205 protein-coding genes, 4 tRNA genes and 1 riboswitch (2 of these 210 running past the window's edge) are annotated in these 227919 nt (G+C 63.4%); of the genes, 127 read left to right on the top strand and 82 right to left on the bottom strand.

The annotated features are described in order from the left end of the window. The 3 genes from ACYQ3G_RS10005 to ACYQ3G_RS10015 form a co-directional block, all read left to right on the top strand. Positions 1 to 1237 carry the 3' portion of a DEAD/DEAH box helicase gene (locus tag ACYQ3G_RS10005; protein WP_459825472.1) on the top strand. It extends 134 nt beyond the left edge of the window, so only the last 1237 of its 1371 coding nucleotides appear in the window; its start codon lies beyond the left edge, outside the window; the stop codon is at positions 1235 to 1237. 253 nt (positions 1238 to 1490) lie between these two features. Next, positions 1491 to 2081, top strand: a complete 591-nt coding sequence (locus tag ACYQ3G_RS10010; RefSeq protein WP_459825474.1) for an ORF6N domain-containing protein — start codon at positions 1491 to 1493, stop codon at positions 2079 to 2081. After that, complete coding sequence (locus ACYQ3G_RS10015) at positions 2078 to 2620, top strand: ORF6N domain-containing protein (RefSeq protein ID WP_459825476.1); 543 nt, start codon at positions 2078 to 2080, stop codon at positions 2618 to 2620. Before ACYQ3G_RS10010 ends, ACYQ3G_RS10015 begins: the two co-directional genes overlap by 4 nt. Here ACYQ3G_RS10015 and ACYQ3G_RS10020 read toward each other — a convergent pair. From ACYQ3G_RS10020 to bioB, 13 genes are all read right to left on the bottom strand, one after another. Continuing rightward, positions 2601 to 3551 (bottom strand): phosphotransferase enzyme family protein, encoded by a 951-nt coding sequence (locus tag ACYQ3G_RS10020; protein WP_459825478.1) that lies wholly within the window; start codon positions 3549 to 3551, stop codon positions 2601 to 2603. The genes ACYQ3G_RS10015 and ACYQ3G_RS10020 overlap by 20 nt on opposite strands. A 19-nt stretch (positions 3552 to 3570) precedes the next feature. Beyond that, a complete protein-coding gene (locus ACYQ3G_RS10025; RefSeq protein ID WP_459825480.1) occupies positions 3571 to 3744 on the bottom strand; it encodes a hypothetical protein in 174 nt (57 codons plus the stop codon). A gap of 2 nt (positions 3745 to 3746) precedes the next feature. After that, entirely contained in the window at positions 3747 to 4115 is a 369-nt protein-coding gene (locus ACYQ3G_RS10030) for a type II toxin-antitoxin system RelE/ParE family toxin (protein WP_459825482.1), read from the bottom strand. Beyond that, positions 4112 to 4342 carry an addiction module protein gene (locus ACYQ3G_RS10035; protein WP_459825484.1) on the bottom strand — a complete coding sequence of 77 codons (231 nt, stop codon included), beginning with the start codon at positions 4340 to 4342 and terminating at the stop codon, positions 4112 to 4114. The genes ACYQ3G_RS10030 and ACYQ3G_RS10035 overlap by 4 nt, the downstream gene beginning before the upstream one ends. Before the next feature lie 180 nt (positions 4343 to 4522). Beyond that, complete coding sequence (gene uraA / locus ACYQ3G_RS10040; RefSeq protein WP_459825486.1) at positions 4523 to 5809, bottom strand: uracil permease; 1287 nt, start codon at positions 5807 to 5809, stop codon at positions 4523 to 4525. A 145-nt stretch (positions 5810 to 5954) separates the two neighbouring features. Continuing rightward, entirely contained in the window at positions 5955 to 6647 is a 693-nt protein-coding gene (gene bioD / locus ACYQ3G_RS10045) for a dethiobiotin synthase (RefSeq protein WP_459825488.1), read from the bottom strand. Next, positions 6644 to 7786, bottom strand: a complete 1143-nt coding sequence (locus ACYQ3G_RS10050; RefSeq protein ID WP_459825490.1) for an aminotransferase class I/II-fold pyridoxal phosphate-dependent enzyme — start codon at positions 7784 to 7786, stop codon at positions 6644 to 6646. Before ACYQ3G_RS10050 ends, bioD begins: the two co-directional genes overlap by 4 nt. Further along, a complete protein-coding gene (locus ACYQ3G_RS10055; RefSeq protein ID WP_459825492.1) occupies positions 7771 to 8214 on the bottom strand; it encodes a hypothetical protein in 444 nt (147 codons plus the stop codon). The genes ACYQ3G_RS10050 and ACYQ3G_RS10055 overlap by 16 nt, the downstream gene beginning before the upstream one ends. After that, on the bottom strand, positions 8211 to 9389 hold the full coding sequence (locus ACYQ3G_RS10060) for a beta-ketoacyl-[acyl-carrier-protein] synthase family protein (protein ID WP_459825494.1): 1179 nt from the start codon (positions 9387 to 9389) through the stop codon (positions 8211 to 8213). Before ACYQ3G_RS10060 ends, ACYQ3G_RS10055 begins: the two co-directional genes overlap by 4 nt. Then, a complete protein-coding gene (locus tag ACYQ3G_RS10065) occupies positions 9389 to 9778 on the bottom strand; it encodes an acyl carrier protein (protein WP_459825496.1) in 390 nt (129 codons plus the stop codon). The genes ACYQ3G_RS10060 and ACYQ3G_RS10065 overlap by 1 nt, the downstream gene beginning before the upstream one ends. Then, positions 9775 to 10497: an SDR family NAD(P)-dependent oxidoreductase gene (locus tag ACYQ3G_RS10070; protein ID WP_459825498.1), complete on the bottom strand. Its 723-nt coding sequence runs from the start codon at positions 10495 to 10497 to the stop codon at positions 9775 to 9777. The genes ACYQ3G_RS10065 and ACYQ3G_RS10070 overlap by 4 nt, the downstream gene beginning before the upstream one ends. Continuing rightward, a complete protein-coding gene (locus ACYQ3G_RS10075; RefSeq protein WP_459825500.1) occupies positions 10494 to 10796 on the bottom strand; it encodes an ApeI family dehydratase in 303 nt (100 codons plus the stop codon). The genes ACYQ3G_RS10070 and ACYQ3G_RS10075 overlap by 4 nt, the downstream gene beginning before the upstream one ends. After that, on the bottom strand, positions 10787 to 11755 hold the full coding sequence (bioB, locus tag ACYQ3G_RS10080; RefSeq protein WP_459825502.1) for a biotin synthase BioB: 969 nt from the start codon (positions 11753 to 11755) through the stop codon (positions 10787 to 10789). Before bioB ends, ACYQ3G_RS10075 begins: the two co-directional genes overlap by 10 nt. 124 nt (positions 11756 to 11879) lie before the next feature. On the opposite strand from bioB, the gene mgtE reads away from it, so the two are divergent. Continuing rightward, entirely contained in the window at positions 11880 to 13214 is a 1335-nt protein-coding gene (gene mgtE, locus ACYQ3G_RS10085; protein ID WP_459825504.1) for a magnesium transporter, read from the top strand. A 613-nt stretch (positions 13215 to 13827) separates the two neighbouring features. Here mgtE and ACYQ3G_RS10090 read toward each other — a convergent pair. Continuing rightward, positions 13828 to 14259 (bottom strand): CBS domain-containing protein, encoded by a 432-nt coding sequence (locus tag ACYQ3G_RS10090; RefSeq protein ID WP_028577223.1) that lies wholly within the window; start codon positions 14257 to 14259, stop codon positions 13828 to 13830. 213 nt (positions 14260 to 14472) lie between these two features. On the opposite strand from ACYQ3G_RS10090, the gene ACYQ3G_RS10095 reads away from it, so the two are divergent. The 16 genes from ACYQ3G_RS10095 to ACYQ3G_RS10170 all read left to right on the top strand — a co-directional run bounded on the left by ACYQ3G_RS10095 (position 14473) and on the right by ACYQ3G_RS10170 (position 27099). Then, a complete protein-coding gene (locus ACYQ3G_RS10095; protein ID WP_459828314.1) occupies positions 14473 to 15090 on the top strand; it encodes a protein-L-isoaspartate(D-aspartate) O-methyltransferase in 618 nt (205 codons plus the stop codon). Positions 15091 to 15188: 98 nt separating this feature from the next. Further along, a complete protein-coding gene (locus tag ACYQ3G_RS10100; RefSeq protein WP_028577221.1) occupies positions 15189 to 16094 on the top strand; it encodes an Mrp/NBP35 family ATP-binding protein in 906 nt (301 codons plus the stop codon). A 21-nt stretch (positions 16095 to 16115) separates the two neighbouring features. Continuing rightward, positions 16116 to 16715 (top strand): lytic transglycosylase domain-containing protein, encoded by a 600-nt coding sequence (locus tag ACYQ3G_RS10105; protein WP_459825507.1) that lies wholly within the window; start codon positions 16116 to 16118, stop codon positions 16713 to 16715. A 6-nt stretch (positions 16716 to 16721) separates the two neighbouring features. After that, positions 16722 to 17261 (top strand): CDP-diacylglycerol--glycerol-3-phosphate 3-phosphatidyltransferase, encoded by a 540-nt coding sequence (pgsA, locus tag ACYQ3G_RS10110; protein WP_459825509.1) that lies wholly within the window; start codon positions 16722 to 16724, stop codon positions 17259 to 17261. A gap of 135 nt (positions 17262 to 17396) precedes the next feature. Then, a complete protein-coding gene (locus tag ACYQ3G_RS10115) occupies positions 17397 to 18479 on the top strand; it encodes a type IV pilus twitching motility protein PilT (RefSeq protein ID WP_028577218.1) in 1083 nt (360 codons plus the stop codon). 1 nt (position 18480) lies between these two features. Continuing rightward, positions 18481 to 19656 carry a type IV pilus twitching motility protein PilT gene (locus ACYQ3G_RS10120; RefSeq protein ID WP_459825511.1) on the top strand — a complete coding sequence of 392 codons (1176 nt, stop codon included), beginning with the start codon at positions 18481 to 18483 and terminating at the stop codon, positions 19654 to 19656. 12 nt (positions 19657 to 19668) lie between these two features. Next, on the top strand, positions 19669 to 20253 hold the full coding sequence (locus ACYQ3G_RS10125) for a zinc-ribbon domain-containing protein (RefSeq protein WP_459825513.1): 585 nt from the start codon (positions 19669 to 19671) through the stop codon (positions 20251 to 20253). Positions 20254 to 20256: 3 nt separating this feature from the next. After that, positions 20257 to 20538, top strand: coding sequence for an FtsB family cell division protein (locus tag ACYQ3G_RS10130; protein WP_051307045.1), 282 nt, complete (start codon positions 20257 to 20259; stop codon positions 20536 to 20538). A 2-nt stretch (positions 20539 to 20540) separates the two neighbouring features. Then, on the top strand, positions 20541 to 21293 hold the full coding sequence (locus tag ACYQ3G_RS10135; protein WP_459825516.1) for a tetratricopeptide repeat protein: 753 nt from the start codon (positions 20541 to 20543) through the stop codon (positions 21291 to 21293). Positions 21294 to 21406: 113 nt separating this feature from the next. Beyond that, entirely contained in the window at positions 21407 to 22093 is a 687-nt protein-coding gene (locus ACYQ3G_RS10140; protein ID WP_459825518.1) for a hypothetical protein, read from the top strand. 9 nt (positions 22094 to 22102) lie between these two features. Continuing rightward, positions 22103 to 23125, top strand: a complete 1023-nt coding sequence (gene fbp, locus ACYQ3G_RS10145; protein WP_459825520.1) for a class 1 fructose-bisphosphatase — start codon at positions 22103 to 22105, stop codon at positions 23123 to 23125. Positions 23126 to 23418: 293 nt separating this feature from the next. After that, positions 23419 to 24480, top strand: coding sequence for a tRNA (adenosine(37)-N6)-threonylcarbamoyltransferase complex transferase subunit TsaD (gene tsaD / locus ACYQ3G_RS10150; RefSeq protein WP_459825522.1), 1062 nt, complete (start codon positions 23419 to 23421; stop codon positions 24478 to 24480). A 3-nt stretch (positions 24481 to 24483) separates the two neighbouring features. Further along, entirely contained in the window at positions 24484 to 24804 is a 321-nt protein-coding gene (gene trxA, locus ACYQ3G_RS10155) for a thioredoxin (protein WP_028577211.1), read from the top strand. A 127-nt stretch (positions 24805 to 24931) separates the two neighbouring features. Continuing rightward, on the top strand, positions 24932 to 25645 hold the full coding sequence (gene bamD / locus ACYQ3G_RS10160) for an outer membrane protein assembly factor BamD (protein WP_459825525.1): 714 nt from the start codon (positions 24932 to 24934) through the stop codon (positions 25643 to 25645). Positions 25646 to 26029: 384 nt separating this feature from the next. After that, positions 26030 to 26362: a PilZ domain-containing protein gene (locus ACYQ3G_RS10165; RefSeq protein ID WP_459825527.1), complete on the top strand. Its 333-nt coding sequence runs from the start codon at positions 26030 to 26032 to the stop codon at positions 26360 to 26362. A gap of 422 nt (positions 26363 to 26784) precedes the next feature. After that, positions 26785 to 27099 carry a hypothetical protein gene (locus tag ACYQ3G_RS10170; RefSeq protein ID WP_459825529.1) on the top strand — a complete coding sequence of 105 codons (315 nt, stop codon included), beginning with the start codon at positions 26785 to 26787 and terminating at the stop codon, positions 27097 to 27099. A gap of 40 nt (positions 27100 to 27139) precedes the next feature. Here ACYQ3G_RS10170 and ACYQ3G_RS10175 read toward each other — a convergent pair whose 3' ends face one another. Further along, positions 27140 to 27826 carry a CAAX prenyl protease-related protein gene (locus ACYQ3G_RS10175; protein WP_459825531.1) on the bottom strand — a complete coding sequence of 229 codons (687 nt, stop codon included), beginning with the start codon at positions 27824 to 27826 and terminating at the stop codon, positions 27140 to 27142. Positions 27827 to 28056: 230 nt separating this feature from the next. On the opposite strand from ACYQ3G_RS10175, the gene ACYQ3G_RS10180 reads away from it, so the two are divergent. Beyond that, positions 28057 to 28941, top strand: a complete 885-nt coding sequence (locus ACYQ3G_RS10180; RefSeq protein WP_459825533.1) for a PEP-CTERM sorting domain-containing protein — start codon at positions 28057 to 28059, stop codon at positions 28939 to 28941. A 145-nt stretch (positions 28942 to 29086) separates the two neighbouring features. Here ACYQ3G_RS10180 and ACYQ3G_RS10185 read toward each other — a convergent pair whose 3' ends face one another. The 6 genes from ACYQ3G_RS10185 to ACYQ3G_RS10210 form a co-directional block, all read right to left on the bottom strand. Continuing rightward, positions 29087 to 31126, bottom strand: a complete 2040-nt coding sequence (locus ACYQ3G_RS10185) for a ThiF family adenylyltransferase (protein ID WP_459825535.1) — start codon at positions 31124 to 31126, stop codon at positions 29087 to 29089. 108 nt (positions 31127 to 31234) lie between these two features. Beyond that, positions 31235 to 32089: a PEP-CTERM sorting domain-containing protein gene (locus ACYQ3G_RS10190; protein ID WP_459825537.1), complete on the bottom strand. Its 855-nt coding sequence runs from the start codon at positions 32087 to 32089 to the stop codon at positions 31235 to 31237. A gap of 370 nt (positions 32090 to 32459) precedes the next feature. Then, positions 32460 to 34751, bottom strand: coding sequence for an efflux RND transporter permease subunit (locus tag ACYQ3G_RS10195; RefSeq protein ID WP_459825539.1), 2292 nt, complete (start codon positions 34749 to 34751; stop codon positions 32460 to 32462). A 3-nt stretch (positions 34752 to 34754) separates the two neighbouring features. Beyond that, positions 34755 to 35633, bottom strand: coding sequence for an N-acyl amino acid synthase FeeM domain-containing protein (locus ACYQ3G_RS10200; protein ID WP_028577203.1), 879 nt, complete (start codon positions 35631 to 35633; stop codon positions 34755 to 34757). 284 nt (positions 35634 to 35917) lie between these two features. Continuing rightward, positions 35918 to 37720: a DUF1302 family protein gene (locus tag ACYQ3G_RS10205; protein WP_459825542.1), complete on the bottom strand. Its 1803-nt coding sequence runs from the start codon at positions 37718 to 37720 to the stop codon at positions 35918 to 35920. A gap of 234 nt (positions 37721 to 37954) precedes the next feature. Beyond that, positions 37955 to 38749 carry an outer membrane lipoprotein-sorting protein gene (locus ACYQ3G_RS10210; RefSeq protein WP_459825544.1) on the bottom strand — a complete coding sequence of 265 codons (795 nt, stop codon included), beginning with the start codon at positions 38747 to 38749 and terminating at the stop codon, positions 37955 to 37957. Between the two features lie 845 nt (positions 38750 to 39594). Between ACYQ3G_RS10210 and prsT the strand changes: the two genes are divergently transcribed. The 25 genes from prsT (at position 39595) to ACYQ3G_RS10335 (ending at position 70068) form a co-directional block, all read left to right on the top strand. Then, a complete protein-coding gene (prsT, locus tag ACYQ3G_RS10215) occupies positions 39595 to 42252 on the top strand; it encodes an XrtA/PEP-CTERM system TPR-repeat protein PrsT (RefSeq protein WP_459825546.1) in 2658 nt (885 codons plus the stop codon). A gap of 171 nt (positions 42253 to 42423) precedes the next feature. Continuing rightward, positions 42424 to 43791: a TIGR03013 family XrtA/PEP-CTERM system glycosyltransferase gene (locus ACYQ3G_RS10220; RefSeq protein ID WP_459825548.1), complete on the top strand. Its 1368-nt coding sequence runs from the start codon at positions 42424 to 42426 to the stop codon at positions 43789 to 43791. A gap of 47 nt (positions 43792 to 43838) precedes the next feature. Continuing rightward, positions 43839 to 44633, top strand: a complete 795-nt coding sequence (locus ACYQ3G_RS10225) for a polysaccharide biosynthesis/export family protein (protein ID WP_459825550.1) — start codon at positions 43839 to 43841, stop codon at positions 44631 to 44633. A 21-nt stretch (positions 44634 to 44654) separates the two neighbouring features. Then, the gene (locus tag ACYQ3G_RS10230) at positions 44655 to 46121 is read left to right on the top strand and encodes an XrtA system polysaccharide chain length determinant (protein ID WP_459825552.1); all 1467 of its coding nucleotides are present in this window, start codon (positions 44655 to 44657) and stop codon (positions 46119 to 46121) included. Positions 46122 to 46179: 58 nt separating this feature from the next. After that, positions 46180 to 46986 (top strand): XrtA-associated tyrosine autokinase, encoded by an 807-nt coding sequence (locus tag ACYQ3G_RS10235; RefSeq protein WP_459825554.1) that lies wholly within the window; start codon positions 46180 to 46182, stop codon positions 46984 to 46986. Between the two features lies 1 nt (position 46987). After that, complete coding sequence (locus ACYQ3G_RS10240; protein WP_459825556.1) at positions 46988 to 48172, top strand: XrtA/PEP-CTERM system-associated ATPase; 1185 nt, start codon at positions 46988 to 46990, stop codon at positions 48170 to 48172. A 43-nt stretch (positions 48173 to 48215) separates the two neighbouring features. Next, positions 48216 to 49475 carry a TIGR03016 family PEP-CTERM system-associated outer membrane protein gene (locus ACYQ3G_RS10245; protein WP_459825558.1) on the top strand — a complete coding sequence of 420 codons (1260 nt, stop codon included), beginning with the start codon at positions 48216 to 48218 and terminating at the stop codon, positions 49473 to 49475. Positions 49476 to 49662: 187 nt separating this feature from the next. Beyond that, a complete protein-coding gene (locus tag ACYQ3G_RS10250) occupies positions 49663 to 50526 on the top strand; it encodes an XrtA system polysaccharide deacetylase (protein ID WP_459825560.1) in 864 nt (287 codons plus the stop codon). A gap of 51 nt (positions 50527 to 50577) precedes the next feature. After that, positions 50578 to 51192, top strand: a complete 615-nt coding sequence (udk, locus tag ACYQ3G_RS10255) for a uridine kinase (protein ID WP_459825562.1) — start codon at positions 50578 to 50580, stop codon at positions 51190 to 51192. 29 nt (positions 51193 to 51221) lie between these two features. Continuing rightward, positions 51222 to 52016, top strand: a complete 795-nt coding sequence (locus tag ACYQ3G_RS10260) for a class I SAM-dependent methyltransferase (protein ID WP_459825564.1) — start codon at positions 51222 to 51224, stop codon at positions 52014 to 52016. Then, on the top strand, positions 52017 to 53201 hold the full coding sequence (locus tag ACYQ3G_RS10265) for a hypothetical protein (protein ID WP_459825566.1): 1185 nt from the start codon (positions 52017 to 52019) through the stop codon (positions 53199 to 53201). A 12-nt stretch (positions 53202 to 53213) separates the two neighbouring features. Next, positions 53214 to 54449, top strand: a complete 1236-nt coding sequence (locus ACYQ3G_RS10270; RefSeq protein ID WP_459825568.1) for an O-antigen ligase family protein — start codon at positions 53214 to 53216, stop codon at positions 54447 to 54449. Beyond that, positions 54446 to 55561, top strand: coding sequence for a glycosyltransferase family 2 protein (locus tag ACYQ3G_RS10275; RefSeq protein ID WP_459825570.1), 1116 nt, complete (start codon positions 54446 to 54448; stop codon positions 55559 to 55561). Before ACYQ3G_RS10270 ends, ACYQ3G_RS10275 begins: the two co-directional genes overlap by 4 nt. A gap of 5 nt (positions 55562 to 55566) precedes the next feature. Next, a complete protein-coding gene (locus tag ACYQ3G_RS10280; protein WP_459825572.1) occupies positions 55567 to 56601 on the top strand; it encodes a FemAB family XrtA/PEP-CTERM system-associated protein in 1035 nt (344 codons plus the stop codon). Next, positions 56598 to 57560 carry a glycosyltransferase family 2 protein gene (locus tag ACYQ3G_RS10285; protein ID WP_459825574.1) on the top strand — a complete coding sequence of 321 codons (963 nt, stop codon included), beginning with the start codon at positions 56598 to 56600 and terminating at the stop codon, positions 57558 to 57560. The genes ACYQ3G_RS10280 and ACYQ3G_RS10285 overlap by 4 nt, the downstream gene beginning before the upstream one ends. A 46-nt stretch (positions 57561 to 57606) precedes the next feature. Then, positions 57607 to 58758, top strand: a complete 1152-nt coding sequence (wecB, locus tag ACYQ3G_RS10290; RefSeq protein ID WP_459825576.1) for a non-hydrolyzing UDP-N-acetylglucosamine 2-epimerase — start codon at positions 57607 to 57609, stop codon at positions 58756 to 58758. Further along, entirely contained in the window at positions 58755 to 59882 is a 1128-nt protein-coding gene (locus ACYQ3G_RS10295; RefSeq protein ID WP_459825578.1) for a glycosyltransferase, read from the top strand. The genes wecB and ACYQ3G_RS10295 overlap by 4 nt, the downstream gene beginning before the upstream one ends. Continuing rightward, entirely contained in the window at positions 59869 to 60978 is a 1110-nt protein-coding gene (locus tag ACYQ3G_RS10300; protein WP_459825580.1) for a polysaccharide pyruvyl transferase family protein, read from the top strand. Before ACYQ3G_RS10295 ends, ACYQ3G_RS10300 begins: the two co-directional genes overlap by 14 nt. Positions 60979 to 60987: 9 nt before the next feature. Then, entirely contained in the window at positions 60988 to 62463 is a 1476-nt protein-coding gene (locus tag ACYQ3G_RS10305) for a lipopolysaccharide biosynthesis protein (RefSeq protein ID WP_459825582.1), read from the top strand. A gap of 4 nt (positions 62464 to 62467) precedes the next feature. Next, positions 62468 to 63637 carry an alkaline phosphatase family protein gene (locus tag ACYQ3G_RS10310; RefSeq protein ID WP_459825584.1) on the top strand — a complete coding sequence of 390 codons (1170 nt, stop codon included), beginning with the start codon at positions 62468 to 62470 and terminating at the stop codon, positions 63635 to 63637. Position 63638: 1 nt separating this feature from the next. Beyond that, a complete protein-coding gene (locus ACYQ3G_RS10315; RefSeq protein ID WP_459825586.1) occupies positions 63639 to 64829 on the top strand; it encodes a glycosyltransferase family 4 protein in 1191 nt (396 codons plus the stop codon). Then, a complete protein-coding gene (locus ACYQ3G_RS10320) occupies positions 64817 to 66865 on the top strand; it encodes a hypothetical protein (protein WP_459825588.1) in 2049 nt (682 codons plus the stop codon). Before ACYQ3G_RS10315 ends, ACYQ3G_RS10320 begins: the two co-directional genes overlap by 13 nt. Before the next feature lies 1 nt (position 66866). Then, positions 66867 to 67496, top strand: a complete 630-nt coding sequence (locus ACYQ3G_RS10325) for a GNAT family N-acetyltransferase (RefSeq protein ID WP_459825590.1) — start codon at positions 66867 to 66869, stop codon at positions 67494 to 67496. 32 nt (positions 67497 to 67528) lie between these two features. After that, positions 67529 to 68890, top strand: coding sequence for a hypothetical protein (locus ACYQ3G_RS10330; RefSeq protein WP_459825592.1), 1362 nt, complete (start codon positions 67529 to 67531; stop codon positions 68888 to 68890). Further along, positions 68887 to 70068 (top strand): carboxylate--amine ligase, encoded by a 1182-nt coding sequence (locus ACYQ3G_RS10335; protein WP_459825594.1) that lies wholly within the window; start codon positions 68887 to 68889, stop codon positions 70066 to 70068. The genes ACYQ3G_RS10330 and ACYQ3G_RS10335 overlap by 4 nt, the downstream gene beginning before the upstream one ends. Positions 70069 to 70083: 15 nt before the next feature. On the opposite strand, the gene ACYQ3G_RS10340 is transcribed toward ACYQ3G_RS10335, so the two are convergent. Continuing rightward, positions 70084 to 70998, bottom strand: coding sequence for a hypothetical protein (locus ACYQ3G_RS10340; RefSeq protein ID WP_459825596.1), 915 nt, complete (start codon positions 70996 to 70998; stop codon positions 70084 to 70086). Positions 70999 to 71201: 203 nt separating this feature from the next. Between ACYQ3G_RS10340 and xrtA the strand changes: the two genes are divergently transcribed. From xrtA to ACYQ3G_RS10365, 5 genes are all read left to right on the top strand, one after another. Further along, entirely contained in the window at positions 71202 to 72035 is an 834-nt protein-coding gene (gene xrtA / locus ACYQ3G_RS10345; protein WP_459825598.1) for an exosortase A, read from the top strand. Beyond that, entirely contained in the window at positions 72032 to 72664 is a 633-nt protein-coding gene (locus ACYQ3G_RS10350) for an exosortase C-terminal domain/associated protein EpsI (RefSeq protein WP_459825600.1), read from the top strand. The genes xrtA and ACYQ3G_RS10350 overlap by 4 nt, the downstream gene beginning before the upstream one ends. A 4-nt stretch (positions 72665 to 72668) precedes the next feature. Then, positions 72669 to 74720, top strand: a complete 2052-nt coding sequence (gene prsK / locus ACYQ3G_RS10355) for an XrtA/PEP-CTERM system histidine kinase PrsK (protein WP_459825602.1) — start codon at positions 72669 to 72671, stop codon at positions 74718 to 74720. A gap of 127 nt (positions 74721 to 74847) precedes the next feature. Further along, positions 74848 to 76224 carry a PEP-CTERM-box response regulator transcription factor gene (prsR, locus tag ACYQ3G_RS10360; protein WP_459825604.1) on the top strand — a complete coding sequence of 459 codons (1377 nt, stop codon included), beginning with the start codon at positions 74848 to 74850 and terminating at the stop codon, positions 76222 to 76224. 257 nt (positions 76225 to 76481) lie between these two features. Continuing rightward, complete coding sequence (locus tag ACYQ3G_RS10365) at positions 76482 to 77261, top strand: PEP-CTERM sorting domain-containing protein (RefSeq protein ID WP_459825606.1); 780 nt, start codon at positions 76482 to 76484, stop codon at positions 77259 to 77261. Between the two features lie 200 nt (positions 77262 to 77461). Here the strand turns inward: ACYQ3G_RS10365 and ACYQ3G_RS10370 are convergent. From ACYQ3G_RS10370 to ACYQ3G_RS10380, 3 genes are all read right to left on the bottom strand, one after another. After that, positions 77462 to 77538, bottom strand: a tRNA-Asp gene (locus ACYQ3G_RS10370). A 12-nt stretch (positions 77539 to 77550) separates the two neighbouring features. Further along, positions 77551 to 77626: transfer RNA gene (locus ACYQ3G_RS10375), tRNA-Val, on the bottom strand. A 162-nt stretch (positions 77627 to 77788) separates the two neighbouring features. After that, a complete protein-coding gene (locus ACYQ3G_RS10380) occupies positions 77789 to 78094 on the bottom strand; it encodes an IscA/HesB family protein (RefSeq protein ID WP_084435434.1) in 306 nt (101 codons plus the stop codon). 206 nt (positions 78095 to 78300) lie between these two features. Between ACYQ3G_RS10380 and ACYQ3G_RS10385 the strand changes: the two genes are divergently transcribed. Next, positions 78301 to 79308 (top strand): GGDEF domain-containing response regulator, encoded by a 1008-nt coding sequence (locus tag ACYQ3G_RS10385; RefSeq protein WP_459825609.1) that lies wholly within the window; start codon positions 78301 to 78303, stop codon positions 79306 to 79308. Positions 79309 to 79426: 118 nt separating this feature from the next. Here the strand turns inward: ACYQ3G_RS10385 and ACYQ3G_RS10390 are convergent, their stop codons facing one another. From ACYQ3G_RS10390 to acs, 5 genes are all read right to left on the bottom strand, one after another. After that, positions 79427 to 80338: a PP-loop family protein gene (locus tag ACYQ3G_RS10390; RefSeq protein ID WP_459825611.1), complete on the bottom strand. Its 912-nt coding sequence runs from the start codon at positions 80336 to 80338 to the stop codon at positions 79427 to 79429. A 2-nt stretch (positions 80339 to 80340) separates the two neighbouring features. Next, positions 80341 to 80538, bottom strand: coding sequence for a ubiquitin family protein (locus ACYQ3G_RS10395; RefSeq protein ID WP_028577171.1), 198 nt, complete (start codon positions 80536 to 80538; stop codon positions 80341 to 80343). A 152-nt stretch (positions 80539 to 80690) separates the two neighbouring features. Further along, on the bottom strand, positions 80691 to 83825 hold the full coding sequence (locus ACYQ3G_RS10400) for an MFS transporter (RefSeq protein ID WP_459825614.1): 3135 nt from the start codon (positions 83823 to 83825) through the stop codon (positions 80691 to 80693). Continuing rightward, entirely contained in the window at positions 83822 to 84397 is a 576-nt protein-coding gene (locus ACYQ3G_RS10405) for a TetR/AcrR family transcriptional regulator (protein WP_084435432.1), read from the bottom strand. The genes ACYQ3G_RS10400 and ACYQ3G_RS10405 overlap by 4 nt, the downstream gene beginning before the upstream one ends. 116 nt (positions 84398 to 84513) lie before the next feature. Continuing rightward, positions 84514 to 86487 (bottom strand): acetate--CoA ligase, encoded by a 1974-nt coding sequence (gene acs / locus ACYQ3G_RS10410; protein WP_459825616.1) that lies wholly within the window; start codon positions 86485 to 86487, stop codon positions 84514 to 84516. Positions 86488 to 86656: 169 nt separating this feature from the next. On the opposite strand from acs, the gene ACYQ3G_RS10415 reads away from it, so the two are divergent. From ACYQ3G_RS10415 to ACYQ3G_RS10430, 4 genes are all read left to right on the top strand, one after another. After that, on the top strand, positions 86657 to 89347 hold the full coding sequence (locus tag ACYQ3G_RS10415; RefSeq protein ID WP_459825618.1) for a bifunctional acetate--CoA ligase family protein/GNAT family N-acetyltransferase: 2691 nt from the start codon (positions 86657 to 86659) through the stop codon (positions 89345 to 89347). A gap of 646 nt (positions 89348 to 89993) precedes the next feature. After that, positions 89994 to 91280, top strand: coding sequence for a citrate synthase (locus ACYQ3G_RS10420; protein ID WP_459825620.1), 1287 nt, complete (start codon positions 89994 to 89996; stop codon positions 91278 to 91280). Between the two features lie 318 nt (positions 91281 to 91598). Next, positions 91599 to 94031 (top strand): type VI secretion system Vgr family protein, encoded by a 2433-nt coding sequence (locus ACYQ3G_RS10425; protein WP_459825622.1) that lies wholly within the window; start codon positions 91599 to 91601, stop codon positions 94029 to 94031. A 154-nt stretch (positions 94032 to 94185) separates the two neighbouring features. Continuing rightward, positions 94186 to 94506 (top strand): YrhB domain-containing protein, encoded by a 321-nt coding sequence (locus ACYQ3G_RS10430; protein WP_459825624.1) that lies wholly within the window; start codon positions 94186 to 94188, stop codon positions 94504 to 94506. A 328-nt stretch (positions 94507 to 94834) separates the two neighbouring features. Here ACYQ3G_RS10430 and ACYQ3G_RS10435 read toward each other — a convergent pair whose 3' ends face one another. Continuing rightward, positions 94835 to 95176 (bottom strand): zinc ribbon domain-containing protein YjdM, encoded by a 342-nt coding sequence (locus ACYQ3G_RS10435; protein WP_459825626.1) that lies wholly within the window; start codon positions 95174 to 95176, stop codon positions 94835 to 94837. Between the two features lie 229 nt (positions 95177 to 95405). Between ACYQ3G_RS10435 and ACYQ3G_RS10440 the strand changes: the two genes are divergently transcribed. From ACYQ3G_RS10440 to ACYQ3G_RS10460, 5 genes are all read left to right on the top strand, one after another. Then, the gene (locus tag ACYQ3G_RS10440; RefSeq protein WP_459825628.1) at positions 95406 to 96656 is read left to right on the top strand and encodes a NupC/NupG family nucleoside CNT transporter; all 1251 of its coding nucleotides are present in this window, start codon (positions 95406 to 95408) and stop codon (positions 96654 to 96656) included. Positions 96657 to 96669: 13 nt separating this feature from the next. After that, positions 96670 to 98214 carry a bifunctional UDP-sugar hydrolase/5'-nucleotidase gene (locus tag ACYQ3G_RS10445; RefSeq protein WP_459825630.1) on the top strand — a complete coding sequence of 515 codons (1545 nt, stop codon included), beginning with the start codon at positions 96670 to 96672 and terminating at the stop codon, positions 98212 to 98214. A 450-nt stretch (positions 98215 to 98664) separates the two neighbouring features. Continuing rightward, entirely contained in the window at positions 98665 to 100992 is a 2328-nt protein-coding gene (locus ACYQ3G_RS10450) for a diguanylate cyclase domain-containing protein (protein ID WP_459825632.1), read from the top strand. 84 nt (positions 100993 to 101076) lie between these two features. Beyond that, positions 101077 to 101598 carry a hypothetical protein gene (locus ACYQ3G_RS10455; RefSeq protein ID WP_459825634.1) on the top strand — a complete coding sequence of 174 codons (522 nt, stop codon included), beginning with the start codon at positions 101077 to 101079 and terminating at the stop codon, positions 101596 to 101598. Positions 101599 to 101667: 69 nt separating this feature from the next. After that, a complete protein-coding gene (locus ACYQ3G_RS10460; protein WP_459825636.1) occupies positions 101668 to 102666 on the top strand; it encodes a sensor domain-containing diguanylate cyclase in 999 nt (332 codons plus the stop codon). A gap of 155 nt (positions 102667 to 102821) precedes the next feature. On the opposite strand, the gene ACYQ3G_RS10465 is transcribed toward ACYQ3G_RS10460, so the two are convergent. The 5 genes from ACYQ3G_RS10465 to ACYQ3G_RS10485 form a co-directional block, all read right to left on the bottom strand. Beyond that, on the bottom strand, positions 102822 to 103082 hold the full coding sequence (locus ACYQ3G_RS10465) for a hypothetical protein (protein ID WP_459825638.1): 261 nt from the start codon (positions 103080 to 103082) through the stop codon (positions 102822 to 102824). A 202-nt stretch (positions 103083 to 103284) separates the two neighbouring features. Beyond that, complete coding sequence (locus ACYQ3G_RS10470) at positions 103285 to 104694, bottom strand: efflux transporter outer membrane subunit (RefSeq protein ID WP_459825640.1); 1410 nt, start codon at positions 104692 to 104694, stop codon at positions 103285 to 103287. A 1-nt stretch (position 104695) separates the two neighbouring features. After that, a complete protein-coding gene (locus ACYQ3G_RS10475; RefSeq protein ID WP_459825642.1) occupies positions 104696 to 107869 on the bottom strand; it encodes an efflux RND transporter permease subunit in 3174 nt (1057 codons plus the stop codon). Between the two features lie 12 nt (positions 107870 to 107881). Continuing rightward, positions 107882 to 109081 carry an efflux RND transporter periplasmic adaptor subunit gene (locus ACYQ3G_RS10480; protein ID WP_459825644.1) on the bottom strand — a complete coding sequence of 400 codons (1200 nt, stop codon included), beginning with the start codon at positions 109079 to 109081 and terminating at the stop codon, positions 107882 to 107884. A 556-nt stretch (positions 109082 to 109637) separates the two neighbouring features. Next, positions 109638 to 110483 carry a TylF/MycF/NovP-related O-methyltransferase gene (locus tag ACYQ3G_RS10485; protein WP_459825646.1) on the bottom strand — a complete coding sequence of 282 codons (846 nt, stop codon included), beginning with the start codon at positions 110481 to 110483 and terminating at the stop codon, positions 109638 to 109640. A 233-nt stretch (positions 110484 to 110716) separates the two neighbouring features. Between ACYQ3G_RS10485 and ACYQ3G_RS10490 the strand changes: the two genes are divergently transcribed. Continuing rightward, a complete protein-coding gene (locus ACYQ3G_RS10490) occupies positions 110717 to 111403 on the top strand; it encodes a dihydrodipicolinate reductase C-terminal domain-containing protein (protein WP_459825648.1) in 687 nt (228 codons plus the stop codon). Between the two features lie 94 nt (positions 111404 to 111497). Here ACYQ3G_RS10490 and ACYQ3G_RS10495 read toward each other — a convergent pair whose 3' ends face one another. Beyond that, positions 111498 to 113651, bottom strand: coding sequence for a xanthine dehydrogenase family protein molybdopterin-binding subunit (locus tag ACYQ3G_RS10495; protein ID WP_459825650.1), 2154 nt, complete (start codon positions 113649 to 113651; stop codon positions 111498 to 111500). Continuing rightward, the gene (locus tag ACYQ3G_RS10500) at positions 113648 to 114109 is read right to left on the bottom strand and encodes a (2Fe-2S)-binding protein (protein WP_459825652.1); all 462 of its coding nucleotides are present in this window, start codon (positions 114107 to 114109) and stop codon (positions 113648 to 113650) included. The genes ACYQ3G_RS10495 and ACYQ3G_RS10500 overlap by 4 nt, the downstream gene beginning before the upstream one ends. A gap of 179 nt (positions 114110 to 114288) precedes the next feature. On the opposite strand from ACYQ3G_RS10500, the gene ACYQ3G_RS10505 reads away from it, so the two are divergent. From ACYQ3G_RS10505 to ACYQ3G_RS10575, 15 genes are all read left to right on the top strand, one after another. Beyond that, positions 114289 to 114843 carry a HEAT repeat domain-containing protein gene (locus tag ACYQ3G_RS10505; protein WP_459825654.1) on the top strand — a complete coding sequence of 185 codons (555 nt, stop codon included), beginning with the start codon at positions 114289 to 114291 and terminating at the stop codon, positions 114841 to 114843. Between the two features lie 130 nt (positions 114844 to 114973). After that, the gene (gene tsaA / locus ACYQ3G_RS10510; protein WP_459825656.1) at positions 114974 to 115468 is read left to right on the top strand and encodes a tRNA (N6-threonylcarbamoyladenosine(37)-N6)-methyltransferase TrmO; all 495 of its coding nucleotides are present in this window, start codon (positions 114974 to 114976) and stop codon (positions 115466 to 115468) included. A gap of 137 nt (positions 115469 to 115605) precedes the next feature. Continuing rightward, positions 115606 to 115935 (top strand): hypothetical protein, encoded by a 330-nt coding sequence (locus tag ACYQ3G_RS10515; protein WP_459825658.1) that lies wholly within the window; start codon positions 115606 to 115608, stop codon positions 115933 to 115935. Between the two features lie 497 nt (positions 115936 to 116432). Next, positions 116433 to 116987: an LOG family protein gene (locus tag ACYQ3G_RS10520; RefSeq protein ID WP_459825660.1), complete on the top strand. Its 555-nt coding sequence runs from the start codon at positions 116433 to 116435 to the stop codon at positions 116985 to 116987. 176 nt (positions 116988 to 117163) lie between these two features. After that, positions 117164 to 117997 (top strand): transporter substrate-binding domain-containing protein, encoded by an 834-nt coding sequence (locus ACYQ3G_RS10525; RefSeq protein WP_459825662.1) that lies wholly within the window; start codon positions 117164 to 117166, stop codon positions 117995 to 117997. Between the two features lie 2 nt (positions 117998 to 117999). Further along, a complete protein-coding gene (locus ACYQ3G_RS10530) occupies positions 118000 to 121026 on the top strand; it encodes a PAS domain-containing hybrid sensor histidine kinase/response regulator (RefSeq protein ID WP_459825664.1) in 3027 nt (1008 codons plus the stop codon). Positions 121027 to 121242: 216 nt separating this feature from the next. Then, positions 121243 to 122415: an ABC transporter substrate-binding protein gene (locus ACYQ3G_RS10535; RefSeq protein ID WP_459825666.1), complete on the top strand. Its 1173-nt coding sequence runs from the start codon at positions 121243 to 121245 to the stop codon at positions 122413 to 122415. Positions 122416 to 122463: 48 nt separating this feature from the next. Beyond that, positions 122464 to 123414 (top strand): branched-chain amino acid ABC transporter permease, encoded by a 951-nt coding sequence (locus ACYQ3G_RS10540; RefSeq protein WP_459825668.1) that lies wholly within the window; start codon positions 122464 to 122466, stop codon positions 123412 to 123414. A 2-nt stretch (positions 123415 to 123416) separates the two neighbouring features. Next, positions 123417 to 124295 carry a branched-chain amino acid ABC transporter permease gene (locus tag ACYQ3G_RS10545; RefSeq protein ID WP_459825670.1) on the top strand — a complete coding sequence of 293 codons (879 nt, stop codon included), beginning with the start codon at positions 123417 to 123419 and terminating at the stop codon, positions 124293 to 124295. After that, on the top strand, positions 124292 to 125077 hold the full coding sequence (locus ACYQ3G_RS10550; protein ID WP_459825672.1) for an ABC transporter ATP-binding protein: 786 nt from the start codon (positions 124292 to 124294) through the stop codon (positions 125075 to 125077). Before ACYQ3G_RS10545 ends, ACYQ3G_RS10550 begins: the two co-directional genes overlap by 4 nt. Next, the gene (locus tag ACYQ3G_RS10555; RefSeq protein WP_459825674.1) at positions 125058 to 125768 is read left to right on the top strand and encodes an ABC transporter ATP-binding protein; all 711 of its coding nucleotides are present in this window, start codon (positions 125058 to 125060) and stop codon (positions 125766 to 125768) included. The genes ACYQ3G_RS10550 and ACYQ3G_RS10555 overlap by 20 nt, the downstream gene beginning before the upstream one ends. A gap of 334 nt (positions 125769 to 126102) precedes the next feature. Then, positions 126103 to 126837, top strand: a complete 735-nt coding sequence (locus ACYQ3G_RS10560; protein WP_459825676.1) for a (Fe-S)-binding protein — start codon at positions 126103 to 126105, stop codon at positions 126835 to 126837. 1 nt (position 126838) lies between these two features. Further along, the gene (locus ACYQ3G_RS10565) at positions 126839 to 128284 is read left to right on the top strand and encodes a LutB/LldF family L-lactate oxidation iron-sulfur protein (protein ID WP_459825678.1); all 1446 of its coding nucleotides are present in this window, start codon (positions 126839 to 126841) and stop codon (positions 128282 to 128284) included. Beyond that, a complete protein-coding gene (locus ACYQ3G_RS10570) occupies positions 128281 to 129000 on the top strand; it encodes a LutC/YkgG family protein (protein WP_459825680.1) in 720 nt (239 codons plus the stop codon). The genes ACYQ3G_RS10565 and ACYQ3G_RS10570 overlap by 4 nt, the downstream gene beginning before the upstream one ends. Before the next feature lie 110 nt (positions 129001 to 129110). After that, positions 129111 to 129974, top strand: a complete 864-nt coding sequence (locus tag ACYQ3G_RS10575) for an alpha/beta fold hydrolase (RefSeq protein WP_459825682.1) — start codon at positions 129111 to 129113, stop codon at positions 129972 to 129974. 38 nt (positions 129975 to 130012) lie between these two features. Here ACYQ3G_RS10575 and ACYQ3G_RS10580 read toward each other — a convergent pair whose 3' ends face one another. Then, entirely contained in the window at positions 130013 to 130567 is a 555-nt protein-coding gene (locus ACYQ3G_RS10580) for a hypothetical protein (protein WP_459825684.1), read from the bottom strand. Positions 130568 to 130638: 71 nt separating this feature from the next. Further along, positions 130639 to 131301 (bottom strand): class I SAM-dependent methyltransferase, encoded by a 663-nt coding sequence (locus ACYQ3G_RS10585; protein ID WP_459825686.1) that lies wholly within the window; start codon positions 131299 to 131301, stop codon positions 130639 to 130641. 166 nt (positions 131302 to 131467) lie between these two features. Between ACYQ3G_RS10585 and ACYQ3G_RS10590 the strand changes: the two genes are divergently transcribed. Both ACYQ3G_RS10590 and ACYQ3G_RS10595 read left to right on the top strand, forming a co-directional pair. Continuing rightward, positions 131468 to 131543: transfer RNA gene (locus ACYQ3G_RS10590), tRNA-Val, on the top strand. Between the two features lie 12 nt (positions 131544 to 131555). Beyond that, positions 131556 to 131632, top strand: a tRNA-Asp gene (locus ACYQ3G_RS10595). Positions 131633 to 131795: 163 nt separating this feature from the next. Here the strand turns inward: ACYQ3G_RS10595 and ACYQ3G_RS10600 are convergent. Together ACYQ3G_RS10600 and ACYQ3G_RS10605 are read right to left on the bottom strand one after the other, a co-directional pair. Continuing rightward, positions 131796 to 132410 carry a four helix bundle suffix domain-containing protein gene (locus tag ACYQ3G_RS10600; protein ID WP_459825688.1) on the bottom strand — a complete coding sequence of 205 codons (615 nt, stop codon included), beginning with the start codon at positions 132408 to 132410 and terminating at the stop codon, positions 131796 to 131798. A 224-nt stretch (positions 132411 to 132634) separates the two neighbouring features. After that, complete coding sequence (locus ACYQ3G_RS10605) at positions 132635 to 133285, bottom strand: DUF2959 domain-containing protein (RefSeq protein WP_459825690.1); 651 nt, start codon at positions 133283 to 133285, stop codon at positions 132635 to 132637. 716 nt (positions 133286 to 134001) lie between these two features. On the opposite strand from ACYQ3G_RS10605, the gene katG reads away from it, so the two are divergent. Next, complete coding sequence (gene katG / locus ACYQ3G_RS10610) at positions 134002 to 136194, top strand: catalase/peroxidase HPI (RefSeq protein ID WP_459825692.1); 2193 nt, start codon at positions 134002 to 134004, stop codon at positions 136192 to 136194. Between the two features lie 106 nt (positions 136195 to 136300). Here katG and ACYQ3G_RS10615 read toward each other — a convergent pair whose 3' ends face one another. The 5 genes from ACYQ3G_RS10615 to ACYQ3G_RS10635 all read right to left on the bottom strand — a co-directional run bounded on the left by ACYQ3G_RS10615 (position 136301) and on the right by ACYQ3G_RS10635 (position 141478). After that, positions 136301 to 136774 (bottom strand): DUF192 domain-containing protein, encoded by a 474-nt coding sequence (locus ACYQ3G_RS10615; RefSeq protein ID WP_459825694.1) that lies wholly within the window; start codon positions 136772 to 136774, stop codon positions 136301 to 136303. A 201-nt stretch (positions 136775 to 136975) separates the two neighbouring features. Next, a complete protein-coding gene (gene mepK, locus ACYQ3G_RS10620; protein WP_459825696.1) occupies positions 136976 to 137536 on the bottom strand; it encodes a peptidoglycan L,D-endopeptidase MepK in 561 nt (186 codons plus the stop codon). A gap of 41 nt (positions 137537 to 137577) precedes the next feature. Then, positions 137578 to 139104, bottom strand: a complete 1527-nt coding sequence (locus ACYQ3G_RS10625) for a L,D-transpeptidase family protein (RefSeq protein ID WP_459825698.1) — start codon at positions 139102 to 139104, stop codon at positions 137578 to 137580. Between the two features lie 329 nt (positions 139105 to 139433). Further along, positions 139434 to 140207, bottom strand: a complete 774-nt coding sequence (locus ACYQ3G_RS10630; RefSeq protein ID WP_459825700.1) for an acyl-CoA dehydratase activase — start codon at positions 140205 to 140207, stop codon at positions 139434 to 139436. Continuing rightward, positions 140204 to 141478, bottom strand: a complete 1275-nt coding sequence (locus ACYQ3G_RS10635; RefSeq protein WP_459825702.1) for a double-cubane-cluster-containing anaerobic reductase — start codon at positions 141476 to 141478, stop codon at positions 140204 to 140206. Before ACYQ3G_RS10635 ends, ACYQ3G_RS10630 begins: the two co-directional genes overlap by 4 nt. A gap of 226 nt (positions 141479 to 141704) precedes the next feature. Further along, a riboswitch (Fluoride riboswitch) is annotated at positions 141705 to 141766 on the top strand. 97 nt (positions 141767 to 141863) lie between these two features. Between ACYQ3G_RS10635 and ACYQ3G_RS10640 the strand changes: the two genes are divergently transcribed. Genes ACYQ3G_RS10640 through ACYQ3G_RS10655 form a run of 4 tightly spaced genes read left to right on the top strand, consistent with a single transcriptional unit; the run spans position 141864 to position 144890 of the window. Then, positions 141864 to 143072: an MFS transporter gene (locus tag ACYQ3G_RS10640; protein WP_459825704.1), complete on the top strand. Its 1209-nt coding sequence runs from the start codon at positions 141864 to 141866 to the stop codon at positions 143070 to 143072. Positions 143073 to 143093: 21 nt separating this feature from the next. Then, on the top strand, positions 143094 to 143270 hold the full coding sequence (locus ACYQ3G_RS10645) for a hypothetical protein (RefSeq protein WP_459825706.1): 177 nt from the start codon (positions 143094 to 143096) through the stop codon (positions 143268 to 143270). Beyond that, positions 143267 to 143641, top strand: a complete 375-nt coding sequence (gene crcB / locus ACYQ3G_RS10650; protein ID WP_459825708.1) for a fluoride efflux transporter CrcB — start codon at positions 143267 to 143269, stop codon at positions 143639 to 143641. The genes ACYQ3G_RS10645 and crcB overlap by 4 nt, the downstream gene beginning before the upstream one ends. 13 nt (positions 143642 to 143654) lie before the next feature. After that, positions 143655 to 144890, top strand: coding sequence for a DUF190 domain-containing protein (locus tag ACYQ3G_RS10655; RefSeq protein WP_459825710.1), 1236 nt, complete (start codon positions 143655 to 143657; stop codon positions 144888 to 144890). A 260-nt stretch (positions 144891 to 145150) separates the two neighbouring features. Here the strand turns inward: ACYQ3G_RS10655 and ACYQ3G_RS10660 are convergent, their stop codons facing one another. From ACYQ3G_RS10660 to ACYQ3G_RS10675, 4 genes are read right to left on the bottom strand one after another with little or no spacing between them, the layout of a single operon-like run. Beyond that, positions 145151 to 145462 (bottom strand): lipid-A-disaccharide synthase N-terminal domain-containing protein, encoded by a 312-nt coding sequence (locus ACYQ3G_RS10660; protein WP_211226260.1) that lies wholly within the window; start codon positions 145460 to 145462, stop codon positions 145151 to 145153. A gap of 58 nt (positions 145463 to 145520) precedes the next feature. Continuing rightward, a complete protein-coding gene (locus tag ACYQ3G_RS10665) occupies positions 145521 to 146522 on the bottom strand; it encodes a metallophosphoesterase family protein (protein WP_459825713.1) in 1002 nt (333 codons plus the stop codon). A 35-nt stretch (positions 146523 to 146557) separates the two neighbouring features. Continuing rightward, positions 146558 to 148174, bottom strand: a complete 1617-nt coding sequence (locus ACYQ3G_RS10670) for an ArnT family glycosyltransferase (protein ID WP_459825715.1) — start codon at positions 148172 to 148174, stop codon at positions 146558 to 146560. Continuing rightward, positions 148174 to 150174 carry an LTA synthase family protein gene (locus tag ACYQ3G_RS10675; RefSeq protein ID WP_459825717.1) on the bottom strand — a complete coding sequence of 667 codons (2001 nt, stop codon included), beginning with the start codon at positions 150172 to 150174 and terminating at the stop codon, positions 148174 to 148176. Before ACYQ3G_RS10675 ends, ACYQ3G_RS10670 begins: the two co-directional genes overlap by 1 nt. 103 nt (positions 150175 to 150277) lie before the next feature. On the opposite strand from ACYQ3G_RS10675, the gene ACYQ3G_RS10680 reads away from it, so the two are divergent. The 3 genes from ACYQ3G_RS10680 to ACYQ3G_RS10690 all read left to right on the top strand — a co-directional run bounded on the left by ACYQ3G_RS10680 (position 150278) and on the right by ACYQ3G_RS10690 (position 153555). Then, positions 150278 to 150961: a response regulator transcription factor gene (locus ACYQ3G_RS10680; RefSeq protein WP_459825719.1), complete on the top strand. Its 684-nt coding sequence runs from the start codon at positions 150278 to 150280 to the stop codon at positions 150959 to 150961. Then, positions 150951 to 152240 (top strand): sensor histidine kinase, encoded by a 1290-nt coding sequence (locus ACYQ3G_RS10685; protein WP_459825721.1) that lies wholly within the window; start codon positions 150951 to 150953, stop codon positions 152238 to 152240. The genes ACYQ3G_RS10680 and ACYQ3G_RS10685 overlap by 11 nt, the downstream gene beginning before the upstream one ends. 79 nt (positions 152241 to 152319) lie before the next feature. Continuing rightward, positions 152320 to 153555 (top strand): glycosyltransferase family 4 protein, encoded by a 1236-nt coding sequence (locus ACYQ3G_RS10690; RefSeq protein WP_459825723.1) that lies wholly within the window; start codon positions 152320 to 152322, stop codon positions 153553 to 153555. On the opposite strand, the gene ACYQ3G_RS10695 is transcribed toward ACYQ3G_RS10690, so the two are convergent. Further along, on the bottom strand, positions 153552 to 154343 hold the full coding sequence (locus tag ACYQ3G_RS10695) for a PP2C family serine/threonine-protein phosphatase (protein ID WP_459825725.1): 792 nt from the start codon (positions 154341 to 154343) through the stop codon (positions 153552 to 153554). The genes ACYQ3G_RS10690 and ACYQ3G_RS10695 overlap by 4 nt on opposite strands. A 475-nt stretch (positions 154344 to 154818) precedes the next feature. Between ACYQ3G_RS10695 and ACYQ3G_RS10700 the strand changes: the two genes are divergently transcribed. Then, positions 154819 to 155469, top strand: a complete 651-nt coding sequence (locus ACYQ3G_RS10700) for a peroxiredoxin (RefSeq protein WP_459825727.1) — start codon at positions 154819 to 154821, stop codon at positions 155467 to 155469. Positions 155470 to 155553: 84 nt separating this feature from the next. Here the strand turns inward: ACYQ3G_RS10700 and ACYQ3G_RS10705 are convergent, their stop codons facing one another. The 4 genes from ACYQ3G_RS10705 to ACYQ3G_RS10720 form a co-directional block, all read right to left on the bottom strand. Then, the gene (locus ACYQ3G_RS10705; RefSeq protein ID WP_459825729.1) at positions 155554 to 156315 is read right to left on the bottom strand and encodes a phosphate ABC transporter ATP-binding protein; all 762 of its coding nucleotides are present in this window, start codon (positions 156313 to 156315) and stop codon (positions 155554 to 155556) included. Next, positions 156303 to 158111: a phosphate ABC transporter permease gene (locus ACYQ3G_RS10710; RefSeq protein ID WP_459825731.1), complete on the bottom strand. Its 1809-nt coding sequence runs from the start codon at positions 158109 to 158111 to the stop codon at positions 156303 to 156305. Before ACYQ3G_RS10710 ends, ACYQ3G_RS10705 begins: the two co-directional genes overlap by 13 nt. 4 nt (positions 158112 to 158115) lie before the next feature. Next, positions 158116 to 158943: a phosphate ABC transporter substrate-binding protein gene (locus tag ACYQ3G_RS10715; RefSeq protein WP_459825733.1), complete on the bottom strand. Its 828-nt coding sequence runs from the start codon at positions 158941 to 158943 to the stop codon at positions 158116 to 158118. A 105-nt stretch (positions 158944 to 159048) separates the two neighbouring features. Continuing rightward, entirely contained in the window at positions 159049 to 159876 is an 828-nt protein-coding gene (locus tag ACYQ3G_RS10720; protein ID WP_459825735.1) for a 4Fe-4S binding protein, read from the bottom strand. Positions 159877 to 160317: 441 nt separating this feature from the next. On the opposite strand from ACYQ3G_RS10720, the gene ACYQ3G_RS10725 reads away from it, so the two are divergent. From ACYQ3G_RS10725 to ACYQ3G_RS10745, 5 genes are all read left to right on the top strand, one after another. Then, entirely contained in the window at positions 160318 to 161277 is a 960-nt protein-coding gene (locus ACYQ3G_RS10725) for a carbohydrate kinase family protein (protein WP_459825737.1), read from the top strand. Continuing rightward, positions 161274 to 163430, top strand: coding sequence for an HAD family hydrolase (locus tag ACYQ3G_RS10730; RefSeq protein ID WP_459825739.1), 2157 nt, complete (start codon positions 161274 to 161276; stop codon positions 163428 to 163430). Before ACYQ3G_RS10725 ends, ACYQ3G_RS10730 begins: the two co-directional genes overlap by 4 nt. Continuing rightward, positions 163427 to 164263: an HAD-IIB family hydrolase gene (locus tag ACYQ3G_RS10735; RefSeq protein ID WP_459825741.1), complete on the top strand. Its 837-nt coding sequence runs from the start codon at positions 163427 to 163429 to the stop codon at positions 164261 to 164263. Before ACYQ3G_RS10730 ends, ACYQ3G_RS10735 begins: the two co-directional genes overlap by 4 nt. Beyond that, a complete protein-coding gene (locus tag ACYQ3G_RS10740; protein ID WP_459825743.1) occupies positions 164263 to 166215 on the top strand; it encodes an alpha-amylase family glycosyl hydrolase in 1953 nt (650 codons plus the stop codon). The genes ACYQ3G_RS10735 and ACYQ3G_RS10740 overlap by 1 nt, the downstream gene beginning before the upstream one ends. A gap of 358 nt (positions 166216 to 166573) precedes the next feature. Beyond that, on the top strand, positions 166574 to 168520 hold the full coding sequence (locus tag ACYQ3G_RS10745) for a methyl-accepting chemotaxis protein (RefSeq protein WP_459825745.1): 1947 nt from the start codon (positions 166574 to 166576) through the stop codon (positions 168518 to 168520). Here the strand turns inward: ACYQ3G_RS10745 and ACYQ3G_RS10750 are convergent. Together ACYQ3G_RS10750 and ACYQ3G_RS10755 are read right to left on the bottom strand one after the other, a co-directional pair. Next, positions 168517 to 169653: a PQQ-dependent sugar dehydrogenase gene (locus ACYQ3G_RS10750; protein WP_459825747.1), complete on the bottom strand. Its 1137-nt coding sequence runs from the start codon at positions 169651 to 169653 to the stop codon at positions 168517 to 168519. The two genes, ACYQ3G_RS10745 and ACYQ3G_RS10750, sit on opposite strands and share 4 nt — an antisense overlap. A 131-nt stretch (positions 169654 to 169784) precedes the next feature. Further along, positions 169785 to 170384, bottom strand: a complete 600-nt coding sequence (locus ACYQ3G_RS10755) for a peroxiredoxin (protein WP_459825749.1) — start codon at positions 170382 to 170384, stop codon at positions 169785 to 169787. Positions 170385 to 170629: 245 nt separating this feature from the next. On the opposite strand from ACYQ3G_RS10755, the gene ACYQ3G_RS10760 reads away from it, so the two are divergent. Continuing rightward, positions 170630 to 171277: an HAD family hydrolase gene (locus ACYQ3G_RS10760; protein WP_459825751.1), complete on the top strand. Its 648-nt coding sequence runs from the start codon at positions 170630 to 170632 to the stop codon at positions 171275 to 171277. A gap of 94 nt (positions 171278 to 171371) precedes the next feature. Here the strand turns inward: ACYQ3G_RS10760 and ACYQ3G_RS10765 are convergent, their stop codons facing one another. The 6 genes from ACYQ3G_RS10765 to glpA all read right to left on the bottom strand — a co-directional run bounded on the left by ACYQ3G_RS10765 (position 171372) and on the right by glpA (position 180152). Beyond that, positions 171372 to 173120 carry a GNAT family N-acetyltransferase gene (locus ACYQ3G_RS10765; RefSeq protein WP_459825753.1) on the bottom strand — a complete coding sequence of 583 codons (1749 nt, stop codon included), beginning with the start codon at positions 173118 to 173120 and terminating at the stop codon, positions 171372 to 171374. 185 nt (positions 173121 to 173305) lie between these two features. Further along, positions 173306 to 174817 (bottom strand): glycerol kinase GlpK, encoded by a 1512-nt coding sequence (gene glpK / locus ACYQ3G_RS10770; RefSeq protein ID WP_459825755.1) that lies wholly within the window; start codon positions 174815 to 174817, stop codon positions 173306 to 173308. Positions 174818 to 174865: 48 nt separating this feature from the next. Next, positions 174866 to 175687 (bottom strand): CoB--CoM heterodisulfide reductase iron-sulfur subunit B family protein, encoded by an 822-nt coding sequence (locus ACYQ3G_RS10775; protein ID WP_459825757.1) that lies wholly within the window; start codon positions 175685 to 175687, stop codon positions 174866 to 174868. Further along, positions 175687 to 177270 carry a 4Fe-4S dicluster domain-containing protein gene (locus tag ACYQ3G_RS10780; protein ID WP_459825759.1) on the bottom strand — a complete coding sequence of 528 codons (1584 nt, stop codon included), beginning with the start codon at positions 177268 to 177270 and terminating at the stop codon, positions 175687 to 175689. Before ACYQ3G_RS10780 ends, ACYQ3G_RS10775 begins: the two co-directional genes overlap by 1 nt. 15 nt (positions 177271 to 177285) lie before the next feature. After that, positions 177286 to 178542 (bottom strand): glycerol-3-phosphate dehydrogenase subunit GlpB, encoded by a 1257-nt coding sequence (gene glpB, locus ACYQ3G_RS10785; protein ID WP_459825761.1) that lies wholly within the window; start codon positions 178540 to 178542, stop codon positions 177286 to 177288. Then, on the bottom strand, positions 178539 to 180152 hold the full coding sequence (gene glpA / locus ACYQ3G_RS10790; protein WP_459825763.1) for an anaerobic glycerol-3-phosphate dehydrogenase subunit A: 1614 nt from the start codon (positions 180150 to 180152) through the stop codon (positions 178539 to 178541). The genes glpB and glpA overlap by 4 nt, the downstream gene beginning before the upstream one ends. A gap of 259 nt (positions 180153 to 180411) precedes the next feature. Here glpA and ACYQ3G_RS10795 point away from each other — a divergent pair, with 259 nt between their 5' ends. The 8 genes from ACYQ3G_RS10795 (at position 180412) to ACYQ3G_RS10830 (ending at position 188331) form a co-directional block, all read left to right on the top strand. After that, on the top strand, positions 180412 to 181239 hold the full coding sequence (locus ACYQ3G_RS10795; RefSeq protein WP_459825765.1) for a DeoR family transcriptional regulator: 828 nt from the start codon (positions 180412 to 180414) through the stop codon (positions 181237 to 181239). A gap of 136 nt (positions 181240 to 181375) precedes the next feature. Continuing rightward, positions 181376 to 182464 carry an ABC transporter ATP-binding protein gene (locus ACYQ3G_RS10800; RefSeq protein WP_459825767.1) on the top strand — a complete coding sequence of 363 codons (1089 nt, stop codon included), beginning with the start codon at positions 181376 to 181378 and terminating at the stop codon, positions 182462 to 182464. Positions 182465 to 182476: 12 nt separating this feature from the next. Further along, a complete protein-coding gene (locus tag ACYQ3G_RS10805; protein WP_459825769.1) occupies positions 182477 to 183556 on the top strand; it encodes an ABC transporter ATP-binding protein in 1080 nt (359 codons plus the stop codon). A gap of 9 nt (positions 183557 to 183565) precedes the next feature. After that, on the top strand, positions 183566 to 184435 hold the full coding sequence (locus tag ACYQ3G_RS10810) for a carbohydrate ABC transporter permease (protein ID WP_028577741.1): 870 nt from the start codon (positions 183566 to 183568) through the stop codon (positions 184433 to 184435). After that, on the top strand, positions 184432 to 185229 hold the full coding sequence (locus tag ACYQ3G_RS10815; RefSeq protein ID WP_459825771.1) for a carbohydrate ABC transporter permease: 798 nt from the start codon (positions 184432 to 184434) through the stop codon (positions 185227 to 185229). The genes ACYQ3G_RS10810 and ACYQ3G_RS10815 overlap by 4 nt, the downstream gene beginning before the upstream one ends. A gap of 9 nt (positions 185230 to 185238) precedes the next feature. Beyond that, positions 185239 to 185517: a DUF2160 domain-containing protein gene (locus ACYQ3G_RS10820; protein WP_156902588.1), complete on the top strand. Its 279-nt coding sequence runs from the start codon at positions 185239 to 185241 to the stop codon at positions 185515 to 185517. 84 nt (positions 185518 to 185601) lie between these two features. Beyond that, complete coding sequence (locus ACYQ3G_RS10825) at positions 185602 to 187341, top strand: ABC transporter substrate-binding protein (protein WP_459825773.1); 1740 nt, start codon at positions 185602 to 185604, stop codon at positions 187339 to 187341. A gap of 138 nt (positions 187342 to 187479) precedes the next feature. Beyond that, complete coding sequence (locus ACYQ3G_RS10830; RefSeq protein WP_459825775.1) at positions 187480 to 188331, top strand: competence/damage-inducible protein A; 852 nt, start codon at positions 187480 to 187482, stop codon at positions 188329 to 188331. Between the two features lie 227 nt (positions 188332 to 188558). On the opposite strand, the gene ACYQ3G_RS10835 is transcribed toward ACYQ3G_RS10830, so the two are convergent. Then, positions 188559 to 189023, bottom strand: coding sequence for a 23S rRNA (pseudouridine(1915)-N(3))-methyltransferase RlmH (locus tag ACYQ3G_RS10835; protein WP_459825777.1), 465 nt, complete (start codon positions 189021 to 189023; stop codon positions 188559 to 188561). A gap of 175 nt (positions 189024 to 189198) precedes the next feature. Between ACYQ3G_RS10835 and ACYQ3G_RS10840 the strand changes: the two genes are divergently transcribed. The 5 genes from ACYQ3G_RS10840 (at position 189199) to ACYQ3G_RS10860 (ending at position 194113) form a co-directional block, all read left to right on the top strand. Further along, the gene (locus ACYQ3G_RS10840; RefSeq protein WP_028577736.1) at positions 189199 to 189624 is read left to right on the top strand and encodes a PilZ domain-containing protein; all 426 of its coding nucleotides are present in this window, start codon (positions 189199 to 189201) and stop codon (positions 189622 to 189624) included. Positions 189625 to 189637: 13 nt separating this feature from the next. Further along, on the top strand, positions 189638 to 190030 hold the full coding sequence (locus tag ACYQ3G_RS10845) for a hypothetical protein (protein ID WP_459825780.1): 393 nt from the start codon (positions 189638 to 189640) through the stop codon (positions 190028 to 190030). A 15-nt stretch (positions 190031 to 190045) separates the two neighbouring features. Next, complete coding sequence (locus tag ACYQ3G_RS10850; RefSeq protein WP_459825782.1) at positions 190046 to 190948, top strand: AAA family ATPase; 903 nt, start codon at positions 190046 to 190048, stop codon at positions 190946 to 190948. A 124-nt stretch (positions 190949 to 191072) separates the two neighbouring features. After that, positions 191073 to 192938, top strand: a complete 1866-nt coding sequence (locus ACYQ3G_RS10855) for a DNA topoisomerase 3 (protein WP_459825784.1) — start codon at positions 191073 to 191075, stop codon at positions 192936 to 192938. Next, entirely contained in the window at positions 192935 to 194113 is a 1179-nt protein-coding gene (locus tag ACYQ3G_RS10860) for a response regulator (protein WP_459825786.1), read from the top strand. Before ACYQ3G_RS10855 ends, ACYQ3G_RS10860 begins: the two co-directional genes overlap by 4 nt. Positions 194114 to 194388: 275 nt before the next feature. Here ACYQ3G_RS10860 and ACYQ3G_RS10865 read toward each other — a convergent pair whose 3' ends face one another. From ACYQ3G_RS10865 to folK, 4 genes are all read right to left on the bottom strand, one after another. Continuing rightward, positions 194389 to 194883, bottom strand: coding sequence for a hypothetical protein (locus tag ACYQ3G_RS10865; protein ID WP_028577732.1), 495 nt, complete (start codon positions 194881 to 194883; stop codon positions 194389 to 194391). Between the two features lie 390 nt (positions 194884 to 195273). After that, on the bottom strand, positions 195274 to 195921 hold the full coding sequence (fsa, locus tag ACYQ3G_RS10870) for a fructose-6-phosphate aldolase (RefSeq protein WP_459825788.1): 648 nt from the start codon (positions 195919 to 195921) through the stop codon (positions 195274 to 195276). Between the two features lie 8 nt (positions 195922 to 195929). Continuing rightward, positions 195930 to 196184, bottom strand: coding sequence for a transcriptional regulator (locus ACYQ3G_RS10875; RefSeq protein ID WP_459825790.1), 255 nt, complete (start codon positions 196182 to 196184; stop codon positions 195930 to 195932). Beyond that, complete coding sequence (gene folK, locus ACYQ3G_RS10880) at positions 196184 to 196711, bottom strand: 2-amino-4-hydroxy-6-hydroxymethyldihydropteridine diphosphokinase (RefSeq protein WP_459825792.1); 528 nt, start codon at positions 196709 to 196711, stop codon at positions 196184 to 196186. Before folK ends, ACYQ3G_RS10875 begins: the two co-directional genes overlap by 1 nt. 62 nt (positions 196712 to 196773) lie before the next feature. Between folK and xerD the strand changes: the two genes are divergently transcribed. From xerD to lysA, 12 genes are all read left to right on the top strand, one after another. Beyond that, positions 196774 to 197652 carry a site-specific tyrosine recombinase XerD gene (xerD, locus tag ACYQ3G_RS10885; protein WP_459825794.1) on the top strand — a complete coding sequence of 293 codons (879 nt, stop codon included), beginning with the start codon at positions 196774 to 196776 and terminating at the stop codon, positions 197650 to 197652. A 1-nt stretch (position 197653) separates the two neighbouring features. Next, a complete protein-coding gene (locus ACYQ3G_RS10890; protein WP_459825796.1) occupies positions 197654 to 200323 on the top strand; it encodes a CBS domain-containing protein in 2670 nt (889 codons plus the stop codon). Positions 200324 to 200412: 89 nt separating this feature from the next. Then, entirely contained in the window at positions 200413 to 201153 is a 741-nt protein-coding gene (locus tag ACYQ3G_RS10895) for a basic amino acid ABC transporter substrate-binding protein (RefSeq protein ID WP_459825798.1), read from the top strand. Positions 201154 to 201222: 69 nt separating this feature from the next. After that, positions 201223 to 202029, top strand: coding sequence for an amino acid ABC transporter permease (locus ACYQ3G_RS10900; RefSeq protein ID WP_459825800.1), 807 nt, complete (start codon positions 201223 to 201225; stop codon positions 202027 to 202029). Further along, positions 202016 to 202756 (top strand): amino acid ABC transporter ATP-binding protein, encoded by a 741-nt coding sequence (locus tag ACYQ3G_RS10905; RefSeq protein WP_459825802.1) that lies wholly within the window; start codon positions 202016 to 202018, stop codon positions 202754 to 202756. The genes ACYQ3G_RS10900 and ACYQ3G_RS10905 overlap by 14 nt, the downstream gene beginning before the upstream one ends. A gap of 2 nt (positions 202757 to 202758) precedes the next feature. Continuing rightward, a complete protein-coding gene (locus tag ACYQ3G_RS10910; RefSeq protein ID WP_459825804.1) occupies positions 202759 to 203247 on the top strand; it encodes an HIT family protein in 489 nt (162 codons plus the stop codon). 11 nt (positions 203248 to 203258) lie between these two features. Further along, positions 203259 to 203609 carry a LapA family protein gene (locus ACYQ3G_RS10915; protein ID WP_028577722.1) on the top strand — a complete coding sequence of 117 codons (351 nt, stop codon included), beginning with the start codon at positions 203259 to 203261 and terminating at the stop codon, positions 203607 to 203609. Between the two features lie 83 nt (positions 203610 to 203692). Further along, positions 203693 to 204700 (top strand): SDR family oxidoreductase, encoded by a 1008-nt coding sequence (locus tag ACYQ3G_RS10920; RefSeq protein ID WP_459825807.1) that lies wholly within the window; start codon positions 203693 to 203695, stop codon positions 204698 to 204700. Between the two features lie 9 nt (positions 204701 to 204709). Beyond that, positions 204710 to 205801, top strand: a complete 1092-nt coding sequence (locus ACYQ3G_RS10925; RefSeq protein ID WP_459825809.1) for a tetratricopeptide repeat protein — start codon at positions 204710 to 204712, stop codon at positions 205799 to 205801. Further along, the gene (gene mutS / locus ACYQ3G_RS10930) at positions 205798 to 208422 is read left to right on the top strand and encodes a DNA mismatch repair protein MutS (RefSeq protein ID WP_459825811.1); all 2625 of its coding nucleotides are present in this window, start codon (positions 205798 to 205800) and stop codon (positions 208420 to 208422) included. Before ACYQ3G_RS10925 ends, mutS begins: the two co-directional genes overlap by 4 nt. Next, a complete protein-coding gene (locus ACYQ3G_RS10935; protein WP_459825812.1) occupies positions 208419 to 208835 on the top strand; it encodes a hypothetical protein in 417 nt (138 codons plus the stop codon). The genes mutS and ACYQ3G_RS10935 overlap by 4 nt, the downstream gene beginning before the upstream one ends. A gap of 17 nt (positions 208836 to 208852) precedes the next feature. Continuing rightward, positions 208853 to 210124, top strand: a complete 1272-nt coding sequence (gene lysA / locus ACYQ3G_RS10940; protein WP_459825813.1) for a diaminopimelate decarboxylase — start codon at positions 208853 to 208855, stop codon at positions 210122 to 210124. Between the two features lie 168 nt (positions 210125 to 210292). On the opposite strand, the gene ACYQ3G_RS10945 is transcribed toward lysA, so the two are convergent. Then, positions 210293 to 211513: an SO_0444 family Cu/Zn efflux transporter gene (locus tag ACYQ3G_RS10945; protein ID WP_459825814.1), complete on the bottom strand. Its 1221-nt coding sequence runs from the start codon at positions 211511 to 211513 to the stop codon at positions 210293 to 210295. Continuing rightward, positions 211510 to 211869 (bottom strand): ArsR/SmtB family transcription factor, encoded by a 360-nt coding sequence (locus tag ACYQ3G_RS10950; RefSeq protein WP_459825815.1) that lies wholly within the window; start codon positions 211867 to 211869, stop codon positions 211510 to 211512. The genes ACYQ3G_RS10945 and ACYQ3G_RS10950 overlap by 4 nt, the downstream gene beginning before the upstream one ends. Before the next feature lie 410 nt (positions 211870 to 212279). Between ACYQ3G_RS10950 and ACYQ3G_RS10955 the strand changes: the two genes are divergently transcribed. From ACYQ3G_RS10955 to ACYQ3G_RS10970, 4 genes are all read left to right on the top strand, one after another. Next, positions 212280 to 212567 (top strand): type II toxin-antitoxin system Phd/YefM family antitoxin, encoded by a 288-nt coding sequence (locus tag ACYQ3G_RS10955; protein WP_459825816.1) that lies wholly within the window; start codon positions 212280 to 212282, stop codon positions 212565 to 212567. Next, entirely contained in the window at positions 212564 to 212983 is a 420-nt protein-coding gene (locus ACYQ3G_RS10960; protein WP_459825817.1) for a putative toxin-antitoxin system toxin component, PIN family, read from the top strand. The genes ACYQ3G_RS10955 and ACYQ3G_RS10960 overlap by 4 nt, the downstream gene beginning before the upstream one ends. Positions 212984 to 213050: 67 nt before the next feature. Beyond that, entirely contained in the window at positions 213051 to 213884 is an 834-nt protein-coding gene (locus ACYQ3G_RS10965; protein ID WP_459825818.1) for a helix-turn-helix domain-containing protein, read from the top strand. 14 nt (positions 213885 to 213898) lie between these two features. Next, entirely contained in the window at positions 213899 to 214810 is a 912-nt protein-coding gene (locus tag ACYQ3G_RS10970) for a DMT family transporter (RefSeq protein WP_459825819.1), read from the top strand. Between the two features lie 192 nt (positions 214811 to 215002). On the opposite strand, the gene ACYQ3G_RS10975 is transcribed toward ACYQ3G_RS10970, so the two are convergent. The 4 genes from ACYQ3G_RS10975 to ACYQ3G_RS10990 are packed head-to-tail and all read right to left on the bottom strand — an operon-like array spanning position 215003 to position 219693. Next, a complete protein-coding gene (locus tag ACYQ3G_RS10975) occupies positions 215003 to 215701 on the bottom strand; it encodes a hypothetical protein (protein WP_459825820.1) in 699 nt (232 codons plus the stop codon). 20 nt (positions 215702 to 215721) lie between these two features. Beyond that, positions 215722 to 216657: a hypothetical protein gene (locus tag ACYQ3G_RS10980; RefSeq protein ID WP_459825821.1), complete on the bottom strand. Its 936-nt coding sequence runs from the start codon at positions 216655 to 216657 to the stop codon at positions 215722 to 215724. A 16-nt stretch (positions 216658 to 216673) separates the two neighbouring features. Continuing rightward, positions 216674 to 217627, bottom strand: coding sequence for a DUF4123 domain-containing protein (locus ACYQ3G_RS10985; RefSeq protein WP_459825822.1), 954 nt, complete (start codon positions 217625 to 217627; stop codon positions 216674 to 216676). Then, positions 217624 to 219693 (bottom strand): type VI secretion system Vgr family protein, encoded by a 2070-nt coding sequence (locus ACYQ3G_RS10990; RefSeq protein ID WP_459825823.1) that lies wholly within the window; start codon positions 219691 to 219693, stop codon positions 217624 to 217626. Before ACYQ3G_RS10990 ends, ACYQ3G_RS10985 begins: the two co-directional genes overlap by 4 nt. A 273-nt stretch (positions 219694 to 219966) precedes the next feature. On the opposite strand from ACYQ3G_RS10990, the gene ACYQ3G_RS10995 reads away from it, so the two are divergent. Next, a complete protein-coding gene (locus ACYQ3G_RS10995; protein WP_459825824.1) occupies positions 219967 to 220413 on the top strand; it encodes a pyridoxamine 5'-phosphate oxidase family protein in 447 nt (148 codons plus the stop codon). Positions 220414 to 220642: 229 nt separating this feature from the next. Here the strand turns inward: ACYQ3G_RS10995 and ACYQ3G_RS11000 are convergent, their stop codons facing one another. Together ACYQ3G_RS11000 and ACYQ3G_RS11005 are read right to left on the bottom strand one after the other, a co-directional pair. After that, complete coding sequence (locus ACYQ3G_RS11000; protein WP_459825825.1) at positions 220643 to 221050, bottom strand: hypothetical protein; 408 nt, start codon at positions 221048 to 221050, stop codon at positions 220643 to 220645. 119 nt (positions 221051 to 221169) lie between these two features. Continuing rightward, a complete protein-coding gene (locus ACYQ3G_RS11005; protein ID WP_459825826.1) occupies positions 221170 to 221985 on the bottom strand; it encodes a ZIP family metal transporter in 816 nt (271 codons plus the stop codon). Positions 221986 to 222502: 517 nt separating this feature from the next. On the opposite strand from ACYQ3G_RS11005, the gene ACYQ3G_RS11010 reads away from it, so the two are divergent. Then, positions 222503 to 222817 (top strand): cupin domain-containing protein, encoded by a 315-nt coding sequence (locus ACYQ3G_RS11010; RefSeq protein WP_459825827.1) that lies wholly within the window; start codon positions 222503 to 222505, stop codon positions 222815 to 222817. A gap of 212 nt (positions 222818 to 223029) precedes the next feature. Here the strand turns inward: ACYQ3G_RS11010 and ACYQ3G_RS11015 are convergent, their stop codons facing one another. Further along, positions 223030 to 223623 (bottom strand): EF-hand domain-containing protein, encoded by a 594-nt coding sequence (locus tag ACYQ3G_RS11015; RefSeq protein ID WP_459825828.1) that lies wholly within the window; start codon positions 223621 to 223623, stop codon positions 223030 to 223032. Positions 223624 to 223833: 210 nt separating this feature from the next. On the opposite strand from ACYQ3G_RS11015, the gene ACYQ3G_RS11020 reads away from it, so the two are divergent. Next, entirely contained in the window at positions 223834 to 224586 is a 753-nt protein-coding gene (locus ACYQ3G_RS11020; protein WP_459825829.1) for a substrate-binding periplasmic protein, read from the top strand. Between the two features lie 74 nt (positions 224587 to 224660). Here the strand turns inward: ACYQ3G_RS11020 and ACYQ3G_RS11025 are convergent, their stop codons facing one another. Then, on the bottom strand, positions 224661 to 225584 hold the full coding sequence (locus tag ACYQ3G_RS11025) for a LysR family transcriptional regulator (RefSeq protein WP_459825830.1): 924 nt from the start codon (positions 225582 to 225584) through the stop codon (positions 224661 to 224663). A 95-nt stretch (positions 225585 to 225679) separates the two neighbouring features. On the opposite strand from ACYQ3G_RS11025, the gene ACYQ3G_RS11030 reads away from it, so the two are divergent. Then, positions 225680 to 226060: a carboxymuconolactone decarboxylase family protein gene (locus ACYQ3G_RS11030; RefSeq protein WP_459825831.1), complete on the top strand. Its 381-nt coding sequence runs from the start codon at positions 225680 to 225682 to the stop codon at positions 226058 to 226060. A gap of 36 nt (positions 226061 to 226096) precedes the next feature. On the opposite strand, the gene ACYQ3G_RS11035 is transcribed toward ACYQ3G_RS11030, so the two are convergent. The 3 genes from ACYQ3G_RS11035 to ACYQ3G_RS11045 all read right to left on the bottom strand — a co-directional run. Beyond that, positions 226097 to 226858 carry a transposase gene (locus ACYQ3G_RS11035; RefSeq protein ID WP_459825832.1) on the bottom strand — a complete coding sequence of 254 codons (762 nt, stop codon included), beginning with the start codon at positions 226856 to 226858 and terminating at the stop codon, positions 226097 to 226099. A 562-nt stretch (positions 226859 to 227420) separates the two neighbouring features. Continuing rightward, positions 227421 to 227795: a hypothetical protein gene (locus ACYQ3G_RS11040; RefSeq protein WP_459825833.1), complete on the bottom strand. Its 375-nt coding sequence runs from the start codon at positions 227793 to 227795 to the stop codon at positions 227421 to 227423. Continuing rightward, a protein-coding gene (locus ACYQ3G_RS11045) for a colicin Z C-terminal domain-related protein (RefSeq protein WP_459825834.1) crosses the window boundary here: on the bottom strand, positions 227792 to 227919 show its 3' end. It continues 205 nt past the right edge of the window; the window shows 128 of its 333 coding nt (coding positions 206–333); its start codon lies beyond the right edge, outside the window; the stop codon is at positions 227792 to 227794. The genes ACYQ3G_RS11040 and ACYQ3G_RS11045 overlap by 4 nt, the downstream gene beginning before the upstream one ends.

Genomic DNA, 227919 nt, shown 5'->3' on the forward strand with positions numbered 1-227919 from the left:
CGTCTCGCGGCACCTCAAGTTCTACTCGGCCCGCAAGTGCGGCGGGCTCATCGTGCCGCGCGGCTACGGCGAGCGTCTGGCGCGCATCTGCGCCGACCTGGGCGAGACTGTCGAGTACGAGGACGAGCGCCGCAGCCTGCCCGAGGTGGACTTTGCTTTCTCCGGGGAGCTGCGCCCCTACCAGCACACGGCCTGCGAGGCCATGCTACGCCGGCGCTTCGGCACCCTCTGCGCGCCCACCGGGGCGGGCAAGACCGTCTGCGGCCTGTCCCTCATCGCCAGCCGCCGCCAGCCGGCCCTGGTCATCGTGCACACCCGCGACCTGGCCATGCAGTGGGTGGAGCGCATCGAGCAGTTCCTGGGCATCCCGGCCCGCGAGGTCGGCATGATCGGCAGCGGCAGGAGCCGCGTGGGCGAGCGCGTCACCGTGGCCACGGTCCAGTCGGTCTACGCCAGGGCCAAGGAGCTAAAAAAACGCGTCGGCCATTTGGTGGTCGACGAGTGCCACCGCGCCCCCAGCCGAACGTTCACGACGGCCGTGACGGCCTTCGACAGCGCCTACAGCCTGGGCCTCTCGGCCACGCCGTATCGCCGCGACGGCCTGACGCAGCTCATCTTCTGGCACCTGGGCGCCATGCACGCCCGCATCGACGGCGAAGACCTGATGGACAGCGGCGCCATCCTGCGCCCCCAGATTTGCATCAGGCCCACGGAATTCTTCACCCGCCGGGACCCTTCGGAGGAATACGCCCTCATCATCGCCGACCTGACCGAGGACAGGGAGCGCAACGCCCTCATCGTCGACGAGGTGGAGCGGGAAATCAGCGCCGGAGGCGGGGTGGCCCTGGTGCTGTCCGACCGCAAGGGGCACTGCCGCGCGCTACAGGCCATGCTGTTGGAGCGCCACGGCATCGACGGGGCCGTGCTGACGGGCGATACGCCCCTGCCCGAGCGCAAGAGTCTGGTCGGTCGCATCCAGGACGGTCGCGAAAAGGTCGTCTTCGCTACGGGCCAGCTCATCGGCGAAGGCTTCGACGCCAGCAACCTGACCTCCCTCTTCCTGGCCACGCCCGTAAAATTCAGCGGCCGCCTCATCCAGTACCTGGGGCGGGTGTTGCGGCCTTCCATTGGAAAAGCTCAACCAAAGGTTTATGATTTTGTGGATTCGCGGGTGGGGGTTCTGGACGCCGCGGCCCGTGCGCGAGCCGCGGTCTACGAGGAGATTTTCTCGGCCTAGACGGTCCCGCACCGCCGCGATGACTTGGGATTGGGGGCGTTGTCCGTCGCGGGCCTTCGTTGCGGATATGGCGGCGATGGGCACTCATCCCCGTTTGGCGGGCACGAAAAATGCCGAGTCCTGCCACCTTGAACCGACCCCCAGAATTCTCCAAGGATGAGTGTCCGTTGTTTGTCGTCGCGCAGCGCTGCGTTGATGATGGAATCCAACCCGACACGACAGGGCTTCAGCCATTCATCCCCAAGGAGGATCCATGGAACCCGCACCAGACACCCTTGCCTCGACAATCCAGGCCCTTCCGGACAAGATTCAGGAAATCCGCGGACAACGTGTCCTGCTCGATGCCGATCTGGCCGAACTCTTCGGGGTGCCGACCAAACGCTTCAACGAGCAGGTCAGGCGCAACCTGGAACGGTTCCCGGCGGATTTCATGTTCATATTGACGGAGCAGGAAAAAGCCGAGGTGGTCGCAAATTGCGGCCACCTCGCAAAATTGAGGTTTTCACCGTTCCTGCCCCGCGCCTTCACCGAACACGGTGCCATCATGGCGGCCACGGTGCTCAACTCCCCGCGGGCCGTCGAGATGAGCGTGTACATCGTGCGGGCTTTCGTCAGGTTCCGCGAGATGCTGTCCTCACATCGCGAGTTGTCTGCGAAACTCGGGGAACTCGAAGCGCGTCTGGACGACCATGACCAGGCCATCAGCGGCCTGATCCGGGCCATGAAGGCGCTCATGGAGCCCGAAGCGCCACGCAGGCGTCCCATAGGGTACATCACTGACGCCGGAGATCACACACGAACAGATGACGGCTCGCGTCAATCCATGGTTAGTGAGAAACCATGAACGCAAACTGTGACGCCCTTGCTTCGACAATTCAGGCCCTTCCGGACAAGATTCTGGAAATTCGCGGACAACGGGTCCTGCTCGATGCCGATCTGGCCGAACTCTTCGGGGTGCCGACCAAGCGGTTCAACGAGCAGGTCAGGCGTAACGTGGAAAAGTTTCCGCCGGATTTTATGTTTGTCCTTACAAAACAAGAAATTATGAACTTGAGGTCGCATTTTGCGACCACAAGTGGCGGGCATGGCGGCCGGCGGTACAGTCCGCGCGCTTTCACCGAACACGGTGCCATCATGGCGGCCACGGTGCTCAACTCCCCGCGGGCCGTCGAGATGAGCGTGTACATCGTGCGGGCTTTCGTCAGGTTCCGCGAGATGCTGTCCTCACATCGCGAGTTGTCTGCGAAACTCGGGGAACTCGAAGCGCGTCTGGACGACCATGACCAGGCCATCGGCGGCCTGATCCGGGCCATGAAGGCGCTTATGGAGCCCGAAGCGCCACGCAGGCGTCCCATCGGGTATATCAGAGGTTCCGAAGACTGAAGCCTGCTCCGGCGCCTTGGATTCTGTCGGCCAGAATCTCCATGTAAAACATCTCGAATTCCGCCATTTCCATATCGCCCCGTCGCAGCCACTCGGCCAGCCAGGCCGTTCGCAGGGCCAGGGTCCAAGTAGGCAGGTGGGCTTCCAGTTCCGCATCGAGCAGTCCTTCATTCCGGGCGGTATCCAGAAATGCGCGGGCGAACGCCCCGTCCAGGGCCTCTTCGTCCTCGCTGCCCACGCAGCCCAGGACCAGGGCCATGTCGTGCAGGGCGCACTTGGGTCCGCAGAACTCCCAGTCGATGGCCGCCAGGATGCGGTCTTCGCCCCAGATGACATTCAGGGGGTGCGGGTCGCCATGGCAGAAGACTTTCGGCAGGTCACCGCACGCATTCAGGCTGCGGTCCAGCAGGGAGAAGATCGCGGCCAGCCGGCCGTGGATCTGCGGATGCAGGCGGCGGGCGTCGGTCTCGATGCGGCGAGCGTAGGCGCGCAGGTCGAATGACGGTTCGTTCAGGTCCATGTCGCGGGCGGCCCGGCGCATGTCCGCCAGGTAGCGGGCCAGGGTCTCGCCGCGCCAAGCGTCGCGCCAGTACGTGCCGCGATCCAGGGGCACGCCGTCGAGAAACGGCGAGAGCTGCCAGTGGCGTCCGTGCGCGTGTTGGATGGATGCGCCGTCCTTTCCATGCAAGGGGGCGGCCACCGGCAGCCCGCGGCTGGACAGGTGCGTAAGGCGCGCGGCGATGACGGCCTTGCGGGACACGGAGCCGGCGTCGAGTTCTTCCAAAAGCCAGTCCGCCCCTCCCGCCCGGACCACGACGCGGTCCAGGCAGCGCTCGGGGCTGCCCTGGATGGGGATTTCGGGCCTGGCGCATTCCAGGCGCAGACCCCAGGCAGAGAGGATGGTGTTCAGGAAACCAGGGGTGAGGTTCATTCCGATCGAGGAGTCGAACTCACCAGTTGCGGTTCACGTAGCGGATGACGAGGAAGGCCAGGACCGCGATGACCACGACCATGCCGGCCAGCAGCCCGAAGATGTCCGTGCTCTTGCCCAGGAAGCGCAGTGCCCCCATGGTCAGCACGCCGACGATGCCGCCGATCCAGAGCAGTGCGTTATGCTTCTTCAAGGTTAACCTTCTTTGCGGGATGAACGCCATTGCCCGGAACTGGCCCCCGGTGACGGCGCTTCGTAGGGTGCTTTGTTTTCGTTGAGACGATCGATCCAATAACCTGGCCTGCGTCGCAAATTCGCCACCGCCACGATTTCGAGATGATCGTGCCGAACATGGTAGATGATGGAAAATGGGAAGCGTTTGGTACGACAGCGACGGGTGCGGGTCGTAAAGGGACTCCAGGCCGAGGGATTCAATTTCAGGCGGGCTACGGCCGCAATGACTTCATCCATGAACGCCGCCCCCAGGCCGGGTTCGCATTCTTCATAGTACTCGATCGCGTGCACCAGTTCGGCGCGTGCGAGAGGGTGGAAGCTGACGTTCATCTGCCGAGGCGTTGCCGAATGTCGTCAAAGACCTCCGCACCGGGAATGGATTGCACCTGGCCACAATTCAGGTCGTCGATTCGGCGTTCCGCCTCGATTGCCCATGCGTGTTCAACTTCCCTGTCGATGGGGGCGTTGAGGCTTTCAAGCAGTGTTTCCACGATCCGTATCCGGTCCTCGCAAGGCAGGGACAGGATTTCTTCCGTCAGTTTCGCAGTTGTCGTCATCGGTGTGACCTCCGGTGACCCGTGGAGCGGGACACGAAATCCGAGTTGTCTTGGTCTCGGCTATCGCGGGCGTCGTGACAAATCAAGCTCGACCGCGTCTGTCGTATCGGCTGGTCTGAAACGAAAAGGGCAGGTGCGTCCAATCCTGAACGCACCTGCCCTTAAGGGTGGTCGGGTGCCCTAGTGGTCTGCCGGCTGGTTGGTCAGGCCCATGGTTTCGAGGAAGTGGAAGATGATGGACATGATCATGCCGACCACGGTGCCCAGGGCCATGCCCTTGAGCTGGACCGTGCCGATGTTCACGGCCGTGCCGCTCAGGCCCACGATGAGGACGATGGCGGTCAGGATCAGGTTGGCCGGCTTGGAGTAGTCGACCTTGGACTCCACCAGCATGCGGATGCCCGAGGCGGCGATGACGCCGAAGAGCAGGATGCAGATGCCGCCCATGACCGGAGTCGGGATGGACTGGATGAAGGCCGAAAGCTTGCCGACGAAGGCCAGGCAGATGGAGATGACGGCCGCGCCGCCGATGACCCACACGGAGTAGACGCGGGTGATGGCCATGACGCCGATGTTTTCGCCGTAGGTCGTGACGGGCACGGAGCCCATGAAGCCCGACAGGGTGGTGGAGATGCCGTCGCCCAGCAGCGAGCGGTGCAGGCCGGGGTCCTTGGTCAGCTCGCGGCCGACGATATTGCCCGTGACCACGAGGTGTCCGATGTGCTCGGAGATGACCACCAGGGAAGCCGGGATGATGATCAGGATCTTGTCCCAGTCGAAGGCGGGGGTGTAGATGGTCGGCATGGCGAAGACCGGGGCGGCCGAGATGATGCCGAAGTTGACCATGCCCATGGCGATGGACACGCCGTAGCCGACGATGATTCCGATCAGGACCGGGATGACGGCCATGAAGCCTTTGAAGACGATGGAGCCGAAGGCCACGACGAGCAGGGTGACCATGGAGACGATGATGGCGTTCATGTCATAGGCCCCGGCCTTATCGGGCATGATGCCGGCCATGCCCGTGGCCACGCCTGCCAGTTCCAGGCCGATGAGGGCCACGATGGGGCCCATGGTGGCCGGCGGCAGCACGATCTTGATCCAGTCGGAGCCGAACTTGCCGATGATCAGCGCCACGGTGCAGAAGATGAGGCCTGAGACGATGAATCCGCCGAGGGCGTAAGGGTAGTTGCCGCCCCACATGGCCGTGTCGGCGCCCAGGACCACGAAGACCGGGGATAGGAAGGCGAAGCTCGAACCCAGGAAGGCCGGCGCCTTGCCCTTGCACAGGAAGAGATAAATGAGCGTGCCGATGCCATTCATGAGCAGCACGATGGCCGGGTCGATCTTGAACAGGGTGGGGACCAGCACCGAGGCCCCGAACATGGCGAAGAGGTGCTGCAAACTGAGTGGAATCCCTTGAAGAAGTGGAACTTTTTCCTCGACCTGAATGATTCTTCTGCTCATGAAATGTCCCTCGATGGATGATGTGTTGCAAGGCCAAATGGGCCCGTCCCGCGCACACGCCGCACGGGGCCTGCCGCGCAGACCCCAAATCTGCAGTCTCGTACATGCAGAGCCGTGGGTGGTCAAGGACGTCGTAGGTGGCGAGTCAGTCTTTGAAGGGAGCCAGCAGGCGCAGCACGCAATCAAGATGGCGAGGTTCGGGCTGGCGCAGGTTGTGGATGCGACCGATGACGCCGTGGATGCGTTTGCCCGAAAAGACTTCAATGGCTTTGCAGTTTTCGGTGCGGTCGGTTTCGGGCACGGCATCGACGGGGTCCAGGAGTACCCCGCCCAGGCAGTCCGCTCCGCGCGCGGCGATGGCTTCGAAGGTTAGCCTGGTGTGATTGATGGTCCCCAGACCGGCCCGGCCGGCTACGAGGATCGACGACCGTGTCGCCAGGGCCAGGTCGAGCATGGTCGTGTCCGCCGTGATCGGCACCAGGACGCCGCCGGCGCCCTCGACAACCACCGTGTCGTGTCGTGCGGCATGGCCAGCGATGAAATCGACCAGATTTTCGAAGTCCACGGGGCTCCCGGCGAAGAGGGGCGCCTTGGGCAGGGGGCGGAGGCTGTGGATGCACTCCGCGGGCTTCATGCCGGCGGGCAGCCCTCCGGGGAGGTGGCGATGCAGGAAGGCCGGGTCGGAATCCGCGTCCGGGTCGACGCAACCCGTCTGCACGGGCTTGAGGTACACGGCGTCTCGGCCGGCCAGGGCGCGCATGACCAGGAGGCTCAGCACGGTCTTGCCGACGTCCGTGTCCGTGCCGGTGATAAAGATGACTTTTCCGGGCCGCGTCATGCCTCGTCCCCCAGGCTGGCGACCAGGGCGTCGCGCAGCTTCCGAACGTATTCACGTGTGTGCAGGGCGGTCAGGTTGACGCGCAGGATGGCCTGGCCCAGAGGCACGGTCGGGTAGCGCGCGGCAAAGGCGAGCACCCCGCGGTTGCGCAGGGCCGCGGCCAGACGGGCGCATCGGGCTTCGTCGCCGACCTCCAGGGCCAGAATGTGGGCCTCACCGCGCACCGGGAGGACGTCGCCCAGGGTTGTCCGGGCCTCGTCCCCCAACCGCCGCAGTCCTTCCCGGACCTCATCCGCCGCGGCGACCCGCTCCAGCATGGCCAACACCATGTCCCCGTGCCAGGGCGGCAGGGCAGTGGTGTAGATGAATCCCTGACCGAAATGGACGAGATGGTCGCGCACCGCCTCTGGGCAGAGGATGAAGGCCCCGAACAGCCCGAAGGCTTTGCCCAGGGTGCCCACGGCCACGTCGGCCACGCCCGGCGCCAGCCCCCGGCCGCCGTCGCCCAGCGCGCCGAAGGCGTGGGCTTCGTCCACGACGCACAGGAAGCCGAATTCCTCCTTGAGACGCCTGAGCGCTCCAAAGTCGGGGCTGTCCCCGTCCATGCTGAACAGGGACTCGGTCAGCACGGCCTGCACCGGGTGCGCCCGCAGAATCTTCTCCAGATGGTCCATCCGGTTGTGCCGGAAGGTGTGGAACGCGGCCCGGCTGTGGCGCGCGCCGGCCACCGTGCTGGCGTGGGCGCGCTTGTCCAGGGCCAGGGTGTCCTTGTCGTTGAAGATGGTGGCCAGCAGGGTCAGGTTGGCCAGGAAGCCGCTGCCCAGGATCAGGCAGGATTCGTATCCGAAATGTGCGGCCAGGGCTTTTTCGGCCGCCAGGGTCGAGGCTGCCGTGCCCGTGACCAGGCGCGAGGAGCCCGAACCGCAGCCCTGCAGGCGGCAGAGATCGGCCAGATGCGCGCGCATGTCCCGGTCCTGGGCCAGGCCCAGAAAGTCGTTGGAGGAGAAGTCCAGGAGATCTTGTCTTTCCACCATTGCGTAGACGCCGCGGTGTTCGGACACGGCCAGGAGTTCCCGGCCCAGGCCGGCTGCCCTGCGGGCTTCCACGTCGGCGCGCAGTCTGCTCAGGAGCGGGTGCATAGGGCCTCGAAGCGCTGGCGGAAAAAGGTGTCGGGGGACGCCAGGGGTGTATGCCCCATGACCATTCGGCAGACCCGCGTGTCGTCCGTGACGACGTTGTAGGCGGCCCCGGCCGAGGTCTCGGCGACGAGGGTCGCGTGGATGGTCAGCGGGCTGCGGCCCAGCCCCGGGTCATGGACAAGGTCCGAGACGGACGCGAGGAATGAGCGGATCGCGAAGTCATGGCGGCGGCGCAGATGCAGCCCGCAGGCCTGGGCAAGGGCTTCCAGGGCCAGATAGGGCGGCAGTCCGGCTGCGGTCCGGGCCACGATTTCCCTCGCGTCGCATGACACGACGGCATCCAGGGCCACGGAAGGGTCGAAGGCGGAAAAGTCCGCACCGGGCGCGTCCTCGACCCTCACCGCTGCGTGGCGTGCATCCGGGCTCATGCCGCGTCCTTCCCGGCCTTGAATTCTTTGAGGCCCAGACAGGCGTTCTGCCCGCCGAAGCCGAAGCTCTGCAGGAGCAGGTTTTTGGGCCGCAGGGCCATGGGCCTGCGCAGCAGGGGGAGATCCGGCCAGGCCGGGTTTTCGAGGTTGGCGATGGACGGGAAACGGCCGGCCTCGGCGCAGACCAGGCCCACGGCCAGCTCCGCCGCGCCGCAGGCCGAGGCCAGATGCCCCATGCGGGACTTGAAGGCGCACACGGCCCGGGCGTTGGGGACGGTCCCGGACAGGACTGCGGCCTCGGCCTCGTCGTTGAGGACCGTGCCCGTTCCGTGGGCCAGGACGCAGAGGTCTCTGGTGCCGAGCTTCTCCATGCACTGCCGCACGGCCCTGGCGGCCGACGTTCCCGCGGGGTCCGGACCCGTCAGGCTGCCCCCGTCCAGGGACGAGGACGCGCCGACGACCTCGGCCAGGACCTTCGCCCCCCGCGCCGTGGCGTGCTCCAGGCTTTCCAGGACGAACATGGCCGCGCCTTCGCCGATGGCGAAGCCCGAACGGTCGCGGTCGAAGGGGCGGCAGGCCTCCTCGGGCCGCACGAAATCCGTGGCCAGCACGCCGGCCTGGCGGTAGGCCCGCACGCCCTCGGGCGACAGGCGCGAGTCGCCGCCGCCGGCCAGGGCCACGTCGGCCAGGCCCGCGGCCACGGTCCGAAACGCCTGGCCCAGGGCCTGGGTGGAGCCTGCGCAGGCCGTCATGACCGTCAGGTTCTCTCCGTGCAGGCCGAGTGTTTCGGCCAGGGTCGCGGCCAGGGTGTTGGGCAGACAGTCCAGCAGCCACAGGGCCTTGTCCTCCCGCGGGACAGCCTGGAGGTTCGGCCCCAGGCCCAGAAAGAGCCCGGCGCGGTCCAGGTGCTGCGGGCCCAAGGCCGCTTCCGCCACGGCGCGGACGGCCGCGGTCAGGCACAGTTGCTGGCCGCGAGTCAGGTAGCGGGCGTTCTTGCAGCGGCCCACGTGGGACCGCAGGTCGAAACCGGCCACGGGGCAGACGGACACGTGCCTGTCCCCGGCCCAGCGCTCGAAGGGGCCGTGCGGTTCTTCCAGGGCGGCCAGGACCTCTCCGGGCGTCGAACCCAGGGGCAGGATGAAGCCGCTGGCCGTGATGACCACCCGGCGGGCCATCAGTCCTCCGCTTCCCCGGCGCGGTCGGCGGCGTAGGCGGCCAGGTCGCGGACCTTGATCACGGGCCCGGCCTCGTGGTCGGCCAGGATTTCGGCGATGCGGGCGCGGTCCAGGTGCGGGTACTCGGCGGCCATGGCTTCCTCGGGGGCCTTGCCCGCCTTGGCGGCGCGGGCCAGGACCTGGCGCATGTTTTTCAGGAACAGGGTGTCGTCGTCGACCTCCATGTCCAGGCGGTGCTGCATGGCCACGCCGATTTCGAGCAGGTCGATGGATTCGGCCCGCAGGTCGCGCACGACGTAGGTTTCGGGCGTGATCTGGGCCGGGTCCAGGTCGAGGATGTCGGCCAGGATGCCAGTGATGGAAGCCGTGATGTTTTCGATGTTGCTCATAGGTATTTTTGCGCCGTCAGTCCGGCGTCCATGGTGATGGTGGTGCAGGTCAGGGCCAGGGCCTGGTCCGAAAGGAGAAAAAGGAGCGTCGAGGCGGCCTGCTCCAGGGCCACGACCTTGCCGCCGAGGTTCTGCCGCCTTTCGCCTTCGTCCATAAAGCGCTTGCCCCGGCCGGCATCGACGAGTCCCAGGCGCAGGCTGACGGAGGTCACGCCGCGCGTCCCCAGTTCCAGCCCCAGGCTCTGGTACAGCCCCTCGGCCGCGCGCTTGGCCGCGCCGTAGAAGGCCTGGCCCGGCGCGGGCAGGGCCGCGGCCGTGGACGAGACGAAGACGAGCCGTCCGAAGCGGCGGGGCAGCATGGACCGGGTCACGGCCCGCAGCAGGCGCAGACGGCCGGAAATATGCGCTTCGAGGTAGCCCTCGGCCTCGTCGCCCGCGGCTGCGGCCAGACCTTCGAGGTCGCCCTGGGCCAGGTCCACGAGGTAGTCGACGCCGACGTCCAGGATGGGGGCGAGGCCCGCGAAATCGCGGTCGCCCAGGTCCAGGAGGGGGCTTGCCAGCTCCGGGAAGCGCCGGGCCACGGCCTCGCGACCCGCTTCCGAGACATGGGTCGGGATCACGGTCACCCCTTCCTCCCGCAGCAGGGCGGTCAGGGCCAGGCCCATGTCGCTCCCGCCGCCGAGGATGAGGGCCGTGCGGCCGCGAAAGGAGAGCTTCACGGCGCGATCCTCCCCCGGGCGAAGACGGTTTCGCCCCGGTTCAGGGTGCAGGCGAACTCCCCGCCGCGGTCCTCGATGCGCAGTTCGTACGCGCCGGGTGCGGCGAAGCGGGCAAAGGAGAAGCGCCGGACCGTCAGGGGTCCGGCATGGCCGAGGCGCGCGCGCACGGCCTCCAGGCACAGGCCCATGATCAACGTGCCAGGCACCACGGGGTTGCCGGGGAAGTGCCCGTTGAAGCAGGCGTCGTCCGGGTCGAAGGACACGGGCAGGGTCAGCCTCCCGGCCGCCTTCAGATCCATGAGCCCTGCTCCAGCATGCGCGTGTCGGCGTCCAGGTCCCGGCCGCGTGTGGTCAGGTAGTTGCCGATCATCATGCCGTTGGCCCCGGCCAGGGGCAGCCAGGACTGGTAGTCGCCCAGGACCCGCTCGCGCCCGCCGGCCACTGTAATGTCCGCACTGGGCAGCATCAGCCGGAAGAGCGCCACGGACTTGAGGGCGTCGTGGGGCGTCAGCAGTTCCATGTCCTGCAGGGGCGTGCCCGGGATGGGGTTCAGGAAATTGAGCGGTACCGTGTCGACCTTAAGTTCCGCCAGGGTCGCGGCCAGTTCGATGCGCTGGTCCCAGGACTCGCCCAGGCCAAGGATACCGCCCGAACAGACCTGCAGGCCGTGTTCTTTGGCCAGCAGCACGGTTTCGATGTCCTGATCGTACTCGTGGGTCGTGCAGATGGCCGGGAAGTGCGAGCGAGCCGTCTCCAGGTTGTGGTGGTAGCGGGACAGGCCCGCGTCGACCAGGCGGCGCACGTACTCCGGCGTCAGCAGGCCCAGGGACGCGCTCAGGGAAAGGTCCGTGCGTTGCCGCAGTTCCCTCAGGCAGGCGCAGACGCGCTCGATTTCGTCCTCGGCCAGGCGCAGGCCGCTGGTCACGATGGAGTAGCAGGACGCCCCGGCCGCATGCATGCTCAGGCCGCGCTCCACCAAGTCCTCCAGCGGGAGCAGGGGGTGCGTCGGGCTGCCGGTGCGGTAGTGGCCGCTCTGGGCGCAGAAGGCGCAGTCCTGGGAGCATGTCCCGGACTTGGAGTTGATGATGGAACAGGTGAAGGACACGCGCCCCCTGGCCTTCATGACCGCGTTGGCGGCGAAGAGCAAGCCGGTGGTGTGTTCCCGGCCGAGGGCGGCCAGGGCGCGGCCGTCATCCTGCGTCAGGGCTCCGCCCTGGAGGATGTGGTCGAGAAGGGTGCTGACGAGTGGGTTGAGCATGGTTTTTCCGTGAGAGGCGGCAGTATTCGGGGCATTGTGCCTTGTCAAATGCCGTGTGACGTTTCGGCGCGAAGGCAACGGGCGCTTTGACCTCACCGGCTGATTAAGCTACCGAGCACGTGTCATGAATGCAAAGAAAAATTCCGATCCGATCCCGCCGGACTATTCGTCCGTACAGTGGGTTGCCGCCTCCCTGGACAGCCAGCATCCGGCCGACACGGCCGACGAGCTGGAAAACCTGTCCCTGGCCGAGCAGCTCGAGTACATCCGGGAGATGGACGTGGAGGACGCCTCCGAGTCCATAACGGAGATGGAACGCCACGAGCGAAACCTGCTCATGAGCCGCCTCTCGCCGTCCTTCGCCGCGGCCATCCTGGAGGCCATGTCCCCGGACGACGCCGCGGACATCCTCGAAGACCTCGACGACGACGTCCGGGTCCGCATCTTCAAGAAGCTCGAGCGCGAGGACGCCGAGGAAATCTCCGACCTGCTGCAGTTCGACCCGGACTCGGCCGGCGGCGTCATGAACACGGAGATCCTGGCCCTGGACCAGTCCATGAACGCCCAGCAGGCCATCAACCTCATCCGCGAGCGCGTCGAGGAGACGGAGATCCCCTATTACGCCTACATCGTGGACGAGTACCGCCACCTCAAGGGCGTGGTCTCCCTGCGCGACCTGCTGCTGAGCCCCGGCCGCACCCTACTCAAGGACCTCCTCGGCGACCAGAACCTCATCTACGTTCCCTTCGACACGGACAAGGAGGAGGTGGCCCGCCTCATCAGCCGCTACAATTTCCTGGCCCTGCCCGTCGTCGACCACGAACAGCGCCTGCTGGGCATGGTCACCGTCGACGACGTCATCGACATCATCCAGGACGAGGCCAGCGAGGACATGCAGTCCATGGTCGGCGCCGGTCGGGACGAAACCGTGGACTCGCCCTGGACCTACTCCCTGCGCATGCGCCTGCCCTGGCTGGTCATGAACGTCCTCAACTCGGCCATTTCGGCCTTCGTCGTGCACCTCTTCGAAGGGACCATCGCCCAGATGGCCATCCTGGCCGCGCTCATGCCCATCGTGGCCAACCAGGCCGGCAATACGGGCCAGCAGGCCCTCGCCGTCATGATCCGGCAACTGGCCATGGAACGGTTCAACCGCAGGAAGAGCTGGGTGGCCGTGCTGCGCGAGGCCAAGATCGGCACGGCCAACGGCCTCATCGTCGGCATGCTCGTTTTCGCCGGCCTGTACGTCTGGACCCGTAACCTCGGGCTGGCTTCGGTCATGGCCGTGGCCCTGGGCCTGGACATGCTTATCGGCGCCGTGGCCGGCGCCTCCATCCCCCTCGTGCTCAAGGAGATCGGCCGCGACCCGGCCCAGGCCTCGAGCATCTTCCTGACCACCCTGACCGACAGCCTCGGCTTCTTCACCTTCCTGGGCCTGGCGGCCCTGTTCCTGTTCTGAATTTGCGACAGCGTTGAGGACGCGGGGCGCCGTCCCGCACCCCGCAAGGGGCGCGCCCCTTGACCCGCGTGTTGACGGGTTGAGGTTTTCCGCGTGTTCGCGTTAGGTGCTGTTCCGGCCGGGCCCGTCGACTGTCCGGCCGATGATTGCAACAGGGAAAAGATGGAGAAGGTGAAGTGTAGCCGTCTACATGATCTTTCGTAAGGCGGCGAAGCACCGCCGTCCGGATCGGGATCGAAGGCGCGGTGAAAGCGTCGAGAATTGTGGCAAGGCGCGAGGCGCTTTTCGAGGGTGAAGTGTAGCCGTCTACATGATCCTTCGTAAGGCGGCGAAGCACCGCCGTCCGTATCGGGATCGAAGGCGCGGTGAAAGCGTCGAGAATTGATTGTGGCAAGGCGCGAGGCGCTTTTCGAGGGTGAAGTGTATCCGTCTACATGATCCTTCGTAAGGCGGCGAAGCACCGCCGTCCGGATCGGGATCGAAGGCGCGGTGAAAGCGTCGAGAATTGATTGTGGCAAGGCGCGAGGCGCTTTTCGAGGGTGAAGTGTAGCCGTCTACATGAGCCCTCGAAAAGCGGTGAAGCAACGCAGTCCACAATCAATTCTCGGCGCTTTCACTCTTCGGGCTCGACGGCGTCCATGAGATCGATGGTGAGACGCAGGAAGTCCGCCTCGGTGATGATGCCGCACAGCGTGGCGTCGCAGACCACGGGCAGGCAGCCGTATTTCTCCTCCAGCAGGAGCCTGGCCGCCTCCTTGAGGGACAGGTCGGGGCTGACCGTGACCACGTCGGTCTGCATGATCTCCGTAATGGGGATGCCGGCCTCGATCTCGTCCTGGGTCTCGCGGTCGATGCCCGCCAGTTCGGAGATGGTCGCGGCCAGGATGTCGCGGTGGGTCAGCAGGCCCGCGAAGTGACCGTCGGCGTCGACGATGGGGATGTGCCGGATGCGGGCCAGGCTCATGAGGTCCTTGGCCGCGCTCAGGCTGTCGTGCTGGTTGAGGGTGAAGACGTCCTTGGTCATGATATTTTTCACCTGGAACATGGCGTACTCCTTTTTTCTCATTCTTCGCCGATTCGTACGGCTGGCGCAAGAAAAAGGTTTGCAGCGGGGTTCCATGGGCCTTGCGGGGACGTGCGAGTTGACTTGGTGGGTGAAATCTGGTTTGCATCGAGCGTTTAGGCAATGATTTCCAATGAATCGAAGCGCCCGGGGGGATGAGGGAACTTGAAGGGTCTAGTTCGCAATCGCGAGAGGATGGTGCGGGAGCAGATCGAGGCTCGCGGGATCACGGACGAACGCGTGCTTTCGGTCATGCGTCAGGTCCCCAGGCACCTCTTCGTCGACGAGGCCCTGCAGGTCCAGGCCTACGGTGATCATCCCGTCCCCATCGGTTTGGGCCAGACCCTGTCGCAGCCCTACATCGTGGCCCTCATGACCACGCTCCTGGTGGTCCGTCCGCAGATGCGCATCCTCGAGATCGGCACCGGCTCTGGATACCAGGCGGCCATCCTGGCGGCCATGGGCGCCGAGGTCTTCACCGTGGAGCGCATCAAGCAGCTTTACATGACGTCCCGCACCAGGCTCCTGGACATGCGGTACTTCAACGTCCGGGTCAAACTGGACGACGGCACCATGGGCTGGCCGGAGCTCGGCCCCTTCGACCGCATCATCGTCACGGCGGGAGGGCCCGAAGTCCCTCAGCCCCTCCTGGACCAGTTGACGGATCCGGGCATCATGGTCATCCCCGTGGGGCGGGCCAAGCGGGAACAGCGCCTGCTGCGCATCTTCAAGAAAGAGGGGCGCATTCATCAGGAGGACCACGGCTCTGTGGCCTTCGTGGATCTCGTCGGCTCACACGGTTGGAAAGTCTGAAGCGGCCCCGCCCCGGAAGCCGCTTTTTTATCGAGAACGAAAAGCCCTTTCCGGACCCGCGCGGCGGGACGGCGGGCGAAGATACACCCGGAGGGAACATGTCTTCCAAGTCTTCCTGCTCGAGCTGTTCGAGCAAGCAGAATCTGGGCACCATCCAGGACAGCCCCGAGTCCAAGATGGAGCGCCAGGACAAGGTCATCGCCAGCACCCTGTCCAAGATCAAATACAAGCTCTTCGTCATGAGCGGCAAGGGCGGCGTGGGCAAGAGCTCCGTGTCGACCAACCTGGCCGCCGGCCTGGCCCTGCGCGGCTACAAGGTGGGGCTCCTGGACGTCGACATCCATGGCCCAAGCGTCCCGCACCTGCTGGGCCTCAAGGGCCTGCTGGACATCGACCCCGAGAAGGGCATCCAGCCCAAGCGCTACAGCGAGAACCTGTCCGTGGTGTCCATGGAGTCGCTGCTCAAGGATCCGGACCAGGCCGTGTTATGGAAGGGTCCCATGAAGACCTCGGCCATCCGCCAGTTCGTGTCCGACGTGGATTGGGGCGAGCTCGACTTCCTGGTCATCGACTCGCCTCCGGGCACCGGCGACGAGCCCATGGCGGTGCTGAAGACCGTGCCCGACGCCCTGAGCATCGTCATCACCACGCCCCAAGAAATTTCTTTGGCAGACGTGCGAAAATCGATTAATTTCCTGCAGTACGTGAAGGCGAACATTCTCGGCGTGGTCGAGAACATGAGCGGGCTCATCTGTCCGCACTGTTCCCAGCAGATCGACCTGTTCAAGAAGGGCGGGGGAGAGGAGCTGGCCAAGAAGTACTCGCTGGAGTTCCTGGGCGCCATTCCCCTCGATCCGGCCACGGTGGTCGCCGGCGACCTGGGCAAGCCCGTGGTCATGCTCGATGTGGACTGCCCGGCCAAGCTGGCGCTGCTGGCCCTGGCCGACCGCGTCGTCGAGGCCGCGCGCAACAGCCTGGAGGCGGTTTCGAGCAGCCACGTCTGAAGGTGAGGTGACGGTGGGCGTATGAAACGTGTCGTGGCGGTTTCCCTTTTCCTCGTGGGGGTGCTCCTCTGGCCCGGCGCTGACGCGCGGGCCAAGGGCATCTACTACATGGTCAAGGAAGACGGGTCCCTGTGCATTACGGACATCCCGACGTCAAAACGTTACAAGCCCTACAAGTTTCAGAAGTCCATCAACTACATCCGCAGGGCCCTGGTCGGCTTCAAGCGCGACAAGCGCACCGTGCAGGAGGTGGACGCCATCGTTTCGGGCCTGTGCCGCAAGCACGGGGTGGACAAGAAACTTGTCATGGCCGTCATCGACGTGGAGTCCGGGTTCGACGCCGGAGCCGTGTCCACGGCCGGGGCCCAGGGCATGATGCAGATCATGCCCGAAACGGGCCGTGACCTCGACCTCGACAACCCCTTCGACCCGAAGGAGAACATCGACGCCGGCATCCGGTACCTGAAGTATTTGCTCGATACGTTCCCCGACAGGAGGCTGGCCGTGGCCGCCTACAATGCGGGACCCAACGCGGTGAAGAAATACGGGGGGATTCCTCCGTATGCCGAAACACAAAACTATGTTCAAAAAGTCTGGGCGCGGCTCCAGCATTACGAATAAACAGCGATGATGAACCTACCCAATGCCCTTACCCTGTTTCGCGTCCTGGCGGTGCCATTCATCGTCGCCCTGCTGTATTTTCCCGGCCCCACGACCTGCGCTCTGGCCATGCTGCTTTTCCTCGTGGCCATCCTGACGGACCTGGCCGACGGCTTCCTGGCCCGCAAATACAATCAGGTCACCAATTTCGGGAAATTCCTCGACCCCCTGGCCGACAAGATCCTCATCGCCTCGGTCCTGGTCATGCTCGTCGAGCTGAACTGGGTTCCGGCCTGGATGGCCATCATCATCATCGTGCGCGAGATCCTCGTCACGGGCCTGCGGGCCATCGCCGCGGACAAGGGGCATGTCATCGCCGCGGACAAGTACGGCAAGCTCAAGACCATCATGCAGAGCGTCGCCCTGGTTCCCCTGATCTATCACTATCCGATGTTCGGCATTAACGTCGCGTGGCTCGGCTCGGGGCTGCTTTTTGTGGCTCTTCTGCTGACCGTCTATTCCGGCTGGAACTATCTGTACGGCTTTTACCGGATTTGGGGCGACTGAAGTTTTGCGTTCCGTTTTGTGGATTTTTCCTGTACAAGCCTATTCGATCGGACAGTTTTGAAGGCTGCGGATACGTCACATTCACTTTTCCGGAATGCCGCATTTCGTGATCAACTCCTGGTGATGGGGGTATAAATGGCTCAAATCGATGCTTTTTTCAAGATGATGCATGAACTGGGGGCCTCGGATCTCCATCTTTCCTCCGGCTCGCAGCCCATCATCCGCCTGCATGGAGAAATGCAGCGCATCAAATACAAGTTTCTGGAGCATGAAGAACTCAAGAAGATGCTCTACGAAATCACCCCCGAGAACAAGATCAAGACCTTCGAAGAGTCCGGCGACGTGGACTTCTCCTACGAGGTGCCGCACCTGGCCCGTTACCGCGCCAACTTCTTCATGCAGAAGCGTGGCATCGGCGCGGTCTTCCGCGAGATCCCGCAGAAGATCCTGTCCCTGGACGAACTGGGCCTGCCCTCGGTTCTCAAGAACCTGGCCCTGCTGCCCAAGGGCCTGGTCCTGGTCACAGGCCCCACGGGCTCGGGCAAGTCCACGACTCTGGCGGCCCTGGTGGATTACGTGAACAAGATCCGCAAGGACCATATCCTGACCATCGAGGACCCCATCGAGTTCGTGCACGAGCCCCAGAACTGCCTCATCAACCAGCGCGAGGTCGGGCGCGACACCATGAGCTTCAGCGCGGCCCTGCGCGGCGCCCTGCGCGAGGACCCGGACATCATCCTGGTCGGCGAAATGCGCGATCTCGAAACCATCCAGCTGGCCCTTGAAGCGGCCGAGACTGGCCACCTCGTCTTCGCCACCCTGCACACCATATCGGCCTCCAAGACCATCGACCGCATCATCGAAGTCTTCCCCGGCGACCTGCAGGGGCAGATCCGTTCGGGTCTGGCCGACTCCCTACGGGCCATCATCGCCCAGAACCTGTTCAAGCGCATCGACCAGCCCGGCCGCGTGGCCGGCATCGAGATCCTCATCGCCACGCCGGCCGTGCGCAACCTCATCCGCGAGAACAAGATCTTCCAGATCAATTCCGTCATCGAGACCGGCCGCAAGTTCGGCATGCAGAGCATCGACGACGCCATCATGAAGCTCCTGACGGCCGGCATGATCGACCCCGAACAGGCCTACAACAAGGCCGCCACCAAGTCCAAGTTCCGCGAGTTCCTGGTCACGCCGCCCCAGGACTTCACCGAGGTGTAACATGCAACGAGCGCATCTTGACCACATCCTGCATCAGGTCCTGGACTTCTCGCCCGACACCTCCGACATCATCTTCACGGTCAACAAGCCGGTGCAGGCCGAGGTCCACGGCGAGCTCGTGGACGCGAAAATCACGCCCAATCCGGGGCCGCTGCTGCCGTTCCAGGTCGAGGCCGTGGCCATGTGCCTCATGGGCCGCAACCTGCGCCTCTACGAGGATCAGCTCTCCCGTGGCTCCTGCGACCTGTCCTATGAACTGCCCGGCCGCTGCCGCTTCCGTGTCAACGTGCTGGGGCAGAAAGGGTCCCTGGCCATCGTCATGCGCAAGCTGACCTCCGTGGTCCCGACCATCAAGGAGCTGGCCCTGCCCGACGTCTTCTACCAGATGTCCAAGGAGAAATTCGGCCTGATTCTGGTCACGGGCGCCACGGGCACCGGCAAGACCACGTCCCTGGCCGCCCTCATCGACAACATCAACCTGATGTACCGCAAGCACATCGTCACCCTCGAAGACCCCATCGAGTACGTGCACGAGCACAAGCTGGGCACCGTCAACCAGCGCGAGCTTGGGCTTGATTTCGACACCTTCGCCTCGGGCCTGCGAGCGGCCCTGCGCCAGGCGCCCAAGGTCATCCTGGTCGGTGAAATCCGCGACCGCGAGACCATCACCATCGCCCTGGAGGCCGCCGAGACGGGTCACCTGGTGCTCGGCACCCTGCATACCTCGGACACGGGCCAGACCATCAACCGCATCATCGGCATGTTCGAGCTGGCCGAGGAGCGCCTCATCCGCTCACGCCTCATGGAGAGTCTCAAGTACGTCGTGTCCCAACGCCTCCTGCCGCGCATCGGCGGTGGCCGTGTGCCGGCCTTCGAGATTCTCAAGTCCAACCTGCGGGTCAAGGAGTGCATCTTGAACGGCGAGAGCGAGGATAAGACTTTCTACGGCATCGTCGAGTCTGGCGACGCCTACGGCATGGTCACCTTCGACAAGTACCTGGCCAAACTTTTTTACGAGAATGTCATCACCGAGGACTCGGCCATGACCTACGCCTCGGACAAGTCGCGGCTGGCGCAAATGGTCGACAAGATCAAGACGGCGCGAGGCGAGAAGGTCACGGACATCGAGGGCCTGGAACTCGACCACGAATACGAACGCAAGACGTCCCTTTTCTAGGGGGTGGGAACCATGGAGATCAGCTGCACATCCTGCAATTCGACGTTCGTCATTCCCGACGACCGCATCCCCGAGACACGGAAGTTCAAGCTCAACTGCCCCAAGTGTCGCGAGCCCATCCTCGTGGACCAGGACGCCCTGGACGAGAAGGTCGTCGCTCCGGAGCACTTTCCCCACGACGCCGTGGTGGCCTTCATGTTCGTCAAGAACCACGACCTGGCTGGGCGTATCGCCCAGTTTCTCAAGGGACGCGGCATCTTCGTCTCCGAGGCCAGGTATGTCCATGAAGCCGTGGACAAGGTCCGCATCAACTACTACAATATGCTGATTCTCGAAGAGTCCGAGGAGAGCAGGTCCATCCTGGCCATCGTCAGGAAATGGAACGGCATCAGGCGGCGGGAGGTCAACATCGTCCTCGTCGAGGCCAAATGCCAGAGCATGCATCCCAACGAGGCCTTCCTGCGCGGCGTGAATACGGTCATCGGCGCGGTCGACGGCGAGCGGATTGAAAACTTCCTCGATCTGGCCTTGGGCGAATACGACAATTACATCGAACCATGGACCGAAGCGGGCAGGAAGCTTCGCCAGAAAGGGTAGTGCATGATCCGGGACAAGAGCAAAATATTCCTTTTCGCCCTGTGCTTGGTCAACATCTTCATGGTGTTCAAGATTTTCGACGCCGAGAGCGGCATCCAGGCCTACAAGGACCTGCGCCTCAAGATCGAGGGCGTGCAGGCATCCCTTGACGACATCGACGCCAAGAACCGCCAGCTGAGCTCCGAGATCCGGGTGCTCAAGCGTGACGAGAAGTATGTGCAGCGCCTCATCAAGCGGGAGCTGTGCTATGTCGCCGACAACGAAATCATGTACATCGTGAAATGAATATGAACGATACCCTCGCCCTTTTCGACGAGCTCCTCGAGCACGACTCCGGGTCCAAGATTTTTTTTCCCCTGGCCCGCCTGTACCGCAAGCAGGGGCATACGCGCAGGGCCATCGAGATCGTGCAGAGGGGCGTCGAGAACCACCCCGATTACCTCGAAGCCCAGCTGTATCTCATCGATCTCCTGAGCGAGGAAGGGGAGGATGGCGCCGCCGCAGGCAGGGCCCAGACCATCCTCGCCAAGCTGCTGGCCTACGAGAAGTTCTGGCTGCGGCTGCGCGAGCATTACCTCAAGTCGGGGCAGGCGGACTTGGCCATGGCCGCGTTCGTCCTTGAGCGCAACTCCCACGGCGAAAGCGTGGATCTGGCCAAGCTGCTGACCTGCGGCATAGGGCACTACTCCGAGGACCTGGCCGCCAGCGACGTTCCGGTGGAGCCCGAGCGGGACCTCGACGCCGAGGAAGTCGCCCAGTTCTGCATCAATTCAGGCATCAAGACCAAGACCATGGCCAAGCTCCTCTCGGCCCAGGGCGAGTACGAGCAGGCCATCAAGATCTACGACGACCTGCTGGAGGCCGCGGTCACGGACGCGGAGCGCGAAGAGCTGCGGGGCCTGCGCGACAAGGCCTACGCGGAGCTCGGCAGCGCCCCGGACCCCGAGGCGGAGAAGCACAACAAGCTCTACTTTGTACTCAACTCCCTGGCGGACAGGCTGGAGCAGAAGTTCGGCCCCGACTCCGCCGGAAACGCATGAGCAGGTTGCCCCTTGATTCTTTTCCGGCCGGGCTATAGGTCCTCTCTGGGCCCTGTCATGGCCTGCGATCATCGGCCGTGTCCGTTCAATCCCAATCGATTTCGAGAGGATACATGAAAAAACAGCTTTTTCTTTGCGGTCTTCTGTTCCTTGTGGCCTGCACCCCGGTGAAGACAACGAGGGAATATTACGAAGACTACGTCAATCCCAAAGCAAGCATCGATTACGAGAACACGGTCACGACGGATCTGCCGGCCGAGTTTCTGGACGATTACTACGCCATCGACAGCAAGATAGTGCGTCTGGTCGACCAGATCGAGCTCATGGATTTTCAGCTCGACGCCGCCTGGATCGGGCAGCAGAAGGCTGCGCAGCCCTGGATCAGGCATATGGCCGTCCTGGACGGCGAACAGCTCTTCCTGGCCGGCGACGACACCCTCGGGTTCGATCCGCAGCTGCGCGAAAGCCTCGTTGAGCTTGGCAAGGAGCCGAAGCGGCACCTCATCCAAAGCGCCGACCGGGTCATCCTCGTGCACGTGGGCTCCATCGGCAACGACAGCCTGCGCACGACCCTGGTCGAGATCGACATGGATCTTCTGACCGCCGAAATCCGCGACCGCAAGACCTCGCTCTTCACCGGCGACAAGGTCTTCGGCCAGGCCGCGGGCGTGTCCGCCGAAGCCCTGCTGCCCATCACCAAATCCACCAGCTACTCGGGCAGCCGCGACGCTGGGGATGTCGACGTCTACTGGGTTCGGAGCATGGCCTCCGACAATCTCATCTACATCTATCCCAACTGAGGCATAGCTATGCGCCAGGTAACGGTTGTCGAGCACCTGCTGCTCAGCCAGAAGGAGAGGCCCATGGCCTCGGGCCGGTTCACCCGGCTCCTCACGGAACTCATCCTGTCGGCCAAGATCATCGGCCGCGAGGTATCAAAGGCCGGCCTGCTCGACGTTCTCGGGGCCACGGGTGAAGTCAACGTCCAGGGCGAGATCGTGCAGAAGCTCGACGACTTCTCCAACCAGGTCATCATCCGCCGCATGGAGCGGGCCGGGGTGCTCTGCGCCATGGTCTCCGAGGAGAACGCCGATTTCATCGAGATCCCCCGGCAGTTCCCCGTGGGCGACTACATCCTCATCTTCGACCCCCTCGACGGCTCGGCGAACATCGACGCCAACGTCAGCATCGGCACCATCTTCAGCATCTACCGCCGCACGTCCTACACCCAGCAGGCCGTAACCCTGGACGAGATTCTGCAGAAGGGCGCCATGCAGGTGGCTGCGGGCTACATCATCTACGGTTCCTCGACCATGATGGTCTACACGGCCGGCAACGGCGTGCACGGCTTCACCCTGGACCCGAGCGTGGGCGAGTTCCTGCTGTCCCACCCGAACATCCAGATCCCGGAGCAGGGGCGCATCTACTCTGTCAACGAGGGCTACTGGTCCTACTGGGACGAACCCACGCGGCGCATCGTCAACCATTTCAAGTCCGACGAGAACGCATTGGGCCGCCCCTACAGCCTACGCTACATCGGCTCCCTGGTCTCGGATTTCCACCGCAACCTGATCTACGGCGGCATCTTCATGTACCCGGCCGACCACCGCGACCCGCGCAAGCCCAAAGGCAAGCTCAGGCTCATGTGCGAGGCCAACCCCATGGCCATGATCGTCGAACAGGCCGGTGGCCTGGCCGTTGACGGCACGCGGCGCATCCTCGACCTCGAGCCCGAGGAACTGCACCAGCGTGTGCCGCTTTTCGTGGGGTCGAAGAAGGATGTCGAGGTCGTGCTCCAATACTACCGCGAAGCGGGGGGCGAGCGGCCATAATCCATTCTGGACTGCGTTGCTGCGGCGATTTTGAAGGACTCATGTAGACGGCTACACTTCGCCCTTCAAAATCGCCTTGCGCCTTGCCAGAATGAATTCTGGCCGCTCGCCCGTGTGCGACCGCGTTGCGCGTCGCGGACTCCGTGCGGGATGATGACACGTCATCGCGAACGAAGCGCGGCCTGGTCGGGCAACGCGCGAGATCCATCTTCAAATTTTTTCTTCATGTAACGTATTGAGGCATTTCCGGTTTGTCCGTCATTTCCACCCCATGTGCATCCGGCCCCGTCTGTTTGGGCATCGAGACGTCCTGCGACGAGACCTCCGTGGCCTTGTGGGCCGGCGGTAGGATCGAGGCGGAGCTGGTGCATACCCAGATTCCCATGCACTCCGTGTTCGGGGGCGTGGTGCCGGAGCTGGCCTCGCGGGAGCACCTGCGGCTGCTGGACCCTCTGGTCGAGTCGCTCTTGGCCCAGGCCGGGAGACCGGGGGGGGAGGGCGTCGAACTGGTGGCCGTGACCCGCGGCCCCGGCCTGCTGGGCGCGCTGCTGGTCGGCATCGCCTACGCCAAGTCCTTCGCCTTGGCCCGCGGCGTGCCGGTCGTCGGCGTCAACCACCTGCACGCCCATCTCCTGGCCTGCGAGTTTACGGGGGCCATCGATTATCCGGCCCTGGGGCTGCTGGTCTCTGGCGGGCACACGCACATCTACTCCATGCCGCGGCCGGGCGCCTTCGAGCTCATGGGGCGCACCCTGGACGACGCCGCAGGAGAGGCCTTCGACAAGATCGCCAAGCTGCTCAACCTTCCCTATCCGGGCGGCAAGTACATCGACGAACTGGCCCGGCTTGGCACGCCCGTGCGGGGGCTTTTCACCCGTCCGTATCTGAACAACGACAACTGCGACTTCAGCTTCAGCGGCCTGAAGACGGCCGTGGCGCTGCACGTCGAGCAGCACGCGCTGCCGGCCCTGGATTACGCCACTTTCGACCCGGCCGTCGTCGAACCGCGGGTCAAGGACCTCTGCGCCACGGTCAGCGAGACCGTCGCCCAGACCCTGCTGGAAAAGACGCGCCGGGGCCTGGGACGCGCGGACGGTGTGCGCACCTTGTGCCTGGCCGGCGGAGTGGCCGCCAATTCCCGCCTGCGGGAGGTCTTCACCGCCTTTGCCGAGGCCAACGGGCTCAAATTTCTGGCCCCTGCGCAAAAGTATTGTGGTGATAATGCTGCTATGATAGCGTACGCAGGTGTTCAGCTGGCCCGGGCGGGGCTGGCGAGCGCGCTGGATTTCGAGGCCATCCCCCGAGGGCGGGCTGTGCCTGACGATTATATCGTAAACCCTTTGTTCAAGGAGTGAATAATGGCTGCTCAAGTGAACGATGCCGGATTCGACGCTGAAGTTTTGAAATCTGATCTCCCGGTGCTGGTGGATTTTTGGGCGCCGTGGTGCGGTCCGTGCAGGGCCATCGCTCCTGTCATCGACGAACTGACCCAGGAGTTCGAGGGCAAGGTCGCCATCATGAAGATGAATGTCGACGAGAATCCCGCCACGCCGAGCAAGTTCGGCATCCGTGCCATTCCCACGCTGATCCTTTTCAAGAACGGCGAGGTGGTCGAGCAGGTCACCGGGGCCGTGTCCAAGGCCAGCCTGAAACAGATGCTCAATGACAAGGCCCTCTAGTTCCGGAGTGTCCTGAATGTCGTAAACCGAGGGTGGCTGCGCGGATACGCTGCCGCCCTCGTTCTTTGCCGAGTCCCGTCGCGTGTTCGCGGCCGGCGCATCCTTCACCATTAGCCAGGTTTTCGCCATGCGCACCAAACTGCTTCTTTTTTCCCTGGTCCTTCTTCTGAACGGCTGCGGGGCCATCGACTACTATTTCCTGACTCCTCCCGAGGACACGGCCCAAGAGCTTTTCGAGAACGCCCGCGTGTCCATGCAGGACAAGGACTACGCGCAGGCCATCGACTCCCTGGTCAAGCTGAACGACCGCTACCCGTTTAGCCCCTACGCCATGGACGCCCGGCTTATGCTCGGCGACGCCTACTCCCTGGACCGGCAATATCTTGAGGCCGTGGACGTCTACGAGGAGTTTTTGTCCATGCACCCGCGGCATGAGCAGATCGACTACGTCCTTTTTCAGATCGGCGTGAACAAGTTCAACTCCCACAAGTCCATCGACCTGCCCCAGACCCAGCTGTCCGAGGCCATCGAGTCCTTCAAGCGGGTGGTGGACGGGTATCCCAAGAGCGCCTACCGCGAACCGTCCCAGGAATACATCGAGAAGTGCCGCCGGCTCATCGCCGAGCACGAACTCTACGTGGCGGACTTCTACTTCAAGACCGAGCAGTACGGAGCCGCCTGGGCCCGCTACAAGTACGTCCTCGACAACTTCCCCGATCTGACGGACATCGCCCAGACCGCCGAAACCCGCGCCAAGGCGGCCTGGTTCTACGCCCAGGAGCAGGAGAACGACACCAAACGGCATCCGAGCAAGATCAAGCCGTATTTCGACTGGCTCTAGGCGAAGACGCCAGCAACTTCCGACGCTGCGGCGATTTTGAAAGGCGAATGCACCCCGGCGCATAAGTTTTTCCGAATCGCCGCAGCGTGTTCATTTCATCCAAGCGGCATTGCATTCCTGCCATGGCCGCGCCCGCCTGCACCCTCGTGTCGTAACCTCGCTTCTTTTCTCTAAATTTCAGATTGATACGTCCGAGTCTTCACCTCTCGTCCCGCGTTTTTATCATAGGCGCCGCGTGGCGGATTTTGGCTGCTGAATTGCAAAGATCATCCAAAGATCGGCGTCATTGGCGGCATGGTTACTGATCGCCATTGCACATTTCGTGCTTCAGTACCGCGACGAATTTTTATGGAATTCCGATATGATTCGGACGGGAGGTAGCGTATGCACGAGAAGAGGAGATACCCACGCAGTGCAGCTTTGTTACCATGTGCTGTAGAAAAGATATTTCATAATGACAAGAAAGTTCAATCGAAGGTCATCAACCAAAGTCAACAAGGTTTGAGGATTGAGTCAGACTATAAATTTCTTCCTGGTGATGCTTTAAAAATTGTTGTTTATGATGATAGCTTCGATATCGATGCGGCAAAGCAAGACTATTGTATCGGTATGGTTCGTTGGTGCGCTCTTCAGGATGGCTGTTGCGGTGGTATGTATGGCATTGGTGTCGAGCTGGCGGTTCGCAGCAAGAACGCATACTGGTCTATCAGTGGCTGATGCGCAATTGAGAAGCGGCGGATCGACTATGCCGCGAAACGGGGTGCCGGCCGCAATCCAGGCGTCAGGTCCCGGTGTGAGGCTGCCCCGATGCGATCCGTCAGTTCAGAATAACCGGAAACTGTAAGATTTTTCGACACGCATTCTGGGACATCTTACAGTATTGTTTTGAGTCTGAAGCGGGTTTGCCATGGGGGAAAGCGTGACCAGTCAGAGCGATCCCTTCGCGAGCTGTCACGAGGCGGACATCGCGATGCAAGCCGAATCGCAATGCCTTGCCGGGCGTCTGCGCTTCAGGCTAAGGGTGTTTTGCCGTGTTCCTTCGTGTTCCCGGACTGTCTCCATATGTCCGGGAAGATCGTGACAGGAGGGATTCCCGACGGAACTTCCACCGCATCCACCTCTGATCGCCGGGGAAGATCGTGCTCGAATTCGCGTTGGTCATCGTCGCCCTTGCCGCCAGCCAGGCCATGCAGCTCGTGGATGATCTCCTGAGCCAAGCCGGCGTTGTGTCCGTGGCCCACGGAATGCTGCTCGGATATGGGCAGATTTTCGTGAGCAGGGCTATTCTTGCGTGGGGCGGCAGCTCGCTGGGCTGGACAGCCGTTGTGCTCGTGGGAGTGGGAGCCATGGGGGTCTCCCTCTACAGGATGCACAACACCGGCACACGTTGGGTGTTTGCCTTCAATTTCGGCTTGTTCTGCGGCATAATCTATGGAGGGGTTTCGCTCGTCTGATGGCGTTGCGCAACGAGTCCTTCGTTTGCCCCGGCTTTTCCTACCAGAGCCTCCATTCCTCCCGTTCCAGTACATAGACCGCGAGTGCCAGGTTGGTCACTGCATGGGCCAGCACGCACTGTGCGATGCTTTTTGTCCTGTAGAGTAGCCAGGAATAGGCCATGCCCGCCATGATGCCGGCGACGATGAAATGGTGGGCCAGGCCGAAGAGCCCGGCGCAGGCCAGGAAGGAGGTCCAGGTGAACGTGCCGACCGGAATTTTCGAGAAATCCGGGGTGATGATGTAGCGAAGCAGGAAGGAGCGCCAGAACAGCTCCTCCATGATCGGCACCACGACGACGGCCCCCGCGATCCTGGCCGCGATCATGGACAGCCTCGTGCCGTCGTCGGGGAAGGTTGTCGGGTCGAATCCAGTCGGCTGCCCCAGCGCCTGCGGAGCCCAGTCCATGTTGATCCAGAGTGCGAAGACCGCGAGCCCCAGGCCGATACTGCCCAAAGTTTGCGCGGGTCTGCCCAGTTCGGTCCAGTCCAGTTCCGTGTACGCCCGGCGCAACAGAAGTAGCGCGAGCAGCGCGGACATGGGGCGCAAGGGGTAGAGAAGAAAGAAGTCGGCGGCGTTGATGTCGATCCAGCCCCGTCCGTTCAGAAAATGCAGTCCCTCGTCGAGACCGATGAAGGCCATGAACAACGCGAAGGGCAGAATGCGGGGCCAGGCTTTTTCGTTCATAGCCTTGGCCGCATGTAAGAAACGTGCCAGAGCGTTTCGGAATTCAGGTCGGGAGAGGAGTCGGAGCGGATTAACTTGTGAACCATTGCTATCAGATGTCGGGAATTCTTACATTTCATGTGTCATATCGTGTGTTTTTTAGTTATAAAATCATGCGCTTGCGTTCGGCACTGTTATTGCTTCTCCTCTGTCAAACTCGTAACGAACGAATATCAACGGAGGGACAATCCATGCGAACCATGCTGAAGAGGATTTTAGGGGCGGCATGTCTGATCCTGCTGGCGGCGCCGTCGTGGGCGGCCATCTATCTGCCCGAGCCCGTATTGCCCTTCGCCATGCAGTACGACCAGTTCTATTCGTATTCGACAGCCGTGCTGCAGGAACTCTACGGGAATAGCAACTCCGACTATTATGTCAGCAAGCAGTACGCGGACCTGTACAAGTACAATGCCGGTTCCGGAACGCTGGATCTGGTCTTGTGGTCCGGTCCGTATCGCGACAACCCAGACGTCGACGGTACCGACTTCAAGGACTCGGTCTCGGAACTCGATCTGCGGTCCACTACGGGCCAGGCCGTAACCCAGACTGCGACTTGGTCCTCGTCGGTCAGCAACCTGCTTGCGTATCTGCTCCAGAACTACCAGACCTCCATCCCGGTGGTCATCTATGACCTGAACCAGGACATGAAGGCCGGCGAGGGAACCGAGTACGTGAGTGGCATCGTCACTATCCGCGAGGCTAACGGCGATGTGGTCAGGTCCTGGTCTTTCGACAATTCGAACAACGGTGTCTACAACCAGATGGATCTGGTCACCGTCCCGGAAACCATCACCTTCCCGATTTCAGCGACCAAGAATGCGACCGTGAACAGCAACATCGGCGGCGGATTCGCAGACTTCCTGCTCTATGCGCCCGATCTGGACCTGGCGCTCTACAACGCCACCGGGCGCACCATCTCCTTCACGCCGTACTTTACGAACCTCAATAACGGACCGGAAGAAATCTATCTTTCCGGTGCGTTCCAGCGCAACATCGTACCTGAGCCTTCGACCCTGATCCTGCTGGGGCTTGGCATGTCGGCCCTGGCTTTCATGGGACGCAGGTTGCGCAGGTAGACGCTCAAGCGCGCCGTTTACAGGGAGGGTCCGAAACAACCACCGTTTCGGACCCTTCATTTTTGGGGTTTGGGGGCTGTTAACTTTTCCGACACCCTGCAGAATTCGGAAGCCTCCGGCCCGGGAGAACGTCGCGGGCTTTATTTCATGGCATGAGAAAGGTGTCGACGCCCTTGCGCAGGGTGCGGTGGCGTATCCCTGGGCCATAGCCGGTGCGGAACAGCATGACCGGGCCCTGACGGTTGAAATTCACGCCTGTGAAGAGCGCCTGCAACTCGTCCCACACCGCCTCGAGCATTGACCTGTGGGCGCCGGCAAAGGCGTCCGCCCCTTCCCACAGCCAGCGTAGCCAGAACAGCGTAACGGCCGTCATGGGCTGCATCTGCAGGCCGTGATGGTCCAGCGCCAGCCAGATCCGCTGCAGCGCCTGCCCGCCAAGCAGAAAGTCGCGCTCTTCGAGACCATCGACGACAACCAGCCCCGCAGCCCCGCTGGCGAGGATGCCGCGGCCCGAGTGCAGGGCTGCCAGCCGTCCGAGGCGCAGGGCATTGGCGATGCGCATGGCCTGCCACGGCCTGGTCAGGCGCAGGAAGACGTCACCGGCCCGGCCGGCCTCCAGGTTCGGCAAAGGCAGGCCGTCCCGCGTCCGCTGTGCGTCGTAGGCGCTGAAGCGGACCATGGAGACGAAATGTTCGTGCAGCCCCCTGTGCTCCGTGCGGATTCTGTCCGCCAGGTAGACCACCCTGGCCAGTCTGCGCAGCTGGCTGCGCGTCGTCAGCAGGTGCAAGTCCGCACCGGGCATGTCAGTCAGGCGAGCCTTGAGATCGTCCTGCAGCCAGGCCGGCAAGGGCCGTCGCGAGTACGGACGGCGGTTGGTGCAGCGCGTCCATATGCAGCGCGCCAGGGGTGAGGGGCCGGGGGCGCCGGGTTCAAATCGCGCCTCGGCCATGAGATTCTCCTGCGTGGCGTCCGGCCGTATCGTCACGGCCGCGCGCAACCCAGCGGACGCGGCTGCCAGGGAAATGTTCTCCAGCGCAGCCCCGCAGGCGATGACCGATGCGGTCTGGCGGATGTTGAAGAATGACCTGTCCGCGTCGGAATCCATGAAGACCTGGATGGCGTTGTCTGTCCGCCGAAAGCGCCATGGCTGGACGTTGTCGCCCGAGGGGGCGCGCACGGCGGCTCGGAGCAGGTAGTCCGCCATCTCGCGGGACGGGACGGCGGATGGCGTGCCGACCGCGGCCGGCATTGGCGGTACTTCCGGCCGGGCCTTGGCCGCGGCGGCGAGGAGCACGTTGCGCACGTACCAGATCTTGAGGCGCTGCAGGGGCGAACGGTTGCCCCAAGGCAGCCTGCCCTGGCGCAGCGTGCGGAGATACGGGTCGACCTGCAGGAAAGAGGGCGCAGGCTTCAGGCCCGGCCTGCCCAGGATGACACGTACGGCCTCGGTCGCGGCGAGGGCGGCGCAAAGCTGGCAGGCGATGCTCAAGGACGGCCCCTTTCCGCCGCGCAGATCCACGCGGGAGAGGTCCATGTAGCCGATCTGCGTCGGCCTGGGCGCAAGGCCCATGGCAAAATGCAGGTACTTCTCCTCCATGGACAGGCTGTCGCGTACGTCGAAGTACTCATCGAAGGACATGCCGTCCGCGGTGAAGACCAGCAACGCGGAGCTGAAGCCCAGGGGGCCGGCGGTGATGACCGGGATGCCCATGGAGCGGGCCATATTGAAAAGCGTGCGCCGGATTTCGAACTGGAAAAAATCGAGGCCGTCGAGGACCGCGTCGACTCCGCTCAGGAATCTGGCCATGTTATCCATGGTCAGGCCGTCGGAGAACGGGTCGATGGACAGGAAGGGGTTGATGGCCAGAGCCTCGCCGATCATGACCTCGAGCTTGGGGCGGCCGAAGGCCGGCACCTTGGCCCCGGCCTGCCGGTTCACGTTGGCCGCCTCGAAGACGTCGAAGTCCGCCAGGTTGAAATTTCCAATGCCAGTGCGCACGAGGTTGAGCAGATGGACGCCGCCGACCCCGCCCATGCCGGGGATGGCCACCCTGGCCCCGGCCAGGCGTTCCTGTTCGCCGGGCGAGAGCAGGCCTATGTTGCGGGAAAATGCGACGTCATGGTAGGCGGCGGGGTCAGGGTAGCCCCGGGCGCTCAGATGATCCAGATGCTCGTTTCGCTTCACGGTCGGCCCCCTGGTTTTGCTGTCGGCGTACGGATAATGCCGGGAATTGTGAGCGCGAAAAGCCGGGAAGAGAGTCTCTTCCCGGCTCGGCAGAGCGATGAGGCAACGTTACTCAGCTTTGCGGCGGCGGGCCATGAAGCCCAGCCCCAGCAGTCCGGCGCCGAGGAGTATCACGGTCGTCGGTTCCGGGACAGGCGCATGGCGGACCGTTCCGGAATTCTCAACGGTCAGGTCGAGTGCGGTCGGAAGCTGGGCGATGGCGGCCAGATCGCCTCCGTCAAAGACCGGGACGGCGCTCAGCAGGTTCGCGTTGATGTCGGCATACCCGAGGATGGAACTCAGATCCGTGAGTTCCTTGCCGTCGATGTACCAGAAGTTGTCGAGGACGCTGGCAAATCCCATGGTGAAGCTGAACGCGCCGTTGAGTTCAGCGCCTTCGTCCAGAAGGAATCCAGTGGCGCCGGCCTTGATCAGGTCGAACGTGGCCAGGGTGTATTCCGGGGCGCCTGCAAGGTCCGTGGAGGCGTACAGGGAAACGCTGCCGATCCCAGGAGTGAAGATGATGTCGTAGGTGTTGCCCACCACATTGTCGATGTAGCCGGCAAGGCCTTCGAATTCGTAGTAGATGTATGCAGCGTCTTCGCCTTTTCCAAAGAACGTCGCTTTGCCGTCCTTGGTGACGATGCCCAACGCTCCGTATTCGGTGAAGGTGTCACCATTGGAGAGCACATGGTCGTCACCGAGGTCCTGCAGGATGTGGGACTTGAAGGGGAAGTCCTCTCCGGCGTTGGTGATGCCGATGACCTCATTGTACGTGACGCTGTTCAAGGGCGTGGTGTTCCCGACATAGGCGTTATAGCCGATGGTGCTCAGATCCCACGTCACCGTGGAATACGCCCACGCGCTTCCGCAGAACAGGGTGGCCATGAGGGCCAGGAATGCAATTTTTTTGAATTTCAGCATACAAGCCTCCCGAAATCTGAAAAAATGTTTCTATCCGGCTTAAGCCAAGCGCCTTTGTCAGGAGAAAGCATATTTCATTCCAGTTGCTTAATATTCCGTATTAATTGAATAAAATTTTAAATTTGGCGCTGTGTGCCGGGGCATCTGTAAGGTCCGTCGACACGTCGGGGCCGCGATATTTTACACCACGCGGAAGCGACGGGGGGCACGGTGCGCGCCGGAAATGACGGAAAGGTATGGACTGCCGCGCTGCGCTCGCAGTGACGAAGCGGGGGGCAGGAGGACACGGGACGTCGGGAGAGGATGAAGGCGGGCAGCACGACCATAAGGCATGGACTGCCTCTCCGCGCTCACGGTGACGTTGCGGGGATCAGGAGGAAGCGGGACGTCGGGAGAGGATGAAGGCGGGCAGCACGACCATGTCGCCGACCCAGGCGGTGATCATGATCACCGCGCTCAGGCCGCCAAAGCTGATGGTCGGTACGAAGCTGCTCAGGACGAGGACGCCGAAGCCGATGACCAGGATGATGGACGAGGAGCAAATGCCCAGGCCCTTCTCCCGCGTGACCGTGCGCAGCGCGTGGGGTATGGGCGTGCCCCGGCCGCGTTGCGCGTTGTATTCAGTCAGGAAATGGATGGTGTCGTCCACCGCGATGCCCAGTGCGACCACGGAGATGAGGGCCGTGGACGTGTTCAGGGGGATTCCGAGGGCGCCCATGACGCCGAAGTTCAGTATGATGGGGAAGATGTTGGGCACGAGGCTCAGCGCTCCGCTGCGCACCGACCCCAGGGCCAGGAACATGATCAGCGTGATGACGACGGCAGCCAGGGCCAGGCTCTCGACCTGCCCCCAGACCAGGGCGTCGATGGTGTTCACGTCCTGAACCGCCCGCCCGGTGATGCGTATCTGCAAATCTGCGTTTTCGTGCCTGGCGAGGAAGCCGCGCAGGGCATCGATGATCCTGGCCTGCCCCGCGGAGCTGTGCTCGGAGATGCGCAACAGGATGCGGGCGTGGTCGTAGTCGGAGGTGACGAATTCGCCGAGTTCGTCCGAATCGTACAGCAGCAGGTATTGAGAGACCAGTTCCCTGCTTTCCGGAATGGCGTGAAACCGGCTGTCCTCGTCGTGGAAGGACATGTTCATGTCCTTGAGGAAGTCCACCATGGACATGGTCTTGTCCACCCCCGGCAACGCGCCTGCGAAGCCCTGAATGTCCTGGATCACGGCCAGGCTCTCCGGTTCACGGAAGGCGTCGCGCCGCGGGGACCGTATGGAGACGTCCACGGTGCCCACTCCGCTCAGGTGCTCTTCGACGTAGCGCAAATCCTGCCGCAACGGGCTTGACTCCTTGAAATACTCCAGCAGGTTGGTTTCCACCCGGATTGTCGCTGCAAAGCCGACGGCCACGGCCACCAGCAACGCCGCGGACAGGGCTATGCGCCGGGGTCGGGCTTCGATGAAATCCGAGAGCCGGGACAGGAAGACATTAAGCCCCTTTGCCTTGAGGCTGTGGATGAAGACGGATTCAGGCCTGCACAAGAGCAGCAGGGGGGGCAGCAGCAGGAAGGAGAAGGCGAACTCGAAGAGCATGCCGGCCGAGGCCAGCCAGCCGAACTCCTTGATGGGCGGTATGTCGCTTACGATCAGCGAGATGAAGCCCACGGCCGTGGTCAGGCTGGTCAGGAAACAGGGGACGATGACCCGCTGCAACACATGCTCCATGGCCCCGGCCGGGTCGAGTCCGCTTTCGAGCAGGCTCCTGTCCAGGTGGGAGAAGATGTGTACCGAGTCTGCCAGAGCCAGGGCCATGACCAGCGGGGGCACGATGGTCGTCACGTTGTTCAGCGTGACGCCCATGAGCGGGAACAGCCCCATGGTCGCACCCGTGCAGACGGAGATGTTGATCACGGCCAGAATGGTCAGACGTACGCTGCGGAAGACCAGCCAGATGGTCAAGGCAATGAAGAGGTAGGTCACGGGGATGAAGACCGCCACATCGGACTTCATGTACTGGCTGAGACTCAGGTTGGTCACCGTCCATCCGGCGAGATGGAACGAATCGCCCAGACCGGCGTGCTCCGCCAGTATTTGCCTGGCCTTGTCGAGGAGACGCTTGCGGAAGCTGCCGTCCTCGGAGGCGTGGGCTTTGGGAAAGACTGCCAGGGCCGTGGTGCGACCGTCGGCGGAAATGAGGTTGCCCACATACAGGGGGTTCTCGACGGCGTCGCGCCTGAGCTTCTCCAGGCTTACTGCGTCGTCGGGGATGCGCTCCAGGAAGGGACGCACCTCGAAGTAGTCGGTCGAGCCGTGGATGTAGTCCACATTGGCCAGGCTCTGCACCTTGCGCACTTCGGGGATGCCCTTGAGGCCGGCGGTAATGTCGACGATGGCGCGCAGGCTTTGGGCCGTGAAGAGCGAATCGCTCGTGAAGGCGATCAGGAAGAACTCGTCATCGCCGAAGGTCTTTTTGATGGAGTCGTAGAAGGCGACGTCCGGGTCCCCTTCGAGGGTGAAATAGTCCACGTTGTCCACGGTCCTGACGGCTGGGAGCTGTATGAGGAACGGGAGCGCCAGCAGCGCCGACAGGATGAGGCAGACGGTGGGGCGGCGGGTCGCCAGTTTCGGGATGAGCATTTTGACGGAGGATGGCAGGAGGCTCATGGCCTACACCCCTGCTCCGGTGTCGATGAACGGGTACAGATGGCGCATGTAATTGAGCTGTTCCTTGCTAAGGTTGCTGAAGATGTCGGGTCTCGCACCGAAGAAGAATTTCGCCGCCTCCGTCTCCATGGCATGTCTCTTTTCGTGGAAGGTCCAACCGTCCTGCAGCTCGGACATTGTCGTGCTCATTTTGCAGAAGAATTCGTGAAGGTTTCCGTCCACATCGAACGTCTGGTATTTTTCCAGGAGGTTCTGCTCGATGTGGTCCATGTTGATACGCAGCGCCACTGCAGGAGCTCCAACCCCCGCATAGAATCTTTCTGGACCGAAGTCATCGAAGAGGAACATGGTTTTGTAGAAACTGACATGCTTGGGGTTGACCATGATGCAGATGTCATCGACGTTGTTGATCCGCGAATACTCGAACATGGTTTTGGACAGGAAGACCATCAGGTTGCACCAGCGGATTTCCCGGGGCGTGGCCAGCGCCGAGAGTTCCGTGAGCTTGCGCCCCTGATCGCGCAACTGGTTCAGCTCCGGACCATACAGGGCGTCCATGGGCAGCCCGAACAGTCTGCTGTCGAAGATCTGGGTCAGGGTCGAAATGACGGTCAGGTAGCTTCGGAAGATGAAGACGCACGTCGTGGGGAGGAAATTGAAGGCACTCAGGTGCAATTCAGTGGGGTGCGGGTTCTTGATGTATCCCGAAGCAAGATACTCGCGGTAGACCAGGGCGAAGGATTGGGCGAACTCGTCGCGGTTCTCGGCGATCTTGATGTTCGGGCGGTCGATCTCCTCCAGCTTGGACTGGAGCATGGCTGAACGTCGCAGACGGACGGATCTGCGCCGTTCCAGGATGACGTGATCGGATTCGGCGCTCATGGTCGGTCCTCGCTTCGTGTTTTGAGCTCACGAGTGAGCTGCGCCGGGGTGCGCGTGCGGGAATGCCGAGCGCCACGCGGCGCGACGTGGCGCTGCTGGCGACGAAACGCTCTGGCTCCCGATGCAGCAAACATGCTCTGCCCTGCCGTTCAAGGTTTGCCCTGGGGCTGTGCTTCGTGCCGGGTTTCGACGCGGCGTGTTTGAACGATGCCGTGCATTTTCTGCGCCATCGATTGGCACCCCGGACGTTCCCGTCGGAGGGCGAGGCGCGGGCGCGGAGGCGCTCAGAAGAAGCGGGTCGCCCTGAGGAAGACTTGGCTGTCGTCGCGGTAGCGTCCGAAAAGGGTGTCCTCGGGACCGAAGAACAGGTTGGTTCCGAGGGAGAGTTCGAGATCCCTGACGGAGGTCAGTATGGCTTCGGGGGTCAGGAAGGCCCCTCCGTTGGTCAGGTCCACGGCGTAGCGCAGCTTGAGCTTGGCGTTGCCGCGCAGGAATTCCCGGTTGACCTCGCCATTGAGGAAGAAGTTGTCGCGGCTGAGAAAAAGGATATCCGTTTCGTACCCGAAGATGTGCTGATGGGAGAGCTGGATGTTGGCGTACCAGTCATCCTGTCCAAGGTAGTCCACGCCCAGGACGGTGTGGACCATGGATTTCGAGACGGAGTCGAGGCTTTCCGTCGGAAAGGATTGCAGGTCGATATAGGCTGCCTCGCCCCTGAAGCCGAACGAGCCGGCAGTGGTCTCGAACTCGGCGCCGAAGATGTTCTGGCGCCTGTAGTCGGCATGGAGCGTCGGACCGGCGGGGTCGAACGGGTCGAGATCCAGGTGAGGCGTCTTTTCCGTTGCGCGCAGGTAGCTCGCGGCAACATCCCACCCGCCTTGGGACAGGGATGCGCGCATTCCCCAGTCGGCGTTGTCCAATCCTTCCGGTTCGCTTTCCTCCACGCGCAGGCCGACGGACTCCGTCCCGAGGAGCGCCCAGGTGTTGCCGGTATAGTCGAATTCGTTGGGTTCAAAGAAGGGAATGAAGACGGCTTCGAGGGTCGCTTGCCCGATGAAGGCGCGCAGGCGCGCCATCCAGTTGGGAAGCTTGCGGTCCTCGAGATCGGGAATGAGGAATTCGCGCATGTCCTGGGAATTCACGTTGTCCACCGGGCTGATCTGGTCAGTCTTGCCCCAGCGCACGATTTGCCTTCCCAGGCGCAGATCCCAGTCGGGAGTGGAGCGGAAGAGGTAGGCCTCGAAAAGGTCCAGGTCGTATTCGTCTGAAGCCGGGTCAGGGCCGAAGGAGAGGTAGTCGGACTGCACGGAGCCCAGCAGATATGCGGTTTCGGCGTCTGTTTTCGCGTTTTCGCCACCGAAAAAGCCCGCGGGCACCCATTTCCCTTCAACCCTGACGGTGTTGCGGAACATCCTGGGCTGACCAGGACTTTTTTCCTCGTCGAGTTCCTGTGCAACCTTGGCCATGAGGAAGCCCGAGAGGGATGCCTCGCCCCATCCGGAAGCGTCTGGCCGTGTGCGCTCTGCGACCGGGGATTCCCCGAGCAGCACGATTTTTTCGTTGTGCGCCGTCGAGCCGGTGGCCGGGGATTCCCCGAGCAGTACGATTTTTTCGTTGTGCGCCGTCGAGTCGGCGGCCGGGGCCGGACCAGGCTGTCCGGTCGCTGGCGATTCGGCCTGGGCCGTCCCGCCATTTTCCGCGGTCAGGGTGAACACGAGCGTCCGCCCGGCGGAACCTTCAGCTGGCTGCCGTATATCGAGACGGTGGCTGACGGGTTGTTTCAGATCGAAGACGACCCGTACCGTTTGCGCATCGAATTGCGCGGCCCGGACGCGCTCGACGAGAGCATGACTGGCCGGGATGGTGCGTGGCGCGCCGGGCAGGACGGCCGGGGCGATATCCACGACCAGCCGTATCGGGTCGGTCAGAGAAAAGTGTTTCGTCTGCCGGGGCGCGCCGGATGCCGCGATGGTCAGGGTCAGGGCATCATTTTCCGTGGCCAGGGAAAGGTCCGAGAGCACGTGCCTCGCACTTGGGAAAAGCGGCGTGGCGGCGAGGAACATCGCGGCCAGGGCGACCAGGAGCACCGCCCGTCGCGCTCCCGTCGCCCTCGGCGTACGTGAGGGGAAAGGCTGTCGTCTTTGGACTGGAGCTTTTGTGTGCATCGTTTCCCCGTCGTTTTCAGGCGGTCCAGAAACCGCGTCCCGATTCCTTGCGGAATCCGCGCTGCCGCCGGCAGGTCGAACAGCCCCGTGTCGTGCGTGGATCCTTTCCCGCTCTTTCGGCGGTTTCTCACGTTTCTTTAACGGCGAAAGCCTTTCTCACCAACTCTCCAGGGCCTGCTGGGTGAAGGCCGAGTCCGGGATGCCCGAATTGTAGGTGATCTCCTTCGTTTCGAGAAGCGTTCTGTGCCCTGAGTGCAAATCCTCCATGACGACACTGGTTTCGGTCCAGATGTCCTGGATGCGTTCCATCTGTTTCACGTTGAAGCGTTTGACCGGTTCCTTTCCGTCGATGAAGAAGTCCACCCGCAACGACACGAGCATGTCCTTTGCCACCCAGGCGCGCACCATGGAGTACTGGGAATCGGTCCCGGCCTTGGGTCGGCTCTCAAGAATCCAGCAGGCCACCCCGCCCAGGGTTTCCTCGCCCGTCACGGCATGTTCGGAATCCTCGACGGCCCGTCTTTCCATATCCTCATAGGTGAAATCAGTGTTGACGAAGCTGCGCCCCTTCTGGCCGGCCACGATGCGCCGCGTCCGCTTGAGGGCCGGCAGATAGAGGAACTGCTGGGTTTCGTCCTGGTTCGTTTCGAGGCCCAGGAAGCCGGTGCCTTCGATGTCCGCCGGTGACGTAAAGCGGATGATGCTCTTGCGCACGCCCTGCCTGTCCGCTGCGGTCACCGTCAGTTCGCGGACCCTTTTTTCCCCGGACGCGGGCACGAGTTCCATGGTCTGGCGCGATGTCATGTCCTCGCCGACGTACCTGTCGTGGACCATGCGGGCCAATTCCTGGCCCGACGGCGCTGCGAAGGAGATGGCCGCGTTGGCCGCGACGCACAGGGCACCGAGGAGGACTGGCAGGAGACGGACGGGGTTCTTCGGGAGGATGTCCATGATTCGCTCTCATAGGTTGCGGGTTGCCTGTCGTCGGGTGGCGCAGGGGATTGTGCCGGTTGGATGCAGGGTGGAGGCGTTTTGACGGCGCCGGGTTCGGCTGCGTTGTAAGGATTCGCGACATGGATTTGGGAAATGCTTACACGCCCGCGCCCCCAGGGGCTCCGCTTGTGGCCGGACGGCCCGAACTTTGCCTCCTGAGCGCCGCAGGGCACGTGAAACCGTGTGGCGACGTGGCGTCTCGGTGAAACGGGAAGTCCTACACCGTCTTGCGAAATCGCGTATGACCAAAAAAAATCTTCTCGGAAGGCGTGCCATACGGAGGTAAATCGATCCGGTGATATCATGTTGAAAGCATTGTTGATAGTTGTACTACATATGTTGTTGTTTATATCATGTAGTTATCCTCATATCATAAAATTATTCAGTCATACAACAAAAAAAAATCATTTTGTGTATTCACAATGTAAAAAATGATGTATTGAGATGATAAACTCAACCATCGACAGTGAAGTTTAATTATTGGCAAATTATATTAAGCTACTAGGTGGAATGTGTATTGTTTTGGTCATGAATTGGGTTTGTGTGAATGAATTTTTCGTCATGTGCGAAGATTAAACTTTTGGCACAAAGCAAATTTTGGTGGCGTAATGAGAGTGTTTTTCAGATTGAATTCAGTCCGTTGCACCTCCTTCTCCGATTCCGGGTCGGCGGGTGGGGGAGACTGGCCCCGAGATCGTGTTGGATTTTCGTGGTCACGGAGATCAGAACATTCCGTAATCACGTGGAGTCGTATTCTTTGACCGCTTCGTCATGTCGTCGGACGACTGTTTTGAGGAGGGAGAATGGTCAGGTTAGTCGCAACAGTGTTCGCTCTTTCGCTTCTGGTTATCACGGTTTCATGCAAAAGCCACACCAAGGAGTCCTTGAACCAGGACGGGAAAAGCCTGCTTGAACAAGGGAACTTCAACGGGGCGATCATCCACTTCAAGAATGCCCTGGAGCAGGATGCAAACTTCGTCGAGGCGCGTTTCAACCTTGCGATGGCCTATGTCGAAACCGGGAAGCTGGAGCAGGCCGAGCGGGAATTTCAGAAGGTCCAGCTGCAGAATCCCTACGACGACAGCGTGCGGTTCCAACTGGCGCGCATCGCTAATTACCAGGGCCGGCCGGCCGTGGCTGTGCCGCTTTTGATGAGTTTTCTCGAGAAGCACCCCGATGATGCCGGCGCGTATGAACAGCTCGCCCTTTCGGCCTCCATTTCCGGGGACGCGGTCCAATCGCGGGAATATCTCGAAAAGGCGCTGGTCATCGAACCCGGGCGGGTTTCTGCGCGGCTCGGATTGATTCACAATTTCATGACCCTGGGCGAGGGCGCCAAGGCCCGCGAAGCCATCGACAAGTTGCTGGCCGACGATCCCAAAAACCAGGCCGCGCTGCACGCCTTGGCGCGTCTCGAGGCCCAGGAGCGGGATCCGGAGGGTATGCTCGATGTCTATTCCCGGATTACCTCCATTGACCCCGGAGACCTTTTTGCGCGCTACAAGGAGGGAAGTCTGCTCATCGGCAAGGGACGCGCCGAAGAGGTCCGGGCGTCGGCCGAAAGCATGGTCAGGGACTACCCCAAAAAGCCCGAGGGCTATCGCCTGCTGGGCCTGTGCATGTTGCGCGAGGGCAAATACGAAGACGCGGTGACAGCGCTGAACACCTCCATCCGCATCGAGCCGGATCTGGAAACCTATTACCTGCTCGGACTGGCCCATTATTACCGCGGCAATCTGGAATTGGCCGTAACCCAGTTCCAGACGGTTCTGGATTACAGCCCGGGCTTTGCCCAGGCCCGCATCGTCCTCGCCGAGATATTCCTGCGTCAGGGGCGGGGCGCGGAAGCCGTGACCGTGGCGGACAGGATGATCGACAGCTCTCCCGAGGATTTTCGCGGATTCGCCATCAAGGGTGACGGGCTTATGCTGGAGCGCAAGCCGCGCGAGGCTCTGGCCGAATACGCCAAGGCCAAGGGCATCGCGCCGTCGCACTACGGGCTGCTGCTCAAGTCCGGTCTTCTGATGCTGGCCTTGGGGGACAAGGGGGGGGAGCAGGAGCTTTTGAAGGCGCTTCAGGTCTCGCCCAACGGAACCGACTGCAGGCTGGCGCTGCACGACTATTATCTGCGCGCCGGGCGCGTTGACGAAGCCGTGAAGATTCTTGCCGACGGCCTGGATGGGAGCAGGTCCGACGCAATCCTGTACAATGCGCTGGCCAAGGTCTCCCTGGGGCGAAAAGACGCCGAAGGCGCCGAGGCCTACCTCCTCAAAGCGCGGGAGGCGAACCCGTCATATCTTCCGACCTACTACAACGCCGCCGTGTTCCGGCTCGTACAGGGCAAGCCTGACGAGGCCATGGCGCAGCTCGACCTGGCTCTCGGCATTTCCCCCGACGACGTGCGGGCCCTGACGGCTTCCGCCGCCGTGCTCGAAAGGCAGGGCAAGATCGAGGCGGCCAGGGAGCGGCTGGAGAAGGCGCAGGCCGGCGGCGACCTCGGGTCGACCCTGCTGCTTTCGGTCTTTCTGCAGCGTCACGGAATGAGCGACGAAGCGGTGGCCGTACTCGATCGGGGGTTGCAGAAGAAGCCTTCGAATCAGGATCTGATCCTGGCCAAGGCGAAGCTGCACATCGCGCGCAAGGAGACTGACAAGGCCATGGCGCTGTATGGCCAGCTCGAAGCGGCTGATCCGTGGACCGGAATCATGGAGAGAACCAAGGCCTGGATGGCCTTGGGCGAGTTCGACAAGGCCGAGGACAGCGCTCGCCGCCTCGTCGGCCTGGGGCCCGACAAGGCGAGGTCGTACCTGCCTCTGGCGGCCATCCTCGAAATCCGCGGGGACCGTGTGGGGGCGGAGGCCGCCTTGCGCAAGGGGCTGGAGAAAGAGCCCGGAAACGTTTCTGTCCTGACCATGCTCGGCGAACTCTATGTGCGCATGAAGGAGCCGGATAAGGCCCGGGCCATTTTCGACAGTGCACTCGCTCTGGATCCCGCAAACCCGCATGCCCTGACAGGCAAGGGCATGATCGCGCAGCGGCAGAAAAACGAAGACGAGGCCGCCAGGCTGTACCTGCAGGCCGTGCAGGCCAGGAACGACTTTGTTCCCGCTCTGAACAACCTGGCCATGCTCTGGGCCGATGGCGAGAAGACCCGCATGCAGGCGGTGCATCTCGCCATGGCCGCCTTTGCCCGCGCCGGAACGGACGCGTCGGTTACAGACACCCTGGGGTACGTCCTGTTGCGCAACAACCGTTCGGAGGAGGCTCTCGGCGTGTTGGAAAGGGCGTCCGCTCTGGCGCCCGGCAACAGGGAGATCATGTACCACAAGGGGCTGGCCCTGGAACAGCTGGGGCGCAGGGAAGAGGCCAGACTGGCACTGGAGGAGGCGGTGCGCGGGGAGGACTTTGGCGCAAAGCCCGAGGCTGAAGCCTTGCTGAAGAAATTGCAAACCGGCTCCTGAGTCGCGGACAGACGCTCGAAAAGGAGGGGGCTGCAAAAGAGGTTTTCAGAATTCGTGCTGCCGCTCATCAAGCGGCATGAAGGCGGAACGGGGGCGGACGACGCTGACGAATGAGGCCCCATCCCGCGATCCGCACAATCTGGCTTCCGAGTCCTGCCGGAAGGAGGACGAATGGCTGACCTGGTATTGAAAAACCTTGCTTCCGACATAGTCTGGGCCGTGCTGGCGCTGGCCACGTCGCTGGCGGTGCTGGCTCCGCCGCTGAAGGTGATCCTGAACAACACCCTGTTGCCGGAGGCGGGCGGTTTCCTGGTCCTGGCCATCCTGCCGTCGGTGATCGTCTGGACCTATTGCGGGCTGCGCCATCTCAGGCTCCGCATTCCAGCAGCCATCCTCTGTCAGATCTGCGTCACCTTCATCTCCATGGCTCTGTTTCACGCTCTCCTCAGTCCAAGCCGCATGACCGCCGGGGACGAACAGATCGCCCTGCTCGGCTTCTGCGTCTTTTCCGGCTTCAAGGTCGCGGAGTTCCTTTTCGCCAAGTTCCGTCGGGCGTTCCTGGGCCTGGGCAAGCGCATTCTCATTGTCGGGGGGGGCGCGCAGGCCCGGCTCGTCGAGGAGTACATCAAGCTGCACAGGCGTGACCTGACTCTCTTGGGCTGGGTTTCCTGCCCGGCCAGGGAGTGCGCCCCGGGCGGGGACGGCGGGAGCGCCGCTGTCGAGGACAAGTCCGGCCTGCTGCGTCTGGCACAGAATTTCATGGCCGACCAGATTGTGGTTTCCTTGGGGGAACGCCGAGGAGTCTTCCCCGTGGATGATCTGCTGAGCTGCAAGCTGCACGGGATCGACGTTGTTGACGCCCCTTCATTTTTCGAACTGGCCACGCGCAAGCTTCTCGTCGAGAACATCACCCCCAGTTGGTTCATCTTCAGCCAGGGGTTCAAGGTGACCTGGCTCTTGCGTCTGGGGAAGCGCATCCTTGATGTCGTGGCGTCCTTGTCGGGTCTGCTGGTTTTCATGCCGCTGGTGCCGTTCATCTGTCTCGCCATCAAACTCGATTCGCCGGGGCCCGTCCTGTTCCGCCAGACCCGCGTCGGCCGCGGCGACCGCAGCTTCCGTCTCATGAAGTTCCGCTCCATGTACCAGGACGCGGAATCCAGGACAGGGGCCGTATGGTCCCAACAAAACGACCCGAGGATCACGCGCGTCGGCAATTTTCTTCGCAAGACACGCCTCGATGAAATTCCGCAATTATTCAATATCTTGTGGGGTGAAATGTCTGTTGTCGGTCCTCGACCTGAACGACCGGAGTTCATCAATGAGTTGAAGAAAAGCATACCGTATTATTCCGAAAGACATTATGTTAAACCAGGGCTTACTGGATGGGCTCAAGTATGCTATCCGTATGGATCTTCAATAGAGGACTCTCTTGAAAAATTAAGATACGATTTATATTATATAAAACATATGTCGATTTTGTTTGATATATACATAATTTTAAAAACATTTAAGGTCGTTTTTGCCGGAAATGGGAGGTAGGTATGTATTTATGTTCTCGTATTGTAATAAATGTACGTAAACTTTCCGTGCTTGCCCTGGCCCTGGTTTTGGCCGTCGCGTTTTCAGCGAATTTTGGTCTGGCGAAGGAGTACGTCATCGGCGGGGGCGACAAGCTCCAGATTTTCGTCTGGGGAGAACCGGAGCTTTCCGTTTTGGCCCTGGTGCGGCCTGACGGGCGCATCTCCCTACCGGGCGCCGGGGAGTTGATGGCCGAGGGGCTGACGCCGGAGGACCTGCAGAAGGAGGTTACGGCCAAGCTGGCCTCCCTGGTCAAAAACCCGCTGGTCACCGTTTCCATGGCCGAGATCTGCAACAGCAAAGTCTACATCATCGGCGGCGGGGTGCCTTCGGGGACGTTCGACCTCAGGCAGAAAACGACGCTGCTGCAGTTGCTTGCGGGGATGGACCTGACCCGGGCCGACCTCAAGGGGGCGCATGTCATGCGCGGTCCGACGCGACTCGATCGCGACTTCGACCGGCTGCTGCATCAGGGCGACATGAGCCAGGACATCGCCTTGGAGAACAATGACGTCATATTTTTCCCCGCGCTTCCGGAGCCGTACATCTATGTGCTCGGCGCCGTGAACGCCCCGCGCGCCCTGGCCTTCAAGGAGGGGATGACGGTCATGGACGCCCTGCTCGAGAGCGGTGGGTTCAACAAGTTCGCCAAGCGCAACGACACCGTGATCGTGCGGAGGGAAAACGGCGGCGAGAAGCGCATCAGGGTCCGGGCCCAGGATTTGGCGGAAGGCAAGGACCTGACGCAGAACGTGCTTCTGCAGCGCGGGGACTATATCATCGCCAGCGAAGGTTTCTTTTAACCCACGGGAGCGCGCGTTCCTATGAATCACGAACTGTATCTGGAAGTGCGGCGGTACACCCGGCTGCTGCTTTCACGCAAGCGGGTGGTTGTTGTGGCGGTGCTGCTGGTCATGACCCTGGGGATGGCTGCCAGTTTCCTTCTGCCCAAGAAGTATGAAGCCACGAGCACGGTGTTCATCGAGCAGAGCGTTATCGGCGATCTGGTCAAGGGCATCGCCGTCACCCCGTCCATGGAGGCGAAGATCAAGGTTCTGGCCTTGGCCATGCTCAGCCGAGAATCCCTGTCCCAGGTGCTGCGCATCCTGGACAAGGACGTCTATCTGAACACGGATGCCGAGCGCGAGGAATACATCGCCACGCTGCGGGACAGGATATCCATCAAGCTGGACGAGAAGCGGGGTGTTTTCTTCATCACCTATGCGGATTGGGACCCGGTTTTCGCACGGGATCTCGTCAACACCATCACCCAAGTCTACATCGAGTCCAACACCGCGGCCAAGCGCAACGAGTCCCTGGAGGCGACACGCTTTCTGAGCGCCCAGATCGAAAGCTTCAAGAAGCGCATCGACGTCGTCGAGGACGAGGTCAACCGCTACAAGGCGGAACACGGCATGCAGCTGGCCGTGGACGAAACCATCATCCGCTACGAGATCTCCGAGTCGGAGAAGAAGCTGGAGGCCATCCGCGGCCGCCGCTTCGCCCTGGAGACGCAGCAGCAGCTCCTGCCTTCGGGCGGCGGGGATGGCGGGAATGTCGCCGAGATGGAGCGCCAGCTGAAGGTGCTCAAGACCGCGTACACCGACAGCCATCCCAAGGTCGTGCGCCTGAAGGATCAGATCGCGGTGGCCCGGGCCAACCCGCAGCGGGGCGGAAGCGGCGCGGCAACCCAGACCAGGGCGATGATCAGGGCCGAACTCGAAGGCATCAGGATGCAGGAAGAGGCGGAATTGCGGACCATCGAGGACAAGAGGCTGCTACTGCGGGAGATGCCGACCATCCGCACCGGGCTCGAAGAGCTGTTGCGCAAGAAGCAGAACGAAACGGAGATCTACAACCAGCTTGTGACCCGCTACGGCCAGTCCGAAGTGTCCAAGCAGATGGAGATCGAGAACAAGTCCATGACCTTCCGCATCGTCGACCCGGCGGTGCTTCCCGAAATACCGGTCTTCCCCAACCGTCCCCTGATCATCTTCGGCAGCCTGGTGCTCGGTATCGGCACGGGCCTGGCCCTGGTCATCCTGCCGTACATGATGGGCGGGGCGGTCAGGAGCGTGGCCGACCTGCGCGTGCTGAACCAGCGCGTTCTGGCGGTGCTGCCCGTGATCCCCAAACCCGAGGAGGAGCGGAGGCGCAGGAAGGCCGACCGGATCTTCATGGCGGGCGCCCTGGTCTATTTCTCCCTGCTTCTGGTGGTGGGAATCCTGGAAGCCATGGGCATCCCGTACCTGGCGCAGGTGATCGGTCGGATGTCAGGGTGGCGGTCGTGAGCGGTGCGGGGCGCGAAAGGACGGTTTCCAAACACGTGCAGGCAAACAGGAAAACCATATGAGCAGAATCGAAGACGCATTGGCCAAGGCGGCGGGATTTCAGCACTCCGGCGGCAGGGGCGGGGGGCTGCCCGGCATCGAGCGCAGACCTCTGGTGGACAGCGGGCCTTTGCGTGTCGCGCGGCTGCCCGAGGAAACCATGGTCGTGGTCAACGCCCCCCTGTCGCCCGTCGCCGAGGAGTACCGCAAGCTGAAGGAAGCGCTGGTCAAGATGACCAGGCGGGAGCGATTCGACAACCTCATCGCCGTCACCAGCGCCACCGTGGGCGAAGGCAAGAGCATGACGGCCATCAATCTGGCCGTCAGTCTGGCGGGGGAATACGACCATACCGTCCTGCTGATCGACTCGGATCTGCGCCGTCCCTGCGTCAACAAGTACCTCGGACTGACGGCGTCGCGAGGGCTTTCGGACTGCCTGCGGGAAGGCCTCGATGTGGGCGAACTCCTCGTCAAGACCGATATCGGCAGGTTGTCCGTCCTGCCTGCGGGCACGCCCATCGCAAACCCGGTGGAGCTCTTCACCTCCGAGACCATGCGCCGCCTTTTCCGGGAGATGAAGAACCGTTACGGGGACCGCTACATCATCATCGACACCCCGCCCGTACTGCCGTTCGCCGAGACGCGCTCCATAGCGGGCATAGCCGACGGGGTGCTGCTGGTCGTCAGGGAAGGGCAGGCGTCCTTGGACCAGATTCAGGAGACCATCGAAGCCCTGGACGGGAAGGTTCTGGGGATCGTCTACAACGGGGCCCAGATCGAAGGGCGCGCGTCGTATTACTCGTACTCTTACCAAGGGCAGGCCTGACGTGTACGCGGAATTCTTCGGACTGCGGGAAAAACCATTCGACCTGCTGCCCAACCCGGACTTTCTCTATCCGAGCAGGGCGCACAAGCGCGCACTGACGTATCTGACCCACGGGATCAGGGAACGCGCCGGCTTCATCCTGCTGACGGGCGAGGTGGGGTCGGGCAAGACCACGCTGATCCGCAACATGATCCGCAGCCAACTCAGGGACAGCGTCCTGGCCAAGGTCTTCAACACCCGCGTGGACTCCCTCCAGCTACTGGCGCAGATCAACGCGGATTTCGGCCTGGCCACGGATGGAAAGGACAAATCCACCCTGTTGCGGGAACTGAACGATTTCCTGGTCGAGCAGTACGCGCGGCGTCGTCCGGCCGTCCTCATCATCGACGAGGCGCAGAACCTTTCGGCCGGAATCCTGGAGGAGGTGCGCATGCTCTCCAACCTCGAGACGGACCGGGACAAACTGCTGCAGATCATCCTCGTCGGGCAACCCGAACTCCGAGACATCCTGGCTCGCGGGGAGCTTCTGCAACTGCGTCAGCGCATCCAGATCAACTGCCATCTGCAGCCCCTGAATGCGGCGGAGGTGCGCGAGTACATTCAGTTCAGGCTGGAAAAGGCGGGCAACCGGGACGCCCTGGTCCTGAGCGACGACGCCGTGTCGGCCATCGCCGCCTACACGCGGGGAGTTCCGCGTCTGGTCAACATCCTGTGCGACTACATCATGATCGACGCCTTTTCGGCCCGGAACAACGCGGTCGACGGCAAGATCGTGCACGAACTCGCCGCGGACCTGTCCTTCGAGTCCCAGTACTGGGAGGCCAAGGCCCCGCAGCCCGTCCCGGAAGACGGGGCAGGGGAGAAGGGCTTTGCGGCTGACGGCGGCCAGGGCGTTTCCCTTGTCACGGGGCAGGCCAAGATCCTGAGCGTCATCGGCTCCATGAACAAGCGCATCGAAACACTGGAGTTCATGCCCGTATGGGACCACGCCGCGCTGCTCGAGCTGCGCGAGCGCATGGAGAAGCTGGAGGCGCATGTGGAATCGAGCCTCAGGGACTTCCGCTTGGCGCACCAGCAGCTGCGTAGCGACATATCCATGCGGGACCGGCCTCCCCAGGACGAACCGGACGCGAAGACGCAGCCCGGAGCCATGAAGGCCTTGTGGCGGTATCTGTGGGGCAACTAGGGGCGTTGCGGGTTTGAATCTTCATCTATCGGGAGGCATGGGGATGAGAGCGATTACGGGAATTCAGCTGGCGATCACCGTGTGTTTCGTGGCCGTCGCCTCAGGCGTCTGGGCCGAGCCGGCCTGGCAGGCTTCCGTGAGCGTGAGCGAGGAGTTCAACGACAACACGAAAGAGGAACGTCACGGCGAAGAGGATTACGTTACCGCCCTGCGACCCGCGCTCTCCTATAAAAACGAGGGGGGGAGACTGGAATTCGACGCCGCCTACAGGGGGGACTACCGATATTACGCGCGGCAGACCCGGGACGAAGAGTTCAACCACGACCTGAGGGCCCATGCCCTGCTCGACGCCATGGACAGCTTCCTGTTCCTGGAAGCCTCGGACGTCTATCGCCTGGTCAACAGGGACCGCACCTTGGGGGACGCGTCGGAGGATGACGGCACGACGAGACTCGTGCAGCAGAACATGTTCACCATCTCTCCGTATATCGCGCCGCGGTTCGGCGAACGCGGCAGCGCCAGGATCGGGTATGCCTTGAGCAACATCTGGTACGACGACGAGGACATGGATTCCAAGGACATCCACCGCGGCTTCGTGGACGGGGAATACGGGCTTTCTTCCACCGCGGCGCTGCTCGGCGGGTATTCCTACACGGTGGAGGTGTCCGAGGATGAAACCGTGGACCGGCACATCGTCTATGCCGGCGGCCGGTACGCATATTCCGAAAACGGAGAGGTCTTCGCGAAAATCGGTCCACACTTCACGCGCTATCGCGACGAAGGATCGTCCACATCGGGCCTGTACTGGGATGCGGGACTCAATCACGATTTCGGGGTGGTGGCCCTGCAGATTCTGACGGGCGTCTCCTTCGAGGACGATCCCGACACCGCGGACACATATGAACGCCGTTTCGGCACGGTCCGCCTGACCAAGGCCTGGACCCGCACCACCGCGAGCATCTGGACCACCATCGAGGACTACGACGAGAACTACGACGAGAACTACGACGAAAGGGATCAAAGGGATGGGGGCGACGGGGAGTCCGTGCGCCGCACGGTCTTGGGACTGAACGTCGTCCGGGAGTTGACATCGCGGCTGACCGGGACGGTCGGACTCAGCCGCGACTTCAGGGACGACTCCGACGACACCAGGAGATGGTACGCCAACCTGCTTCTGGCGTATGCCGTGACTGAAAGGATGAACATCGGATGCTACTACAGGTTCAAGGAGTCTTCGTCGGATGATCCGGATGAGGAATTTACGGTGAACCGGGTCGGGGTACAGTTGACCATGATTTTTTAAGATGAACTTTCTGCACATGTTGTCGCCATATACCGTGTTGAGATCGAAATGGTCACGCAGATTTCATTTTCTTTCCGTGCAGACGGTGTTCTTGTTGACGGTTTTGCGCAAAGATCTGCGTCAGTGCAGCACGCAGGCTCGTTGAATGATCCAGACAGCGTTGTGATGCCATGGGCGGGTGGGATGAATGAAAAATGCACTGACCATTGACGTGGAAGATTACTATCATGTGACGGCTTTTGAGGGCGTCGTGGAACGGCGGGATTGGGATATGTACCCTTCCCGGGTCGAAGCCAACACCGACAGGGTGCTCGATCTTCTGGACGAACACGGACTCAAGGGCACCTTCTTCGTTCTAGGCTGGATCGCCGAACGGCATCCGCAGATCGTGAGAGCCATCATCGGGCGGGGGCACGAGGTCGCCTGTCACGGCTACGGCCATGAACGCATCTACAACCTTGCACCCGATGGCTTTCGCGCCGACGTCCGCAAGTCCAAGGACCTCCTCGAGAATCTGTCCGGCACGCCCGTCATGGGGTTCAGGGCTCCGAGCTACTCCATCACCAGCAAGTCCCTGTGGGCGCTGGACATCCTCATCGAGGAAGGTTTCTCGTACGATTCGAGCATCTTCCCGATCCTGCACGATCATTACGGCATTCCAGGGGCGGAGCGCTTTCCGCACACGCTGCGCAGGGACGCCGGAAGTATACGCGAGTTCCCCCTGTCGACTCTGGCCTTTCAACTTCCAGGGCGCAGGATCACCTTGCCCATAGCGGGCGGAGGATACCTGCGCTTCCTGCCCGTGAACCTCATTTCCTGGGGCATGCGGCGTATCAATCAGGTCGAAGGCCAGCCCGCGGTCTTGTATTTCCATCCTTGGGAAATCGACCCGGATCAACCGCGCATCAAGGCGAAGTTCAAGTCAAGGTTTAGACATTACGTCAACCTTGACGCGACAGAAGGAAAGATACGGCATCTTTTCAAGATGTTGGAGTTCGATACCATGGCCGGGGTCCTTCGCCTGGGCGGTGTTGAACGGGACAGAATTTGAGGGTCCGGAAAATCCGGCCAGGGCGGACGAAAGACGAAAAGGGCATGTGTCATGGCAATGAAGGACGACTGCTATGTCATCGGAATCTGCGGCGGGTCAGGGGCGGGCAAGACCACCCTGGCCACGATGCTGGCCCGAGCCTTTCTGCCCGAGCAGGTCGCCCTTGTGTCGCAGGATCGTTACTACCGGGATCTTTCCCATCTCCTGCCACGGGAAAGAGCGGGCGTGAACTTCGACCATCCCGACGCGTTGGAGTGGGAACTGCTGCGCGATCATTTGTGCGAACTGAAATCGCGCCGGGATGTCCGCGCGCCCGCATACGACTTCGCCACGCACACACGAAACGGCGAGGCAGCAATTCAGGCATCCCGGATCGTCATCCTCGAAGGACACTTGATTTTTCATGCGGAACCCGTCCGCAGGTTGCTGGACTTGAAAGTGTATCTCCATCAGGAGCCGGATGTACTGCTCATGAGAAGGATCATACGTGATGTACAAGAGAGAGGCAGATCGTTGGATATGGTTATTGACCAATATTTTTCAACGGTAAGAACAATGTACTCTGATTATGTAGTGCCGAGCAGAAAGTGGGCAGATGTAGATGTTTTGTTTGATGATTCGGAGCTATGCGTCCAAATAATAATGAAAAAAATATCTGATTTGTGACGCGATATGCGCGTGTAAGGGGGCGCCTCGTGTACGGTTCAGAAAAACGACATGCCGAAAGCAACCTGTTGAAGAGGATTGGGTATGCCCTGCTGGGAGAGCTTCACGTTCCCGGGCGCCTGCGCGCCTATCATGTGCAGCGGAAGATCCGGGAACTCGGTTTCGCGCCCGAGGACGGATTGCGCGTTCTCGATGCGGGCTGCGGGCGCGGCGACCTGGTTGTGAGCTTTTCGAAGGCCAATCCTTCCTGGCAGGTGACGGGCATCGACCTCGAACCGGAGCGGATTGCGATCGCCCGGGCGGTGCGGGACAGGATCGGGTTGAAAAATGCGGAATATATCGAAGGTTCCGTGTTGGAACTGAGCCACGACGGGCGGTACGACATGGTTACATGCTGCGATGTCCTTGAACACATACGAGATGACGTCTCCGTCATGAAAAAGTTCCATGGCAGCCTGAAGCGCGGCGGGGTGCTGCTGCTGACATTCCCGTCAATCCCGCAGCGAAGGCATCTCGGGCTGGTCAAATGGAGGGAGCGACGCATCGGATTCAGCAACGAAGACTACGGCCATGTCAGGGACGGGTATTCGATCGACCAAATCCGGGGCATCCTCACGGGGATCGGCTTCAGGAACGTCGCGTGCGCGTACACATTCGGCCTGTGGGGGACGCTGTGCTTCGACCTGTTCTTTGCGGCCGGCGACAACCGTCCAAACCCAGTGGTCTTCCTGCTGCTTTTTCCTGTGCTGATGGGCTTGGCGTTCCTGGATGTCCACTTTCCATCCCGACAGGGGTCGGCGCTCCTGGTCACGGCGTACAAATAGATGAACAGGCACGAACCTCTTCCAACGCTTTGCAGCCGGGACCCGCGCAGGGACGCGTATCTGCGCGACGTGCTCGTGATGGCGCTGGATACCCTCGGCTGCGCCCCGACATTCCGCGACGCGACCGTCATTCTCACGGGGAGCCTGGCCCGGGGGGAAGCGTCCGTGGTCCTGTGCGCCGATGGGTACGAGTCGTTGAGCGACATGGAATTCCTGGTCACCCTGAAAAACCCGCCCCGGTTGCTGTCGCCAGGCGGTGAACTGGCGGACATCGAGGCCGAAGTGAACAGGGCGGTCCGCGAGAAGGGTTTCTGCTGTCACGTTGAATTCACATATGCCTTGCATCGATATTTTCCCGAAGCAAAACCAAGCATATTTTCGTATGAATTGAGATCATGCGGTAAGGTTGTTGCTGGATCGGATGAACCTATCAGCCTAATGAGAACGTATTCTCCGGAACAGATCCCGCGCATCGACGCTTTCAACATGATTTGCAACAGAGTTATAGAGCAGCTTGAGTCATTAAAGCAAATTTCGTTATCCCATGATGATCGAACAATGCGTATTTTCAGATATACCATAGTCAAATTTTATATCGACATGGCGACATCAATCCTTGTTTTTGTCGGCCAATACGCACCCGGATACCAGCAGAGACGGGACGCGATACGCGTCCTCGATTGGAACCGGGTCAAGGCGTTGCCGAGGCACGAGGAACTGGTGGGGAAAATCGACGCATGGACAGAGGTCAAGCTTGCGCCGACGCTGCAGGACCTTCGGTATGATGACGATGCAAAGGCATTGGCCGAGTGGCGGGAGCTTGCCGGCATGGCGCTGTCGGTGTGGGCCTGGGAGGCGGAACAGCTTGCCGCCTCCGGCAGCGCGGGTTCCGGAGTGCCTGCAGCGGGCTCGGGGCGTTTCGAGGTTCTCGCGGAAATGTTCAGATCGCAGGCGCGGTATCTTCGCCGCATTCTGAAAGGCGGGGGGGGCGCGCCTCTCCCTCCCTTGCGCTATCTGTGCGGTGACCCTCGCCAACGGCTCTACGCCGATGCCGTGGCCATGTACGAAGGACTTGCGTTGGCAATGAAGTCCTGTGGCGGCGATATCCGCTCCGAGTTGCGGAATCATTTTGACGATATCGATACGTTGGTCGACACGTGGAGGCATTGTTTCAGGAACTCATGACAAAGGATTGTTATGATTTTTTATTACATCATGCTTTTTCTTCTTCCGTTCAACAATCATCCTATTTTGTCGTACAATATGAACGGAATAACTCCAGTGAAATTTTTCGGTGGACTCGCCCTATGCGTGGCCCTTGTCGAAATTTTTGGAAAAGGCTGGGGACAGGGACAGTTCAGGACACCGATCAGCAAGTTGTTCATGGCGTTCATCATTGCCTACTATGCCGCATTGATCGCCAATCATTCAAATAACTATAATCCTCAAGACGTTCTTCGATTTAATTCGATAGTTATTTTCTTTGTTACTACTGTCATTCTTGTAAATAACAAGGAAAGATTCATAAATGTGATATATGTTCTTCTTGCGTGCATGAATGTTGCGTCTGCGTATGTTATCCGCGAATATATACTTTATGGGTGGAAATACGAAAATTTCAGGCCTTCCGGCCTCTTCGGTGACCCGAACTATTCGGCGCTCAATCTGCTGACAGTCATCCCGGTGGCCGTTCTCCTGTGCAGAAAGAGCCAGAACGGCAAGGTCAGGTTTTTCTCGTATGTCTCGTTGTTTCTGTATCTCACGGCCCTGGGCCTGACGCAGTCCAGGGGCGCTTTCGTCGCCTTCGGGGTGATGACTGTCCCGCTCATGTTCGCTCTGAAATTCCAACCCAGGACCATTGCCGTCCTGTCCCTGCTCATCGGGGTGGTCCTGGCCTTCATGCCCGTCGATCTCTCGTCACGTTTCGACTTGGAGCGTACCGGGGTCAGAAGGTCTACGGACTCCAGGTACGAGTTGATCGTGGCCGGATGGAACATGTCGAAACGTCACATGCTTTTCGGGGTGGGCCCCGGCAATTTCAAGGTGAATTCCGCACTTTACAACGAGATGGTGGCCCGCAACCAGATCGCCCACAATTCCTACGTATCCCTGGCCGCGGAATTAGGGCTGCCCGGAATCATCGTGTTCGCGCTTATCGCCCTGCGCGTCCTTGGCAGCCTGAAACGCCTGTCCGCCGGGGATGCGGTCGATGCGCCCGTTTCCCTCATCGCCTCGGGCATGCGCATTGGACTCATCGGGTATCTTGTCGGAGCCCTGTTTCTGTCGGCGGAATACGAGAAACTTTTCTGGCTCTATTGTTTCGTGACGGCGGCCGTTGCGCGCTTCACCTTCGCCACGGTTTCGAACGGGAGCGTGATCGCGGCGGCCGGAAAACTCAGACGGACACACGCCGACGGGAGGGTTCCGGGATGACCTTCCTTGCCGTGACCATCGCCTTCCTGTTGGTCTATCCGTATGCGGTCTATCCACTGGTCCTGGTTGTCGCGGCGCGCGCATTCCCCGTGCCTCAGCCCCCGGGGGCGGAGGGAAGCCTGCCCTCCGTGAGCGTTCTGCTCTCCGTGTTCAATGAAGAGGAAGCCATCCGCGCCAAAATGGAGAACGTCACGGCCCTCGATTACCCCACCGACAGGCTCGAACTCGTCGTGGTGTCCGACGGGTCCACCGACCGCACGGAGGACCTGATCCGAGCCTGCACCGCGCCAAACGTCCGGCTGCTCGTCCAGGCCCGCGAGGGCAAGACTTCGGCTCTGAACAGAGCTGCGGCCTCGTCGAGGTCCGACCTCCTCGTCTTCACCGACGCCAACGCCTTCCTCCGTCCCGACGCCCTGCGCCGTCTGACGGCCCCATTTGCCGACCCCGGTGTCGGACTGGTCAGCGGGCGCGTGCTGCCCCTCGATCCCGGTACGCGCGAGTCGGGTTTCGGGCGCTTCGAGTCCTTTCTCAAGGAGCGCGAGAGCAGGCTGGGCGTGATCGCCGGAGCGGACGGGGCGATTTACGCACTGCGGCGGAGCCTCTACCATCCGCTGCCGCCATCCACCATCAACGACTTCCATCACCCCTGGTCCGTGGCGCTGCAGGGCCTTCGCAGCCGTTTCGCGCCGGATGCCGTGGCCTGTGAGGAGACGGAGTTCGATTTGGGGCGGGAGGTCGCGCGGCAGAAGAGGATGGTCAACCAGGCGCTGCTGGTCGCCAGGGACATGCTGCCGCGGCTTCTGGCGCAGGGCCGTTTTCTCGCCGCGTGGGTGCTGGTGTCCCACAAGGTCCTGCGGTGGTTGCATTTTCCGCTGTTTCTTCTCTTCCTGGCCTGGGCGGCAGCCTTCGGGTCCTGGCCCGTTCTCGCCGCCGCAGCGTCCTATCCGGCCATGTTCGCGGCGGTCCATGCCCGCATCCGGCGCCACGACCCGCCTCGCGCAGTAGGCGCACTCTACCGATTTCAGCTCGTGCACTTTGCCTATCTCCTCGGGGCGATAGACCATCTGCGCGGCCGCAGGGCGGTGACCTGGAACCCGCGCGGGGGGGCGTGACCGCCATGAGCGACGGAACAGCCCCAAGAACCCCCGGCGAAAGCTGGAGCCAGGCGGTCGAGACGTTGCCGGACGCCTCCTATGCGCATCTCGACGGATGGAAGCGCGTCGTCGAGAGGGCGTACGGCAACCCCTGCACGTTGCTCGAATGCCGCAGGGGCGGACATCTGGCCGGCATCCTGCCGGTGGTCCATCTGAAGAGCCTACTCTTCGGCAACAATCTCGTCTCCATGCCCTATCTCGACATCGGCGGGCCGGTCTTCATCGACGCGTCCGCATTCCGGGAGTTGATGGAAGCCTGCACGGAGAAGGCCGAGAAGCTGGGGGCAGGCGTGTGCGTGCGGAGTTGCAGCCAGGGCCTGCTGGACTGGGAGACGCAAACGGACAAGGTGACCATGCATCTGCGGCTCGTGCCCGATCCGGGCGAGATGCTGCGGAGATTCTCGCCGGAGCGTCGGAACAGGATCAAGAAGGGGGCACGGCTTGGCCTGAGCGTGACATTCGAGGGGCAGGACGGGCTGCAGGATTTTTACGGGATTTACGCGCAGAACATGCGGGATCTCGGCTCACCGGCGCACAGCCAGCTGTTTTTTGCCGAAATCATGTCCGCATTTCCCGAGCGGACCGGTCTTGTCATTGTTCGCGACGCATCGCGCGCGCCCATCGGAGCCGGACTGTATTTCAGGTTCAAAGGGCTTCTGGCCTTGCCCTGGGTGTCAAGCCTGCGGGACACCTTTCGGCTGAATCCGAACATCGTCCTTTACTGGGAACTCATCCGCATGGGCTGTCAAACAGGAGCCCAGGTGTTCGACTTCGGGCGGTCGACAGTAGGTTCCGGCACTTTCGAATACAAACGCCAGTGGGGTGCGGAACCCGTTCCCCTGTACTGGTATCACCGGCCCCGTCCGTCAGGGAAGGCCGGCGCGCCCATGGACACCAAGGGAGAAAGAAGACGGGCTCTGGCTTCCCTGTGGAAAAGACTGCCTCTGGCGGTGGCCAACTACATCGGCCCGCGTCTGCGGGGGGGGATATCGCTGTGAGTGAGGACATGGAGCCGCAAGGGCGCTCTGCCCCCCTGTCGATCTCCGTCGTCGTGCTGACGTACAGGCGTCAGGATGAACTCGTGCGCACGCTGAAAGGCCTGCAGACGCACCTTCCGGCCGGGATCGAAGTGCTGGTCGTCAACAATCACGAGGACGACACCAGGGCGCTGATCGCGCGGGAGTTCCCGCACGTCCGGTGCATCGAGACCGGACGAAACATCGGGTGCGAGGCGAGAAACATCGGCGTTTCGGCGTGCTCCGGGGATATCGTCGTGACTCTCGACAATGACGTGAACATCGAGGGAGCCGGGTTTGCGGATGCCATAGGAGATTTTTTCCGGCGGCGCGAAAAGGCCGGCTGCGTGAGCTTCACGGTCCTTGACCCGGCAGGCGCCGTCTCCCGCCGGGACTGGTGCCACCCCCGGGATCGCGTCGCCTGGGCGGACACGGAGTTTCAGACGGACCACATCTCCGAAGGGGCGTGCGCCTTTCTGAAGCGGTCGTTCACGGAGGCGGGGGGCTACTATGCGCCGTTCTTCATCGGTCACGAAGGCCCGGATCTGTGTCTGCGGCTCATCAAATTGGGCTTTGAGACATGGTACACGCCGGCAGTGCGTGTCGTTCATCACGCTTCCCACGAGGCTCGTCCCGGGTGGCGGGCATATTACTACAATACGCGCAACAATATCTGGCTGGCATACAGACATTATCCTGGCGGGCACGCATTGAAGTATGCATTGCTGTATACTGGGATGGCGTTGTTCTATGCCATGAGGGACGGCAATATCATTCCGTTCTGGAAGGGCGTCGTGCATGGCGTGACTCAGGCCAAGAGACAACGGAGAAATCCCCTCGACAAGAACGAGTTTGAAAAATTGCTTGAAATGCATGCTTTCAAGCCTTCCTTGGCGAGGAAAATGGTGAATCATCTCTTTTGCAAGGATGAATACAGGTAAAATTCACATTAATTCAAATGCCTGTTTTTCATATGTGCGAGTATGTATGAAAACAAAAATACTTGTCGCATTCGGTACGCGTCCGGAAGCAATCAAGATGGCCCCCGTGGTAAATGAGTTGCGGAAAAGGGCGGATGATTTCGTGGTCAATGTCTGCGTGACTGCTCAGCATAGAGAGATGCTCGACCAAGTCCTGCGATTGTTTCAGATCACGCCGGACTGCGATCTCGACATCATGAAGCCAGGGCAGGACTTGTATGACGTCACCAGTCGTGTTCTGGTGGGGGTGCGCGATCTGCTGTGCAGCATGTCCCCGGACATTGTTCTCGTTCATGGCGATACGACGACATCCATGGCTGTTTCTCTCGCGGCCTATTACAACAAGACGAAAGTTGGGCATGTCGAGGCAGGACTCAGGACGTACGATAAGTACTCGCCGTTTCCTGAGGAAATCAACAGACGGTTTGTCGACATGATTTCGGACATGCATTTTGCGCCAACGGAAGAATCAAAGAATAATCTTCTGCATGAAGGAGTTGATCCGTCGAGTGTCCATGTGACCGGAAATACGGTGATCGATGCGTTGCTTCTTGTACGTGACATGATCTTTGAATGCGCCGACATGAAGCGCCGCTTGGAGGAAAGGTTCGGATTTCTCGACACCTCGAAACGGCTGATCCTGGTGACCGGGCACAGGCGGGAGAATTTCGGGGCGGGATTCGAGAACATCTGCAACGCCATACGAGAGATATCCTTGCGGTTCGACGACGTCGAGGTTGTTTACCCGGTTCATCTCAATCCGAACGTGCGGGAGCCCGTGTACAGGATTCTCGGTTCGGACAGGCCCTCCAACGTGCACTTGATCGGACCTCTCGACTATCTTCCATTCACCTACCTCATGGACAGGTCGTTCCTGATCATGACTGATTCGGGCGGTGTGCAGGAAGAGGCGCCTTCTCTCGGAAAGCCGGTCCTGGTGCTGCGCGACGTCACCGAAAGGCCCGAGGCCGTCCTTGCGGGGACGGTCAGGCTCGTGGGGACGTCGCGCAGCGCGATCGTCGAGCAGGCGTCGCTGCTTCTGTCCGACCAGGATGAATACTCGAAGATGGCCAGGTCGCACAATCCTTACGGCGACGGGATGGCTTCGCGACGCATCGCGAAAATTCTGGGGGTGCGCGTGCGGGGGATGCAGCCATGAAACGCGAAAGAGTCCTGGTCCTCTTTGGCGCCGATTCCCGCCTTGAATGGGGCAGGTCTTTCCAGCTCGCCAAAGCGTTTGCGCAGAACGGGCATGATGTCGCGTACGTCAATCTTCCCGACCCGATATTCACATTCGGACGGATGTCAGCATCGATGCATGTCGGGAAATTGGATGCTCATTTCGATGTGTTCACGCCGAAACTTGGACTGCCATATGGACGCCTGCGTTTTTTGAGAGGAGTGAATTCAAAAATTATATTTCATCAAATAATAACATATTTGAATGACAATTCATATATGCCTTCAGTTCTATGGATATATTCTCCATACGATCCAAAAATTGCAAAAAATATTGCTGAAAAATTCGATGTTAGAAAAATAATATACGACCTTGCAGACGACAGAGTTGCTTTGGCTACAGCCTCAAGGGGTATTCAAAGCGGATTCTTCGTGGATGCTCTGGAAAGAGAAGTCTCAGATATATGCTCGTGCTTGGCGTCGATAAATGAAAATTTGCTGCGAATTAAGCGAAAGCTGCATGACAGCATCCATATAGTTCCGAATGGGGTCGATCTCGACACGTTCGACCCGGACAGGGAATATGTCAGACCGCCTCTCTACGCGAACCTCCGCGGAAGGATATTCCTCTATGCTGGGGCAGTGGAGTCATGGATTGATCAGGGGGTCGTGCGAGCGGCCGCAGCAAGATACCCAAACGATACGTTCGTTTTTCTGGGTCCGGTCAGGACAAACGTTTCCGGCCTGAGATCCATGGGCAATGTCGTTTTCCCCGGAAGTGTGGGGTATCGCGAGGTTCCTTCGTACATCCGGTTTGCCGACCTGTGCATGATCCCGTTTCTCGACAACGACGTGACCAGGTCGTGCGATCCGCTCAAGGCGTTGCAATACATAGCGATGCGTAAGCCGGTGTTGAGTACCAGATATGGCGGCGCGCGGGATTACGACGGTCTTGTCTGCGTGGCGAAGACAGGCGGTGAGTTTGTCGACGCAATTGAAACCGTCATCGCTCGACATGCGAACGTCGATGAGCGGATCAGAAATAAAATCCTGGAAGACTGGTCGTGGAAAACGGTGGCTGCGAAAGCGCTTGAACACGTGTGAGCATATTTTGAAAAAGAAAATTTTTCTCTATGGCTATTACGGAAAGCATAATGTCGGGGACGAAGCGTTGTGTTGCGTATGTATAGAGCAGCTATCACGACTTCTTGGCCGTGAGTGCCGCATTGAGGTGATGAGCCAGGTGCCTGTCAGTCATGAGAACGCCAAGGCCGTTACATATACCGATTTGTCGCGGACATGTGCGCGGATGCGGTCGCTGGCGTCATCCAGGGCGATTGTCTTCGGCGGCGGGGGGATATTTCAGGATTATACGGCCAGCGGCCTGGCAGACCTGCGTGAGCGGTGGCGGTATGTGCTGCTGGCCCGGTTGCTGAGGGTTAAGGTCGCTTTTCTCGGCGTGAGCATAGGCCCGGTGCGGACTCCACGGGGGCTGGCGCTGACGCGGAGGATTCTCGACGCTGCGGACCTGGTCACCGTCCGCGACGAAAAGTCGCGCCTGTTTGCGGCGGACGCTCTCTCGGTCACGAAAAACATCGTGAAGTCATTCGATCTGGCAGTCCTGCTGGAGGAGGGGACGGGAGGCGGTCAGGGCGGTGTCCGGGACGGGGTGCTGGGGGTTTCCCTGATGCCGGTCGGGCGGTCCCACCTCCTAGCGGGCCAGGACGAACTCTGCGCCAACGTCGCACGCGCCTTGAGATGGTGCATCGACCGGCGCGGCCTGCGAATCCGCTTCATACCGTTCAACAGAAACGACATGGCCGTCATGCAGGACGTGACCGCCCGTATCGATAGGCCGAAACATATCGACTTTCCCGCGTACTCGGACAACCCGCGCGAGGTGCTGTCCAGCGTCCGAACGTGTTCCCATTACCTGGCCATGAGACTGCACTCGGCGATCTTCGCGTACATGTGCTGCATTCCGTTTGTGCTGATCAGGTATCATGACAAGTGCGAAGGCTTTGCCCAGGAGGTGGGGGTTGGGGAGGACGGGCTCGTATTCTCGCTCCGGGAATCCGAAATGCGCAGCAAACTCGTCACAATGCTGGATACCGGCATGGCCCGTTACGGCGTGAGTCTTCACGAGGCGCGCGAGCGGGCTTCGGATTCGTTCGTTCGATTCGCGAATCTGATGAGGTAGGGCACGGCCATGGCAATGAAATCCTACGGACAACAAACACGGCGCTCGGCGTACTGGAGTTTTTCTGCAAAATGCGTTCAGCAGCTGTTTTCGCTTGTTGTCACGCTCTATGTGGCCAGATTGCTCGGCCCGAAGGATTTCGGGGTCATGGCGCTCGGCATGGCCATCGTCGTGTACCTGAACGGCCTGACAAGCTTCGGCATGACCGGGGCGATGATCAACAGCGACGACATCGACGTCCGGCAGATCGATGCGCTCTTCACCCTGAACCTGTCCGCATCCGCGCTGTTTGTTCTGCTTTTGTTCGTTTTTCCCCAAGAGATGGCGGCATTGTTCAATTCCAACGAACTCGCCGCCGTGTTCCCGGTCCTTTCCCTCATCATACCATTATCGACCTTCTACAATCTGCCGATGGCGCTTATGCGTCGAAACATGGATTTCAAGGGGCATTCGCTCGTCGACTTTTTCCAGTACGTCGCGGTCAGCGCAGTTATCCTGGTCATGGCCATGAGCGGATTCGGAATCTGGTCCCTGGTGATAGCGCAGTTGGCTGGCTATGCGCTGTCGGCCGTGGCCCTGATCGTGTATTCGGGCTGGAGGCCGCGCCTGCGGTTTGAAATGAAGCCGCTCGAAGGGCTGCTGGAGTTCGGCGTCTGGGAATTGCTGCGCTACAATGTCGTCTACATCAATAATTATGCGTCGTACTTCGTCGTTTCCGGAGGGATAAGCCCGACGCATCTTGGTTTGTACGACAGGGCGTCATCATTCACGAATCTTCCGTACAAAATAATGCATCTTCAGTTCAGTTCCATTATGTTTTCCGTATTTAGCCGCATAAAAAACGACAGAGAACGGATAGTTCGCGTATTCAACAAGTCATTGACTGCGTATGCGTCAATAATATTTCCTGTCATGTCTGGAATAGCTCTCGTTTCTGATCAATTTACCCGCATATTTCTCGGAAACGAGTGGCTTGATATGATTCCAGTGCTGCAAATATTGTCTTTGTATGCGGCGCTGAAAATGCTCTCCGGTTTCTTTGGCAACTTGAACATATCGTGCAAGAACTACAAGAAACAGTCGATGGTGGAATTGATCCAGGCAGCTGCCAAACTGTGTCTTTGCCTGGCCGGGTTGAAGTTCGGGATGATCGGCGTTGCAGCCGGTGTCGTCCTGTCGGCTTTCCTTTCGCTGGCCGTGAACATCCATTTGGCGGCATCGCATTTGAACTCCCCTCGGCGGGATTTCTTCGCGATGCTTGTGCCCGGCCTGATCGGCAGCGCGTTCATGACCGCGGCCGTGCTGCTGGTCCGGGCCGCCTGCCAGGGGGGGAGGCCGTTACCGTGCCTCTCGTTGGAGATTCTTACCGGCGCGACGGTAATCGTTTTTTGGAATCTGTTCTGTCCATTTCCCGTCATCCGGGAGATCGTCGCCGAAATCTTCGGCGACCTGAGGAACTCCGCCAAAGTCGGCGGAAGGGGGTAGCGGGATGGGAGCCTCTCCGGGCGACACAGTTGTCTTCTTCATTCTCATCGACGCGTTGGGATGGAACATCCTCCAGACGCACCCATTTCTCGAATCCATCGCGCCCCATCGCTGTTGCAACCGCACCGTGTTGGGCTTCAGTTCCGCAGCCATCCCCACGATCCTGACAGGGAAACTCCCCAGCGAGCACGGCCGCTGGAATCTTCTGTCCCTCGCACAGGGCCGCTCCCCATTCTTCTGGGTCAAGCCCTTCAGGTTTCTGCCGCGCAGTTTCGTCGAAAACAGGGGGGCGAGAAAAGTGGTCAATACGGTGTCCAAGATCATCTCTCGTTCGGAAGGTTATTTCTCCAGCTACGGCGTTCCCTTTTGCCACCTGCACCGCTTCGATGTCTGCGAAAAGAAAAATATCTACAAGCCTGGAGGAATTCCCGGCTGTGAAACAATCATCGATTACATGCGTGACGCGGGTGTTTCGTATCGCGTGTATTCATATCATGACGGAACGGACGAGGAACTTCTGGACAGGATGGGCCATGACGTCGCCGCAAATGATGCATATGTCTACTTTCAATATCTTTCAGGCATGGACGCGTTTCTGCATCAAAAGTGCGGGATGACGTCTGAGGTCGCGAAGAAAATGGATTGGTACGCCGATAATATAACGAATATCTATCGTGCTGTGATCGAAAATGGAAAGTCCGTACGTCTTTTCCTTTTCTCCGACCACGGGATGACACCGATTGTGAATCACTACGATCTGATTTCGGATCTCACCACACACGGCATCGACCTCGAACGTGATTGCATGGCCGCATTCGATTCGACGATGGCCCGTTTCTGGGTGCCGCAGATGGGCGTTGAAAGCAGGATCCGGCTCGCCCTGGAGCGGTGTACGGCCGGCCGTTGGTTGCCGGAGGAGGAACTGCGGGAGCTCGGCGTGCACTTTCCCGACCATCGCTATGGGGACATGATCTTCCTGATGCACCCGGGCACGCTGATCTTCCCCAACTGGTTCGGCAGGTACGCTCCGGCAGGAATGCACGGATTCCACCCTGACGACTCCCATTCCGACGCTGCCTACATCAGCAATGTCGAACAGTATTCCCCAAAATCGATTTGCGACTTTTTCGGTGTCATGAAAAATGAAATAGACGCTTTGAGAAGATACAGTTGATATGAACGGACATCTTCACTGCAAAAGGGTCAGAATCGCGTACGTCGTGCGCTCCGAAGAGCACGGAGGTGTCGAGGAGCACGTCCTTTCCCTTGTGAAGAATATCGACAGGAATGTGTTCGAGCCATTCATCGTGGCTCCTGAAAAATTGCTCCATCTTCTACGCGGGGATTTGGCGGATCTCGACGTCGCCACGATGCCGATCATGATCGCCAATGCCTTCGACTATGGCGGTATGAGCGCCTTTTTCCGATTTCTCAGGACGCACGGCATCGACATCGTGAACACGCACATGTTCATCACGAGCCTGCATTACACGCCCATTGCATGGCTGGCCCGCGTACCCGTTCTCCTTGAGACCTCCCACGGGGTGGAGAAGTGGCGTCTCTCCAAGGGGTTCTGGAAACGGCAGTCCTTTGTCGTCGATCGCTTGGTGACCCTGTTGCAGACCCGGGTGCTCGCCGTGTCCGGCGCCTGCCGTGACGACCTCAAAGCCATCAAGAAGATTCCCGGCGAAAAGATCTCCGTGATCCTGAACGGCAGGGATCTGCGGGAATTTACGGACCTGCCTGCGGCCCGGAGGCGGGAGCTCAGACAGCGGTGGGGGCTTGGCGAGGACGAATTCGTTTTCGGCGTGATGGCCAGGCTCGATTTCCAGAAAGGGCATGGCGATCTTCTTGAGGCCGTTCGGATGCTGCTGGAGTCGCGTGGCGACTTCAAGGTCCTGGTGGTGGGGGACGGAGCGCTCCGGGGGGAACTCGAAAGCAGGGCCCAACATCTGGGCCTGGACTGTCATGTCATTTTCACGGGCTTCCAGTCCGACATCAGGGGCTATCACGGCATTCTCGACGTGGACATCCTGCCTTCGCACTATGAGGGCCTCCCCTTGGGGCTCATCGAGGCGTCGGCCATGGCGCGTCCGGTCATCGCGACACGGGTCGACGGAACCCCCGAGGTGGTCGTCGACGGGGAGACGGGCCTGCTCGTGGCGCCGCGTGACCCGCGGATGCTCGCAAACGCCATGGGCTACGCGTTGGCCCACAGGGAGGAAATGGCGGCCATGGGCGAAAAGGGGCGCGAGTTCGTGCAGAGGCGTTTCCCGCTCGGCAGGCAGGTGCGCGAAACCGAAGCCCTCTATCTGGAACTGATGGCGAAGGAGTCATCCAAGGAGGGATGGGCATGGGCGCGATAGCGAAGATGTGGCTTCGGGTTTGTTTCGTCCTCGCGGTAGCGTGTCAGGTCGTGCTTATGTCGGGCGGTGCGTTCGGCAGGAATGAGCTTCGTTGCGGCGGGCTGACATCTTTCCCGCAGCCTTTGACCGGCGTGAATCTGCTGCGCAATCCTGATTTCAGGGAGATGGATCCGGTCACCGGCCAGCCGGTCGGGTGGAGCATGGGGCCGGCCTTCTCCGCCAGCCCTCCCGACGCTAGTCTCGTGTACCGCGACGGCAAGAGGTTCGCGGGCACGCAGAACGCCATCCAGCGACTATTCCTGGCGCCCGGCACGTACCGCATCGGCGGAAAAATCCAGACGAGCCTGCAGATACCGCCCAAGGGGATCGAGAGCGTCAGGTTCTACATGCCCGGCGTGGCAGCCACGCCGGGCATCAAGGGCGAAACGACCTGGGCCGACTCGGGGCGGGAGTTCGTGACCGTCGAGGAGGCGAAGGAGTATGACTTCCGCATCGAGGCGTACAACAAGCCCGACGGCGAGGCCCGCTTCGGGCAGGTCTACGTCAGGCGGGACGTGTACCCGCTCGATGTTTTCGTGATGTACCCGAATTATCGAGGCATGCTTTTCGACGACAGACCCCAGCGGATGAAACTTTCCGTCACTGTCGACCCGCCGTCGGGCGATATCTCGGAATATCGGGTTCGCGTGAGCATTGTGGAGGATGGGTCCGGCGTTTCGTTTTACGACCATGAAGTCGGCGCAACAACGAATTTCGCTCATGAGATGGATTGCTCAGGTATGGTGACGGGAAAACGTTACGCGTTAAAGGTGCGATTGCTGCGGACTGCTGACGGGCAATCGGTTTACGACTATCCGGATTATGATATTGTGAAAGTCCCTGGGGCATCGCGGAAAAACATGGTCGTGTGCGCAGATGAGCACAATCGTTTTCTCGTCCATGACACCCCGACGTTCTTCCTTGGTGCGTACGACGCCGGGATGGGATACGTGGCGAGTGAGAGACAATGGGCGTCGCAATTGAATGAAAAAAGACGTCTGTTTGATTTGCCCGTGAATCTTTACGTGAATTACTGGTACGGCGAGGCGTCGCTGGAATCGATGCGGACATTGATGAACGTCTTGCACAGAAATGGGATATATTACCTGCAAACAGGAAATGCTTTCGCTTCGCATTACAAGCCGGACAAATTCAAGATAGACACGGATCCGGATTATCTGTCCGCGATCTCCGAACATCCAGGGCTGGCCGGGTTTTATACTGCGGACGAACCGCATGGCACTCTTGCCCCGGTCATGTTTGATCAGGCACGCCGCCTCAAGGCCGCCAAGGCCGACGGACTGGTTTTCGGCGCGCTGCTGTATCCTCGGGAGGTGCGTTACTGGCGGAACGTGTTCGATACCCTGGCCATGGACCCGTACCCGATTGTCGGCAAAAGGCCGACCGGCGGGTTTCCTCTGCGGCAGGTCGCCGATTGGACCAGGGCGGTCCGCGAGGCGGTCATGGACAGCAGGCCCGTCATGACGGTCCTGCAGGTCTTCCAGCAGACCTCGGTCAGCACCTGGCCGACGCGGGACGAACTGCGGGACATGAGCTACATGGCCATCGCCGAGGGCGCGAACGGCCTTCTCTACTGGTCTCTGGGCGTCAAGGCCCTGGCCACGACCGGCGGCGAAGGGGGCTGGAACCCCGTCCGTGTCGCCCGCTTCGAGGATCTCGCGGCCGTGATGAGGGAACTGAAGGGCCTCGAGCCGGCATTGTGCGCGCCGGACTCGCCGGATGCGCTCGCCGCGTGGGACTCGACGGACGCGATACGCGTGCGGGTCAAGCGCGCCGGCGGCGCGAGCTACATCATCGCCAGCAACGTTTCCGGGGAAACGCACAAGGTGTCCTTCACATGTGCGAACCCCGTCGGCGAGGTGGCCGTATATGGCGAGAACAGGGCCATTGCCGGAAATGCGAATGCATTCACGGATGTTTTTGCGCCGTCTGAGGCCCACGTTTACATCATCTCCGACGCTGGAACCGGCAACTGACATGACGCGTATGCTGCGCACACGAATATGTCGTGTTTTAGATACACAGTTGCGAAACATGGGTTTTGCGCAATTCATGATCTGGTTTCTGAAATTCTTGTATCTCAATGATGCATACTACGTTTATAAGAAAGATATTGACGGGCGCGAATCACGGGCAGTGTGCCCTGAAACCGATATCGAAGTGAGAAAGGGCGTCATGAGCGATCTGCGCTGCGGCACATCAAGCACGAAGGGGCTTCCCTGGCAGTTCTTCTGCCATGAGTATGATGGCGTCGACGACTTTTTCATCGCGGCAAAAGCCGGGGTGATTCAGCATATCAGTTGGATTTATTACAGAGAACACACCAACAGGATCCTGCTTCTCGATCATGGCGATGCGGAAATCAAGCACGTGCTGACAGTGCCGGATGCACGGGGCCGGGGGATCTGGCCGCGCGTGCTGTGCGCCGTGTTCGAACATCTGGGGCGAAACGGCGTGAAGCGTCTCTTCGCCTGCGTCCTGCAGGAAAACGGCTCGTCGATCAGGGCGATGGAGAAAGCCGGTTTCCGGCGTGTCGGCAGGACGAGGTTCGTCAAGTTGTGCGGCGTCCGCGTGTCGCGAAGAACGCACACGACGCTCATTCCGTAAACCATGAACACGCGACCGTGACGGTGAGTGGCATGAACGCATCCCTTTGTCGGGAATCCATCAATCGTAGGCTGCTTTTCGCCGCCGGCTTCCGCTACGGGCTGCATTCGGCCCTCGGCGCACTGGTGGAGCGGCCTGTCGTCTACAGAGGGGCTGAACTCGCCGCGCAATTGGGCTGCGATCTGGGGGAGAGCTTGCGCACCAGGCGTGCGGTTCCCCGATTCGGGCGGCCGGTCGCTCATGTCCCCGAAGCCGGCGTAAAGATTGTCCAGCACCCGAGATACAGGACCTATTATCGCGATGACGGTGCGAATGCGGCTTTCGGCATGCATCTCGGGGTCGATTTCATCATGCACGACGGGAAACTGTATCCTGTGGACCTGAACCTGAACGCGGCGATCCGCCGGCAGCGCAGGGCGCTTTATACCGGGGCGGTCGACCCGATGCTGCTGACGTTGAGGGATCTGGCGGCGAAACGCGGCTACCGCAAGGTCGTTTGCTTCGCCGAGTCCTGGTCGGCAGATTACGTGCAGGAGTTCATGCGCCTGAGCAAAGACGGTCCGCCAGCATTCGTCCCGGCGAGCCCCGGCCGTCGATGCCTGCCCGGCGTCACCCGCCTGGTGGCTCTCCCGCAGGAGCCGGAAGCCGACACCCTGTCCGTTGTTTTCCACTACCAGCATTGCGCGCTGGATTACTTCATGACGAACCAGCACTGCACCAGCCGGTGGCTGAACCGGGGGATAGACGCCGGCGGGTCGCGGACGGACGCGTTGGGGAGCGTGGCGTCGTTCGGGTCCGTGCGCGAGATCGATCTGGACGACAGCGACGAGTTGCCGAATGTGGTCATCAAGCTGGGCGGCGGGTGGTCCGGAAACCTGGTCAGGATCGCCAGATTCGATGCCGAGCTGCGGGATAGCTACGCCGCCTTTACTGCCAGAGAGCTGCGTTCGATCTTCAGGCTAAGCCTATTTGAACGCCTGCGGGGCTGGTGCGGCGGGCATCATGAGCTGGTCTTTCAGAAATTCATCCCGCCCGACACGGACCAGGCCGGCAAGGCGCGGATAATCCGCGCGCACATGCTCGTTTGCCCGGACGTCTCGGCCATGCTCTCGTGCCACCGGGTCGTGAGCGATGCTCCCCTTCCGCGCAGAATCCCATTGGGCATACTCGAGGGAGACGCGCCATTCATCGTCAATTATTCCAAGGGAGCGCACTACCGGGCCGTAGAGGCTGGCGAGGAGGCCTTGGTCTCCAGGGCGTGCGCGCAACTCGGCGAGCTGATTCAGGGCGTGGTCGGCGAAAGGTTCGTGATCGGCGGGACGCAAGGCAACCCCGGCATACATACGCGGACGAGGGGTGAACGGAACGAGCCGGATGCGGCGGGGCAATCATGAAGGGCAGGGTGCTTGTTACATCGGCGTGCTCCAGGGTGGCGTACTGCATCTGCAGGAACTTGCGCCGTCACGGGCTTCATGTGGTCGCGGCGGACCCGGACCCGCTGGCCATGTCGTTCTGGTCCAGGTTCGTGTCCGGGCGGCACATCTGCGCGTCCCCGTTCAGGGACGAGGGCGCCTTCATTGCCGATGTGCTGCGGATCATCGAAACGGAGAAGATCGATGTCCTCATCCCGGTGCTTGAAGAGACCTACTTCGTGTCCCGAAACCGCTCGGCCTTCTCGTCCCATGTCCGGACCCTCGTGCCTGATTACCGGGGCATCCTTGCCCTGCACGACAAGCGCTCCCTTCTGGATGTGGCCGCCCGTTTCGGCGTGTCCACGCCGCGGACGGCGGAACTGGCGGAGGCTCTGGACGGCCGCTTGCCCGACGGCTTCCGTTATCCCGCCGTCCTCAAGCCGAAGCAGGGCGGCGGCGGGGGGGCCATCGTCCGGATCAGTGACGCCGGTCACCTGCGCCGCCATGTCAGGGCCGCGCGTCTCAATGCTGGCGCCTATCTTGTCCAAGAGAAGATCGACGCCGAGATGGCCAATGTCGCCATGCTCTACGACGGTGGGAAATTGGTGGCCGGAGACACGTATCAGACTCTGGCGGTTCACCCGCACCCGTTCGGTCAGTCGACGCTGAGGGTGAGCAGGGAGTACCCCCGGGCCCGCGACGCCCTGAAGACGATGCTCGATGCCCTGCAATGGAACGGCCCGTGCCAGGCCGATTTCCTGTACGACAGGTCGCGCGACGAGACGTTTCTCATCGATGTCAACCCGCGCTTCTGGGGTTCCGTGGAGCAAAGCATCGCCCGGGGCATAGAGTTTCCCTACTATTATTACAGGTGCGCCATGGGACTTGGGGGATTTGCGGCGCCATCCTCGCCTCCGGTGGTGGCGACGAAGTGGCTCGGCGGCGACCTGATGCGCAGGATAGTGGGTCTGACGTCCCGCAGCGCGTCCGGCGGGGCCGCTCAGGATGGCCTGCCGCACCGTGTCGAGGGAATGGACGATTTTTATGGCACGGACCCCCTGCCGTTCGTGGGCTGGGGCGTGAGCCAGATCGTGCGGCGGGTCAGGAGGCTGGCGGGGGGGAAGGTGTCGCGGGAGTCGCTGGACGGTATCTGGGAATAGCGTCCGGCATGCCGATCACGGGCGCAGACGGATGTAGTCGAGGTAGATGACGCGAGGTTTCGGAAGATGCGAGGCGAAAACGACAACGCTTTCCAGGCTGTCCAGCCCCATGACCCTGTCTCTCGGGGCGGTCCTGATCGCTTCCACGGGGATGTTCAGGTCGTTCCAGCCCTGCCGGACTTCGAACTCGCCGTTGTACCGGTCTTCGTATTTCCCTCCGCGTCTGGCGTGGTCCCTGTCGCGAACGGACACGGTCAGGACCAGGGGCTCGGGGTCGGGGTTGAAGACGCTGAGGGAGAGGCATGCATAGCCCCGCCAGTCGCCGAGGCTGCGTACGAGGGCTGTCCCTGGGTACGGGCCGGCATCCAGCCGGACGCGCAGGGACGCGTCGCCGTGTCTGGCTTCGGACCGCACGATCTCGCCTCTGGTCCAGCGGTCCGCCTCCAGACGGCTCTCAAAATCGCACAGCAGCGGAAACTGTCTGTGAGCCCGGAGTTCGTCCTGGTGCGTCAAGAACGGTTCGAAGACTACGAACCAGGCCAGCCCCGCGGCAGTCGCGGTCTTGAGCGCCTTGCGCGCGACGGATGGGAGGCCGGATCCCACGGGGGGGAGGAAGAGAAGGCCGGCCAGCCCCCCCAGTGCATCGACGGCCATGTCCTGCCACGAGGCTGTGCGGCCGAAATGGGGCTGGATCGTCTCGATGAGCCCGCCCAGGGCCAGGGCGAGGCCCAAGACGCATGCGGAACGCACTTGTGCAGGCAGGTGCGCAAAAGGGGTTGTTCTGGCGAGCCCCCACGCCAAGGGCGCGAAGAACGCCGCGTGGGCGAGGTTGGCGAAGGGCGAGGGACCCCCCGCCCCCCCGCCGAGATCGAGGAAAAACATGGGCGAGGCCAGCGTGAGCAGCGCCAGGACAACGGAGTGAAGATGCATGGGCTTGTCCTCCACCGGAGGAATAAATCGGAAAAAAGCATCTTTAACGCCGACAGGATGCAAAGAGCATACGGCTCTTCTCGTTCCGCGTACATGAGAAATCGGCTGACTGCATTTTCGGAGATTTCGTTTTCCATGTCTCTTTTTACAATGTCCACGTTCGGGTGTATTTTCTCGAGAAAGTGGATAATGAGGTGAATTGCGTGGAAAAATTGCAGGATCGAAGGCTTGTGTTGTTTGGGGCGGCTCTGCTGCTGGGAACCCTCGGAGTCGTGTACTGGCCTGTCATCGCACCCATGGTCAAGCAATGGGCCAAGGATGAGAACTATTCCCACGGATTCCTCGTACCTTTCGTCTCGGCCTATCTCGCGTACATGCGCCGGGAGGATCTCCTGGCCGCGAAAGTCCGCCCCTGCGCCGCGGGCCTGGCCGTGGTCGTCGCCGGCCTCGTCATTCTCCTGCTTGGCTGGCTGGCGACGGAGTACTACACCATGCGGGCCTCCCTGGTCGTCGTCATCGCCGGGTCCACGCTCTACCTTTTGGGGTGGGAGGTCTTCCGCGCGCTGCTCGTCCCGATCGCCTATCTGCTGCTCATGGTTCCCCTGCCGTACATCCTGTATGACGCGGCCGCCTTTCCCCTGAAGCTCTTCGTGACCAAAGTGTCCGTCCTGGCCCTCAAGTTCCTGGGTGTCGTCGTCTGGCAGGAGGGCAACATCCTCATGTTCCCGAACGTCACCCTGGAGGTGGCCGACGCCTGCAGCGGCCTGCGCTCCATCATGTCCCTCCTGGCCCTGGGCGTGGCGTACGCCATGGTGCTGCACTCCAGGACCAGGGACCGGGTCATCCTCGTCGCGTCCACCCTGCCCATCGCGGTCTTTTCAAACTGCCTGCGGGTCATCGCCACGGGCGTTCTGGCGCAATATTTCGGGGCCGCCGCTGCGGAGGGCTTTTTTCATGAGTTTGCCGGGCTTTTCGTCTTCGCCGGGGCCGTCGTCATGTTCATGGCCCTGGGGGCCGTTCTCAGGAGGTGGCCATGAACACGTCCATCCGCATCGCCGTGCTCATCGCCCTGCTGGCCGGGGCCGGGCTGTACATGCACCTGCACAGCGACCTGGTGGTGCCCCTGGCCAGGCCCTTCGGGGACTTTCCCCCTTCACACTCCGGCTGGAAAATGGTGGGGCAGTCTTCCTTGAGCGAAAAGGTCATGAAGGTCCTCATGCCCACGGAATACCTCTCCAGGCGTTATGCGCGTCCGGACGGCGCCGTGGTGGACATGTACCTGAGCTATTTCGACGGTGGCGCCGCCTCGGGCCGCATCCATTCCCCCAAGCACTGCGTGGCCGGGGGGGGCTGGACGGAAATCTCCTCGGAGCGCACCACCATGAACCTCGGCGGCGAGGCAGTGAACCTGGTCAAGGCTGTCTACGCCATGGGGGCGAGCCGTGAGGTCATCTATTACTGGTTCTTCATGCGCGGTCGGACCATATCCGACGAATATTCCCTGAAGCTTGCCGAGATCACGGGGTCCGTCATTCACCGCCGTCGCGACCAGAGCTTCATGCGCATATCCATGACGGCCCAAGAGGACACGGAGCGGGCAGAGCAGGTCGTCGAGGCGTTCCTGAAAGAGTTCTATCCGTTGATACGGGAGTATCTGCCATCGTAGCCGTATGAACAGCCATCTTCTTTTCGCCCTGGCCCCCGCGGCCGCCATCATTGCGGCCCTGGCCTTCGCCTCCCGCCTGGCCGCAGGCGTGTTCGACGGCACGCGCACCCGCGCGTCTGCGGTTTGGGCCGTGGCGCTGATCCTGCTCGCTGGCCTCGAAACGGTGGACCTGGCCTGCATGTTCGACCCGGAGCGGGTGCGGGCGTGGCGTGCGGCCGGCCTCGTGATCGAAGGCGCGTTGGGGCCGACGTGGGTGCTGTTCACGGCGCTTTTCGCCAGGGAGTACGAAGGCGAACGCCTGCCGCGGATGCAGCGCCTGCTGGTTCTGCTCTCTGGCCTTTTGTTGCCCTGGAGCGCGTTCCTCGCTTTCCGGGGGGCCTACTACGCCCCCGATTTCGCGAGCGAGCGCCTGCTCTTCCTGCTTCCCGGGACCTTCCATTTCTGCATCGCCTTCGTTCTGTGCTGCATGGCCGCGCTCTTCAACATCGAAGGGACCATGGCCGGCGCGACGCACTTCCGGCGCTGGAAGATCAAGTTCGTGCTGCTGGGCGGCGTCTGCGTGTTGGTGGCCCTTATCCTCTATTACAGCCAGGGCGTGCTGTACCGCTCCCTCGACATGCGCCTTGCCTGGTTGCGTTCCCTGGCGGTGCTTGCGGGTGTGGGCATGATGTGGTTTTCGGACGCGCGGCGCGGGCCGGAAGTCAGGATCAGCTTTTCCCGGCGCATGGCCTTCAAGTCCGTGGCCCTCGTCACGGCGGGACTGTACCTGGTCGTCCTGGGTTTCGCGGGCGAGGGGGCTCGGGTCTTCGGGGACGAGTTGGGACGTGCAGTGCTCCTCGGCGTCTGCTTCGCCGCCGGCATCGGCCTGCTCATGCTTTTCCTCTCGGACACGGTCAGGCGAAGGGTCCGACTTTTTCTTCAGCTGCACTTCTACGGGGAGAAGTACGACTACCGCATCCAGTGGGTGCAGTTCACGGACAGGCTCATCTCGGCCCGCAGCCAGACCGAACTCCATCAAGCGGCCTTGTCGGCCTGCTGCGAGACCTTCGGCATCGTCGGGGCGGCCCTGTTCCTGCTGGACCACGGCAGCCGAGCCTACGTGCCCGTCAGCCTCGTGGAAACGGACACGCAGGAGGGTGGTTTCGACGAGGGTTCGCACCTGGCGGCGGCTTTGCGCACCCGCCGCAGCGTGGTCCGCACCGCGGACGTGAACGACCCCTCCCCGTGGTTGAAGGCCGCGCGGTTCGCCATCCCCATCTTCCGTGAAGACGGCCTCGACGGTTTCGTGCTCCTGGGGGCGGCCATCAACGAGAGCGAGGAATACGACGAGGAGGACTTCGAGCTCATGGACACCATGGCCCGGCACATCTCCTCGGCCCTCCTGAACATGCGTCTCACGGAGCAGTTGGCGCGCTCGCGGGAGATGGAGATCATGGGGCGGGTTTCGGCCTTCGTGCTGCACGACCTGAAGAACCACGTCTACACGCTGTCCCTCATGGCCGAGAACGCGCGCAAGTTCATCGGCAACCCCGATTTCCAGCGGGATCTGGTGGACTCCCTGGGCAGCACCGTGGGCAAGATGAAGATTCTGATTTCCCAGCTCAAAGGGCTGCCCGACCGCCAGACTCTGAAGCGCGCGCCGGTCGGCCTGCTGACGTTGGCCAGGGAGTCGACGCGATTGCTGCACCAGGAGCGGCTGGACTTCGGGGGCGAGGACGCCGTGGCCATGGTCGACGCCGAGGAGATGGGCAAGGTCATCCTGAACCTCTGCCTCAACGCCCTGGAGGCCTCCCCCGACGGCCGGCCGGTCACGGTCACGACCGGGGACGGCCCGGAGCCCTTCGTGCGCGTCTCGGATCAGGGCGGCGGCATCGACCCGGAGTTCATCAGAACCGCGCTTTTCGAGCCCTTCAAGTCCACCAAGGCCAAGGGCATGGGCATCGGGCTCTACCAGTGCAAGCAGATCGTAGCGGCCCACGGCGGCCGCATCGAGGTCAGGAGCGCGGTGGGGGAGGGGGCCGAGTTCACGGTCTGGCTGCCGGGGGCTGAGGCGTGAGGGGGAATATTGGTTGGACTGGATGGACGGAATGGACCATATGGACGGTGTGGACAGGCTGGGAGCCGGCGTCCGATGGGCGTGCGCACCTGGGCGAGTCTTCTCCTGGCAGGAATCGAGGGATACCGTGGAAAATCTGCTGATTGTCGATGACAACGAGGATGTTTTGACCCAGCTCAAGTGGGGGTTGGCGTCGGAGTCGTACGCGCTGCATCTGGCCACGCGCGTGGACCAGGCTTTGGAGGTCTTCGGCAAGGTCTCGCCGGGAGTGGTGACATTGGACCTGGGCCTGCCTCCCCACGCCGACACGTCCGAGGAGGGCTTTCGGTGCCTGGCCGAGATGCTCAAGATCAATCCCGCGGCCAAGGTCATCGTGGTCACGGGCAACGACGAGCGCGAGAACGCCCTGCAGGCCATCAAGCTCGGGGCCTTCGACTTTTTCCGCAAGCCCATCGACCTGGACGAACTGCGCGTCATCATCCGCCGCGCCTTCCATCTCCACGCCATCGAGCGCGAGAACACGGAGCAGAAGGGAGCGGCCGAAGCTGCGGCCATGGACAATTACGGCATCGTCGGCGCCTGTCCGGCCATGCGCGGAGTTCTGAACCTCATCGGCAAAGTCGCGGCCTCGGACGTGCCCATCCTCGTCTCGGGAGAGTCCGGCACGGGCAAGGAGCTGGTGGCCCGCGCCATCCACGCCGGCAGCCTGCGCCGCAAGGGCCCCATGGTCTGCATCAACTGCGGCGCCATCCCCGAGAACCTCATCGAGTCCGAGCTGTTCGGCCACGAGAAGGGCGCCTTCACCGGCGCCGTGTCCACGGTCCAGGGCAAGGTCGAGTACGCCTCGGGCGGAACCCTGTTCCTGGACGAGATCGGCGAACTGCCCGTGAACCTGCAGGTCAAGCTGCTGCGCTTCCTGCAGGAGATGGTCATCCAGCGCGTGGGAGGGCGCAAGGACATCCCCGTCAACGTGCGCATCGTGGCGGCCACCAACATCGACATCGCCGCGGCCATCGCCGCCGGCACCTTCCGCGAGGACCTCTACTACCGCATCGGAGTGGTCAACATCCACCTGCCCCCCCTGCGTGAGCGGGAAGGGGACGTGCGCCTCCTGGCCGACTACTTCCTGGGCCGCATCGCCGCGGAACTGGGCAAGAACGTGTCCGGCTTCTCCCCCGACGCCCTGGCTGGCCTGGAGACCTACTCCTGGCCCGGCAACATCCGCGAACTGGAGAACAGGCTCCGCCGTGCGGTGCTGCTGGCGGATTCCAGCCTCGTCACCTCCGCAGAACTCGGCTTCGAGGAAAACGGCGGGGGGCAACATAACGGCTTCAGCTTCGGCGACAGGACCCTGAAGGAAGCCCGCGCCATGGTCGAGAAAAAGATGATCGCAGCCGCCCTGGCCAAACACGAAGGCAACATCGTCAAAGCCTCCGAGGCCCTGGGCATCAGCCGGCCGACCATGTACGACCTGATCAGGAAGCACGGTTTGGGAGAACGTTGAGGATCGTCCGTGCCTGATAAATTTTCCGACTGTATGCTGGCGCGGCTATCGTGATTTTTCAGCAGGTAAGGCAGCCAAATGTGCGCAGGGTCCGACTGGGCCTGGCAACTTGGCCGGTTTCCGTGATGCGCTGTCGCTCACGTTTGGGGATTGCATACACCAGAGTCCGGGCAGAGGGGATGGAACCAAGATTGCATAGGTAAATGTGGATCGGTTTCGATCTTCACCAGGGCATGAAATCAAAGGAGGATCATCCCATGCAGTCGCGACTCATCACGCAGATTAATCTGCAACTAACCAAAGTGATATGCTGTACAGTGTTGGTCTTCTCAATGCTGGGAGCCAGTCCGGCGCGTGCGAGCGTGCTCTGGGACCAGCCATTAAGCGCCTTGGATACGAACGCTTACGTTAATCAAGAATTTCAGGATTTTACAACTTACAGTAGTTACATCGCCGACGATTTTGTCAACACCGTCCCATGGGACATCAGTACGATATTCATTCCCGGAAACGGATGGAACGGGTTCTCGTCTCTGGAACTCGCCACATCGCTCAATTTCGCCATTTACGCAGACGCCGTCGGCGTTCCCGACGGTATTCCCCCGGCGGCTGGAACGTGGAGTCTCTCCATCGCACCTGACGATGCGCAAATTGCCCTTTCAACAGGCTCGGATGGCTATTTGTCCAATGTAACCTTGAACCTGAGCGCCGACGTGAATATTGCTGCGGGCCATTGGTGGCTCGTGTTTTGGCCGGAAATGGATTTCAGTTTAGGAGGCCAATACGGACGTCAACCCTCTGATACGACGAACGAAGAAGCGGCCCTTTTCATCAATCCCGGTGGGGGATTCGGCTACGGAATCGGGTGGCAGGACTTGTCTGTTACAGGGTTCAGGGGGGGGGATGTGGCGTTCCGGCTTGAAGGCGATCTGGGTACGAACAACGCCGTCCCCGAACCGACAACCATGCTTCTCGTGGGGATTGGACTGGCCGGCATCGTCCTTGCTCATCGCTGCGCGCCGAAGTCAGCAATGTAAATTCTGATAGAAACTGCTGTCGGAATAATTGACATCCGGACATCCGCGGCAGGTCGCGTTGTCGTCCTTACAGGAAAACGCGCTGAGGAAGGAGTCGGGCGCGAAGGGCAACCGTCAGGTGGTTGTGGCGAGCAGTGCATCGCTACCCGCAAACGAAAAAAAGGGATTTCAGCGTTCAACTGAAATCCCTTGTTCTCTAATGGCGGGGCCGATGGGACTCGAACCCACGGCCTCCGGCGTGACAGGCCGGCGTTATAACCGTCTTAACTACGACCCCGCATGGTCTTCTTGGTGGGCGGTACAGGGATCGAACCTATGACATTCGGCTTGTAAGGCCGACGCTCTCCCAGCTGAGCTAACCGCCCTGTCCCGTCCAACGAGAAACTGTCTCTATAGACGCAGCCCGCCGCTGTCAAAGGCTTTTTTCGCCTGTCCGCAAAAAAGTTGCGGTGCCGCTGAGGCCGGAGCCTCCAACGCAAAAGGGCCATCCTCGCGGACGGCCCCCGTGCGTTCCGAGCTGCTGCAGGCTAGCCGCAGGAAGTGCAGGAAGAGCACCCGGAGGAGCTCGCCTTCATGTTCGACTTGATGTTGAAGCCCATGTGCGGGTGGAATTCCACGGAGATGGGCTGAGCTTCGCTCATCAGGTTGGTTTCAATCAGAAAGGTGTATCCGTCGATTACGTGAACCACGTCGTTGTCTTTTTGCTCATCCAGAGCAAGCGCCAGGCGAGGCCCGCCTCAGCCAGCCGCCATGTAGACCCGGATCGGGGACACTTCCTTGCCGGCGAAGTGCATGTCGAGCTGCTCTTTGGCAGCCTTGGTCAGTTCAAACATGGAATCCTCCTTTGTGTGGGATCGTTGGTAGTTATTGATCAAATCGATGTCAATGTCCGTTTGGGCAGGTTTTTGCCGATTCATGCCCCCGGTGTCCGTAACTCGCGGGACGGAAAAGACATACCCGGATCAAAAAGATGCTTGTGCCCGGTCGCGTTCCGGGGGTATGAAGGCAATGTAAACATGAATTCAACCCTGGCCAGAGCATGACGTCACATTCCGCACGCATCCTGCTCGTCGATGACGAACTCACCCTCCTCGAACTGCTCGGGGACTATCTCCGCGACCGTGGGCACGATGTCGTCACGGCCGAGAACGGGGCCAGCGCCCTGGATCTCTACAACACGGAACTGCCCGATCTGGTCCTCCTCGACCTGAAGCTCCCGGACGTGTCCGGTCTCGACATCCTCAGGCACATCACCTCCCGCGACGAGGAGACGGCCATGGTCGTCATCTCCGGCGTCGGCTCCCTGGACGACGTCATCGAAGCCCTGCGGCGCGGCGCGTGGGACTTTCTGGTCAAGCCCTTCATCAACCTCGAACTCGTCATGCACGCCGTGGAAAAGGCCCTGGAGAAGCGGCGCCTGCGGCAGGAGAACCGCCTGTACCGCGAACACCTCGAAGAGGAGGTCCAGCGCCGCACCCAGGAACTCAGGCAGGAGATCCTGGCCCGCAAGCGCATCGAGGATGACCTGCGGCGCAGTGAGATGCGCTACCGCGAACTGAGCCTGACCGACGAATTGACGGGCCTCTACAACGCCCGGCACTTCTTCCGTCAGGTCCAGGCCGAGGTGGAGCGGGCCATGCGCTACGACAGCCCGCTGTCCCTGTGCGTCCTCGATATCGACCATTTCAAGGAATACAACGACTCCTACGGGCACCTCTGCGGCGACTCGGTCCTTTCGGAACTGGGCCGCGTCATCCAGAAGCTCATCCGCGATTCGGACTCCGCCTACCGCTACGGCGGCGAGGAGTTCATCATCGTCCTGCCGGCCACCAACCGCGAAGAGGCGGCGCGCGTGGCCGAGCGCATCCGCTGTTCCTTCCACGAGCACGCCTTCTTCCCCCGGCCCGGGACCGAGGTCCACGTGGCCATCAGCCTGGGCGTGACCAGCTACGTCCCGGGCGAGTCCATTTCGGACTTCGTGGACCGCGCCGACCAGAACATGTACGCCGCCAAGAAGTGCGGCCGGAATACGACAGTCTGCCGGTGAGTGCGCCCCTGTGCGCTTACGCCGGGCTTCGCCCTTCGTGACTGGCGCTATGTGGGGGACTCTCGTCACCCTTCGTCATTGCAAGGAGTCTTCGACGTGGCAATCCAGCTTCGTGCCTTCATTCCCGTTCTTCATCCCCGTTCATCATCCCTTTCAGCCTGCAAAACCCGCATTCACCGGCCGAGGTGGGGTAGCCGCAGGTTGTGCAGGGCTCGATGTTGACCGATGTCTCGCCGCGGGGGGCGAAGCCGGGGCGGCCGTCCTTGAGGAAGCCGTCGTAGAAGCGGATCTTGCGGCCGGGCTGGATGTCCTCCAGGTCCGAGAGGAGCTTCTTGTAGATGGGGAAGCTCGCCTTGGAGCTGTAGGGGCAGGGGGCGTAGCCGTAGTCGATGCCGGCCAGGAAGCAGAGGTTGGCCGTCTCGAACTCGGACATGCGGAAGAGGGGCTTGACCTTCTTGGCGAAGCCGCCCTCGGCCGGCATGACCGGGCCCTGGTCGCTCAGGTACTCCACGTCCCAGCGCATGACGTTGGCGAAGAGGCGCGAGGTCTCGTCGTCCAGGTTGTGGCCCGTGGCCAGGGCCGTGAAGCCGTTGTCCATGGCGAAGCGGTTGAAAAGGTAGCGCTTGGTCTGGCCGCAGACCGAGCAGATGGGGCGCTTGACGCGCTTCTTCACGTCGCACATGGCCAGGCCCATGGAGGCCGTCTCGATGACGTGCAGCCGGATGCCGTGCTTTTCGCAGAAGCGTTCGGTGTAGCCGCGGGCGATGGGCGATGACTCGGGGATGCCCAGGTCGATGTGCAGGCCCTCGATGTCGTAGCCCAGATCCTGCAGCATCCAGGACAGGGCCAGGGAGTCCTTGCCGCCGGAGATGGCGATGAGGATGCGGTCCTCGAAGGTGAACATGTCGTGTTCCTTGATGGCCCGCTCCACCAGACGGCGGGCGAAGACCAGGAAGCACTCCCTGCAGAAGGCCGTGTGATGGCTGGGCAGGGCGACGACGGCCGGGACGTGGCAGCGTTTGCACTTCATGGCTACCCCCGGGACCCGACGTCGCGCACGGTGATGTGGTCGCCGTCCTTGAGGTTCAGGTCGTGGGTGAGGAGGCCACCGTCGCGGATGACGAGGGCGCGGCCGGGCTTGCGGCCGACCTTGAGCAGAAGCTGGGCGACCGTGCCTGGACGGTCCATGGTGAATTCCCGGTTCTCGGGTTCGATGCGTACGGTGATCATGCGTTTTCGATTCGTGGTTGTTGGTTTCCGGCAGAAACGTGGACAGCGGCGGGCCGCGTCAGGAAGTTTCCGCCCCTGACAGGCCGTCGTTTATGAACGGCCTGCGAATTTCGATTTTTTCAGCAGTCAGCTAAGTCGCGGCGGTCCGAAGATCAAGAATTTTCGGATCGTGATTGTACGGATTCAGCGCCGTCGCGGCCGGCCAGAATCAGGAACCCATCCTCATCGAGGCGTCCCTGGTCCTGGGTCACGAACCAGCGGATGCCGTCGCGTTCGATCACGGCCGAGCCCGTGTCACGGCCGAGGTAGCCCTGCATGACCTGGGTGCCGCCGATGAGAATGCGGCCGACGCTGCCGTGGGGCAGGTCCTCCAGGGTGCCCGGATCCACGATGCGCAGGGCCGAGCCGGGCAGGGGCAGGCCTACGGTGCCGGGCTTGCGGCCCTGCTGGATGCTCAGGTCTGCGGGGTTCAAGACGTCAGGCGCGTTGACCGTGGCCACGGGCGTGGTCTCGGTGGTGCCGTAGCCGTCGTGAATCATGAGGCCGAATTTCTGGCGGAAGTCGCGGACCGTGGCCGAGTCCAGGGTTTCACCGCCCGAGAGCACGAAGCGAAGCGAGCCGAACATCAGCGGGTGCAGGACGTCGGCGGCCGCATAGGCCGCCAGGGCCTCGGGCGCGGCGCAGAGCAGTGTGGCCTCGAACTCCGCGCACAGGCGGCCGACAGCCCGCGCGTCCATGGGGTCGCGGTGGCAGACCACGGGCACGGACTCCAGCAGCGGCAGGAACATGGTCGTGGTCAGCCCCAGGGCTTCGTGCAGGGGCATGGCCGTCAGCAGCACGTCGTTGCCGCGCGGCGTGAAGAGCGAAGACGCCTGGCGGCCGTTGGTGATGATGTTGGCATGGCTGAGCCGCACGCCCACACGCTCTCCGCCGCGTTCGACAAAGACCACGGCAGCGGTGTCCGCGCCAGCCGCGCGCCCGGTCAGGGCCAGCCGCACCAGCCGCCCCGGCAGCAGGCGCAGCAGCATCCGCGCCGCCCATTCCTGCCTCATGCCTTTGCGCGCGTCCACAAAGTCCCCGCAGTCCATGACGTCCACCCCGTCCACAAGAGGCGCGCCGTCCCCAAGCATCAGCCCGGCTCCGGCCTGCCGCAGGCAGCCGCGCAGTTCCTCCTCGCCCAGTCCCGGGTCCAGGTTGATCACGGTCTTGCCGGCCATGAGCACGGCCATGTTGGCCACGGCCCCCCTGGCTCCTGGGGGCAGCATGACGCCCACGGCCCCCTCGGGGCGTTTGGCCAGAACTCGGGCCAGGCGCAGGGCGCACAGGGCCAGCTCTTCGGCCGTCAGGCGCGCCCCTGCGGAGTCGGCCACGGCCAGGCGCCCCGGGGCGCGGCGCATTGCCTGCAGCCATTTGACGGGGATGGAGGGCTGGGAGTCGGCGAACTCCTGCCAGGCCAGGATGGACATGCGGTGCACGGCGTCCTTGACCTCCATGGGCGGGGCCGACGGCGGCAGAGCCGGGCCGAAGCAGAGGTTCACGTCGCGGGTCAGGGCGCCGTCGGTGTTGCGCCGGAAATGGCGGCTCACGGCGGACCAGCGGCTGCCCCACAGGCCGCGCAGGTAGAAGGGCACGATGGGGCAGTCGGCCTGGGTGGCCGGGATGGCGTAGCCGCGGCGGAACGGTCCGAGCTGTCCGTTGCGGCTGATGGCGCCTTCAGGGAAGAGGACCACGCACTCGCCGGCCTTGAGGGTCTCGGTGATGGTCCGCAGGGCCGACTTGCTGGCGGCGGACGAGGTGATGGGGATGACCCGGTAGAGGTCCAGGAACCAGCGCAGGTACCAGCGGTCGTAGTAGCGCCGCGTCATGACGAAGCGCACGGGCCGGGGCACGGCCAGGTGCAGCACGGCCCAGTCGATCCAACTGGTGTGGTTGCCCAGGAGCAGCACGCCGCCCCTGGACGGGATGTTCTGCAGGCCGTTGACCGTCAGGCGGTAATGCTGGGCGAAGACCACGCGCAACAGGAAACGCATCAGGGACTGGGGCAGGTGACGCAGGGTGTGGAAGGTCCCGAAGGCCATGACGCCCGCCAGGGTCAGGATGATGGGCACGCTGGCCAGGCCCGTCAGGGAGGCGAGGACCGTCCCGCACAGGAAGGCCAGCATGGCCACGTTCTGGATGAAGTTGTTGCCGGCCAGGATGGTGCCCAGGTCCGAGTCCTCGGCGTTGAACTGGATGAGGGCGTTCAGGGGCACGACGAACAGGCCGCCGAAAAAGCCGTACACGGTCAGCAGGATCCCCAGGGTCACGGTGTCGCCCATGGCCGGGATGAGGGCCAGGCAGGCCGTCATGCCCACGGCCGCCAGGGGGATGACACCCGTCTCGATGTAGGTCTTCGAGAGCCGCCCGGCTGTGACGGAGCCGACGATGATGCCCACGCCGCCGATGGCCAGGAGCCCCTGGGCGATGACGGTGGAGGTCACGCCGGCCGATTCCTTGAGGTGCGCGCCGAAGGCCGCGAAGAGCACCTGGTTCACGGCCCAGAAGAGCGACAGACCCAGGACCGAGAGGCGGATGGTCTGGTTGTCCCAAATGTTCTTCAGGTTCTTCTTTAAGTATTCGCCGCGAACGTAGGCCGTGCGGTTCAGACGCAGGGTCACGTCGCCGTCCTTGTACTGCGGGATGCGCAGGGCCACGAGGGTCTGGACCACGGCGCCGGCGAAGAGGAGCAGGCCGCTGGGTGCGATGGCCTGCAGGATGTCCGCCTTGGTGGCGGCCTCGCCGATGAGGGCCTCGAAGACCACGGAAAAGAGCACGCCGCCCAGGAGGATGGCCACGATGGTCACGGCCTGGACCACGCCGTTGGCCATGCCGAGGTTGTCCTTGCCGGCCATCTCCTTGATGTAGCCGTACTTGGCCGGCGAGTAGAAGGCCGACTGCGCCGCCAGGATGAGCGTCAGGGCGAAGGCCGCCTCGAACCAGCCGAGCAGGTAGCTGCCGTAGATGAGGGCGGTCAGGGGTACGGCGAAAAAGGCCGTCCAGCGCATGACCAGGTGCTTGGAGAAGCGGTCGGCCAGGAAGCCCGCCGGCGTGAAGAACATGATGAAGGGCAGCAGGATGCAGGCGTTGACGAGCGCCGTCAGCCCGATCTGTGTCGAGCCGTCGTAGACTTTGAAGACCGTGTTCTGGATGATGATCTTGTGCCCCAGGTCGATCATGGCGTTGACGAGCACAACGGTCAGGTAGGGCAGAAAGCCGCGGATGCCGAGGAGCCGGCGGCCGGCGCTCATGCCCTCACACCCAGCAGGCGCAGGCAGGCGGCCGTGACCAGCTCGGGCGTGTCGGGCGTCAGTTCGATCTTGCCGTAGCGGTGCAGGACCAGCGGCTGCATGATGGCGCCCATGATCAGGCCGGCAAAGAGGTCCGCGTCGCAGGGCGGGATCTCGCCCAGCCCCACGGCCTGACCCACGAAGCGCTCGGCCAGGCCGTGGGGCTCGGTTTCGCGGGACAGCAGCTTGTCTTCCGGGAAGCCGTGCTGGGTCAGCAGGATGAAGGCGAACTGGTCGCTGTTGTAATGATAGTAGTCATAGATGGTCTGCACAGCCTGGCCCAGGCGCAGGGCGAAGGGCAGGCGGTCGTCGAAGAGCATCTCGGAAACGAGGTGCGTGAACTGGTCCAGCTCGCGGTTGAAGAGCTTCCAGGCCATCTCCTCCTTGCCGTCGTACCAGCGGTACAGGGCGCCTTCCGTCACCCCAGCGGCTACGGCGATGTCCTTGATGGTCGTGCGCGCCAGCCCCTTGGTGGCGAATAGGCGGATGGCTGATTCCTCAATGATTTCGCGTTTCATGACGGGTCGTGACATGGTGCTTCCTCCTTACATGGGTGAGTATTTATTTACTCATTTCGCGCCCGCGTCAAGAAAAAGGGGCACGTCCGTGCGGACGCGCCCCGAGGGAGATGTGCCGGCAATCCGTGGGGTCAGATGTGGCGCCCGGCGATGAGATCCTGGATGACGGTCGGGTCGGCGAGGGTGGAGGTGTCGCCGAAGTCCTCCATGGCGGTGGAGCCGGCCGTGATCTTGCGCAGCACGCGGCGCATGATCTTGCCGCTGCGGGTCTTGGGCAGGCCCAGGGTGAACTGGATGACCTCGGGCGAGGCCAGGGGGCCGATCTCCTTGCGCACGTGGTTGCGCAGGGCCTTGATCAGGTCGTCGGACTCGTCCACGTCGGCGCGCAGGGTGACGTAGGCATAGATGGCCTGGCCCTTGATGTCGTGGGGCATGCCGACCACGGCCGCCTCGGCCACGTCCGGGTGGGATACCAGGGCCGACTCGATCTCGGCCGTGCCCAGGCGGTGGCCCGAGACGTTGATGACGTCGTCCAGGCGGCCCATGATCCAGAAGTAGCCGTCGCTGTCCTGGCGCGCGCCGTCGCCGGACTCGTAGCGGCCCGGGAAACGCTCGAAGTACTGCTGGCGGAAGCGCTCCGGGTCGCCGAAGACGCCGCGCAGCATGCCCGGCCAGGGGCGTTCGATGACCAGGTTGCCGCCCTCGTTGGCGCCCGTGGGGTTGCCGTCGTTGTCGACGATGCGGGCGTGCACGCCGGGCATGGGCAGGGCGGCCGAACCGGGTTTGAGCGGCGTGGCGAAGGGCAGGGCCGTGATGAGGATGCCGCCCGTCTCGGTCTGCCACCAGGTGTCGACCACGGGCAGCTTCGACTTGCCGACGTTGGCGTGGTACCACATCCAGGCTTCGGGGTTGATGGGCTCGCCGACGCTGCCAAGCACCCGCAGGGAGGACAGGTCGTTCTTCTGCGTCCACTCCACGCCGTCGCGCATCAGCGCCCGGATGACCGTGGGCGCGGTGTAGAAGCTCGTGACCTTGAACTTCTCGACGATCTGCCAGAAGCGCGACGGGTCGGGATAGGAGGGCACGCCCTCGAACATGAGGGACGTCACGCCCAGCGTCAGGGGGCCGTAGACGATGTAGGTGTGGCCCGTGATCCAGCCCACGTCGGCCGTGCAGAAATGGATGTCGTCCTCGAAGAGGTTGAAGACGTACTGGGTGGTGTGGGCCGCGTAGGTCAGGTAGCCGCCGGTGGTGTGCACCACGCCCTTGGGCTTGCCCGTGGAGCCGCTGGTGTAGAGGATGAAGAGCAGGTCTTCGGCGTCCATCTCCTCGCAGGGGCAGGTCGCGGGGAGATTCGGGTCGGCCATGACGTCGTGCCACCAGAGGTCCCGGCCCACGACCATGTTCACGTCGTTGCCGGCGCGCCGCAGCACGATGCAGTTCGTCACGCTCGGGCAGCCGTTCAGGGCCTCGTCCACGTTGCCCTTGAGAGGGATCTTCTTGCCGGCGCGCAGCACCGCGTCGGCCGTGACCAGAATCTTGGCCTCGCAGTCCTGGATGCGGTTCATGAGGCTCGAAGCCGAGAAGCCGGCGAAGACGATGGAGTGGGTGGCGCCGATGCGCGTGCAGGCCAGCATGGCCACGGCCAGCTCGGGCACCATGGGCATGTACAGGGCCACGCGGTCGCCGCGCGACACGCCCAGCTTCTTCAGGATGTTGGCGAAACGGACGACGTCGGCCAGCAGTTCGCGGAAGGTGATGTGACGGACGTCCTCCTCGGGCTCACCCTGCCAGATGATTGCCGTCTTGTCGCCCAGGCCGTTCTCCACGTGCCGGTCGAGGCAGTTGTAGCTGACGTTGAGCTTGCCGTTGACGAACCAGTTGATGCGCGGCTCGGTGAAATCGCAGTCCAGGACCTTGTCCCAGGGCTTGAACCAGCTGACGAGCTCGCGGGCCCGGTCGCCCCAGTAGCCTTCGGGGTCCTGGTCGGCGCGGCGGAAGTGGGCCTCGTAGGTCGCCATGTCCGGAATGTGGGCGCGGGGTGCCGCGGGAGGGGTGAAAAGGCGTTCTTCGTGCTGCAGGCTCTGGATATTTTCAGGACTCATGTGGTGGTTCCTCCTTATAAAGCTGGTGGTTCGACGTGAACGGGTACTATCAGGAATTACGTCTAGAAGAAATGAATTTTGTTTTCCCGCCTTTTCTGGTAAATGGCTGATATTGGCGGTTAACGGAAGCCGCGCCTTTCCCCCATCGGTAAACGGAGCTTTTCGGACGATGAGCGTCAAACACCTGGATCTGTTGTTCAAGCCCAATTCCTTGGCCATCGTCGGCGCTTCGCGCGACCCCAACTCGGTCAGCGCCATCCTCATGCGCAATCTCATGTCCGGAAAATTCCTGGGCCCCGTGCTGCCCGTGTCGGGCGCCCAAGAGGCCATCTTCGGCGTGCTGTCCTACGTCAGCGTCACGTCCCTGCCCCTGACCCCGGACATGGCCATCATCTGCTCCTCGGTCTTCGACGCCCCTGACCGCCTGGCAGAACTGGCCGACAACGGCACCCACGTCGCCGTGATCATGGACCCGGGCTACGCCCTCCTCGACGGCCAGCAGAAGTCCCAGATCGACGACCGCATCCGCCAGGTCGCCCGCGACAAGGACATCCGCGTCCTGGGCCCCGGGAGCCTCGGGATGATCGTGCCCTCCTCGGGCGTCAACGCGAGCCTGTCGCGCGTGGGCGCCAAGGAGGGCCGCATCGCCTTCGTCACCCAGTCCGACAGCCTCTTCGAGTCCGTTCTCGACTGGGCCCGGACCAACAACGTCGGCTTTTCCCACTGCGTCTCCCTGGGACGCCAGCTGGACATCGACTTCAGCTCGGTCCTCGACTATCTCGGCTCCGACCCGGCCACCAAGGCCATCCTGCTCTACATCGAGAACATCCAGGACGCCCGGCGCTTCATGTCCGCGGCCCGGGCTAGCGCCCGCAACAAGCCCATCCTCGTCATCCGCCCCCGGCGCCTGCCCTGCGAGCTGCGCGACGCCGCCAGCGAACTGACCGAGATGGACCAGGACCAGATTTACGACGCCGCCTTCCGCCGCGCCGGCATGGTCCGCGTGGACGACATCGACTCCCTGTTTGAAGGCGCCCGCACCCTGGCCAACTACAAGCCCCTGCGCGGCAACGGCCTGGCCATCATGACCAACGGCCAGAGCATCGGCCTGCTGGCCGCCGACACGCTCATCCAGGGGGGAGGGGAGCTGGCCGCCATCACCGAGGAGACCCAGCTCAAGCTGGAGGAGATCCTCGGCCCCGAACGCTGCTCCGACAACCCCGTGACCCTGCCGTACAACGCCTCGCCCGAGGATTACGCACGCATCCTGAGCATCCTGGTGCGGGCCAAGGACGTGGGCTGCGTGCTCATCCTGCACGTGCCATTCCAGGGCACGTCGAGCCTGGAGATCGCCCAGGCCGTGACCCAGGTGGCCAAGACCAGCCGCTGCCTGGTGCTGGCCAACTGGCTCGGCGAGGAGACCGTGCGCGACACCAAGGACATCTTCGAGGACGCGGCCATCCCGGTCTTCGACCGGCCGGGCAAGGCCATCATGGCCTACCTGCACATGCTGCGCTACAAGCGCACCCAGAAGATCCTCATGCAGACCCCGGACTCCCTGCCCGCGGACTTCTTCCCGGACACGGAGCACGCCCTGGACATCATCAGAAAGGCCTTGAGCGAGGACCGCACCCAGCTCTCCGAGGAGGAGTCCCGTCAGGTCCTGGCCTCCTACGGCGTGCCCGTGGTCGAGACCCGCATCTGCAAGTCGGCCATGCAGGCCGTGGACGCCGCCTCGGAGATTGGCTTCCCCGTGGCCCTCAAGATCCGCTCGCCGCAGATTTCCCAGCCCTTCGACATCGGCGGTATCGCCCTGGACCTGACCACCCCGGACCTCGTCTTCGAGGCCGCGGCCAACATGTCCGCCCGCGTGCACTCCCAGGTGCCCAACGCCTACATCGAGGGCTTCACGGTCCAGAAAATGGGCCGCCGTCCCGGCGCCCACGAGCTGTTCATTTCCGTCTTCACGGACAAGGTCTTCGGGCCTATCCTGCGCTTCGGCCACGGCGGCGTCTCGGCCCCGGTCATCAACGACCACGCCATGACCCTGCCGCCCCTGAACATGGGCCTGGCCCGGGAGCTCATCCACCGCACGCGCATCTCCAAGCTGCTGCAGGGCTCCCGCCGGCAGGCCGCGGCCGACATCGACGACATCTGCCTGGCCCTCATCCAGATCAGCCAGATGGTCATCGACCTGCCGCAGATCACCACCCTGGAGATGAACCCCATCTTCGCCGACGACCAGGGAGTACTGGCCCTGGGCGCACGCATCTGGATTCAGCCGGCCACGCTCACGGGTCCCGAACGCCTGGCCATCCGCCCCTATCCGCGCGAACTGGAGGAGTGCGTGCGTCTCAAGAGCGGCGAGCAGGTCCTGTTGCGGCCCATCCGACCCGAGGACGCCCAGGCACACCTCGACTTCATCCACGGCCTGTCCGAGGAGGACCTGCGCCTGCGCTTCTTCGGCCTGGTCCAGAACTTCGTGTTGAGCGACATGCCCAAGTTCACCCAGATCGACTACGACCGCGAGATGGCCTTTATCGCCACGCGCCTCGCCGACGGCAAGCCGGAGACCCTGGGCGTGGTCCGCACCTCCACCAAGCCCGACAACTCCTCGGCCGAGTTCGCCATCATCGTGCGTTCGGACATGAAGGGCACGGGCCTGGGCTCCATGCTCTTCGAGAAGATGATCCGTTACTGCAAGAGCCGCGGCACCCGCTACCTCGAAGGCCAGACCATGCCCCGCAACAAGGGCATGATCGGCCTGGCCAAGCGCTTCGGCCTGGCCGTGACCCACAACTACGAGGAAGAACTGGTCGAGATGCGCCTGCCCCTCTGGGAATGGGAGCCCCCCCGCTAGGAGGCCGCCCAGAATCCATTCTGGACTGCGTTGCTCCCCGATTTTCAGGGGTTCATGTAGGCGGCTACACCTCACCCCTGAAAACCGACTCGCGCCTTGCCAGAATGAATTCTGGGCGGCCTCCTTCGGCCATTCTGGACTGCGTTGCTCCCCGATTTTCAGGGGTTCATGTAGGCGGCTACACCTCACCCCTGAAAACCGACTCGCACCTTGCCAGAATGAATTCTGGGCGGCCTCCTTCAATTGTCGGCGGCTATGCGGAATTCTGGAAAGGCAGTGTGGCCTTTATGGACGAAGTGGACTCTATGGACGCCACCGGGAGAGGGGGGCAGTGGGGCGTTGCAAACTGCTCGTGCCTTGCCGTGGCGGTTTTTCTGAACGGCCGGGTTGCCACCGGTCGCCGCTGCCTCTTTCCGCCTTTTCTTCGGGCGCGTCCATCGCGTCCACAAAGTCCATACAGTCCATTTCGTCCATAAGTCCCCGCGTCCCGCGTCTGCGCGCCCCCCGCAAATTTCCGCCCCCACGGACATCTGGATAATCCAATCGATTTCCGTTAAACGATTTTCTTCACACGCGCCCGCGGGACACCCGGGGCGTTTCAGCACTGGTCTTTTTCCTGGCGAGGGGAGAGATTTCAGGAGGATATATGACGATGAACGATACGGCCACACTGACCGTCGACGGCAAGACCTTCGAACTGCCCGTGGTGCGCGGCACCGAGGGCGAAGTCGCGGTGGATGTGAGCCTGCTGCGCGGCCAGTCCGGGATCATCACCCTGGACCAGGGCTACGCCAATACCGGTTCCTGCTTCAGCGCCATCAGCTTCGTGGACGGCGAGAAGGGCATCCTGCGCTACCGCGGCTACGACATCGCGGACCTGGCGCGCTATAGCTCCTTCGTGGAAACGGCCATGCTGCTGGTCTTCGGCGAACTGCCCACCCGCGAGGAGCGCGCCGCCTTCCGCACCATGCTCGGCGACCAGGCCCTCCTGCACGAAGACCTCATGCACCATTTCGAAGGGTTTCCGCCCAACGGGCACCCCATGGCCATCCTCTCGGCCGTGATCAACTCCCTGGGCGCCTACAACCCCGACCTGCTCGACATCCAGAACGAGCGCGAGTTCCGCAAGGTCGCGGCCAAACTCATCAGCAAGGTGCGTACCATCGCCGCCTTCTCCTACCGCAAGTCCGTGGGCCTGCCCATCATGTACCCGGACCCGAGCCGCTCCTACTGCGAGAATTTCCTGCACATGATGTTCTCCGTGCCCTACAAGGAGCACGTGCCCACGCCCGAGGCCCAGAAGGCCCTCTCGCTCTTCCTGCTGGTCCACGCCGACCACGAGCAGAACTGCTCCTGCTCCACCGTGCGCATGGTCGGCTCCTCCGAGGCCAACCTCTTCGCTTCGGTCTCGGCCGGCATCTGCGCCCTGTGGGGACGCCTGCACGGCGGCGCCAATTCCGCCGTGGTCCACATGCTCGAGCAGATTCACGAGGGCGACAGCTCCGTCAAGGAGTGCATCGAGCGGGTCAAACGCAAGGAATTCCGTCTCATGGGCTTCGGCCACCGCGTCTACAAGAACTTCGATCCCCGGGCCAAGGTGCTGAAGGAGTGCGCCACGAACCTGCTCTCCACCCTGCACATCAAGGACCCGCTCTTGGATATCGCCCAGGAACTCGAGGAGATCGCCCTGAAGGACGACTTCTTCGTCTCGCGCAAGCTCTACCCCAACGTGGACTTCTACTCCGGCCTCATCCTGCGCGCCCTGAACATCCCCGTGAACATGTTCCCCGTCATGTTCGCCATGGGACGCATGCCCGGCTGGATCGCCCACTGGCACGAACAGCACCTCGAGGAAAACACCCGCATCCACCGGCCGCGCCAGATCTACGTCGGGCCCAATGTGCGGGAGTATGTGCCGATGAAGGACAGGTAGGAAGAATGCCTCCGGCGGGCAGGGGACACGTCCCCTGCACCCCGTTCAGGGGGGGCGGCTGATGGATTGAGTGGAAGGGAGCTGCAGGGCTCCCTTTTTTTGCTGTCCTGTCGGATTCTCTTCCTGTAACCGACCGAGCCGACATTGCGGTCGGGGGACGGCGGTTCATGATCCGAAACCCTATTTGTCCCCCTTTCAGGGCTACGGTTCCTTCCCAAAGCCATGACTGCATAATTCAGCATTTCCCCGCATGTGATTCTCCGTCCGATGCTGGCAGACTGCCACGAAAACCTTCGAGGCACAGCAGTGGGAGGATCCATGCCCCATCCGACAGCAGACAGTTCGTGGTTCACCTTTAAGTCCCCGTCCAATCAGGATTTTCGCGTCTACGCCTTTACGGGGGCCGAGGAAGTCCACCGGCCCTATGAATTCGACATCGAACTGGTCCTCGATTCCGCGGCCGTTGATTTCGCCGGGCTTCTCGGCCAGTCCGCCTGCCTGTCCATCGCCGACAAAAGCGGCGGCATACGCCATGTCCATGGCGTCATCCGGCACTTCGTTCAGCTGCACACCTCCAATCTCCGCACTCATTACCGCTGCCTGCTCGTCCCGCGCCTGTGGTTCCTTGGCCTGGTCACGGACCACCGCATTTTCCAGAACATGAGTGTGCCGCAGATCATCGAGCAGATTCTGAAGGAGCAGAACTTCACCGGCGATTCCTTCGCCTTCAAGTGCTTCTTCGACTACGCCCCCCGCGAGTACTGCGTGCAGTACGGCGAGACGAGCCTGCATTTCATCTCCCGCCTGTGCGAGGAGGAGGGCGTCTACTTCTATTTCGAGCATTCCGCCGATCGGCACGTGCTGTGCTTCTCGGACCGGGAGGGAGGGCCGCCCATCGGCGGCGAGAGCCGGCTACGCTTCCACCCCGGCGCGGGGACCGAGACGGACACGGCCGTGGTCCGGGAGGTCGAACTGAATCAGACCATCGGCAGCGACGCCTTCACCTTTCGGGAATGGAACTTCGAGAAGACACGCCTGGACCTTCAGGTCGGGCAGTCGGAGACGGATCCGGTCAAGGCCCCGGTCCCCGCCGGCATGACCCTGGAGCGATACCGCTATCCCCATCTTTACCAGGTGCAGAAAGACGGCAAGCGGTACGCGGAAATGGAGTTGCAGCGCCACATGAGCCAAAGCCGCCGGGTCGACGTGCGCACCGATGCATCCCGGCTGCTACCCGGCCACACCTTCGAACTCTTCGGGCACCGCCGCCCGGACCTCAACGCCCGCTGGTGGGTCGTGCGGGTCGAACATCGCGGCGAGCAGCCCCAGGTCCTGGAACACGAGGCCCCGGACCGGGGCATGACCTATGCGGCCACTGCCCGGGCCATCCCGAACACGACGCGCTTCGTGCCCGCCTCGGAACACCCCAGAACCCGCATCCCGGCGACGCAGACGGCCATCGTGACGGGCCCCGCGGGCGAGGAGATCTTCCCGGACCAGTACGGCCGGGTGAAGGTGCAGTTCCACTGGGACCGTCTGGGCAGGCGTGACGAGAACACGAGCTGCTGGATCCGCGTGTCCCAGGGCTGGGCCGGCGGCCAGTACGGCACCATGGCCATCCCCCGGATCGGCCAGGAGGTCGTCGTGTCCTTCCTGGAGGGCGACCCGGACCGGCCCATGGTCACGGGCCGGGTCTACAACTCCGCGAACCCGGTCCCGTACGTTCTGCCCGAACACAAGACGCGCACGGTCTTCAAGTCGTTGTCCTCGCCAGGCGGGGGAGGGTTCAACGAACTGCGGGTGGAGGACAGGAAAGGGCAGGAGGAGATCTACGTCCACGCCGAAAAGGACGTGAACGTGCATGTCAAGAACGACTGGAAGGAGCACATCCTGCGCGACCGGCACCGCACCATCGACCATTTCTCCTATTCGCTGGTCAAGGGCGAGGATCAACAGACCGTGCAGCAGGACCGCAAGGTCGAACTGCTGTCGGACGAACACCTGACGGTCAGGGGCAGCAGTCACACGCGTATCGGGGAGAAGTGGCTGGTGCGGGCCGGGGATGAGGTCCACCTCAAAACCGGGAGAAAGATTGTCATCGAGGCCGGCACGGACCTGACCATCAAGGCAGGGGGGAGCTTCATCAGGCTCGACCCGTCGGGCGTGACCATCGGCGGGGCCAAGGTCAGGATCAACTCCGGCGGCAGTCCGGGCTCTGGCAGCGGCGCGGTCCCGCAGTTGCCCTTGAACAGTTCGGGTGTAGGCAAGAGTACAGCGCCACAAGCACAGAGCGCTTCTTTACAGAAGTCAAGACAAACGCCAGAACAAATAGCACAAAGTGTCAATCCTCAAAATAGCACCATAAACTGCGGCTTTTCCGTGGATGCAGTGATCGCCAGATTATACGGAACGGATTCAAATGCGGTATCACCTGCATCCCTGGATGGAACTTTTACTGAAATCGGCAACCGGCACGGCACAAAATTGGTTTGGGGTCACAGCCTTAATGACGCGTTCAATGCTGTACGAGAGGCTGGGCCGGGAGCAACAGCTATCGTTGGGATTGACTATGGAAATGGAAGTTCGCATGTCGTAGTCTTAACCAATGATGATGGAACCCCTACGATTATCGAAGGGCAGAATTGGGGCAGAGGTCTCGGTGCCGGGGCCATTACCTGTCCCACTGCCGTTCAAAACAGATACAACCCTTCTGATGTCGGGATCGGCATGCTGCCGCGGCCTGCGTTGTAGTCAAAGTAAAGTCAATTTATACCCATATTATGATTATGAAATATAACTCCGACCAGGAAAAAGTCAGCGTCAACTGCCAGCTAACGCTTGTGGATCGAAGGCTTAGTCATAAAATGTTCATAATTTAGGGCTAGGAATAATAAAAGGAAGGAAAATGATTACATATGAAGTTGCTCGTGAAATAGCGATAAAGGAGATTGCGAGTTTGAATGCAAAACATGATTTTGTTCTTTTGGAGGAAAAAACAGTCGAGCGGGAATTCGGGTGGATATTTTTTTACGTTACACACAATTATTTGAAAACAATGGATCCTCAGTTTTTAGTGCCTGGAACTGCTCCGATTGTGGTGCACAAAAAAGATGGATCCATAGTACATTTACCAACATCTCTCCCTCCAAAGGCAGCTATCGAACACTACGAGAAAGAATGGATGGATTGCAATAAATTGCCCGAAAAAGATGATGGATTCAACTGATTGAGAAATAAGCTGGCGGGTCGGGCGAATACGACATGATCAATCCACGGTTTCGACGTGGCTCACCCTCCCGGACCCAGCCTGCTCCGAACTTCCGGCAGGGAAATCCCGCTCCTCGTCGGGCGTGGAGAGGATCGCTGGCATCATCCCGGGCGGCGATGAGGTTTTCAACCGAGGCGGTGAGAGGCCCAGTTTTGTGGAAGATGTCAGCAGACGGAGGTCAACATGGCGGAATCTGGCTGTCTTCGTTCTCTCCAAGCGCACGCGGGCGCGTCGGGACTCTGGTCGACGGCATCCCCGACCGCGTCGTGTGCCGGAGAGTCGGGGTCTATGCCTTTTTGACGAATTCGGACTTGAGCTTCATGGCGCCGATGCCGTCGATTCTGCAGTCGATGTCGTGGTCGCCGTCGACCAGCCTGATGTTCTTGACCTTCGTGCCGACCTTGACCGTGGACGACGAGCCCTTCACCTTCAGGTCCTTGATGACGGTCACGGTGTCGCCGTTCTGCAGCGGCGTGCCGTTGGCGTCCTTGACGACCTTCTCGTCCTGGCCGGATTCTTCGGCCGCGTCTTTGGCCCACTCGTGGCCGCATTCCGGGCAGACAAAGGCCACGCCGTCATCGTAGGTATATTCGGAGCCGCACGTGGGGCAGGGGGGGAATTCGCTCATTTCGGTATCCTTGGACGTATTGTGGGGAGTGATATTTTGTGATTGGCAAACAGCGGTAACCGCTAGCCGTTCGAAGCTGTCGCGGTCAATGCGAAATAAGGGCCCCCAGGGTGCGGGCTCATTCAACCCGCCAAAAAACTTCCCGTCCGGCGCGTCTGCGTGTAAGCAACGCATCTGGTTGGCGAAGGTGAACCGTCCACGATCTCTCATCTTTTTCAGGAGCGCCCCTATGTCTTTCGCCGTGCTGCAGAGCGCCTTCGGCCTGGCGGCCCTCGTGCTCATCGCCTGGCTCTTGTCCGAGAACCGCAGGGCCGTGAGAGGGCGGCTCGTCGCCGTTGGGCTCGCGTTGCAGTTTGCGCTGGCGGTGATGCTGCTCAAGCTGCCCATGTTCCGCGATGTCTTTCTGGTGCTGAACCGGGCCATGGAGATATTGGAAGAGGGCACGCGGGCCGGGACGAGCTTCGTGTTCGGGTATCTGGGCGGCGGGGCCCTGCCTTTCGAGGAGCCGTATTCCGGAGCGGCCTACATCTTCGCCTTCCGCGGGTTGCCGGTCATCGTGGTCACGGCGGCCCTGTCGTCGCTCCTGTACCACTGGAAGATCATTCCCGTGCTGGTCCGGGGGCTGTCCTTCGCCCTGGAGCGGACCATGGGCATCGGCGGGGCCCTGGGCATCGGGTGCGCGGCCAACATTTTCGCGGGCATGGTCGAGGCCCCGCTGTTCGTGCGTCCCTACGTCGGGTCCATGACCCGCAGCGAGCTCTTCACCCTGATGACGTGCGGCATGGCGACCATCGCCGGGACCGTGCTCGTGCTCTACGCGGGCATCATCGCCCCGGTCCTGCCCGACGCCCTGGGGCACATCCTGACGGCTTCCCTGATCAGCGTGCCCGCGTCCATCCTCATCGCCGGGGTCATGATCCCCGAATCCGGCCAGCCCACCCTGGGCGAGGTTTCGCCCCCATCGCTGAGCCGCAGCTCCATGGACGCCCTGGTGCAGGGCGCGTCCCTGGGCGTGAAGGTCTTCATCAGCGTCGCTGCGCTGCTGGTCGTGCTGCTGGCCATGGTCAGTATGTGCAACCAGCTGCTCGGCCTGTTGCCGGCGATCGGCGGCGAAGCGCCGACCCTGCAGCGCATCCTGGGCTACGTCATGGCCCCCCTGGTCTGGCTGACGGGCATCCCTTGGAGCGAGGCCCATGCGGCGGGCAGCCTCATGGGCACCAAGATCGTGCTCAACGAACTGCTGGCCTATCTGGACATGGCCGCGCTGCCGGCCGGGACTCTGTCCGGGCGCAGCACCCTGATTATGACCTATTCCATGTGCGGGTTCGCCAATGTCGGGAGCCTGGGCATCCTCATCGGCGGTCTGACCCGCATCGCCCCGGAACGGGCCGGTGAGATCGTCGAACTGGGGGCGCGGTCCGTTCTGGCCGGCGTCCTGGCCACAATGATGACCGGCGCCATGGTCGGCGTCCTGATGTGAACGGAGGCATCACATGCGTTTCCACAAGCTGTTTCGACTCATCCCGACCCTGGCCGTCCTGCTCCTGTGCGGCTGCGCCGCGCTGCAGCACGATGGGCCGGCTGCGCCCCAGACCCTGACGATCCTGCACACCAACGACCATCACGGCCGCTTCTGGAAGAACTCCAAAGGAGAATACGGCCTGGCCGCGCGCAAGACCGTGGTCGACCGGGTGCGGGCCGAGGCGGCGGCCGGGGGCGGACATGTGCTTCTGCTCGATGCCGGGGACGTCAACACCGGCGTGCCCGAATCCGACATGCTGGACGCCGAGCCGGACATCCGCGGCATGAACGCCATGGGCTACGACGCCATGGCCGTGGGCAACCACGAGTTCGACAACCCCCTCAACGTGCTGCGCAGGCAGCAGGGGTGGATGAATTTCCCGCTGCTGGCGGCCAACATCTACGACGCCTCGGGACAACGCCTCTTTCCCGCCTACCATCTGTTCAGGCTGCCCGGCCTGACGGTGGCCGTGTTCGGCCTGACCACCGAAACCACGGCCATTGTCGGCAACCCGGAGCACATCAGGGGTCTGACCTTTCGTCCGGCCGTGGACGAGGCCCGCGAACTTGTCCCGCAGCTGCGCCGCCAGGCCGACGTGGTCGTCGCCCTGACCCATCTCGGCTACGCCGAGAGCGAGCTGCCCGGCATGCCGCAGACGGGGTCGGAGATCCTGGCCCGCGCCGTGCCCGGCATCGACGTCATCGTGGACGGTCACTCGCATACGCGGCTGGACGCCCCGGTGCTCGAGAACGGCACCGTCATCGTCCAGGCCGGGGAGTACGGCAGATACGTGGGGCGGGTCGATCTGCTCGTCGAAGGGGGCCGGGTGCGCCTGACCGGCGGGTCCCTGCTGCCCGTGAACCTGGGCGGCGAAGCTGTCCCCGAGGACCCGGACATGCTGGCTCTGCTCGCGCCCTTCCAGGAGAAGGGGCAGGGCGCCCTGCGCACGGTCATCGGACATGCCGCAGGCGATTTCGTCGCCGACCGCGCCGTCATGCGCAGCACCCAGACCGCCCTGGGCTACCTGACCTGCCGGGCCGTCATGGACAAGACAGGGGCCGACGCCGTGGTCATGAATTCCGGCGGCATCCGCGCCGGGCTCGCGGCCGGGCCGATCACCTACAAGGACGTGCTGACCGTGAAGCCTTTCGGGAATATCGTCTGCACTGTGGACATGACCGGGGCGGAACTGGCCGAATACTTGCTGCTGACGGCGTCCCTGCCGCCCGGTTCCGGGGGCTTCGCGCAGTACGGCGGGGTGGGCTTCACGCTGCGCGGAGGACGCGTCGACGACGTGGTCGTGAACGGCGCGCCGTTGGAAGCGGGGCGCATGTACACCGTGGCCACGGACAACTACCTGGCCGCCGGCGGCGACGGGTACCCCAGGGTCGACAACCTGCAGGGCTTCGTGAACACGGGTTTCACGGATGCCGACGTGTTGCGGGCGTACATCGCGCGCCATTCCCCCCTCGATCCGGCAGCCTACGCCCCCACCGGGGCCGTGCGGCGGGAATGATGGTGAACATTCGGAAATCTGTCAGCATTTGGCATTATTGTTCTCTTCCAGGCCACCTGCCATGTCCCGTGTCGATCCGCGGGCAAAAGTCCCCAAACGATTTCATGAGTGACAATGGTAATAATTTCCCCTAGTGATTACGTACTACGTTATTGTAGTCCAAGCCCGCTCTTGATGTCGTATTTCTGCCCTGCCACCGCGATGAGTACCTGCGTGACCCATGGCGCGTCCGTTCCTCAGATCCGCTGGCGACCATAATTTCCGCAGACGGGAGGTGTTGGTGGCCGCCGATATGCCGATCTCCGAAACAAATCCGCACGAAACCAGCTATCTCGCCGGCACGCCCATGCCCCGAGCGGCTGCCGTTGGCGGCGATGAGCGGGGAGTCCGCGCCCATTGCCGCCGTCTGCGGGGCCTGCGTTGCGTGGCGGAAAGCGGGAAGGGGGGCGCATGACGGACAACGGCCGCGTTCTTTCGGCGGGCATGAGCGGGGCCGGCCGGTTCGGTCCGAGCCTGCGGCAGGAATGGCTGCTCTTTGCCGCCGCCTCAGTGGTTCTCGGGGTGATGTTTGCGTACATGGTCTATTTCAGGCACGCGGTCATCACGGACCGGGAGAAGGAGCGCCTCGTCCAGGCCGCTTCCGTGGCCGGGATCATGATCGGCGACCAGCTCGACAAGATCCGCCTGACCCTGGACGGCATTCGCGCGAGCCTGGGTCCGAACCTGACCCCCGACGACGCGTCGGTGCTCTTCGTCAAGGACCGTCTCGGCATCCTGGCCAGCGCCATGACCAGCGTGCAGGCCTTGGCCGTGCTCGACGCGCAGGGCACTGTCATCGCCTCGAACCAGCCGCAGTTCATGGGGCAATCCTTCGCCCACCGCGACTACTTCCGCCTTCCCGCGGCCAACCCGTTGCCTGACACGCTCTACCTCAGCCCGCCTTTCGAAACCGTGTCCGGGATCTGGCTCATCGCCATGTCCAAGGCCATCGTCACGGCCGACGGCGCCTTGGCCGGAGTCCTGCTGGTTACCCTTGATCCCAAAGACTTCCGGCTGATCCTCGACGCCGTGCGCAACACGCCGCAGACTTGGGCGGCCCTGGCCCACGGCGACGGCACCATGTTCGTCTGGGAACCCGCCGGGCGTGATCTCGGGGGGATGAACCTGGCCCAGCCCGGGACATTCTTTGAGCAGCACCTGAACGGCAACCGGCCGGCGTCGTTTTTCCAGGGCCTGGTCAAGGCCAACGGGGAACAGTCCATGCTCGCGCTGCGGACCGTGCAGCCCGAGGGTCTGCACATGAACACGCCCCTCGTCATCGGGGTCGGTTCCAGCCTGAAATCCTTTTACACGGACTGGACAGCGTACGCCGTGGGCCATCTCGCCGTCTACATTCTGGTCATCGTCTTCGGTGGCGTGGTCCTGCACCTGACGCAACGGGCCCGGCGCGTCTCGTCCCTGGAGGCCGAGTGGGCGGAAGCGCAGTTGCTCGAATTGAGCGCCGAACTGGCCACCTTCTTCGAGATCACCCCGAACCTCCTGGGCATCGTGGATATGGGCGGCGGCTGCCGCAAGCTCAACCCGGCATGGGAAAGGGAGATGGGATACGCGCTCGATGACTTCAGGGAGACATCCTTCTACGATTTTTTACACCCTGAGGACATGGATGGCCTGAACGCCGCCATCGAGGAGCTGCGGCGCGGGAGCAAGGCGCAGAGTCTGGTCGCGCGCTTCAGGAACAGGGACGGAGAGTACAGGCATCTCGAATGGTCTCTGGCGGCCCGTCACGAGACACTTTTCGTCGCTGCCTTCGACGTGACCGACCGCGTGGCGGAGGAAACCAGGCTGCAGATGATGGCCTACCACGATCGACTGACCGGAATCCCTAACCGCGTGCTGTTCTTTGACCGCCTGCGGCAGGTTCTGGCTGCGGCCAGGCGCGGCGGGAAAAAGGCGGCGGTCATGTTCATCGACCTGGACGGGTTCAAGGACATCAATGACACTTTCGGCCACGACGCCGGCGACAAGGTGCTGCAGACCGTGGCCAAACGCCTCGTACGGTTGGTGCGCAAGGCCGACACGGTTGCGCGCCTGGGCGGGGACGAGTTCGTCGTGCTTCTGCACGAGGTGGGTTCCGCCGCCGACGCAACGAACGTTGCGCGCAAGGTCCTGGAGTCCGTGGCCGAGGAAATCCCCTTGGGGAGCGCGAGTGCGGGCCGTGTCGGAGCCAGCATCGGCATCAGCGTCTGGCCGGACAACGGCGCAAGCGTGGACGACGTGCTCGTGGCCGCGGACATGGCCATGTACCAGAGCAAGAAGTTGGGGAAGAACCGCTTCACCCTGGCCCTCGAAGGCTGTCCCGGCCACGATGGGGTCTGCTTCGGTGACGCGTATCTGGTTGGCATCGACCTCATCGATGCCCAGCACCTCGAACTCGCCGATATTGTCAGCAACCTCTGCAAGGCTCTGCGGGAAGGGCAGGGGCAGTCCGCGGTCCTCGGGTTCTTCGACGACCTGCGGTCGTGTACTGAACACCATTTCGCAACGGAACACGGGCTCATGGTCCGGCATGGGTTTCCCGGCCGCGCCGGTCATGACGAAAGGCACCGAAGCCTTCTGCTGGAACTGCGCGACATGAGGCCCGAACTCTCCAAGGAAGGCGCGCTGTTCCTGACGGACAAGCTGCGCCACTGGCTTCTGGAGCACATCCTGGAACAGGACAAGATCCTTGGCGCATTTCTGAAAGGCCGCGGGGATGCCGGATCCGCCCCCGGTTGATTTTCACGCCGTGAACAACTTCGTTTTCGGGCGTTCTGCAGACCGCAGCATCAGTTTCATCGTTTCTTGAGGAGATTTTTGGCGATGTACCATCGACGTGTCCATGTCTGCATCTACGCGGATGACCTTTGCATCGAAAATGCCGTGAAAGGCGCTGCGGCGCTTGAAAATCTCGAATACGTCCTCGGCACGTCCCAGACTCTCGATGCGAGCCTGGCCAAGCAGAGTTCGGTCATCATCCTGGACCTTCCGCACGACGAGGCCGCCATCCGCAGCATAGACGATGCGCGAAGCGAGGGTTCCGTTTTCGTGGTCTGCGCCGACAGCGGCGACACCGGCATCGGCGCAATGTACCGACATTATGACGAGTTGTGGCTCAGGCCTCTGGACGAGGAGAAGATCGCGTATCTCTTCGGCAGGATAGCCGCGCGCATCAAAATGAAGGAGGACGCCTGGCTCACCGATGTCTGGCTGGAGACGCTCATCGACAGCCTGCCCGACCTCATCTGGTTCAAGGACGCCCGGGGCGCCCATCTGCGGGTCAACGACAGCTTCTGCGACGCGGTCGGGAAGACCAAGGCCGACATCCGCGGCCGCGGGCATTAATACATATGGGACATCGAACCCGATGAGTATGCCAAGGGCGAATACGTTTGCCTCGAGTCCGAGGAGATCGTGCTCCGGGAGAAGAAGAACTGCCTCTTCGACGAGACCGTCAAGATCAAGGACTCGTTCCGCAAGTTCAAGACCTACAAGTCGCCCGTATTCGACCGCGACGGCCGCGTTCTCGGCACCGTCGGCGTGGCGAGGGACGTCACGGATCTGCAGAATCTGCAGATCGAAATGAACATCCTCTTCGAGAGCCTGCCCTTCGGCGTGGTCGCCACGGACAAGAACCAGCGCATCACGGCCATGAACGGCAAGGCCCGGAACCTGTTCCCCGGTGGCGACGCCCCCCTGCTCGGACAGGATTTCGACGCTCTTCTCAAGGCCTTGGCAAAGCGGGCGTCGCCGCAGCGATCTCGGATCGACCGCAACGGGCATGAACCGCTGTTCGTGGAGCGGGACAAGGTGTTCAAGCTGCACAACGAAAATCTGCGTGATGTATTTTCCGAGTTTGCCGGGTACATATATCTCTTCCTCGACGTGACCGAAGACCATCGCCGCAAAAAAGAACTCATCATCGACGCCAACACGGATTATCTGACGAAGTTGAACAACCGGCGAAAGCTGCATGATTTTTTGCGAAATACGCCATGCACGTCGGGGACGTCCATGCTGCTCGCCGACATCGATGACTTCAAGCAGATGAACGACACATACGGTCACGACGAAGGCGACAGGATTCTCGTGGCGTTTTCAGAAATACTGCGCACCAATTTCGACCCGGAAAACATTTTTCGTCTCGGTGGCGATGAATTTGCCGTCATCTTTCCCGCAACGGGACAGTCGGCCCAAACAGCGTTGGAATGTGCGCGCGATGCAGCGCAGAAGATCATCGCCGAAACCGAGGGGCGCGCGATACATCACGCCATTTCGGTCAGCATCGGCATTGCGGCGGCGTCCGACCAGGAAGAGGATTTCGGAGCCCTGTTCAAGAAGGCCGATGTCGCGCTGTACGACGCGAAATGTTCCGGCAAGAACACCTGGAGCGCCTGGAGCGCCCGGCCATGACCGCCGCGTGGTCACGGTGCGGAGTCTGATCAGAGCCCAGACGGTCCCGGCCCCTCACATCATTTCCTTCCCCTGCGAAAAGAAACGCCCCGATTTTCCGGGGCGTTTCGGCGTGGTGGCTGGCCCACGCGGGTTTCTGCAGAGAGTCGCGTCGATCAGACGAGCCTCTTGCACCACCTGCACATCCGTGCGGTCGGCGAGAGTTCGTTCGAGCAGTGCGGGCAAATCCTGCGGGCAGGGGCGGGGCTGGCCTTCTGGGCGGCGAGGGCGGGGGGCATGAAGCAGGCGGCCATTGTCGCCAGAGGACCGAAAAACGCCCCCAGGAGCAGCCATCGAACGGGGTTCCTGCCCTTGGCCACGGCGACGCGGCCGGCGCATGCGCCCACGGCGACCCAACCGATCACGTAGAACATCACGGCTTTCTCTCCTTTTTTGGCGGAACGGCGCGTCGCACCGTGGCGGATGATGTCATACAAAATCGTAAGTCGATTAGCGCTGTCGGGATTCAAGGTCAAGACTGTCATACGCGGCCGACGCATTTGTGCGACCGGTAGGACGGGAATGCTGCGCGCCGTCCTGCGCAGCCGGGGCTGGATGCGCAGGACGGCCCCGGGATCGTCAGGGGGCGGCCGGCTGGGACAGGGCTGTCCGCCAACCGCCGCCCATGGCCTTGTAGATGTTCACAAGCGAGGTCAGGAGCGCCGTGCGGGTCTGCACCGCGTTGATCTCCGACGGAAAGAGCTGCTGTTCGGCCTGGAGGACCGTCGAGTAGGGCGTGTACCCGCCTTCGTACTGCAGGTGCGCCAGGCGGACATACTCGCTGTTGGCGCCGACCAGGCGTTCCTCGGAGCGCATCTGTTCCGTGAGCCGCGCTTGCGCGATCAGGGCGTTCTCGACATCGGCGAAGGCGCTCTGGATGGCCGCCTCGTAGGCCAGGAGGGCCGCCTTGTGGGCGGCCTCGGCCTGCCTGACCCCGCTCGTGACGGCCCCGCCCGTGAAGATCGGTCCGGTCACGGAACCGGCGTAGCTCCACATGCGCGACGTCCCCTTGAACAGGTCCGAAAGGTCCGAGCTCGTGAAGCCATAGGCGCCGGTCAGGGAGATGGTCGGAAAGTAGAGAGCCTTGGCCGCGCCGATGTTGGCGTTGGCGGCGACGAGGCGCTGTTCGGCCTGGAGGATGTCGGGCCGGCTGGCGAGGAGGTCCGACGGCAATCCGGCCGGCACGTCCGGCAGCCGGAGTTCGCCGATGGGCGTGCCGCGTCGGATCGGCCCCGGGTTGCGTCCCAACAGGATGGACAGGGCGTTTTCGGTCTGCTCGACCTGCGACAGCAGTCTGGGGATGGCTGCCTCGGCGGTTTCGTACTGCGATCGGGACTGGGCCACGGTCATCTGCGACACCTGGCCGTAGGCGAAGCGCAGTTCGAAGATGCGCAGCGACTCGGCGTAGGCGGCCTGTGTCCGCTTCGCAACCCGCAGCTGCTCGTCGAGACCCAGAAGCTGGATGTACGTCTGGGCCACGGACGAGACCAGCGACAGAGTCACGCCCTGCCAGGCCGCCTCGGTGGCCAGCAGCTCGGCGCGTGCGGCCTCCGACAGACGCCTGATGCGGCCCCAGAGGTCGATCTCCCAGCTCGCGCTGGCCAGGGTCTGGTAGGAAGACTTCGGGTTGTCCATGACCGAATAGAGCATCGGCGCGTCGGTCTCGCTGGCGCGTTGTTCGGTTGCGGTGCCGCCATAGCCGATCTGGGGGAACAGGGGCGAGCGGGCTTGGGTGAAGACCGCCGCCGCCTGCTCGATGTTGGCCGCGGCGATGGCCATGTCGCGGTTGCCGGTCAGGGCTTCGGCGATCAGGGCGTCGAGTTCCGGGTCCCCGAACTGCCTCCACCAGTCGATGTTCGCCGTCTGATTCGCGTCCCGGTCGGCGTTGGCGAAGGCCTGGGGCACGTCCAGGGGCGGACGGGCGTAGTCCGGCCCGACCGTGCAACCGGCCGCGAGCAGAATCAGGGCAAGGGTCATGAGGGCGCGCATGTCACTGTCCCTCCGTCGGTTCCGGCGATTTCGCGTTGCGCGCGGCCATCCGCTTGGCCTCGGCGCGTTCGGAGAAGCGGTCGAAGAGGTAGAACAGGAGCGGCACGTAGAGCATGGCCAGGGTGGTCTCGCCGATCATGCCGCCGATGATGCCGGTGCCGATGGAATGGCGGGCGTTGGCGCCCGCGCCCATGGCTATGGCCAGGGGCAGCACGCCGAAGGCGAAGGCCAGGGAGGTCATGATGATGGGCCGCAGGCGCTGTTCGCCGGCCTCGATGGTGGCCTCCATGATGGACCGCCCCTGGCGGCGCAGTTCCACGGCGAAGGACACGCGCAGAATGGCGTTCTTGGCGCCCAGGCCGATGAGCACCAGCAGGCCGATCTGGAAGTAGACGTCGTTTTCCAGGCCCCGCAGCCAGTTGGCCGTCAGGGCGCCCAGCACGCCGAAGGGCACGGCCATCATCACGGACCCGGGCAGGGTCCAGGATTCGTACTGGGCGGCCAGCACGAGGAAGACGATGACCAGCCCGAAGACGAAGGCCAGCATGGACGTGCCGCCGGACTGCTTCTCCTCGAAGGCCAGGCCGGACCAGGCGAAGGCGTACCCTTCGGGCAACACCTCCCGCGCGACCTCCTCCATGGCGGCGATGGCCTGGCCGGAGCTGTAGCCTGCGGCCGCGTTGCCGTTGACCTTGGCGGCCGGGAAGCCGTTGAAGTGCGGCAGGAGGTCCGGACCCGACACCCAGCCTGTGGTCACGAGGGCCGAGAGGGGGACCATGCTTCCGTCGCCGGACCTGGCGTACAGGCGCGTCAGGTCCGCGGGATGCTGACGGTAAGCGGGTTCGGACTGCAGGACGACCCACCAGACCCGGCTGTATTCATTGTACTGGCTGGCCGTGAGGGACCCGAACTGGGCCTGTATGGCGCTGTACACGTCCTTGACGGGCACGCCCAGCAGGCTGGCCTTCTCCCGGTCCACGTCGATGCGCAATTGCTGGGTGGTGGCCCGGAAGGTGCTGCTCAGTCCCGTGAGCTCCGGCCGAGTGCGTGCCCTGGCCAGGAAGTCGCGGGTCAGGGCGTCCAGTCTGGCCGGTTCGCCCGCGGCCGTGTCCTGAATCCAGAACTCGAAGCCGCCCGTGGTTCCGATGCCGGGGATGGCCGGCGGCGCCACGGGCAGGACCAGGCCCTCGCCGATGGCGGCGGCCTCGCCGTGCAGGGCCAGGAGCACTGCCCGGGCGTTCTCGGCCTTGGCCCGCCTGACGGACTCGTAGCGCTCGTCGAAGGGCTTCAGGGTCACGAAGAACGTTCCCGCGTTGGTCTTGAAGCCGCTGTCGAGAAGGCTGTACCCCGTGAGCTGGGTACGCGTGTCCACGCCGGGAATCTTCCCGAAGATCGCCTCGACGCGGTCGGCTACGGCCGCGGTGCGGTCCAGGCTGGCGCCGTCGGGCATGACGATGGCGGCCATGACGTAGCCCTGGTCCTCGTTGGGCACGAAGCTCGTGGGCAGCACCTCGAAGAGGTGGACGATGGCGTAGATCAGGACCGCCAGAACGCCGAAGGCCACGAGCATGCGCCGGATGACCAGGGTCACGGCGTGGCCGAACCCCCTCGTCAGGGCGTCGACGCCGCGGTTGAACCAGGCGAAGAACCCGCGGGTCGGCGGCTGGCTGTGCCGCAGCAGCACGCCGCACATGGCCGGAGTCAGCGTCAGGGCCACGAAACCCGAGACCGCCACGGACACGACGATGGTGACGGCGAACTGCTTGTACAGCTGCCCGGTGGACCCGGGCAGGAAGGCCGCCGGGATGAAGACCGAGGCCATGACCAGGACCACGGCCACCAGGGAGCCGGAAATCTCGTCCATGGCCCGGATGGTCGCCTCCTTTGGCGGGAGGCGGTGCAGGACCATGTTGCGTTCGACGTTCTCGACCACGACGATGGCGTCGTCCACGACCATGCCGATGGCCAGGACCAGGCCGAAGAGGGTCAGCAGGTTGATGGAGAAGCCCAGGGCCAGCATGCCGGCGAAGGTGCTGACCAGGGCCACGACGATGGCCACGGTGCAGATGACCGTGGTGCGGAAGTTCTGCAGGAAGAGGTAGACGACCAGCACGACCAGCGCGATGGCTTCGAACAGGGTCTGGATGACCTCGTCGATGGACAGGCGGACGAAGTCCGTGGTGTCGAGGGAGATGACGTAGTTGAGGCCGCTGGGGAAGCGGCTCTTCATCTGCTCCAGGGCCTTGCGGACATCCTTGGAGACCTGCAGGCCGTTTGCGCCGGGCTGCTGGTACACGGCGATGAACGTGGCCGGAGTGCCGTTGAGCTTGCCGTCGATGATGTACTGCCGCAGGCCGACCTCGGCCCGGGCCACGTCCCCCAGGCGCACGATGCCGCCACCGTCGGGGTTGGCGCGCAGGATGATCTGTTCGTACTGCGCCGGATCGGTGTAGGGCCGCTGGGTGACGACGGGCAGCGTCAGCTGCACCGGGCCGGAGGTGGGCTGCTGTCCGATCTGCCCCGCGCCGTAAAGGGCGTTCTGGCTGGCCACGGCCTGCTGGATGTCGCTGGTGGTGATGCCCATGGCGGCCATGCGGTCCGGGTTCATCCAGATGCGCATGGCCTGGTCCGGGATGCCCATGATCTGCGCCTGTCCTGCGCCGGGCACACGCTTGATGGCGTCCAGCACGTAGACGTTGGCGTAGTTGGCGATGTACTCGCTGCTGTAGCGACCGCCTTCGGCGTAGACGGCGATGAACATCATGATCGACGACGCCTTTTTCTGCACCGATACGCCGAGTTGCGAGACGGCCTCGGGCAGCTGGGGCAGGGCCAGGTTGACCCGGTTCTGGACCTGCACCTGGGCGATGTCCGGGTCCGTGTCGAGGCCGAAATAGACCGTCAAGGTCAGCTGCCCGGTGGAGGAACTGGCCGAGGACATGTAGAGCATGTTGTCCACGCCGTTGATCTGCGCCTCGATGGGCGCGGCCACGGAGTCGGCCAGGGTCCGGGAGTCGGCGCCGGGGTAGGTGGCCGAGACCGTGACCTGTACTGGCGTGATGGGCGGGTACTGCTCGATGGACAGCGCCGTCATGGCCACGAGCCCGGCCAGGCAGATGATGACGGCCACGACTGTGGCGAAGATCGGGCGGTCGATGAAGAATCTGGAGAACATGACGCCCTCCCTCTACTGGCCGTCCGTCTTGGGCCCTGCGCCATTGGAGGCGGGCCGCCCGACGGGTTGCGCGGACACGGCCATGCCGGGCTGGAGGGCGAGGGCGCCATCCACGACGACCCGCTCACCGCTCTGCAGGCCCTCGAAGACGAACCAGTCGTCCCCATGCCAGTCCCCGACGAGAACGGGGCGCTGTTCGGCCTTGCCGTCCGGCCCGACGGTCCACACGAAGTGGCCCTTGGCGCCCTGTTGCACGGCCCGCTGCGGCACGAGGACGGCCCCGGGCCGCATGGCCCCCGTGAGGCGTGCCCGTACGTACTGATTCGGGCGCAGGACTCCCTGCGGGTTGGGGACGCTGACGCGGACCAGGAACGTGCCCGTCTGGGGATCGTAGGACGGCTCGGCAAAGGTCATCCGTCCGGTGTGGGGGAAAACCGAACCATCGACGAGGATGATCTCGACCTCGTATTCCGTGCCCGCCGGCGTGATCAGCCTGCCCTGGGCGATCTGGTCCCGGAACTGCTGCATCTCGTTTTCGGAGAGATTGAAGTTCACCCATATGGGTGAGAGCACGGCCACCGTCGTCAACAGACTGTTCTGGGGGTTGATGTAGGTGCCGTCGGCCTGTAGGGCCGCGCTGCTGACACCGTCCACCGGCGAGGTAATGGTCGTGTAGGAGAGGTCGAGCCTGGCCGCTTCGACCTGGGCCCTGGCCTGTTCGACCGAGGCCGCCGCCGACAGGTACTGGCCAGTGGCTTCGTCGAGGTCCTTCTGGGACAGCGCGTTCTGCTCGGTCAGGGGCTTTGTCCGGGCCAGGTTGCGCCGGGCCGTCTCGTAGGCCGCCTTCTGTTTGCTCAGGGCGGCGTCTGCCTGGGCCAGTTGGACCTGAAACGGCCTTTTGTCCATCTGGAAGAGAATCTGGCCTTCCTTGACCGGCGCGCCCTCGGTGTACAGCCGCCGGTCGAGGAAGCCGCTGACCCGGGCCTGGATGTTGACCAGATGCGAGCTCTGGGTCCGGGCGACGTATTCGAAGTTCACCGGCACGTCCTGCGGGACGATGTCCATGACCGAAACGGCCGGTGGCGAGGTCGACGGTTTCGGCGCATCCTTTTCCTGGCCGCAGCCGCCCAGGCACACGGCCAGGAGAATGATTCCGGCACATGTCGACAGCCTCGTGACCCATGACGGTTCCAGTCGGATTTCTGGCATCATCGGCGAATCCCTCTCTGTTGGAGTGCCGGTATTCGTGGCGGAAGATCAAAGAATGTCTGGCGGGCGGCCGCATTTCCGGGATGCCGTGCAGCCGGCTCCCCCGTTCGGTGCCTCACTGCGGGAAATACGTCACCTCTACGCCTGATTTCAGCCCGCGGCAAGCTGCTCCCGTCTCCCGGCGAACGTGCGGCCTTGACACGAATCGGCCGAAGGAAGGAAGAGGGTCCTTCCCCACACTCAACCGAACGGAGAACACATGGAACAACAGAAAGGAACATGCCCGGCCTGCGGCAAGGAAATTCCCCATCCCGTACTGTATCGGTGCATATCCTGCCATGCGCAGTATTGCGTAATGTGCGAGGGTTCCGAGTCCGGGATCAAGTGCCCCAAGTGCGGGCAGAGAGGCCGGATGGTACTGGACCAGTGTGCGTCCAGAAAGGCCGGGGCATAGCCATTCGTGGTCACGGGTCGATGCGGGGCGACCTTTGCGCCGCCGTCTTCCCTGATCGCATTTGCGCGCGAGGAACCGCCTCCGGGAGGAAGCGGGCCATGACCTTTACGCCTTGACGATGACCCCCGTCCCGTGCAGGTCCGGCAGGGGAACGACGAAGGCGTGGTGCTCCTCGCAGAATTGACGCACGGCGTGCTTGGCTCCTGCGAAGCGCCCGTTGTTGTAGTCGTGGACGATGATGTAGCCGCCCCGCGACATGCGCGGGTAGAAGTACCGCAGGCCGTCGAGGAGGGGCTTGAACAGGTCGGCGTCGAGGCTCGCGATGGCGAAGCAGTCCTCCAGCCCCTCGACGGTTTCAGGAAAATATCCGACCCTGAACACGGCCCGCTCAGGGTACGGCAACCTCGCCAGCACGGCCTCCACGCTCGTGTCCGCGAAGTTGCCCGCCTCGGCCCGCGAGAAGCGACGCTCCCCCTCGACGGCCACGTCGCGCCCGTCGAAGCCGGAAAAGGTGTCGAAGAGGTAGAGGCTGCGCTCGGGGAAGAGGCGGTTCATTTCCGCGGCAAAGGCCCCCTGGTATACGCCAAGCTCCGCCACGGCACCGTCGATGCCGCGTTCCCGCACTTCTCCGGCGATCATGCGCAGCGTGGCCAGGCGCAGGTCGAAGGTTCTGCGCAGTTCAGGGGCCGTGACGATGCGCGCCTCCACGTGCATGGCCGCAAGGCGTTCCCGCACGTCGGCGCAGGCGTCGACGTTGAGCATGGAAATGAACACGGCGTCGGGCGCGAGGCCCGGGATCGCTTCGGGGGGCACGACGGGTATGCCGCCCAGGTTGGTCCCCCATTTTGCCGCGTCGCTGTCGCAGTACGCCCTGACCACGATGTCGGCGTGCAGCAGGTTGGCGACCATGCGCCCGCCTTGTCCCGCGCCCCAGATGATGACGTTTTTCATATGCTCCCCCGTACTGCAAATTTTCGAGTCACGTCCGTCGGCAGGGCAGGGACATAGCCTCGCCAGATATGGTCGTCAAAGACATAATAGGATTTCCGCCCGGGTTCGCGGCTGAACGGTCACGCGCCGGGACGACGTGACGGGCGAGGGCGGCGGTCGCAGGGCAACGCGCGACGCGTCCCGGCCACTTCCACGGACCGGTTCGGACTGCAGACGCACAACAAGGACATGACATGACGGAAACCTATACGATTCTTCTCGTCGGCCGCGGCAGACTCGCCGAGGAATTGCTGCAGGGGTTGCAGGGACCCGGAATCGGCCGTGTCCTGCCGTGGGACGAACGGACGGCGGCCGGAGACGGCCGGTGCATGGTCGTCCATGCCGGATCCGGCAGAGAGCTGGGCGACGTCTTCGACTTCTGCGGCGCGCGCGGGACCGTGCTCCTCGATCTCTCGACGGCCGGCACGCGCTACCCGGCCGCGCCCGACTTCCCGCTGGTCGTCTGCCCCAACGTGAACATGCTCATGCTGTCCTTCATGGCCATGGTCAGGCGGGCAGCAGGATATTTCCGGGGTCTCGACATAGCCATTTCAGAATCCCACCAGGCCGCCAAGAAGACGAGCCCCGGCACGGCCGTCCATTTGGCCACCTCCCTGGGTGTCCCCGCGGCCGCCATCCGCTCCGAGCGTGACCCGCAGGTCCAGCGCGAGGTCATCGGCATCCCCGAGGAATTCCTGGACCGTCATGCGTACCATGACATCGTGATCAGGGACGAGCAGGTCGAGATACACATGCAGACTCGGGTGCTCGGCAAGACGGCCTACGCCACGGGCCTGGCGCGGGTCATCGGCATCGTGTCCGCGAAGCGCCCGGGCCCGGGCTGCCACGACATCGTCGACCTGATCCTGGACGACGCCTAGCCGGCCGAAAGCGTCTCACCCGAAGGGGCTGCAGATGAAGAGAGGGTTCCCGTCAATCGACGGAAACCCTCTCTTCATCAGATACGGCGAAACTCTAAGCCACTGCCGTCTTCAGGGCCTCGCGGCTGAAGGGGAGTTCCCGCAGCCTCACGCCCGTGGCGGCGAAGACGGCATTGGCCACGGCCGGCGCGACGGGCGGCAGGCCAGGTTCGCCAATGCCTCCGACGGGGTGCCGGCTTTCGGCGATGAAGACCTCCACGGCCGGGACCTCCTTCATGCCCAGCAGACGATACTGCCCGTAGCCCGACGTGACCACACCTCCCTTGGCGAAGCGGACGCGCTCGTGCAGGGCGATGCTCAGGCCCATGACCACGGCCCCCTCCATCTGGGCAGTGATGGCGTCGGGGTACACGGCCGTGCCGCAGTCCACGGCGCAGACCACGCGGTGCACGGTAATGACTCCGGTCCCGCGGTCCACGGAAACCTCGGCCATCTGGGCCACGGCCGAGCCGAAGCACTCGGTCACGGCCACGCCCCGGCCGCGCCCCGCCGGGATCGGGCCACCCCAATCGGCCTTGTCCGCCAGCAGGGACAGGGTGCGGTAGGGGCGGGAATCCTTTTCCATGAGCCCAAGGCGAAACTCCACGGGGTCCTTTCCGGCCGCAAGCGCCATCTCGTCCACGAAGGACTCCACGGTGAAGCAGTTGTATGAATGTCCCACGGAGCGCAGCCAGCCAACGGGGATGGGCAGGTCGGGAATGACATATTCGATACGGCGATTGGGGATGGCGTAGGGCATGCCCTCGACGCCCTCCACGGAGGTCGGGTCGAGGCCGTTCTGCACGGCCGAGGGCCACAGGCGCGACATGATCGACGACGCGACCAGCCTGTGGGACCAGGCCACGAGATTGCCGCCGCCGTCCAGCCCGCCCCGGATGCGGCAGACGCTGGCCGGGCGGAAGACGTCGTGGGCGAACTCGTCGCCACGCGTCCAGACGACCTTGACCGGGCGCCCCAGGGCCTTGGACAGGCTGACGGCCTCGGTGACGACATCAGTTTCGCCGCGGCGGCCGAACCCGCCGCCGCAGGGCGTGGTCATGACCTCGACCTTTTCGGGCGGCAGGCCGCAGATCCTGGCCCCCTCGTCTTGGACCGCGGTCTGCCCCTGGGTGGGGGCCCAGATGCGGCAGCGGTCCTTTTCCACATGCGCGGTGCAGTTGGTCGGCTCAAGCTGGGCGTGGGCCACGTAAGGAACGGAGTAGAGCGATTCGACGACGGTCGCGGCCGCGGCAAGGGCCTCGGCGGCGTTGCCCGTGTCCTCGGCCACGGCGGCGGGGCCGTCGAGCTTCGCCAGGAGTTCCGCGGCGATGGCCGCATCGCTCAAATCCGGGCGGCTGCCCTCGCTCCAGGTGATCTTCAGGGCGTCTCGGCCCTGCAGGGCAGACCAGGTCGATTCCGCGCAGACCGCCACGGCGTCGCCCACGGGGATGACGTCCAGCACCCCCCGCACCTGCCTGGTCCCGTCGGCGTCCACGGCGACGGGCCTGGCCCCGAAACGCGGGGGGCGAGCCAGCACGGCGACGCACATGCCGGGGAGGCGGACGTCGATGCCGAAGGCCGTTCGTCCCTGGACCTTGTCCTCCAAGTCCAGCCGTCTTCTCAGGGTGCCGATGACGGCATAGTCCGCGGCATTCTTCAGAGGCGGTTCGACGGGCACCCGCAGCGCGGCCGCCTTGGCGGCCAGTTCTCCGTACCCGATGCCGCGTCCGTCGGGATGGCGGACCTGGCCCGTTACGGTCGAGCAGGCGGCCGGGTCGACGCCCCATTGCCGGGCCGCCGCCTGCACGAGCATCAGCCGCGCCGCCGCTCCGGCCTTGCGGAGCATGTCCCAACGATGCCTGATGCTGGTGCTGCCGCCGGTGGCCTGCATGCCCCATTCGGGGTCCTTGAAGGGCTCTGCGGCCAGGGCCATCCTGACGCGCACGCGGCTCCAGTCGGCGTCCATCTCATCGGCGATGATCATGGCGATGCCGGTGTGGGTGCCCTGGCCCAGATCCGTCTGTCCGACCCACACGGTCACGGAACCGTCGGCGTCAAGTTCGAGGAAGGCGTGGGGGCGGAACGGGGCCGCAGGGGCCGCCGCCCCCAGGGAGACGTTCATGAGCACCAGCGCCCCGGGAGTGATGGCCACGGCCAGGACCAGGAGGCCGCCTTTCAGGAAATACCGTCGTGACATGTCTTCGCTCATGGCGTCTCCTCCTTCATCTTCCCGGCGGCCCGGCGCATGGCGGGGATGACCCGCGGGTGCGAGCCGCAGCGGCAGGCGACGGCGTCCATGGCCGCGGCCATCTCCCCGTCCGGGATGTCGGGCCTGGCCGTCAGGACATCGACGGCCTGCAGCATCATGCCCGTCTGGCAGTAGCCGCACTGCGGCACCTGCAGCTCGGTCCAGGCGACCTTCACGGGGTGGTCCTCCGGCAGGCCCTCGATGGTCAGGATTTCGCTGCCCTGGACGCTCTCGACGGGCGTGACGCACGACCGTTCGGCGCGTCCGTCCACCAGCACTGTGCAGATACCGCACATCCCCTCGCCGCATCCGTACTTGACGCTGGTCAGCCCCAGGACGTCGCGCAGCACCCACAGCAGGGGCGTGCCCGGGTCTGCGTCAACTTCGTGGACAGTTCCGTTCACCTTCAACGAGATCATGTCGCCTCCCTTGGCTGTCGTGCACCTAGGCCGGCGGTCGGAAGCCGCCGGGGACCTGTCACCGTATTGGGTCAAAAATCGGTTTTGGTCAAACACCGGCGTCAAGATTCGGAATCTGTACCATACGAGTTGTCCGGGCGGCGGGAATGGACTAATCTGGCGCGACGCGGAGGTGATCCATGACAACGGAAAAGGACGCCGGCATCGATGGACTGCTGGCCTTGCTGCAGCACAGGGATGGGTTGGTCCGGCAGAAGGGGAGAAGGATGCTCGTCGAGGCGGGAGCCGCGGCCGTGCCCGGCCTGTGCCGGGTCCTGCTGAACTCCCCGTCCAAGGACGCCCGCTGGGGGGCGGCAAAGGCCCTGGGCGAGATCCTCGACCCGGACTCCGTCCCGGCCCTGCTCGACGCCCTGGAGGACCGCAACTCCGACGTGGCCTGGCTGGCCGCCGTAGCCCTGAAGGGGCTCGGCCGGGAGGCCTGGAAGCCGGTCCTGCAGCGCCTGGTCGAGCGGGGGGTGGACAGCGTGGCTGTGCGCGACGGCGTGCACCACATCTTGGCGGGCCAGAAGTTCGACCGGTACGAAGAACTCTTTGCGACAGTCGTCCGTTCCCTGGAATTCGGCGAACTCGACGAAGCCGGGAGCATGGCCGCGGCCGAAATCCTGAAGCTGATGCTGGGCGATCTCTGGCAGGAATGCCGGGAAATGGGAGCCGGAGAGGGTGCGGAAGACTGAAATGCCTGCGAGAGGGAGGAAATGCCTTGACATCGCAGGGAAAAGCCGGATGCTGCCTGCCGCGTACCTCAATAGGGACGGGCCTGGGGCATTCCCTGCCGCCTGACCGTCCCGAACCACGGAGTTCCCCATGACCGACATCGTCATCCGCCCCATCGGCGTCATCCATTCCCCCTTCACCGAGCGGGCCAATATGCCCATCCAGCCCTGCGGCGCCCGCGACACGGCCGGCACCGTCGTCATCGACGAAGTCCTGGCCCCGGGCCTGCGTGACCTGGAAGGGTTTTCCCACATCTACCTGCTGTACCATTTTCATATGAGCCAAGGTTTTGACCTGACCGTGGTCCCGTTCATGGAGCCGGCGAAGCGGGGGCTTTTTTCCACCCGCGCTCCCCGCCGGCCGAACCAGATCGGCCTTTCCGTGGTGCGCCTGCAGCGGGTGGAAGGCAACATCCTGCACATCCTGGACGTGGATGTTCTCAATGGCACGCCGTTGCTCGACATCAAGCCGTACTTCAGGGCCTTCGACGTCTTTCCCGAAGCTGTCAGCGGCTGGGCCGAGACGCATCAGGACAAGGCCGGGGACGTGCGATCGGACGGCCGCTTCGCAAACCCCAGGAGCTGATCGCCGCGGCGAACGCGCAGGAGCCGGCATTGGCGCGTTCGGACATGCGGCATGCAAAAGATGCCGTTTGCGTGCGAGTTTTTTTTGCCTTTGCGGTCTGTTCTTTGCTATGTTGTGTCCAAACCCCGGAGGACACCATGGAACGCGCAGACCAATCCGTGAAGATCATGGTTGAAGACGTCGAACTGACCCTCCATCCCCTTGATTCCATAGACGTCGGCCTGACGCCGGCAGGATTCGACCTTGTCCGCAGGGCCGCCTTTTCCATCCTCGGCGGGCGGATGCCCGTCGCCAACCTGGAAGAACTTTCCTTCCACCAGGTCCTGGCCATGTTTTCGGACCTCGTCTGCTGGGAAGAGGCCTCGGGCAGGCTCTTCATGTGCGCAGACCTGCCCGGCCGGTGCTACTGCCTGCCCATCCCCGCGGAGCACTGGCGCGTCCTGACCAAGGGCCAGACCTTTCACTGACGGAGCCGCGCGGACGGCGCGGACAACCGAAGTCCTGCCGCACCCTCGACGTTCGGCGATTCCGGAAGGGCCCCTGCAGCGGGCCCTTTCTTTTTAGCCCGATCCGGTTAGGGTGTCCTGTCCTTGAACGCTTATTGATGTCATCGAACTTTGATCCGGGCGCATCACCGCACGTGCCCAGCTTCGTCATTGCGAGGAGTCTTCGACGCGGCAATCCAGTTTTTCATGGTCTTTTGCGGTTGCGATCCAGCGCACGTCGAGGATGAATCTCGCGCGTTGCCCGACCAGGCCGCGCTGCGCTCGCGATGACGGGTCACTTGGGTGTGCGCCCGGATCAACGTGCAACGACGTCAACGGGCATCAGATGACAACCTGGACGCTCTGCCGGAAGAGCCTTTTTCCTTGGGTTTCGGGCCGGTTTGGCGTAGCGGCCCGTGGACGACCTTCCACAGAATCTGGCAGGGATTCAAAACCCCGCCCCCAACCGGAGAGTGAGCATGAAATCAGTCTGCGTTTTCCTGGGATCGAGCGACGGCAACCATCCGGCATATGCGCGCGCCACGGCCGAACTGGGCCGCGAACTGGCCCGGCGCCGGATAACCTGCGTCTACGGAGGGTCCCGCACGGGGCTGATGAAGACCCTGGCCGACAGCGTCCTTGGTGCCGGGGGAGAGGTCGTCGGCGTGACCGTGCAGCTCCTCAAGGACAAGGAGGAGTTCCACCGGGGCCTGACGCGCCTGCATGTCGTGCCGACCATGCACGAGCGCAAGAATCTCATGATCGAACTGTCCGACGCCTTCCTGGCGCTGCCCGGCGGCATCGGCACCCTGGACGAACTCTTCGAGGTCTGCACCCTGAGTCAGCTCGGCTTTCACGCAAAGCCGTGCGGCCTGCTGAATGTGAACGGCTTTTTCGAACCCCTGCGGGCCATGCTCGTCACGGCCGAGCGTGAAGGGTTCATGAAAAGGCCCATGCACGACGCCCTGGACGTGGCCGAGAACCCGGCCGGACTTCTGGACATGCTGCAGCGCAGGATTCCGTCCCTGACGTAACGGGCGACGGTTACATTTTTTACCCGGAAAATCGCTGCATAGAGGTTGTTCTTTTCGCACCGGACGGGTTACAGGTTTTGTGAACAACGGCCTGGACCGGAGCGGATACGGCGTTCTTGCCGGATTCTGCTGACGATCCTGACACTTCGGCTCAAAACGTAAGTCATGAGGAGAGCGTGGGACGGGTTCAGCGATTGATCGCCCTGTGCGTGGCGGGAGTTCTGGCGCTCATGGCGATTTTTTTCTTTCATCCCGGCGATGACGACGCCCTCGGGCGGCTGCGGAAGACGGGCGTGGTCCGCATCGGGTATGCGGTCGAAGCGCCGTTCGCCGTCCTTGGCGACATCGGCGAAGTCACCGGGGAAGCTCCGGAGATCGCGCGCCGCGTGGCCGAACGTCTCGGCATCTCCCATATCGAATGGCACCAAGTGGAACTGGGCGCCCTCATCTCCGAACTGCGGGCGGGACGCATCGACGTCATCGCCGCAGGCCTCTTCATCACCCCCGAACGCGAGGAAAAGGTCCTTTTTTCCCGACCCACCATGACCGTGCGCCAGGCCCTGTTGGTGCCTGCGGGCAATCCCCGCGGCCTTTGCACCTACAGGGAGATGGCGGGCCGCTCGGACATCGTCGCCGCTGTCCTGGCCGGCTCCATCGAGGACACGCTCATGACGCGCCTTGGCATGGCCGACGTCCGCCTGCTGCGTGTTCCCGACGCCCTGACGGGCCGCCGGGCCGTTGAGACGGGTCTGGCGGACGCGTTGCTGCTCTCGGAGCCGAGTCTGCGGTGGATGCTGTCGCGCGGCGAGCCCGGACGACTTGCCGTGGCCGTTGACGAGGAGCAGGAATCAGGGTTGCCCGCGTTCGCCTTCAGGCTGGACGAGCCGAAATTCCGCGATGCCTGGGACGAGGCCCTGGCTGCATACCTGGGGTCCGAAGAACACCTCGCAATGCTGGCCTCCTTCGGCCTGTCCTGGACCCCTCCCGCAACGCAGAAAACCGGAGGATGAACATGCCGCACGCCGACCAGCCCGGAGAATGGAGGCCATCGCGGTGGGTTTTTGCCGCAGTGCTACTGGCCCTGTGCAGCGTCGGCCTGCTCGCGTGGATGCACTGGGTGCAAACCACGGCCCTGCGGCAGACCACGGCCTATCTCGGAGAACTGCGCCAGGCCAGAATCGATCTGGCCAAAGGGTTCATGCAGGCCAGCCTCGGAGCGGACCCGCAGTCGCCTTTCAGCCACGATGCCGGGATGACCTTACTGCGTCAGGCCTTGCGGTCCTTCGAAGCGTCGGCGGCGCGGTTGGACCCGGCCGACGCGGAGGACGCCGAACAGTTTGCCCGTAGCATCCGGAGCTTCAGCCTGCTCCTACAGGACTGGCGTGGAGGCACGAGGCAGGACCAGCGGCTGGCCGTGTCCCTGCGCGTCGCCCACACGGGCCTCGAAATGCGGGCGGCAGAGGTGGACGCGTTGCTGCAGGAACGGACCGACAGCCTGACCGCCAAGGCCCGCCGCACATATGTCGTCAGCCTGCTCGGTTCCCTGCTGGCCTTGAGCGTCATCCTGGGCATCGTCCTGATCGCGGTGCGCAAGGAGCGCGCGGCCCTGCACGAACGCATCCGGCAGGGCAAGGCCCTTGAAGACAGTCAGACCCGCTTCGCGGACATGTTCCTCAAGGCTCCCGTGGCCATGGCCATGGCCGACGACGCAGGGCGCATCAGCGTCGGGAACAGGAGTTTCGAGCAGCTTTTCGGCTACACCCTGGATGACGTGTCCGACATCGCCACATGGTGGGCCCTGGCCTTTCCCGACCCAGACGCCCGTTCAGCGGCCATGGCGCGCTGGGAGGCGGCCCTGAAAGAGGCCCGTCACGGCGGCAGGGAATTCGACGCCGGCGAATTCCGCGTGACCTGCAAGGACGGTGTGGAGCGCGCCGTCAGAATCTCGGGAATTTTCCTGAAGGAGGGCGTGCTGTCTTCCTTTGTCGACCTCACCCCCCTGCGCCGGGCCGAGACCCAGTTGCGGCTGTGGGCCCAAGCCTTTGAGAACGCCGAATTGGGGCTGGCCATCGTCGACGCCCGGACCAACACGATGCTGGCCGTCAACCCGGCCTTCGCCCGGCTGCGCGGCTACGAGCCGACCGAGATGGTCGGGCTGCCGGTCGCCGCGCTTTTCGCCGAAGACAGGCGCAATCAGGCCCGCGAGATGATTGAGACCCTCAACGCCTCGAACCACGCCGTCTTCGAGAGCGAACACATGGCCCGGGACGGGCGGCGCTTTCCCGTGCTCCTGGACATCACGGTCCTCAGGGACGAAGCCGGCCGGCCCGTGAGCCGGGTCGCCTATGCCCTGGACCTGACCGAACGCAAGCAGGCCGAGGCCGCCCTGGCCGCGGCCCAGGCCGAGGCCCTGGAACAGCAGCGGCAGGCCAGGATTGCAGCCCTGCGCCAAATGGAAGAGGCGCGGAGCGCCCGCGCCAGGGCCGAGGAAGCCCTGGCCGCCCTGCGCGAGAGCGAGGAGCGGCTGCAGCTCTTCGTCCGCTACGCTCCCGCCTCGCTGGCCATGTTCGACCGGGAGATGCGCTACATCGCGGTCAGCCGACGCTGGCTGGACGATTACCGCCTGGGTGAGCGGGACATCATGGGTGTGTCCCACTACGAGGTCTTTCCGGAGATCGGCCCTGAATGGAAGGGAATACACCGCCGCGGCCTCGACGGGGAGGTCGTGCGCAAGGACGAGGACCGTTTCGAGCGCGCCGACGGCTCAAGCCAGTGGGTGCGCTGGGAAGTACGGCCATGGAGTACGATCCGTGGTGACGTGGGCGGCATCGTCATCTTCACCGAGGACATCACCCGGCAGAAGGAGACCGAGTCCGACCTCGTCCGGGCCAAGGAGGAGGCCGAGAGCGCCAACCACGCCAAGTCCGAATTCCTGGCCAACATGAGCCACGAGATCAGGACTCCCCTGAACGGCATCATGGGCATGCTGCAGCTCCTCCAGACCACGGATCCCGATGCGGAGCAGGGCGAATGCATAGAACTGGCCGTCAAGTCCGCCAACCGGCTGACACGGCTTTTGGCCGACATCCTCGACATCTCCAGCATCGAGGCGGGACGGCTGGCCGTGCGCGCGACAAAGTTCTCCACCACGGAACTGCGCGACTCGATCCTGGAACTCTATTCCAACGCGGCCCGGGAAAAGGGCCTGGCTCTGACCTGTCGCATGGCCGAGGGGCTGCCTGAGTTCGTCGTGGGTGACGAGACGCGGGTCGTGCAGATCCTCGGCAACCTCTTGGGCAACGCCCTGAAATTTACGCCCCAGGGAAGCGTGACCCTGGACATGGGGCCCCTCGCGGCCCCGGCGGGTGAGATTCGCCTGCGCTTCACCGTCAGCGACACGGGCATCGGCATCCCCAAGCAAAGTCTCGACCGCCTCTGCACACCGTTCTACCAGGTGGACAGCTCCTTCACGCGGGCCTATCAGGGCGCAGGTCTCGGGCTGGCCATCACCCAGCGCCTCGTGACGCTCATGGGAGGCTACCTCGAGATTGGCAGCACCCCGGGCAAGGGTACGACCGTCCGGGTGGACTTGCCCTTCGCCGTGGCGGATGCGCGTGTCGAGCCTGCGCCATCCCCGGACGGGTTGACGGCGACGGGCCGGTCCGTGCGCGTGCTGCTGGCCGAGGACGACAAGATCAACCAGATCGCCACGTCCGCGCTCCTGAAAAAGATGGGGCACAGCGTCAGCGTGGCCGAAAACGGCCAGCAGGCCCTGGAGCTTTTGGCCCGCGAAGAGTTTGACATCATCCTTATGGACATTCAGATGCCCGTCATGACCGGCCTCGAAGCCCTCAAGGCCATCCGCACGCACCCGGACCATGCCGCGTTTCGGGACATCCCCGTTGTCGCCCTGACGGCCCACGCCATGGTCGGGGACCGTGAGAACTTCCTCGAACAGGGCATGGATGCCTATCTCAGCAAGCCCATCGGCATCCGCGACCTGGACTCCATCATCACCCGCCTGTTTTCAGACTCATGACTCCGGAACGGCTTCCCGCTCCGACCGAACCATGACCCGCCACACGCGACCGGCAGGGGCTCCATCCCGCCCCGACCCGGACCGCGCATGATTCGCCATGTCGATTGCCAGACATATTTGCCGGTTGCGTACGTATTTCTTCTTTGATAGGTCAACCAATCGTTTATCGATGGCCGGAGATCACCTCAGGCCGTCCGCACCTTCACGGAGGAATCCATGCGTAAGCTCATCGTTCTTCTGGCGGGACTCTTCCTCGCCAATACGGCCCTGGCCGAACCCGTCGGCAGCCCCATCCCCGTCGGTATCGCCGTGGGCCAGACCACCAACGTCGCCCTGTTCGGCGAGGAGCAGGTCAACGGCGCCAAGGTCGCCGAGAAGCTCCTGAACGAGAAGGGCGGCGTCGGTGGCACGCCCATCCGCCTGGCCTTCCAGGACACCGGCGGCGACGAGGCCGGGGCCATCAACGCCTTCCAGAACCTCATCTCCCGCGACAAGGTCGTGGCCATCATCGGGCCGACCCTGTCCCAGCAGGCCTTCGCCGCCAACCCCATTGCCAACCAGGCCAAGGTTCCCGTCGTCGGCCCGTCCAACACGGCCAAGGGCATCGCCCAGATCGGCGAGTACGTCTCCCGCATCTCCGCGCCCATGACCCTCGTCGCGCCCAATGCGTTAAAACGCGCCCTGAAGCTCAACCCGGGCGTGAAGAACGTGGCCGTGGTCTACGCCCAGGACGACGCCTTCAACGTCTCCGAGACCGGCATCTTCCAGGACGCCATCAAGGGCATGGGTCTGAACATCGCCACCATCCAGAAGACCAGCGTCAAGGACACGGACTTCACCACCCAGGTCACCGCCATCCTCGGCGCCGGCGTGGACATGGTCGTCATGAGCTGCCTGGCCGCCGACGGCGGCAACATGGTCAAGCAGCTGCGCCAGCTCGGCTACGAGGGCCTCATCGTCGGCGGCAACGGCTTCAACTCCCCGAACATGTACCCCGTCTGCGGACAGGAGTGCACCGGCGTCATCGTCGCCCAGGCCTACAGCCCGAAAGCCGACAACGCCGAGAACAAGGCCTTTTCCGCCGCCTTCAAGGACATGTTCAAGAAGGACCCGGCCCAGTTCTCGGCCCAGGCCTACACCAGCGTGAAGGTCGTCGTGGACGCCCTGAACGAGGTCGAGAAGAGTTCCGGCAAGAAAGTCGCCGAGATGGACGCCGCCGAGCTGCGCACGGCCCTCAACGCCGCCATCGTCTCCAGCTCCTACGACACGCCCCTGGGCGAGATCGTCCTCGACGCCGACGGCGAGATCACCCAAAAGACCTTCTACGTCTCGCAGATCAAAGTCGCCGACGACGGCAAGACCGGCACCATGGAACTGCTGCCCGAATAACGCCTCACCCGCCGGGGAAGCGCGCCTTCCCCGGCAACCGGTCCCACCATGAACTTCGTCTTTCTGCTGCAAAGCTTCATCAACGGCCTGTCCATCGGCTCCGTCTACGCCATCTTCGCCCTCGGCTACACGCTGGTGTTCTCGATCCTGGGCATCATCAACTTCGCCCACGGCGCCGTCTTCACCCTCGGGGCCTACTGCACCTACGCCCTGGCCGTCGGCGATTTCGGCCTGAACGGCCTCCTGGCCGGCATCAGCCTGCCGTTCCGCCTGCCGTTCCCCCTGGCCCTGCTCGGCGGCTCCCTCCTGGCCGGCGGCATCGGCGTCCTCGTCGAGCGCCTGGCCTTCCGGCCCCTGCGCGCCAAGGGCGCGGACCCGCTCCTGGCCCTGGTCAGCAGCCTCGGCGTGGCCCTCATCCTCGTCAACTGCCTGCAGTTCCTGGTCGGCGCCGAGATCTACTCCTTCCCCTCGGGCATCTTCGGCTCCCTGCCCCCGGCCATGGTCTTCAAGATGGACGGCAAGGTCCTGGCCGTGCGCACCGTGCAGATCATCATCCTCGTCGTCAGCCTGGCCATGCTCCTGGCCCTGGCCTGGTTCATGAACCGCACGCGCATGGGCAAGGCCCTCCAGGCCACGGCCGAGAACCCCGAGACCGCCAGCCTCCTGGGCATCAACGTCGACCGCTACATCCTATCCACATTTTTCATCTCCGGCGCCCTCGGCGGCCTGTCCGGCACCCTCATCGGCGCCAGCTTCGGCCTGGCCGGCCCGTATTTCGGCGTCAGCTACGGTTTGAAGGGCCTGGCCGTCATCGTCCTCGGCGGACTCGGCAGCATCCCCGGCGCCGTCCTCGGCGGGCTCGTCATCGGTCTGGGCGAAGCCTTCCTGCCGCCCGACTACTCGTCCATGAAGGAGGCCGTGGCCTTCGTCATGCTCTTCGTCATCCTCCTGGCCCGCCCCCAGGGGCTTCTGGGACGGCAAACCATCCAGAAGGTCTAGGCATGTTCCTCGAAAACTACGGATTCCTCATCGTGGCCATCGTCCAGCAGGCCCTGCTGGGCATGAGCCTGTGGTACCCCCTCATGGCCGGGCAGCTGTCCCTGGCCAGCATCGGCTTCTACTCCCTGGGCGGCTACATCGCCGCCATCATGGGCACCAGCCCCGCCTTCGCCGCCTGGCGCGAAACCCTGGGCCCGGCCCTCTATCCCGTCGAATGGCTCATCGCCCTGGCGGCAAGCGTTCTGCTGGGCCTGGCCGTCGGCATCCCGGCCCTGCGCCTGCGCGGCATCTACCTCGCCCTGGCCACCATCGCCTTCGTCCAGGTACTGAACGTCGTCGTCCTCGTCCTCGACGTGACCGGCGGCGCCGTGGGCCTCTTCGGCATCCCGCAGCCCTTCGAGAGCCGCCTCGGCTACCTGTGGTTCTTCGGGCCCATCCTGGCCGTCATGCTCCTCTTTTCCGCCCGCCTGACCCGCACCGTGGCCGGCCGCTCCTTCATGGCCATCCGCGAGGACGAGCTGGCCGCCCAGGCCATGGGCATCCCGACCACCTTCGAGAAGGTCCGCGCCTTCGTCATCGGCTGCGGCCTGGCCGGCGTCGTCGGCGCCATGAGCGCGCCGTTCCTCAACACCTGGAACGCCCGCCAGAGCAGCTTCGACGCCTCCGTGGCCTGCCTGGCCTACGTGCTCATCGGCGGCGCCCGCTCCGTCTGGGGCCCGCTCCTGGGTGCGGCCCTCCTGGTCGCACTGCCCGAGGTGCTGCGGCCCCTCAAGGACGCACGCCTGATCATGAACGGCATCGTCCTCGTCGTGGCCTGCATCTACCTGCCCCAGGGCATCGCCGGGCTGCTGGCCTCCCTGCGCAGAAGGGAGGCCGCATGAGTCAGACCATCCTCGAGCTCGACGGCGTGTCCCGCGCCTTCGGCGGCCTCATGGCCGTCGGCGACGTCAGCTTCTCCGTCCAGGCCGGCGAGATCTTCGGGCTCATCGGTCCCAACGGCGCCGGCAAGACCACGCTCTTCAACCTCGTCTCCGGCATCACCCCCGTGTCCGCCGGTCGCGTCAGCTTCCTCGGCCGCGACATCCTGGGGCTGGCGCCCCACAAAGTCGCCGGCATGGGCATGGCCCGGACCTTTCAGAACATCCGCCTCTTCGCCGGAATGAGCGTCCTCGACAACGTCCGCGCGCCCATGCAGGCCTTCTCGCGCACCGGCTTTTTCTCGGACCTCCTCGGCCTGCCCGCCAGCCGTACCCAGGAGGCGCAGATCATGGCCACGGCCATGGACCTCCTGAACCTCGTCGGACTGGGCGCCAAGGCCCGCGCCGCCGCCTCGTCCCTGCCGTACGGCGAACGTCGACGCCTCGAGATCGCCCGCGCCCTGGCCCTGCGGCCCAGGCTCCTGCTCCTCGACGAACCGGCCGCCGGACTCAACCTCGCCGAAAAGGCCGAGCTGAGCGACTTCATCCGCGACCTGCGCAGCCGCTTCGACCTGACCGTGCTCATCATCGAGCACCACGTGCCACTCGTCATGGGCCTGTGCGACCGCCTGGCCGTCCTCAACTTCGGCCGCCTCATCTGCCAGGGGAGGCCCGAAGAGGTCCGCTGCGACAAATCCGTCATCGACGCCTACCTCGGAGACAGCCATGCCGCTCCTCGAACTTGATCACGTCAGCGTCAGCTACGGCCCCGTCCAGGCCGTGCGCGACGTCAGCCTGCACGTCGACCGCGGCGAGATGGTCACCCTCATAGGCGCCAACGGCGCCGGCAAGAGCACCATCCTGCGCGCCGTCTCCGGCCTGGCCCGCATCGCCGCAGGCAGCCTGCGCTTCAACGATGCCGACATCTCCAAGGCCCGGCCCGACGTCATCGTCCGCGCCGGCCTCGCCCACTGCCCCGAAGGGCGCCAGGTCCTGGCCGCGCAGACCATCGAGGACAACCTTCTGCTCGGCGCCTACATCCGCAAGGACAAGGCCGGCATCGCCCGCGACCTCGACCAGGCCTACCTCATGTTCCCGCGCCTCCGCGAACGCCGCACCCAACTCGCCGGGACCCTCTCGGGCGGCGAACAGCAGATGCTCGCCATCGCCCGCGCGCTCATGAGCTCGCCGCGCCTGCTCCTCCTCGACGAGCCCTCCCTGGGCCTGGCCCCCCTCGTCGTCGAGGAGATCTTCGCCATCCTCGACCGCCTGAACAGCCAGGGCATGACCATCCTCCTCGTCGAACAGAACGCGCGCCTCGCCCTGGCGCACTCGCACCGCGGCTACGTCCTCGAATCCGGACAGATCGCCGCCTCCGGCGACGCCAAGGGGTTGCTCGAAGACGACCGCGTGCTGGCGGCGTATCTCGGGGCGTAGGGGAGGGGTGGGAGAAGAGATGCGGGGCGCCGCCCCGCGCCCCGCAAGGGGCTTGGCCCCTTGACCCGTTTTTGGGGGGAGAGACGGTGGCTGGTGGTTGGTGAAGAGCCGGGGCGCTGCCCCGGGTCCCGCAAGGGGCTCGCCCCTTGACCCGGTTATCGGGGGTAGGGGGCGCGGATCGCCTATTGGTTATATGATTTTTGGGAATAATTTTCGGTTGTTGGGTTGTTTTTTATTGCGTGCCCGTTGTGCGGGGAGTAGTGGTTTTGCCGGTTTTGGCACAACGCGAGTACATGCTTTTGACAAGGCGCAACAGCGCCGGAGAGGTGTTTGAATGAACAAACCGCAACGGGTGACCCTGTTCATGCAGTGCATCGTCGATTCGTGCTTTCCCCAGGTCGGGGAAGCCATGGTCGCGGTCCTCGAACGGCAGGGGCTCACCCTCGAATACCCCGCGGACCAGACCTGCTGCGGCCAGCCGGCCTACAACACTGGCTACCGCAACGAGGCCGCCCGCCTGGCCCGCCGCTTCCTCGACGTGTTCGAGGACGCCGAATGCATCGTCTGCCCCTCGGGCTCCTGCGTGCACATGGTCCGTCATCACTACCGGGAGATCTTCGCCGGGGAGCCCAGACTCCTGGCGCGGGCCGAACGGGTGGGAGCAAAGACCTTCGAGTTCACGGAATTTCTGGTCGACGTGCTGGGCGTGACCGATGTGGGCGCCTCATGGCATGGGGACGTGACCTACCACGATTCCTGCCACCTCCTGCGCGGACTCGGCGTCAAGGACCAGCCGCGGGCGCTCCTGGCGGGCGTGCGGGGGCTGAACCTCATCGAGATGACCCGCTCCGACGAATGCTGCGGCTTCGGCGGCACCTTCTCGGCCAAGTACCCCGAGATCTCCGAAGCGCTTCTGGAAACCAAGCTGGCCAATATCCAGGCCACCGGTGCCGGGGCCGTGGTCGGCTGCGACATGGGGTGCCTGATGCACATGCAGGGCATGATCCGCCGCCGCGAGCTGCCCATAACCGTCCACCACATCGCCGAAATCCTGGCCGGGAGGCAGTGACATGCAAAGCTCCTCTCCGCTGAAATACAGGGAACTCGCCGCCGGCGCCGTCAAGGACTCGCAGTTGCACCGGGCGCTGGGCATGATGCGCGACAAGGTCGGTCGCAATGCCGTGAACCTCTACAACCAGATCGCGCCAGGGCAGGACTCGCGCCGGGCCGCCAAGGCCGTGCGCGGCAGGATCGTCGACAACCTCGACGTGGTCCTGGAGACCCTGTCCGAAAACATCCGGGCCAGAGGAGGGCAGGTCTTCCTGGCCGACACCGGCGCCGACGCCGTCGAGTACTGCCTGCAGGTCGCCCGCCGCCACCAGGTCCGCCGCGTGGTCAAGGGCAAGTCCATGCTGAGCGAAGAGATCTGCCTCAACCCCGCCCTGGAGGCCGCCGGCATCGAGACCGTGGAGACGGACCTGGGAGAGTACATCGTCCAGCTCAAGGGCGAGGCCCCTTCGCACATCATCGCCCCGGCCATCCACTACACCCGCGACCAGGTCGGCGCGCTCTTTGCCGAAAAGCTCGGCGAGCCCTACACCGACGACCCGCCCAGCCTGACAGCCATGGCGCGAAAGGCCCTGCGCGAGAAGATGCTGACCGCCGACATGGGCATCTCCGGCGGCAACACGGCCTGCGCCGAGACAGGCCACGTGACCATCGTCTCCAACGAGGGCAACATCCGCATGGCCTCGACCATGCCCCGCGTGCACATCGTGCTCCTGGGCATCGAGAAGATCGCCGCCACCCTGGAGGACCACGACATCCTCCTGCGCATGCTGACCCGCGCTGCTGCCGGACAGAAGATCTCCACCTACATCAGCTACGTCGGCGGGCCGCGCCTGCCCGAGGAACCCGACGGGCCCGAGGAGTTCCACCTCGTCCTGGTGGACAACGGCCGCACCCGCATCCTGGCCGACCCCGACTTCCGGGAGGTCCTGCACTGCGTGCGCTGCGGCGGCTGCCTCAACGTCTGCCCCGTGTACCTGCACGTCGGCGGCCACAGCTACGGCTCGCCCTACTGCGGCCCCATCGGCGCCGTATTCACGCCCCTGACCCGAGGCATAGGCGAATGCAGCCACCTCTGCCAGGGCGAAACCCTGTGCGGCGCCTGCAAACAGGTCTGCCCCGTGGACAACGACCTGCCGCGCATGCTCTCCCTGCTGCGCGCCAAACTGGCCGACGGCGACCCCAAATGGGACGTGCGGCCCCAAAGCGGGGCGGCCAAGCTGGCCTTTGGAGCCTGGTCCGCCGTCATGAGCCGGCGCGGGCTCTACGACGCTCTGCTGGGCCTGGCGCGTCTGGGACAGCGCCTGCTGCCGCGGCGCAACGGGTGGATCACCAAGCTGCCCGGACCGCTGGGAGGATGGACCCGGGGGCGCGATTTCCCGCCCCTGGCCGCAGAAAGTTTCGGCGAAAGATGGGCCCGGCGCAACCGGGACGGGAGGGACGCATGAACCCCATCATCGAACGGGTCCGCAAGGCCCTGGGCGTCCAGGCCGGCGACGGCCGGGAGAGGATCGTCTTCGCCAAGAGCGAGGGCTTCGTGAACTGCGCCGAGGCCCCTGTCGCGGCCGAGGAACGGGCCGGTTGGATGGACGGCATTCGGGCCGAGGCCAAGGCCCTGAACCTGCAGGTCCACGAGTGTCCGGACCTGGCCGCCTGCGGCGCGGCCATCGCGGCCCTGGCCGCCGAGCGGAGCCCGGAGTGGGGCACGGTGAAACAGATCATGCGCTGGAGCGACCCGCTGCTCGAAAGCCTGGAACTCGAAAAGCTGCTGCCGGCCGACATCGCCGTCAAGGTCGTGCCCGAGGCCGACAGCTTCGCCGAGAGCGCGCGTGAGGACTTCCGCCGCGAAGTCATCGCCTCGTACATCGGCATCACCACGGCCGACTACCTCCTGGCCGACACCGCCTCCATCGTGCTCCTGGGCGGCAAAGGGCGGGCGCGCTCCGTGTCCTTGGTGCCGTCCATCCACATCGCCGTGGTCCCGGCTGGGCGCATCGTAGGCTCCTACAGACGGATGCTTTCCAGCCTGAACGCCCGGACCCTGCCGTCCCACGCCACGGTCATCACCGGCCCGAGCAAGACGGCCGATATCGAGGCCACCCTCGTGCACGGCGCCCACGGCCCGCGTGAGATGCACCTCTTCGTGGTCGGCGCCGCTCAGTAGGGGCCGAACCTTCGGGAACAAAGCCCGGACGCATCGCCGCAAGGCCATGCGCCCGGGCTTTTCTTTTTCCGGGTTTGCTGGGATACCTGACGTTCAAAAGGGAAGGTGCCATGGAACGAGAGAGCGTATTCACGGCCGCGGACGGCGCGCGCATCGCCTACCGCATCACGCGGGCCGGGGCGCCGCGACGGACCGTCGTCCTGCTGCACGGCGTGGCCAGCAACATGACCAGATGGTGGAATTTCGTGGGCGGCACGCGCCTAGCCGACGGCTGGGACATCCTGCGCCTGGACCTGCGCGGCCACGGCGGGTCGCTCTATCGCGGCCGGGTGGGCATGGACGTCTGGAGCGCCGACCTCGCCAGCCTGCTGCGTCACGAGGGCATCGAACAGGCGGAGGTGGTGGGGCACTGCCTGGGCGCCAATCTCGCTCTGTGGTTCACGTGGCTCCACCCCGGCCTGGTTTCGGGGCTGGTGCTGATCGAGCCCATGTTCCGCGCCGCCATCACCGGGCAGATGACCCGCGTCCTGCACCTGCGCCCCGTGCTGGCGGCCATTGTGCGGCCCTTGTTGGCCCTGGCGGCCGGGGGCGTTCACCGGGGCAGCCTGCCGCCCCTGGATCTGGCCGAACTGGACCAGGTCGCCTACGCGGCCATGGCCCGGACGAACGGCTCGTTCCCGACCAAGCGCTTCTCCTCGCCCGTGCACGAACTGCGCATCCTGCCCACGGTCGTGTACCTGCAGGACCTCCTGGCCGTGACCGACCCGCTGCCGGACCTTTCGGCCATCCACGCTCAGGCCCTGGCCCTGCTGTCCAGAGGCGGCATCTTCGGCGACCCCGGCATGACCGTCCGCTGTCTGGCCGCGCTGCCCGACTGCCGCGTCGAGCGCCTCGACGCCGTGCACTGGATTCCGACGGAGCAGCCCCGGGCCATGCGCGAGGCCATCGATCGCTGGTGCGGCCGGCACGGGTGAAGGACTCCGAAATTCGCTTGCAGCGCGTGTGCGGCCGCCTACTTCCCGGCAACGAATCCGTTCAGAAAATCCACGATCTCCGCTTCCGTCTCGTCCCGCAGCATGCTCTTGTAGATATGAGCGTGGGGGATGACCGTGCGGCCCTTGTCCGAATACCCGTAGCTCAGGATCACGACCTGTTTGCGCCCGTACTTCCCCTCGATCTTGTTGGCGACGACCACCTCGCCGTTGACCCGGATGAATTCGGACTCCAGAAGCTGCGCCTCCTTGAGTCCGTAGTCTTCCACCAGCTTCCTGTAGATGTCCGTCATCGGGACGGCCTGGTCGTAGGAGAAGATCTGCGCGTTGGTGAACCTGCGGGCGTTGAACTCGATGCGCGAGCCTTCATCGCTCTTCACGGTCCACAGGCGCCTGTCGTAGTAGAAGGACGTCCCGGTCCCGGCGATGGACACCCTGTCGACGGCGTCTTTGGATTTGAAGCGTTCCTCCATGTACGCCTTTTCGGGCGGGATGGGCTTGCCGGGAGGCACTGCGGGCTTGGGGGCGCATGAGGCCAGAAACATGACCAGGAGTGCGTAAAGAGCGTATTTCATTTTCGTACCTCCTTGGGATGGGCTCGTCCGCCCGCGGGCACGGTATCCTGAGCGGTCGGCTTGGACAATGCTCAGGCCGGACGCCTGTACACCGCGAAGAAGTGCGGCACGGGCGGGTTTTGGTGGTCGTCGTAGGCCAGAAAGTGTACCTCCGTCAGACCGGCGCGCACGAAACCGTCGATCTCGCGGCGGTCCAGGGCGATGGGGAAGGTCTGCGAGTTGTCGTAGCTCTCGCGGCTGCGGCAGGACACGACGACCTCGCCGCCGGGTACTGCCAGTTCGGCGATGGCGTTCAGGGCTCTGCGCCGGTTGTCGCCCGTGAGAATCTGGATGGTGTTGCACTCGTAGACGAGATCGAAGCCGCGCCGCCACGGCGTGGGGTGGTCGAAGAGATCGGCCACGACATACTCCACGGAACTGTCGGGATAGCGCCTGCGGCACATCTCGACGGCAGACGGGGAGATGTCGAACCCGACAACATCATAGCCCCGCTCCCGCAAGGCTTCGGCGTCGTCGCCCAGCCCGCACCCGACCACCACGGCCCGTCGTCCGGCCGGAGCGGGGTGCGCGTCGAGCCAGTCGAGAAGCAGGGGGTTGGGCTCCAGGTCGGCCCAGTAGATTTTTTCGATTTCGCCGCCCGCCCGGGCATAGAACTCCTCGAACCATCCATCGGGATCGCCCTTGTCGGCGTAGGCCTTGGCCAGAAGTATCGTCGCTGTTTTCGGGTCGCTCATGGGTTCCTGCGGGTGCTTAGCCGGTGAAAGTCCTGCATTCGCAATAGTACACAAGCGGCAAAGAGCAAAGCTCGGGGGCCTTCGAAGAAGATTTTTCAGCATGGCGGAAAAGTCTTTGACAACGGACGGCCGTCCCTATAGAGACAGTTTCTCGTTGGACGGGACAGGGCGGTTAGCTCAGCTGGGAGAGCGTCGGCCTTACAAGCCGAATGTCATAGGTTCGATCCCTGTACCGCCCACCACGAAGACCATGCGGGGTCGTAGTTAAGACGGTTATAACGCCGGCCTGTCACGCCGGAGGCCGTGGGTTCGAGTCCCATCGGCCCCGCCATAGAAATCAAGAGCTTGAGGTTGCAAAACTTCAAGCTCTTTTTCTTTTGTGGGTTGGGGAAGAGGATAATGGACGAGATGGACGTTATGGACGAGATGGACACTGGCGGGTGATCAGCGCAAAGGCTTTCGTCCATGTGGTCCATAACGTCCATCTCGTCCATTCAGTCCATTTTCCCTTTTCTTCTTCTCTGCGCTGATCGCACGCGGTAAAGGCGCTCCGTAAAACCGCCTTCTTCCGCGAAGGCCTGGGCCAAGGCGGCCAGTTGGCGATCCAGCAGGGCGCAGGTTACTCCGATGAGGGTCAGGGCCGCGTTGGCTGCGATTTCGGGGTAGCCCGGTGCCGCTGCGTTGCTGCAGGCGCCGTGTCGCTCTGCCCGCAGCGCATCGTCCCGAACTCCCCGGACCCAGTCGGCCACTTCGTCGGCGTTCCGGCAGCGCCGGGCCATCAGGGAGGCGCGACACGGGTCGGCGGCGGGCCACATGGGCAGGTTGCGCTGGCGCAGAAAGTCCTCGTAATCGAGGCGCAGTTCCTCCAGGCTGGCCCGGGCCACGCTGGTCAGCTTGAGTTCCGTCTTTTTCGAGGTCCCGCTGGCCGCGCTGCCTTCGGCGATGTTCTGCACCCCGCTGCGAGCCGCCTGAACCATCTGGTCACGGGTACGGCTGCCGGATGGGATATAGCGCTCGCAAAACCGCACCGTGACGTCGTAGCACAACCTTGCCAGCTGAAAGCTCTTCAGCTTCCTGTACCCGCCATGCCTGGCAATGATCGGCTCCACCGCACCCCCTCCCGTTTCAAGCAATTCGCCCGCCGTCCATAACGTCCATCCCGTCCATAAAGTCCATTCCTACCGCCCCCCATTTCCCAATGAATGCACATAAGCACGTACCGGCGCAAAGCATTCAAGCCGGGAGAGATTCACGCTCCCGGCTTGAATGCTTTGGCCCTCACGAAGACGGGGCCCTCACCGTTGATCGAGCCGGCCAGCCCCAGCTCGCGATGTCAGCTTTTCTGCATCTGGCTGATGAATTGTTCGGCTTCGGAGATGGAGCGCTCCATCTGGGTGATGAGGGAACTCACGTCGCGCTGGACCGTGGCGAGTTCTGTCCTGATGGCGGCGACGGCGCGAGCGTTCAGGTTGTGCTTGAGGAACAGGGCCTGGTCGCGCAGCACGTCGAGGACCGGCGGCATGGTTTTTTCGGCTCTGCGCATGGCCGCGAGCATTTTCTTGTACTCGATCTGGGTGGCGCGCAGCTGGTTGGCGCTCTGATTGCGGAGGTTCGCGTTGGAGTATTGGGAGAGCTCCTGTTGCCATTCCGCAAACAAGGCCTCGGCCACCTCCTCGACCTTGTCGATGCGGTGGGAGACCGTGTCCGCCTGATCCCTGCAGGTTTCGTACGACGCATTGAGACGGTCGTAGGCCGTCTGGAGCTCTCCGCCGTCGAAGTTGACGACACTGGCGAAGCGCTCGAGGGCGCTGGCGAACTCTTCCTTGGCCTCGGCCTGGGAGTCGCGGGCTTCCTCGACGCGGTCGACGAGAATGTCGCGTTTGTGCACGCCCACCTTTTCCATGGCGTTGAAGTAGGCCTTTTGGCAGGAGGCGATGGACACCACGCAGAGCAGGAGCATGATCGACTTGATGAGCTGGGGCATGGGAGCCTTCCTTTGCTTTCCGGGTAAAAAAATATCGCAAAAATAACCCGCCATCGGCAAATTGCCAAGCATATTATTCCGAAACCATTAAGGAAATGCCATTGCCAAGCCGAGCTGCTTCCATGGAGGGGCGCGCCGTCGCCTGTCGTCCGTACATCCTGTTCGCTACTCGCGCAGTGCCTGCTCTTCCGTTGGCATTGCCCCAATCCACGCCCCGGCCGGGCCTGAAACTTGGTTCGTTCTATAGTTTATTTTTGTTGATAACCATTACTAAATAAATTATGGTTTTAAAAAAACCGATAATTTCATTGGATGCATGTCTGACAGCAACAGACTGCCGTGTAGGACATTCTCGCCGTAAATATGCAACTAATTGAAATTTTGAAATAAAATTATTACATGATATTCCATCAGGAAAGAATTTTGATCCTATAACGCTGCTCAATCAATGGCCGCTTTACGTCTTGAGTCTTGAATTTGAACATTTGAGCGTGGCTGATCCGTGCCTTCCTGTAACCGGAGCAATGCCGTGAAATGTGTCGATACGATACGGTGCGTCTGAGATGGCGACTTTTATTCCTGAATGTGGTATCCGTTCTCAGAATTTCTAATTTCCAGCAGGTTGCGAACGGCCATCGTGACGACCGCGTCGATGCCTTTCCACTTTTCGATAAAGCAGATCACAGTGCAAACCCGAACCTGAAAGGAGAACGACCATGAGCGAAGGCAAGTGCCCCGTGACGGGAAAGACCAACCCCGCAGCGTCCGGACGCGGCAGGATGAACCGCGACTGGTGGCCGAACCAGCTTAACCTCGGCATTCTGCACCAGCATTCGTCCAAGTCCAACCCCATGGGGGAGAAGTTCAACTACGCCGAGGAGTTCAAGAAACTCGACCTCACGGCCGTGAAGAAGGACCTCATCACCCTGATGACCGACTCGAAGGAATGGTGGCCTGCAGACTGGGGCCACTACGGGCCGCTCTTCATCCGCATGGCCTGGCACAGCGCGGGCACCTACCGCACCGGCGACGGCCGCGGCGGGGCGGGTTCGGGCTCCCAGCGCCTGGCGCCCCTGAACAGCTGGCCCGACAACGTCAACCTGGACAAGGCTCGGCGGCTGCTGTGGCCCATCAAGCAGAAATACGGCAAAAAAATCTCCTGGGCCGACCTCATGGTCCTCGCCGGCAACTGCGCCATCGAGTCCATGGGCCTCAAGCCCTTCGGCTTCGGCGGCGGCCGCGAGGACGTCTGGGAGCCGGAGCAGGACATCTATTGGGGTTCCGAGAGCGAATGGCTGGGCGACAAGCGCTACTCCGACGAACGCGACCTGGAGAACCCCCTGGCCGCGGTGCAGATGGGGCTCATCTACGTCAACCCCGAAGGCCCGAACGGCAACCCCGACCCCGTGGCCTCGGGCCGCGACGTCCGTGAGACCTTCGCGCGCATGGCCATGAACGACGAGGAGACCGTGGCCCTGGTGGCCGGCGGACATACCTTCGGCAAGTGCCACGGAGCGGGGCCGGCCACTCATGTCGGCCCGGAGCCCGAGGCCGCGCCTCTGGAGGAGCAGGGCCTGGGCTGGAAGAGCTCCTTTGGCAGCGGCAAGGGCGGCGACGCCATCGGCAGCGGCATCGAGGGCGCCTGGAAACCCAACCCGACCACCTGGGACATGGGCTACCTCAAGGTCCTGTTCAAGTACGAGTGGGAGCTGGTCAAGAGCCCGGCCGGGGCGAACCAGTGGCTGGCCAAGGACGTGGAGCCCGAGGACATGGTCGTCGATGCCCACAACCCGTCCAGGAAGGTCCGGCCCATGATGACCACGGCCGACCTGTCCCTGCGCTTCGACCCCATTTACGAGCCCATTTCCAGGCGCTACCTTGAGAACCCCGCAGAATTCGAAGACGCCTTCGCCCGTGCGTGGTTCAAGCTGACGCACAGGGACATGGGCCCGCGTTCGCGCTACCTCGGCCCTGATGTCCCGGCCGAAGAGCTGATCTGGCAGGACCCGGTGCCCGCCGTGAACCACAAGCTCGTCGACGACAAGGATGTCGCCGATCTCAAGGCCAGAATCCTGGCTGCGGGGCTGACGGTCCAGCAGCTGGTCCTTACGGCCTGGGCCTCGGCCTCCACCTTCCGCGGCTCCGACAAGCGCGGCGGCGCCAACGGGGCGCGCATCCGCCTGGCGCCCCAGAAGGATTGGGATGTCAACCAGCCTGCGGAGCTTAAGGCCGTGCTGCAGTCCCTCGAAAAGATTCAGCAGGAGTTCAACGCTGCCCGGACCGATGGCAAGAAGGTCTCCCTGGCCGACCTCATTGTCTTGGGCGGGTGCACGGGCATCGAGCAGGCCGCCAGGAACGCCGGCCACGACGTGGCCGTGCCCTTCGCGCCCGGCCGGACCGACGCCACCCAGGAACAGACCGACGTTGAGTCCTTCACCGTCCTCGAGCCTATGGCCGACGGCTTCCGCAACTACCTCAAGGGCCGGTATTCGATTTCGGCCGAGGAACTGCTGGTCGACCGGGCGCAGCAGCTGGGTCTGACCGCGCCCGAGATGACGGTGCTCGTTGGCGGCATGCGCGCCCTGAGCGCCAACTTCGGGCAGTCCCCGCACGGCGTCTTCACCAGCCGCCCCGGAACGTTGACCAACGACTTCTTCGTGAACCTGCTGGACATGGCCACGGAATGGAAGCCCGCGCCGGGGGCCGAGGGCGTGTTCGAGGGCCGCGACCGCGCCACGGGCGCTCTGAAGTGGACCGGCACCCGCGTCGACCTGGTCTTCGGCTCCAACTCGCAGCTGCGGGCCGTGGCGGAAGTGTACGCCTGCGCGGATTCGCAGGAGAAATTCCTGCAGGACTTCGTGGCCGCGTGGGACAAGGTCATGAACCTCGACCGCTTCGATCTCGCCTGATCACGTCACCATGACAAGCGGCCCGGCGAAAGATGCCTTTCGCCGGGCCGTTTTTGTCACCGTCCCTTTCCGTTTCGAGGAGAATCCGGTCTGTCCGTCCCGAAATTCAGGGTTGCGAGCCGATTCCCCGCAGGTCGATCTTGTCTCCTGCTGCCACGCCCCTGCGCGCGAACCATCCTTCGTTCATTTCCAGAACGAACGAGGCCGGCTCGGGCGAACAGTGGGCCTGCGTTGTCAGCGGCTCCATGTCGGCAAAACCCAGGATGCGGCCGCCGCCATCGAGGAATGCCGCCGTCAGCGGGATAAGAGTGTTCTGCATCCACATGCAACGCACCCGCGGGAAATCGTAGACAAAGAGCATGCCTTCGTCCTCGGGCATGTGCGCACGGAACATGAGGCCGGTCTGGCGGGCTTCGTCCGTCCCGGCGACCTGGACCTGCACGGCGTGGCCGCCGATGATGATGTCCCCGCGGGGGAGACCCAGTTGCGGCTGTCCTGCCGTCGCCTGGCCCTGGGCTCCGGCGCTCGACAGCGGCAGCAGCAGGGCAAGAACGAGGCATGCGATGGCGAGTCTGGTCACGTGTTCCTCCCGAAATGTTCGGGCCCACCGTCCGGCTGGTGGGGAATGGACCGCCGCGCTCAGGAGCGGGGCTGAAGATTGAGCAAAGGTAGATGCTTTCCGGCGCAGGCGCAATGGTCCTGGGGGTCAGAAACGGAAAGGGTGATCGGGGCCTGCCGGCCGGGATCACCCTGACGTGGTTCGAAGGAATGTCGTTGGTCTTTACCAGGTGCGCACGGGGCCCGTGTCCACGTGGACGAAACCGTCCCGCGGGTAGTAGCCCACGCCGCCCTTGCGCAAGCCCTTGGCCGCGTCGCGCAGGTCGGCCAGGGACACGCCCGGGATGTTCAGGTCGATGGCCTTGCCTTCCATGTGCAGGCTTTTCTTGGCCACGCCGCCATGGCCTTTGCGGCGAAGTTCCGCATTCGTGTCGGCGGTGCGGAAGGCCGAGATGACCTCGATGGGCCGCTTGCTGTCCAGGGTCAGCCGGAGGCGGTAGAGGAGGTCGAAAAGCCGGGGGTCCATGTGGCCGATGCGGCCGGAATAGTGGTCGCGGAGAAAGGCGTTCAGCTTGGCCAGTGAGTCGGGCACGTAGCGGTCACCCACGGCGTAGACGATGTCCAGGCTTTTGCCGGTGTGGGTGTGCTCGAAGCAGAGGCGGCGCGACTTCGGCTGGACGGCCATGGCGGCCGCGGCCAGCGCGGAGGGCGACAATGTGACGGCGGCGCCGGCCACCGCCAGCCTGGCGAGGCTGCCTAGGAAATCACGGCGGGAATGCGTCATGTGTTTCACGGGAGCCCTTGTGTCCCAAAAAAACGCAGAGGTCAAATCCCCCGGTTCGCCGTGTCCTTGATCCCGCGCAAGGCCCGGTCCAGCAGCCTGTCCTGGCCGTAGACGTCGGCGAAGAAGAGGATCTGCCCGTCGTCCCGGACCTTAACCGTCTTGTAGGCGATGACGACCCTGACCGGTTCGCGCAGAGACAGCGTGTAGGCCTCGCCGGAATCCATGGCCGCCATGATGCGCGCCTCATCCCATTCGGGCTGGTTGCGGAGCACGAATTTCGCAAGCTCCACCGGCTGCTCGACGCGCACGCAACCGTGGCTCAGATCCCGGCGATAGCGCTCGAAGAGGCGGGGCGAGGCCGTGTAGTGGAGATAGATGCTGTCTTTGTTGGGCATGACGAACTTGATGGGGCCCATGGCGTTCTTGGGGCCCGAACGCTGGCGGATACGCATTTCCCCGCGCATGACCGCATCAAGGGATGCGTAGGAGAACTGGCTGATGACGCCGTTGCCGGACACGAATTCAAACCCCTGCCGGTCGAACCGGTTCGGGTAGGCGCGCAGTTCGGGGACGAGCTCCTTGCTGGCGATGGAGTAGGGTACGTTCCAGTACGGGCTGAACTCGATGGCCGTCATCTCCAGGTCGAAGATGGGCGTGCGGTTGTCCGGAGCGGTGCCGGTGATGACGCGCATGCGGGTCTTCAGCTCGATCTCGTCGCCCTTGACTTCGTAGGCTTCCAGATAGTTTTCGGGCACGTTGACGACGATGACCCGCGGCGCTTTCAGCAGCGGGGTCCAGCGCAACCGCTCCATGGTCAGCTCGATCTGCCGCACGCGGGCCGCCGGGGCGACGTCCAGGGCGGCGATGGTCTGCCGGCCGATGACACCGTCGGGTTCCAGCCCGTGGCGCTCCTGGAAGGCCATGACGCCTTTGGCCACCTCGCCTGAGTACTGCGTGGAGATGAACGAATCCGCCGGGAGGTCGCCCAGGGCTTCGAGGCGCTGGATGAGCATGGGCAACCCGTCGTAAACCTGCCCGAGTTCGAGCTTCTTGTCCGGGAGCGGAGGCAGCTTGGTTTTCCAGAGGGGGGTCTGGGCCGTGTCCGCCGCGAGCCTGCGGTACTGGGCCAGGGCCTGCCGGAGCTCGGCGTAGAGCGGGAAGGGCGGCGTTGCCTTGGCCACGGCCTCGATCAGCTTCTTCCCGCGGACGGCGTCCCCGAGAACCTTGGCTGCGTCGAAGGTTTTGGCGCTGGAGGAATAGTTCTCGCTTATCAGGCGCGGGTCCACCTGGCCGTAATGCAGGTCCGAAAGGTAGCGGCGCATGGCCGCTGCAAGGTCCTTGTCCAGCCGGCTTCGCGCCTCGTCCGTCCAACCCGGGTCCCTGTCGGCGGCCGCCACGTCCCTCCCGAGTCTCCCGGCATCGTAATTCGCCGGGTCGAGCCCATCGTCCGCGGCATGGGCCAGAATGCCCACGGCCTGCCGGGCCTGCTCCGTTGGCCGCCCCTGGTCGAACCAGAGCAGCCCGTCGGCCGCGAAAGCCGTCGCGCAGAAGGCGAGTGCCAACAGCAAAGAGCAGGACAGCAGGAAACACGGGGGTACAGTGACACGGGATAAGCGAAATGCGGTCTTCAAACTGGCGGCTCCAAACCGGGCTTCGCGAAACGCGTCGTCATCCGGGGATTGGGTGGTAACGTTTCTTGATATGTAGGTATTTTTTTGAGGAAGGGCAATCGGCCAGAACGGGGGGGGCCCGTCATGGGCGCGTCGCAGGACAGCCCTCGCAAGTCAGAACGCAACCGGAAGGCAAGGAAAATGGGCATCGGCCCAGAATCTGCCGACCGTTCGGCTTGCCGTTGCGCACGCTTGGTCAGAGCCCGTAACAGGAGATTATTGGGGACTCAGCCGCGAACCAACGTCTGTCCCCACAGGGCCGCTCCCAGGGCCCCGGTCATGTCCGGCTCTGCCGGGACGAGCAGGGTCCCGCCTTCGACGGTGCCCGTCTGTTCGGCCAGCAGCCTGCGCATGCACGGGTTGTGCGCCACGCCGCCGACGAACACGAGAGGGAGATTCAGCCCGACGCGCTGCAGCATGTTCACCGTGCGGCGGGCGATGGACAGGTGCAGGCCAAGGGCGATGTTCTCGGGGCGAACCCCCTGGGCCATGAGGGATGTGGCTTCGGTCTCGGCGAAGACCGTGCACATGGAGTTGATGATGGGCGGTTCGTCGCCGCCCAGGGCGTAGAGGCCGAATTCCTGCACGGGGATCTGGAAGATCTGGGCCGTGTACTCCAGGAATTTGCCCGTGCCTGCGGCGCAGCGGTCGTTCATCTCGAACTTGCCCACGCGGCCGCCCGGCAGCAGGGCGATGGCCTTGGTGTCCTGGCCGCCGATGTCGAGGACCGTGCGTCCCTCGGGGAAATGATGCGCGGCGCCGTGGCCGTGGGCCTTGATCTCGGTGATGGTCTCCACCGGATAACCCAGGTCCAGGTCCTGGACCAGCTTTCGGCCGTAGCCCGTGGCCACGGCCTGGCGCGCCGAAAGGCCGTCCAGGAGCGCGCGCAGCTGGGCCACGGGGTTGAAGGTGGTGGGGGCGCGGCGTTTTTCCACCACCTCGCCCCCAGCCATGCCGACCACCTCGATGGATCGCGAGCCGATGTCGATGCCCAGGATCATCTCACTGTTTCCAGGAAGGCCTCGACGCGGGTCTTGAGCTGCTCCACGTCCTCCATGGAATAGTCCGTCTCCAGGGACATGCTCGGGATGCCGCCGGCCGTGAGCCGCTTCTCGACCTTGATTCCCTCGTGGGCGTAGGGCTGGCAGAACATGAGCGCGTACTGGATGACGCCGTCGACCTTCAGGTCCCGGGCCATGGACTCGACGTTGTCCAGGCGCTCGGCGTTGGGCGTGAAGCAGGCGCAGTCGATCTTCATGTAGCGGTCGCACAGGGCGTCGATCATATCTTCGAGGGTCCGGCCGGACTCGTCCGTCAGGTCGCGGGTGTTGCGCGTGCCGATGCACGATTCCTCACCGACGATGACCGCGCCGGAGCTCTCGATGACGTAGGGCAGCTTCCAGTTGGGCACGGCCATGGGGCAGCCCGAGAGCATGACGCGCGGCGCGTCTTTGGGTGCCACGCCTTCGCCGGCCTTGATGCGCTCTTCGAGCTGATCGCAGAGGGCGTTGATGGACGCGGTGAAACGGACCGGGTCGTCGTAGAAGCTGACCTGATTGATGAGCAGCACGTCGCGGCCCGAGATTGGCGCGGGCACGGCTGCGCGCAGCCTGTTCAGGCGCTGCAGGGCGCGGCGGCGGTCGTTGACGGTCTTTATGGCCGCGGCGAGGTTTTCGGCCGTGACCTTTTTCCCGGTCAGTTCCTCAAGCTTCCCCATGAAGCGCAGCACCTCGGCCTTCCACAGGGCACGCGCCGATTCGGTCTTGGTCTGGGGCACTTCCATGATGTACATGGGCGCGTGCTCGGCGAAGGCCTCGTAGGCCTTCTTCTTGCCGTCGCAGGTCGTCTCGCCGACGATAAGGTCGCAGGACTCGGTGTAGGGGCACAGCCGCGCCAGCTTGAAGCCGATGAAAGACTTGATCAGCGCGCAGGTGTTGCGCGGCACCAGCGTCTCGGCCGCCTCGCGGCCCGCGTCGGCCCCGGCGCACAGGCCGACCTGCACGGCATCGACCGCCAGGGCCAGTTCCTCGGGCACGAAGACGCAGAAGGTGCCGACGATCTTGCGCCCCTGGGCCTTGGCGTCCTGCAATTCCTTGATGCGCAGGCCGTGCACCTCGGACAGGACGAAATCGAGGTACTCCATCCCTTTGAGCCGCCCCTGCTGGCTCATGTAGATGTCGCCGTAGAACTTGCCCAGCACCGACAGAAGCCCGTCATGGGCGGCCAGATCCAGATTCAGGTTCTCCCACATTTCCCGGTACGCTTCGCTCATCACAGCTTCCTCCGTGTCAAATTTTTCATTCTTTGCTGGAAAGCGGAACGGGAGGCAAATCACGATATTCAATGCGTCCATCGTGTCGGAATCGGCAATGCCGATAGCGTGTGCGCCTCTGCCCGGACCCGCGCCGTTCAATCCGACGCATACCGGCGCCTCAGTGGAGGATTCGGCAGACAGGACGCTGAAATTAAGCTTTACTCGACAATACGTTCGGAATACCTTTCACGGCGGGGATGGAGTCCCCCTTGAACCGCGATGGCCGCTGATGACTCCTCCATTTGCAGCAGCGATGGTAGGAATTTTGCGGTCCGACGATACCACGCCCAGTCGTGGTTTTTTTTGGCCGGTCCTGCCTTGACCGTAATTCAAGGAGAACGGCATGAGCCTCATACACAATACATTCAGTGCGCGCACGGCCCTGCCCGAGGAGGTCAAGCGCCTCGGCTGGGTCAGTTTCTTCATGGATGTGGCCTCGGAAATGGTTTACCCCGTGGTTCCGCTCTTCCTGACCGCAGTGCTCGGGGCGCCCGTGGCCGTGCTCGGGGCCATCGAAGGCATCGCTGAGGTCATCGTCAGCATCATGAAGGGCGTCTCCGGCTGGCACTGCGACAAGCTGGGCAGGCGCGTGCCGTACATCCGCTGGGGCTACGGGCTGGGGGCGATATCCAAGCCGTTCATGGCCATGGCCTTTTCCTGGCCCATGATCCTGCTGGCCCGGGCCGTGGATCGCACCGGCAAGGGGCTGCGCACCACGGCCAGGGACGCCCTGATTGCCGACGCCGTGGACGCGTCCCGAGGTGGCCAGGCCTTCGGCTTCCACCGCATGATGGACACGGCCGGGGCCATGATCGGCGTGCTGCTGGCCACCATGCTCCTCTTCCTGCTCCCCGGCCACTACCGGACCATCTTCCTCATCGCCACAGTGCCGGGCCTTGCCGCCGTATGGCTTACCTTCCGCCTGCGCGAGGCGGCCAAAGCACCAGCCTGCGCGCCTTCCCAGACCCACATCCTGTTCACAGGCAAGCCTTGGTCCGGACTGCCCAAGGCCTTCTGGCTGACCCTCGCCCCGCTCCTGGTCTTCGCCTTCGCCAACTCCTCGGACACCTTCCTCATCCTGCGCGCCAAGGACCTCGGCCTGACCGACACGCAGTCCATCATGGCCTACCTGCTCTTCAACCTCGTGTACGCGATCAGCGCCTACCCGCTCGGAATATTGAGCGATCGCATGGGACGCTGGAAGATGATCCTGACCGGCTGGACGCTGTACGGCTTCGTCTATCTCGGCGTGGCCAACGCGGGCATGGGGGACGTGTGGTGGCTCTTCGCCCTGTACGGGCTGTTCATGGGGCTGACCGAAGGCGTGGGCCGCGCGCTCATCCGCGACCGGATACCCGAAGACCGCAAGGGCACGGCCATGGGCATCTTCCACATGGGCGTAGGGCTCATGATGCTGGCCGGCAGCGTCACGGCCGGACTGTGCTGGGATCTGATCGGGTCGCGCGCGCCGTTCGTGCTCGGCGGCTCGGCGGCCTTTCTGGCCGTCATCGTCGCCCTGGCGGTTCGTCCGAAAATCAGGGCCGCGGTCTAGCAGAGGAGGGGAGGACACGCCATGAGCGTCAATGAGTTGCGGGAAATTACGGTCGAACTGCATTTTTCCGTCAGCCGCAGGCGGGACGAGGGCGCCCACATGCTCGGTATGGCCGCCCTGGAAACACGTCCTCCCTTGCCGACAGCGGCGTGGCGAATTGAGGAGAGTGACACTATGCTTTCAACGAGGAATCCATGACGAAAATCCTGCTGATCGCCCTGGCCGGGGCCTGCGGCACCCTGAGCCGCTACTGGCTGTCCGGCCTGGCCTACGACATCCTGGGGCGCGACTTCCCCTGGGGCACCTGGGCCGTGAACATCACGGGATGCTTCCTCTTCGGCCTGTTCACGATCCTGGCCGAGGAACGAGGTTTCCTGTCGGCACAGGCGCGCATCCTGATCCTGACGGGCTTCATGGGCGCGTTCACGACGTTTTCGACCTTCATCTTCGAAAGCGGCGGCATCCTGAACGACGGCCAGTGGCTCAAGCTCGCCCTCAATGTCATCGGGCAGAACATCGTCGGGTTCGCGGCCCTCTATCTGGGCTCGGGTCTGGGCAGAATCATTTAATGGAGGGACCTGTATGCATTCCTTGATCAGCGTGAAGGTCATGCGGATATTCATGGGCGAGTCGGCCCGCTTTCAGGGAAAGCTGTTGCACGAGGTCATCGTCGAGACGGCACGGCAAAGGGGAATGGCCGGAGCGACCGTCTGCCGCGGATTCATGGGCTTCGGGGCCAACAGCCTCATCCATACGGCCAAGATACTGCGCCTTTCGGAAGACCTGCCCGTCGTGGTCGAGATCGTCGACAGGCCAGACCGGATAGACGCCTTCCTGCCCGTGGCCGACTCCATGGTCGACGAGGGGAGCATCGTCGTCAGCGAGGCCCAGGCTGTCTTCCACCTGCCGCTGCGCATTCGCGACGTCATGACCGAGGACGTGGCCATCGTCTCGCCCTCGACCCCGCTTGCCAAAGTGGTCGAGCTGCTGCTGCAGAGAAAGGTCAAGGCGGTTCCGGTCCTCGAGGGCAAGACGATCAGGGGCATCATCACCGGCGGCGACCTCCTCTCGCGCGGCGGGATGCCGCTGAGCCTCGACGCGCAGTGCAGCCTGCCGGCAGCCATGCGGGACGAACATGTGCGCTGCCTTGATTTCAGAAACCTCGTGGCCGGCGACATCATGACCTCGCCGGTGCAGACCCTGAACATCAAGACCAAGGTCTGCGACGCGGTGCAGCTCATGGCCAAGGGCGACATGAAGCGCCTCCCGGTCGTGGCCGACGACGGCACGCTCATGGGCATCGTCAGCCGGGCCGACGTGCTCCGGGCCATCGGCCATGCGTCCGTCGTGGCCGGGCATCTGGACGTTCTGCCCGACACGGCTCGCGGCACGGCCGCAGACGTGATGTTCCGCGACGTGCCCACTGCGGAACCCGACACCGCGCTCCCGGCCATCCTGGATCAGATCCTGGCCTCGCCCCTGCGCAGGGTGGTCATCGTCGACGAGGACATGAAAGTCATGGGACTGGTCCACGACCGGGACATCCTGAACGACTTCGCCCGTAAAAACGCGCCCGGAGTCCTGAAAAACCTCATCGCCGCGCTCTCCCGCAAAGAAGGTGCAGAGCCGGATATACAGGGGGCAGCGCGGGATGTCATGACCACGGACAGCATCACCATCCATCCCGAAATGCCCCTGACCGAAGTCATCCGCACCCTGACCGAGCGCAAGGTCAAGCGGATTCTGGTCGTGGACGGCGACGGCAGGCTTTTGGGCATGGTGGACAGGGACACCGTGCTGAAATGCCTGGCGGGCTGAAGTCCCGGTATTCGATGCGCGGCATCTGTCATTCATGGCGACCGGCTTGTTCAAGCCAAACGAGACCCACATGCGACTGACAATTCGGCATCGATGTCCTCGAAATCCCTGATTTGCGAGGCAACCCGACAGTCCGAGTCAGGCGCTACCAGTTCCCAACGGAGGCATCGCCAGAGCTTCCTTCAAGTAGAAATACTGAAGAACGCCTACCTCGCGTTGCATAGGCAGGGATTCCTCCAACTGTGAGGCGTGGATGATGGCTAGGACATGGCGCAGGCTTTTCTTTTTTCGTGTCGTATAAGAAAAATATTGCGGAAGTAGATGATGAAACCCGTGGATTGTCCAATGATGAAGACAATATCCCGACGGAGAATCGCGTAAACGAGGAGGAACAAACTGCCAAACAGGCTGAAATACCAGAAATTGACGGGAATTACGCTGCGGCGCTCTTTTTCAGAGACAATCCACTGCCAGAAGAAGCGCATGAAAAAAAGGGACTGTCCGATAAAACCAATTGCCAGCAACCAGAACTGTGATGATATTTCCATGACATATCCACTGAATATAGACATTGTTTGAGTTTATTCCTCCATTGCGACGAAGGACATATAGAAAATTTTTTTACAAAATTTAATAGATTGATTTGAAATTTTTAAATAAAATAAATAGAAACAAAGCGTTCGCCAGTAATATGATTACAGGATGCCTAAACAAGAATGGCCCGATATGGACGATTGAATTCAATTCAGCCCAGTCGTCAAAATCAAAGTGTGCGGATGCCGGCAAAATTCTTTCTGATACCATGTCTTTTCCGACAGTCAACGCAAGGGCGTGATGGAACTGTCGTCCTTGAGATTCATGGAGATGAGATCCTCCTCCACCTGTTATGATATATTCCACTCCGTTCAACCGTGTGCGGTTATAGCCATGAAAATCCGCGGCCACGGCGTAATCTATCTTTAACTTTTCAAAAATCTGCATGAATGTTTTTTCATCCGCGGTATGGCGTTCCTTGATGTCCGGCGAAACCCATGGCGGTATGTGCATAAAGACGAAACGATTGCGGTATGATGCTAATGTCCGCGTGTCCAGTGATCGGAGATATTCCAAGGATTCATTGTTGGAAAATCTGCTGTCGAGATGAGTTATGAAGATGAATATATTGTCATTGTACACAAATGAAAAATTTCGTGGTCCGTAGTCCTTTTCAAACGCGGCTAAAGGATATTTTTCCGGATCAACATCATGATTGCCAGGCGTGAAAAAGACCGGGCAGGCAAAATTGTATTCCGCAGATTCCCGCTTGAAATACGTGTGCTGATCCATGGAACCTCCGTCGACCCAGTCGCCGAGAATGACGACAAAATCCGGCCGGGCTTTGTTGATATCCTCGGCCAAGCCTTCAAAGGTGCCCGTGCTGCGTGGGTCGCCGACCACCACGAAGGTGAACGGATTTTCCGGATCGGATGCGGGCAAGGATGCACGCACCCTTTCAAAATTTCCGAAATTTTGAGGGAGCGCAGCCTGACGTGCGACGTATGTCACGACACAGGCATATATTTGGATACCGGCGACGAGTACATACAACACAATCATGGTCAATACGAAATAGCGTCTATAAAATGTGTGCATCATCTTCTCGGAAAATGTGACGGAAAAAGATCGTACTATTCCGTATTATGACGTTTGAGAGTGACAAAATACATGTTCTGCCCTGAAAAATCGGACACAGCCAATCGCTCCATAGGCTCATACCCCTGCAGCATATCCGGCAGAGCAGGATTGTCCCTGCGCGAAACAAAGTAAATTTTGTCAGGGAGTTCAATGCTGGAGCACTCATCAGGTTCCAAAGGCTTCTTGCCGATGACCCACGCGTCCTGGAACTTGAGGGATCTGTCGGAAAAGACGGGTCCGTCCGCGGTGAAAGAGCGGATCTCCGCGAGAGGCATGGACATGTCCCCTGCGGCGGGCTGAACAAGGGCCGGCAGCGCCAGGCCGCACATGCCAAGAATCGAGAACTCGGCCATGAATAGAGCCGTCAGATGCTGCGAGCGGCAGAGCCGGTACAGAAGCGCCGCAGCCAGCACGGCCGCCAGCGTGACTGCGGCCAGTTCAAGACCGTCCAGGGCGGGAAATCGTGGCCGCAGCCAAATCAGCGCCATTGGTACGGCAAGGCATACGAGCCCGAAAAGCGCGGCGTTCGCATGTACGAGCACGCGTCCCAAACGCCCGCCTTTGTGCGTGTCGCGCAGCAAGCCCGTCACGTAGACGCCCATGAGTTGGCAAAGCGGGACGAGGACGGGCAACAGATAGCGGTCCTTCTTTTCCGGTACGATCATGAGCAGCAGGACGCAGCCGAGGCTCCACATCACCGGACGCCAGTACGGCAGCAACGGGTCGATCAGCGGGCGCGCATGACCCGGCCAAAGCGCGGCGCAGGCAAGCAGGACCCAGATTCCCGTCATGAGCGGAAATTGCAGGTAGAACCAGAACGGTTTGGTATGTTCCACAAGCCAGGCCGCCTGCTCCGTGGCCACCATGCGGGAGAAGTCATGCGGCATGGCCAGCCAGGCGGCCGCAAACCAGACGGATGACAGCGCGATGCCGATTCCAAGAGCCAAACCCAGTTCCTTCCCGTGCGCCCGGACCCCTTTCCAGCCGCCTGTCGAGAGGATGGATACGGCAAAGGGCAGCAGCAGGGCATAGAAACTGACCGGCCCTTTGCTCAGGCCGGACAGACCGAGCAGCAGCCCCGTCCCTGCGGTCAATTTTCTTCTGGGAACGGGCGAGTCGACAATCACCGCCACGCCCCACAGGGCGGCCAGCATGAAGGCGTGGCAGTAGATGTCCCAGCTGTTGCGCCGGGCCATGAGCACGAACATGTAACTGGTGGCCAAAAAGGCCGTGGCCCACGCGGCGGCGGCCGTACTCCTGGTCCAGTGGCGGGTCAGCCCGAAGAGCGATACAGCAAGAAGCAATCCGGCCAGGGCCGACGGTATGCGGTTCACGGACAGGTCCGTGTCCTGCCCTTCGTTGCCGGTGAGCATGGCCGCGGCCGTGAGCCAGGTCGGCAAGGGCGGCTTGGCCAGGCGCGGCTCCCCATGCAGCGTGGGCAGGAACCAATGCCCCGTCTCGATCATTTCCCGGGCCGTGATCAGGTTGCGGGCCTCCATGATGTCCACGCCGAGCACGTCACGGTGCGCGAAGAGTGTGGCGTACAGCAGAAGCGCCAGGCCGATCAGGACTCCAAGCAAAGGAATCAGGCGAGATCGATCTGCAGTCATCAGCCCTCCTTGTGCGTCGGCGACGGGAGCGTGGCGGCGCCTGTTGGCGACGTTTCCCCGTCGTCCGCCTTCAACATGGCGTCAGGGGACCAGCGCAGGAGGCCATACTGGAACATGTGGCTTGCGCCCTGGAAGTAGGCGATGTCCCTACGCACGAGAGGGTCCTGCTCGCTGCCGGCCGATTCGTCGCTCAGGCCCAGGGCGTCGTCGTGGCGGCGAATTCCCTTTTTCGGACTCAGGATGGCGAGGTTACGCCCGTCAAAGAGGCCCAGATGCTGGTAATTGCCGATGAGCGCCCGGCCTTCTGCGGCATCCTCGCTCAGCACGTTCCTGCCGAAGAAGGTCGAAGTGTAGTCGAGGTTCAGCAGGCCGAGCAGGGTCGGAGCCAGGTCGATCTGGCTGGCCAATTTCGGCACGTCACGCGGTTCGATGATTCCGGGCGCGAAAATGAAGAGGGGGATGCGGTACTTCTCCACCGGCAAGTCTTCCTTGCCGGCGCTGTTCGCCGTGTGGTCCGCGACGAAGACGAAAACCGTGGACCCGAACCAAGGGCGGTGACGCGCTTCTTTCAAGAATGCGCCTATGGCGTGGTCCGCGTATTTGACGGCCCCCTCACGGCCGTACCCCGACGGGATGTCGATGCGGCCTTCGGGGTAGGTGTAGGGCCGGTGGTTGGACGTGGTCATGAGCTGGAGAAAAAACGGCCTGCCCACGGCGTGGTCGATGTCCGCCTGCCGCAGGGCCTGGGCGTAAAGGTCCTCGTCGCACATGCCCCAGGCGTTCTTGAAGGTGATTTCCTCCTCCGGAACGCTCGTCTGGTCGATGATGCGGTACCCGTTGCCGCCGAAGAAGGCGTTCATGTTGTCGAAATAGCCGCGCCCGCCGTACAGGAAGACGCTGTCGTAACCCCGCGCTTCCAGTTGGCGGCCGAGGCTCGCGTACCCGGATTCCCGTCCCAGGCGCTTGACGATGGAGCGCCCGGGGGTCGGGGGCATGGACAGGGTGATGGCCTCAAGGCCCCGGTCCGTGCGTGTGCCAGTCGCGTAGAAATTGCGGAAAAAGAGACTCTCGGATTTGAGGTGGTCCAGATTTGGGGTCAGGCCCCGCTCATCGCCAAAACAGCCGAGATATTTCGCGCTCAAACTCTCGATCGTGACGACAATGACGTTCATGCGCCGGAAGGCTCCCGGGTTGTCGATTTTGCGGCGAATGTCCTGCGGGTCGTCGCTGACGAAGCGGGCGCCGGGTTCGGTCACCTCCCGGCGCAGCAACGCCCCGGCTTCCTCGTCCGGCAGGGTGGCGTAGAGCTGGGCGTAGTCGAGTTCGTTGTTGCGGAACGCCGCGAAGAACTGGAACGGGCCGTTGGCCGCGAGTTCGCGCTGCATGGTGCTGCCGCCTGCGGCGAAATCCTGCCCCGCGAAGGCGGTCACCAGAAGGCTCGTCCCGACGACGCTCGCAAGCAGCAGCCAACGACCGCGCCGCGACAGCTGGGGCGCCCTGAAGGCTCTGTCCATGACCTTGCCCGACAGGGCGACCCCGGCCGCCGAGAGCACGACGAGCATGGCCAGGAGGGGATAGACGGGATACGATTCCAGGATGTTGTTGATGACTTCGTTCGAATAGACGAGATAATCGACGGCGATGAAGTTGAAGCGCACGCCGAACTCGTCCCAGAACAGCCATTCCGAGACGGCCGTGAAGAGCATGACGAAAAGGCTGACCCCCATCAGGCCGCGCAGCAGGCCCTTGTGCCACCCGGATTCCCAGACCGATGCCGGGCACAGGGCGAAATGCAGGGCGATGGGCAGCGCCGCATAGCTGAGGAAACTCAGGTCATGGACCAGGCCGAGTCCGAAGATGCCCAGCATGCCGATCACGCCGGCATTGACATCGCCCAGATGACTTGCCAGCAAGACGAGGCGTGTCAGAGAAAAAACGGCCAGCCAGGCGCCCAGGATGATGGCCAAACAGCGAACCTGGGCATATCGTACAAGGGACATGTGCATTCCTCCATGGTGTTGCCCCGTGCTACCCGTCCGGTCGTGAGCTTAATGTCGTGCCGTCGTGAAAAATTCGTGAAACCCCAATCCAAGGCCCGCATCCATGCGCATCCTGATCGTTGAAGACAACCCCGACATCCTCGCCAACGTGCTCGATTACCTCCAGCTCAAGGGGTACAGCGTCGACTGCGCCCAGGACGGGCTCGGAGGCCTGCACCTGGCCGCAACCCAGACCTACGACCTGATCGTGCTGGACGTCATGCTGCCCGGCATCGACGGTTTCCAGATCTGCAGACGGTTGCGCGAGGACGCCCGGCTCGACGTCCCGATCATCATGCTCACGGCCCGCGACACCCTGGACGACCGCATCCGCGGGTTCGGAACCGGTGCCGACGACTATCTCGTCAAGCCCTTCGCCCTGTCCGAACTGCACGCGCGCATCCAGGCCGTGCTGCGCAGGAGCAGGGGGGGGCGGAACCGCGAGCTGCGGGTCGGCGACCTTTCCTTCGATGTGGAGACCCTGCAGGTCCGCCGCGCGGGGAAAACGCTCAAGCCGCATCCCTTCGGGCTGAAGCTGCTGGAGATCCTGATGCGCAAAAGCCCGGCCGTGGTTCGCCGCGAGGAGTTGGAACGTGAGCTCTGGGGCGACGACTGCCCCGACAGCGACAGCCTGCGCAGCCACATCCACCAGCTGCGCCAGATCGTGGACAAGCCCTTCGGCTCGCCGTTGCTGCACACGGTGCACGGCATCGGGTACCGCCTGGCGGAGACGTCCGATGACCTCTAGGCTCCCCTTTTCCCGGCGCATCGTCATCGCCTTCGTGCTCATGACCGTGGTCGTCAGCGGCGCCTTCTCCCTGGGCATCGTGGCAGTGGTCCATTTCGTCGAAGACCAGCTCATCACAAAAGAACTGCGCGGCAAGCTGAACATGGTCCTCCACGAGGACATCAAGGCCGGCAGGGAGCCACGCCTCGACGCCCGAACCCGCTTTTACGCCTCGAACTCGGCCGATCATCCAATCCCGGAGCGTTTCGCAGACTATCCCGAGGGGTTCACGGAAATCGAGGAGGAGAACGAGGGCACCTACGTCTACGTCCTGGAGGCCAACGGCGCGCGGTACATGCTTCTGCAGGACCAACGGGATTTCGAGGAAAGGGAGAAGATTCTCTTCTCGGTGGTCCTGGCGGGTTTTCTGCTGTGCATCGTCCTGTCCTGGGGCCTTGGCGTGGTCATGGCCCGGCAGGTCATGGCGCCGGTAGCCCGGCTCGCCGGACAGGTCCGGCACCCGGACCAGCTCGACACCAGCACGGCCCCGCTGGCCCCGGACTATGCGGACGACGAGATCGGGCATCTGGCGGCCGCCTTCGACACGACCCTCGGCCGTCTCCGCCGGTCCATCGAACGCGAGCGCCTCTTCACCAGCGACGTCAGCCACGAGCTGCGCACGCCGCTGATGGTCATCTCGACATCGTGCGAACTGCTGCTCGAACAGCCGCTTCAGGACGGCCAGCGCGGGCAGGTCGAACGCATGGCCCGGTCCGCGCGGGACATGAACGACCTGGTCCGGACATTCCTGCTGCTCGCGCGGTCAGGCCCGGCCGACGACGCTGAGGCGGCCACGCTGGCCGAGGTCGCGCGGGAACAGGCAGAGCTGTGGGGACCGGCGATCCGCGCCAAAGGACTGTCCTTCGAGCTGCTCGACAACGGGGCGGACCCGGCCGGTCACAACCCGACCTTCCTGCGCACGGTCATGGCCAACCTGCTGCGCAATGCGCTGCACTACACGGCCGGCGGCACGGTGCGTCTCGTCCTGGAACGCGACGGCTTCCGGGTCGAAGACACGGGCATGGGGATTCCCGAGCATGAGAGGGACCGCATCTTCGAACCCTTCGTGCGCGGCGCTGCCGCCAGGGGCGAAGGCCTGGGGCTCGGGCTGTCGCTGGTCAAACGCATCTGCGAGCACAACGGCTGGGAGATCGCGGCCACGAGCTGTCAGGAAACCGGGGCGTGTTTCAGGATTTCGTTCGGCGCGTCCCGGGCTATGGATGAGGCCCGAAACGGATGAGGTTGTGCACCCCCGGGAACGATCAAAATCAACCCGCACCTCGTCACGGGGACAGTGCAGGGAGCGTTGGACGCAGGCCATGAAAATCCTCCACGTCCTCAGCCAGAAGCCGGACTTCACGGGCAGCGGGAAATACGTCCAGGAAATGATCCTGCAGGGCCGCGCCAGGGGGCACGAGCCGTTCCTCGTGGCCGGGGTCTCCGCGGACTTCGCGGTGCCGGCCGAACTGATCGCGCCGCGGCACGTAAAACTGCTCCGTTTCGACGGGCACGACCTCGATTTCCCGGTCATGGGCATGAGCGACGTCATGCCGTACCCCAGCACGGTCTGCTCCTCCCTGACCAGGCTGCAGGTCATCGAGTACAGGGCGGCCTTCCGCAGGATCGTCGCTGCCGCCGTGGCCGACTTCAAGCCGGACGTCATCCACAGCAACCACCTCTGGATGGTCACGGCCGAAACCCGCGAGGCCGCGCCGCACATCCCCCTGGTGACCACCTGCCATGGGTCGTGCCTGCGCCAGCACCGCCTTTGCCCGGACCTGGGGCGCTCCCTGATCGGACAGCTGCAACGCATCGACCGCATCATAGCCCTCTTCGGGCAGCAGAAAAGGGAGATTGTGGACCTGCTGGACGTCGACCCCGACAGGGTGGATGTCGTCAGCGGCGGGTACAACGAACTGTGTTTTTTCTCCGAGGACCGGGGCCGGATTCCCGGCCGGGTGCACCTGCTCTACGCGGGCAAGCTCGACTCCTCCAAGGGCGTGCCCTGGCTCCTGCGCAGCCTGCGCCAGGTCGAGGCGCCGTGGCACCTGCATCTGGTGGGCGGAGGGAGCGGGGCGGAACGGGACCTGTGCCTGCGGCTGGCCGCCGAGCACGGTGACCGGGTCACGGTTCACGGCGTTCTGTCCCACCGGGAACTCGGGGGCCTCATGCGGCAAAGCGACATCTTCGTGCTGCCCTCGTTCTTCGAGGGCCTGCCGCTGGTCCTGCTGGAAGCCATGGCCTGCGGCTGCCGGATCGTGACCACGGACCTGCCCGGTTCCAGGGAGCTGTTCGGACAGTCGCCGCCGCCCATGGTGCGCATGTTGGAGTTGCCGCCCCTGGAGACCGTGGACAGGCCGTTCAAGGCCGACGAGCCGCTGCTTGAGCTGCGGCTGTCCGAGGCGTTGCGGGAGGCCATCGCGGATGTGACGGGGGGAGTGGACATCGACCGGGACTATGTCCGCAGAACCACGGAGCCCTTCGGCTGGGCGGGCATCTTCGCCCGCGTAGAGGCGGTGTATGGAAATGCCCTAAAAGCTCAAGCAAAGGATTAGAAATGAATCGCGATGGCGGCGATGTCGTCGTGCTTCTTGAAGCGCGGGTAGAGTTCGATGTCGGGGTCGGCCGCCTCGCGGCCGCGCACATGGTCGCGCAGCCCCTGCAGGCCGAGTTCGCGGGCCATGCCCACCAGACATGAGTAGTCCTTGCGCCGCGCGGGGGACGTGCACGGCACGTCCAACCCGTCGGTGAACAGCAGCACGCTCTTCACGCCGCCGACCGGCTCCGCACCCGCGCGGAAAAAGCCGACGGCCTCCCTCTCCCCATTGAGCACCCCGTAGTCGCGGTTCATGCCTTCCCGCACCGTCTCGATCAGCGCCTGCACCTCCGGGTGAAAGCGGCCGCGCTCCCTGATCGTGCACAGGGTCGGGTAGTCGTGGTCCTCCCTGGCGGCCGGCAACCTGAAGCCGCCGTCCCCGTCCATGAAGACCACCTGGCAATCGCCCGTCTGGAACCACTCGACGACCCCGTCCCGGAGCCGGACCACGGCGGCGCTGGTGCTCCACAGCGATCGGCGGCGCGAGACGTCCACCCGGCGCGACTCCATGCCGCCCCTGATGGCGTCGTTGGCCTCGACACCGAGGCGCAGCAGGGGCTGGTGGTTGCGCAGGAACGTCCGTCCCGCGATGGTAGAGGCCATGAATCCGCCGCTTTCGCCGTCCCCGAAACAGGCCCCGTCCAGGCTGGTGGCTCCGTCGAACACGCCGAAGATGCTGCCGTCCATGATCAGGCAGTCTTCGTTGCGGGGCCCGGAGCCCTGTTCGAGAATGTGTTCGATATGCATTGCGGCGTGTTCCTGCTCTCAGCCTGTGAATGCAATCCGAGGGGTCTGTCAAAACGATTGATGCGATGCATGCGCCGGGGCACCATCGAAAAGATCTATTCCAGGTATTTTTTGGGGGGGGTAAAGGCGGGCTGGATGGATCGCCACGGCGAAGACGCCTCGCGATGACGTACGGGTGGCGATGCGCTTGGCTCAAGGTGCACGGCGTCAACGGATAGCCGACGTCAGCCTGGACGCTCCAGTCGGTGAATCTCATGGGTTTGAGTCTCCGACAACGCATGTCCGGTATCTACTGAATCGATACAGACAGTTTCAGACAATTGGTACTTGCAATTTGTTTCTGCAGCCCGGTCACAATATGGTATGCCAGTAACGATACGCATCAGTCAGAAGCGGAGCGTTGGACGCTCCCGTCCTGCACGGTTCCCGTCGCCGTGCGGACTGCGCATCAGACGGAATACAAGGGGATGAATCGATGGAAGACGCAAAAGTCAGCATGCCGTTGCTCGGAGACCGGTTTCCCGAGCTGAAGGTTCAGACGACCCACGGTCCCATGAACCTCCCCGCGGACCTGAAGGGCAAGTGGTTCGTGTTCTTCAGCCACCCGGCCGACTTCACGCCGGTCTGCACCACCGAATTCGTGGCCTTCCAGAAACGGTACGCAGAGTTCGAGGCCCTCGGCTGCGAGCTGGTCGGCATGTCCGTGGATCAGGTCTTTTCCCACATCAAGTGGGTGCAGTGGATCAAGTCCGAGCTGGACGTCGAGATCAGCTTCCCCATCGTTGCGGCCAATGACGCCGTGGCCATGAAGCTGGGGATGCTGCATCCCGGCAAGGGGAGCAACACCGTGCGGGCCGTGTTCATCGTCGACCCGGAGGGCAAGGTGCGGCTGATCATGTACTATCCGCAGGAGATCGGCCGGAACATGGACGAGATTGTCCGCACGGTGAAGGCCTTGCAGGTTTCGGACAAGCAGGGCGCGATACCGGCAGGGTGGCCCCGGAACGAGCTCATCGGCGACCGGGTCATCATTCCCCCGGCGACCAGTGAAAAGGATGCGAAGAAGCGCATGGAAGAACACGAATGCTACGACTGGTGGTTCTGCCACAAGGAATTGAAGAAATAGCGCAGGGATGAGACGGTGCCCGTCGCAACGCCAGAAGGGCGATGGATGGGCACCGCATGGCATGCGGCGCGAAAGGCGCTGTTTTCAAGGATGCGTATCGAGGCCCTCCAGACCCGCATCGAGGTCTGTGCCGTTGTTCCCGGAATGTTTGTACACCCGCCCGTCCCGCAGGATGACGATGTCGTCCGCCAGCTTCGCCGCGAATTTTCTCCCATGGGAGACGACCACCAGCGTATAGCGGCCCTTCAACCCCTCAAGCAGTTCCTCGATGCCCCTGGCCGCCATGAAGTCGAGAGACGACGTCGGCTCGTCCAGGAGCAGCACGTCGGGCCTCATGGCCAGGGTCCGCGCCAGGCACAGGCGCTGCTGCTGGCCGCCCGAAAGGGTGCGGGCGTCTGCATCCAACCGGTCGCCGACCTCTTTCCAGAGCTGCGCCTCCTGCAGGGCCAGGCGGGCCGCTTCCATGGCCTCGTCGCGGCCGCAGCCGCGGACCGTGGTCAGGGGCATGGCGATGTTGCCCGCGATGCTCATGGGCAGGACGTTGGGGTGCTGGAAGACCATGCCGACCAGGCGCCGCAGTTCCGGCAAAGCTATTTCCCCGGCGTAGGGCCGGACAACGCCGCGCTCCAGGTGCAGCAGCACCTCGCCGGATGTTTCGCTGCCCGGGAAGCATTCGTTGAGGCGGTTCAGCACGCGCAGCAGGGTGGTCTTGCCGGCACCGGATCGGCCCATGATGAAGGTCGCGCGCCCTTTGGGGACATCGAGGTCGACCCCTTCGAGGATGCGGCGGCCGTTCAGGGTCACGCCCACGCCGCGCAGGGTGAAATGCGGGGTCAGTGTTTCCATTCCTTCTCCATGCGGCCCTGCAGGGCCCGCGCGATGCAGAACAGCAAGACGGTCAGCCCGAGCAGGGTCAGGGCCGCGCCGAAGCCTTTGTCCAGGTCGTGTGTGCTCTGATACTGGGCCGCCAGGTAGTAGATGGTGAAGGGCAGAGCCTCGAACTTGTCGAAAAGCCCGCGCGGCAGGCCGCCGTGGGCCACGACCCCGGTCAGGAGGATGACGGCCGTATCCTCGGCCGCGCGGCCCATGGACAGGACCACGCCGCCGAGCATCCGGCGGCCGGAGGCGGGCAGCAGGATGCGCCGAAGGCTCTGCCAGGAGGTCATGCCCAGGCTTGGACCCAGCAGGCGCAGTTCCTCGGGCAGGGTGTCCAGGGACTGCGCCGTGGCGTTGATCGTGTACGGTAGGACGAGCAGGGCGATGCACACGGCCGAGAGCAGCAGGCTGGTGTTGGCCTCGGGCGCGACGGTGTGCCGCAGGAGGATGATCAGCGAGAAGCCGAAGAGCCCCATGACGATGGACGGCACGCCGGCCAGGGCATTGGCCGAGAAGCGCAGGGCCGCGGCCAGCGGGCCGTTCAGGTACTGGGACAGGGCGACGCCCCCGGCGACGCCGACGGGAATGGCCATGAGCGAGGCCAGGACCACGAGGGACAGGGTGCCGACGCAGGCGGCGAAAAGCCCGTCCCAAACCGGCTGCCGCCCAAGGAACGCGGCCAATATGGGCGTGTCGCCGAAAAACAGGCGCAGGTCGAGGACGGGCAGGCTGCGCGTCAGCAGAAAGGCGAGCAGGGCGCCGACGGACGCCAACACGGTCGCGGCGGACAGAGTGGCCCAGACCGAGACCAGGGTTCGGCATGCGGGTCGCGCCGCCATGAAGGTGAGAAGGCCGAGGGTCCTGTCCCCCATGGGGCCAGATGTTCCGGATCTGGGACGCAACGCGGCCTGGGCGGCGAGACTGACGCCGAAGAGCGTCAGCCCGCAGGCGAAGAGGGAGTGGAAGGCCGGGGAACTGTTGTCCGTGGCCACGACCAGGGCGATGTGCGCCGTCAGGGTGCGGACGGAGTCGAACAGGGAGTCCGGAAACTGCGGCGCGTTGCCGGCCAGCATGAGGGGGATGAGGGTGTCGCTCAGGGCCCGGCACCAGCCCATGACCGCCGCCGTACGCAGCCCGGAGGCAGATCCGGGCAGGACCACCAGCAGCAGGGCCTGCAGAGGCGTGAACCCCAGGGCCGCGCTGGTCAGGCGCGTGCGTTCCTCGGTCTCGCGCATGGACCCGTGCAGGAAAAGGACGATGGTCGGCAGGACGAGCATGGCCAGGGTCAGGGCTGCGGCCAGCAGCGACGGGCCTCTGCCGCCGAAGGCCCGGCCCAGGAGCGGCACGAGGAGGAAGACGGACACGAAACCGTAGACCACGGTGGGGATGGCCGTCATGAAGGTCACCACTCCCATGGTCGCGCGGCGCAAGGGTCCGCCCCCTGGCCCGAGCACGAAGAGGCAGACGCCCACGCCCAGCGGGTAGGCCAGGGCGAAGGCCGAACAGCTCAGGATCAGGGAGCCGGCGACCATGGGCCCGATGCCGTACCGTCCCTCGAAGGGGCGCCAGACCGTCTGGAGGACGCTGTCCCATTGCCCCTGGGTGAAGAGGGGCAGGCTCAGCGCAATCAGAAAGACGAGAATGGCGGCCAGCGTCGCCAGGGAGACGAAGCCCGCGCCGCAGGAAAGAGTCCTGGCCGCCCGGTCGAAAAAAAGCTGCCGGCAGAATCGGGTGGAATTTTGCCGGCAGGGGAGAGTCTGTCGCACGTTTCTACTTGAGCGGGATGTACCCGGCCTTGGAGATGATGTCCGTGCACTCCGGACCGGTCACGTAGTCGATGAAGAGCTTGGTCAACCCCTGGGGTTCGCCCTTGGTGTTCATGTACAGCTTGCGGGCGACCTTGTAGGCGCCGGAGGTCGCGTTCTCCTGGGAAGGCTCCGCGCCGTCCAGCAGGGGCGCCTTGACCGTGGCGTCCACGAACCCGATGCTCATGTACCCGATGCCGCTGGCGTCCTGGGAGACGGCGACCTTCATGGCCCCGTTGGAGGCCACCACGTTGGCCTTGTCGGCCACGGCGCCCTTCTTCAGCAGTTTTTCCCAGAACACCTCGCGCGTGCCGCTGGCCTCGTCGCGGGTGTAGAGGGTGATGGCCGCGTCGGCCCCGCCCACGTCCTTCCAGTTGGTGATCTTGCCGGCAAAGATGTCCTGAACCTGCGCGGAGGTCAGCTCCTTCACGGCGTTGGCCGGATTCAGGACCACGGTCACGCCGTCCACGGCGAAGGGGAAGGAGACCAGGCCGTACTTGGCGACTTCATCCTCGGACAGGGCGCGGCCGGTGTTGCCGATGTCCACCAGTCCCTCGCCCGCCTTCTGCACGCCCACTCCGGTCCCGCCGCCCTCGACGGTGATGCGGATGTCCGGGTTGACGGTCATGATCCGCTTGGCCGCCTCGTTCATGACCGGGATGTGCGCCGTGCCGCCGGCGATGTCGATCTTGCCCTTCTGGCCCGCGAACTGCTGCAGCATGTCGGCCTGCGCCGCCGTGCACGTGAAGAGAAAGAGAGCCGCCAGAACCGCAAAATGCATGGAACGTTTCATAGATACCTCCCTTGGGAAATGATTTGTTCGTTCAATTATCCCAAAAGGATGGGCCGAAACAAATCGATTGGGCGAATGGATCGGCAGTGAATGCATCGACGCACGCTATGCGGACTGGGGGGCACAATCCGCATTGCCCAGAAAAAACTCCGGTTCCCTTCGCGTGGCATACTGCGTCGACAGCATCCGGCCGAATTCCAGGATCTTTTCATGGCGCATGACCCGGGCCCCGGTGGGGCAGGTGCGGGTGCAGGCGCAGCAGCGAAGACACAGGGCGGCCTCCGTCAGCACGCTGTCTTCAGCCAGGGTGATGGCCCCGGAAGGGCAGGAGCGGGCGCACTCGCCGCACAGAATGCACGATTGCGCGTCGGTCTCGGGGCAGATGGACGAAGGCTGCACGCCCTGGCGGTAGGGGAAGTTGCCGGGCACCTCCAGGGGCCGCAGATCGGCCGGCTTCGGTACCCCGTCCAACAGTTCGCGCACTAAGCGGCCGAAGGCACGGGCCTTGTCCAGGTCCGCGGCGTCGGGTCGGCCCTGGGCCACGGGCCACTGCGGCGTGGAGAAGGAATGCTCGCCGATGAAGGCCGCGCCGGCTACGGGGACGAAGCCCAGTTCCAGGGCCAGGTCGCGCAGTTCGAGCAGGGCGTCCTCGAAGGCCCGGTTGCCGTAGACCACTGCCAAGACCGACGGCCGCCCCTCGCCGCGCACCTCTGCGCGCAGGCGGGCCGCAGCCAGCTCCGGCACGCGCCCGGCATGCACGGGAACGCCGATGACGACGATTTCACCGGCGGAGTGGCCTTCCCTGCACCCGCTTTGAGCGGTCATGTCGCGGAGCGAAGGCCGCGCGCCAAGACCCTCCGCGATGCCCGCGACAATGGTTTTCGTCGTGCCCGTCGGAGAAAAATACACGAGTTCAGCGGAGTTCATATTCATACATTTTTATCCTTGTTTATGTGACAACAAATTGAAATTAAAGCGTAAAGTATCCGACATGCCGTCACGTCGGGCTCCCTGGCAGTGGCCAGAGGCATAAACGCATGTCGCCCGTCAGTCCAAACATTCTTTCCAACCTTGCAAAGCGTGGTTTCCGGGCTCTGCACCTTTGGCCGGATATCGTGGCATGTGCCGACAATCACCGCAAGGTTGACACGATCCGAAAACGCAATGTATGGGTCTAAAATATATACCCAGCGCATTGTGCATTCATCGCTTCGCCGCACCTCCGCCTTTTCCTTCAGACAGGGCTTCCCGCAGACATTCGGTTCCTGCCCATCGCTGCGTCATTGTGAGCACCATTTTTGCTGAGAATATAGAGAAGTCGATAATGACATTGTATTTCAGGAACATTCACCTCATACGAATTGGATTGCGAGCATGACCACACGACAGATTCCCCGGCGCAATGCCGAAGAGACGGACTCCGCCGCACCCAAAAGGCGAACCGTCGTCCTGTTCGGAGAGATCCTGGCCGACGTGTTTCCCGACCGCAGCGTCCTCGGCGGCGCGCCCTTCAACGTCGCGCGGCATCTGGCCGCTTTCGGGTTGGACACGCTGCTCGTCTCCCGCGTTGGCGACGACGACTTGGGCCGGGAAATCCTCGCGGCCATGGCCTCGGCCGGCATGGATGCCCAGGCGGTGCAGATCGACGGCGACCTCCCCACGGGGCGGGTGCTGGTGCGCATGGAGACGGAGGGGCACCGTTTCGAAATCCCGCCCGCACAGGCCTTCGACTTCATCGATCCCGCAGCGGCCCGCGCGGCGGCCTCCCTCAGTGAGCCGGCCATGGTCTACTTCGGCACCCTGAGCCAGCGCGGCGACGTTTCCCGCACCGCCCTGGAGGCCGTTCTGGCGGCGGTCCGCGCACCGCGGTTCGTGGACCTCAACCTGCGCGAGCCCTGGTACACGGAGGACGCGATCCGCTTTTCGCTGGAGCGGGCCGACATCCTCAAGATCAACGCCGAGGAGCTCATGACCCTCGGACGACTGCTCGGTCTGGACGGAGAGGACCAGGAGGACCGCGTCCGCTCGCTGATGCGCGACTTCGGCATCGGCCGCGCCATCGTGACCTGCGCCGAGGAAGGCGCCTGGCAGGTCATGGAGAACGGGCAGTGGACCGCGACGCCCCTGGCCTTCGGGCAGCCGGACGTCGTCGACACCGTGGGCGCCGGGGACGGGTTCGCGGCCGTGTGCATCCTCGGCGCGGTTGAGGGCTGGCCCCTGCCGGAAACCCTGAACCGGGCCGACGCCTTTGCCAGGACCATCTGCGGCCTGCGCGGCGCCGTGCCGGACAGCGCCGACTTCTACAGGCCCTTTCTCCGGGAGTGGCATCCATGAGCGCCCGCAGGCGTACGGAAAAGGCGCCCCTGTTCATCGTGCTCCTGAGCGTGCACGGCCTGGTCCGTGGGCACGACCCCGAGCTGGGGCGTGATGCGGACACGGGCGGGCAGGTCAAGTACGTGGTGGAGCTGCTTCGAGCCCTGGGCGAGAGCCCGAAGGTCGAAAGGGCGGTGCTGCTGACCCGGCGCGTCGCGGACCCGGCCGTCAGCGCGGATTACGCCGTGGCGGAGGAACCCCTGTCCGCAAAGGCGTCCATCGTGCGCATGGAGTGCGGCGAGGAGGGGTACATCCGCAAGGAGCTCCTCTGGGACCATCTCGACAGCTTCTCCGACAACGTCGTGACCTTCCTGCGCAGCCAGGACCGCCTGCCCGACGTCATCCACAGCCACTATGCCGACGCCGGGTACGTCGGCGCCCGGCTGGCCAACCAGCTTGGCATCCCGCTGATCCACACCGGCCACTCCCTTGGGCGCAGCAAGCGCCTGCGGCTGCTGGCCGGCGGCGCCACGCGCCTCCAGCTCGAAGCGACCTACAACATTTCGCGCCGCATCGAAGCCGAGGAGACGACCTTGAGCGTGGCCGAGCGCGTCATCACCAGCACCCGGCAGGAGATCGAGGAGCAGTACGGCCTCTACGACTTCTACCAGCCCGAGCGCATGCGCGTCGTCCCGCCCGGCACGGACATGTCGCGCTTTCACCCGTCACGGGCAAACGAGTGGGGCGCGGACATCGGGCGAGAGCTCAGGCGGTTCCTGAAGCGCAGCTCCAAGCCCATGATCCTGGCCCTGTCGCGGCCCGACCCGAAGAAGAACATCGTCACGCTCATCGACGCCTACGGGGAATCCCCGGAGCTGCAGGAGGCCGCCAACCTGGTCGTCGTGGCCGGCAACCGCGACGACATCCAGGACATGGACGACGGCGCGCGGGGGGTGCTAAGCGACATCCTGCTGGCCGTCGACCGCCACGACCTGTACGGCAGGGTCGCGTACCCCAAGCACCACAAGCCCGAGGAGGTGGCCGTCCTCTACCGTCTGGCCGCCGCGTCGCGCGGGGTCTTCGTCAACCCCGCCCTGACGGAGCCCTTCGGGCTGACGCTACTCGAAGCCGCAGCCTGCGGACTGCCGCTGGTGGCCACCGAGGACGGGGGGCCGCGGGACATCCTCGGGAACTGCGAAAACGGATACCTGATCGACCCGCTGGACAAGGAGGCCATGGCCGCGACGCTGCTGCGGACCATCACGGACAGAGAAGCCTGGCGTCGCTTCTCCAGGAACGGGATCGCCGGCGTGCGCCGTCACTACTCCTGGGACGCCCACGTTAAGAAATACCTCGGCCTGGTCCGTCCGCTGGTGGACAAGACCGAACAGCTCCCGCGCGCCTGCCCCATCATCCTGCAGGGGGTGGCGCGCAAGCGGGCCCTGTTCGCGGAGCTGGACCTGAGCCTGCTGGGGGACGAGGCGTCCCTGCAGGAACTGGTCAGGACCCTGCGCAGCCTGCGCAAATCCGTCATCTTCGGCATCGTCACGGGGCGGCGCCTCGACGACGCCCTGGCAACCCTGCGCAGGCACCGCATCCCGCAGCCCGACGTGCTCATCTCGGGGCAGGGCACCGAGATCCACTACGCCCCGGACCTGACCCAGGACACCACCTGGGAGAGGCACATCGACCACCTCTGGACGCCGGGACTGGTCCGCAAGGCCCTGCGGGACATCCCGGGCCTGACCCTGCAGCCCAAGAAATTCCTGAGCGCCTTCAAGGTCAGCTACTACATCGACACCAACGTCATCGGCGAGCAGGAGGTCAGGCAGTTCCTGCAGCGCGCCGAGCAGACGGCGAACGTCATCGTCTCCTTCGAGCAGTACCTCGACGTGCTGCCCGTACGGGCCTCCAAGGGCCTGGCCCTGCGCTGGTGCGCCGAGCACCTGGACTTCCCCCTGGAGAACACCCTGGTGGCCGGCGTCACGGGCGCCGACGCCGACATGCTCCGCGGCAACACCCTGGGCACGGTCGTCAACAACCGGCACCTCGCCGCCGAACTCTCGGGCCTGGCCGAAACCGACACCATCTATTTCGCCGCGGCCTCCCATGCCGGGGGCATCCTCGAAGCCATGGAGCATTACGGTTTCCCGAGCCCGGAGGAGGGCGCATGAGGCGGCTGCTCCTGTGCACTGACCTGGACCGGACCCTCATCCCCAACGGCCCGCAGCCCCTGTCGCCCGACGCACCGCGCCTCTTCGCCCGCCTGGTCGCCCGCGCCGAGGTCTGCCTGGCCTATGTCACCGGACGCCACAAGGCCCTCATCGAGGGCGCCATCCGCGAGTTCCGGCTGCCCTGGCCGGATTTCGCCGTGGCCGACGTGGGTGCGACCATTTACCGCGCGGTGGCGGATGTTTGGGCCCCATGGCCCGACTGGGAGGCGCACATCGCGCCGGACTGGGCGGGCATGACCTCCGCGGACCTGCACAAGGTGCTGGGCCCGGCGTGGGGGCTTGAATTGCAGGAAGAGGAAAAGCAGGGCCCCTACAAGCTGAGCTATTACGCGCCCCTCGACTGGGACCATGAGACGCTGACGGGACGCATGGCCGCGGCCCTGGACCGGAAGTCCATCCGGGCCGCCCTGGTCTGGAGCGTGGACGGTCCGGCCGGGGTGGGGCTTCTGGACGTGCTGCCGGCCCGGGCCGGGAAGCTTTCCGCCATCCGCTTCCTGATGCGGCGGGAAGGTTTCGCCCCGGACGAGACGCTCTTCGCCGGTGACAGCGGCAACGACCTGGACGTGCTGGCGAGCGAGATCCCGGCCGTGCTCGTGGCCAACGCCGACGCGGAGGTCAGGAGGCGGCTGGAGGGCAAGAAGCCCCTGCACATGGCCGGGGGCTATCTGGGCATGAACGGCAACTACGCCGCCGGCATTCTCGAAGGGGCCGCGCATTTCTGGCCCGAGGCCGACGCGTGGCTGCGTAAGTTCCATGAAGACAAGGAGAACTGATGTACGAACAGGCTTCCCATGCACTGCTGAACGAAATCCTGGCCAAGCTGAACCCCGAAATCGGCAAGTACAGGCTGCGCCGTTTCTACACGCGCCTGGGGGCGAATTTCTACGCCATCTACTCCCTGTTCAAGCTCCTCTACGGGGATCGCCCCGACTTCAGGGAGCAGATGGTCCGCCTGGTCGAGACCCTGGCCATGCGCTACATCGAGCGCGACCCGGCCCTGCGGCGCTCGGACATCGCCCGCGAGGTCAACTTCAACTGGTTCCTGCACCAGAAGTGGGTGGCCATGACCCTGTACTGCGACCGCTTCGCCAACAATCTGCAAGGCCTCAAGGAAAGGCTGCCCTACATGCAGGAACTCGGCGTGAACATGGTCCACGTCATGCCCATCCTCGACTGCCCCCCCGACAACAACGACGGGGGCTACGCCGTGCGCGACTTCAGAAAAATCGACGAACGGTACGGCGCCATGGACGACCTTCTGGAGCTGTCGGCGACCATGCGCAGCAGGGAAATGCTGCTGGTCCTGGACGTGGTGGTCAACCACACCTCCGAGGAGCACGAGTGGGCCGCGCGGGCTCGGGCCGGCGAGAAGACGTACCAAGATTACTACTACGTCTTCGATGACCGCGACATCCCCGACGCCTACGAGGAGGCCATGCCCGAAATCTTTCCGGCCACGGCCCCGGGCAATTTCACCTGGGACGAAGCCATGGGCAAGTGGGTCATGACGGTCTTCAACACCTACCAGTGGGACTTGAACTACCGCAATCCGGCCGTGCTCATCGAGATGATCGACATCATCCTCTACTGGGCCAACCGCGGAGCCGACATCCTGCGTCTCGACGCCGTGGCCTTCCTTTGGAAGAAGATCGGGAGCACCTGCCAGAACGAGCGCGAGGCGCATCTCATCCTGCGCCTGATGAAAGATTGCTGCCAGGTCACGGCGCCGGGTGTGCTGTTCATCGCCGAGGCCATCGTCGCGCCGGGCGAAATCTCCAAGTATTTCGGAGAGCACGCCATCTACGCCAAGGAGTGCGAGATCGCCTACAACGCCACCCTCATGGCCCTGCTGTGGGACGCCGTGGCCACCAAGAACGCCAAGCTCCTGGTGCAGGGCGTGGGCAACCTGCCGCAGAAGCTGGAGCGAGCCACGTGGCTCAACTACGTGCGCTGCCACGACGACATCGGGCTGGGTTTCGACGACGAGGACGTGCGCGCGGCCGGGTACGATCCCGCCCTGCATCGCTCCTTCCTCATCGACTACTTCACCGGGGACTACCCGGCCTCGCCGTCCTGCGGCATGCCTTTCGGCACCAACGAAAAGACCGGCGATGCGCGCATCGCCGGTTCCCTGGCCTCCCTCGTGGGCCTCGAAACGGCCTTGAAAAGCGGGGACGAAGGGGCCGTGGATGCGGCCGTGAAGACGATTCTCCTCCTGCACGGCGTCATCCTGTCCTTCGGAGGGATGCCGCTGCTGTACTACGGCGACGCCATCGGCACCCTGAACAACATGGATTTCCTGGAAAACCCCGCCACCCAGCACGACACGCGCTGGCTGCACCGCTCGCGCTTCGACTGGGACAAGGCGGCCAGGCGACACGAGCACGGCACGGTGGAGCAGCGCATCTTCTCGGGCCTCAAGCACCTCATCGCCCTGCGCAAGGAAATCCCGGCCTTCGCGGACTTCGACAACCGCCAGATCATCCCCATGGGCAACCCGAACCTGCTGGCCTATTCGCGCACGGACCCGGAGAACTGCAGATGCAGGGTGCTGGTGGCCGCCAACCTCAACGTCGAGCCTCAGGCCATGGCGGTCGAGGACATCTCCGCGCACGAATTCTTCCAGCACGGCGCCATGACGGATATGTGCACCGGGGAAGCGGTCCCGGTAGAGGACGGCCGGATCACCGTACCGCCCCTGTCCTTCTTCTGGCTTTCCGACTGACGCCGCCCCCTCCCTTTCCAGCTGCGCATCCGCTGCACGGCAAGGGAGGGAACCACCCCGCACATCCCCGTCATTCCTCCCAGAGTCGACCCCGCCGCCGCGGACGGACCCCGCTGGCGTCTGGCAGGCTTCCGCCGGCCTGAATTGTCACGCGTCCGTCACCGAGTTGTCGCATTCTTCCTGCATTCATCGCGCACAAGACCTCTGACATTTTCCGGAGTCGCTTTCCTCCTTTCTCTTCGACGAACAGGATTCGCCATCTATGAACAACTCTCTGGGATTTCAGACAAAACTCTCGATCGTGACTATCATCATCGTCCTTGTGACGGTTCTGTGTCTCTCGGTTTCACAGATAATCATGGCCAACACGGACGCCCTGCGGCAGGGGCGCGACGGGCTGACGCGCATCTCGGCCACCCTGGCCGAATCCGTGGCATTGCAGCACACCCTCATGCAGAAGAAGCTGCGCATCGACCGCGACATCATGAAAACCCAGTTCGAACTGAGCGGATTCCCGGTGCCCGAGGTGCTCATGGAAGTAGAACTGGAACTGGTCGACCAGGACAGCGGAGAAAAGGTCACGGCCATCCTGCCGGCCCTCAAGCACGGCTCGGTCTACCTGCACGAAGACAACGCCGTGGCGCGCAAGGTGGCGGAACTGACGGGTGGGACGGCCTCCATCCTCCAGCTGCACGAAGGCAGGCTGGTCCGAGTGTCCACGTCTCTGGAAACGGCCGAGCACCAGTGGGGCAAGGGCTCCTTTCTGGGCGAGGGAACTCAGGCCCTTCAAGCGATTCGGGCCGGGCAGCCGTGGGAAGGCCTTGTCTGGCTGGGCGGGGCGTGGCGCATGGCGGCCTACGTGCCCTTCACGGACCTGACCGGGACGGAGGTGCTGGGCGCCCTGGAGATCGCACACCCGTTGATCAGCGACGCCTTCGCGCATTTCGTGCGCGGTGTGGGCGTCGGCGGCCACGGCGGCACCATGGCTTTTGATGACCAGGGACGCAGTGTCATCGACATGCCCGAGAACCCGGTAGAGTCCGGGGCTATCGTTTCGGCCGGCAACGGGGTGCGGCACAAGACCCTGGAGGCCGGCGGCAGGAGCCTTGAAGTGGCCCTACACCATTTCGAGCCCTGGGGCCTGACCTTCGCCACCTGGGTCGCCACTGACGACCTCATGGCCGGGGTCAAGGGGCGGCTGATCAAAAATGCCCTGACGAGCATGATCTTGCCCCTGGTCCTGTCGGTCATCCTCATCGGCGTGGGCGGGCGGGTCCTGCTCTCGCCGGTGCGGCGCATGGCCCAGTTGGCCGACGAAGTGGCCGCGGGCAACTACACCGCGACCATCGACTACCCGGCCCGCGACGCCATCGGGCGTCTGGCGGACTCCCTGAACGCCATGGTCGCCGGCAACCGCGAGGTGCTGGCGGAAATCGTTTCAGCCACGGGATCGCTTTCCGCGGCCTCGCAGGAGCTCGGGGACACGTCCCGGGGCCTGTCCGAGAACACCTCCGGTACGGCCAGGCGCGCCCGGGCCGTGCACGACTCGGCCCTGACTGTGAGCGGGAACATGCATTCCGTGTCCGCGGCCATGGAGCAGGCCTCGATCAACGTCGGAACGGTGGCTGCCTCGACGTCCGACCTGGCCGCGACCATCCAGGGCGTGGCCCAGAGCGCCGATCTGGCCAGGCGCACGACTTCGGACGCCGTGGCCAAGGCCGCCGAGACCACGCGCCACATGCGAGAGCTGGGCAAATCCGCCAGAGAGATCGGCACCGTGACCGCGACCATCGCGTCCATCTCCTCGCAGACCAACCTCCTGGCCCTGAACGCGACCATCGAGGCGGCCAGGGCCGGGGCCGCGGGGCGCGGCTTCGCCGTGGTCGCCGGGGAGATCAAGGAACTCTCGCAGCAGACTTCGGCCGCTACGGAGAACATCCGGCGGACCGTCTCGGCCATCCAGAGCGTGACCGAGGTCACGGCCAGGGAGATCGGGGAGATCATCGCCGTTATCGAGGACATGAATGAAACCGTCACATCCATCTCCGCGGCCATGGAAGAGCAGAGCCTCATGACGCGGGATATTTCGGTGAATGTCGGCCAGGCGGCCCACGGCATCGCCGAGATCACCTCGGGCGTCACATCGAGCTCCGGCATGACCCGTGACATCAGCCACGATATCGAGGGCGTCATGGGCGCCGCCGACTCCATGCAGGAGGAAAGCGCCGTGGTCCTGCAGCGCGCCGAAAGCCTGGCGACACTGGCCGGACGCCTGCAGGAACTGGTGGGGCGCTTCCGCTTCTAGTCCAGCGGATCGAGCCGAAGCACCTGCCCCGGATCATGGTCAGTCAGGAGCCAGAGGCTCCCGTCGGGACCGAGCCGTACGTCGCGGATGCGCCGGCCCAAACCATCCAGCAGGCGCTCCTCCTCGACCACCACCTCGCCGGCCAGTCGCAGCCTGGCCAGATGGCGCTGCACCAGCGCCCCCACGAAAAGATCGCCCTGCCAGCGGCCGAACCTGTCCGCGGCGTAAAAGGCCATGCCCGACGGTGCGATGGATGGAATCCAGTGATGCAGCGGGTCGGCCATGCCCGGCATGTGCTTCAGGCCGTCGCCGATGCGGAAGCCCGTGTAGTCGATGCCCAGGGTGACCACGGGCCAGCCGTAGTTCACGCCGGGCCGGATGACGTTGATTTCGTCACCGCCGCGGGGGCCGTGCTCGTGGGTCCAGACTTCGCCCGTTTCGGGGTGGACGGCCATGCCTTGGACGTTGCGGTGGCCGTAGCTGAAGATCTCGGGCCGGGCGCCGGGCGTGTCCACGAAGGGGTTGTCCTCGGGGATGCGGCCGTCGTCGTGCAGGCGCACGATCTTGCCGGCCAGGTCGTCCAGGCGCTGGGCGCGTTCCATGTCGCCCCGGTCGCCGATGCTGACGTAGAGGTATCCCTGGGGGTCGAAGGCCAGGCGGCCGGCGAAATGGACACGCCCCCGGGATGCCGGTTCGGCGCGCAGCAGCACGTCCACGTCCGAGAGGGTGTCCTTTTCAAACCTGGCGCGGGCCACGTGGGTGGTGGCCCCGCCGTCCAGGTCTGCGGCGTAGCTGAAGTAGAGCAGGCGGTTGGTGCGGAAGTCGGGATGTGGCAGCAGGTCCAAAAGGCCCCCCTGGCCCATGACGCGGACATCCGGCAGGCCCCGCACCGCTTCGGGCAGCAGACGGCCGCCTCGGATGACCCGCAGCCGCCCCTCGCGTTCGCTGACCAGGATGTCGCCATCTGGCAGGAAGGCCAGGGCCCAGGGATGTTCGAGGCCTCCGGCCACGACGGTGACGCGGAAGCGGTGATGCCTGGAGGAGAAGTCCTGGGCGAACGCATCGTGCCCGGAACAGACAAGGACAAGAAGAAAGGCGGCAAAAAATCCCGTACGGATGGCGGACAAACTCATGGCGGACCTCCCGGAAGCGGTTGGGTCGAACCATAAGCATAACTCGCCTGGGCGGTTTGGCAAGAAAGCGAGAGGACTGGGACGGGCGGCCGGTTCCTGTCAGACCGGCCGCCCAGGGAGGGAAGGGATGACTAAAGCTTTTCGACGTTCTTCGACAGGTAGTCGGCCACGCCGCCCGCGTCGGGCTTCATGCCGGTGTCGCCCTTCTGCCAGCCGGCCGGGCAGACCTCGCCGTACTTCTCGGTGAACTGCAGGGCGTCCACGAGGCGGATCATCTCGTCCACGTTGCGGCCCAGGGGCAGATTGTTGACCTGCTGGTGCTGGACCACGCCGTCGCGGTCGATGAGGAAGGACGCGCGCAGGGCCACGCCGGCCTCGGGATGCTCGATGCCGTAGGCCTGGGCGATCTCGTGCTTGACGTCGGCGACCATGCGGAAGCCGATGGGGCCGATGCCGCCCTGTTCGACGGGCGTGTTGCGCCAGGCGAAGTGGGTGAACTGGGAGTCGATGGACACGCCGACAAGCTCCACGCCGCGCTCGCGGAACTCCTTGAGGCGCTTGTCATGGGCGATGATCTCCGTCGGGCAGACGAAGGTGAAGTCCAGGGGCCAGAAGAAAAGAACGACATATTTCCCGCGCAGGGAAGAAAGGGTGAAATCGTCGATTCCGCCGCCGGGGGTTACGGACGGGGCGGTGAAGTCGGGTGCGGTCCTGGTGACGAGTACGCTCATGGTCTTACTCCTTATGAATGAGAGAGTGATGTGCATGTGTGATGGAAGTTCTTATTAATAGTAATTATTCTCGTCAAGCAAAAAATTAACCTTGTCTAATATATTGCCCGGATCGTAACGGTCGTCCGATCCTGAAAGAGGAGTGACGCGCCCTTTTCCCGGAAATACGGGCGCTGTCTGCACCCCGGCCGCAAACTCACGACGCTCCAAGGGCGCTCAAAAAACATGAAAACAAGGACCGATCGGTGAAATACAAAGCTGTCGTTTTTGATATGGACGGAACCCTGCTCGATACCCTGGAGGACCTGGCGGACGCCATGAACCGCGTCCTGGAGGCCAAGGGGCTGCCCGTCCACCCCGTGGACGCCTACCGCTTCTTCGTCGGGAGCGGGGCCAGGAACCTCGTCCTGCGCACGCTGCCCGCCGACCGGCAGGACCTGGCCGCGGAGTGTCTGCAGGGTTTCCTGAAGGAATACGAGGCCAACTGGAGGGTCAAAACCCGCCTTTACGACGGGGTGGCCGAACTGCTCGACGTCCTGGCCGCCAGGAGCATCCCCATGGCGGTGCTGACCAATAAGCCACAGGAGTTCGCCGAACTGTGCATGGGCGCGTTCCTCCCGGACTGGGACTTCGCCCTGACCCTGGGGCAGATGCCCGGCGTTCCGGTCAAGCCGGACCCGGCCGGGCCGCGGCAAGTGATACGGCACCTGGGCGTGGCGCCGGAGGAGATACTCTACCTCGGCGACACGGACGTGGACATGCACACTGCCGTGGGCGCCGGGATGTTCCCCGTAGGCGTGACCTGGGGTTTTCGGCCCGCCGACGAACTGCGGGCCTCGGGCGCGGCCGTGGTCATCGACCACCCCATGGAGCTTCTGGAACTGCTCGCTTGATGGACGGCCGCGGGAAAACGATCCCGCCACACTGAAATTCCCCATCCCCGGACGGTCGGCGGTCTCCCAAGGCCGCCGGCCGTCCGTGCCTTTTTCAGCGCCTGCGCGCCACGGCCGCGCCTTCGAAGAGCCCCTGAAAGAAATTGGCGGCGTTCACGCCCAGGGACCGGATGCGGTAGCCGCCTTCCTGCACGACCAGCGTATGCCTGCCGAGGCTCCCGATCAGCTTTCCGTTGCGCAGGAAATCCCTGGCCTGCAGGTCCCAGGTGCCCGTCGGGTCGCCCTTGGCCGGATCCAGACCCAGCCCGACGATCAGGAAGGCCGGGTCGAAATCGGCGATGAAGGCCAGGGCGCGGCGCAGCACCTCGGCGTACCGCTCGCCGCCCATCTTCTCGGGCAGGGCGTAGTTGCGGTTGAAGCCGTAACCGGGCCCTTCGCCGATCTCGTCCGCGAAGCCGCTGAAGTACGGGTAGGCGAAGCTCGGGTGGCCGTGGATGGAGACAGTCAGTACGTCGCTGCGTTCGTAGAAGATGTTCTGGGTGCCGTTGCCGTGGTGGTAGTCCACGTCGAGGACCGCCACCCGGCCGTGGGCGCAGAGGCGCTGGGCCACAACGGCGGCCGTGTTGAAGTAGCAGAAGCCGCCGAAGGCCCGGCGTTCGGCGTGGTGTCCGGGGGGCCGGACCAGGGCGTAGGCCAGGCGGCGGCCGGCCAGGATCTCCTCGGCGGCCGTCAGCCCGCAGTCCACGGCCCCGCGCGCCGCGGCGTAGGCGTTGCCGTTCAGGGGCGTGAAGGTGTCGATGCAGTAGTAGCCCGCGCGCACGGCCAGTTCCTTGGGCGGCCGGGCCGCGTTGCGGATGGGGAAGACGTAGGGATAGACGGATTTCTTTTCGGGCAGCGTGGCGCAGACGGTCTTGAAATAGGACACGAACTGGCGGTCATGGACCTGCGTGATGTGCCGCTCCGAGAAATGCCTGGCCTCGCGGCGCTCGAACAGCCCCGACTTCTCGATCTCGCGCAGGATGGAGCTCATTCGCACCGGCGATTCGACGTAGCCGCGCTCCCGCACATGGTGGATGGAATGCTTCTCGTTGCAGACCAGGGCGATGCGCCGGTCGGCGCTGATGACCGGCGGCTTTGCGGAAACGGCCTCCTTCACGTAGCGGGGACTGCGCAGGGCCAGGGGGCCGGGCGGGATGGAGTCGAGAACCATGCGCACGTACTCAGGAGAGCATTTCCCCTTGTACTTGCGTTCCAGAACGGCCCGAATGACGTGCCGGGCGCGGTCGCGCGTCAGCCGGAACGGCTTGTCCAGAGGGTCGGCCACCAGATAGGGCGCGCAGTCGTCCTCGGGCGAGAGTGGGGTCTCGTAGGCCGTGTTGACGACCGGACGCGCCCCGTACCGTTCGTAGAAGCGCAGCCGCGCCACGTTCTCGCGCAGCAGTTCCGGGTCACGGCACAGGGCCGGGTCGTCGGGCAGGCATTCGAAGAAGAGGGCCGTGTCGCCCAGGGCCCTGGCCTCCTCGCGAACCCGCTCGTACAGGGCCGAGCCCACGCCGCGCCCGCCGTGGCGCAGGCTGACCGAGAGGTAGTCCAGGTAGCAAAAGCGCAGGTCCGAGAAATGACACAGCAGGCCGAACCCCTGCACCACCCGGCGCTGACCCTCGGCCACGAAGACGATGGTCCTGTACCCCTTGCCCAGCGGGTTCTTGAGGGTGGCCGGCAGGTTCTGCACCTCCTCGGCCGCGATGAGCGGAAACCGTTCGGCCAGAATGGCCTGCACCTGCTCGACGCGCTGGGCGTCGATGGGCACGGTGGTGTCGTAGATGGGGCGGATGCGGAACATGGGGCGCTCCTTTCGGTCTTCGAAAATTCGGATTCCGCATCTGCAGGGGCGTCCCGCTGCTCATGCGGAAAATGGATCGGCATGATACAGACCGGATTTTATCCCTGACATTTTCAAAGTCCATAGCAAAGGGGCGTGATTTCCGCATCGAAATCACGCCCCTTCGGATATCGGTCGAATGTTCGCTATTCCACCCAGTCAAACGTTCGGGTCACGGCCTTCTTCCAGCCGGCGAAGAGGGCCGCGCGGCGGGTTTCCTCCATGTCGGGGATCCAGCGCTTGTCCTCTTCCCAGTTGTTGTAGAGCTCCTCGCGGCCGGACCAGAAGCCCGACGCGATGCCGGCGGCGTAGGCCGCGCCGAGGCAGGTCGTCTCGGCCACCTTGGGGCGCACCACGGGCACGTTCAGGATGTCGGACTGGAACTGCATGAGCAGTTCGTTGAAGACCATGCCGCCGTCGGCCTTCAGCGTCTTCAGCTCCACGCCCGAGTCCTTGTTCATGGCCTCGACGATTTCCTTGGTCTGGTAGGCCGTGGCTTCGAGCACGGCGCGGGCGATGTGGTTGCGGTTGATGTACCGCGTCAGGCCGACCATGGCGCCGCGCGCGTCCGGGCGCCAGTAGGGGGCGTAGAGGCCCGAGAAGGCCGGCACGATGTACATGCCGCCCGTGTCCTCGACCTGGCGGGCCAGGTGCTCGATCTCGGGGGCCGAGGAGAACATCTGCAGGTTGTCCCTGAGCCACTGCACCAGGGCCCCGGCGATGGCGATGGAGCCCTCCAGGCAGTAGGAGGGTTTTCGGCCGCTGAACTGGTAGGCCAGGGTGGTGATGAGCCCGTGGCGGGACTGGATGGGCTCGTGGCCCGTGTGCATGAGCAGGAAGCAGCCCGTGCCGTAGGTGTTCTTGGCCTCGCCCGGCGCGAAGCAGGTCTGGCCCACCAGGGCCGCCTGCTGGTCGCCCACGGCGCCGCAGACCGGGACGCGCGCGCCCAGGGGGCCGTCCTCGCTGGTCGGGCCCCAGGTGGCGCTGTCGGACGAGGGCACGATGCGCGGCAGGCCCTGGGCCGGGATGCCCATGACCTTCAGGATGCCCTCGTCCCAGGCCAGGGTTTTGAGGTCCATGAGCATGGTGCGGCTGGCGTTGGTCACGTCGGACACGTGGGCGCCGCCCTTGGGGCCGCCCGTCAGCCACCAGATGATCCAGGTCTCGATGGTCCCGAACAGGGCGTTGCCCTTGTCGGCGGCGGCGCGGGCCTCGGGCACGTTGTCCAGGATCCAGCGGATCTTGGGGCCGGAGAAATACGTGGCCACGGGCAGGCCCGTCACGGCCCGGAAGCGGTCCTGGCCGCCGTCGGCCGTGAGTTCCTTACAGATGTCGTGGGTGCGCGTGCACTGCCAGACGATGGCGTTGTAGTAGGGCTTGCCCGTGAAGCGGTCCCAGACCACCGTGGTCTCGCGCTGGTTGGTGATGCCCACGGCCGAAAGCTCGGAACCCCTGATGCCGGACTTGGCCAGGGCTCCGCGGATGACGTCCTGGGTGTTGTTCCAGATCTCCATGGGGTCGTGCTCGACCCAGCCGGGCCTGGGGTAGATCTGCTCGTGCTCCTTCTGGTCCATGGCCACGATGCGGCCGTGCTCGTCGAAGATGATGAAGCGGCTGCTGGTTGTCCCCTGGTCGACTGCTCCTACGTAGCGGGCCATGTTCTCCTCCGAAGAAAGGGTTTACGGTGCGGTGACTCTACAGAAAAATCATTCTTTCTCAAGGCGGCCGAGCCACGGGGCGTCGGGGGCCAGGCCGAGGTCTTCCGGCGACAGGCCCAGGGCCAGGCCCAGGAGCTGCGGGAAGAGCACGGACGGGATGCCGCCGCCCCGGCCGAACTGCAGCTGGCAGTAGGTGCAGGCCGTGGCCAGCACGTCCGCGCCCGAAGCCGCCGCGCTGGCCAGCTTCTTGGCCATGAGCAGGTCCGAGATGGATTCGTCGCGGCCGCGCAAGGGGTAGCCGCAACACTCCAGGCGCAGCTCCCAGGGCAGCGGGACGGCCCCGGTCGCCGCCGCGACGCGTTCGAAAATGGTCGGCCCAAGGGGGTCGTCGAAATGGGTGACGGCGGCCGGACGCAGGGCGTGGCAGCCGTAGTGGCAGGCCAGCCGCAGGTTGCGCAGGGGGCGCGTGACGGCCTGCGACACCGTGTCCAGGCTCTCGTCCAGGACCTGCAGCAGATGGCGGACGCGGACGGTTTCGGGAAAGGGGAGCCCTTCCTCGGCCAACAGATCCTTCATGCGCTGCATGAGGTTTTCGTCCTGGGCGGTCTGGTGCCGGGCGTGCTGGAAATTGCCGAAGCAGCATTTGCACGGAGTCATGAGGTCGAGCCCGAGGTTCTGGGCCTGGGCCAGCCCGCGCAGGGCGGAGTAGACCGCGGCGTCCTGGCTCTCGTGGCGCACGGGGTAGCCGCAGCAGGCGAACTCCGTCCGCTCCAGGCCGATGCCCAGGCGTTCGCAGACGGCTTCGACGCTCAGTCCGTGGGCGGGCAGGTGGTGGGCGATCTTGCAGCCCGGAAAATAGGCGTAGCGCATCACGGCTTCCCCTTGTGGCGCAGGGTCCGGGCGCCGAGCTGGCGCAGTTCATAGAGAATGTCGGCCACGGGCACGCCCTGGGGGCAGTGCTCCTGGCACTTGTAGCAGGTCGTGCAGCTCCAGACCATGCGTGCGCCCAGGGTCTGGGCCTTGAGGCCCATGCGCAGGTAGTTCATGATCTGCTGGGGCGTCAGGTCCAGGTCGCGTTGCGGGTCCGTGCTCACGGCCACCACGGGGCAGACGCCCGTGCAGGTCGTGCACTGCACGCAGCCCCAGAAGGACTCGGCGCGGTCGGCCAGACCGGAGCCGCTGGCACCGACCTTGCCCAGGCGGCGCGAGGCAAGCTCGTGAGCCCACTCGCCGGCCGTGCGCTTGCGGATCTCGCCGTCCACCCCGGCCCTGCCGGCCTCCGACAACGCCGCCTTGGAGGATATCCAGAGATCCTGCAGGTCGATGCCGGCCGGGCAGACCTGGGTGCAGCGCAGGCATTCGGTGCAGATGTGGCTGCCTTCGACCAGGTCCGCCAGGCGCGCGCCGTCCAGGCTGCGGTCCAGCCAACTGCGCAGGTCCGCGAGCTTGTCCATGGGCAGTATGTCGGCATTGCCAAGGACGCGGCGGCTCGGCGCCACACTGCAGTGCAGGCTGCACTGGCCGCAGCGCGTGCAGGCCTCCAGGGCCAGGTTCCGGGCCGGAGGCGCGGCGGGAAAGCCGCTGTCCCGGCGACCGCCCCGGATCAGGAGATTGGCCGGTGAGGCCAGGGGATGCAGGAACTTGCCCCAGGGCAGCAGGGCCAGGACAAGAAAGGCCAAACCGACGTGCAGATGCCAGAAGATCGGGGGCATGGTCCGCGGAAGCACGACGCCTGCGGGCAGGGCGTCGGCCAGGGTCCGGGAGGCGAAGGCCGTGGCGGTTGGCGCGTGACACCCGGCGCATCGGTCCTCGTGCAGTTCGCGGCCCTGCTCCAGGATTTCCGAGGCCGTCGGCAGGAAGCGTTCGAAGCGAACGCCGTTCTCCCGCGCCCAGTGGGCCTGCAGGGCGATGAACTCGTCACCGTCGGCCTCGGGGAAAAAGTCGGCGACCATGCGCTCGAAGTCCGCGGGCGAGGCCATCTTTGCGGCCTCCAGCACGAAGCCGGTCAGAAGCACGGCGGCCAGCAGCCCCAGAAGCACCCAGTCCTGGACGCGGCTGAAGGCACGCAGCCGCCGCCCCCTGTGCCAGGCCAGCAGGCCAAGGCCCGCCAGGGCGGCCAGGCCCAGGGCGTTGCGGGCCGACTGCCAGGGCTCCAGGGTCGGCTCGTAGCCGGAAAAGAGGGGACGGGTCACGATCCCGTCCATGGCGTGCAGGATAAGCAGGGGCAGGAAGCCCAGGATGAGGAGCGTGTGTCCGGCCCAGCGGATCTTGCCGGTGCGCAGGGTGCGGCGCAGCAGGATGATGTCCGCCAGACCGGCGGCCAGGCCGCTTTTCCTGCGGTCCTGTTCGGGGGCGGCTGGCAGGCGGCTGCCGGGGCGGCCGTGGACGCGCCAGGCGAGACCCAGGACAAAGCTCAGACAGGCAAGGCCGAGTCCGGCGGAAAAGAAGTCCATGCCGCTCCCGCGTGTTTAGAGATTTTGGCTCAGCTCCCGCACCGCCTTGCAGGCCGTGGCGATGGCCAGGCCCGCGCCGCACTTCATGCGCATCCAGTCCTGGTGGGCCAGGATGGCCCCGGCGGCGTGGAGACGCGGGTGGAAGGGCCGGCCGTCGGCGCCGAGGGGCCGCAGGGCGGCGTCGGTTTCAAGCCCTGACTGGTTGATCTCGTGGCCGCGCGGGTCGAAGAACTCGGCCCGGTGCCAGTCCTCCCGCTTTTCGGGCTGGCGCACGGGCAGGTCGAACACGGCCTCGCGCACGGCGTGCCGGTCGGCCTTGAGCCCCTTGCCGAAGAAACGGCCGCTGGCCAGCACGGCGCCCCGCGCGGCGATGCGCACCGCCGTTGAACCGCTGCCGGCCGTGAAATGAAACATCTCGCCGGACACCTCGGCGGCGCTGACGAGCTTCTGCGTGTACGTCCGCACCCCCAGGGCGGGCAAGCCCCGGTCGAAGGCTGCGCGCAGGCGGGGCCCGGCGATGGATGGCGGCAGGGTAGGGATCTCGAAGACCCGGCGCCCCAGCAGCTCCTCCATGTGCCCGACCACGGCCATGGTGTCGGTCATGCCGAAGATGGCCGGAAACCCGACGAACCGCGCGTTCCCCAGCAGCGGCCGGACGGCCTCGGCCAGTTCGGTCCGTCTGGCCTGGTCGGCCATGCTCCAGGCCATGTGCTCGGGGTACAGTTCGCCCCCCATGCCGGGGAAGCGGACGCGGGCCGTGCGCAGCCCCGGCCAGTCCGCGCGCACCTCGGCGATCTGCCGGGCCGAGATGCCCTTGAGGCCGTGAAAATCGACCAGCAGGGTTGGAGCCTTGGCCTCCAACGCCTCCACCCCGCCCCAGGCGGAGCAGGGCAGCAGGTACGTGGGCTTGACAGTGCCGGCCGAAGTCAGGGCCAGGGTGTTGCGCCCAGGGCGGCCGGTGTAGCACAGGCCATTCTCTCCGAGAAATCCGGTGAACTCCTCCAGGGCGGCCGCAATCTCGTCGTCGGTCACATGGGCGTAGGGGTGCAGCGGCAGGTCCCGGCGCAGGGCGGCCAGGGCGGCGAAGGGATTCTCCCAGACGCGCTGCTCGGCCACGGGGTGCACGGCCATGAGGTCGATGAAGCCCGTGCTGAAGTCGATGCCGCCCGTGCCGCCGGCCTGGACCACGGACAGCCCCCGCCGCGCCGCGAACAGGCTGGCCGCCATCCCGGCGAAGCCCGAGCCGATGACCATGACATCATAAGTTTTCATGCCGACTCCTTGGCGACGGGCGTGCAGGCGCCCTCGTCGTCACGGGTGGAGGGGGGCGGCCCGAACTCGAGGTCCATGGAGCCGCAGTACAGGGCTTCCTGCAGGTCGGCCTGCATCAGCGGCACGCCCCACAGGATGGGCGAGAAGCCCCGCCAGCGGCGTTCGGTGAACGTTTTCAACTCGGCCAGCCCCTGCATCCCCTCGACCATGCCCCGGTCGTAGAGGTGGCCGGTCACGCGCTGGCCGCAGAAACCGCCCTGGCAGGGGCCCTTGCCCACGCGGCTGCGCATCCCGATGGCCTTGAGCATGGAGCGGCCGCGCATGGCCCCGGCCTCGTCGATGATGGAATCGATGACCCCGCGCGAAACCATCTCGCACTCGCACAGCACCAGGTCGTCCTCGGTGCGGCTGTCGACCCAGGCCCGAGGGCCCTTGCCGGGCTCGGTCCATTGGCCCAGAGTCGAGGCGGGCAGGGGTTCGGTCCGCGTCCGGCAGGGGGCCGAGACGCCCAGCTTGGCGCAGGCCAGGTCCGCGGCCTTCTCGGCCATGAGGCGGTAGGTGGTCAGCTTGCCGCCGGTGATGGTGATGAAATTTTCGAGACCGTCGGCGGCATGGTCCACGAGGGCGAAGCCGCGGCTCACGGCGCGGTCGTCGCCGGCCGGGCCCAGGGAGACCAGGGGCCGCACCCCGGCGTAGGCGCGGATGTAGCGCGTATGCTCCAGGATCGGCAGCATGGCCCGGGCGTCGTCGATGATACGGTCGGCCTCTGTCACGCTCGGGCGGCAGCCGTCGGGCGAGGCCACGCGGATGGAGGTCGTGCCGAGAATGGAGACCGTGCCGCCCGGCACGAGGATGTCGGCGTCGGAAGGTTTGCGCAGGCGGTTGATGACGCGCGTGGCGATGCGGTCCTGGGTGATCAGCAGGCTCCCCATGGAGAAGAGCATGCCGATGCGCGCCCCGGCCAGGGAGGCCACGCGCGCGGCCCAGGCCCCGGCGGCGTTCAGCACCAGGTCGGCCTCGATGCGCACGTCCTCGCCCGTGGTGATGTCCCGGCACAGCACGCGCACGATGCGCCCGTTCTCGACCTCCATGGACCGCGCGGCCAGGTTGCGGCGCATGGAGCTGCCCAGGCTCAGGGCCTGGGCGATGTTGTCCAGGGAAAGCATGAAGGGGTCCACGGCACCGTCCTGCACGGCAAAGGCGGCCACGAGGTCCGGGGAGAGGGCGGGCTCCATGACCCGGGCCGTGCCCAGGTCGAGGCCACGGCAGGGCACGGAGCTTGCGGCGCAGAGGCCGGGAAAATCGGCCACGTAGCGCTCGTCGTCGCCCCGCACGGCCACGAAGAGGCCGCCCGTGTCCTCGATGCACTGCGGCGCCAGACGACGCAGGATGTCGCCTTCCTCGCGACATTCCTCGGCCGCCTCCCGGTCCGAGGCCACGTAGCGCGCGCCGCTGTGCAGCAGCCCATGGTTGCCTCCCGACGCCCCGGAATTGACGTCGCGCTGTTCGATGAGCAGGGCCGGCACCCCGCGCAGGGCGAGGTCGCGCAGCAGTCCCGCGCCCGTGGCGCCGGCGCCGATGATCAGGACGCGGGTGTGGAGGGTGGTCATGCTTTCCCCGGTTGGCGTGAAACGCCGCAAAAGAATGAATGAAAGCGAACAAAGCGAACAGAAATACCCGTCGACCAGCCGCCTCCGCAATCCGGACAAATCCTGCTGGTCATCAGTGCAAAGCCGTGCTAGAGGCATTCGTGGGCCGATTTCGCCCCCGTTGCGGCGCCTTGTAGCACACGCGTCCGGACTCTGCCAGATTTATTTTCTCAAAGCGACATTTCTTTTATTTTTTTGTTCGAAATCGAAAGGAGTTGTCATGACCGAAGCATTTGGCCCCGAGGAGCAGGATACCGGCGCCCGGCACGTCACCGTCCGTCAGCGTCATGCGGAGATGATCCGCATGGTCCGGGAGACGGGCTTCGCCACCATCCAGTCCCTGGCCGAACACTTCGGCATCACCCCGCAGTCCGTGCGCCGCGACATCAACACCCTGAGCGCCAAGGGCCTGCTGCAGCGCTACCACGGCGGGGCGGGCCCCTGCCTGAGCACCGAGAACATGGACTACCTGGACCGCAAGGTCCTCTGCCTGGCCGAGAAGAAGGTCATCGGCCGCATGGTGGCCGAGGCCATCCCCAACAAGTCGTCCCTGTTCATCAATATAGGCACGACCACCGAGGAGGTGGCCCGGGCCCTGGGCGGCCACAAGAATCTGCGCGTCATCACCAACAGCCTGAACGTGGCCACCATCCTGACCGGCAACCCCGAGGTCGAGATCATCGTCGCCGGCGGCCTGATCCGCCACCACGACGGCGGCATTGTCGGCGAGGCGGCCATCGACTTCATCCGGCAGTTCAAGGTCGACTTCGGCATCATCGGCATCAGCGGCATCGACATGGACGGCACCCTCCTGGACTTCGACTACCGCGAGGTCCGCGCCGCCCGCGCCATCATGGAGAACTCGCGCCAGGTCTTCCTGGTCACGGACCACACCAAGTTCGGCCGCAACGCCATGGTCCGTCTGGGCAACATCGACGAGATCGACGCCCTGTTCACGGACCAGGCCCCGCCGGCCAGCGTCCAGGAGCAGATGCGCCGCGGCGACGTCGAGTTGTATGTGGGCGGAGAGGACGAATCGGAAAGCTGAGCATTTCCGAAAAAAATAGGTTAGCTGACCAATTTTCATTTTCAGTTGAGAAAATTTATTTCGTCTGCTACAGGCTTGCGAACATGACGCCGGGCGATCGCGCCCGCCGTCCCATCCCGCCTTACGGAGGAGCCGCATGGGGCTTCAGCTTGATTCCATCGACCGCATCGTCGACGGCGAAACGCACCTCAAGGACGTTTCCCTCAATTTCGAGTCCGGCCAGCGTTACGTGCTGCTTGGCCGCACCCAGGCCGGCAAGACGTCGCTTTTGCGCATCATGGCCGGCCTGGACCGTCCCACGCGGGGCAAGGTCATCGCCGACGGCCGGGACGTGACCGGGGAGTCCGTGCGCCGCCGCAGCGTGGCCATGGTCTACCAGCAGTTCATCAACTACCCCTCCCAGACCGTCTTCGACAACATCGCCTCGCCCCTGCGCATCGCCGGGACCCCCAAGGCCGAGATCGAGAAACGCGTCCTGGAGACGGCCCGCATGCTCCATCTGGAGCCGCTGCTCTCGCGCCTGCCAGCCGAGCTCTCGGGTGGCCAGCAGCAGCGCACGGCCATCGCCCGGGCCCTGGTCAAGGAGGCCCACCTCCTGCTCCTGGACGAACCCCTGGTCAACCTCGACTACAAGCTGCGCGAGGAGCTGCGCGACGAACTGCAGCAGATCTTCGGCCAGCGAGACTCCGTCGTCGTCTACACCACGACGGAGCCCACCGAGGCCCTCATGCTCGGCGGCAACATCATCGTCATGCACGAAGGCAGGGTGCTGCAGACCGGACCCACGAGCGAGGTCTACGACAATCCGGCCACAACCAAGGTGGCCGAGGTCTTCAGCGACCCGCCCATCAATTTCATCACCGCCGAGATCGACACGGCGGGGGCCCACTTGCGTATCGGCATCGACCTGCCCCTGACGGGGCACCTCGCGGGACTCACGCCCGGCACGTACAAGTTCGGCATCCGCTCCCACCATTTCAACCTGACGCGCAAGACCGAAGGGGACGTGGAGATCAGGACCGTGGTCGAGCTGGCCGAGATCAACGGCTCCGAGACCTTCGTCCATTTCCGCTACCGCAACCGCTCCCTGGTCCTGCAGGAACAGGGCGTGCGGTCCTTCAAGGTCGGCCAGGAAGTCTCCGTCTTCGTTCGTCCCTGCGACGTCTACGTCTTCGGCGAGGACGAAAGGCTGGTCAAATCGCCGTCATCAACCTGCTCCGCCTGAGCGAGGCTTTTCATGGCTGAAATCGTACTCGAGAACATGGCCCACAGCTACCGGGCCAACCCCAGGGGCGACGAGGACTTCGCCCTGAAGCGGCTGCACACGGTCTGGGAAGACGGCGGGGCGTACGCGCTGCTCGGTTCCAGCGGCTGCGGCAAGACGACCATGCTGAACATCATCTCGGGCCTCTTGACCCCCAGTCAGGGACGGGTCCTCTTCGACGGCCGCGACGTCACGACCTTGCCGCCGGAGAAGCGCAACATCGCCCAGGTCTTCCAGTTCCCGGTGCTCTACGACACCATGACGGTCTTCGACAATCTGGCCTTTCCCCTGCGCAACCGCAAGGTGGGGGAGAGCGAGGTCAGAAGCCGCGTGCACGAGATCGCCGAACTCCTGGACCTCACCCCCGTGCTCGGCAAGCGCGCCAGCGGCCTGGCCGCCGACGCCAAGCAGAAGATCTCCCTGGGGCGCGGGCTGGTGCGCAAGGACGTGGCCGCCATCCTCTTCGACGAGCCCCTGACCGTCATCGACCCGCACCTCAAGTGGCAATTGCGCCGCAAGCTGAAGGAAATCCACCAGCAGTTCAAGCTGACACTCATCTACGTGACCCACGACCAGACCGAGGCCATGACCTTCGCCGACAAGATCGCCATCATGTACGACGGGTCGCTGCTGCAGATGGGCGCGCCCGACGAGCTCTTCGACGAGCCGGCGCACACCTTCGTGGGCTACTTCATCGGCAGCCCCGGCATGAACCTGCTGCCCTGCACCCTGGAGGGCGGGGACGCGGTCCTGGACTGCGGCCGCATCCGCCTGGACCCGGCCGTGGCCGCCAAGGCGGGGGCGGGCGAATTCCAGATCGGCATCAGACCCCTGTACCTGGAGCTGTCGGAATCGGAAAAGCCTGGCGCTTTGGCCGGGCGGGTCGTGTCCGTGGAAAACGAGGGCAGCACCCGCATCGTGACCGTGGTGTCCGGCTGCGCGCGCCTCAAGGCCCGCGTGGCCGAGGGCCGCTCCGTCCCGGCCGACGCGTGCTGGGCGGTCTTCCCGCCGCAGCGGACCAAGCTTTTTCGCGACCAGGTCCTGGTCAAGTAGGAGGAAGGCGTGGATAAATGGGAAAACAACCGGGCCTGGTTCCTGATCCTGCCCGTCTTCGTCATCGTGGCCTTCAGTGCCGTGGTGCCGCTCATGACCGTGGTCAACTACTCGGTCCAGGACATCCTGGGTCCGGGTCAGCGCATCTTCGTCGGCGCGGAGTGGTTCCGCGACATGCTGACCAACCCGCGCCTGCATGACGCCCTGGTCAAGCAGCTCATCTTCTCGGGGCTGGTGCTTTTGATCGAGATCCCGCTGGGCATCGGCATCGCCCTGACCATGCCGGCCAAGGGCTGGACGGCCTCGGCCTGCCTCGTGCTCCTGGCCCTGCCGCTGCTCATCCCCTGGAACGTCATCGGCACCATCTGGATCATCTTCACCCGGCCGGACATCGGCCTCTTCGGCGCGACCATAAACGGTCTGGGCCTTCCCTTCGACCATACGGCCAACCCCCTGGACGCCTGGATCACGGTCATGCTCATGGAGGTCTGGCACTGGACGCCGCTGGTGGTCCTGCTGGCCTACGCCGGCCTGCGCTCCATCCCCGACGCCTACTACCAGGCGGCCAAGATCGACGGCGCCAGCCGCTGGGCCGTGTTCCGCTTCATCCAACTGCCCAAGATGCGCGGCGTGCTGACCATCGCCGTGCTGCTGCGGTTCATGGACAGCTTCCTGATCTACGCCGAGCCCTTCGTCCTCACGGGCGGCGGCCCCGGCAACGCCACGACCTTCCTGTCCATCTACCTGGTCAAGCTGTCCACGGCCATGGACCTCGGACCGGCCGCGGCCTTCTCCATCATCTACTTCCTCATCGTCCTGCTGTTCTGCTGGCTGTTCTACCAGGCCCTGCAGGCCGTGGGCACGGGGGACAAGTCATGAGAAAACGCCATTTCGTCCTTGTCTTCTACCTGGTGGTGCTGCTCCTGCCCATCTACTGGATGCTCAACATGTCACTGCGCACCAACGCGGACATCATGCGCTCCTTCCAGCTCTTCCCCCACGACATGACCCTGGAGAACTACGCCAAGATCTTCGCGGACCCGTCGTGGTACTCGGGCTACATCAACACCATGATCTACGTGTCCATCAACACGGTCATCTCCCTGGTCACGGCCCTGCCGGCGGCCTACGCCTTCTCGCGCTTCCGCTTCATCGGCGACAAGCACGTCTTCTTCTGGCTGCTGACCAACCGCATGGCCCCGCCGGCCGTCTTCCTGCTGCCGTTCTTCCAGCTCTATTCCACCTTCAACCTCATCGACACGCACATCGCCGTGGCCCTGGCCCACTGCCTGTTCAACGTGCCCCTGGCGGTCTGGATCCTGGAAGGGTTCATGTCCGGCGTGCCGCGCGAGATCGACGAAACGGCCTTCATCGATGGCTACAGCTTCCCGCGCTTCTTCCTGGCGGTCTTCATCCCGCTGATCCGGGCCGGTATCGGCGTGACGGCCTTCTTCTGCTTCATGTTCAGCTGGGTCGAACTGCTCCTGGCCCGAACCCTGACCACCACCGTGGCCAAGCCCATCGCAGCGACCATGACCCGTACGGTCAGCGCCTCGGGGCTCGACTGGGGCCTGCTGGCCGCAGCCGGCATCCTGACCATCGTGCCGGGCGCCCTGGTCATCTGGTTTGTCCGCAACCATCTGGCCAAGGGCTTCGCCCTGGGCCGGGTCTAGGAGGGTGTCATGAATATCGGATGGATGGCCTGGACCCCGGTCACGGCCGCATTCTTCGTCTTCATCGCGCTCATGCTCGCCGGCATGACCGTGTGGCAGATCGTCTCCCCGAGCATTGCCCGCCGGGGCTTCCTGCCCATCGTCACCACCCGCGGGGACCGTCTGTTCATAAGCCTTCTAGGCAGCGCCTACATCCATCTGGCCTGGCTGGGCCTGACGGATCTGGCCGTCTGGATCGCAACTGTGATATCCGTCGCCTTTCTCGTCACCGTCATGCGCTGGGGCTGAGATCAGGGCACCTGCGCGGTGTCCGGGAAAGGAACGGAAGCGGTGTTTGGGGGTTTGTTGGTATAACTGCAACTGGAGGTCCGTATGCAAGTTCGACGTGTTCTTTTGACCGGGATGCTCATGGTGGCATTCCTGGGCGTCACCAGCCTTGGCTTCGCCGATGAGGCGGCCCAGAAGGCGGCGGCGAAAAAATGGATCGACGAGGAGTTCCAGCCTTCCACGCTCAGCAAGGACGAGCAGATGAAGGAAATGGAATGGTTCATGAAGGCGGCCGCCCCGTTCAAGGGCATGGAGATCAAGGTCGTCTCCGAAACCATCCCCACCCACGAGTACGAATCCAAGACGTTGGCCAAGGCGTTCACCGAAATCACGGGCATCAAGATCACCCACGACCTGATTCAGGAAGGCGACGTCATCGAGAAGCTGCAGGTCCAGATGCAGTCCGGCGAGAACGTCTTTGACGGCTACGTCAACGACTCGGACCTCATCGGCACCCACTTCCGCTACGGCGCCGTCGTCAACCTGACGGACTGGATGGCCGGCGAGGGCAAGGACGTGACCCTGCCGACCTTGGACATCGACGACTTCATGGGCAAGTCCTTCACCACCGCCCCCGACGGCAAGCTCTACCAGCTGCCCGACCAGCAGTTCGCGAACCTTTACTGGTTCCGCTACGACTGGTTCCAGCGCCCCGAGCTCAAAGCCAAGTTCAAGGCCAAATACGGCTACGAACTGGGCGTTCCGGTCAACTGGTCGGCCTATGAGGACATAGCCGAGTTCTTCACCAACGACGTGAAGGAAATCGACGGCAAGGCCGTCTACGGCCACATGGACTACGGCAAGAAGGCCCCGGACCTTGGCTGGCGCTTCACCGACGCCTGGCTCGGCATGGCCGGCGCCGGCGACAAGGGCATCCCCAACGGCCTGCCCGTCGACGAATGGGGCATCCGCGTCGAAGGCTGCAAGCCCGTCGGCGCCAGCGTCTCCCGCGGCGGCGCCACCAACGGCCCGGCCGCCAAGTACGCCCTGCGCAAGTACATGGACTGGCTGCGCCTCTACGCACCTCCCGGCGCCCTGGGCATGGACTTCTACCAGTCCCTGCCGAGCCTGGCCAAGGGCAACGTGGCCCAGCAGATCTTCTGGTACACCGCCTTCACTGCCTCCATGGTCGAGAAGGGCACGCCCGTGGTCAACGAGGACGGCACGCCCAAGTGGCGCATGGCCCCGTCCCCGCACGGCCCCTACTGGGAAGAAGGGCAGAAGCTCGGCTACCAGGACTGCGGTTCCTGGACCCTGCTGAAGTCCACCCCGGTCGACCGCCGCAAGGCAGCCTGGCTCTACGCCCAGTTCTGCGTGGCCAAGACCACCTCGCTGAAGAAGACGCACGTCGGTTTGACCCCCATCCGCGACTCCGACATCCGCGACAAGTCCTTCACCGAGCGCGCCCCCATGCTGGGTGGCCTGGTTGAGTTCTACCGCAGCCCGGCCCGCGTGGCCTGGACGCCCACCGGCACCAACGTGCCCGACTACCCCAAGCTGGCCCAGCTGTGGTGGCAGAACATCGGCGAAGCCGTGTCCGGCGAAGTCACCCCCGAGACGGCCATGGACAACCTGGCCGCCGAGCAGGACAAGATCCTGGAGCGCCTGGAGCGCGCCGGCGTGCAGGGCGAATGCGGTCCCAAGCTGAACGAGCCCAGGGACGAGAAGTACTGGCTCGACCAGCCCGGCGCCCCCAAGCCCAAACTGGCCAACGAGAAGCCCAAGGGTGAGACCGTCGACTACGACAAGCTCATCGAAGCCTGGAAGGCCGGCAAGGTCAAATAGGTTCCGGACAACCGTCACATGCGAGGGAGCGTCTTCGGGCGCTCCCTTTTTTGTTGGCGTGCCGGGGAGTTGGCATGTATGAAGAGTGACTGCGGCCTTCGGCATTGTATCCGTTGGAATCCATCACGGGAGCGCATCATGACGTATTCGGCCATCGTCGAAATCCTGGTCATCGGCAACGAAATCCTCATCGGCGACATCCAGGACACCAACACCAGCTGGCTCTGCCGTCTGGTCAACTCGCGCGGCGGCCACGTGTCGCGCGGGACCATGCTGCGCGACGACCTGGACGTCATCGCCGCCGAGGTGCGGCTGGCGCTGGAGCGCGGTCCGGACGTCATCTTCACCTCCGGTGGTCTCGGGCCCACGGCCGACGACCTGAGCCTGGCCGCCGTGGCCAAGGGGGCCGGACTGCCCCTGCGGCTGCATGAGGAGGCCCTGCGCATGGTTAGGGAGCAGTACGACCGTTTCCACGCCATGGGCATCATGGCGCAGGGCGGCCTCAACCCGGGGCGGGAAAAGATGGCCTGGCTGCCCGAGGGGGGACTTCCGCTGTACAATCCCGGAGGGACGGCGCCTGGCGTACTGTTGCAGGTCGGGCGGACAGCCATCATCTCTCTGCCGGGCGTGCCGTCGGAACTCAAGGGCATCATCGAGGCCTCCCTGCAGGACTTTCTGGACCGCACGTTCGGGGCAGGCGGCTCACTGGCCAGGACGCTGCGCGTGCGCTGCAACGACGAGTCCGTGCTGGAGCCGGTCCTGGGCCGGGTGGTGCCGAGACACCCGAAGGTCTACATCAAGTCCCTGGCCACCACAGTTGGCGAAAGCCCGGAGCTGGACATCACCCTGACCGTCACCGGCGGCGGGGCGGGGGAGCGGGAGGGGCTGCTGGACGCGGCCTGCGCGGAGCTTAGCGAGGGGCTGGCCGGGCTCGGGATTGCGTACCGGGAAGTTCCGGCAGGGGGGAAGGGCACTGAAGCGGAAGGATGAACGAACGGGGCGCTTTCGATTCGGTATCGAACGGTCATGACCCTCCGGATTTGAGGCAGCAATGAAGACATGGATTCCCGCCTTCGCGGGAATGACTCCGTTACAAGCCTTACGCCTCTGCCATTTGCACCATGCTGACGACCGGAAAATATGCGACCGTAAGCCTCGCCTTGAAGTCATTCCCGCGCAGGCGGGAACCCATCCCCTTGCGCCCTACGTACCCGCCCTCAGTAGTGGTACGTCCTGTTGGCCAGGATGGTCATGGCCCGGAAGAGCTGTTCGTAGAGCACCACCTGGGCCAGTTCGTGGGGCATGGTCATGGGGCTCAGGCTCAGCAGGTGGTCGGCCCGCGCGAGGAGTTCCGGCGAAAGGCCCATGGCGCCGCCGATGACGAAGCAGCATTCCCCCTGCGGGTTCTCGAAAAGGGGGCGCACGAACGCTGCGAACTCCCTTGAATTCATGAGTTTTCCCGTCTCGTGCAAGGCCACAAGGGTGTCGCGGGGGCCGATTTTTTCCAGGATGCGCGCCGATTCGGCCCGTTTTCTGTCTTCCCCCTCGGCGCCCGGACAGTCCTTGACCGCGACGGCGTCGATGCGGACCAAGGGGCCAAGCATTTTCCCATAGTGTCCGATGGCTTCAACCCAGTATTTCTTTTTGATTTTTCCGACGCACACAATTTTGATGCGGTACATGTTTCACCTGAGTTCCTGCGCAAATAGGATCAATCCCTGACAAGAACTGGCCATCCAGAGGGATTGATTTTGAATGAAATCAAGGGCAATGATACATCGTTGCCAGTATTTCCGCTCCGTGATCGCCAGGACCAGGGTTCACGGTCACTTCAGCCACGGTCTTTGGAGGTGTCGCATGAGCAGCAAGCCAGGACAGGATGCAGGGGACGACTCGAGCCTGCTGATCGCCAGCGAAAACGAGGAGAAGCACTTCGTCCGCAAATCCTTCCGCGTGCCGATCCCGCAGGGGCTTGTCACCCTGGACCACGGCGGGCGGAAACACGCGGTCAAGGACCTCTCCATGTACGGGGTCGGCCTTGCCGTGACAAGCCCCGACGACTTCAGTGTCGGCGCAGTCCTGGAGAGCGTCCGGATCACCTTCCCCGACAAGACCTTTCTGGTCGATGTGCGGGTGGTGCACATTTCAGCCTACGAAGGCGACAGTCTCATCTGCGGCATGGAGATCATCCACACCCACGACTCCGGCTACATCGACTGGATGACGCGGGTCATATCCGAAATCAAGACATCGGTCCTGGGCGCTGTCGTAAAATCCTCCTGAATCGGGGACGCACATGAACGGACGAGCACATCCCGACATCCTCGGTGAATTGTTTCGGGGCGAGCAGGGCTCCGGGCCCGTAGCGGGCCTGGAGGAACTTGAGGCCCTCATCCGGGTCTGCCTGCCCAAGGCCGAACCCGGAACCAAGCCCAACGCCAAGCTTCTGCCCCTGAAACGCAAGCCCAACGCAACCAAGCGGAAAACCACCCATTACCTGCGCGAGGACGTCTTCAACGGCCTGACCCAGGCCAAGGACATCCTCCTGCGGCTCCTGCCCGACGGGTCGAAAGCCAAAGCGTCCAAGTCCAATCTGGTCAACCACGCGGTCAACCAACTGCTGCGGGAGATCGAGGAGAAAGGCCTCGATGGCCCCCTTGTCAAATCCATCCTCGGAAAAATTGAGTAACGGCGGAGGCTGTTCATGAAGGTGATCTGTCCGCAGTGCAGAAAAGAGCACAACGTCGATGAATCCAAGATCCCGGCCGGGGCCAAGGTCGCCCAGTGCCGGGCTTGCGGGCACCGTTTCCCGCTGTTCGAGCCGGCTGCCGCCGAGCCGGAGAAACCCAAGGTCCGCAGGATCGGGGTGACCCTCAGCAAGGGCGGTGTGGGCAAGACCACCACGGCCGTCAGCCTGGCCGCCGGTCTGGCCCTGGCCGGATACAAGGTGCTTCTGGTCGATACGGACACCCAGGGGCAGGCTGCCTATGTCCTGGGCATGAAGCCCAAGGCGGGCCTGACGGAGCTGGTCACGGGCGAACTGCCTCCCGAGGAGACCATCGTGCAGGCTCGGGAAAATCTCTGGCTCCTGGCCGGCGGACGGGCCCTGGCCGGCATCAAGCGCCTCATCGACCGCAAGGACTTCGGCGGCGAGCTGACCCTGGTCGAGGCCCTCGAACCCATCGAAAAGGATTACGACTACGTCATCGTCGACACCTCGCCCGGCTGGGACCCGCTGACGGTCAACGTGCTCTTCTACGTCTACGAGCTCATCACGCCCGTGTCCCTGGAGGTCATGACCCTGCAGGGCCTCGTCGAGTTCCTGAAGAGCCTGTCGTCCATCCAGAAATATCGCGCCGACGTGACCCTGAACTACATCCTGCCGACCTTCCTGGACAAGCGCATCAAAAACCCCGACGCCATCCTGGACAAGCTCAAGGACCTGTACGGCGAGTACGTCTGCACGCCCATCCGCTACAACGTGCGCCTGTCCGAGTCCCCGGCCTACGGCAAGACCATCTATGAGTACGCCCCCGGCTCCCACGGCTCCCAGGACTACCGCGACCTGGTGCGCAAGATCACCGGCCGCACGGACCTGTTCGCCTGAGGCTGCCCGCGCCCCGTGGCGACCAATCCCCGCGCATTTGCGTGCGCGGGGATTTTTTCGTACCTAGCCGTCCCATGACGATGAATTTCCCCATGACTCTCGATTGTCCGCGAACGGAACGCCCGTGCCCAGAACGCTGATCATTGCCGAAAAACCCTCTGTGGCCCGCGAACTGGCCGCCGTGCTGGGCGTCAGGGGACGCGGCGAGGGCTGCTTGCAAGGGCCTGGGCACGTGGTCACCTGGGCCGTGGGGCATCTGGTCAACATCGCCGAGCCGGCGCAGCAGAACCCGGCCTGGGCAGGCCGCTGGGCCATGGGCCAGCTGCCCATGCTCCCGGCGCGCTTCACCCTGGGCATCCTGCCGTCTACGGCCAGCCAGTACGAAATCATCCGCCGCTACCTTCTGGACGACGACATCACCGAGGTCATCAACGCCACGGACGCAGGCCGCGAAGGGGAGCTCATCTTCCGGCGCATCTACCTTCTGGCCGGCAGCACCAAGCCCATCCGCCGCCTGTGGGCCAACGACATGACCGAGAAGGGCCTGCAGAAGGCTTTCGCCGGCCTCGTGGACGGCGAGCAGAAGCGCAACCTCGGGCACGCGGCCTTTGCCCGGGCCGAGGCCGACTGGCTGGTGGGCATGAACTTCTCCCGCCTCTTCACCCTGCGCGCCGGCAGCCTCATCACCGTGGGCCGGGTCCAGACGCCGGTCCTGAAGCTCCTGGTGGACCGGCGGCGCGAGATCGAGAATTTCGAGCCCAAGGATTACTGGACCGTGGAAGGGGACTTCTCCCAGGGTGAGGAGACGTTTCGGGCCACCTGGTTCGCCCCGCCCGAGTTCAAGGACTCCAAGGTCTGGACCGAGGCGGAAGGGCGCGAAGTGGTCGAGGCCTGCACCGGGGGCAGGGGAGAGGTGCTGTCCATGGAGAAGAAGAAGGGCCGGCAGAAGCCGCCGCTGCCCTTCGACCTGACCACGCTGCAGAAGGAGGCCAACTCGCGCCTGAACCTCTCGGCCCAGCAGACCCTGACCATCGCCCAGGACCTGTACGAGAAGAAGAAGCTCATCACCTATCCGCGCACCGATTCCAGGCACCTGACCAAGGAGCTGTTCGCCGAGTGTCTGGAAAACCTGCGGGCCGTGTACGGGCATTTCCCCGAGATTTCGAGCAAGGCCGCTGCCAACATCAAAGGCGGCAAGAAGAAATTCGAGTGTGTCAACGACGGCAAGGTCACGGACCACCACGCCATCATCCCGACGACGGTCAAGGCCAACCGCGCCAGCATGGGCGCGGACGAGTGGGCCGTGTACGAGATGATCTGTCGGCGCTTCGCCGCGGCCTTCATGGACGACGCCGTGTTCGACGCCTCGACCCTGTGGATCGGCGTGAACGGGCACCGCTTCCGCGCCACGGGCAAGATCTTCCGCGACCGCGGCTGGCTCGAGGCCGAACCCTGGCGGGCCTCCGAGGACAACCCCCTGCCGGACCTGAAGAAGGGCGGGGCGGTGGACGTGGTGGAACTGACCCTGGCGGCGCACAAGACCAAGCCCCCGGCGCATTTCACCGACGCGACCCTGCTGGCGGCCATGGAAACGGCCGGCAAGCTCGTGGAGGACGAGGAACTGCGCGAGGCCATGAAGGACAGGGGCCTCGGTACGCCGGCCACCCGCGCCCAGATCATTGAAACTTTGCTTGCGCGGGAATATGTCGCCAAGGACGGCAAGCGCCTCGTGGCCTCAGACCTGGGATGCTGGGCTGTGGACGTGGTCTGCGCCATGATCCCCCAGGTGGCCTCGCCGGAGCTGACGGGCGAGTGGGAGAAGCGCCTCAAGGAGATGGAGCAGGGCAGTTATGCCTACGGGGTCTTCATGCGCCAGGTGCGGGACATGGTCGCCGGTGGGGTGAGCCTGGTCAAAGGCAGCTCCGCGCGTCCGCCGCGCTGCCCCGTCGCCCCGCAACGAAACGCACGCAGCAAGGAGGTGGCCTCGTGAACACCATTCTCGTCGTGGACTCCGACGGCAAGGCCCTGACGGCCGCCCACCGCAGGTTGCGCAGGAATTTCGAGACGCACATCGCCCTGGGAGCGCGCTCGGGGCTGCAGCGGCTTGTGGAAGAGGGGCCGTACGCGGCGGTCATCGCCGAATTCTCCATGGCGGACATGGACGGGATCGAGTTTCTGGCGCGCGTGCGCACCGTAAGCCCCCAGACTTCAAGAATCCTGCTCAGCCGAACGTCCATGGGAGTGGCCGACCTGTTGCGCGCGGTCAACGAGGCAGGCGCCTTTCACGTCCTGCCCGCCTCGTGCGACGACCAGCCGCTGCTGGACGCCGTGGGCAAGGGTGTCCGGCAATACGAGGAAATGTGGACATCCTCGCGCGACATGCGGGACACCTGCGCCCTTTTCGCCAAGGCCGTGCACGAGATCGTCTGCTGGCTGCGCGCCGACCTGCGCGATCTGCTGAGCCCCATGCTGCCCCTTCTGCGCGGGCTGTGCCAACGGCTCAACGACCCTGACCCGGTACTGACGGAGACGGCGTTCCTCACCTCCATCGTCGGCGTCATCGCTCTGCCGGCACAGACGCTGGAGGCGGTCGTCTCCGGCCGGGAACTGGACGACGCGCAGAAGCTCGCCTTCGCAGGGCATCCCGAGCACGCGGTGGAACTGCTGCGCCACATGCCCAAGATGCGGGACGTGGCCGAAGTCCTGCGCGGATATTCAAATTTTCTGCACCTGAGCCTCATGCCGGCTTCCGACGATGCGACGGACATGCCGGACATGCCCTGCGGTTCACCCATCCTGGCCCTGGTCATGGAATACCGGATGTCCCTGTTCGAAAATCTCCCTACGGCGGCATTCATGGGGCGCAAGCGCGAGCGGGGCCTGTACGCCAGTTCCATGCTCCTGGCCCTGGAGGCGCAGATCGCGGCCAGCGATCAGGCCGAAACGCCGGTCGGCCTGGAGGCGCTGCAACCAGGCATGGTCCTGGCCCGGCCCGTGACCGGGACACGCGACGGCAAAAGCATGGTCCTGGCGCCCGAAGGCTACGAACTGTCCCGCACGACCATCCTCTTCATCCGCCAGACCGCCCGCAACGGCCATGTGGACGAACCGGTCATGGTCAAGGGCGGCGGCACGCCCCGGAACACGGACCAGACGGAAAGCTGAAGGCGACTCGCACCACGGTCATTGGACAGCGTTCTTCGAGGGCTCGAGGACGGGCCGCCGCAATGAAGCCCGGACAGAAAAAAGCCCGGCCGGCGCAAAGTTGCTCCGTACCGGGCCGACCGGGACCGCGTCCATTTCAGTCCATAACGTCCATCACGTCCATAAAGTCCAACACGTCAGTCCGTACCGGGCCGACCGGGACCGCGTCCATTTCAGTCCATAACGTCCATAACGTCCATAAAGTCCAACACGTCAGTGCAAGAACCCGGGCAACCTTATTCTTCAAGCAAGTAGTTGAAACGCTTGAGATTGGAATACGTCCACTCCAGAATCTTGCGCATCTCGGCCGGCACGGCCTCGGGATGGACCTGTCCCTGATACTGGTTCAGGTAATAGGTCAACGCGCCGGCATCTTCCTGATAAACAAGAACTATCGAATAAATCGAGGCGATTTCCGGGCGGTCGGGGAATTCCGGCTGGCTCATGATGTGCAGGACGAACTTCTTTTTCTCCGACGCGGTCAGCTCGAAGAGCCTGCTGGCGATGACTTCCTCCTTGAGCTTGAACGACAGGAGCGTGCCGCTTTGGTCCGAGCCGCGGGACTGGATGTCCAGGGGGAACTTGCCGATGGCGCCGGACGGAGGCGCGGTTTCAGGCGTCTGCGCGGGCTTGGAGATGTTCAGCGTCGAATTGTCTGCGGACTGAGCCCAGGCACAGCCAGCCAGGCCGACGAGACACAATGTGATCAGCAAAGTCAGGACGCGCTTCATGGGAATATCCTCGTGTTGATGGAAAGACCGCAACGGCCGGCCAGTGAGTTTCGCAGCGCGAAAGCTGCAACGCAGGCAAAGAGAACAGTACCAAAAGAGCGGTACCTTCGGCAATGGCGCGGGATTGCTGAACCTTCACGATTATTAAAGTTAACATAATTTTCATTATGGGACTTAAAAAAAGACGGGCGGGAATGGTGTACGTCATGGACCTTAATGGACAAGATGGACGAAATGGACCCGCCCTAAGGGACAGGCAGCGCCTGAAAAAGGAAAAGCCCGGTACGGCGCATGACTGCGCCGTACCGGGCTGGCTGGAACCTCGTCCATTTCAGTCCATAAGGTCTATCTCGTCCATAACGTCCATGACACCCACAACAACAAAGCCGGTCATTTCCCTTCTTTCTTCTCCCAATCCTTGAGGAACGAGGCAATCCCCTTGTCCGTCAGGGGGTGGTTCAGCAGCTGGGTCAGGATCTTGAACGGCACCGTGGCGATGTGCGCGCCGGCCAGGGCCGCGTCCAGGACGTGCAGCGGATGGCGGACGCTTGCGGCGATGACGCGGGTGGAAAAGCCGTAGTTGGCATAGACCGTCAGGATCTGCTGCACGAGTTCCATGCCGTCCTGGCCCACGTCGTCCAGGCGCCCCAGAAACGGGCTGACATACGCCGCGCCGGCCTTGGCGGCCAGCAGCGCCTGGGCCGCGGAAAAGACCAGGGTCACGTTGGTCTCGATGTCCATGGACTTGAGGATGCGCACGGCCTTGAGCCCTTCGCCCGTCATGGGCACCTTGACCACGACGTTGGGTCCGTACTGCATGAGGTCCCGGGCCTCGCGGACCATGCCCTCGGCGTCCAGGGCGATGACTTCGAGGCTGACGGGCCCCGACACCAGGCGGCAGATCTCGGTTGCGATCTCGCGCCAGTCGGACGCCTCCTTCGACATGAGCGACGGGTTCGTGGTCACGCCGTCCACCAGGCCCATGTCCATGGCCGCCCGGATCTCGTCCAGGTTGGCGGTGTCGATGAAGAACTGCATGGTTCCCCCTATTCGTTGATCATTTTCAGGTACTTGTCCCGGCATTCATAGCTGCAGAAACACCTGACCTGCCCCCCTTCCTTGATCCGGATGTCCGAATCCTTGGAAACATACGTGCCGCAGACGGGATCCTTGACCAGCACCCCTTCCTTGGCCAGCTGCTCGTCGTTGTTCTTCTTGACTTCGACCTTCTTCTTCCGGTCGTTGGTCAGCAGTTTGTACAGGATGAAGCAGGCGGCGGCGATCACGAGAAACTTGAGCATCATTCACCTCGAAATGGTTTGGAGGGCTGGCGGATGATGTCCCCCTCGACGGAGTACGTAAGCCGCGACAGCCACTGTGATGGGCTTGCGTCCCGGATGCGAAGGTCCGGGGCGAGATGCATGAGCGGGACGAGCACGAAGGCCCTCTCGCACATGCGCGGATGCGGGATCTGCAGCCGGTCCGACAGCCATTCGCAGCCGTCCAGAAGCAGAATGTCGATGTCGATGACGCGCGGTCCCCAGACCACCGTGCGCACCCTGCCCATGGCGTCCTCGACGCCGGATGTGGCGTCCAGGAGCGTTTCGGGCGTCCAGGCGCCCTCCAGACGGACGTGGGCCGCGCAGTTGGCGAACCAAGCCTGATCCGTCAGGCCCTGGGGCTCCGTGCGGAAGATCGGGGACACGGCCTCCACGGTCAGGCCCGGGATGGCGCCAAGAAGTTCCAGTGCGCGGCGCAGGTTGGCGGGCCCGTCGCCCATGTTCGAGCCCAGGCCGAGATAGGCGTGGGTGACCGTGTGGTGTGGCATAGCCCGAAAAAGCTACCTTTTTCATCTTGTGCAGGCAAGGGGGCAGATGTACCTTGGTGGAAATGCACGACGAAATCGACGCCTACCTCCAACACCTGACCGTCATCCGCGGCCTGTCCGAAAAAACCGTCGAAGCCTACGGCTCGGACCTGCTCTTCTTCCGCGATTTCATGACGGAACTGGGCGGGAGCCTCGATTCCGTGGACGAACACACCCTCTTCCTCTACCTCGTGCACCTGCGGCGCAAGGGCCTCAAGAACACCTCCCTGGCCCGCAACCTGTCGAGCCTGCGGGGCTTCTTCGACCATCTCGTGCAGGAGCGCGTCCTGACGGGAAGCCCGGCCGCCCTGCTGGACAGCCCCAAGCTCTCGCGCAAGCTGCCCGACGTCCTGTCCCGCGACGAAGTCACGGCGCTGCTGGCGCGGCCCGACACGTCCGACCGTTTGGGCTTCCGCGACCGGACCATGCTCGAACTCCTCTACGCCTGCGGTCTGCGCGTGTCCGAACTGGTGGCCATGACAGCCCAGGACTTCGACCCCCAGACCGGACTCATGCGCGTCCTGGGCAAGGGCAGCAAGGAGCGCTTCGTGCCCCTGCACGACGGAGCCATAGGTTTTCTCCTGGACTACCTGCGCCGCTGGCGCCTGCTCTTCGGCCCCAAGTGCGACGAGGCCTTCCTGAACCGCTCGGGCCTGGGCCTCTCGCGCCAGGGCGTGTGGAAGATGATCCGCCGCTATGCCCTGGAGGCCGGCATCGCGCGCACCGTGTCGCCCCACACCCTGCGCCACTCCTTCGCCACGCACCTGCTCGAAGGCGGGGCCGACCTGCGCACCGTGCAGATCCTGCTGGGGCACAGCGACATCATGGCCACGGAAATCTACACCCACGTGCAGTCGGCGCGCATGATCGCCCTGCACCGCAAATTCCACCCACGGGCCTGAGATGAGTCATCCGACAACGGTCATCACCTGCCACGCCAACGCCGACTTCGACGCCCTGGCCGCCATGATCGCCGTGAGCAAGCTATACCCCGGCGCGGCCCTGGTCTTCCCGGGCACCCAGGAGAGCTCCCTCAAGGATTACTTCATCCAGAGCGCCATGTACCTCTTCAATTTCACGACGCTCAAGGACATCGACCCGGCCCTGGTCCGCATGCTCGTCGTGGTGGACACCCGCCAGCGCTCGCGCCTGGCCCACGTGGAACCCCTCTTCGCCGTGCCTGGCCTGGAGATCCACATCTACGATCACCACCCGCCCGACGACGACGGCCTGCGCGGCGTCGTGGACGTGTACCTGCCCTGGGGCGCGACCACGTCCATCATCGTCGACATGCTCAAGGCCAAAGGCCTGACCGTGGACGCCGACGAAGCCACCATCCTGGGCCTCGGGATCTTCGAGGACACGGGCGGCTTCACCTTCAAGTCCACCACGGAGCACGACTTCGAGGCCGCGGCCTGGCTTAGGACCATGGGCATGGACCTCGACGTCATTCGCGACATCATGAGCCGCGAGCTGTCCACGGAACAGGTTGCCATCCTCTCGGAACTCATCGAGTCGGCCGCGACCCACACCATCAACGGCGTGGACATCGTGCTGACCGAGGTCTCCCTGGAGTCTTATGTCGGTGACTTCGCCCTGCTGACCCACAAGCTCATGGACATGGAGAACATCCGCGTCCTCTTCGCCATCGGCCGCATGGGCGACCGCATCCAGCTCGTGGCCCGCAGCAAGGCGCCGGAAGTGGACGTCGGCTTCGTCTGCGCCTCCTTCGGCGGCGGCGGCCACGCCTACGCCGCGTCAGCCTCCATCAAGGATCGCACGATATCTCAGGTAAGGGATGAACTTTTCGCCCTACTCTACTCCCACATCAATCCGCAGCTCGTGGTCAGGGATTTCATGTCCGCGCCCGTGGTGCGCATCGAGGCCGCGCAGACCGTGGCCCAGGCCGCGGAGGTCATGACCCGCTACGGCCTCAAGGCCCTGCCCGTGGTCGAGTTCGGGGACCAGGTCTGCGGCATCATCGAGGGCAGCCTGGCGGAGAAGGCCGTGGGGCACGGCCTGGGTTCCGAACGCGTCACGGAGTACATGCTCGAGGACTTCCAGGCCGTGTCCGAGGATCAGGACCTCTACCAGGTCATGGAGATCATCCTCGGACGTCGTCAGCGCCTGGTGCCGGTCCTGCGCGATCACGCCATGGTCGGGGTCATCACGCGCACCGACCTCATCAATTTGATGGTCCAGGAGCCGGCCCGCATCCCCGAGTCCCTCCTCTCGGACAAGCGCCAGGAGAAGAGCATCCGCCACGTGCTGTCCGAACGGCTGCCGCGAGCCACCGTCGCGCTGCTGCAGCTGGCCGGGCAGACGGCCCAGGACATGGGCGTGGAGGTCTACGCCGTGGGCGGCTTCGTGCGCGACATGCTGCTTGGCATCCCCAACGACGACATCGATCTGGTGGTGGAGGGCGACGGCGTGGCCTTCGCCCACGCCCTGGGCGAACGGCTCCAGGCCCGGGTGCGGCCGCACCTCAAGTTCCGCACGGCCGTGCTCATCCTGCCATCGGGCCAGAAGATCGACGTGGCCACGGCCCGCCTGGAATACTACGAATACCCGGCCGCCCTGCCCATCGTCGAGCTATCGTCCCTGAAGATGGACCTCTACCGCCGCGACTTCTCCATCAACACCCTGGCCGTGCACCTCTGCCCGCCGACCTTCGGCCGACTGGTGGACTTCTTCGGCGGTCAGCAGGACATCAAGGACGGCATCATCCGCGTCCTGCACTCCCTGTCCTTCGTCGAGGACCCCACGCGCATCATCCGCGCCATCCGCTTCGAGCAGCGCTTCCAGTTCAAGATCGGTAGCCAGACCGAGCGGCTCATCAAGAACGCCGTACGGCTCAATATATTTCAACGCCTCTCGGGGGCGCGCATCCGCCACGAACTGCGGCTCCTGGCCGAGGACAGCGCGCCCGTGGACGCCCTGGTGCGCATGCGCGACCTGGGCCTGCTGCAGGAGATCAGCCCCCTGCTCCACTTCCCCCAGACCAAGGAAGCCCTGCTGGAGGAGATCGAGAAGGTCATCACCTGGTACAAGCTCCTGTTTCGCCGCGAGGCTCCGGACATCTGGATCGTGTATTTCCTCGGGCTGGTCTCGGGTTTCGACGCCCACCAGGTCCTGGCCCTCACGGCGCGCCTGCAGTTCCCGCCCCGGCGCGTGGAGCTGGTCGAGTCCACGCGACGGCAACTGCGCTTCACGGCCATGCAACTGGCCCAGTGGGCCAGGGACCGCGGACGCCCTGCGGACCTGTACGAGATCCTCTCCCCGCTCTCCCTGGAGGGGCTGCTCTACACCATGGCCCGACAGCGCAAGGAAGAGCTGCGCAAGGCCGTGTCCCAGTACCTGACCCACCTTCAGGACGTGCAGGTCGCGGTTTCCGGCCGGGACATCGCCGCCCTGGGCCTGCCGCCGGGCCCCCACTACTCCACCATCCTGCGCGCCGTGAAGCGCGCGGTGCTCAACGCCGAAGTCGCGACGCGCGAGGAGCAGCTGGCCCTGGCGCAGCGCCTAGCCAATTCTCTGGCCGGGGAAGCGCGCGACGCCGCAGCACTTTCTTGACCGGAGGGTGGCAATTCTTTAACAATTTTTTGTCGTTTTGGTCCGTGGGACTCTTTTTACGGAAATCATCAACCTGGTTTGGAGGACGTATGCGCACTCGGATCGCTCTTGCTCTGCTGGCTCTTTTCCTGATGGCCGGTAACGCCCTGGCCAAGGATGTCGTCTTCGCGGTGGACGCGACCTACCCGCCCATGGAAATGGTCGACGCCAACAAGAACATCGTCGGCTTCGGTCCCGAAATCGTGGCCGCTATCGGCAAGGCCGCCGGCTTCAATCCCGTCCTGAAGAACACCGCCTGGGACGGCATCTTCGCGGGTCTGGCCTCCGGCAAGTACGACGCCATCGCCTCCTCGGTGTCCATCACCGACGAACGCAAGCAGACCATGGACTTCACGGACCCCTACTTTGAAGTGAAGCAGGGCGTCGTGACCGCCAAGGACGCGGGCATCAAGTCCGTTGAAGACCTGAAGGGCAAGACCATCGCCTCCCAGATGGGCACCACCGGCTACTTCGTGTGCAAGAAGATCGAAGGCGCCACCGCCAAGTCCTACGACGAGATCGGCCTGGCCGTGGAAGACCTCTACAACGGCCGCCTGGACGCCGTCATCGCCGACGACGCCGTGGCCTCCAACTACGCCCTGCAGCATGAGCAGTACTCCCAGAAGCTGACCCTGGCCTTCCTCATCGCCCCCGAAAAGCCCGAATACCTGGGCTTCGCCGTGAACAAGGGCAACAAGGAGATCGCCGACCTGATCAACAAGGGCCTGGCCGCCATCAAGGCGAACGGCGAGTACGACAAGATCTACGCCAAATGGTTCGGATCCAAATAGCATGAGCCATGGCGAACCGGGGAATTCCCGGTTCGCCATTTTTTTCACCCGACCCCGACAAGGCCTGTCATGAACCAACATTTCCACAAGAAAGCCGTCAAGATCGACATCGGCGACGGCGCCGCCATTCCCGTCAAGAAAGACGCAGGGCTGTTCACGGCCTGGTGGATGACCTTCTTCGGCGCCATCGCCGTCATCGTCTACCTCTGCGTGACCCAGCCCGAACCCTACTGGAGGGTGCTCAAATTTCTGCCCGACGGCGTGTACGTGACCTTCCAGGTCACCATCCTGTCCATCCTCCTGTCCCTGGTCCTGGGGCTCATCACCGGACTGGGGCGCCTGTCCCGGAACAAGGTCGTCAACCTGATCGCGTCCACCTACGTCGAGATCATCCGCGGCATCCCGCTCCTGGTGCAGCTTTTCTACATCTACTACGCCCTGGGCCGCCTGGAATTCTTCAAGGACCTGCCGCCCATGGCCGCGGCCGTGGCCGCCATGGGCATCTGCTACGGGGCCTACATGGGCGAGGTCTTCCGCGCCGGCATCGACTCCATCGACAAGGGGCAGTCCGAGGCGTCGCGTTCCCTGGGCTTCAACCGCGCCCAGACCATGATGTACGTCATCCTGCCCCAGGCCTGGCGGACCATCCTGCCGCCCGTGGGCAACGAGTTCATCGCCTTGCTGAAGGACAGCTCCCTGGTGTCCGTGCTGGCCGTGGCCGACCTCATGCGGCGCGGGCGCGAGTTCGCCAGCGAATCCTTCCTGTATTTCGAGGCCTACACCATGGTGGCCCTGGTCTACCTGGTCATCACGCTCTTCCTGTCCAAGGGCGTCAGCAAAATGGAGCAGAGGTTGAACTATTATGAACGGGATTAGGCCAATCATCGACATCAAGAACGTCTACAAGTTCTTCGGCCAGCTGCAGGCCTTAAACGACGTCAGCCTGTCCATCAACCAGGGCGAGAAGGTCGTCATCATCGGCCCCAGCGGCTCGGGCAAGTCCACGCTGCTGCGCTCCATCAACCGCCTGGAGACCATCGACAGCGGCAGCATCGTCGTCGACGGCAAGGACGTGAGCGCCGCGGGCAGCGACATCAACCTGATCCGCCAGGAACTGGGCATGGTCTTCCAGAGCTTCAACCTCTTCCCGCACAAGACGGTCATGGGCAACCTGACCATGGCGCCCATGAAGCTCAAGAAGGTGCCGGAGCTGGAAGCCAAGAAGCGGGCTCTGGCCCTCCTGGACAAGGTCGGCATCAAGGACAAGGCGGAGGTCTACCCGTCCATGCTCTCGGGCGGGCAGCAGCAGCGCGTGGCCATCGCCCGCGCCCTGGCCATGAACCCCAAGATCATGCTCTTCGACGAGCCCACCTCGGCCCTGGACCCCGAGATGATCGGCGAAGTCCTGGACGTCATGGTCACCCTGGCCCGCGAGGGCATGACCATGGTCGTGGTCACCCACGAGATGGGCTTCGCCCGCGAGGTGGCCGACCGCGTCATCTTCATGGACCACGGCCAGATCGTCGAGACGGGCACGCCCGAGCACTTCTTCACCAACCCGGAACATCCGCGCACCCAGAAGTTCCTCAGCCAGATCCTGTAGCCATGAAGACAATCCACGCGCCCTGGCGCATCGACTACATCCTGGGCCCCAAGCCCGACACCTGCGTCTTCTGCCTGCCCGAAGGCACGCACGAGGACGAAAAGCGCTGCGTGCTGCACCGCGCCGAGCACTGTTTCGTGATCATGAACATCTTCCCGTACTCCAACGGGCATCTCATGGTCACGCCCTTCAGGCACGTCAGCAACATCACGGAGCTGACCGCCGAGGAAAGCCACGAAGTCATGGACTATGTACAAAAGTGCGCTTTTATCCTACATCAGGCCTTCAAGCCGCACGGCCTGAACATCGGCGTGAACATCGGCGAGGCCGCCGGCGCCGGGATCAGGGAGCACCTGCATGTGCACCTCGTCCCCCGCTGGAACGGAGACCACTCCTTCATGGCCGTCATGTCCGAAACGAGCGTTCTTCCCGAGCACCTGCGCTCGACGTACGAGCGCCTGAAACCATATTTCGACAACCTTCAACGGTAGAGGTACCTCGGATGCGTTATCTCAAAGTGTTGGGCCTGGTGGCTCTCTTCTTCTTCTCCATGCTGTTCTTCGTCCAGAACCACGACATTCTGGTCCAGGAACTGGCGCTGGAGCTCAAGGTTTTCGGCCTTCACTACACGACCGAAGCCGTACCCTTCTATCTGGTCATCCTCATGGCCTTCGTGGTTGGCGCCCTGCTGTGCACCCTGTACTTCTTCCTGGAACGCGTGCGCCTGTCCAAGCAGGCCCGCCAGCTGAAAAAGCAGGTCGACGCCCTGGAGCGCGAAGCCGCCTCCCTGCGCCCCAAGACCGTGGAAGAGCCGTACACCACGGCGGAATCGACCGAGAACATCCAGAACTGATCTCTCCGTCGCAAGACCTGCCACAGTGCGTCCCCAAGGCCACCCTTCGGGACGCAATTTTTTTCCTGCACCGGGGGACACAGATGCACACATTACTTGAAACACGCCGCCGCTGGCTCGTCACGGGCGTGGCCGGCTTCATAGGCTCCAATTTGCTGGAGACCCTGCTGGCTCACGACCAGGAGGTCACGGGGCTCGACAATTTCTCCACGGGCCACCGCCACAACCTCGACGAGGTCCGGGGCTCCGTCACGCCCGCGCAGTGGGCGCGCTTTCGCATGATCGAGGGCGACATCCGCGACCCGCAGACCTGCGTGGAAGCCTGCACCGGCGCGGAGTTCGTCCTGCACCAGGCGGCCTTGGGCTCGGTGCCCCGTTCCATCACCGACCCGCTACTGACCAACGCGAACAACATCACGGGCTTCCTGAACATGCTCGTGGCCGCCCGGGACTGCGGGGTCAGGCGCTTCGTCTACGCCGCCTCCAGCTCCACCTACGGCGACCACCCGGGCCTGCCCAAGGTCGAGGACGTCATCGGCAAGCCCCTGTCGCCCTACGCCGTGACCAAGTACGTCAACGAACTCTACGCCGACGTCTTTCTGCGAACCTACGGACTGGACAGCGCGGGCCTGCGCTATTTCAACGTCTTCGGCAAACGCCAGGACCCCGAGGGCGCCTACGCCGCCGTCATCCCCAAGTGGTTCGCGGGGCTCCTGCGCGGGGAGACGGTCTGGATCAACGGCGACGGCGAGACCAGCCGGGACTTCTGCTTCATCGACAATTGCGTCCAGGCCAATATCCTGGCAGCATGCGCACGCAACCCCGAGGTGCCGGGCAAGGTCTTCAACGTGGCCTACGGCCAGCGCACCTCCCTGAACGATCTCTTCGCCCTCATCCGCGACGAGGCCGTGAAATTCAATCCCGGATGCGCCGACATGGCGCCCTCGTACCGGGACTTCCGCGCCGGGGACGTGCGCCACTCCCTGGCGGACATCTCCCGCAGCCGCGCCCTGCTCGGCTACGACCCGGCCTACGGCGTGCGCGAAGGGCTGGCTCGGGCCGGCCAGTGGTACGCCCGGCATCTGACCTAGGAGACCACCATGCAATGGCTCAAGTCCCTGCTGGGACTGCGCGACGACCACACGGACCTCTTCCTCCCCGTGCCGCCCAACCCGGCCCAGGACGCCCTGGCCGCCATCGACGACCTGTCGCGCGCCATGAAGAACCACCACGGCGCCGTGGAGACCTGTTCGGCCCTGGGCAACCTCTACCGCATGCGCGGGGAGCTGGACCGGGCCATCCAGATGCGCAGCTCCCTCCTGGCCCGTCCCGACCTCGGGCGCGAGGACCAGGCCCGTATCTGGTTCGAACTCGGCCGCGATTATTCCCGCGCCGGCATCCTCGACCGGGCCCACGAGGCCCTGCGCCAGTGCCGCGAGATCGGCGGCGACCACCCCGCCCTCGAACTGGAGCTGGCCCTGCTGCACTCCAAGGGCGGCGACTTCCTGGCAGCCAGCCGCCAGTACCGGAAGATGGGGCACGCCCCCCAGGCCGCCCACTATCTGGTCCGTGCCGCCACTGCCCAGGAACCCGCCGACCCGGGCCTCATCGCCGAGGCCCGCGACGTGTACCCCGCATCGCCGGAAGCGTGGCTGGAAGGGATCATGCACCGTATCCGCCGGGAGGACTGGGACGAGGTCGTCACGCACCTCGACCAGGGGCTCGGTGCCGTCGGGCCGCACTTGGGCTTCGTGCTCCTCGATCCCTTGCTCGACTACGAGGACCCGGCCGAACCCGCCAGGGCGATCCTCCCGGCCTCCTCCCTGGACGCCCTGCTGGCCGTCTTTGACCGCCACCCCCCGGAACTGTCCTCCCTCCACAGCGCGGGCTGCCTGCTGCGCGCCCACGGCCGGGTAGAGGAAGCCAAGACCTGGCAGGAGAAAGCGCTGCTGCTGAACCCGGCCTTCTGGCCCTCGCGGCTGGAGCTTTTGACCATGTCCCTGCCCGAGCAGCGGATGACGCAGGTCTTCACCCTGCAGCTCGACTTCCTGCTGCGCCGCGCGCGCGAGGCCAAGCGCTTCGTTTGCGGCCGCTGCGGCCTCAAACGCGGCCAGATCTTCTTCTGCTGCCCCAAGTGCATGTCCTGGCACTCCATCACCCTGCGGCAGCTCCTGAGCGACGAGGCGTCATGAGCACGGTCAAGTTGACGCCTATGATGGAGCAGTACCTGCGGGTCAAGGAGGAGCATCCGGACACCCTCGTCTTTTTCCGCATGGGCGACTTCTTCGAGCTTTTCTTCGAGGACGCCGAGGTGGCGGCCCGCGAGCTGCAGATCGCCCTGACCAGCCGCAACCCCGGGGCCGAGAACCCCGTGCCCATGTGCGGCATGCCCCACCACGCCATCGACGAGTACCTGCGCCAGCTTCTGGACAAGGGCTACAAGGTGGCCCTGTGCGACCAGGTCGAGGACCCCAAGCAGGCCAAGGGCCTGGTGCGCCGCGAAGTGACCCGCGTACTCACGCCCGGCACCGTGGTCGAGGACATCAACCTCGACGCCAAGGGACACAACTTCCTGGGGGCCCTGTTCTGGGACGCCGAACTGGGCGGGGGCCTGGCCTGGGTCGATTTCTCCACGGGCGCCTGGTCGGGCCTGCAGACCAAGAGCGAAGCCGTGCTCTGGCAGTGGCTCGTCAAGATGAACCCGCGCGAGCTGCTCCTGACCGACGCCCAGCAGCTGCCCAAGGATCTGGAGCAGTGGCGGCCGCGGATATCGCGCTTCCCCGAGAAATCCTATTTCGACGGCCGAGGGGCCGAGGACAAGATCGTGCGCGCCCAGGGCGTGGCCACCCTGTCCTCTCTGGACCTGGACGACAAGCCGGCCCTGACGCGCTGCTGCGGGGCGCTCCTGACCTACCTGGAGCTGACCCAGAAGCGCGACCTCGGGCACCTCTCCCCCTTCGCGCCCCTGGACCTCTCGACGACCCTGCTCCTGGACGAGGTCACGGAACGCAACCTTGAACTCTTCCGGACCATGGACGGCGGCAAGGGCCGGGGCACCCTGTGGAACGTCCTGGACCAGACCCAGACGCCCATGGGCGGACGCCTCCTGGCCACGCGGCTGCACCAGCCCTTCAAGGACCTGTCCGCCATCCTGCCCGTGCAGGAGCTGGTCGCCTTCCTGGCCGACGGCGACGACGCCCGCGAGGGCCTGCGCCGCGCCCTGGACAAGGTCTACGACCTGGAACGCCTGTGCACGCGCATCGTGGTCAACCGCTCCACGCCCAAGGATTTCGGCGCCCTGTGCGCCTCCCTGGCCGAGCTGCCGCGCATGCGGCGCGACCTGGAGCGCCTGGATTCCGTGCCGCCCCTGCTGGCCCGGCTGCTGCGCGACTGGGACGACCTTGACGACGTGCACGGCCTGCTGTCCCGCGCCCTGGCCGACTCCCTGCCGCCGGTCATCACCGAGGGCGGGCTCTTCCGCCAGGGCTACGACCGGGCCCTGGACGAGCTCATGGAGCTGACGGACCACGGCGAGGCGGCCCTGACGGCCATGCTCGAACGCGAGCGCGCGGCCTGCGCCCTGCCCAAGCTCAAGCTCGGCTTCACCAAGGTCTTCGGCTACTACTTCGAGCTGAGCCGCGCCGCCGGGGCAGCCGAACCGCCGGCCCACTTCATCCGCCGCCAGACCCTGGTCAACGCCGAGCGCTACATCACCGAGGAGCTCAAGGTCCTGGAGGACCGGCTCATGAGCGCTTCGGACCGGCGCAAGGCCCGCGAGTACGAGCTCTTTCTGGCCCTGCGCGACGAGGTGGCCGGGCACCGCGCCCGCTTCATGTCCATGGCCCGCATCCTGGCCGAGCTGGATTTCGCCCAGGGCCTGGCCCACGCCGCACGCAAATGGGAATGGCGCAGGCCCGAGCTGCACGAGGGCCTGGAGATCGCCATCCGGGCCGGACGCCACCCCGTGGTCGAGGCCGTGCAGGGCCGCTCGAACTACATCCCCAACGACCTGGCCATGGGCGACGACGGCCGCGTGCTCCTCATCACGGGCCCGAACATGGCCGGCAAGTCCACGGTGCTGCGCCAGGCGGCGCTCATCTGCATCCTGGCGCAGATGGGCTCCTTCGTGCCGGCGGCCTCGGCCCGTCTGGGCCTGTGCGACCGCATCTTCTCGCGCGTGGGCGCCTCGGACAACCTGGCCATGGGCCAGTCGACCTTCATGGTCGAGATGACCGAGACGGCGCGCATCCTGCGCCAGGCCGGCAAGCGCTCCCTGGTCATCCTCGACGAGATCGGCCGGGGCACGAGCACCTTCGACGGTCTGTCCCTGGCCTGGGCCGTGGCCGAAGAGCTGGCCCGGCGCCAGGGCGGCATCCGCACCCTTTTCGCCACGCACTACCACGAGCTGACGGTCCTGGAAGAAAGGTTGCCCGGCGTGCGCAATTACAATATCGCCATCAAGGAATGGAAGGGCGACATCGTCTTTCTGCGTCGCATGGTGCCCGGCCCGGCCGACCGCAGCTACGGCATCGAGGTCGCCCGCCTGGCCGGCGTGCCGGCCCCCGTGGTGGCCCGGGCCAAGGAAATCCTGACGGCCCTGGAGCGCCACGCCCCAGGCGGCGCCAAGCGGCGCGAGGTCATCAGCCGCCAGGTGGGCCTGCCTGGTCTGGCCAAGGCGGCCCAACCCCGGGAGGAGGCGGCAGGCATGCATCCCGTGCTCGCGGCCCTTCAGTCCCTGAACGTCAACGAGCTTTCCCCCCTGGACGCACTGACCCTGCTCCACCAGTGGAAGGCTATGGCAGGAAACTCATGAAACGTCTGCTGCTGTGCATCCTCCTCCTGTCGGCCGCGGCCTGCGGCAAGAAGGAATGGCCCCAGCCCGTGGCCAGCGAGGAACTGATTCAGATCAACCACATGGAGGCGCGCTACGACCAGGGCTGCATCCTGATCAACGCCAAGCTCGGCGGCCGCCTGGCCAACCTCGAATATTTCCTGGTGGAGATCGAGCAGGAAGGCTGCCCCACCTGCCCCTTCACGCCGTCCTACACCCAGAAGTTCTTCCCCTACAGCTCGGGCCTGTACCGCAAGGAGAACAGCTTCATCTTCACCATCTGCGAGCCCCTGCCGGGCAAGACCCTGCGCATCCGCCTGAAGGCGGACAACACCTACCACATCATCCAACCGGCCCTGTCGGAGATCATCACCCTCGAACCCTCGACCCCCTGACCCTGAGAGGAAACCTCATGCATTACTTTCAATACAAGGATGGACACCTTCATGCCGAAGACATCCCCGTAGCCGATCTGGTGCGGGAATACGGCACGCCCCTCTACATCTATTCGGCCACGACGCTCAAACGCCATTTCAAGGCCTTTGACTCGGCCTTCGAGGGCATCGACCACCTGACGTGCTATTCGGTCAAGGCCAACTCCAACCTGAGTCTGCTGAAGATCCTGGCCAAGGAAGGCGCGGGCACGGACATCGTGTCCGGCGGCGAGCTTTTTCGCGCCCTGCGCGCCGGGGTGCCCCGCAACAAGATCGTCTATTCGGGCGTGGGCAAGAAGGCCGTGGAGATCCAGGAGGCGTTGCTGGCCGACATCCTCATGTTCAACGTCGAGTCGCGGCAGGAACTGGAGCGCATCAACGCCATCGCCGCCGATCTGGACAAGGTTGCGCGCATCAGCCTGCGCATCAACCCCGACGTGGACCCCAAGACCCACCCCTACATCTCCACTGGCCTCAAGGAAAACAAGTTCGGCCTGTCCCGACCCGACGCCCTGGAGACCTACGCCCTGGCCAAGAGCCTGCCCAACGTCGATCCCGTCGGCATGGACTGCCACATCGGCTCCCAGCTGACCAAGCTCTCCCCCTTCCTGGAAGCCCTGGACCGCCTCAAGGCCTTCCACGGGCAGCTGCTGGAGATGGGCATCAAGATCAAGTATTTGGACCTGGGCGGAGGCCTCGGCATCACCTACAACGAGGAGGAGCCGCCCCACCCCGAGGATCTGGGCCGGGCCCTGGTCGAGTCCCTGAAGGGCATGGACGTGACCCTCATCCTCGAACCCGGCCGCGTCATCGCCGGCAACACGGGCATCCTGGTGGCCGAAGTCCAGTACACCAAGACCAACGAGGACAAGACCTTCGTCATCGTGGACGCGGCCATGAACGACCTGGTGCGCCCGTCGCTCTACGGCTCCTACCACCGCATCGCGCCCGTCAAGGAAGGCAACGGCGAGCAGATGACGGCCGATGTGGTCGGGCCCATCTGCGAATCGGGCGACTTCCTGGCCAAGAACCGCACCTTCCCCAAGGTAGCCCAGGGCGACCTGCTGGCCGCCTTCTCGGCCGGCGCCTACGGCTTCGTCATGTCCTCGCAGTACAACTCCCGCCCCAGGGCCGCGGAGATCATGGTCGAGGGCGACAAGCACGTGCTCATCCGCAAGCGCGAGGTCTACAACGACCTGGTGGAGCTGGAAGAGGAAGGGTTGTCGCTCATCGGCGAGCTGCAGAAATAGCCGAAGCTTCACGCATATCAAAAAAAATCCCCCGGTTGCGCGATGCGGCCGGGGGATTTTTTCATGATGTGGTGCAGATTCGGCATTGACTGACCCGATTGGCCACATCCGGATCGATGGTCGCCCGCGTGTGCGGGAGTTTGGTCGGGAACGTTGGTGCCGGGGAACTCAGTTCGTATGCGGCCCGAACCGCCTGACCGCCAAACGCGCCATCGCACGGACAAGGACCGCGAGCATGAGCAGGGCGGCGGCAACGGAGAGGGGACCGCCCTCCTCCGCTCCTGATTCACCGAGCCAGGAGTGGATGTGGAAACCCAGGGCCGCGTACACGGCGTCGGCGGCCACGGCGCAGGCCATGGTCACGACGGCGATGGTCGTGACGTAGATGACAGCGGACCTGCGCCCCAGAAGCTTGCCGACCATGAGGACCGTGGCCGCGTTGGTGGCTGGCCCGGCCAGGAGGAAGACGAGAAGCGCCCCTGGCGAGAAGCCCTTGAGGGCCAGGGCCGCGGCGATGGGGGTGCTGGCAGTGGCGCAGACGTACATCGGCATGGAGATGAGGAGCATGGCCAGCATGGCCCCGCCCCCCGGCAGCATGGCTCCCAGGTTCTCGGGCAGGTAGAGGGTGATGAGCCCTGCCAGAACGATGCCCAGGCCGAACCACGGGGCGATGTCGCCCATGAGGTCGTCAAAGGCGAAGCGTTGGCCATCCAGGAAACGCCGCCAACTGGACGCGGTCGCAGCGCCTGCCTGGGCGTGCTCCGCTACCGCCGCCCCGCTCTGACTGGACGCAGCCGCGACATGCTTCGCCCCCCCGTTTCCGGGCGCGGCAAAAGGATCGCCCGGTTCGGGCCCCGGAGCCCCCGAGGGCCGGGCGATCCCCGCCGGCGTGGGCTTCGTCGCGCCCGAGCAGGAGCAGCACCCGGAGGAACAGGCCGGAGCCAGGGGCAGATCGCTCTCGGCCGGGGCTCTGCCCGGTTCGTCCCCCTTGTCCGCGGCGTCGATGAAAAGGCCGGCGGCCATGGCCGTGACGAAGGCCGAAAGGGGCCGCATGATGGTCATGAGCGGGTCCAGCAATGCCCAGCTCACGGCCATGGAGTCGACGCCGGTCTCGGGCGTGGAGATGAGGAAGGAGGCTGTCGCGCCCCTGCTGGCGCCCATCCGCCGCAGGCCGGCCGCGGCCGGAATGACGCCGCAGCTGCACAGCGGCAGGGGCACGCCGAAGAGAGCCGCCTTGAAAACGTTGCCGGAGCGGCCGCGGCCGAGGTGTCGGGCCACGATGTCCGCCGGCACGAATGCCCGCAGCAGTCCTGCCATGAAGAAGCCGAAAAGCATCCAGACCGACGAGTCGACCAGGATGTCCCAGCAGACCTGGAGAAACCCGCTCATTGTGCCCCCCTTTCCCGGCAATGTTCCAGGGCCGTGTCGAGAATCCTCTCCACGTGATCGTCGTCCAGCGTGTAGAAGACCACCTTGCCGTCCTTCCTGCCCCGCACCAGCCGAGCGGCCCTCAGCAGCCGAAGCTGATGCGAGACGGCGGAGACGGTCATCTGCAGCACGGCCGCCAGGTCGCACACGCACAGCTCCCCCATGCGCAGGGCGTCGAGGATCTTGACTCTGGTCGGGTCGGCCATGGCCCCCAGCAGCGCCGCAGCCTCTTCCAGCTCCCGCGCCTCCGTCCGCCCCAGATGTGCCCGGGCGACATTGGCCGGGTGGATGCACCGGACTTCACAGATCTCATTCATGCTTGCCTCACAGGACTGATATTCAACATTTGAAAGATTGTTCAAATATTGAATCAACAGAACCTCGTCAAGTCATTAACCGGAACTTCGCGAGCCATGCCAGCCAATCCTCCCGGAGGATACGCAGTCATCATGTCGATAAGGTGGACTGTGTCCTTATTGATTCCGCAACTGAATTTTGTTCAGGAATCTCATACTGTTCACCCGTTAGGTCGTGCCGACCCTCGTTGCTTTATCTGTGGTGCGATTTGTTTCCATTGCGAAGAAGTGAGGAATCGCTCATGAGGCATCCCCAAAAATTGAAACAGTCAGGACCGGACTGTTGGCCAAATACGAGCCTCCGGTTATCCGCATCCATTGACTCTGAGAGACATTTGTGTACACATTTTGTGTCACAAATGGAGGATCGGATGAAATTTGTCAGCGTCCGCGACTTTCGCGAAAAATCCGCACGCATCTGGAAGGAACTTCCTGACGAAAGGGAGATGGTCATTACCAGCAATGGACGCCCGGTCGCGATTCTTGCAGCGGTCAACGAATCCAACCTAGTGGAAGCCCTTTCGGCTTTCCGCACGGCGCGTGCGGTCGAGGCAGTGGCGGAACTTCAGAAGCGTGCCCTTGAGCACGGCGATGACCGTATCTCCATGGATGAGATCCAGGCCGAAATCAAAGCCGTTCGAATGACGCGCAGCCGATGATCATCGTCATCGACACGAATGTGCTGGTCGCAGGGCTCCTGTCCCCTTTCGGCCCATGTGGGGACATCGTGCGCTTGGCGTCTGCCGGAAAATTGCGGCTTGCCCTCGATGCACGCATCCTTTCCGAATACCGGGAAGTGCTGTTGCGACCAAAATTCCGATTCAATCCGGACAAAATCGCATCGCTTCTGGACCAGCTGGGACATCGCGGCCTGTACGTTGCTCCGTCTCCACTCTCAGCTTCTCTCCCAGACCCCGACGACGAGGCGTTCTTGGAAGTCGCTCTGGCCGCTGATGCCGCGTGCCTGATAACCGGGAACCTGGCCCACTTCCCGGCAAAGGTATGCGCAGAGATGCCCGTTCTTTCGCCCGGTGACTTTCTGCACGCGTTTCGACTCGATTTGTCCCGACTTTGAGTCTGCGGCACCGCAGCGCAATTTTTTCCAAGACGGCCCGCCCCTCCATGGTCTATTGATCCCGGCCATGGACGCCCCTTCCATCGAATTCATCGCCAGCATACCCGGCATCGAGATCTGCCGGGCTTACCGCAGCAGGCACGTCTTCCCGCGGCATTTCCACGACGACCTGTATTCCGTGGGGCTGATGCACCGCGGGACGTGCCATTGCCTGGGTCCGGGCAGGGACGACGCCACCGTGCGGCAGGGCCAAGCTTGCCTGATCAACCCCGGCCAGGTCCATGCCGGCGGTCCGGCCCGAGACGGCGTTTTTTCCTACACCATGTTCTATCTGGGCCTCGATCTGGTCCGGACCATGGCCGAGGATGTCAGCCGAAGGCCCCAGGCGGCTCCGGAGTTCACGGCCCTGATCAGCGACCGGCCGGACGTGTGCGAATCCCTGCGCCAGCTCGTGACGAGCCTCGGAAGCGAGGACGATTTGCAGACCGAGTCGGCCCTGGTGCGGACCCTCGGGAACGTGCTGCGGGCCCACGGCGGGGTGCCGAGGGATCGCGACGGCCATGATCGGACCTTTGTCCACCGGGCAAGGGAACTGCTGGCCGCGGACCTGGACCGCAAGGTCACCATCCGGGACATGGCGTCCGCCCTGGGGGTCAGCCAGTACCATTTCCTGCGCACCTTCAAGCGCCAGACGGGCGTGCCGCCCCACGTCTTCCGCACCCAGCGCCGGGTTGAACTGGCCAGAAGCCTGGTCCGACGCGGCACGCCGCTGTCCGAGGTGGCGCAGCTGGCGGGTTTTGCGGGCCAACCCCACCTCACCAACACGTTCAAGTTCTACACCGGGGTCACGCCTGGGCACTATGCCGCGCGCATCGCCCATGCCCCTTCGACTTCACTCTGATACGGGAGACTTTCATGAAATCCGAATCCGTCGCCGCACCTGACGCCATCGACACACTTTCCGTGGGCCTGGCCCCGCGCCTGGCCGTGCTCGGCGCAGTCCTGCTCTGGGGCGCATCCTTCTCGGCCATGCGCACCGCCCTAGCGGACCTGCACCCCTGGAGCGTCATGTGGCTGCGCATGGTCGTCGCCTTGGTCTGCATCTTGCCCCTGCACCGCAGCATCGACCTCTCCATGTACCGTCGCGGTGACTGGAAGCTGCTGCTGCCGGCCGTCGTCCTGCAACCGTGCCTGTACTTCTGGTTCGAATCGGCGGCCCTGGGTCTGACCACCTCGGCCCAGGCCGGCGTCATTTCGGCCTCGGTGCCGCTGCTGGTCGGTGTCGGCGCATGGATGACCCTGCGTGAGCCCCTGAACGGGCGCACGGTGTTCGCCCTGCTCCTGTCCCTGGCGGGCGTGGCGGTGCTGAGCCTCTCGGGCGAGGCGACGGAAACGGCGCCCTCGCCGCTGCTGGGCAACGGCCTGGAACTGGGGGCCATGGTCTGCGCCGCGGCGAACATGATCCTCATCCGCTTCCTGGGCCGCCGCTACGGGGCCTGGACCCTGACGGTCATGCAGGTGGTCACGGGCTGCCTGTTCTTCTCCCCCGGAGCCCTGCGCCTGCTGGACGTCCCGGCCGGGACCTTCGACACGCGGCTCGTCCTCATCCTGCTTTTCCTGGGCGCGGGCGTGACGCTGGGCGCCTTCTCCCTCTACAACTGGGCCATCACCCGCATGCCGGCCGGCACGGCCTCGGCCCACATCAATCTCATCCCCGTGGTGGCCGTGACCTGCGGCTTCCTTTTCCTGGGCGAAACCATGAGCGTGCTCCAACTGGCCGCGGCCGGGGTGGTTCTTGCTTCGGTGCTGCTGACGCAGAAGGGATAGGCCACGCGTGCCGCGCAGACAATTCGGGCCGGAGCGCGGGGAGCGGAATGCAGAAGGCAGGGTCCTCTCCAAACGCGATTCATCGCGTCTCGGCACGTGAAGGACGACAGAAATTTCCGCTCCGTTCACGTCACAGGAATCCGCCGAACACACGATGCCGTGCTGTCCGCGACGTTTTCGGACGAAACGGGATCATCCAAACTCTCTTTGTTTCGAAATTTGTGCGTCCCGGAGTCTGAATGATCCTTTATCGCCACAATTCGTGCTCAGTTGGGACGTGACCAGTGCGGGAATCCAGCAGAAGAGGGGTGCGAGTTCCAGCAGGTAGCCGGTTTGCAGGTTGCTGCATGAAGGACAGCGGCGTTCGTTTTCGGTCATCATGAAGCGCAGGGCGCAACGCTGCTTGGGCCGGGTTTCCTCCAGCCTGTCGTCGATGTGCTCAAGTCGTCGCGGCAGGTTCAGGGTTCCGTGAGCCACGCGATGATATGTCCATCCGACGCGGTGCTCTTCGCTCAGAATCTGACGGTTCGGTCGCACTCCATTGCGGGAAGACGCCTTGAAGGCCTTGTGGGCGATGATGTCCGCAGCCAGTGTCAATTGGTCCCATTCCTCGTCGTCAGGGTAACCTTGCGGTTTGGTACGAGGCAGGGGATTGAATTCCAGGTACATCCACCCGCGGCCCGCATGGCACAGGTCGAGTATCGGCTTGCCTTTGGCGTACACGTGCTCGCTCAACAGCATGCCTCCCGCGTCGTAAGCCTTGATCAGCAGGTCCCCGACTTCTTCGCCGCTGTCGGGATGAACAAGGTCGGTGATGGGCGTGTTTTCAAAATCGACGATCTTGAGACGCAGACAGCGTTTTTGAAAGCATTGAATTGGGCTCAACTGCATAATGCATTCTCCTTCTATTTTCACTGCTGAATGAAATCCGGTAACTCCCACACATCTTCCGATGCCAGGAAGGCAAGCTGTTCTTGAGTCAGTTGGATTGAAATTTCAGATTCAGGCTTATTCCCTGGAATGCCGATTCGAATTTTGTATTGTGCGCTCTCAGGGTTTATTGACCAATATTTTTTGAGGCCTATTGTTGTGTGTATGCCCTCAATTATTCCGTTTAAATATTTTATTTTTTTGTCATATGATTTTTTCTTGTTCATTCTTTCATCAAAATAATTTTTTCTCAAATATTTTATTTCAATATTAGAATGAGTTATTTTAATTTTTCCTGAATCTCTATGTAAAAATCCTACATATGGTGTTGCTGAAAAATTATTAGTTCCTCGTTCATTTGGATTTATGCAATCATATGAATAAAATTTATTTGTATAATTTCCATCATTATATATTCTTTTTATGTTGTGTTCCGATACGTCGCAAACCAAAATCGACTCGTTGTTTCGAGTCCGTTGATCTCCTTGATTGACTTCATCGTTCAACTTCGGATCTCTGGGTCCGTAAAGGAAGGTGTATGCCAATTGATGATAGCTTGTTTTCTCTGCATTGGCGTGCATGCCAATGGTCATCAGGTCGAGTTCCCACTGGCAGAACGGGTGCCATATCCTGGTGGGAATGTGAGAAACCCATACTCCCGGCTTTTCTTCCACATTACGGGCGGATGCCCCATATCCTTGCGGCTCGAATTTTCCTGACCCAAAGCTTAACTGCCGACACATGAAGGAGTCGCTGGTCCAGTATGCGGACGTGAACATCTTGCCTTCCATTTCCTTGGGTACGTCGTAGTACAGATTGAACGTCCCCTCGTCGCGCAGAACGATCAGTTGCGTGTCGAACACGAAGGCCAAGAAGACGAGAAACGCGGCCAGCAACACCCATTTGAGCCTGGACATGATGCATCTCTCCAATTCATGGTGCGGTCTGGGCCGGTATAATTTCGTAAAGGCGCTTCAGCGCAGAGAACGGGTCCTTGTCCGCGCCATGCATCGCCTGAGCGACTTCGGGTTCATTCTGGGATCCAAAAGGCAAGAGCAGACAGATCTGCATGAAGAGCAGGATGTGTTCCTGCTCGCTCAAACCGTAGCCAATCGCAGCGTCTACATACGCCTTTATACCAGACTCAACGGATCCATAATGCTTCTCTACCATCAACGCAGTGTATTGAGACTCACCCATGAGCACATTGGAGAGGTTATAGATGAGGGCCGCGCGCTTTTCCTGCTCCATGTCCGTCAGATGCTCTTCGCGCACCTCCCACCACGGCCGCTCCGATGCCAAACGGTAATTTTCAGCCAGTTCCCGTTCGGTGCGGCCGAGCAAGGACGGATTGCCGACATCCAACCACTGCCGCTCCCCTTCTGCATTGCTGACTGGAATAAAAAGTCGCGCGACAGGTCCCATGAACCACCCCAACTCCTGATCGGTGTACATCGGAATCATCCGCCGCAGCGCGGTCGAATCCTGGAATCTGTAGAACGACTTGGCTCCTGAGGGGAGAACGACTTCGCACAGACTGCGCCAATGCCTGCAATGCAATTCCCCGTTTGCAGCGGTGATCGCGAGAAAACCCCAATCCAAAAAGCTGGCCAGGAGGTAGCTTTCGAGTTCGCTACCTGCTTCGAGTCGCACCCAGTATGGCATCGTGCTCAAAAGTTTCGCGTAAGGGGTTTCGGCCAGGATGGGGCGATACTGACACCCGGTGTTCAGGGAAAAAAAGTCATGGAGCAAATCCGGACCGGAATCGATGGCAAGAACGACATCAACGTGCAGCCCGGTGCTGCGCGTCGTGCGGAGTACGTCAATGAGTTCCGATGTCGTGATGGATCCGAAGGCCCGAGGGGCCTGTATCGCGGGGGCGGTCATTTCTCCTCCGGGCATGAAGCGCACGCCGCGCAAAAGGGCAGACCGGTCTGTCTGGCGCACTCTGTGGAATTTTTCTGTTGCAAGACGTTACAGTCGTCCGGGCTGAACGCCTCGACCGTGGGCTCCAGCACATCCAGAGGCAACAGCGGTCTGGCGCCCGTACCAGAGCCCGGACTGCCGCCGGAGTTGATCCTGACCTTGGCCCCGCCGATGGTCACGCCCGAAGGGTCGAGCCTGATGAAGCTCCCCCCTGCCTTGATGGTCAGGTCCGTGCCGGCCTCGATGACAATCTTCCTCCCGGTTTTGAGGTGGACCTCATCCCCGGCCCGCACCAGCCACTTCTCCCCGATGCGCGTGTGACTGCTGCCCCTGACCGTCAGGTGTTCGTCCGACAGCAGTTCGACCTTGCGGTCCTGCTGCACGGTCTGTTGATCCTCGCCCTTGACCAGCGAATAGGAGAAATGGTCGATGGTGCGGTGCCGGTCGCGCAGGATGTGCTCCTTCCAGTCGTTCTTGACATGCACGTTCACGTCCTTTTCGGCGTGGACGTAGATCTCCTCCTGCCCTTTCCTGTCCTCCACCCGCAGCAGTTCGTTGAACCCTCCCCCGCCTGGCGAGGACAACGACTTGAAGACCGTGCGCGTCTTGTGTTCGGGCAGAACGTACGGGACCGGGTTCGCGGAGTTGTAGACCCGGCCCGTGACCATGGGCCGGTCCGGGTCGCCCTCCAGGAAGGACACGACGACCTCCTGGCCGATCCGGGGGATGGCCATGGTGCCGTACTGGCCGCCGGCCCAGCCCTGGGACACGCGGATCCAGCAGCTCGTGTTCTCGTCGCGCCTGCCCAGACGGTCCCAGTGGAACTGCACCTTCACCCGGCCGTACTGGTCCGGGAAGATCTCCTCGCCCGCGGGGCCCGTCACGATGGCCGTCTGCGTCGCCGGGATGCGGGTTCTGGGGTGTTCCGAGGCGGGCACGAAGCGCGTCGTGTTCGGGATGGCCCGGGCAGTGGCCGCATAGGTCATGCCCCGGTCCGGGGCCTCGTGTTCCAGGACCTGGGGCTGCTCGCCGCGATGTTCGACCCGCACGACCCACCAGCGGGCGTTGAGGTCCGGGCGGCGGTGCCCGAAGAGTTCGAAGGCGTGGCCGGGTAGCAGCCGGGATGCATCGGTGCGCACGTCGACCCGGTGGCTTTGGCTCATGTGGCGCTGCAACTCCATTTCCGCGTACCGCTTGCCGTCTTTCTGCACCTGGTAAAGATGGGGATAGCGGTATCGCTCCAGGGTCATGCCGGCGGGGACCGGGGCCTTGACCGGATCCGTCTCCGACTGCCCGACCTGAAGGTCCAGGCGTGTCTTCTCGAAGTTCCATTCCCGAAAGGTGAAGGCGTCGCTGCCGATGGTCTGATTCAGTTCGACCTCCCGGACCACGGCCGTGTCCGTCTCGGTCCCCGCGCCGGGGTGGAAGCGTAGCCGGCTCTCGCCGCCGATGGGCGGCCCTCCCTCCCGGTCCGAGAAGCACAGCACGTGCCGATCGGCGGAATGCTCGAAATAGAAGTAGACGCCCTCCTCCTCGCACAGGCGGGAGATGAAATGCAGGCTCGTCTCGCCGTACTGCACGCAGTACTCGCGGGGGGCGTAGTCGAAGAAGCACTTGAAGGCGAAGGAATCGCCGGTGAAGTTCTGCTCCTTCAGAATCTGCTCGATGATCTGCGGCACACTCATGTTCTGGAAAATGCGGTGGTCCGTGACCAGGCCAAGGAACCACAGGCGCGGGACGAGCAGGCAGCGGTAATGAGTGCGGAGATTGGAGGTGTGCAGCTGAACGAAGTGCCGGATGACGCCATGGACATGGCGTATGCCGCCGCTTTTGTCGGCGATGGACAGGCAGGCGGACTGGCCGAGAAGCCCGGCGAAATCAACGGCCGCGGAATCGAGGACCAGTTCGATGTCGAATTCATAGGGCCGGTGGACTTCCTCGGCCCCCGTAAAGGCGTAGACGCGAAAATCCTGATTGGACGGGGACTCGAAGGTGAACCACGAACTGTCTGCTGTCGGATGGGGCATGGATCCTCCCGCTGCTGTGCCTCGAAGGTTTTCGTGGCAGTCTGCCAGCATCGGACGGAGAATTACATGCGGGGAAATGCTGAATTATGATGTGGAGGTTATTGGGAAGGTCCTCGGAACGGACCGACTGAGCATGGGGGCCCTTGTCCGCCGGCTGTCCATTATTATTTGATATTGCCTCGGTTGTGCCTTAGCACCGAAGCGCTAGCCGTGCGGCACACGCATTCGTACGCCGGTTGATGCCCCCCTCAACCCACTTGTCCCGGAAGACTCATGAGAAGAAAGGATCGCGAAATCATCGACTCGTCCTTCATGCACGAAATACTGCAGGAAGCGGACGTCATCTCCGTGGCGTTCAACACCGGGGAATTTCCCTACGTCCTGCCCTTCAACTTCGTCCTGTACGGGGACAGCATCTTCATCCACTGCGCACCCGAAGGCCGCAAGCTCGACCTCATCGGCCGTGACCCCAGGGTGGCCTTCTGCGCCGCCGTCGACATCCGAGTGGAAAACACGACAACCCGCTATCGCAGCGTCTGCGGCACCGGCATCGCCACCTTGGTGGACGACGACACCCTCAAGATCGAAACGCTCAAGGCCCTGGCCGCAAAATACAAGGCCCCCTGCGTCTTCCCGATCCCCGAACGCGCCCTCGCCGCAACGAGAGTCGTGCGTGTCCGTATCGAGTCGATGAGCGGGAAGCACTCCCGGACGACATGACCTGCTTCGCGTGACCGAATTCCAAGGACGGCCCGAACGCTTTGCCGTGCCTGAATTTTACTTGCGCCCTGAAGGAATGGGCGAGAAGCCGTTCTTTCGCATGTTGAGTGCTAGAATTTTTTTGCGGGACGTAAGACCCGATACGCGAGCAAGACAAAGGAAGATCAACTCTGCTGTCTCTCCTTCAAAAGCCTGTAAGCCGCAGGTTCTGAAGTCTGCCCTCTCCTCCTCAACGCGGATCGTGCGCATCCTCTGCCGTGTTTTGCGGAGCGTTGGAATCGACCCATCTTCTCCGACTCAGACTCCCGAATGGAAACAAAAGAGGAAGGAACCACAACAGATTCCACCAGGTCAGCCCGGAAGACTTCAGGCCACCGTATGACCATACGGCCCACGCTATGGACAGAAAAAACATGAAGTAGGGTGGAAGCATCAGCTTCCAGTAAGGTGTCGATGGAAAGCGCCAGGGAGCAAAAAATACGACAGACGTTACGGCAATGCAGGTCAAGGCGATCCCGGACGCCCCCTGCGCACTCTTGCCCTGAAAAAGAAAGACGCACGACAGGATGAACACCCAGATAAAGCCTCCCATCCAACCTGCGGTCCAGCCTATTTTTTCCCCTCTTCTGCCGTTCATGTGGCATTCTCCCTGTTCAACGGTTGACGACATCGGTCGTGAACCTTCGCGCACTGCAGCCTTGCCCGGCGATGCCGGGTTTTCACCGTCCGCACTCGCCCCGGTTGCAAAATCAGCCGTCACCCCAGCGCCACATCCAGCATCATCATGACTGCGAAGCCGCCCATGGTCGACATGGTCACGTGGTCAATATGTTCAGGTTTTCGTTGCGATTCCGGGATGAGTTCTTCGACAACGACAAAGATCATCGCCCCGGCAGCGAAGCACAGGGCATACGGCAGCAACTCCTGCATCCTGAGCACGAAAAGTGCGCCGAACACGCCGGCTACGGGTTCGACCAAGCCGGAGTACTGGCCCATGAGAAAGCTTTTCCAACGACTGAGCCCCTCGCGGCGCAGTGGCATGGATACGGCAGTGCCCTCGGGGAAGTTCTGGATGCCGATACCCAGCGCCAGGGCCACCGCGCCACCGATGGTCGCCGAGGGCAAGCCTGCGGCCACCGCGCCGAAGGCCACCCCCACGGCCAAGCCTTCAGGGATGTTGTGCAGAGTGATGGCCAGAACGAGCAATGTACTGCGCTGCCAGGATGTCTTCACGCCTTCGGCGTCCGTGGTGCACATGCCCGGATGAATGTGCGGCAGGAAAATGTCGATAAGGCGCATGAACACGCCTCCGCCGAGAAACCCGACAACCGCCGTGAGCCAGGCTGTCTGACCCAACTGCTCGGCTATCTCGATGCCGGGGGCAAGGAGCGACCAGAAACTGGCGGCGATCATGACTCCGGCCGCAAAACCCAGCATGCAGTCAAGCAGTTTTTGATTCAGCGTTTTGCCAAGGAACACCAAGGCAGCCCCTGCTGCAGTAACGCCCCACGTAAAAAGCGTGGCCAGCAATGCCTGAATGACGGGATTCAAATTCAAGAAGAATTCCTGCATCCGCAAACCTCCCTTGTCTCAAGTGTCCCTGCGTTCCCGTGAAAATGATCATAAGGCTCACGGTTTCGTCAACAGATTCGACGAGTCCCTTGGCGTTATTTTTGAACTAGGAGGCAGGCTTGATGTCTGAGTTGAATTGCATGCATCCGTTATGAGACAAAAGTTAAGGCTGGAGCCAAAGGAAGATCTGGCCCTCTTGTCTTCCACGCTGTTTCTGAGGCGCGTTCCATTTGGCCCACAAAGTTTACGCACCACCCACTCCGCAATCCCCAAAAAATGATCTCAAGGTTACAAATCCCCAACCCATTGAAAAATCGAAAAAAAACGTGCACACTGAACACTATGAAGCCGCCGTTGGCGCAAAGAAAACGTGCTTTTCGGAAAACCGTTCCCGGACGTCAATTTTCGAATGCAGGTTGACATGGGGCTGATAGCGCACAAAGTACATGGTAAACCGAAATTTCCACATTGCCTGCGGACAGTGTTTATGTCCGGCAATAGCCGCAAGGAGATACATATGAAAAAAGTCAATTTGATCGAAGCCAACGGGTTCAACGACCTGGGACTGAAGAAGCTGTTGGTCCACGAATCGCCCTATTTCAAGATCCTGAACTTCAACTTCAAGGCTGGACAGCAATTGCCCATCCATTCCCATGACATCGAGGGTCAGCTTTCCATTCTCATCCTGGAAGGCGAAGGCGAATTCTTGGCCAAGGACGGGACCTTGCCGGCAAAAACCGGCGACGTCCTCGTTTGCGACATTGCCGTGCCGCACGGGATCAGGGCGATCACGGACATGCGCACCGTGGTCACCATCGCCCCGCCGATTTGAACGAAGACGGGATGATAATAAGGATCGAGTCGGTCGCGTCTTGCGACCGACTCGATCTGCGAAATGAAAGCATGTGCTCAGGGTTCCGGCAGCTGCCGGGACCCTGAGTGCTTTTCATGCATCTACAGATGAGGGGTGCCGGCAAGTCAAAGGAAGGTCTGACTCCATTGTCGGCTGCGCCTGATCAGCCAATCGGCATCCGGAACGCTCCGTCAGACTTTTTTCCGCAGTGTGGACGGGGTCGAGCTTTCCTGGATTGAGGAGTAATAGCTGGAAAGCTTGGCGTCATGGACCTTGAGCGCGGCCTGCATTTCCGCCAACTCGATGCTGCCATTGCCGCTGGTGTCGGTTTCATTGAACGCGGTGGCGGAAAAGGAAGTTTCCTGTCGGGACAGCACTCCGTCCGAGTTCGCATCCTTACGTTTCATGTATTCCTGGGCCGCTTTATCCGCGGCGGAACTTTCGTCCTGTTTGGTCGAGTCCCCCAGAATGCCCGCCAGCAAATCCTGAGATGTCGCCGCTCTTCGTTGAGAAACGTAGAAAGAATAGACATCCTTGCCATGCCCCGCCATGGCGGCATCAATTTCCTCCTGAGTGACCTTGCCGTCCTTTGACGCATCGAGGCGCGCAAAGGCTTCGGCGGACAGGGTCACTTCATCCTGGGTAACGACCTCATCCTTGTTCGCATCCGCGTCACGAAAGCATTTTCGTGCGCCGATCTTTGCGAACAGTTCGTTCTGGCTCGCCTCGCCATTGCCGGACAACTGGGATGAAGCCTCAAGATATTGCCTGGAACTGACACGCATGATTTGCCTCCTCCGAGCTTTCAAGCAACACACATGCCAGAGCACCAGGAGGCCACAACAACATGATGGTGTGCTCAACTCGACGGTCTGCCCTCTCGCTTTACCCCCTTCGTCAGAACAAATCCGAGTCAATCATTCCAAAACGAAGCAAAACATCTTTTCAGGGCGGAGGAAACTTGAGATGGTCGCTCTCACTCAAGGAGCAAGGGCATGACGCGAACACTCATCTCCATACTGGCCATCCTTCTGTCCCAGGCCGCCTGGTCCCAGGATCTGCCGTCTGAGGTCGTCTTGGTCAACTCGCCCTACCCTCCCTACGTCATGCCCGAAGGCGACCCCAAGGGCCCCGGCATCGACATGGAGATAGCCATGCAGGCCTTGGGAAACATGGAAATCGCAACAACCGTCAGGATGGTCCCTTTCAAACGGGTTCTCGCCATGCTCGAGGAGGGGCAGGCGGACATGACCACGTCCTTGAGCTTCCGACAGGATCGGGATTCCTACCTGCTGTGGTCGCGGCCGTACCGCACCGGCGCGAGCTACGCGTTTTTCTGCAGAAAGGGTTCGTCCTTCATGCCCGGACGGCTCGAGGATTTGCGAGGCCGCGCCGTGGGCGTGGTGCGCGGCTTCGTCTTTCCGCCCGCCTTCGCCGACGATCCGGCCATAAGGAAGGTCGAGGCGCCGCACGTCGCCAGCCTGATGAACATGCTCCTGGAGGGCCGGTTCGATGCCCTCATCGTCAACAGCCTGGCCGGACACTACGAACTGCTGGCCACCGGCCGGATCGGCGAGGTCGAGCAGGCTCCGTTCACGCTCGTCACTCCGGATGACAAAGGGACGTTCATGGGGTTTTCCAGGGCCCGCACCCGGCCGGAACTCGTGGAGCGCTTCAATGCGGAGGTCGAGAAGATGCAGGCCGACGGCACCATCCGGCGGATCGAGGGCACGTACCTGACAAATTGAGGGGGCGCCGGCAAGCCGAACAAGGCAGAGGGGACAGAGGGGTCAGATCTTCCTTTGACGCAAGTTCCCTTCAATCATTTCAAATTTATAGAGCATGTCAGTGCATCCTCGGCCAGTCGTACAAGGCTCTCCGCGAGGGCGCCGAAATCAGTACGGGCTATCAGCCCCAAACGGATACCAAGGAGATTCCCTTCTGCCAACGCGGCGAAAACCACCCCGGTTCTGCGGATGGCGGAAAACGACGCCGGGAATAGCCCCATGCCTTCACCAGCAGCGATGCGGGCCAGCAGCACGTCATGCTCGGTCGGCTCCTCCTTGAGCATCGGCGCGAAACCGGCGTGGGCGAAGACCCGTTTCGTGTGATCGAAAAACGCGGGGTGCCCTTCGCGCCGGAACCAGAAGAGAGGCTTCCCGCTCAGATCGCGCAAGCGATGGCGGCCCTGCGCGGCCTCGGGCCAGCCCTCCGGCAGGACGGCGAGCAGCGGCTCCGCATAGGACAACGGCACGACATGCAGCCCATGCGTGTCGAGAGGCAGCGCCACGAAGGCCGCATCGACTCTGCCCCTGCGCACTTCGCGAACCAGGCGGGGCGATGTCGCACGCTCCAGACGCAGCCCCGGCCCATGGGCGGCGAAAAGCCGCGACTCCAGGGCCGCGAAGACCCCCTGCTCGAAAGCCGTGGTCAGGCCGATGACAGGAGCACGCGCTCCGGCGACGCGCAAGGCGTGCAGCCGCTCACGGGTGGCCGTCTCCAGTTCCAGTACGGGACGGACGATTTCGAGTACCCTTTCCCCTTCCGTCGTCAGGGTCAGGCCCCGGGAATGGCGGACAAACAACGCCACACCCAAGAACTCCTCCAGCCGCTTCATGTGGCGGCTCAGGGGCGGCTGGGCCATGAACAGGCGCTCCGCCGCCCGGCGCAGGTTCAATTCTTCGGCCACCACCGCGAAATAGCGCAGCTGCCGCACGTCCAGGGATTCGAGCATCCGTTCCGTCATACCGAAAAGGTATCGCAAAAAAAGTACGATGCAAAGCCTCTCCGGGCTCCTACTTCAATCGAAAGAGGACAAACACCCAACACGGAGAGGAAACTATGACACGCTACGAGACGGGACTCGCCATGCTCGCAAAGGTCGATGGCAGCGTCGGGGAAAAGGTGATCGAGAGCCTGAAGGACATCGCGCCGGACTTCGGGCGCTACCTCGTTGAATGCTTCGGGGACATCTACTCCAGGCCGGGCCTGGACCTCAAAAGCCGGGAAATCGCCGTGGTCGCGGCCCTGACCGCCCTGGGGACGGCCGGACCGCAGCTCCGGGTCCACCTGCACGCCGCCCTCAATGTCGGCTGCACGCGGGAGGAGATTGTCGAGGTCATCATGCAGATGTCGGCCTACGCCGGTTTCCCAGCAGCCCTGAACGGGCTCTTCGCGGCCAAGGAGGTGTTCGCCGAGCGGCGGGCCGACGGCAGGGGATAAAAACCATGGAGCCTAGGGTCAGATCTGAATCTTGAATTATCCCATTTTCCGAAGAATTTTACTCACTGATGAATAATTCAATCCCGTCGCGGCAGCTACGGGTTCCTGAGTGTAGCCGAGCTCATGGCAGGCCTTGCGGTTGGCGGAAATTCTATGCGGAGTGGGCGGGCCAGGAAGAGAAAATATCCCGGAAAAATCAAGATTCAAGATCTGACCCGCTCCCCGCTCGAAGGCCCGGCGATGACAGCCCAGCCAGGTTTCCACGCGCTGGTTGGTGACGAGTTCGACGTACATGTGCTTGCTGCACGTCAGGGTCATGACGAAGAACCACGTCTTCATGACCTCGCCGTTGTGGACATCGGTGATGACGGGGCCTGCGCCGAAGTCGACCTGGGCAGTCTCGGCCGGGGGATGGTCGAGGAAGACCGTGGCTGGAGCCGCCTTCTTGTTGCGCCTGATGAAACGCTTCACGGAGTCGTAGCCGCCCGTGAAGCCGTAACGCTCAACCAAGGCTTCATGGATGGTCGTTGCTTGAATGCCCCGCTCCATCCAGGTGCAGATGAGTTCAGCCATCGGAGCAGCCAAGGACTGCGACGGCTGCTGGGTCCGAGGAGACTGGACGAGAGCTTCCAGGTCCTCGTTGGGTGGCAGGGAGCGACTTGGGTCAAGCCAGCCCTGGTCGAGGGCGATCGCTCGTAGCTGGCCGGCCTTGCGCCGGCCCATGAGGCCAGCACGTTCTATCTCACGGTCGGACTCTCCAAGCCGCATCCGTGTGATGACGTGTCGAATCTCGTACATTTCGAACCTCCTGTTGGCCATCTCCCTTCCTCCTCGTGTTTCGGAAGGAAGGGGATAAACGCTGAGGAAGCCCGAGCGAAGTGTTTTTACGGTTCTCTCAAATTCAGGGTGGCGCCATTAGGGGTGCCCATGAGCTGGCTCCATTAAGGGTGCCCATGAAATGGCGCCATTAGGGTGCCCACGGTTTGGCGCTATAGGGGTGCCCGTTCACACATGGCAAATTCGATAGCCTCAAGTGGGGTCGGCGGCGGAACAGGGTGATTCTCATTTTCATATGCACCAATGAGAGTCCCCCAGACCTCCAGTTCGTCAAACTCAGGGCTACCGGGCTCCGAGTCGAAAATTTCTTCGACCCGAGCCAACGCCGCTTCGTAGTCAGCGTCTGTCTTAATGGCACGGATCATCATACTCCACCTCTGCTGCTTTTATTATGTCTTTGCATCAAGACCCGCTTGGACAAAGAGACGATACTGTTTCCGGGCGCGGTCCCGATCAGCCCCAAACTGTTCAAGAATTCACTCTCCCCGCCTCAACGAAAGCATCGGTGACGATCACGCCAACCTCAATGCTCCCCATCGCCCCACATCTCGACAACCCGACGCGCCTCCTCCTCTGAAGCTACGGCAAGATGCAGCGTGTCCGGCAGGAAGGACTCATGAATCGGGATATCTCTCTGTTCAAAGATCTCTCCTATACGCAGGGACATCAAGCCTCCAACATGACGTGATGTCGCTGATTGCAACCTTTCAGCGATGTCGTTTCGCAGGGTGATGACGACCATGTTGCGGTTGGCGGCATCTCTACCGAGAGAGATGCTTGCCTGTCCCTTTTCGACCACGACGCGTTCGTTGCCGACGGTGAATTCGATTTCCGGTTGGGCCTTGCAGGCCATGAGGCTGCACACGATCAGCACGGCCAAGATGGTTGCAAATCTCATGGCGTCACCTTCACTTGAATCGTTTGCCCTAGCGAATGACTGCGGAAGCGGATACGTTGTATGCAATAACAGATTCCGGCAGTAAATGTATGGCTACCGGGACCTGTTACAAGATCAACAGTTT

The sequence above is a fragment of the Desulfomicrobium salsuginis genome, from assembly GCF_054657795.1.

Excerpts from the sequence above, each read along its gene's own strand:
- ACYQ3G_RS10010 (WP_459825474.1), top strand. The coding sequence starts at position 1,491 with ATGGAACCCGCACCAGACACCCTTGCCTCGACAATCCAGGCCCTTCCG.
- ACYQ3G_RS10015 (WP_459825476.1), top strand. The coding sequence starts at position 2,078 with ATGAACGCAAACTGTGACGCCCTTGCTTCGACAATTCAGGCCCTTCCG.
- ACYQ3G_RS10020 (WP_459825478.1), bottom strand. The coding sequence starts at position 3,551 with ATGAACCTCACCCCTGGTTTCCTGAACACCATCCTCTCTGCCTGGGGT.
- ACYQ3G_RS10030 (WP_459825482.1), bottom strand. The coding sequence starts at position 4,115 with ATGAACGTCAGCTTCCACCCTCTCGCACGCGCCGAACTGGTGCACGCG.
- ACYQ3G_RS10035 (WP_459825484.1), bottom strand. The coding sequence starts at position 4,342 with ATGACGACAACTGCGAAACTGACGGAAGAAATCCTGTCCCTGCCTTGC.
- uraA (WP_459825486.1), bottom strand. The coding sequence starts at position 5,809 with ATGAGCAGAAGAATCATTCAGGTCGAGGAAAAAGTTCCACTTCTTCAA.
- bioD (WP_459825488.1), bottom strand. The coding sequence starts at position 6,647 with ATGACGCGGCCCGGAAAAGTCATCTTTATCACCGGCACGGACACGGAC.
- ACYQ3G_RS10050 (WP_459825490.1), bottom strand. The coding sequence starts at position 7,786 with ATGCACCCGCTCCTGAGCAGACTGCGCGCCGACGTGGAAGCCCGCAGG.
- ACYQ3G_RS10055 (WP_459825492.1), bottom strand. The coding sequence starts at position 8,214 with ATGAGCCCGGATGCACGCCACGCAGCGGTGAGGGTCGAGGACGCGCCC.
- ACYQ3G_RS10060 (WP_459825494.1), bottom strand. The coding sequence starts at position 9,389 with ATGGCCCGCCGGGTGGTCATCACGGCCAGCGGCTTCATCCTGCCCCTG.
- ACYQ3G_RS10065 (WP_459825496.1), bottom strand. The coding sequence starts at position 9,778 with ATGAGCAACATCGAAAACATCACGGCTTCCATCACTGGCATCCTGGCC.
- ACYQ3G_RS10075 (WP_459825500.1), bottom strand. The coding sequence starts at position 10,796 with ATGGATCTGAAGGCGGCCGGGAGGCTGACCCTGCCCGTGTCCTTCGAC.
- bioB (WP_459825502.1), bottom strand. The coding sequence starts at position 11,755 with ATGCTCAACCCACTCGTCAGCACCCTTCTCGACCACATCCTCCAGGGC.
- mgtE (WP_459825504.1), top strand. The coding sequence starts at position 11,880 with ATGAATGCAAAGAAAAATTCCGATCCGATCCCGCCGGACTATTCGTCC.
- ACYQ3G_RS10090 (WP_028577223.1), bottom strand. The coding sequence starts at position 14,259 with ATGTTCCAGGTGAAAAATATCATGACCAAGGACGTCTTCACCCTCAAC.
- ACYQ3G_RS10095 (WP_459828314.1), top strand. The coding sequence starts at position 14,473 with ATGGTGCGGGAGCAGATCGAGGCTCGCGGGATCACGGACGAACGCGTG.
- ACYQ3G_RS10100 (WP_028577221.1), top strand. The coding sequence starts at position 15,189 with ATGTCTTCCAAGTCTTCCTGCTCGAGCTGTTCGAGCAAGCAGAATCTG.
- ACYQ3G_RS10105 (WP_459825507.1), top strand. The coding sequence starts at position 16,116 with ATGAAACGTGTCGTGGCGGTTTCCCTTTTCCTCGTGGGGGTGCTCCTC.
- pgsA (WP_459825509.1), top strand. The coding sequence starts at position 16,722 with ATGATGAACCTACCCAATGCCCTTACCCTGTTTCGCGTCCTGGCGGTG.
- ACYQ3G_RS10115 (WP_028577218.1), top strand. The coding sequence starts at position 17,397 with ATGGCTCAAATCGATGCTTTTTTCAAGATGATGCATGAACTGGGGGCC.
- ACYQ3G_RS10120 (WP_459825511.1), top strand. The coding sequence starts at position 18,481 with ATGCAACGAGCGCATCTTGACCACATCCTGCATCAGGTCCTGGACTTC.
- ACYQ3G_RS10125 (WP_459825513.1), top strand. The coding sequence starts at position 19,669 with ATGGAGATCAGCTGCACATCCTGCAATTCGACGTTCGTCATTCCCGAC.
- ACYQ3G_RS10130 (WP_051307045.1), top strand. The coding sequence starts at position 20,257 with ATGATCCGGGACAAGAGCAAAATATTCCTTTTCGCCCTGTGCTTGGTC.
- ACYQ3G_RS10135 (WP_459825516.1), top strand. The coding sequence starts at position 20,541 with ATGAACGATACCCTCGCCCTTTTCGACGAGCTCCTCGAGCACGACTCC.
- ACYQ3G_RS10140 (WP_459825518.1), top strand. The coding sequence starts at position 21,407 with ATGAAAAAACAGCTTTTTCTTTGCGGTCTTCTGTTCCTTGTGGCCTGC.
- fbp (WP_459825520.1), top strand. The coding sequence starts at position 22,103 with ATGCGCCAGGTAACGGTTGTCGAGCACCTGCTGCTCAGCCAGAAGGAG.
- trxA (WP_028577211.1), top strand. The coding sequence starts at position 24,484 with ATGGCTGCTCAAGTGAACGATGCCGGATTCGACGCTGAAGTTTTGAAA.
- bamD (WP_459825525.1), top strand. The coding sequence starts at position 24,932 with ATGCGCACCAAACTGCTTCTTTTTTCCCTGGTCCTTCTTCTGAACGGC.
- ACYQ3G_RS10165 (WP_459825527.1), top strand. The coding sequence starts at position 26,030 with ATGCACGAGAAGAGGAGATACCCACGCAGTGCAGCTTTGTTACCATGT.
- ACYQ3G_RS10175 (WP_459825531.1), bottom strand. The coding sequence starts at position 27,826 with ATGAACGAAAAAGCCTGGCCCCGCATTCTGCCCTTCGCGTTGTTCATG.
- ACYQ3G_RS10180 (WP_459825533.1), top strand. The coding sequence starts at position 28,057 with ATGCGAACCATGCTGAAGAGGATTTTAGGGGCGGCATGTCTGATCCTG.
- ACYQ3G_RS10190 (WP_459825537.1), bottom strand. The coding sequence starts at position 32,089 with ATGCTGAAATTCAAAAAAATTGCATTCCTGGCCCTCATGGCCACCCTG.
- ACYQ3G_RS10195 (WP_459825539.1), bottom strand. The coding sequence starts at position 34,751 with ATGAGCCTCCTGCCATCCTCCGTCAAAATGCTCATCCCGAAACTGGCG.
- ACYQ3G_RS10200 (WP_028577203.1), bottom strand. The coding sequence starts at position 35,633 with ATGAGCGCCGAATCCGATCACGTCATCCTGGAACGGCGCAGATCCGTC.
- ACYQ3G_RS10210 (WP_459825544.1), bottom strand. The coding sequence starts at position 38,749 with ATGGACATCCTCCCGAAGAACCCCGTCCGTCTCCTGCCAGTCCTCCTC.
- prsT (WP_459825546.1), top strand. The coding sequence starts at position 39,595 with ATGGTCAGGTTAGTCGCAACAGTGTTCGCTCTTTCGCTTCTGGTTATC.
- ACYQ3G_RS10220 (WP_459825548.1), top strand. The coding sequence starts at position 42,424 with ATGGCTGACCTGGTATTGAAAAACCTTGCTTCCGACATAGTCTGGGCC.
- ACYQ3G_RS10230 (WP_459825552.1), top strand. The coding sequence starts at position 44,655 with ATGAATCACGAACTGTATCTGGAAGTGCGGCGGTACACCCGGCTGCTG.
- ACYQ3G_RS10235 (WP_459825554.1), top strand. The coding sequence starts at position 46,180 with ATGAGCAGAATCGAAGACGCATTGGCCAAGGCGGCGGGATTTCAGCAC.
- ACYQ3G_RS10245 (WP_459825558.1), top strand. The coding sequence starts at position 48,216 with ATGAGAGCGATTACGGGAATTCAGCTGGCGATCACCGTGTGTTTCGTG.
- ACYQ3G_RS10250 (WP_459825560.1), top strand. The coding sequence starts at position 49,663 with ATGAAAAATGCACTGACCATTGACGTGGAAGATTACTATCATGTGACG.
- udk (WP_459825562.1), top strand. The coding sequence starts at position 50,578 with ATGGCAATGAAGGACGACTGCTATGTCATCGGAATCTGCGGCGGGTCA.
- ACYQ3G_RS10265 (WP_459825566.1), top strand. The coding sequence starts at position 52,017 with ATGAACAGGCACGAACCTCTTCCAACGCTTTGCAGCCGGGACCCGCGC.
- ACYQ3G_RS10270 (WP_459825568.1), top strand. The coding sequence starts at position 53,214 with ATGATTTTTTATTACATCATGCTTTTTCTTCTTCCGTTCAACAATCAT.
- ACYQ3G_RS10275 (WP_459825570.1), top strand. The coding sequence starts at position 54,446 with ATGACCTTCCTTGCCGTGACCATCGCCTTCCTGTTGGTCTATCCGTAT.
- ACYQ3G_RS10280 (WP_459825572.1), top strand. The coding sequence starts at position 55,567 with ATGAGCGACGGAACAGCCCCAAGAACCCCCGGCGAAAGCTGGAGCCAG.
- wecB (WP_459825576.1), top strand. The coding sequence starts at position 57,607 with ATGAAAACAAAAATACTTGTCGCATTCGGTACGCGTCCGGAAGCAATC.
- ACYQ3G_RS10295 (WP_459825578.1), top strand. The coding sequence starts at position 58,755 with ATGAAACGCGAAAGAGTCCTGGTCCTCTTTGGCGCCGATTCCCGCCTT.
- ACYQ3G_RS10305 (WP_459825582.1), top strand. The coding sequence starts at position 60,988 with ATGGCAATGAAATCCTACGGACAACAAACACGGCGCTCGGCGTACTGG.
- ACYQ3G_RS10310 (WP_459825584.1), top strand. The coding sequence starts at position 62,468 with ATGGGAGCCTCTCCGGGCGACACAGTTGTCTTCTTCATTCTCATCGAC.
- ACYQ3G_RS10315 (WP_459825586.1), top strand. The coding sequence starts at position 63,639 with ATGAACGGACATCTTCACTGCAAAAGGGTCAGAATCGCGTACGTCGTG.
- ACYQ3G_RS10320 (WP_459825588.1), top strand. The coding sequence starts at position 64,817 with ATGGGCGCGATAGCGAAGATGTGGCTTCGGGTTTGTTTCGTCCTCGCG.
- ACYQ3G_RS10325 (WP_459825590.1), top strand. The coding sequence starts at position 66,867 with ATGACGCGTATGCTGCGCACACGAATATGTCGTGTTTTAGATACACAG.
- ACYQ3G_RS10330 (WP_459825592.1), top strand. The coding sequence starts at position 67,529 with ATGAACGCATCCCTTTGTCGGGAATCCATCAATCGTAGGCTGCTTTTC.
- ACYQ3G_RS10335 (WP_459825594.1), top strand. The coding sequence starts at position 68,887 with ATGAAGGGCAGGGTGCTTGTTACATCGGCGTGCTCCAGGGTGGCGTAC.
- ACYQ3G_RS10340 (WP_459825596.1), bottom strand. The coding sequence starts at position 70,998 with ATGCATCTTCACTCCGTTGTCCTGGCGCTGCTCACGCTGGCCTCGCCC.
- ACYQ3G_RS10350 (WP_459825600.1), top strand. The coding sequence starts at position 72,032 with ATGAACACGTCCATCCGCATCGCCGTGCTCATCGCCCTGCTGGCCGGG.
- prsK (WP_459825602.1), top strand. The coding sequence starts at position 72,669 with ATGAACAGCCATCTTCTTTTCGCCCTGGCCCCCGCGGCCGCCATCATT.
- ACYQ3G_RS10365 (WP_459825606.1), top strand. The coding sequence starts at position 76,482 with ATGCAGTCGCGACTCATCACGCAGATTAATCTGCAACTAACCAAAGTG.
- ACYQ3G_RS10385 (WP_459825609.1), top strand. The coding sequence starts at position 78,301 with ATGACGTCACATTCCGCACGCATCCTGCTCGTCGATGACGAACTCACC.
- ACYQ3G_RS10390 (WP_459825611.1), bottom strand. The coding sequence starts at position 80,338 with ATGAAGTGCAAACGCTGCCACGTCCCGGCCGTCGTCGCCCTGCCCAGC.
- ACYQ3G_RS10395 (WP_028577171.1), bottom strand. The coding sequence starts at position 80,538 with ATGATCACCGTACGCATCGAACCCGAGAACCGGGAATTCACCATGGAC.
- ACYQ3G_RS10400 (WP_459825614.1), bottom strand. The coding sequence starts at position 83,825 with ATGAGCGCCGGCCGCCGGCTCCTCGGCATCCGCGGCTTTCTGCCCTAC.
- ACYQ3G_RS10405 (WP_084435432.1), bottom strand. The coding sequence starts at position 84,397 with ATGTCACGACCCGTCATGAAACGCGAAATCATTGAGGAATCAGCCATC.
- acs (WP_459825616.1), bottom strand. The coding sequence starts at position 86,487 with ATGAGTCCTGAAAATATCCAGAGCCTGCAGCACGAAGAACGCCTTTTC.
- ACYQ3G_RS10415 (WP_459825618.1), top strand. The coding sequence starts at position 86,657 with ATGAGCGTCAAACACCTGGATCTGTTGTTCAAGCCCAATTCCTTGGCC.
- ACYQ3G_RS10420 (WP_459825620.1), top strand. The coding sequence starts at position 89,994 with ATGACGATGAACGATACGGCCACACTGACCGTCGACGGCAAGACCTTC.
- ACYQ3G_RS10425 (WP_459825622.1), top strand. The coding sequence starts at position 91,599 with ATGCCCCATCCGACAGCAGACAGTTCGTGGTTCACCTTTAAGTCCCCG.
- ACYQ3G_RS10430 (WP_459825624.1), top strand. The coding sequence starts at position 94,186 with ATGATTACATATGAAGTTGCTCGTGAAATAGCGATAAAGGAGATTGCG.
- ACYQ3G_RS10435 (WP_459825626.1), bottom strand. The coding sequence starts at position 95,176 with ATGAGCGAATTCCCCCCCTGCCCCACGTGCGGCTCCGAATATACCTAC.
- ACYQ3G_RS10440 (WP_459825628.1), top strand. The coding sequence starts at position 95,406 with ATGTCTTTCGCCGTGCTGCAGAGCGCCTTCGGCCTGGCGGCCCTCGTG.
- ACYQ3G_RS10445 (WP_459825630.1), top strand. The coding sequence starts at position 96,670 with ATGCGTTTCCACAAGCTGTTTCGACTCATCCCGACCCTGGCCGTCCTG.
- ACYQ3G_RS10450 (WP_459825632.1), top strand. The coding sequence starts at position 98,665 with ATGACGGACAACGGCCGCGTTCTTTCGGCGGGCATGAGCGGGGCCGGC.
- ACYQ3G_RS10455 (WP_459825634.1), top strand. The coding sequence starts at position 101,077 with ATGTACCATCGACGTGTCCATGTCTGCATCTACGCGGATGACCTTTGC.
- ACYQ3G_RS10470 (WP_459825640.1), bottom strand. The coding sequence starts at position 104,694 with ATGCGCGCCCTCATGACCCTTGCCCTGATTCTGCTCGCGGCCGGTTGC.
- ACYQ3G_RS10475 (WP_459825642.1), bottom strand. The coding sequence starts at position 107,869 with ATGTTCTCCAGATTCTTCATCGACCGCCCGATCTTCGCCACAGTCGTG.
- ACYQ3G_RS10480 (WP_459825644.1), bottom strand. The coding sequence starts at position 109,081 with ATGATGCCAGAAATCCGACTGGAACCGTCATGGGTCACGAGGCTGTCG.
- ACYQ3G_RS10485 (WP_459825646.1), bottom strand. The coding sequence starts at position 110,483 with ATGAAAAACGTCATCATCTGGGGCGCGGGACAAGGCGGGCGCATGGTC.
- ACYQ3G_RS10490 (WP_459825648.1), top strand. The coding sequence starts at position 110,717 with ATGACGGAAACCTATACGATTCTTCTCGTCGGCCGCGGCAGACTCGCC.
- ACYQ3G_RS10495 (WP_459825650.1), bottom strand. The coding sequence starts at position 113,651 with ATGAGCGAAGACATGTCACGACGGTATTTCCTGAAAGGCGGCCTCCTG.
- ACYQ3G_RS10500 (WP_459825652.1), bottom strand. The coding sequence starts at position 114,109 with ATGATCTCGTTGAAGGTGAACGGAACTGTCCACGAAGTTGACGCAGAC.
- ACYQ3G_RS10505 (WP_459825654.1), top strand. The coding sequence starts at position 114,289 with ATGACAACGGAAAAGGACGCCGGCATCGATGGACTGCTGGCCTTGCTG.
- tsaA (WP_459825656.1), top strand. The coding sequence starts at position 114,974 with ATGACCGACATCGTCATCCGCCCCATCGGCGTCATCCATTCCCCCTTC.
- ACYQ3G_RS10515 (WP_459825658.1), top strand. The coding sequence starts at position 115,606 with ATGGAACGCGCAGACCAATCCGTGAAGATCATGGTTGAAGACGTCGAA.
- ACYQ3G_RS10520 (WP_459825660.1), top strand. The coding sequence starts at position 116,433 with ATGAAATCAGTCTGCGTTTTCCTGGGATCGAGCGACGGCAACCATCCG.
- ACYQ3G_RS10530 (WP_459825664.1), top strand. The coding sequence starts at position 118,000 with ATGCCGCACGCCGACCAGCCCGGAGAATGGAGGCCATCGCGGTGGGTT.
- ACYQ3G_RS10535 (WP_459825666.1), top strand. The coding sequence starts at position 121,243 with ATGCGTAAGCTCATCGTTCTTCTGGCGGGACTCTTCCTCGCCAATACG.
- ACYQ3G_RS10540 (WP_459825668.1), top strand. The coding sequence starts at position 122,464 with ATGAACTTCGTCTTTCTGCTGCAAAGCTTCATCAACGGCCTGTCCATC.
- ACYQ3G_RS10545 (WP_459825670.1), top strand. The coding sequence starts at position 123,417 with ATGTTCCTCGAAAACTACGGATTCCTCATCGTGGCCATCGTCCAGCAG.
- ACYQ3G_RS10550 (WP_459825672.1), top strand. The coding sequence starts at position 124,292 with ATGAGTCAGACCATCCTCGAGCTCGACGGCGTGTCCCGCGCCTTCGGC.
- ACYQ3G_RS10555 (WP_459825674.1), top strand. The coding sequence starts at position 125,058 with ATGCCGCTCCTCGAACTTGATCACGTCAGCGTCAGCTACGGCCCCGTC.
- ACYQ3G_RS10560 (WP_459825676.1), top strand. The coding sequence starts at position 126,103 with ATGAACAAACCGCAACGGGTGACCCTGTTCATGCAGTGCATCGTCGAT.
- ACYQ3G_RS10565 (WP_459825678.1), top strand. The coding sequence starts at position 126,839 with ATGCAAAGCTCCTCTCCGCTGAAATACAGGGAACTCGCCGCCGGCGCC.
- ACYQ3G_RS10570 (WP_459825680.1), top strand. The coding sequence starts at position 128,281 with ATGAACCCCATCATCGAACGGGTCCGCAAGGCCCTGGGCGTCCAGGCC.
- ACYQ3G_RS10575 (WP_459825682.1), top strand. The coding sequence starts at position 129,111 with ATGGAACGAGAGAGCGTATTCACGGCCGCGGACGGCGCGCGCATCGCC.
- ACYQ3G_RS10580 (WP_459825684.1), bottom strand. The coding sequence starts at position 130,567 with ATGAAATACGCTCTTTACGCACTCCTGGTCATGTTTCTGGCCTCATGC.
- ACYQ3G_RS10585 (WP_459825686.1), bottom strand. The coding sequence starts at position 131,301 with ATGAGCGACCCGAAAACAGCGACGATACTTCTGGCCAAGGCCTACGCC.
- ACYQ3G_RS10605 (WP_459825690.1), bottom strand. The coding sequence starts at position 133,285 with ATGCCCCAGCTCATCAAGTCGATCATGCTCCTGCTCTGCGTGGTGTCC.
- katG (WP_459825692.1), top strand. The coding sequence starts at position 134,002 with ATGAGCGAAGGCAAGTGCCCCGTGACGGGAAAGACCAACCCCGCAGCG.
- mepK (WP_459825696.1), bottom strand. The coding sequence starts at position 137,536 with ATGACGCATTCCCGCCGTGATTTCCTAGGCAGCCTCGCCAGGCTGGCG.
- ACYQ3G_RS10630 (WP_459825700.1), bottom strand. The coding sequence starts at position 140,207 with ATGATCCTGGGCATCGACATCGGCTCGCGATCCATCGAGGTGGTCGGC.
- ACYQ3G_RS10635 (WP_459825702.1), bottom strand. The coding sequence starts at position 141,478 with ATGAGCGAAGCGTACCGGGAAATGTGGGAGAACCTGAATCTGGATCTG.
- ACYQ3G_RS10640 (WP_459825704.1), top strand. The coding sequence starts at position 141,864 with ATGAGCCTCATACACAATACATTCAGTGCGCGCACGGCCCTGCCCGAG.
- ACYQ3G_RS10645 (WP_459825706.1), top strand. The coding sequence starts at position 143,094 with ATGAGCGTCAATGAGTTGCGGGAAATTACGGTCGAACTGCATTTTTCC.
- crcB (WP_459825708.1), top strand. The coding sequence starts at position 143,267 with ATGACGAAAATCCTGCTGATCGCCCTGGCCGGGGCCTGCGGCACCCTG.
- ACYQ3G_RS10655 (WP_459825710.1), top strand. The coding sequence starts at position 143,655 with ATGCATTCCTTGATCAGCGTGAAGGTCATGCGGATATTCATGGGCGAG.
- ACYQ3G_RS10660 (WP_211226260.1), bottom strand. The coding sequence starts at position 145,462 with ATGTCTATATTCAGTGGATATGTCATGGAAATATCATCACAGTTCTGG.
- ACYQ3G_RS10665 (WP_459825713.1), bottom strand. The coding sequence starts at position 146,522 with ATGCACACATTTTATAGACGCTATTTCGTATTGACCATGATTGTGTTG.
- ACYQ3G_RS10670 (WP_459825715.1), bottom strand. The coding sequence starts at position 148,174 with ATGACTGCAGATCGATCTCGCCTGATTCCTTTGCTTGGAGTCCTGATC.
- ACYQ3G_RS10675 (WP_459825717.1), bottom strand. The coding sequence starts at position 150,174 with ATGTCCCTTGTACGATATGCCCAGGTTCGCTGTTTGGCCATCATCCTG.
- ACYQ3G_RS10680 (WP_459825719.1), top strand. The coding sequence starts at position 150,278 with ATGCGCATCCTGATCGTTGAAGACAACCCCGACATCCTCGCCAACGTG.
- ACYQ3G_RS10685 (WP_459825721.1), top strand. The coding sequence starts at position 150,951 with ATGACCTCTAGGCTCCCCTTTTCCCGGCGCATCGTCATCGCCTTCGTG.
- ACYQ3G_RS10690 (WP_459825723.1), top strand. The coding sequence starts at position 152,320 with ATGAAAATCCTCCACGTCCTCAGCCAGAAGCCGGACTTCACGGGCAGC.
- ACYQ3G_RS10695 (WP_459825725.1), bottom strand. The coding sequence starts at position 154,343 with ATGCATATCGAACACATTCTCGAACAGGGCTCCGGGCCCCGCAACGAA.
- ACYQ3G_RS10700 (WP_459825727.1), top strand. The coding sequence starts at position 154,819 with ATGGAAGACGCAAAAGTCAGCATGCCGTTGCTCGGAGACCGGTTTCCC.
- ACYQ3G_RS10705 (WP_459825729.1), bottom strand. The coding sequence starts at position 156,315 with ATGGAAACACTGACCCCGCATTTCACCCTGCGCGGCGTGGGCGTGACC.
- ACYQ3G_RS10715 (WP_459825733.1), bottom strand. The coding sequence starts at position 158,943 with ATGAAACGTTCCATGCATTTTGCGGTTCTGGCGGCTCTCTTTCTCTTC.
- ACYQ3G_RS10720 (WP_459825735.1), bottom strand. The coding sequence starts at position 159,876 with ATGAATATGAACTCCGCTGAACTCGTGTATTTTTCTCCGACGGGCACG.
- ACYQ3G_RS10725 (WP_459825737.1), top strand. The coding sequence starts at position 160,318 with ATGACCACACGACAGATTCCCCGGCGCAATGCCGAAGAGACGGACTCC.
- ACYQ3G_RS10730 (WP_459825739.1), top strand. The coding sequence starts at position 161,274 with ATGAGCGCCCGCAGGCGTACGGAAAAGGCGCCCCTGTTCATCGTGCTC.
- ACYQ3G_RS10735 (WP_459825741.1), top strand. The coding sequence starts at position 163,427 with ATGAGGCGGCTGCTCCTGTGCACTGACCTGGACCGGACCCTCATCCCC.
- ACYQ3G_RS10740 (WP_459825743.1), top strand. The coding sequence starts at position 164,263 with ATGTACGAACAGGCTTCCCATGCACTGCTGAACGAAATCCTGGCCAAG.
- ACYQ3G_RS10745 (WP_459825745.1), top strand. The coding sequence starts at position 166,574 with ATGGCCAACACGGACGCCCTGCGGCAGGGGCGCGACGGGCTGACGCGC.
- ACYQ3G_RS10750 (WP_459825747.1), bottom strand. The coding sequence starts at position 169,653 with ATGAGTTTGTCCGCCATCCGTACGGGATTTTTTGCCGCCTTTCTTCTT.
- ACYQ3G_RS10755 (WP_459825749.1), bottom strand. The coding sequence starts at position 170,384 with ATGAGCGTACTCGTCACCAGGACCGCACCCGACTTCACCGCCCCGTCC.
- ACYQ3G_RS10765 (WP_459825753.1), bottom strand. The coding sequence starts at position 173,120 with ATGTTCCGCATCCGCCCCATCTACGACACCACCGTGCCCATCGACGCC.
- glpK (WP_459825755.1), bottom strand. The coding sequence starts at position 174,817 with ATGGCCCGCTACGTAGGAGCAGTCGACCAGGGGACAACCAGCAGCCGC.
- ACYQ3G_RS10775 (WP_459825757.1), bottom strand. The coding sequence starts at position 175,687 with ATGCGCTACGCCTATTTTCCGGGCTGCAAGATCGCCCACCACCTGCCC.
- ACYQ3G_RS10780 (WP_459825759.1), bottom strand. The coding sequence starts at position 177,270 with ATGGACTTCTTTTCCGCCGGACTCGGCCTTGCCTGTCTGAGCTTTGTC.
- glpB (WP_459825761.1), bottom strand. The coding sequence starts at position 178,542 with ATGAAAACTTATGATGTCATGGTCATCGGCTCGGGCTTCGCCGGGATG.
- glpA (WP_459825763.1), bottom strand. The coding sequence starts at position 180,152 with ATGACCACCCTCCACACCCGCGTCCTGATCATCGGCGCCGGCGCCACG.
- ACYQ3G_RS10795 (WP_459825765.1), top strand. The coding sequence starts at position 180,412 with ATGACCGAAGCATTTGGCCCCGAGGAGCAGGATACCGGCGCCCGGCAC.
- ACYQ3G_RS10800 (WP_459825767.1), top strand. The coding sequence starts at position 181,376 with ATGGGGCTTCAGCTTGATTCCATCGACCGCATCGTCGACGGCGAAACG.
- ACYQ3G_RS10805 (WP_459825769.1), top strand. The coding sequence starts at position 182,477 with ATGGCTGAAATCGTACTCGAGAACATGGCCCACAGCTACCGGGCCAAC.
- ACYQ3G_RS10815 (WP_459825771.1), top strand. The coding sequence starts at position 184,432 with ATGAGAAAACGCCATTTCGTCCTTGTCTTCTACCTGGTGGTGCTGCTC.
- ACYQ3G_RS10820 (WP_156902588.1), top strand. The coding sequence starts at position 185,239 with ATGAATATCGGATGGATGGCCTGGACCCCGGTCACGGCCGCATTCTTC.
- ACYQ3G_RS10825 (WP_459825773.1), top strand. The coding sequence starts at position 185,602 with ATGCAAGTTCGACGTGTTCTTTTGACCGGGATGCTCATGGTGGCATTC.
- ACYQ3G_RS10830 (WP_459825775.1), top strand. The coding sequence starts at position 187,480 with ATGACGTATTCGGCCATCGTCGAAATCCTGGTCATCGGCAACGAAATC.
- ACYQ3G_RS10835 (WP_459825777.1), bottom strand. The coding sequence starts at position 189,023 with ATGTACCGCATCAAAATTGTGTGCGTCGGAAAAATCAAAAAGAAATAC.
- ACYQ3G_RS10840 (WP_028577736.1), top strand. The coding sequence starts at position 189,199 with ATGAGCAGCAAGCCAGGACAGGATGCAGGGGACGACTCGAGCCTGCTG.
- ACYQ3G_RS10845 (WP_459825780.1), top strand. The coding sequence starts at position 189,638 with ATGAACGGACGAGCACATCCCGACATCCTCGGTGAATTGTTTCGGGGC.
- ACYQ3G_RS10850 (WP_459825782.1), top strand. The coding sequence starts at position 190,046 with ATGAAGGTGATCTGTCCGCAGTGCAGAAAAGAGCACAACGTCGATGAA.
- ACYQ3G_RS10865 (WP_028577732.1), bottom strand. The coding sequence starts at position 194,883 with ATGAAGCGCGTCCTGACTTTGCTGATCACATTGTGTCTCGTCGGCCTG.
- fsa (WP_459825788.1), bottom strand. The coding sequence starts at position 195,921 with ATGCAGTTCTTCATCGACACCGCCAACCTGGACGAGATCCGGGCGGCC.
- ACYQ3G_RS10875 (WP_459825790.1), bottom strand. The coding sequence starts at position 196,184 with ATGCTCAAGTTTCTCGTGATCGCCGCCGCCTGCTTCATCCTGTACAAA.
- folK (WP_459825792.1), bottom strand. The coding sequence starts at position 196,711 with ATGCCACACCACACGGTCACCCACGCCTATCTCGGCCTGGGCTCGAAC.
- xerD (WP_459825794.1), top strand. The coding sequence starts at position 196,774 with ATGCACGACGAAATCGACGCCTACCTCCAACACCTGACCGTCATCCGC.
- ACYQ3G_RS10890 (WP_459825796.1), top strand. The coding sequence starts at position 197,654 with ATGAGTCATCCGACAACGGTCATCACCTGCCACGCCAACGCCGACTTC.
- ACYQ3G_RS10895 (WP_459825798.1), top strand. The coding sequence starts at position 200,413 with ATGCGCACTCGGATCGCTCTTGCTCTGCTGGCTCTTTTCCTGATGGCC.
- ACYQ3G_RS10900 (WP_459825800.1), top strand. The coding sequence starts at position 201,223 with ATGAACCAACATTTCCACAAGAAAGCCGTCAAGATCGACATCGGCGAC.
- ACYQ3G_RS10905 (WP_459825802.1), top strand. The coding sequence starts at position 202,016 with ATGAACGGGATTAGGCCAATCATCGACATCAAGAACGTCTACAAGTTC.
- ACYQ3G_RS10910 (WP_459825804.1), top strand. The coding sequence starts at position 202,759 with ATGAAGACAATCCACGCGCCCTGGCGCATCGACTACATCCTGGGCCCC.
- ACYQ3G_RS10915 (WP_028577722.1), top strand. The coding sequence starts at position 203,259 with ATGCGTTATCTCAAAGTGTTGGGCCTGGTGGCTCTCTTCTTCTTCTCC.
- ACYQ3G_RS10920 (WP_459825807.1), top strand. The coding sequence starts at position 203,693 with ATGCACACATTACTTGAAACACGCCGCCGCTGGCTCGTCACGGGCGTG.
- ACYQ3G_RS10925 (WP_459825809.1), top strand. The coding sequence starts at position 204,710 with ATGCAATGGCTCAAGTCCCTGCTGGGACTGCGCGACGACCACACGGAC.
- mutS (WP_459825811.1), top strand. The coding sequence starts at position 205,798 with ATGAGCACGGTCAAGTTGACGCCTATGATGGAGCAGTACCTGCGGGTC.
- ACYQ3G_RS10935 (WP_459825812.1), top strand. The coding sequence starts at position 208,419 with ATGAAACGTCTGCTGCTGTGCATCCTCCTCCTGTCGGCCGCGGCCTGC.
- lysA (WP_459825813.1), top strand. The coding sequence starts at position 208,853 with ATGCATTACTTTCAATACAAGGATGGACACCTTCATGCCGAAGACATC.
- ACYQ3G_RS10945 (WP_459825814.1), bottom strand. The coding sequence starts at position 211,513 with ATGAGCGGGTTTCTCCAGGTCTGCTGGGACATCCTGGTCGACTCGTCG.
- ACYQ3G_RS10950 (WP_459825815.1), bottom strand. The coding sequence starts at position 211,869 with ATGAATGAGATCTGTGAAGTCCGGTGCATCCACCCGGCCAATGTCGCC.
- ACYQ3G_RS10955 (WP_459825816.1), top strand. The coding sequence starts at position 212,280 with ATGAAATTTGTCAGCGTCCGCGACTTTCGCGAAAAATCCGCACGCATC.
- ACYQ3G_RS10960 (WP_459825817.1), top strand. The coding sequence starts at position 212,564 with ATGATCATCGTCATCGACACGAATGTGCTGGTCGCAGGGCTCCTGTCC.
- ACYQ3G_RS10965 (WP_459825818.1), top strand. The coding sequence starts at position 213,051 with ATGGACGCCCCTTCCATCGAATTCATCGCCAGCATACCCGGCATCGAG.
- ACYQ3G_RS10970 (WP_459825819.1), top strand. The coding sequence starts at position 213,899 with ATGAAATCCGAATCCGTCGCCGCACCTGACGCCATCGACACACTTTCC.
- ACYQ3G_RS10975 (WP_459825820.1), bottom strand. The coding sequence starts at position 215,701 with ATGCAGTTGAGCCCAATTCAATGCTTTCAAAAACGCTGTCTGCGTCTC.
- ACYQ3G_RS10980 (WP_459825821.1), bottom strand. The coding sequence starts at position 216,657 with ATGTCCAGGCTCAAATGGGTGTTGCTGGCCGCGTTTCTCGTCTTCTTG.
- ACYQ3G_RS10985 (WP_459825822.1), bottom strand. The coding sequence starts at position 217,627 with ATGACCGCCCCCGCGATACAGGCCCCTCGGGCCTTCGGATCCATCACG.
- ACYQ3G_RS10990 (WP_459825823.1), bottom strand. The coding sequence starts at position 219,693 with ATGCCCCATCCGACAGCAGACAGTTCGTGGTTCACCTTCGAGTCCCCG.
- ACYQ3G_RS10995 (WP_459825824.1), top strand. The coding sequence starts at position 219,967 with ATGAGAAGAAAGGATCGCGAAATCATCGACTCGTCCTTCATGCACGAA.
- ACYQ3G_RS11000 (WP_459825825.1), bottom strand. The coding sequence starts at position 221,050 with ATGAACGGCAGAAGAGGGGAAAAAATAGGCTGGACCGCAGGTTGGATG.
- ACYQ3G_RS11005 (WP_459825826.1), bottom strand. The coding sequence starts at position 221,985 with ATGCAGGAATTCTTCTTGAATTTGAATCCCGTCATTCAGGCATTGCTG.
- ACYQ3G_RS11010 (WP_459825827.1), top strand. The coding sequence starts at position 222,503 with ATGAAAAAAGTCAATTTGATCGAAGCCAACGGGTTCAACGACCTGGGA.
- ACYQ3G_RS11015 (WP_459825828.1), bottom strand. The coding sequence starts at position 223,623 with ATGCGTGTCAGTTCCAGGCAATATCTTGAGGCTTCATCCCAGTTGTCC.
- ACYQ3G_RS11020 (WP_459825829.1), top strand. The coding sequence starts at position 223,834 with ATGACGCGAACACTCATCTCCATACTGGCCATCCTTCTGTCCCAGGCC.
- ACYQ3G_RS11025 (WP_459825830.1), bottom strand. The coding sequence starts at position 225,584 with ATGACGGAACGGATGCTCGAATCCCTGGACGTGCGGCAGCTGCGCTAT.
- ACYQ3G_RS11030 (WP_459825831.1), top strand. The coding sequence starts at position 225,680 with ATGACACGCTACGAGACGGGACTCGCCATGCTCGCAAAGGTCGATGGC.
- ACYQ3G_RS11035 (WP_459825832.1), bottom strand. The coding sequence starts at position 226,858 with ATGTACGAGATTCGACACGTCATCACACGGATGCGGCTTGGAGAGTCC.
- ACYQ3G_RS11040 (WP_459825833.1), bottom strand. The coding sequence starts at position 227,795 with ATGAGATTTGCAACCATCTTGGCCGTGCTGATCGTGTGCAGCCTCATG.